The following is a 230,686-nucleotide window of genomic DNA, read 5'->3' on the forward strand; positions in this document are numbered from 1 at the left end:
AAAGAGAACATACTCCCCGGCAAGTCAGGTCTCGGCGCACCGATGATGTGTCTCGACTCAGCCCGCTATGGGATCGCGTGGGGAGCGATAGGTGCTGCGATGGACTGCTACGACTCGGCGCGACGCTATGCCCTAGAGCGCCACCAGTTTGGCAAACCGATTGGCTCCTTCCAACTGATCCAAAAAAAGCTCGCAGAGATGCTCACCGAGATCACCAAAGCCCAACTCCTCAACTGGCGCTTAGGCTCCCTGATGAACGAAGGCAAAGCAACGACTGCCCAAATCTCCCTCGCCAAAAGAAACGCAGTAGCCACCGCCCTAGACATAGCGCGAGAAGCCCGACAAATCCACGGCGGCATGGGCATCACCGGCGAATACCCCATGATGCGCCACCTGATGAATCTAGAATCTGTCGTGACCTACGAAGGCACCCACGACATCCATCTACTGATCTTAGGACATGAGATTACGGGGATATCGGCGGTGAAGTGATAAATGCTATGAAAATTAACGACAATTACATATTCAAATATGCTCCTATAAATGTATTTACCTATAAAAACTTATTGATAAGCCAGTTATGGTTTGGCCCTCCAGACTCTATGAACGATCAACTTGAAGGTTTAATAAAAGTAAAAAACAAAGATTTTAAACCCAGTAAGAAAGCACTAAATCATTTTATTTCATTAAACGGTCTTCGTGATTATTATTACTACTCGGATCCCTTAGAAGAAATTCAAAAACATGGGTTCATTAAATTTTTCTTAAACAATTGGTACCATCTGCAACGAAATAAATATGGGATCTCATGTTTTTCAAGTACCCCTAAAGAACCACTGATGTGGTCTCACTATGCAAATAAACATACGGGCATCTGCTTAATATATAACAAGCATAAACTGATGGAAGGTTTATTCGATTCTGGGTTCTATTTTGACATCAGAAAAATTAATTACAAAGAAAGACCCACATTAGAGCTCCTTGAATGTAATGGAGAAATATTAATTAACTCAAATGAACCCGTTTTATTCTCTAAAAACTCCAAATGGAAATATGAAAAAGAAATTCGAATCTCATTTCTCTCTGGCGAGACAAACAAATTTATTGGGCGGTCATTTACAACTTATCCTTCTGCATTGGAAGGAGTGATTTACGGAGTTAATATAAATGAGGATGATCTTGATTCTATTTCATATGTTTTACGTAACGACCCTTTATATGCTCATGTAAAAGAATACTTTGCTGAAATTGATTACGAAAAAGGTAGTATCAAAATCAAAGAAGACTAAGAAGCAATTCCTTCCCTAATCACTATTTCAATAGATTTTCAACTCTAATAGGATTATAGAGTAATCAATCATTACTATTTTCAAAACCAATGCATATCATTTCTCTGACATACAAAGTGCCGCTGGAGCAAGTAGACCAACATCTCAACGAGCACATCGACTACCTCAACGAGCAGTATAGATTGGGACATTTTCATGCATCCGGCAGGAAAGTCCCAAGGACAGGTGGCATCATCCTATCCATGCTGTCTGACAAAGCCCAATTGCTCCGCATCATCGAGCAAGACCCATTCAAGATCCACGGTCTAGCCGACTATGAGCTCACCGAATTTGTAGCCTGCAAAACTTGCCCTGAATTGAGGTTCTTGGTGGAGTAAGAGGTATAACCTTCGCCCTGAAACCTTTTAATCACATCAAACAGAATATTATTCTGTCATGATGATATTTCAATATCCCTTACAAATTTTATTTCGTCCTGGGAGACTTTTATGCGTCCCGGCACTGTCGAGGGTCGTCCCGGGGGACTTTGAACCCTTCCCGGGAGACCTTGACCCCTTCCCGGGGGTCTCGTGACCCTTCCCGGGAGACTTGGAGGGTGTCCCAGGGAGCGGGAGCAGTTTTTACAATAAACATTTCACTACTTTTACACTCTCAAAATTGAAGGATATGATTAAATACACATTTTATGCACTGATAGCGGTGCTATTGATGTCTTGCAAAGACGACGAAGAGAAAGATTATACGGCACTCAATGAGGCCGAAATCACTGCCTACATCGCTGCTAATAATTTGGACGCCACCAAAAGTGAAACAGGTCTCTACTACGTGATCAACAACGAAGGCACCGGTACACGAGCCAGAACTACCTCCAATGTGACTGTGGCCTACAAAGGCTACTACACAGACGGAAAGGTTTTTGACCAAAGTAGTAGCGCTGGTATTTCATTCAGCCTTCAACAGGTCATCGCTGGCTGGACCGAAGGCATTACCTATTTCAAAGAAGGCGGCAATGGCATCTTATTGGTTCCATCGCATTTGGGATACGGTAGTTCTGACACCCCTAAAATACCTGGGGGATCAGTTCTCATCTTTGACGTGTCTCTGATTTCGGTCAATTAAACAAAGGGACTAAAAAGTAAAACCCTGACTCCAACATACAGGATTCAGGGTTTTGTTTTTGACCATTGGGGTGCAATAAGGTTTTATGAGGATTCTACTTTCATGTAATAAACCTTTCATTTATAAGATGCACTTCACCCCCAAATAGTTGCAAAGGCTCCTCATTTTTATTTTTCAATAGGTACTTTGACTTTGACATCATCCCATTCCATGACCAATTCTGTCCCATACCCCTTCTCAGGCAAGCTGATCGCAAATTGCTCCTGACAGCAAGCAATCTCCTCCTTAGGTACCTCTACACGGAGTACATCCAGACTGTAGTCTGGCTCCCAGTAGCCCCATTCTTCGAGCTCAGTATTGAGCGCAACGATCCATTTGTCCTCGCCAGGAATGGTATAGAGTCGGTAACTTCCCGCCTTGACATCCTCCCCACCGAATCTTACATCCTGATCAAATGAAATGATGGTAGGCTCATTGGCACCTGTTCTCCAATATGTATCGTAGGGCACCAGCTCACCGAAAATTGTTCTCCCCTTCTTGAAGGGTCTGCAATAATCGACCGATACGTTCAATTGGTCACTGTTGTAAGTAACCGTCTCTGCTGGGCTATGCTTTTTGGTAGTGGCCATTTGATAGACAACAAAGGCAACTCCCACTAGCACAATCGCAGCTATTAACCATAGACTTTTTTTCCACATGATAGATATAGTTTGATTTAAGTTTTGTTTTCCCTAGAAACTAGAAAGATCAATCAAAGGTTACAAAAGCAACTTTAGACGAAAAGTACCGCCCATTCAGAGTCGCCAAGCAGTTGATTTGCGAAGAATGTTCTCTATTATTGGTAAATAATCCGATTCACACTTTTTATTTGGGTTAAAAGATTAATTTTGACGCTTGATATATCAATATACACATGCATAATTACAATACAGTCCAAGGGCACCTTACGCTCAAAGAATACGGAAGAAACGTACAAAAACTGGTCGATCACCTGCTGACCATCGAGGACAAAGAAGAAAGAAATAGAAAGGCACAAACTATGGTTGACATGATGAAATTGATCAACCCAGCTGCCAAAGAAACGACAGAATCCAACCAAAAACTTTGGGACGACCTTCATATTATTTCAGGTTTTAAACTAGATATCGAAGGACCATTCCCAACACCCAGTCGCGAAATCTTGGAGAAAAAACCTCAAAGAGTTCCTTACTCTGCCAACGACATCACATTCAAGCACTTTGGCAAAAACATCGAATTGTTGGTAGACAAAGCCATCACACTCGAAGACGCTGAAGAAAAAGAAGCTGCCATCATCCATATCGGAAAATTGATGAAGACCTTCTTCTACTCGTACAACAAAGACGTGATGGAAGATCATGTGGTCTACACCAACATCCGCAAGCTATCCAACAATCAACTGGAGATAGACATGGAAAAAGTAAAGGCTGGGGATCTGTTCGAACCACAGAAGAAGGACAAGAGAAACATCCGAAACCAAAGTACAGCTGGCAACACACCGGGAGACAGACCCAAAAGAAATAACAATGCCAACGGTAGCAATGGCAACAACAGAAGAAATAATTTCAAAAGAAAGCGAAATTAATGGCATCTTTTCATGTGACTGGCGGCACACAGCTCAAAGGAGAACTAGTTCCTCAAGGTGCCAAAAACGAAGCTTTACAGATTCTATCAGCCGTGTTGCTCACCGAAGAAGAAATGGTGATCAACAACGTACCCAACATCAGGGATGTCAACAAACTCATTGAACTGCTCAATGAGATGGGTGTCAGAGTCACCAAAAACAGCCCTGAATCCTACACATTCAAGGCTGACAAGGTCAACATCGACTTCCTAGAGTCTCCCAAGTACCTGCAGATGGCTTCCTCACTGAGAGGATCGATTATGCTATTGGGACCATTGTTGGCTAGATTCAAAAAAGGTATGATTCCACAACCAGGTGGAGACAAGATCGGAAGACGTAGATTGGATACGCACTTTACAGGATTCCAAAAACTCGGCGCTGAATTTAACTACGACAAGAAAACAGGCTACTACAACATTGATGCCTCTCATCTGACAGGTACATACATGCTACTGGACGAGGCATCTGTAACTGGTACTGCCAACATCGTCATGGCAGCAGTATTGGCCAAAGGAAAAACCACGATATACAACGCTGCCTGTGAGCCTTACCTACAACAGTTGTGTAGCATGCTCAATCGCATGGGAGCCAAGATCACTGGCATAGGTTCTAATCTCCTCTACATAGACGGTGTAGAATCCCTACATGGCACAGAGCACACTATGCTACCCGATATGATTGAGATTGGTAGCTTCATTGGTATGGCAGCTATGACACAGTCAGAGATCACGATTAAAAATGCTGGAATTCCGCATTTGGGTATCATCCCTGCAATTTTCCAACGATTGGGCATCCAGATGGAATTGAAAGGAGATGACATTTTCATCCCTGCTCAAGATCACTACGAAATAGAAACATTCATTGATGGCTCGATCATGACGATTGCGGATGCGATCTGGCCAGGGTTTACCCCTGACTTGCTGAGCATCGCACTGGTAGTAGCGACACAGGCCAAAGGCACCGTTCTCATCCATCAAAAAATGTTTGAGAGTAGATTGTTCTTTGTGGACAAACTCATCGAAATGGGTGCTCAAGTAATCCTATGTGATCCACACAGAGCTACAGTCATAGGTTTGGACAAGAAATTACCTCTGAGAGGGATCACAATGACTTCACCTGATATCAGAGCAGGTGTATCGTTGTTGATAGCTGCTATGTCCGCTGAGGGTGAGAGCATCATCCACAACGTAGAGCAGATAGACAGAGGCTACCAGAACATCGATGGTCGTCTCAATGCCATAGGAGCCAAAATCGAACGTATCTAAGAACAACACGATGAGAAAGTGCCTGTTCATTCTCTCGCTTGTATTACTGACCAACTGGGCCAATGCTCAATCGAGCTATCAGGCACTGCAGTTGGTCGGTATGTCACAGCTCCAACACAGTGACAGTGCCCCTTTCGATCTGAGTGGAATTGTACGTGTTGGGGATCATACCTATGTGGTCGCTGACAAAGAGTGGAATACTTTCTTGTACGAAATCAGCATGGACAGTGCGACCTTCGGATTCAAAGCTATCCAGCCCCTAGTGATTGAAGACAAGCCTGACATAGAAGCCATTGCTTATTGTCAAGGAAATTTTTATCTCGCCAATGAGCGAAACGGTGGATTGTATCGGTTCAACATCCGTGACAAGGTATCATCTGTGGCTCCAGAGCCTTTGGTATGTGAACAAATACCGGTTGATTTCTATGCTGTAGGTTTAAAACCAGACACTTGGGGCAATGCTGGTTGGGAAGGACTAGCGATCGATTGTGAACATCAAATCCTCTACCTGATAAAAGAAAGACAACCACGATTCATTACTACCGTGGATATGAATACTTGGCATATCCTAGATCAATTCACAATACCAGAGACCGAGAGCAATGACTTTGCAGATGCAAAATTCAACAACGGTTATTTATACTTAATTGAGCGCAATGGCAATTATATTACCAAAGTAGATCCCAGAACAAAAACGGTGGTGGACAAACGACACTACCGACATGTAGCAAGTCACCCCGATGGAAAGCTCTTTGGCCCAGAGAAATTTGGCATGGCGGAGGCACTCCTGATGTTGGAAGACGAAATCTGGATCGGATTGGACAACAATGGTCACGAGGTGACAGAGCACGCAAAAAAAGTCTACGGTCTGTCTGGCAATAAACCAGTCATCATCCGGTTTGAACGTCCCATAGGATTTTAACCCAGATAATCTGAGACCTAATTATTACCTCGTAACCTACTGGAGTGTGTCATCTGACCAAATCATATAGAACCGAAATTTAATGTGACTCTTTTAATCCCTAGCTTTGCCAGATGAATACTCGGCAAGACTTTTTGGAGCAGGTAGAAAGCTCATTGATCAACCATACTTTCGTAAAGCTCACACTCAGCAAGGCTCCTCATAAGTCCGAAAATCTCCAAAACCTGTTTATCAGACCTGTTTTGATCAAGGAAGAAACCCTGTATTCCTTTGTTTATCGCTACCTGACCAAAGACGAAACCAAGAATTATGATCTAAAATCTGCGCTAACAGAAATATCTGAATTACTGGAAAATTATTTCAAAAATGCCACGCTGTGTACACAGCATCAAGATTATCAATTGCTGACCAGCAAAAAAGGGAAAGTGACGATTCAGAAAAGTGCTGCCAAAAGAACCATCGAACCCCTCACTCATGACAAAGCCAAAAAGAAAAGAGCTGGAACAGATGCGGATTATCTCAGACTTTTGGGAGTTACTGATGACCAAGGCACTGTCATCCCCAAAATGGCAGACAAATTTCGGCAGATTAACAAATTCTTAGAGATCATCGAAGGATTGATCAACTCCTCCTCACTGCCCAAAACTCCCAAAATTGTAGACATGGGTTCTGGTAAGGGGTACTTGACTTTCGCACTCTATGACTACATGAAGACCAAAGGATATGATGTCGAGATCACTGGTATCGAATTAAGACAGGACTTGGTGGACTTCTGTAACGGTGCAGCCAATCAACTTGGATTCAACAAGCTGAGTTTTGTAAAGCAACCCATACAGGACTATAAAAATGAGGATATAGACATTCTCATCGCCTTGCATGCCTGTGATACTGCTACAGACGATGCCCTATCCAAAGGTATAGCTGCCCAAGCCAGCCTTATCGTTACTGCTCCTTGCTGCCACAAACAAGTCCGTCAACAACTCAAAGGTAAAACCATTACCAACCCCATACTGAAATATGGCATCTTCAAAGAACGTCAGTATGAAATGGTCACTGATACCATCCGCGCCTTGATTTTAGAGCGAGAAGGGTACGAATCCAAAATATTCGAATTCGTATCCAACGAGCATACACGAAAAAACGTGATGCTCGTAGGTGTAAATCACCGTGATAAAAAAAATCATGCATCCGCCACTCAAAAGATTGAAGATATCAAAAAGGAATTTGGGATCGACTACCAGCAACTGGAGAAACTATTAACCTGAATTCGATTCTTAAAGAAAGTGCAGAAAAACCCTTCAAAAAAACTCGAAGGGATATTCAAAATCGAACGCAGGTTACTAGCTGACTAGTACTGATTCTTGACCTAATTCTTTGAGTACATTTTTGGCCTGAATGATGTGACGCTGATTGTGTCCGATCAGAAACTGAAGTGCATCTCCTAGCCGAAAAGTAATAATTGCCCCCAAAGCAGAGGGTATTTTGATCTTTTGCAGATCCAATCGCTGACACATATCCAGATATTTTAATAGCTCCTGTTGATCTTCCAAAAACTTGGAAATTGTATCCTTATGCACCGTGACATCTGGGTCAAATTTTCTCATGGTTTTCATCGGGGAAGGAATGCTACCGTCAGCTCTTGGTTTTATTTTGTTGATGAACAACTTTCCTAGATAAGTAGAGTCGCAAGCCATGTTTTGACTAGGTGTAGCTATTCTCAACTTCTTATCAAACTGCATCAAATAATGCGCATCAGCAATATTAAGATGCTCTATGCACTCCAAGATACTCCAGCGTTTGGCATCAGCTTTCATCGTCAATATTTCTTCATCCAGTTTAGCCAAGGCTTTGACTTCTTCGATTATTACCAATGTATCTTGTTTAAGAGATTCTATTAATTGGGCTCGGTTCATTTTGCTTATTTTTAAACTTTTGTCAAAACTAAATTGTCCATTTTACAATCATCTTGATCTATATCAAGATCGTCCCAATCGACAGAATATCCCTCTCTTCTAATCAGTCTTGGTCATCGAACTCTTTCTCATCCGGCTAAATGTCTCTGGTGCCATGCCTAGATATGAGGCAAGATGCTTTTGTGGTACGAGTTGAAATATGTGCGGACTGTCTCTCATCAATCTCTCAAATCGCTCCTCAGCAGAAAAATCCCTAATTTCTACTTGTCTGCGTCCCATACCGATGAGGATTTTGGCGTTGAATAATCGACCCCAGCGCTCGACGGATTTGTAAGCGTCGTACATAGCCATGAGGTCTACATAACTGATTCTCAAGCCCACCACATCAGACAATGCCTCGATGTTCCAGTCTGCTACTTTTTGATCCAAAAAAGAATCATAAGCGCCAGAATAATCCCCGTCATAGGTAAACCCTATGTTGGATTCATGTCCATCTTTTCTGAAGAAAGCCCTCAACACACCACTATGAATGAAGTAGAAATATTTCTCTATTTTCCCTTCGGCAATCATATATTCTCCTTTTTTTAAGGAAAAAGGAGTCCATCGAACCGAAAAATCCTCCCATTCATCCTCGGACAAGGGGGAAAGGCGAAAAATTTGTTGCTTCAGATGTTCTATTTCGGTCATAATCAAACCTGTTTTTTGATCGTAGTACAAGATAAATATTATCTATCCCTTCGCTATGCGTTCTGTTTTAATAGATTTGTTGTTTAGCAAAATATTAAACAACAATTATATGGATTACATGAGGTCAGTACTAGTTATCTCATGTTTTCACCATTAGACTCTAATAATCCCTATGCAAGAACTAAATGATATACTCAACCTAATCGATAGTTACCTAGGTAGTTCCTTCTGGTTTCCCTATGTTTTGATTGGGACTGGTTTATTTTTCACCATCTATCTGAAGTTTCCGCAGATACGCTACTTCGGGTTTGCACTACGAGTCGTCAAGGGGAAATTTGACAAAAGTGATGACGAGGGTGACACCTCTCACTTTCAGGCACTAGCCACGGCACTATCAGGCACTGTGGGTACTGGTAATATTGCTGGGGTAGCCCTTGCCATTCATATTGGTGGGCCGGCAGCACTTTTTTGGATGCTTGTCACTGCTGCAGTCGGTATGTGTACCAAATTTGTAGAGGTCACACTCTCTCACAAATACCGTGAAAAAACCTCGGACGGCACCATGGCAGGTGGTCCCATGTATTTTATGAAGAACAAAATGAATATGAAATGGCTGGCAGCAGCTTTTGCTGTAGCGACCGTTTTATCTTCTTTCGGTACAGGTAGTCTACCTCAAATCAACAGTATCTCCAACACTCTCAATGCAACATTTGGTATCAACCACATGCTCACAGGAGCAGTATTGGCAGTTTTACTTGGGTTTGTCATCATAGGGGGCATTCATCGGATCGCTAAGGTGACCGAGAAATTGGTTCCATCTATGGCGCTCATCTACTTTGTAGGGGCTTTTGCTGTCATCTTGTACAATTATGATCAAATCATCCCTTCGTTCATATCGATCTTTGCTGATCTCTTCACCGGATCCTCAGCTACTGGTGGATTCCTGGGTGCTTCTATTGCATTTGCCTTTAATAAGGGGGTAGGAAGAGGTCTATTCTCCAACGAGGCAGGACAAGGTAGTGCACCTATCGCGCATGCCTCAGCCAAGGGGCACGAGCCCATATCAGAAGGCATGGTAGCCATTTTGGAACCCTTCATAGACACCATTGTGATTTGTACGATTACAGGACTTGTGCTACTTTCTTCAGGAGTATGGAGCGAAAAGCATGTCAATGATTTTCAAATGTCTGATTTGACCATCCTAGAACAATTAGATATTTCCGATCAAACAGAAGAAGGGAAGAAGGTTCTATATGACTACATAGCAGGTACAGGCACTTTACCTCTGTACAATGGTGGACTCATCGCCGACGATGGTAAACTGATCAGTTCGGCTACTTTCGTCCATGCGAGATCCTTGGCAGAAGAAGTCAAAGTGACCAAAAATGGCAAGTTGTTTTCGGGTGAAACCCAAATTGTAGATGGCAGACCTGTAGACCCAGAAATTGGATTTACTGGCAAATCTTTGGTGCACAGTGCCCCTCTGACTGCTTTGGCTTTTGGTAGAGGGTTCTTTGGCGAAGGGGGTACTTACATCGTATCCATTGGCATTTTGCTATTCGCATTTAGTACGGCTATTTCCTGGTCCTATTATGGAGACAGAGCGATGACTTTTTTATTCGGCAATGGATCTGTGATTTATTTTAGGATAGTGTATGTAATAGGCTTCTTTGTCGCATCATTTACCGATACCACTATCATTTGGTCACTAGCAGGCATCGCCATAGCGGTAATGACTTTGCCCAACCTTTTTGGTCTTCTCTACCTGAGAAAAGACATGAAACAAACCTTGGATGATTTCTGGATTGGATTCAAAAATGAATACCCAGACGAAAAAACACCTGAATAGAGGATTAGCTGACTAATAACCGATGATCTGAATTTTAATACTCGGATATCGACCTATAAAAATCCCGAGGTGCGATCAACCCATGATTGCGCCTCGGGATTTTAAGTCCCAACAATTAATGCTATTTGCTGAGGTAGTAATCTCTCAACACATAAAATGCCTTTTTCTTTTCTCCTGTATTGCTGATCAATCCTTTTCTGTTCCAGAAGTTTTGATAGATAGGATGTGGTCTTCTTGGGGATTTGAAGTCGGCTAAAATCCAAGGTGTCATCCCTCTTAACCCGTCAATCTGTTCGAGCATTTTGAGTTGATTCACGTATAAATCCTCTTGGTACTCTTCCGACCAGCGGACGCGCTCTTCACTGTGATAGCCTGGCTGTGCTCCCGCACCAAACTCAGAGATAAATACGGGTTTGTCTTGTTCAAATTTGAATTGAATATCCGATAGTTTGTCCAAAGCATGGCTAGTGTACCAACCTGCATATTCGTTGAAACTGATCAGATCAATCTTGTCGGCGAGGGGATCGTGACAACTCATCACCCCATCTTTGGTTTCTAATTCTAGAGCGGCAGCCACCAATCTTGTATTGTCCAATCCTCTCACGTGATCCACCAAACCTCCCATGAACTTGAAACGAGGCTCATTGACTGGTGTCTCGTTGCCTACCGACCAAACCATCACTGCAGCACGGTTCTTATCTCTATGGATCAAATCTGACAACTGTTGTTTGGCGTTTGCAAAGGTCTCCACATTCTCCCAAGAGATCGTCCAATACACAGGCACCTCTGCCCAAACCATCAGCCCCATTTGCTCTGCCATTCTCACCATTTTTTCGTTGTGCGGATAGTGCGCCAATCGCACAAAATTGCAGCCCAACTCCTTGGCCCACTGCAGCATCATGCGGATGTCTCCTTCTGACCTCAGTCTACCAGCCAACAAAGGATTTTCATCATGGATGGAGATTCCTTTGAGGAAAATAGATTTGCCATTGAGGAGAATATCCTTTCCTGCCGTTTGGATGGTTCTAAATCCAATCTGATCTTTCACCTGATCATTGCCATAGGAAATCACCACTTCGTACTGCTTTGGGCTCTCTGGACTCCAATACTTAATTTTCTTGCTCGCGAATTTATACTCTCCTTTTCCATCTCCGTCAAGTTTGATCAACTGACTCAGTTTCAATTCTGGAATCGACACCTTCACAGATTGACCTGCACTTATTCCACTTACTTGTACATCACCAAGGATTTCCGTGTTGTTTTGTGGATTGAGTCCCATCGTATAATCTTCCACATGTTCCTTGGGCAAAACAAGAAGCAATACATCTCTAGTGATCCCCCCATAGTTCCACCAATCGGTATTGACAGTAGGTACTTCGTCTTGCTTGCGGGTATTGTCGACCTTCAACACTACAAAATTCTTCCCAGCTTTTAACTGATCTGTCACATCGTATTCAAAAGGAGTAAAACCTCCTTTGTGCTGTCCTAGCTTCTTGCCATTGAGGTAGACATCTGCCACATAATTGACCGCACCAAAATAGAGTTTGTAGGCTCTTTCCTCCTTGGGAGCCAAACTAAACTCTCTGAAGTACCACACACTGCCTTCATAGAAATTGAGCTCCTCAACCTGTGAATTCCAATCTCCTGGCACATCCATGGTAGGTGCGTGCTCAAAATCATACTCGATCAATTCATTGGGATGGTTCTGCTGTCGGTTGTCATAGTAGCCTCCCTTGCCAGATTCGCTCTTGTCAAAAGCCTGCCGGCGGTAGTTGTAAAAGCCATTTTCATAGGGATCAATGAGGTAGTTCCATTGGCCATTGAGGCTAATATTTTCTCTTGAAAATGGGTTTTGAGTGGTAGCAAACAGCTCTCCTGCTGCTATCGCAAATACAGCGATTAGTAGTAATTTAACTTTCATAGTCTTTAGTAATCTTAGCACTCAAATATACACGTAGCAGCTGGCAATGAAAACCTAAGCAAGCATTATGTGAAGGATAGCTTGAGAATGCTCCGAACCAAGTTCATCCAGGTACTACGCTTTAAAAATCAGCATACCCAATCATATAGTGTTTCCGAACACACTGTATTTATTACCCGTTTATGACCAATTACCTGTATATAAACACATGGAAAAAAATGTGAAATAACAGCAAATGGCATTTCAATAAGGAAACCTGTTTATCTTTAAAAGGATTCCCATTACTTTAGCCATGATGCAAGCAATTCGAGAAAAGAACAAAAAGCACCACCTGTCCCTATTTATACTTCTTATTTTTTTACTACTTCCCAATATTGGGAGTACACAGTCCTCTGCGATCCGGTTTCGGAAAGTCAGTCTCTCCGAGGGACTGTCATTCAACACAGTCAACTCGATCACGCAGGATCTATTGGGATTCCTGTGGGTGGGTACCGAAGACGGTCTCAATCTGTATGATGGCACGAAATTCACAGTTTATAAAAATGACCCTGAAGACTCTCTTTCCATCCCAAGCAATGCGATCAATGAAGTCTATGTAGATGGGCAAAACAGGGTCTGGATCGCCACCAACAATGGTCTGTGTCTATACGACCGAAACCTCAACAAATTTAGGTCAATAGCCTCCACCTTGGGCATGACCATTACTGGCATCACAATGCTAGACCAAAACACACTTTGGCTGGCAGGGAGTCAATCCAAGGGTAAGGATATTTACTCTCTGGATATTACTTCCAAGGAAATCATTCCTATCAACTATGCTCAAATTCAATCGAAGGGATCATGGAAAATCAGTGCTGGAATCCAGCAATCCATGTGGGTCACAACCCTACAAGACGGGCTATACAAAGTGACTCCAGAAACCAACGACATTTTGGGAGGACTGGCAGGTAAAACTGTAAGGTCATTCATCGAAGAACCAAACGGCAATGTGTGGGCGGGGACTCAAGGACATGGCTTGTTTTATCTAAACAACCAACTGGAAATCATTCGTAGCTATAACGTAAACAATGGTACACTGGAAAGCAACAATATTTGGTCACTGACCCAAGATGATGAGGGCAATTTATGGATAGGCACCGATGGCAAAGGTCTCTACCTGTTGGATCAAAATGGTGAACTCAAAAACTACCAAAAAGATGCTGCTATCAAAGGCTCTCTGAGTTCAAACGTAATCAGAGCGATGTACAAAGACCAAAAAGGGGATTTGTGGCTGGGAACTTATTTAGGTGGACTCAACTACCACAGCAAGAAAAACAACCTCTTTGAGCATTTCAAAAACAATTCTTGTGATCCAACTAGTCTATCAAATGACATAGTGCTTTCGTTCGAAGAAAACAAAGAAGGAAACATCTGGGTGGGTACTGATGGTGGAGGGCTGAATTTGTACAAAAATAGTCTATTCGAGCATTTCAGCCAAAGCAAAGACGGACTGGCCGGTTCTGTGATTTTGGATTTGTTTGAGGACCATGATGACGAGCTATGGATAGGCACCTACGCTGGTGGAATCAGCCGATACGTCAACGGCAAATTCCAAACCTATAATGAGTCTAATTCTGAACTGAGCAACAACTCGGTCTGGGCGATAGGAGAAGATCCTGCTGGTAGAATCTGGCTTGGCACCAACGGAGCAGGTATCTCAGTCTATGACAAAGCTACAGGCAATTTCAGTACATACACCCATGATGACAATGATCCCAATAGCCTCTCCAACAACACCATCAGATCAATATTTTCGGATCACAACCACCAACTCTGGATAGGCACGTATGGCGGTATCAATCTTTACCAACCAGAAAAGGACAATTTCAAACACTATCCTTATGAAACCCAAGAAGGAGATACGGGCATCAATTTGATTATTTCTATCACTGAAGACAAAAAAGGAAATCTATGGATGGGAACCTATGGTGGAGGATTGTTGAAGCTGGATCCAGTAGCGGGAACATTCGAGAATTTCACACAGGCAGATGGTGTACAAAGTGGAATTATCTTTGGCGTAGTAGTCGATGATGGAGGAATGATTTGGCTCAGCTCTAGCAATGGCTTGATGAAATTCGATCCTGAAAGCAAAAAGGTTGTGGTCTATGGTGAAAGCGATGGATTACAAGGCAACACCTTCAGCATCGGTTCTTACTTCAAAGATTCCAAAGGTAGGGTTTATGTAGGTGGAAACAATGGTTTCAACTCCTTCGATCCCAATCACATCAACGTCAGTGATTTCAAACCCAAAGTTTTCATCACCAATCTTCTCATCTATAATAAAATAGTAAATCCTGGCGACAAGGACTCTCCTCTTACCCAACAAATGAGTGTCACAGATCATCTAACCCTTGACTCCAAACAATCTGTTTTTGGTTTTGAATTCGCCGCACTCAACTTTACGAATGCAAGTAAGAATCAATATGCCTATTGGATGGAGGGATTTGAAGAGGAGTGGAATGAAATAGGTAACAGAAACTTTGTCACCTACACCAATCTTGATCCAGGAAAATACACTTTTCATGTCAAAGCTACCAACACCGATGGTGTCTGGAGTGACGAAGCTACGGTTCTACAACTGACCATTCTACCTCCATGGTGGGCAACCTGGTGGTTCAGGTTATTGAGCGCAATCATCGTCATCAGTATCAGCTACTACATCTACCGTAGTAAAAAGATACAAAGACAAGAGACGATGCAACTGTTGGAGCAAAAAGTAAACGAAGCAGTCGCAGCAGTCAAATCACAAAATGACGAATTGGTCAATCAAAAAGGCAATCTTCAAGCAGCCATCGAAGATACCAATTTTGTAATCACAGAAGCAGTCGAATCAGGCAACTTCAGTGCAAGAATCAACACTGAGCTCAAATCAGGAGAATGGAAAGCGCTCGGAGAATCCATCAACCAATTGTTTGAATCCGTGCTCACACCATTCAATGCCATCAATGAAGTCATCAACAAAGCTTCTCAGAGTGATCTGACAGGCAGGTATACTGGAGTGGCTCACGGGGACATTCTGTACCTGACCAGCAACCTGAATACCGCCATGGAGAACCTGTCTACCCTACTTTCGGAGATCAGTAACAAAGTAACTGTCATCGGCATGGCATCTCAAGAAATGCTCCTGACCACAGAAGAAATGGATGCCAGCACTACCGAAATCTCCACCGCTATTGCACAGATGAGTCAAGGAGCCAACTCCCAACTAAACAGTGTGGATCAATCCACCCAACTGATGGAAGGCATACTCAGCTCATCCAACGAAATGGGAGATCAGGCACAGTCCATCAAAAACACCGCTCAATCTGGGGCAGAAAAGAGCCAAGAAGGTATGCAGCTGATCGGAAAACTCGATCAAAACATGAAGGATATATTGCGGTTTTCGGATCAAAGCAATTTATCTATTAGCACCTTGACCCAAAGATCCAAGGAAATCACCAGCGTGATCCGTATCATCAAAGAAATTGCAGCACAAACCAATCTGCTAGCACTCAATGCAGCCATCGAAGCAGCACAGGCAGGAGACTCAGGGCGTGGCTTTGCGGTCGTAGCAGAAGAGATCCGAAAACTCGCAGAGGACTCCAGAAAGTCAGTCACTGAAATAGAAATGCTGATCTCTGGCGTGCAGACAGACACCCAGTCAACAGCCAAATTAATCTCTGAGATGGGTACTTTTGTTCGTGCTGGAGAGGAAGCTTCTCAGCGTACATTGACGACTTTCAAAGAGATAGCCAAATACTACATACAGACCTTGGGTAAATCCGAAATGATTGTTCATGCTACTGAAAAACAAACCAGCGATGTAGAAAATGTCGTCAATATCTTGCGTGGATTGGTGGTAATCGCCGAACAGACTGCTGCTGGGACTGATGAAGTTGCCAGCTCTGCTACTGAGCTATCCTCTGGTATGACCAACTACATCAATCAAAGCAAACAAGTGCTCCAAATCGTCAACCAGCTCCAACAAAAAATGGAAGAGTTTAAATTGTAATCGAAAGATCACAGATATGGCTCAAGATGGATAAACAAATGACACATCCAAAGGGAGTCCGTTGAGTGAGGAGACAAAAGCTAATTGAGTCCGGTCGTTACGCGTGAGGCTGAATAACCATCTTATAAAAACAGCAAGGTCAAAGTATATACCTTGACCTTGCCGTGCTCGCCAAATGAGGGTAGATGTATTATCTCTTTATAAATTTTTCAATCAAATGACCTTCTGACCTGACAAAATAAACCCCTGGCGCAAGACTGCTTACATCCAATACATTGTTGCCCACATTTCCCTGCTGGATGGTTATAGTATGTCCTGAGAGATTGACAATACGAATACTGGCAGAGCTGATCAACTCGATGTTCAATTGGTCTGAAGTAGGGTTCGGATACAATATCAATGATGATTGCTCATCGTCAATACCCAACACCTCATCCGAACAACCATCAGGGGCGATCCATGCTCCGATTGCAGTATAGGTACAAGATGCATCATCCGAAAAACTCACTTCCAAATCCACACTATTCCCATCAGCGGTCCCATTGAGGGACACTGTCTGCGGGCTACTAGAAACCGTGAAATTGATGCCATTCACCACCAATGTACCAGTCGTCGGTGCATCTGTGTAGTTCACTGTTAGATTAATACTATAGCGGTTGTTGACCGCACTGCATGACAAAATATCACCAACGGTCACGTTGCTGATACAGTCACTTGGAGTCACATTGCAATTCTCACTAAAACTTGCTCCTGCATCGATGGTTGTCCAATTGGCAGTACTGTAGGCTTCATCATCGACCTGAATACACTCCAAATCTGCATTGTTGTTGGCAGAAAATAGCTCCATGTTCTCATTGTTGCCATTTTTTACATTCAACCGAGTCAAAGCATTGTCGTGGCAGAACAAATTGGTCAAAGCAATATTGTGACTTAAATCCAAAGCCGTGAGCTGATTTTGAATAACTGACAATACGATCAGATCGGTATTGGCACTCAAGTCCAAAGAGGTCAGTTGATTGTTGGAACACCACAAACTGGTCAGTGCTGTGTTGGCACTGATATCGAGGCTGGTCAGAGAATTGCCTGTGCAATCCAGTTCAGTCAGAGAAGTGAAAGCCTCAATGCCAGTCAGGTTGCTAATGCTGTTTTCAGCTACGTCTATCAGACCTGCAAATGCTGCCGCCTCAGTACATTGAATATGACTATCACCGTTGGTATTAATCGCAGCGGTAGCAACCAAGGCAGATTTGAAATTAACATCTGGAATATCGACCGTACAAAGGAATGCTTCGCAATCCGTACTGTAGGTAGACCAGGAAGGCTTATTGGGCCAATTGGCAGTACTGTATGTCTCATCATCGACCTGAATACAAGTCAACTCGGAGTTGGTCAGTGCATCAAATACCGTGAAATTGGTATTGTTACCATTTTGTACATTCAAGACTTCTATCTCATTGCCACCACACTGGAGCTGTGTCAACTGTCCATTGGCACTGACGTCTAGATCGGTCAAACCATTGTCATGGCATTGCAAGATTTGAAGACTGGTATTGGTACTCAAACCCAGCGACTCAATTTGATTGTTGTAGCACCGCAGGTCAGTAATAGCCGTATTGGCACTCACATCCAAACTTGATAAAGCATTGCTATGGCATATCAGAATTTCCAAGCCCGTGTTTTGGCTGAGGTTGAGTGTTTGTATTTGATTGTTGTTGCAATACAATCTTTCCAATGCTGTATTGTTGCCAAGAGTCAGACTTGTCATAGAATTATTGTTGCATGAGAGTCTTGTCAGGGAAGTGTTGGCACTGACATCCAGTGAACCTATCGTGTTGCTATAGCAGGCGAGCTCTGTGAGAGAAGTAAAAGCTTCAATCCCTGTCAAGGAGGTAATACTGCTTGATGAGCAATCGATGGTGCCATTAAATGCCGCCGCTTCACTGCATTGGATTTCGCTGTCTCCGTTGGTATTGATGGCGGCATTTCCTAGCAGATAGGATTTAAAATTGGTATCTGGAATATAAACATTGCACGGCGGAGCAGTATTGTACAAAGCTGTCACCTGTGCCTGATTGAGTGCCACGTTGTAATATTGGACATCATCTATGCCTCCTGTGAACTTGTAGTTCACATTGGTATAGGGAGCGATTTCAAAAGGCGCAGAGGTGTTGACAATACGGTGGCTTTGGTAGGTCTGCTGACTGGTGAAGTAGGGATAATTGAGCTGCGGCTGGCTATCGAGATTACCATCTACATAGATTTGAAAACTATAGCCTGCATTGCCAGGCGTTTGGTAGGAATAGGCCACCAATACAATATGATGCCACTGCCCATCATCTACCCTGTAATTGCCAATGTTAGAGAAGTTTTGAAAGATTGGTGCAGTACCAGGAGTCCCCGTATTGGTAAAAGTATAATTCACTTCCATTTTAGCGAAGAACTCCAGCTTGCCACTTCTCAATGTAAGCATGTACCCCAAGTCTTGATAATTGTTGCTACGGTTGGCAATCAACATCTTGCCATTGATCAGATTGTCTGTGGTCTTGACATAAAAACTGACCGAGATACTTTGACCATCTACTGCAGGAATGGTCAATTTGTCATTATTGATCTGCAAGGCACTGTTGGCATTCCCTGCCCTGTCGGCAATCAGGGTGCGAGTATTGCTCACAGGAGAAAAAGATACACCCGATCCTGTATTGTCCGCAAGCGAACCACCCGTAAACAAAAATTGACGTACAGGTGTTTGTGTCCAACCAAGGGTCACACACCATACACCTAGTAGAGTTAAGTATATATATTTCATTGCTTCAAGTTTTAAATTCTTTGCTGAGTTGATTGGCCAACCCACAACTGTTGGTATTAAGAAATTGGGCAACTGCCTATGACAGTCGCCCGATAATTGTTGTGAATTACCCTTTTAATTGTTTTGGAAATTGGGGTCAGCTGCGGTACGCACCGGAAAAGCATACGTCGAGAGCGTAGCTGCTCCCACGTATGAAAGACATTGTTGGGTCGCATCAAAGGAGAACATATTATAATTGCTACCAGTTGCGACCGTAGAAGTCCAGAAGTACCCTCCAATAGGATATGCCTCAGTATCTTGGTCATCCTCAAACGCTTCACACATGGTATTGCGATCTGTCAAGCTTGGCATACGCCAATCGTTGTAGCCTTGGTGATAATTTATAGCCAGATTTCTAATCGCAGCATCTGCATTGGCCCAGGTGTAAGTACCTGATAATGTAGCTCCTCTTACTATGATGTTGCCACTATTGATATCAACAGCTGCAATAGCTCCACCTCCCCAAGAAAGTCCGTACAGGTCAGTCACAGCAACACCATCATAATAAAGTTGAAGAGGTGTTTCGCCATCATTGAGTCGATCCTGTGCTGTTTCGTTGGTGTCATCCGTCAGGGTAATGGTAATCGTACCACTAGCAGAGGCATAGCCTCCCATTTCTCCAGGCACATCTACAATGACAGTAGCCGTGATGGTAGGATAAAGTTCGTAGTTGAAATACTGTTCATCAGCGACTAATACTTCGCCATTGCCGTTGACGTCAATAGAGCCAACTGGATTTGATGTTTCTAGTGTAAAATTAGCTCTTGCGTCAGGTGCAGCAGCACCAGATATCACACTCCAAGAGATGTATCCGAGTGTCTCTCCATTGGAGTATAGATTTTCCTGCATAGTGAGGGTAAAATCCTGTACCGAGATGGAGAAATTCTCTCCTCCCAATTCTACAACGTCAGTTACCACAATGGTCACGTTGATGGCGACTGATGTTGTGCCATTAGATACTGTCACTGTAGCTTTGGCTGCCTTTCCGAGGTTTTCATAAGTCGGCAAGGTTTCGTAATTAAACAGGCTCTCGTCTGCCACCGTCACCTCACCACTACCACCATTGATATCCAAGGCTCCTACTGGTGTCTCGCTGCTGATGGTGAATGTCACAGCCGCGCCATCGCTGCTAGAGGCAGACAGCGTACCCAATAATGCGCCTTGCGTCGGGTTCTCAGCAATAGTCACAGAAAAATCTTGAGTGGTGATTCGTACGATACCCTCCTCATCTATATCTGTGAGGATAATCATGATGGATCCTGTCTCAGCGACATCCCCATTAGAAACAGTGACCGTACCTGTGATGGTAGGGTTGGTTTCGTAATCAAAAGCGCTGGGCTTGGCGACAGTCAATTGTCCAGTAGTGGCATTGATGGCCATGGCACCCTCAATGGATTGTGTGGTCAAAGCAAAACTCACTTCCCCCTCACTCGTCGATGCTTCAACAGTGCCTAAAATCTGTCCAGCACTTGGTTCTTCATTGATTCTGACCGAAAAATCCTCCACGGTCACAGTAATTGAATCTGACAATGACTCATCTTCTTTGCAAGAAGTCACAGATGCGAAAATGAGTACAGCATAAAACAAGCACATTCCTGCTCTAAAAATGATGCTTGACATAAATACCCGAAAGGTTTTGGTTTCTAAATGATTCATCTTATTTTCTATTTTATTTATTCACAACTTTCAAAAATTGATTGTTCATGAATAATAAAATAGAGAGATGAGCGAGCAACATCACTACATGGTAAATGGTAGCATATATTGAGGGAAGCTAGAGGCACTCTGTTGCGCTTTAGCACTCCCAGCTCGATACTAGAACTGCTGCAACACCTCCAAGAATGTTTCCTTTTTGGCTCTTGCCAAAGGGATATGACTACCATCAGACATTTCAATAGAACCACCTTCTCGTTTGTCAAATTTGCGAAGCTGATTCATATTGATCAAATAAGAGCGGTGAACCCTGAAAAAACCTCTTTCCCTCAGCAGCAATTCATATTCCTTGAGTGTTTGTGAAATAACCAACACTTGACCGTCCTTCAAATGAAACTCAGTATAGTTATTGTCAGACATGCAATAAACAATATCGTTTACCTCTACAATCTGAATCGTATTTTGATCCTTGAGTACAATCTTTTTAAACAAATGATCATTGTCTTGGACACTTTGGGTCAACTGACGAATCTGTTGGACATCTGGAAGCTGAATCAAGTCCCTAGTCACCTTTTCAATGGCTATTTTAAATTCAAACGGATTGATGGGTTTGAGAATGTAATCCAATGCGTTGTACTTAAAGGCCTTAACCGCATATTCATCATGACCAGATATAAAAATAATTTTGAAAGACAAACGATCCTCATCCAACATACCGAGTAAGTCAAAACTGGTACCCGACCCTAGATTAATATCTAAAAGTGCCAAGTCAGGACGATATTCGTCCAATACATCCAAGGCCCCTTGGATAGAATTTGCCTCTCTTATTTCTGCCAATGGAATGGCTCGCAGCAGGAAACTTCGTAAGGTAGCAAGTGCAGCTGGCTCATCGTCGAGCAAAAATACTTTCATCCAATTAGGTTGTAATTAGTTTCGTTGGCAAGGTCAAACTTATCCTAAAGCCTCCTATGTCACCCGATGCATTGATAATGTTTTGTGATTTCAATCCGATTTCATCTTTCATGGCTACTTGCATCACTGCCAATCGTTCGCGGGTGATTTGAGTCGCCAATGAGTTGTGACTTTCTTTATTTTGAACATCGCTGATCCCAATTCCCGTATCACTGATCTCCAAGCCTACCAATTGCTTTGAAATATAACCAAAACGTACTGTGACTTCATTGATCTCCTCACCTTTGCGAAATAGACCATGTTCCAAGGAGTTTTCGATAAATGGCTGTGCAAACATGGGAGGTACACCTACATAGTCCTCATCAAGTCTCTCATCAATTTCGATGTGGTAATTGAATTTGTCCTGAAAACGCATTTTCTGCAGCTCCATATAATTGGTCAGCATATCTACCTCTTCGGTCAAGGTGATAAATTCCCTTCGGCTGTTTTCCAAAATCTGACGCATCAGCGTACTAAAAGTACCCATAAAATACCCCGCTTGTTCCGCATCATTTTCAAGCAGGTATTGCTGAATAGCTGTCATAGAATTGAAGATAAAATGAGGGTTGAGCTGTGACCGAAGAAAACGCTGCTCAACTGCACCTGCCTCCTGCCTTAGTTTAAAACTCCTGCGCTGAGTCAACGTCACACCTACCGCTATCAACAACAAGAGTCCAATCACCACCGCACCAAACTGTGTGTTGCGCTGGCTGATAGTCAGTGATTGTAATTCTGCCTGTTGGTTGAGGTTGAGTATTTCCTGATCCTTTTTTTCTGTTTCATATTGAATCTGCATGTCGGCAATTTGCTTGTCATTCTTGGCGTTTCGAACCGAATCAGTAAAGTTCATTAGCTTTTTTAAATTCATAGCCATGCTTTTGTAATCACCACGTACACTATCCATTTTGTACTTCTCTCTATAGCAAAGTTCCAAGCTACTTTCAGCCAAAAACCTTTTTGCCCAATATTCTGCAGAATCCAAATAGACTGTTGCCAGATCGTAGCGCCCCATACGACTATAGTTGATCCCGACATTGCTGTAGCAGGACACAAACTCTGACTTATCCAAGCCTTCCTGATTTACATAGTCCAGTGCCGCTTTGTTAAGTGCAACTGCCTCGGCATAGTCACCCTTGGCGTAGTAAATAGATGCTAAATTGGTACTCATCAGTAATTTCTTCCCCATCTGATTCCTTTCATCATGGTACTGCATCAATTTTCGAAATATAGCCGCTGCAGAATCCAGGTTATGGGCGTAGTAGTAAAACCCTGCCAGATTATTCAAATGATTGACTTGGGCCTGTGAAGTAATAGAGTCTTCATAGGTATCCACCAACTCTTGCTGAAGTTTAATCGCCTTTTCTAAATTGCCTGTCCTCATATAGGCGAGTGCCAGAGTGCGCAAATTGAGTCGGAGGAGTCCTTCTTCGGGCTTTAGTTTTTGGGCTTTAAGGCAATAGAAAATAGCACTATCATACTGACCCATTAAGTGTACTGTACCTAACTGAGAATAAATCCAGCCTAATTCTACAGTGTCTTTATCTTGTACCGCTATATTTCGGGCTTTATAAAGCATAAATCTAGATTCCTCCATCTTTCCTACTTTTGATTGGGCGTAGGCCAATTTGCGGTAAGCAAATGCTTGTTTTTGGCCAATGCGCTCCGAGAGTACTACAGCCTTGTGGGCATAGTACTCAGCACTATCACTCCGTATCAACTCGACATAGAGATCTGAAATATCTATGAACTGAGTTAAACATGAATCTTCTGGCAGGTTCTTTACTATTACAAGGAGACTATCTAATTTGAGGCGGTCCTCACTAGCCTGTATGCCACTAAAAATAGTCATGACCACAATCAAAATGGCAGGGATTTTATACTTCATTAGGCTCTAAAGCTGGTTTATCACAAGTTTCTTTCAGAAAATATGACTTGAAGATAAACAGATTCGCATGTATTTTGCATCTGTTCAAGATGGAAATTGCGAATACTTTCTTAGAGTTATAAATTCAAACCATTGATAAAATTTAAGCCTGATAAGATTATATTTTTATAATACTGATAACTGTTAACCTGAATTCGATTTCTAAAAGTGCTTTCTACGTCTTTGAGCTTAGTTGTAAGGAGATATTAATACACAAAGCTGTCATTTCGACCTAGGAGAAATATAAACGACTATAACTTAGATCTCTCCTACGTCGAAATAACAAAAACCCACCTTTATTGAACCTATTCTATAGTTTTATAATCGAACTGAGGTTAATACTCTATTTTTTATCCAAAAAATGCTGTCCAAATATCATCTGCCGCTCGCAAATGATAAATTAGTTTTCCCAATGCTATTGCAGTGCACAACGCTTTTCATAGCATTCCAAATCAGTGCACCGCCACCTTCCTCGTGACTACCGAGCTACCATCTGCTACACGTATGAGGTAAATCCCCGCTTTGGACAGTTGGATGTTGATCTGACTATCTGCCACATGTGCCTGTTGCACAGTCTGCCCGTTGAGGTTGTAGACTTGATAACTATAGGATCCCGATTGAGGCATTTGTGCAATGACCTGTTGATTGCCTAGTGTATGGATTGACATTTGATCCAGTTCAGCAAAAGCGGAATGGGCTTGAAGTACCGCACCTGCATAAATTTCTCTGGAGGTTGATAATACCGCTTCGTCTGCTTGATTGAGCAATTCTAGTTTCGCCATATAATAACCTGCTGAGATGTCCTCCGACAGGACATAATTAGCAGCTTGTCCCAAAGCCTCGAAAGCAATTTCTTTCTCCACCTTGAATCCCAAAGGATCGTCAAGAGACAAAACTAAAGTATATGCCGCATCGGATTGAAAGGTGTTCAACTCATAACCTAGGCTTTGCGTCTCTTCATCCCACAGCATATGAATCGCTGCCTGATTGTCCATCGCGTCTATCCCCGTCATACCGACTGTCGCACAATAGCTTTCCTTCCAGCTTTTCTCTTTATTGGCAGTCAGAGTAGCATCCGTAAAAAAGGATTCAGAAGCCCCCGCCCAAATCTCTATGTAGTTGTCTGCTCCGCCGTTGCTGAAATCAAACATATCGTTACCTACATTGCTTCGTCCCCAAGTCCACAGTTTCACACCAGGTGTCTCTTGGTTGTCAGAGATGCGCATGATTCCCTCCTCATTTTCATGATTGATGACGCCCCAATAGTTGGTCTTGAAATCTGCCGCATAGGCAATCCCCATGTCCACCCAATCATCGAGGTAAGCAATATCACTCATGGCATAGTAACTGTTATAGTTGCCGATCCATGCACCAGGGCTCCATGCTGCAAAATACTCTTCAGATGGAATGATCATTTCGGAATTGAGTGGGGAGGCTGTCTTGCCCACCTCAGAACCTGGCGTGAGTGTTGTACAAGTCCAATACTCGTAGTTCACGCTTTTTGCTTCGTTATTGATGAGTTTGACATCAAAGTCCCACACCGCACTATGGTTGTAGACGCTCACTTCTACGATACAGGTGATGTGGGTCGTACCGTTGTTGAATCCACCCGGGGCTCCTGAGTAACTCGATTCATCTGTATATTGCATCTGGATGGTGACAGTATCAGCGGTATTTTTCAATACCTCATAGTCCCAAGCCACTAGCCAAGTCTTGCCATGCTCGGGCTCAGGAAAGGTCGGGAAAATCCCTCCCCAAACCATCAACCAATCATAGTAGAAATTACCCGCATTCATTCCATAGGGAGAGCCACACTCGCTCTGATAGAGATATTCGTGCTGCGTGGGTTTATAATAGTGAGACAGGATTCTAGCACCATACTCTGGCACGATGACCAATCTAATGAGGTCATTTTCTATGACTTTAGCTCCTGCGAACGAGACCTGATCTATGTCAGTATCCCCAGTACTCCAAGAGTCCATGCTGTAGTCCGGATTCAACCCATAGCGATGATGCTGCCACGTCACTGTTGTGTCACGTAAAATCACTTGCCCCTGTGATGAAGTGTAGCTAACCACAAGAATCAAGTATGAAAATAGAAATTGAAATGATTGTATTTTATTTAAATAGTTCATAATAAGATGGGATAAAAAAAGGAGGCAGTGCCTCCTTCTAAGTATGAATAAAACGAATTGCAATCAATACCCGTCATTTTGTGTAAAATTGCCATTAGACAAATCAAGTGCCTCTTGTGGAATAGGCAAGAAGCCTCTGGTCGCAGGATTAAATGTTACATCAAAGTTGACCTGTTCTCCTTCGTACAGTGGTCCACGTTCTCCTACTTGAGTCAATTCGGATTCTGCGTATGCCAAACCTTTTCGGAGTAGATCGAAATATCTCAACCCTTCTAAAGCCAACTCCAATGAACGCTCATTGTAGATATTTTCGGCAGTCGCAGGAATCGATGAAACACCCGCTCTTGTTCTCACTCTATCCAAATAAGTCTGTGCATTGGGACTCCCCAACTCAGCAGCCATCAACAGCACATCTGCAAAACGAATCACTCTAAAGTTCGCCTTACGGTTTAGCTCCAAAGAACCGTCCGTTCCCCAGTGTTCCTTGTCTGATGAGTACTTCTGAGAGAAATAGGTCGTGTGCTGAAATCCGTGATCAACTGTCGTATTGATTTCTGATTCGTGCAGAATCGTGGCTTCCAAGCGGACGTCTGCTGGATCAAAAGCCTCGACAACCTTATAAGAAACAGGTGCATAAGACCAGCCCCTGTTCCAGTCTCCACTACCTCCAGCTCTAGGTCCCTGTAGCTGAGCTGCAAGGTTGCCTTCTCCTCCTGGGATGTATCCCCAGTCTCCCCATCCTGGTGAGTCTCCATACCCTATCTCGAATACAGACTCTATGCTATACTCAGACTCTAGCCTAAACAACATGGCATAATCATCTAGCAAGTCATGCCCACTGTTGGCGATGACGTCTTCGAGCTCTGCCAAGACTGTGACCTTGTCCAAGGTCACATCACCTGCAACCAAGTCTTTGCCATAGACTCCATTGTAAAACAAGAATACTCTTGCCAACAAAGATTTAGCAGCCCATTTGCTCAACCGTCCCGTTTCGTCAGCAGCAATTACCTCTGGCAAATCCTGACTAGCCTCGTACAAATCAAGAGCGACCTGATTGTACACCACCTCTGGATCGGCTTGGGGCATATTGTAGTCGATACCTTTGACCGTTTCGGTCATAAATGGAATGTTCTCAAAAAACCTCAATAATTCGAAGTAAGAATAGGCACGACAAAACTTGGCCTCTGCTGAGGTTCTTGCTTTGAATTCGTCACTGGCATCTACCCCATCAATATTCTCCAAAAAGAGATTGGCTCTGAACACTGCTACATAATTCTTTTTCCACAAAGTCGCCGTCTGGGGATTTTCTGCAGGTGTATTAAAAGTATTGAGCTGCTGATAGTTGAATCCATCATTGGCATCACTCCCTCCGGCGAAAGCATGATCTGACAAGACGTCCGATACAGTAAGTACAGGTGCCCATGTCGTCTCGTAAGCCTGTGCCTGTATGCCATCATAACAAGCCATCAGTGCTTGCATGGCATCTGTCTCGGTTTGATAAAAATTCTTTGAATCTGGATTGACTAAATCTGGTCTATCCAAAAACTCATCGGAACAGCTCAATAGCATGAATGAAGCCAACAGCGATAAAATATATTTATGATATGTTTTCATAATTCAAATTCTTTTAGCCTTAAAATGTAATGGATGTACCCACTCGGAAGGTTCTTGCCTGCGGATAAATACCTCTATCAATCGCAATGTCAAATGGACTAATTGCACCGATTTCAGGATCTGCGCCACTGTAATTAGTAAAAGTGAGCACGTTCTCTGCTGAGACATAAAATCTCCACGTGTTAGCACCAATTCTGTCCAAAATACTGCTTGGTAAAGTGTACCCTACTTGAACATTCTTTAATCTCAAATAAGAGCCATCCTCGATGTACAAATCAGAAACTCTACTATTGTTGTTGGTATCCGTCCAAGTGAATCGTGGCGTGCTAGTGCTTGGGTTCTCAGGGGTCCATCTATCCAACATAGCTGTAGGCATGTTGGTGTAGCGCAAATCACGTCGTTGCTGGCCAGCAAAAATATCATTACCCAATGTTCCCGTGAACAAGAACGAAAAATCAACTCCTTTGTAATCCAAAGATCCATTGAATCCAAAGGTCCAGTCTGGAGTCGGGTTGCCAATGTTGGTTCTGTCTTGGTCATCGATGACACCATCACTGTTCAAATCCACAAATCGAACATCACCCGGAACAGCTTTTGGCTGCAAAGGCTTTCCCTCTGGCCCGATGTGCTGAAATACCTCAGTATTACTCTGGAAGATACCATCTGTCTTGTAACCATAGAAGTATGAAATAGGCTCACCTTCAGTAGTTCTAGTCACTGGTCCCGCTACTGCCCAAGGAGCTCCAGGGATGCTAGCATTGCCTGTATTGTCTATCTTGAGCATCTTATTTTTATTGTAGGTAGCATTGGCACCGATAGAGTAGTTCAACTCACCTGCTGCATTTCTAAAATTCAAGGACATCTCTATCCCTTTGTTCTCTACTGAGCCTACGTTTTGAGTGGGGGGAGCAATGCCCGCATGCGGCTGAATAGGAGGGTCAAAAAGCAGCATAGTGGTTGTCTTATTATAAACATCTGCCGTACCTGTTAGACGATTTTCGAAGAGTCCAAAATCAACTGCCAAATCCAACTGTTTAGATTCTTCCCACTGAATATCCTCATTAGCAGCATAAGCTGGAGACGCACCTACGGCATAACCACTGGCCAACGTATATCCTCGGTTATAACTTATTGGAGAAGCGTAACGGAATCTACCTATAGCCTCATTGCCATTGACACCCAAAGAGGCACGGAATTTCAATAAATTAATTGGCCGTATGCCCTCCATAAATGCCTCATCACTCAACACCCAAGCCACACCCACAGAGGGGAAAAAACCATATTTTTTATTGTCACCAAATTTGCTCGACCCATCTCTTCTCACAATCAAAGTAAACGAATACTTGTCTTTGAAATCATAGGTAATTCTACCAAAATAAGAAGATATAGCATCTTCGGTAGCGCCCCCCCAAGCGTTGGCCACTGTGTCCTGTGCTTGATCGATGTACACATGATCATAGTCTAGTAATGGAGCTTTGTCTTTAGATCCCCCTACATTTTCCCAGTTTTTCTCTTGCGCCGAAGTACCTAAAAGAACAGAAAAATTGTGACCACCGAATTTCTTGGAATAAGTAATGGTGTTGTCAAATTGCCAAGTAAACCACCTCTGCGCTTCCTTGGTTACACTAGTCCTTAACAAGTTACCTTGTGACCCATTGAGATAAAAAAGTGGTGTAAAGTTACTATTGATACCATAGGCCAAATCAATAGAATAGGCCGTTCTGATCTTCAATCCCTTGATCGGTTGAAACTCTGCAAAGACTCCACCTACGAGTTTATCCTCGTTCCACTCACCATGCTGATTGTCTATCAGTGCTAGCGGATTTACTATTTCTGACCCTACGTTGGTAGATATTCCATACGGAAAACCATTGTCAGCGTAGAGTACAGGTTCGCTAGAATATGGACTCTGAGACAAAATATCTGCATCTTGCTCTGTGACAGGTGTCAATGGATCAATGTTCAAAGCAGAGCTATATGCACCTCCAAACGATGTGTTACTAGAAATGCCTCTTGTTATTTTATGGGTATAAGCCACATTGTTTCCAAAATCCAACCATGACGTCACATGCTGACGAGAATTGAATCTGGCTGTATATCTGTCAAATTGAGACTTCTCTCCTCCAATGATTCCTTGCTGAGAAAATGCTGAAATCGAAGTAGTAAAGGAAGATTTTTCTGACCCTCCCGATATTTGTATTTCATGATTACTTATTGGGGCATTTTTGGTAAACATTTCATCTTGCCAATCAGTATCATGGGCTGGGATTTGAGCCAAGTCAAAAGGCTCATCCAATCCCCCATTTCTAGCACCTTCGTTTTGCATCATTCGGTATTGCTCCGCATTGAGCATGTCGATTTTCTTTGCAGCATTTTGGATACCGTAGTAGCCAGAGTAAGTGACATTGATTCGTCCTTGTACCCCTGATTTGGTGGTAATCAATACCACACCATTGGCTGCTCGTGCGCCATAGATCGCTGCGGACGCGGCATCTTTCAAGACATCGATGCTCTCGATATCTCCTGGGTTGAGGTAGTCAATCCCACCTACGACCATTCCATCTACGACATAAATCGGGTTGGCATCACCTGTGGTACCTGCCCCTCTGATCCTCACAGTAGGTGCTTCTCCTGGCTGACCAGAGAGATTGGTTACCTGTACCCCTGCGGTTCTACCTTGTAGCGCTTGCTCGACACGTAGAATTGGCGTAGAGGTTATCTGTTTGGCAGACACACTGGCTATCGCACCTGTCACTACTTTTTTACTTTGCGTACCATAGCCAATCACTACCACCTCTGTGAGCTCTGTCATAGATATTTTGAGGTCTGCATTGATAACAGATCGACCACCAATTGGGATCTCCATCGGCTCATATCCTACGAAGGAAATGACAATTGTCTCTGCTGCGTCTGAAACGCTCAACGTATAGTTCCCGTCCAAATCCGTAACAGTACCATTAGTTGAACCCTTGACAATGACCGTAGCGCCAGGAATGGTCTCACCATTGGATTCATCTTTCACCACACCAGTGATAGTCGAGCTCTGTCCGAAAACCTGAGATGCCATCAAAGTCATCAGCATCACTGGTAAATATTTTAGTATTAGTCTTTTCATAATTTGATTTTATAATTGTTAGCAATCAATTATCATTGATATACCCGTACATAATCCACTTCCATTTTGACTGGCAGGGCTGACGGATCTATCCCTTTCAAACCACCCCAGTTGCCCCCAAAGGCTATGTTCATGATCAAGCGAAAATTTTGGTCATACGGCCATTGTGCCGATGACTTCTTTTCGTTTTGATAAACAAAAAATAGCTCCTCATCTACATAAACTCTGTATTCGTCTTCGTCCCATTCCAAGATGTAATTATGAAAAGCTGTATCACAATCTGGAACTGCAATTGCGGTGTGCTTTTGCGTACCTTGAGCCCCATTGTACATACCGGTATGCGTGGCTGACACCACACTATCTGGATCGTAACCTACGTTTTCCATGATGTCAATCTCTCCACTGTGTGGCCATCCTCCGTACTTCCATTCGGTCGGAAGCATCCACAATGCTGACCAAGTCCCCAACGCAGAAGGTAGTTTGGCACGAAACTCAAAGCGACCATATTTCCAGCCCATGTTGCCTGTAGATAACAGTCTCGCTGAAGTGAAGAGGCTATCAATAGTTTCATCTTGTAGCAGCACAATGGTCAGCTTTCCATCTTGTACATAGGAATTTTTCAAATCACTGGTATAATGCTGCAATTCATTGTTGCCCCACCCACAGGAATTGGGGCATCCGTTTCCTAAATCATAGGTCCATTTGGTAGTGTCGGGAGCTCCCGTATAGTCAAACTCATCTGACCATACCAGAGAGTTATACTTTTTCTCCTTGCCATCTGTAGCTGACATACAAGACCCTAATAGCCCCAAGCCCAGCATCCAATAACTTGCTAATCTTCTCATATGTTATCTTGAAAAATTCTGATATAATCCACTTTCATTGTTTGTGGAAACACGGTAGAACTATTGGGACTCCCTGGCCAATTGCCTCCTACAGCTATGTTCATGATGAAGAAATAATCGTTGTGAAACTCGCTGAGATTCGCGGGTGTAATGTCAATCACGTTGAACTGCTTGTCATCCACATACCAAACAATCTTGCTTTCATCCCATATTATAGAAAATACGTGGTACTCATCTGCGAAATCCCCAGATGACAGCTTGGTTCCTTTGCCATAACTGGCATAAGACCCGTTGTTGTCCCAATGTACAGTTCCGTGGACTTCATTGTCACGACTGGTTCCTCCGACCAACTCCATGATATCAATCTCTCCACAAGCTGGCCATGTCACCGTCTGATAATTGGCACCAAGCATCCAGAGTGCAGGCCACAACCCTTGCCCTTTGGGTAATAATGCTCTGATATCTACTCTACCATAAGTAAACTCCTGTTTTTTGTATGTTACCAATCTCGATGAGGTGTATTCTCGCCCTTGGAAAGATTCCTTTTTGGCGGTGATAGTTAAGACTCCATCACCCACGGTCGTGTTTTCTTGACGGTAGTACTGCAGTTCATTATTGCCCCAACCTCCACTACCTGTACCTATTTCATAGCTCCAATCGGCAGTATTTAATTTTGTACCGTTAAATTCATCATTCCATACCAAAGTCATACCCTCATAACTCGTGGGCGTAGAATAACCATCCTCCAAATCAATTGATCCACCCTCATCACCGATTATAATATTGACTTCTTCACTTTTGCTAATGTAGCGTCCTGCCTCACCATAGGCTCTGACCTCTATCTCATAGATGCCAAAGGTCGAATAGGTATAGGACAACTTGCCATCCAAACTAAACTCGTACGAGTCTGGGTCTTCACCCATGTAGTATTGGTACTGGGTCACATGGTCTCCTGTAGCGACTATATCCACTCGCCCAGAACCGTCTTCGGAGACGGTGATCTCAACAACTAGATTGGAAGGATCGGTAGTGTCCGTTCCATCCCCTTCTTCCTCGCAGGAGATTAAAAATAGGAATGCAAATAGTATGGGTATGTAGAATTTCATCATCGGATTGAAATAAGAAATGAAGCAGAGTACACGGTCGTGCACTCTGCTGTATTATGATAATGTCCTTATTCGAACTTCAGGTTTCTGATATAAAATGTACCAGCCACAGTATGTCCTGCCCCACCAATGTTGATGTAAAACATGTCCAAATCTGTACGGTCTTTTGGTGAAGTCCCTTCTGCGGGTGTAGTACTCGGCGTATCAATCTGATACGTCAAAGTAACCCAAGTGTCAAGTGCCAGCTCATCGGAGGTGTATTTATAAATCGAATTCCACCATTCTTTGGTAGCACTTTGATCAGCGAGTCCCAGTTCTACTACTTTCGTCAGAGTTGTTGCATAGTTATTTGAACTCGGTAGATAAACATCCAATGAAATAGTTGTCAGGTTGTCAAACTGTATATCCTTGGCATCAGGACTCACTGTAATCTGAGCCTCTTGATAGTCAGTGGCTACTCTATCAAATTGACCAACCTTAGTTGCACCTGCATCAGTAGGATCATCAACACCCACTGTAATGATAGATCCACCTGCCAGCGTTCCTAATTCTACAAAATCATTTGCTGATGCGAAAGAATGTGACATGGTAGCTGGAGTAATATCTGCCAAATCTTCTCCAAACACAGGTGCTTCGGTTAACATTTCTGGTTCATCAGTTGGATTGGCGTAACTGACGTAAATTGCTCTCCAATATTCAGCTTCATATTGAAAGCCTATCGTCAAGGTATCCACCCCTGAGTCGCCTCCATCAGCCAAAACAGCCGAAAATGAAGTACTAGCTGGTGGTGTAGTTCCTTTGGGATTGTAAGTAGCAGAACCCAATTTGTACAAGCCCATCCAAGCACCTGCCCCTGTAAGTGTAATCGTGCCAGCCGAAGAGCTATACTCATAACTATGGGTATCAGAAGATAGCCATGCACTGTAGTCCACACCATCCACAGTCAGATTAGCTACTGACTCTTCGATACAGTTTTCATTCAAGTCTGCCTTGTCTGACTCTGCATAATAATCAGCTTCACCCCAAAAAGTACCATTGGCTTGGAATTCGAAAGTACCATCTCTATGATAAATAAACTCATCATCAAACAAACAGCTTCTTGATCCATCGTTGCTCAGCGTCCACCATGAGTACCAAGTCGCCTCATCAGGACCTATTCCAAGGGCTGCTCCTCCTTCTCGCAACAATTTCCAAGTCTTAGAAGATGTGCCAGACAACAGCGTCAACTGTGCATCAGGATCTGTCACGGTCACATCAGCAGAAAACTCAGCCGTAGTACCAGCTTCGTTAGCTGCCGTCAATTTGACAGAATATTTGCCTCCTGCAGTATAAGTGTATACTGGGTCTTTGTCGGTAGAAGTGCCTACTCCATCACCGAAATCCCAAGTGAAAACAGTAGCATTTTGAGAGAAATTCGTAAAAGTGACTTGAAAGAAGTCGGTCTCATCAACAGCTGCCTGAAAGCTAGCTATTGGATCTCCTACTTGAGGGTCTCCCCCTTCGTCATCCTTGCATCCGGTCGTAATAATGCCCATAATCAACACCGAGCACAGCGCGTAAATTAGTCTTGTTTTTTTCATGCTTAGAAAATTTAGTTTTAGTAATTCATCTTGAATAAGAAGTCCGAAGTCTTTCGGTTTTCGGCTTCATACATGGTTACAATTATGAGAAACTAAATCACAGCACTTAAAAATTGAGCCTGCACAATATTACATCAGGCTCAAAAATAGAATACATCAAAAACTCATCAATGACAGCCAATAATAGCATTTGTAGCAAATTATCCACATATTTATCATGAAAGATTAATTTACATTTTCCCGACAATGAACAAAGCGACTACATCACTGCTATGCGCCATCCTGTTATTCATATCCATACTTACCCCTTCGGCAATTGCCGATGACTACAAGGGCATTCCGTTCATTACCACTTACCTGCCCAAAGAATACAACGCAGGTATGCAAAACAATGACCTACTCCAAGACCAAAGAGGAGTGATCTATATCGCCAACAATTACGGTCTACTTGAATACGATGGCAGCAGATGGCGTGTGTACTCCGTCAGCAATGGTACCAAAGTACGATCTGTGTCATTACATGCCAATGGGCGCATTTATGTAGGGGCTCAAAATCAGTTTGGTTATTTCTTTCCCAGCCCTACTGGACTGATGACCTATCACTCCCTTTCTGATCTGCTCCCAGACAATAAGCAGCAAATAGGAGAAGTATGGAAATGTTATGTGATCGAGAAAAACATTTATTTCTGTACGGATACCCACATCTACAAATACGATGGTCAGTCCGTCACCATCGTGGCACATGACATAGAAATTGGTTCTTCTTTTGTGATCGGCAACCAACTCTACATCTATCAAGAACACAAAGGACTCAGTCTCATCGAAAAAGATCACCAAATCATGGTATATGGTAGCGAAGCATTCGCCAACAAGCGAATTGCTGGCCTACTTCCTCTGGCCAACGAAAGGTTGCTTGTCTGTACGGAAGAAGATGGCTTGTACTTCTACAATGGTAGCAAATTTGAAAAATGGAAAGTGAGCGCCAACCAAACACTGAGTTCGGTTTTCATCCAAACAGTCCTACCCTTGTCTACCCACGTAATTGCAATCGGTACGCGCAACAATGGTCTTTTTCTGATCAGCAATGAAGGTCAGATACTCTCCAAACTTGATAAAGAAAGAGGCTTCAACAACAAAGCCATCTTTGGACTGATGGAGGACGAGTTTGGCAACCTATGGGTAGGGCAAAACAATGGGCTCGCTAGAATCGAGATCTCGTCTCCATTCACCTATATCACTGACCAATTTGACCTAGAAGGTGCTGGCTATTGCAGCTATTCCAACAAAGACGGGCTATATCTCGGTACCAACAATGGGCTATATCTGATTAAAAACAACAAAGAAACCCATGACGACCTCAATGACTACAGTACAAGCAAGCCTATCAATGGACAGATCTATTCGATCCGAGAGTTTGAAAACAAAATTCTACTCGGACATGAAGATGGTGCTACCTTTTTGGATCGAGGCACAGTCAATAGATTTTCGAATACAGAGGGGGCATGGAAATTCATTGTGCCGCAGAATAACAGCTCTCTGCTACTCGAAGGCAACTACCTAGGCATGAAACTCTATAGAAAGGAAAACAAACAATGGATCAGTTCAGGCCTACTTGACGGATTGAGGGAATCTTCGAGGGTATTCTTAGAAAATGTAGACGGCACTATCTGGATGACTCATGGCTACAAAGGTGTGTTCAAAATCTACCCAGCCCAAGACTATAGTAAAATAGACTCGGTAAGATTCTATGATGAAAAAGACGGATTTGCCACCAACCGACTGATCAATGTCTTTAATATCAACAACGAAAACGTATTCTGCTCAGGCGCAGGTATCTATCGCTATGACAAGGAGAGTGACAGATTTGTGCTCCACGAAAAATTCACAGAAATATTTGGTTCTGCGATTCACATCCGAGAAATGCAGGAAGATGGCAATGGCAACATTTACTTCATGGCATCTGACTATTCTGGAGTACTGATCAAAGACAAATTCAACAACTACAGCATTGACACCAAAATCTTCAACAAAATCCACAGCAAACTCAATGACGATTTGGAAGATATATCAGTATTGGATTTTGGCAATGTACTATTTGGCGCACACGAGGGTTTCATTCATTATGATCCTCAAAAACAATCCGTCTTGCTAAACCCAATCAAAGTATTGATCCGACGCATGATTTCCACCAACAATGATCAAATCATTTTCGAGGGTAGTTTCCAAAAAAATGGTGAAGTAGTAGCCAATCAACCTGACAACTCCACACCTGAGTTCAGCTATGGATCCAACTCCATACTTTTCCAATTCAGCTCCACCTTTGTAGATGAGGATTTAAAAACAGAATACAGCTACTACCTCAAAGGCTATGAAAGCGACTGGTCTATTTGGACGACCAACACCGAAAAGGAATACACCAACCTGCGAGAGGGAAATTACGAGTTCATCGTCAAAGCCAAAAACATCTATGACATAGAAAGCGAAGTGACCAGCTACCAGTTCAGCATCAATCCTCCTTGGTACCGCACCAAACTCGCCTATTTCTTGTACTTCGTACTATTCGCAGGTACAATCAGCACTATCGTGATCTCACAAAATGTGGTACACAAAAAGGAAAAGAAAGTAATGAAACTCACCCAAAAGCGTGAATTGATTCGAAAAGACAACGAAATCGTAGAACTCTCCGAAAAATCGAAAGCAGAAATCATGAAGCTTCAAAATGAAAATTTGGAATTGGAAATCAACACCAAAAACAAGGAGCTGGCCAGCTCTACCATGAACCTCATTGATAAAAATCAATTATTGACTGGACTCAAAAACGACATCAAACATATCCTGGATCAAGACAAGAAGAACAGCAATACTCGTGCACTCAAAGAAATGATAAAAAAAATAGATCGAAGCATCACGCATGACGATGAATGGGAACATTTTCAACAGTACTTTGATCAGGTACATGGAGACTTCACTACACGGCTAAGGCAACAGTTCTCCAACCTATCTCCTCAAGAGGTCAAACTATCCAATTACCTACGAATGAGTCTGTCCACCAAAGAAATCGCACAACTGATGAACATCACCACAAGGGGTGTCGAAATAGCTCGCTACAGGCTCAGGAAAAAACTGAACCTAGACAGAGAGGTAAATCTGTCAGAATTCATAGGTAGATTCTAGTATATGAATACGGATCGGTTGAAATCATAGAACAAGATGTATTCTCCTTCTCCATATGATGTAATCACATTTTCATCTACAGATCACAAAAAAAAGACTCATACAGCTCAAAAACAATGCTCTTACACGAATTGTAGTGTTTTTGAAGTAGCACATAGAGGTACCATGATGTATTATTGTAGAGTAGGAATATTTCAACTTTAGGTACCAGCAGCTGATCATTGTATCAAGGCCCTAATACGTCCCATGAATTGGATGTATTAGCCATCATTACGAAAGACTTGATTATGAACAATAGCAAACAGACCAATCAGCATTTGGAACTAAAAGAAGCTCCATCAACAAAAAATCTTCACCTATTAGATGTCAATTTACTGCTCAAAGCAATTTTCAGCCTGGCCCTAAGCATCTTCCTTTTCTCCTGTGGATCTAAACAGGTAGAAACCAATGAAGAGCAGGCTTTCATCGCTGAGCTACTAGGCAAAATGACCCTAGAAGAAAAAATCGGTCAACTGCACCAAATCACCAGCCAATGGAACATGACAGGGCCTGCTCCAGAATATGCCCAAGGTCATGAAGAAAAACTCAAATCAGGACTCGTAGGCTCCATGCTCAATGTCATCGGTGCAGAAGCTACCCTCAATGCGCAAAAACTGGTCGTAGAAAACAGCCGTTTGGGCATCCCTTTGATCTTCGGCTATGATGTCATCCATGGCTACCGCACCATGTTCCCCGTCCCACTGGGCGAAGCTTCCTCTTGGGATCCCGAAACTGTCAAACTATCTGCCTCGATCGCTGCCTTAGAGTCGGCAGCAGCAGGACTACACTGGACTTTTGCACCGATGATGGATGTCGGCAGAGATGCCCGATGGGGTCGTGTGATGGAAGGGGCTGGTGAAGATCCCTACCTAGCCAGCCTACTATCTGCCGCCAGAGTCCGAGGATTTCAAGGGGAGAGTCTAGCAGATGAAAAAACGATTGCTGCCTGTGCCAAGCACTTTGCGGGCTATGCTTTCGCCGAGTCAGGCAAAGACTACAACAACGTAGACATCAGCAACGCTACCCTACACAATGTCATTTTACCTCCCTTCAAAGCAAGTACGGAAGCAGGTGCAGCTACCTACATGAATTCATTCAACACCATCCAAGGGCTACCAGCATCCGCCAACGAGTACATCCAGAGACAATTACTCAAAGGAGATTGGGGCTTTGACGGGTTCGTAGTTTCCGATTGGAACAGTATAGGTGAAATGGTGGCCCACGGTGCAGCAGCTGACCTCAAAGAAGCCGCCAAACTAGCGATCCAAGCAGGCTCTGACATGGACATGGAAGGCAATGCCTACACCAACTTCCTTGCTGAACTAGTGGAAGAAGGTACCGTGGACATCAAAATCATCGATGATGCCGTCAGACGTGTCTTGACCATCAAATACCGTTTGGGACTCTTCGAAGACCCATACAAGTACTCCAACAAAGAATGGGAGAAAAACACGCTCTACAGCCTTGGCAACAAATCTGCCGCACGCAAAGTAGCCAGAGAATCCATCGTTCTGTTAAAAAATGAGGGAAAGAAACTACCGATCAATGAATCAATCAAATCGATTGCCGTCATCGGACCCTTGGCGGATGACAAAGATGCTCCACTGGGCAACTGGAGAGCTGATGCTGTTGCCAATTCTGCCGTATCCGTCTTGGAAGGCGTCAAGGCCAGAGCAGGAAACAATGTTACGATCAACTATGCCAAAGGCTGTGACTTGGTCACCAGCGAAAGAAGTTTTGCAGGAGAAGTCCAATTCAACACCACAGACAGATCAGGATTCGCTGCGGCAGTAGCTGCTGCCAAAAAATCTGAAATCGTATTGTTGGCTATCGGAGAAGACTGCTACCAATCAGGTGAAGGCAGAAGCCAAGCAGACATCGGACTCAAAGGATTACAAATGGAATTGTTTGACGCAATCTATGCCGTGAACCCTAACATTGTGATTGTCCTGATGAACGGACGACCCCTAGCCATCCCTGAGCTAGATGCCAAAGCTCCCGCCATTCTGGAAACATGGTTCTTGGGTAGCGAAGCTGGAAATGCCATAGCAGATGTATTATTTGGAGATCACAATCCATCTGGCAAGCTACCGATGACTTTCCCTCGGAGCAATGGTCAAATCCCAATCTATTACAATCACATGAATACGGGAAGACCTGGGCCGAAAAATGAAGTATTTTGGTCGCATTACACAGACCAAACCAATGCTCCCCTTTATCCATTTGGATTTGGACTGAGCTACACAGACTTTGAATACACTAACTTGACAGTGGATAGCTCCAACCCAGCGTCTATTCAGGTCTCAGTATCCCTCAAAAACACGGGATCTGTTACAGGGACGGAGGTAGTACAGCTTTATATCCGAGACAAAATCGCCAGTCTGGTGAGACCCGTCAAAGAACTAAAAGGCTTCCAAAAAGTGACCTTAAAATCCGGAGAATCCAAAGACTTGACTTTCGTCCTAACGGAAAAAGAATTGGGATTCTATGACAATGATGGCAAATACAAAGTAGAAGACGGAGAGTTTGAAGTAATGGTAGGTACCAATTCTGCAGACTTGCTCAACGCTACTTTCCTACTGAACACCGCTACAGTTCAATAAAATTCAGAGAGGATGTATTGAAAATTATTTTACCAGTACTTGTCACATTGAGGGATTCGAAATGTATGTCTGCGATTAGCAGCAAGGCTTCGAGAACCTCAGCCTGACAGTTCTAACAACTTTTAATACATCCTCATTACTACTCCAAACCCACAAGCATGAAAAGCACGATACAAATTCTTCCCTTCTTCCTCCTTCTCACTTTGCTATTCCCTCAATGCCAAGAAGAAAGTGGCTCCCAACTAAGCGGTCAAGTCATAGATGCTTATACCAGTACTCCTTTGATGGATGTTCAAATTATCCTTCTGGAAAACAATGCCATTACTACGACAAATGAAAAAGGCAACTTTGGGTTCTCAGAAATGGATTTGGCAGCTCTGCCCAATAAAGTAGTAGGATTACAACTAAGTATGGAAGGCTATCGCCCACTCGAAATCAACGCTACCATAGACGAAAACAATGCCATCAAACTGTCCCCAGCAGACATCCCAGTGTATTACTATCATCAACCTGTCCAATTGAGTGATGGCATCCCTACAGGTACGATTCAGGACATCAACATGGATCAGCAACTCATTCAAAACATGATGGATAACCTGGTCAGAGACAAGTACAAGGAAATCCATAGTCTATTGGTTTACAAAGACGACATGCTAGTCCTTGAGGAGTATTACTATGGCAACAACGACACCATCGATTTCGAACATGGCGTGGTAGTGGATCGCCAGCCTGCTCCCATCCAATGGTCTCGCGAGGACAAGCACTATGTCGCCTCAGCCAACAAAGCACTGACAGGCACCATCGCAGGAATGGTTTTGGCACAGGAAGGAATCAGTTCGGATGAAGCCATTTCGCAATACTTGCCAGATTACGCATCCTATTTTACCGACCCCAACAAAGCCCAAGTGACTCTGCATCACTGCCTCAACATGACGGCTGGTTTCCAATGGGACGAATGGTCAGGCAATGACCTCAAAGACCTCTGGAAATCACAAGATTTTGCTGGCTTTGTGTTATCAAGGAACAATATGTCTCCCGACTCAGAGTGGCGCTACAACAGTGCCTTGCCCAACCTCACACTCAGAGCATTGAGCAACATACTGGATCAAGACATCAGAGACTGGGCGGATGAGAACTTCTACCAAGCACTGGGCATCACGGATTACAAATGGCAGTCGCAACCAGACGGGATTCCCGAAGGATCAGCCCGCATGTACCTCAGACCCCGTGACATGCTCAAAATCGGTATCACCCTCCTCAACGATGGTCAATGGAGCGGCCAACAAATCATCCCTCAAGCGTGGGTCGCCAAATGTATGGAAGTACAAGAAAACACAGATTCTGGTGACTACAGTCATGGGTTTTGGTTACGAGAACTCGATGGTATCAAGTACCTATCAGCAGAAGGAGATGGTGGCAATTTCATCAATGTATTCCCCGAGCAAAACATGGTGATCGTGATGACTCAAGGCAACTACCTCAAGTGGCCGATCTACGTAGATCAGATGGACGACATGATGAAAAATTACATTTTCCCTGCGGTGTTTTGAAGCACTGGTATGCCATCCCACACTCATATTCATCCTAGTGTTGGGTTTGATATCTATGTCTGCGCCTCCCAGATTATGAAATTATTGAAACTGAGACGGGTAGTCAGCAGGCTGTCAAATTTATCGATATAGATTTCATTTCCAGTATCTTCGAAAGTCCCCTGTGCCCGTATATGTGACGCCAGCATCACAAAAAGAATAACAAGAAACAATTTTTGAATCATAAATCTAGATAGCAACCAACTGATCAACCAGTTGCCTTCAAAAATAGACCTTTTAAGCCTGTCTTGATCTTGTGTGAAATAAACTTATCTCTTATGCTCAAAAATTTGCGTAGCTATATAACTACATTTATACTTGTAGTCAAATAACTACACAATGAATCTAAGACGAGACGTATTTCAAGCCATTGCTGATCCCACACGCCGAGCCATCTTGCTGCTGGTAGCTACCCATTCTATGACGGCTGGTGCCATTGCTGCCAACTTTGATACTGCCAGACCGACCGTGTCCAAGCACCTACAAATACTCACCGAGTGTCAGCTTCTCCAAGCTGAACAAAATGGCAGGGAAATCCACTACCACTTGAATCCTCAGAAGGTCAAAGAAATTGCAGACTTCATTGATCCTTTCCGCAAATTGTGGGATGACAGATTCAACAAACTAGAAGCCATCATGAAAAATTACTCCTCAGAACAATAGAAATAAATGGAATCAAAAACGACAATACATGCCGAAGACGGCAAACAAGAATTGGTGATTACCAGGGTATTTGACCTGCCCTTGAACTTGCTTTTCAAAGCCTACGTAGAGCCTGAGATTGTGGAGCAGTGGATGGGAACAAAAGTCCTAAAATTGGAAAACAAAAAACATGGCAGTTGGCAATTTGAAACTACCGACCCTATGGGCAACAAACATGGTTTCAATGGAGTCATTCATGAGTTTAGTCCCAACCAGAAGATCACCCGCACTTTTGAAATGGAAAACACGACATTTCCAGTGCAGTTGGAGTTCCTTCAATTTGATTCTCTCACCGACCACAGCAGCCAACTCACCATGCACATCGTCTACAAATCCGTGACAGATAGAGACCGTATGCTCCAGTTACCCTTTGCGCAAGGCATCAACATGGCACATAACAGACTACAACAAATCGCAAACAAACTAAAATAACATCTCATGAAAAGAAACAAAATCATTTATTGGATCGCTACCCTATGGCTGGCATTGGGCATGACATCTACAGGCATCGTTCAATTGATTCACATGGACGCAGAGGTTGATAAAATGGCCCAACTAGGATATCCTACCTACTTTCTCACCATCATTGGGGTATGGAAACTCTTGGGTGTGGTCGCAATACTGATTCCCAAATTTCCTTTGCTCAAAGAATGGGCTTATGCAGGATTCTTCTTCACCATGTCTGGTGCGGTCTTTACTCATCTTGCTGTGGGAGATCCTGCTATCGAATTTTTCGGCCCTGCTTTACTTATCATCCTGACTATTGTATCTTGGTATTTTAGATCTGAAAACAGAAAGACCCATTCTGCCAAATAATAAGCAACTATGAACCCTAAAGTTGATTTCTTCTTTGACAAAGACAGCCAGTGGCAAAAAGAATATCAGAAACTGCGAACCATTGTACTCGACAGTCCAGCGATCCAGCAGGTCGGACAACTGACAGAAGAACTGAAATGGGGAGTCCCGTGCTATTGCTACAATGAAGCCAATGTCGTATTGATCCATGGATTCAAAGACTATTGTGCACTGCTGTTTCACAAAGGTGCCCTGCTCAATGACCCCCATGACATGCTCATCCAGCAAACGAAAAATGTACAAGCTGCCCGACAGATTCGTTTCACCAGTCTGGATGAAATCATAGAGATGGAGCCTCGATTGGCTACTTACATAACTGATGCGATTGAGGTAGAAAAATCGGGACTGAAAGTAGAATTGAAAAAGACTGCCGAATTCAACATGCCAGAGGAGTTTCAAAAAGTGTTGGATGAAAATCCGGATGTGAATGTCGCCTTTGAAAATCTCACGCCAGGGAGACAAAGAGGCTATCTCCTGCATTTTTCTCAACCCAAACAAGCCAAAACAAGAGAAGCAAGGATAGAAAAAGCCATCCCTCATATTCTAAACGGAAAAGGTATCAATGACTAGCATGAATTCTAAGATCGACAACTATCTAGTCGAAGGCTGTGGACGCTGTCCCCTCGGCGGTACTCCTCAGTGCAAAGTCCACAACTGGACAGATGAACTCGTACAATTGCGAAGGATCATTCTCGACTGTGGACTGAATGAAGAACTAAAGTGGGGTGTACCATGCTACACATGGAAGGGAAAAAACATCGCAGTGGTAGCTGCATTCAAAGAGTATGCTTCCCTTAGTTTTTTCAAAGGAGCTTTGCTCCATGACGAATACAAGCTATTGGACAAACCTGGAGAAAACACACAGGCTGCACGCTTGATCAAATTCACACAGGCTCCCGAAATCATCAAGATGGAAACCAAATTGAAAGCCTATATTTTTGAAGCCATCGAAATAGAGAAGGCAGGTTTGAAAGTGGATTTCAAAGAAAAATCAGCACTTATTTATCCCGCAGAACTGCAACAAGCCATGGATAATAATCCCACCTTACAAACTGCCTTTGAAGCACTGACACCAGGTAGACAGCGAGGCTACATCCTACATTTCACTCAACCCAAACAAGCCCAAACTCGAACATCACGAATTGAGAAATGTATCCCAAAAATTCTCGAAGGGAAAGGTGTGAATGAATATTTCACCTCCTGACATTTCAGCATATAAAAGGGCCACCCTTGCGAGCAGCCCTTTACTAACTAACCAATAACCGATACAGTTTCGGCTCACTCCAACTCTATCAGAGTGATTATTTTTTGACTAAAATCTATGGTCTATTGACCTATCTTTCAACTCCCAGACTCAATCGCTGCATCATTTTGCAGCTTCTCTAATCCTTTTTTGCCGTAGGCTATTTTGGTAATCACCACATACAATACCGGTACAATAAAGATCGCCAAGAATGTAGCGGCCAACATACCACCTATTACTGTCCAACCTATCGTCTGACGTGCCACTGCACCTGCTCCTGATGCCATCGCCAATGGTGCCACACCTAAGATGAATGCCAGAGAGGTCATCACGATCGGTCTCAATCTCAGCTTGACAGCCTCTATCGTTGCAGCGATGATTTCCATGCCTCTGTCCACACGCTCTTTGGCAAATTCCACAATCAAGATGGCATTCTTAGCAGCCAAACCAATCAGTGTAATCAAACCGATCTGCGCATAGACGTTGTTGCTCAAATGTGGCAGACAAATCAAGGCAACAATCGCCCCAAATGCTCCTAACGGCACAGACAGCAAGATCGAGAAGGGTACAGACCAGCTTTCGTAGAGTGCTGCCAATAGCAGCAATACAATCAAGATGGACAAGCCGAAGATGATCACAGTACTGTTACCCGCTGAGAGTTCCTCACGGCTCAAGCCTGAGAAGTCATATCCATAGCCCGCAGGCAATACTTGTGCTGCGACTTCTTTCATGGCATCCATCGCCTGACCACTACTGTATCCTGGTGCTGCAGCTCCGTTGATTTCCGCAGACCTAAACAAATTATAATGAGAGATCACAGGTGCACTTTCTTTCACATAGTAGGTAACCAAAGCACTCAATGGAATGGACTCACCCTGACGGTTTTGCACGTAGTATTTCTCCAAGTTTTTGATGTCCATACGGTAACTCGTGTCGGCCTGTGCCACCACACGGAAGTTACGACCGTAGCGCGTGAAGTCATTGATATACTGACTACCCATGAATGACGACATGGTCGCAAACACATCCGAGATAGACACGCCTAGTTTCTTCGCTTTCTCCCTGTCTACATCTACCTGATAACCTGGTGCTTTGGCAGTAAAGAAGCTATAGGCCATCGCGATCTCAGGACGCTGATTGGCAGCCATTAGGAACTGTCCCAACACGCCTTCCATTTCTTTGACATCTCCTCCAGCACGTTGCTCCAGCATGAAACTGAACCCTCCCGTATTACCCAAACCTGGGATTGCAGGTGGCGACACAACACGAATCGTTGCTTCATGAATACCTACAAACGCACCATTCAACTGTGCCATCACGCTCTGCAATTGCAGAGACGGATCCTTCCTCTCATCCCATGGGTGCATCTGGATGAAATAGGTCGCCGAGTTAGATTTGAACGAAAAGTTAATCGCATTCAAGCCAGCAATACCTGTATAATTCTTGATCGCTGGTTGCTCTGCCAACGTAGCTCCTACCTTGTCCATCACCTCTAGGGTACGGGCAGTAGAAGATCCCTCTGGCAATTCCATTGCAATGAAAATACGACCTTCGTCCTCCGTAGGAATAAAACCCGTTGGCTTCATATTGAACATCCCAATCGTACCGACATAGATACAAACCAAAGCAATGAGTACCATCGGAGTGGCTTTGATGGCTCTTTTCACGCCATTGCCATAATGCTCTGTCGTGCGCTCAAACCAACTGTTGAACTTGAAGAACAAGCCATTGATCCCTGTTGACTTTTTAGACAAATTCATCGGTCTCAACATGAGAGAACACAAAGCTGGTGTCAAAGTCAACGCTACAAATGCCGAGATCAATACAGAGATCGCAATCGTGATTGCAAATTGCTGATACAATCTACCTACGATACCAGGGATAAATCCTACTGGAATAAATACAGCTGCCAAAATCAAGGCAATCGCAATCACTGGTGCAGTGATGTCTTTCATCGCCCGACGAGTCGCCTCTTTGGGCGAAAGCTTGTAATGATCAATATAATGCTGCACGGCTTCCACCACCACAATCGCATCATCCACCACGATACCAATCGCCAACACGAACCCAAACAAGGTCAAAGTATTGATGGTAAAACCGAGTGGAATAAAGAAGATAAATGTACCTATGATCGAAACTGGGATCGCCAAAATAGGCACCAAGGTCGCTCTCCAGCTTTGCAAGAACAAGAACACGACGATCGTCACCAAAATCAAAGCTTCAAACAGCGTATGTAATACCTCTTCGATAGAGGTCTCTACCACAGATACAGACTCGAATGAAACCACATAATCCACGTCATTTGGAAATGCCTTTTTCAATTCGTCCAAAGCGTCATATACACCTTCGGCAGTACTGAGGGCATTGCTACCTGGTGCTTGATAGATCAAAAGCAAGGCTGAGGGATTGCCATTGATAATAGAACTACGTCCGTAATCAAATCGCCCAAACTCTATGCGCGCTATATCCTTGAGGTAGACCATAGATCCATCTTCTGGGTTGGTTCGCACAACGATATTCTCAAACTCCTCTCTAGTCGATAGACGACCATTGACCGTGATCGGATACTCAAAAGCCTGGGTATCGTACTGTGGCATAGCTCCTACTTTACCTCCTGCGACTTGGAGGTTTTGCTCTTGGATCGCAGCACTTACTTCTTGAGTTTTGATTCCATACTGAGACATCTTATCTGGCTTGAGCCACAGTCTCATCGAGAAATCCTGACCTAGGGAATTGATATCTCCCACACCTGGCACACGCAGCAGTGCATCACGTACGAAGATGTTGGTATAGTTATCCAAATAAGCCACATCATGCGTCCCTTTGGGAGAGAAAATTCCCACTACCATCATGATGCTAGGGTTTCTCTTGCGCACCACGAGACCTAAACGTTTCACCGCTTCGGGCAAACTTGGTTCGGCGATACTTACCCTGTTTTGTACATCCAGTGTGGCAATATCCACATCGGTACCCACTTCGTAGGTTACGTTCATTTGTAGCTGTCCAGTACTCGTACTGTTGGACGAGAGATAGGCCATCCCCGGAGAACCGTTGATCTGGGTCTCGATGGGTGTAGCTACGGTCTGCTCTACTGTCAAGGCATCAGCTCCCGTATAATTACCAGATACTGAAACCACAGGCGGAGTGATCTCCGGATACTGGGTCACAGGCAGGTTGATGATCGCGATAGTTCCCGTCAATAGCAACAACAACGAGATGACTATGGACGTGACCGGACGATTTATAAATACATCAGATATCATTTGAATATTTTAAGTATTGACTGATTTGATTATTTGCTCGTGGCTGCCGTCTGTACAGGCACCCCTTCGCGTAATTTTTGCAAGCCATCTACGACCAGTGTTTCTCCTCCTTTGAGTCCTGAACGAACGACGATACCTTCTCCTACAATCGTCCCCAATTGGATACGAACCTGATGAGCAGTACCATCTTGCACGGTATAGACGAAATATTCCCCCATCTGCTCGACAACAGCCTTGTACGGAATCGTGATCTGCTTGCCATGATCTTGGTTCAAAACCTCCAAGTTCATCGTCATACCTGGGATCAAATCTCTCTCAGGATTAGGGAAACTCAATCGGATCGTCAGTGTTCCTGTCTGTACCCCCACCGCTCTATCGATGGCAATGACCTTTCCTGAATAAGGATATTTGGTTCCATCGCTAAACAACAGGCTAAACAACGAATCAGGTTGTTCTTCTTTTTTCAAGCGATTGAATCTTGGTATTTCCTTTTCGTTGATCACAAAATCTACCGCTACTGGATCATCTGATGACAAAGTATTGAGCAAAGGCTGACCGGGTGACACTTGTGTCCCAATCCTCACATTGTGAATCCCAATCGTCCCTGAAAAGGGCGCTTTGATGATGGAATATTGCAAATCATTGGAGGTAGAAGACAACTGCGCCTTGGCAGCAGCTACTTGTGCTTTGGCTGTTTCGTAATCTGCCTTGGCATAATCGACCTTTTGACCTGCAATCGCATCTTTGGCTTGCAGAGCTTCATAGCGTTTCAGATCCTGCTCTACCCTAGCCAAATTAGCCTCGGCAGTAGAGACATTGGCTTTGGCTTGCTGAAAGGACGCCACATACTTGGTTCTATCTATTTCATACAAGTTTTGACCTTTCTTTACCTCAGCCCCATCCTTGACAAAAATCTTGGTGATGTATCCTGACAATTGCGGACGTAACTCCACTTGATTGACAGGCACCACACGGGCGGGATAGGTATCTACACCCTCTACTTCTTTTAGCGCCACACCTATGGTCGTGACTGTGGCAGGTGCACCTGCCTGACGAGGACTGCTATTTCCTCCTGTGCATGCTGCAGCAACTACCGCGACGAAAGCAATCAGGATGGTGTTAGGATATAAAATTTTACGTATGTTCATGATTTTTTGATAGAATGCTTTGTTGTTTAATTGATTTCGATGGTTCCGATGGCTTTTTGAAAGTCCAGCTTACTAGAGAGCAATTGGAACACAGCGTTGAGATAGTTGAGTTGCGCTGTTTGCAATTCGTTTTCCGCAACGATCACTTCCAGATACGTTTTGATTCCCTCGTCGTATTGCAACTTGATCGTACTATATACATCATCCGCCAAGTCTGCATTGCTCTTCAGAGTGGTCATGTCCATGTAGTCACTTTTGTAACTCGCTAGTGCCGCTACATACTCTGTATTCATGGCACGCTTGGTATCTTCCAAAGTCACATCCAAACGCTCCTCTTGTAGCTTGGCTATCTTGATCTGCTGGTTTCGTTTGTTTCCAGTAAAGATTGGAATGCTAGCTGTCAGACCAATGCTCGATGTAGAGTAGTTCGTGTTGTACAAATCCGCAAAGTTATTATTGAAATACTGTGGACTATAGTTGGCATACGCCGAAATCTTCGGAATCAACCCCATCTGATAATAGGATGTATTCAGTCGGAGTAGTTCCTTGTCTGTCTGCAACTGGCGGTATTCTATTCGATTTTCGATCGCCAAATTTTGGGTCGTATCCAATAAAATTTCGGTTTGCAATATATCCTTTGTGTCATAGTCCAGATTCAAATCCTGCTCTACAGGGAATCCCATCAATTGCTTGAGGTAGGCAAACTTAGTCGTCAAGGACTCCTCTGTCCGCTTCTTTGCACTCTTGGTATTGGCCAGGGTAATGCTCGCACGCTGGTAATCTGTCTTGTCCACGATTCCATTGTCATACTGTGCGCGAGAATCGTTGTATTGCTTCTGCTGACGGATAATATTTCCATTCAGAATATTCAATTGCTCTCGTGTCAACAAGATGTCGTAAAACGCCTTGCTGATCTGCACCACAGTATTGATTTTGGTTTCCGTTACATTTTGTTGCAATTGGGTCTTGCTATACTTAGCAGCCTTGCTTGCCAAAAACACTTCGTTGCTGTAGAGGGTCTGGTCCGCTCTCAAGGCAATACTGGAGGTGTAATTTTGACCAATCTGGACTACCTGATCACCAAAGGCAGTACTCGCCAATTTGAGGTTGTCGGTCAAGGCATAGTTGGCAGATATCTGTGGCAACCAGGCCGACAAGCTTGCATTGATCTCATGGTGACCGATTCGCTCGTCGATCAATGTTCGCTCCATGTCTGGTTTGTTTTCCAGTGCAAAATCGATACACTGCTCCAACGAATACGTATTCTGTGCTGATACATCGATCACCGCCATGACCACCAGTATCCATACCGCACTCAGTTTGTACTTCATCTTTTTTCTACTCACTTTCTTCGTTAATAATGTTTTGATATTAGTTCTCCCTTAACCGAGTTTTTAGGCTCAGACATGTTCTTTAATAGTAAAATAGTTTAGTCAACTAGAGAGTCATGCCTTTCCACTGCATGCCAATGATGTCATTCAAATCTTCTTCTGTCAATTCGACCTTTCTGTACAGCCTCATCTTCAGTGCCGAAATCACACTTCCAAAAAACAACCCTGAAATCATTTCTGGGTTTTTATTGATGATGATGCCCTCATCGATACCTTCTTGAAAAAATGTCGAAAAGTACAATTGAATTTCTTTTCTTTTGGGATAGTTGAAATAGAAAGGCGAATTGACGAATTGCTCATAAAAACGCAAAGTTTGAGGACGGTCGATATGGAAATGAAAGATACATTTCCACCTTTTCTCAAAACGCAGCCTAAAAGAGAGGTTTTTGTCGTCTGTAGACGTCAGCGTCTCCAGCAGCTGATCCACGATGTTCGTATGCAAAGCACAGATCATTGCTTCCTTGCTCTCAAAGTAGTGATAAATCGTACCTGCCGCGACGTTGGCGTGCTTGGCCAACTGACTCATCGAGGTACCATGAAATCCGCACTCATTGATCAACTCCAGTGCACTATCGAATATCGCTTGCTTCTTTTCTACCATTCCGCAATTGTAGATTGAATGTTCATTCGGTATTACTCTGTTCACAAAAAAATGTTACAGAATGTTAAAAATTTTCCTCTCAACAACTAATATTTAAGAGGTTTTCCTAGAGATATAATAGACGGGATGAAATGGGGGTATATCAAACTAACTCTCCAACTCTACCTCACGAAGCTCGACCTTCTCAGCACCCCTCGATGGGAGAATTCGATAGCCCAGATAATTCAAAATCGCACGGGTCAATTCTGCCCCAAACAGCAACACTACTGTGGAATAAAATACCCAAACGAGTAAAACCACCACAGAACCAGCCGCAGCATAAGTTTGGGAAAAATTGCTCTGACTCATATACAATCCGATCAAGTATTTACCCAATATCAATAGACTTGAAGTAATCAATGCACCCATGGTTACATTCTTCCACTTGAGTTCTACATCTGGTAAAAACTTGAATAAAATCATCACAATAAACACCACACTCAGCAATGAAAACAAACCATTGGCGAGCTCCAAAGCGACCGTATCAACTCCCTCCAAATAGTGATGGATTGGTTGCAAAAACACGGTCAACAATGTATCCATCAACAACGAAAAAATAAGCACCAAACCCAAAGCCACGATCATCCCAAATGAGAGGGCACGGTTCAGTGCAAACTCTCTCAAAACCTTGTTTCCCGCACTTCTGACGCCCCAAATGGTGTTCAAAGCAGCTTGCAGAGACATAAATATAGTAGTAGCTGAAAACAACAACACACCTATACCAACCGCTGATTGCAGTCCCTTGCCTTGGTTTAGTTCGATGTTTTTGAGGATATCTTCGATGGTCTGGGCGGTACTATCCCCTACGAATCTTGCGATCTGCCCAGACAGCTCGCCACGTACAGCATCATCCCCATAGAAAACCCCTGCAGTCAATACCACCGCGATCAATAACCCTGGCAATGAAAAGATTGCATAGAAAGCAATCGCCGCAGCTGAATTCATAAGATTGTGTTCTCCACTGGATTGGATGGTATCCAACAATACGGATTTGAGGGCCGAAAATATTTTTTTCATAAGTATGGAATGCTTTTTGGCAAATGTGTTTCATAAATCAGTCCACCCAAAACTATTGTCATGCTAAAACATAAGAAAACCATACTCGTCAGCTTTGCCATACTCGTACTGGGACTCAGACTTTGGCTACCCTATTTCATCAAAAATCAATTTGAAAATGGGATCAATCAACTACCCAACTATCGGTGCACCATCGATGACATAGATTTGGTCATTTACCGTGGGTCGCTCATGATTGACAGCTTGGATGTGTTCATCACCACCAACGAAGTGGAAGAACCCTTTGTCAATCTGCCATTCACGGATATCTCGATAGAATGGAGAGCGATACTAGATGGCGCCATCGTAGGCGAAATATTTTTGGACCATCCCATGTTGAATTTCAACGATGGGGAAGAAAAAAGCGAACAACAAGCTGGAGATGCAGACTGGACTCAGCCCATACTAGACATGATTCCCGTAAGGATCAACCGCTTTGAAATCAAAGATGGCGAGCTAAATTTTGAAAACAAGAGCAGCCAACCTCCAGTAAACCTATCCATCACCAATTGGCATCTGATCGCTACCAACCTCACCAATGCCAAAGACCACACACAAGACCTCCCCTCAACTATCTCTACTACCGCCACCCTATTCGAGACAGGGCATGCCGATATCTCAGGTGATCTCAATATCTTAAAACCCTTGCCAGACATGGATTTGAGTTACAAACTCGAATCCATCAACCTTACCGAAATCAACGACTTCACCAATGCCTATGCCTCCTTTGATTTCGAAAAAGGCTTCTTTGCCATCGTGGGAGAATATGCTATGCGAGATGGGTTGATCAAAGGCTACATAAAACCGGTACTAGAAGAAGTGCAAATTGTGGACCTCAAGGAAGACAAAGGTACGCTCAACACCCTATGGCAATCATTTGTAGGTGTAGTCACCGAGCTCACTGAAAACCAAAAGAAGGATCAAACTGCCACGATAGTCAACCTATCGGGTGATCTCAACGACGTGCAAACCAATGTCTTGGAAATTGTCTTCAACATCTTCAAAAATGCCTTTGTCGAGGCATTTGACAAGGAAATCGAAAACTCTGTAGAATTCAAAGATCTCGCCAATCGCTAATCTACAGATCACGAAAGGAAAACATTGTACTCCTGACCAGATTTACTCTTAAATCAGAAGCCAATTTCCAACTGTGAACAGGTTGCTGAGATCGAGACAATTACAGATTGTGAGTAATAATATTTATAATAATAGTCTTACTATCATTTATAATTATTTTACTTTTACAACATGTCTACAATCACTCTCCAGATAGGCCAAGAATTCTATTGCAAGGACCCTCAGAGCACAGAATTAGGGAAGAAAATTGTATCCGAAGGCATACAACTCTTGGATCAGTTAGGTTTTGAAGAGTTTACTTTCAAAAAGCTAGCTGCAAAAATCGCTACCTCCGAAGCTTCTATTTATAGGTATTTTGACAACAAATTGAAGTTCTTGGTCTACTTGACGTCTTGGTATTGGGCATGGATGGAATACATGATCGATCACAAAACTCACCATATCAATGATAGCAAAAACAAACTCCAAGAAATTCTAAAGATTCTTTGTCATGTAGACCAAGGCCATCTCAACATGGATTTGTCTGGCATCAACACAACCTCGCTCAAGCGTGTGGTAATGATCGAGTCGGACAAAATCTATTTGACCAAAAAAGTAGATGAAATCAATAATGAAGGATTATTCAAAGGATTCAAAGGGCTATGTCACAAAATCTCATTGGTAATCATTGAAATCAACCCTGAATATATCTATCCTCATGCGTTGGTAAGCATGGTACTGGAAACGGCACATCAGCAGGTGTTTTTTGCAAAACACCTGCCTTCACTGACCGAAATATCCAAAACCAAAACGGTGAGTATTGAACTACAAGTTTATGAATTCATCAACCATTTTACCTTCAAACAACTTCACTAAAAAAATAATCCAAGATGAGTAGTCACTCTGTCAATCCTAAAAGTACTGATTCGTCGGCGAGTATAACTCCCCTCAAAAGGCTGTTTAGTATGCTGTCACTAGACAAAAGGGAAATTTTTATTATTTACGCTTATGCGATATTCAATGGCCTGCTCAATTTATCACTACCACTGGGTGTACAAGCTATCATAGGTTTCGTGATCAGTGCCGAGTTTTCCTCTTCATGGGGTCTACTTATTTTCATTGTGGTGATTGGTGTAGCTACATCAGGGGTCATCCAGATTTTGCAACTGTCTCTCACAGAGCTCCTCCAGCGTAGAATATTTACCCGCGCTTCATTCGAGTTTGCTTATCGCATTCCAAGGTTCAAAATGGAATCCATCTTGGGTTTTTATCCACCTGAGTTGATGAATAGATTCTTTGACACCCTGAATATTCAAAAAGGTTTGTCAAAAATTTTGATAGATGCATCGACATCCATACTCCAAATATTGTTTGGATTGATCTTGCTTTCATTTTATCATTCATTCTTCGTTTTTTTTGGAATGATTCTCATAGGGTTAATTTCATTGATATTCATCATCACTGGACCCAAAGGACTGAAAACCAGTATCATGGAATCAAAATACAAATACCAAGTTGCACACTGGCTAGAAGAAATTGCCAGAGTCATGGCGACATTCAAATTGGCCGGAGAGACTACCCAGCACATAGATAAAATGAATACCTACGTATCCAATTATCTCAAATACCGAAAGCAACATTTTAATATTCTGATTCTTCAATTTTCGAATATAGTAGCATTCAAAACCATGGTCACTGGTGGATTATTGATACTGGGAAGCATACTGGTCATCAATCAAGAAATCAACTTGGGTCAATTTGTGGCATCTGAAATCATCATTCTGCTTGTCCTCAACTCTTCCGAAAAACTAATCCTCAGCATGGAGACCGTTTATGACGTATTGACTGGATTAGAAAAACTAGGTCAAGTAACTGATATCGAAACAGAAAGCGAAGAAGGTATTGATCTCCAAGAAATCACCAAAGGAAAAGGAGTATCTCTAGAGTTGACTGGATTGACATACAAATATCCAGGCAATCACAAGCCAACTATTGATGGCGTCAATCTCAAAGTAGATGTGGGTGAAAAAATATGCATCACTGGGATAAATGAATCCGGGAAATCCACTTTACTCTCGCTCATAGCTGGATTGTACAATGATTATGATGGCTCCATCCACTACAATGGCATCCCCTTGAGAGATATCAATATTATGAGTTTCAGATCTGTGATTGGGGACAATTTGGGTCTTCAAGATTTGTTTTTTGGTACCCTAGAAGAAAACATCACAGTTGGCAAAAAAGATATACAGATGGAAGACATCCTTTGGGCAATCGAGCAAGTAGGTCTTGGGGATTTCTTTAAGCAACTTCCCAAGGGTCTGAATACGATGATTCAGCCAGAAGGACAAGGCCTATCTACCAGCATCAAACAAAAAATAATCTTGGTTCGTACCCTATCTGAAAAACCCAAACTGATCGTCATGGATCACACCTTGCAGAGTTTAGATTATGAAGATCGCAATAGAATCAGTCAAATTTTGACGAATCCCGATGCTAACTGGACGCTCCTTGCTGTGAGCAATGATCCACTCATGCTCACTCGCTGCGACAAAATCGTCACGATGGAATATGGCAAAATAGTCGATATCACCAGCCAGAATTCTAACAACACAAATCAAGACTCCAATGCTTAACATATCCAACAATCCAATAGATCGGGATGAAATTCTCAAGGATCAATCTGCATATCAAGATGTCATGGAAAAATCTGCCTCACGCAGATTGGTCTATTTGCTTTTAGGATTACTGATTCTAAGTATCGTCATTCTCTTTTTGCCTTGGACGCAAAACATAAGAGCAAGAGGAAAACTAACCACACTCCGCCCAGAAAACAGAGAGCAAAACATTCACTCTATGATATCTGGTAGAGTAGAAAAGTGGTATGTCAGTGAAGGGCAATTGGTCAATCGAGGAGACACCATTGTTTTCATCTCAGAGATGAAATCAGAGTACCTAGATCCGCAGCTGATCGAGAGATCCGCCAATCAGACAGATGCCAAAAAGGCATCCATATCTACCTATACCGAAAAAGCAGCCGCGCTTTTGGATCAAATTAATGCCTTGCACCGCAACCAAAAATTAAAACTGGAGCAAGCTGAAAACTACTATTACCAATCGCGATTAAAAGTTGAGTCCGACAGCATAGACTATCAGACGGCGGTGATTAACTATGATATCGCTCTCAAGCAATTTGATCGGCAACAAAAACTCTATGACCAAGGGTTAAAATCGCTGACCGAACTAGAAAAACGCAAGCAAACACTGCAAGAGACTCTTTACAAAAAAACATCTATTGAAAACAAATGGTTGTCTAGTAAAAATGAGTACATCAATGCGAAATTGAACCTCAACATAGTCAGAAATGAATTCGGCGAAAAGATCGCCAAAGCCAAATCGGATAGATTGTCTGCGCTCTCTAGTGCACTAGAGGCAGAAAGTGACTACAACAAACTATCCATCCAGCAGTCCAACTATTCCAAACGATCTGGATTTTATTATATCACGGCACCACAAGATGGCTATGTCACCAAGGCCATTATAACAGGTATCGGAGAGACTGTCAAAGAAGGAGAATCTATATTTAGTTTCATCCCGACCAACTTTGACTTGGCGGTCGAGATGTACGTGCGACCTATTGATTTGCCTCTGATACAAGAAGGTAGAAAAGTCCAACTGCAATTTGACGGATGGCCAGCCTTGGTCTTCAATGGGTGGCCTGGAATGTCCTTTGGTACCTACACAGGCCGCATATTTGCCTACGACAAAGCCGCCAGCCCCAATGGGAAATTTAGAGTACTGGTCGCGCCAGACCCTGATACAGCCCCTTGGCCTAAGCTGCTGAGACTAGGGTCAGGAACCTATGGCATAGCCTTGCTCAAAAACGTACCCGTTTGGTACGAATTATGGAGAAATTTGAATGGTTTTCCTCCAGACTTTTATGTAGAAGAGGCCAATCCAACAAAAGACAAAAAAGGAAAATGAACAACCTTAGGATATTCACATTTTTAGTCCTGTTGCTGCCTTGGGTTGCTAATGCTCAAATGGATTCTATCCATTATCTGACATTGGATGAACTCTACCGACACGTACGACAAAATCACCCCATAGCTCAACAAGCGATTCTGATGAATCAACGTGGATCATTGACAGTCAGTCAAGCCAGAGGTGCTTTTGACCCCAAAATTGTTTCGGGGTTTGATCGAAAAACCTTTGACGGAACAAACTATTATGATCTATGGGATACCTATGTCAAGATCCCTACCTTGCTCAATATAGACCTGAAAGCTGGCTATGAGAGAAACCAAGGAACCTACCTCAATCCAGAGCACAAGGTGCCCGCCGATGGTCTATACTATGCAGGGATATCAGTACCTCTTGGTCAGGGCTTGATTCATAATGAGCGAAATATCAATCTCCAAAAAAGTAAATTCACACAAAAAGCATTTGAAAATGACGCTAACAATGTCCTCAACAATCTTTTCTTGGATGTCAACTATGCCTATTGGTATTGGTTCGAAAGTCACCAAAAGAGAGAAGCAGTTCGCAGCAACTTGAGCCTAATCCAAGAAAGGTTCGAAGGAATAAAACAAGGAACAATCAATGGCGAAAATGCTCCTATCGACAGTGTGGAAATGCTCATTCAGGTACAGCAATGGATCAACAACCTGCGACAAGCAGAACTTGACCTCCAAAATAGCAGACTACTTCTCAATAATTTTATCTGGTCAGATAGCATGGATCTCAGTAGTTTTTCTCCATTAATCGAAGATGAGACACAAAATCTAGCATTGGACAGCTATCTCGATTGGGCAATAATAAACCACCCTGACCTCAAGCAATTATCTATTGAAAGCAACATCCTGGATTTGGATAGAAAATTGAGTTCGGAACAACTCAAGCCAATCATTGATGTCAACTACAACCTCCTATTGACTGATCAAAGTGAATTAGAGTCATCATTCTATGCCAACAATTACAAATTCGGTGTACAGTTTGCCTTTCCACTATTGATAAGAAAAGAGAGATCCAAATTGAAAATCATTAAAATCAAGCAACAGGAGTATGATCTCAAAATCAACCAAAAAACCAGAGAAGTAATCAACAAAATTCAGCAGGGTTACAACAAGGTATATACGCTAGAGGAAATGATCGAACAGCAAAAAGACATTCAAGTCAACTACGAAAAGATGTTGCAAGCCGAACAAGTCATGTTCGAAAATGGAGAGAGTTCAGTATTCTTACTCAATAGCAGAGAAAACAAAAAGCTATTGGGACAGATAAAACTGATAGAGCTACAGTCCAAATACCAACAATCCCTAGGCGAATTGAAATGGTCTACTGGCAAGTTGTATGACGAAATAAATGCCCTAAATCCATAGTCATATGCTGCCACTTTTTGATTAGAATGGATACCCAATGGCAAAATTGAGGATGGATTTTTTGAGATTGAAATCCACACGATCTCCTGCTGGCAAAGTGGGGTTCTTGATCGGTGCTGCCCAATCCAGTCGGATGACAAAACCTTGAATATCTACTCTCACTCCCACACCAGTACCGATCGCCAGTTCACTCAAAAAATTGGGAGAAAATTGCGACCCTGGCAACTCGTCATCCTCTCTGACCAACCAGACATTGCCTGCGTCCATAAATACGGCTCCCTTCAAAAATGAGATGATAGGAAATCTATACTCCAGATTGGCCTCCAGTCGGATATCCCCTGACTGATCGAAATAGGTATCTTCACCCGTCAGACTCGGATCGTAGGTACCTGGCCCCAACGACCGAATCCGAAATGCCCGAACGCTGTAAGGTCCTCCTGAAAAAAATTGTTTGGAATAAGGCATCGTCGTAGAGTTGCCATAGGCATAACCCAGTCCACCGTACACTCTTGCCACCAAGACATCAGACTTACCTATTCTGAGATGATTTTGCAGGTCAATTTCCATCCGTGAATATTGCGCATACTCCAATCCCAAAAACTGAATAGGACCAGTATCCTCATTCACACTGCTCTCTATCAAATCAATGGTATTGCCTGCCAAATCCAGATTCACCTTGAGCAGGATGGCATTGAGTCTGGAATCTACAAGCTGATTGTAAGTAAACTGATACGTCAGGCCCGCGATAAACTGCTGCTCGAAACTGTTCTTCAAGAAAGAATTTTCATCCAAAATCTCCTCAAACTCAGCAGAGGTGTTGGCCAGGTTCACATAATTGATACTGATGGGATTAATGGTATGAGAAACCTGTCTGCTGGCTCGCCAAGAATAACCAAAGGTACTTGAGAAGGAATACAAATTGTAATAGCTGCTCCTGTCTAGGTATTCAAATCCCAAAGCAATTTTGGTTTTGGGTATCCCATACTTGAATCGATCTACCAGATTGACTGGAAACACCAATCGTGGGATGATCAAATCAGTGTTGGCACTCAACTGTGTACTGGTCAATCCATCGTTGCTACCATTGAGTACCTGTGCCTCGTACCCTACACTGCCAGATATGTCAAATTTTTCTCCTCCTTTGAAAATATTGCGATTGGTATAGGTCACGGTCAGTGCTGGCCCTGCAAAATTATTGGATTGCATGACAGCTTGGATTTCTGTCCGCAGGGATCGCTTACTCATCGGAGAGAGGTAGATATTGGTCTTGAGCTGACCCAAAGTATCATCGATCGACAAGGGTAACTCCTCAAAATCTATATTGACATACTTGTAGGTACCGATAGACGAGAGCCTATTACTAGTGATCTTGGCATCACTAGGACTGTATAGTTTGCCACGGTTCAACAACAGGTAGGAAGACAGATGTTTGGGTTTGAAAAACAGCTCATCCTGAACATAAAGCACACTGTCAAATCTGACTGAATCCTGCAAAACCACATCATCATCAATCGAATACTTCGGGTAGACATGGATATCGGTGATTTCGTAGGGAACTATGGAAGCTGCAGGTACATCCCTCTTCAGCCGCAAAAACAGGTTGAACTGCTTGTCCTCGACTTGGTTGGTGTCTGCCTCAAAAATCAAAAAGGCATCATTGAAATTGAAGTAACCTATGGATTTGAGCTCTGCGTCGATGCGCTCTCGCTCCGTTTTGAATTGAGACAAATCAAATCTGACACCTGGAGTGAGCTTTGTATCTTCTAGCAATCGGTTGATTTCCTGATAGATAGGTAGCGTATCATTATCCAATTGGTAGGAAGCCAAAGTATAGGGTTCGTTGGCTATTGCCTCATACCTCAAGCTCGCAGTCTTCTTCCCGGCCCGTATTGATGAAGAAATTTCACTCCTGAAAAAACCCCTATTTTCTAATCTATTGTCTATCAGATCCATTGTTTTGGATGGATCGACGTGTGACATATACACAGGCTCCTCTCCTAGTTTCTTATTCAGAAATCTGTAATAAAAACCTCCCTTTCCCTCTCTTGTTTTATAATGTGCATACAAGCCCAATCTCACTCCCAATATTTTAGTGTTGGGTTCGGGTCGTAGCAGGGTTTGCAACTCCTGACGTACGCTTTTGACGTTCTTCACATCATTTGGAACTACCAACTTGACTTTGGCTCCAGTATAGAGTTGCTCGTCCTCTGGTACATAGCGCAGGGCATTACATCCGCCCAATAGGGTCACAAATGATAAACTCAATATGATGATGGGGAATTTCAATGCTTCTCTTTCTTTTTAGACTCTTTCTTACTTGTTTTTGTATCCTCGGATTCTTGATCGTCTTGTGCTTCCTTTTTCTTGGCCTCTTCCTCTTTCCTTTTTTCTTCCGCAGCACTTTTTTCCCAAAGCTCTCGAAATTTATTGAATTCTCGATTGAAGCTAAATGCCACCCCCGTCACCATATACTGTCCGTCTATCACTGTATCAAACTCATCTTTGCTAAATCCCTTGACACGGTAGCGGCCATCTTCGGTCAAAAGATACTCCACACTGGCATTGCCTATCAGTGGTGCTCCTTGTTGGTTGGGGTCACTCCCTTGGATGTTGACATCACTGCCTACCTGTACTATCATGCGATCATCCAGTAGTTTTTTCTTGGCATTGATGTCGAGTTGGGTACGACTTTGTGAGTCCCCTCCTTGGTAGTCCGTGTAGCTATCGACATTGAAATCCAATTCAAATCCAGAGTCTCCAACCACTTTGTCCGAAACACTATTGAGCTGACTGGACAAAACCTGTGAGACGTTTTCTCTCGCGATGGCAGCAGAACCACCACTGCTCCCATCACTCCCCGAGGCTGGAAAGAAACGATCCAACACCAATAGAGAAAAGACCTGCTTGTTGAGTTCTTCTTCTTGTTCATTGAGCTGCTTGATTTGTCCATAGACCTCCCCGCCAAATGTACTTTGTTCATCCTTGGGCATGTCTAGCTCAAAAGAAATGGCCGGTTTCAACAATTCTTCTTTGACGTTGAGATACACCAAAAATGGCAACCGACGGTTGTACAAATTGGTCACCTCCGTGCCTTGCCCAGAGGTCTTGAGGGACATCAATGGAGCTGCGGAAGTCGTGATCTTGTATATGGCCCTTACATCCAGTTCGGCATCTAGGGGATCACCCTTCCAAACGATACGACTGCCTGGAGCAATGTCAAATTCCTTGGTCACGAGATTGAACAAACTTGCCTTGTAGTGTCCTTTGCCTATTTCATACCTACCTGTAAATGTCGTACGACCATTCGGTGCTAAGCCCAAATTGAAATCGCCCTTACCCGCTATTTCCAGGTTGTCATTGGTGCGCTCATTGATGATGATTTTGAACGTTGACTTTTCGTTGATTGACAGGACAGTATTGATATCATAGCCTTTGAGTGTCTTGGCTGAGAGTTCTTCTTCGCCTCCTCTGGTTAGAATATCATCGGGGTTCTCCTTGTTGACGAACAGCACAACTCCGTCTCGTTCTTTGATATCCAGTTCTGATTCCGGAACAATGATGGTAAAATTAGTCCCTTCATTGATATTGAGCTTGCCTCTGACCACTGGTACTGTGAGGTTTCCCTTGACGCTCAAATCCGCATCTAGGTTGACCTTGCCATAAAAAAGTTCATTGTCACCTTGTTTGGAATCCAAAGCATGAAAATTCTTGGCCGTCATCGTCAGATCAAACCCTGGATTGGTCATGTCCTTGGTCAACACACGTCCATCAATCTTGAAGGTATTATTCTTTTCATCCTTGACCGTAAAATCATTCAAGCTGATTTGTTCTTGGTTAAACTTGATGGTTTCATTGGGCAATGTAAAGCGTGCATCAATCGCAGAGACTAAAAAAGCCACATCCTTGAACTGGAAACTCCCGTGGTATTTAGGCGCTGTAGTCGTCCCCCGAAACTTGGCTCTACCTGTCAGTGTCCCTGTGGCATCCGTTAAATGACCCTTCGAAAATCGCTCCATCGTCTGTACTTCAAATTTTCGCAGTGCCAGATCCAAATTCATCTGCGGACCCGATTCCGCAGCAAAATACTCGCCTGCCAAATCCATCTCAAGATTTTCACCCTCAATAGACAAGTCAAAATCGTAGTTAGACTTGCCTTTGGCAGAGCCTTCCAGTTTCAATACCCCTAAAGGCACATTCATAGCTTTTAACTGATAGATTTGCAGGTCTGCCAGTAGTCCCCTCTGACCAAAGGGATTGACCAAAATCAGGTTTCCACCCATCCTCCCAGCTACCAATGTATCCCCTCCATCTAGGAAGCTAGTCAAAGTAGCCACATTGAAATTGTCCAAAACCAATCCAAGATGCTCTTGTTTTATTCGCGACAACTTATTGGTGAGTTGCAAACTTTGTTGGTTTCTGGTCAATTTGAAATCCGTAAAATCTACATGATTTTTGGCCACACGCAGCTCATTGGTCTCTGGGATTGTCCATGGTAGGCGATTGATCACCAGCCCTTTTGGATCCAAATGATAAATCAACGTATCATGCTCCATGCGGATCATCGTTTTGATATGCACGAGCAATTCTTCTTGGTTGTAAGCATTGAAGTCCAGCACTAGCTGCTGGTCTTGGATCAATCCATCAATACTCGTACGCTCTATTAACAGCGGCTCCATCACCACTTCATCCCAAGCCAGTGAAAAGTTCATCTGCTCTCGGTCAGAATTGACCCGCAGCTCTACGTCATCGATGGTGATCCCCTGATATTGGGTAAAAGGCACATTGAGTTTCGCCTCCAATTTGTGCTGTGCCTCATCAAATACCACATGACCCATGATCGAATCCAATCGCTCCAAACCTTCCAACAGCACATCCTGCAACAGTGGGGTCTCTTCGATTCCCAAATCCAATCTCATCACAACGGGGCGATATCCAGCATCCATGGCTAGGCTATCTTGCATATAACTCTCAAAATGCCTCCCTAGAGCTGCTATCAGCTGCGTTGGATTGGTATTGGCCACCATCTTGGCTTGCAAAATTCTGCTATTGAGTTGGAGATTGGTGGTATCGTCACTCATGTCTCCACTCATCTCAAAACTACCAAAAGAGTAGCTTTCGCCATCATAGATGGTGATTCCATCTCTAATCGATGCGGTCCATCGAACGGCGGTCGTATCCAGCATGACCACATTGGCTCTGAATTGCATTTTGCTTCGAATCTCCTGATCAGTAAATCCTAACTCGTACAAATCAATCCCTTTGAGGTCTAGCATCATATCCAATTCTTTGCGATGGTCTTCGAGGAACAGGTCTGCATCTAGCGACATTTGGATGAACTTGTCATCGATTGACAGATCAAGGTGAGCTACGCGATTGATCACCTCTGCGCTGAGTGTCAAATTTGAATAATCTCTTTTGTTGAGCTGCAACGCAGTGAATTGAGTAGTCAATTGTCCCTCTAGTGTCTCAAAATCCTTTCCTTGTCCTTTGGCCTGTACACCAAAACTCATCAATCCCAATTTGTCGTTTTGCAAGATTTTTCCCAAATTCAAATCCTTGACATCCATAGTGGCATCTACGACCGTCTTATCCTTCTTGGAGAAATTACCTTCCAAAGCAATCTGTCCATCTGAGCTATGGATGAGGGTATTGAGTTGTACTTGATCCAATCCTCCGACAACTTTGCCTTTCATCTCGATCGTATCTGGGATATGAATTCCCCAATCTTGCTGTCCCAATATTGCCTCCACATCTTCTCGTCGAGTATGCACATCCATTTGATCCAGATCAAATCGCAGGCGCACACTGTTCAATGGATACGCCACCTTGCCATTCAACACTACACCCGTGGTCTCACCCCAGTCCACGCGTGACTCACTGATCACTATCTGCTCCTGCGAAGCTCTGATATCCAACACGCCAGTCACATGGCGTTTCGCAATTGCGGGCACGGTACTATTGGCCGCCAAATCAGGCAAAAACAAATAGACTTCTGACAATGCCAACTGCATCTGTGAAACACTCAAATGAGCATCCACCGAAAGTGGGGCATTGATCAACTGATCCAGAGATGGATATTGGAGAGAAACATCTGCTTGGAGCGTGTTGAGATCAGTGGCCAATTTAAACCCCTGCAAGTGTGCGCTTTGGTTGCTTACATTCAAGCCAAAAGCCAGCTGCTTGAGATTCAGTCCGCTTCCCTCTCTAAAAGCCAACTGTTGCAAATCCATCCGTGCTTGTCCTTCTTTGAGATTTATGTCTTGCACGTGAAACTGAAAATCTTTGAGCAAAATGGCATTGGAGTTGAAAACTCCCGCAGTGACTGGCTGGTCACCAGCTTGATAAAAAAGCTGATTGTCATCCATATCGATCTCTTTGACTACCACTTGCCAAGTTGGCCATTGGAATGCAACGGCTGTTTCTCGCTCTGTGGAATCTTGCTGCACCACCGGTCGCGGTGTCCGAGTCTGATAGCTGATGTCAGAATGCTCCAATACCAAGCGCTCCAACCCAATCTGGCGATCTGATAGATTCACCACTGGGTCGGTCAACGACAAATGACCGACCGCTGCATGAGCCATCATAGAGTCTATCGGTTGCACATAGGACAAATCGACTCGATCCAAGACCAATTCATGAACCGAAAAGAAGGGTAATTGGCTGGACTTCTCATTTTCCTCATCAGATAGGGAATCTGACTCAGTACTTTTGGTTTGTCTATAGAACAATCGGGTATCACGGATCGTCAATTCATCCAACTCAAAACGCATACTATCCAAATCGAGCACATCTACATCTAGGTAGAGCGACCCAAGTTGTAGCGCACTGATGATGCCCAAGACCTCATCGTTGTATTTCAGATCAAAATCATCGAAACGAATGGTACCTATCTCAAACTTCATCGGCGTACTTTCTTCCTCCTCCACCACACTCGAATCTGCCTTGCTGGCAAAAGCCTGAATCAGAAAATCAAAATTGTATTGCTCCGTAGAATCCTCTTTGGATACAGTGGCTTTCAATCCTGACCATTCTACTTTATCCAGATTCAGGGTATGGTCAAAAATTAAGGGAAGAAAGGCGACAGAAACCTCCAAATCACGGGAATAAAGCAGGGTGTCACCCATCTGATCTTCTACATAGAGTTGCTCAAGGTAGGCATTGCCAGAGAAAGTAATGAACAAGCGACCGATAGAGACTTTGGTCTGTGTCTTTTGGGCAACATAGTCCAATGCCTTGCCCACAATCAACTCTTGACCCCAAGGACTGCGCACCCATAGTACCACTCCCGTGAACAAAAGAAAAAAGCCAAGCATGACCCAAGCTATAACCCTCAAAACCTTGTAGTTCTTTTTCGCTGACATAAAGTCCAAATCAAGCCAAACGCTTTCGGATCAGCAATGATAACTCAAGCTTGCTTGTAATAATTATTTTGTCTCCAAAATCGCTCAATAACTGCGCCAAGAAGGCTTTTATCCTTTCCAACTTGCCATTTGCCACATTCACGATCCGTCGCTGTGTAGTCCGCTCAACCGATTGGGTAAAAATCTCCACAAATAACTAAAAGCCTCTACAAAAATCACTGCTTCAATAGAGCCGTTTATTGATTCTCTTTTGCTGCTACAGCTTCCGTTGTTTAACTTCCACATCCAAATCACCACCCAAACAGAATCTATATGCACCGTCTCCCTCTCCTGGTATTGTTTGTCATCTTTTCTACAATGGTTGTTGCTCAATCGTCCCAAGGCGGACAGCATGAACCTGATAGCATCAAGAAAGTAGATTTTACTGTGATGCCCTATTTGAGTTACAACAGAAACCTGAAACTCATGATAGGTGCCATCCCTATGTCTATGTACAAGCTCAACAAAGACGACATAGTTTCCCAAAAGTCACTGTCTGGAATTTCGGCCATCTACACCACCAACGGCTCCTATTTTGTGGCACTATTCAACAGGTTCTTTTTTGCGGAAGACAAATGGAGAGCTAAATTCTTTGCCTTTGGAGGTGATTACTACTCTCAGTTTTTCATGGATGATTTCGAGTTTCCAGGATTCTATGACTATGGCACCAAGGTATACATGGCGAGTGGAAGCATCCAGCGCCAGCTTTTCAATAAACTCTACGCAGGAGTCTCCTATACCTATGCTCACTACAACACCAACTATGAAGATGACGTATTGCCTGAATCCATCACGGAGACCAATGGACTAGAAATCAACGCCTTGCATGACAGCAGAAACGCATTCTACTATCCTTCCCATGGCAAAAAAATCAACCTCAGATGGATCAATTATGGCGAGTGGTTTGGCAATGATGTGACATCAAACAAAGTCGTAGCTGAATACAACCAGTACTTCTCAACCAGGCAGGACAAAGATGTATTTGCAGCGAGGTTTTCTGGTCAATTTGGAGTGGGAGACATTGCCTTTCAGCAGCAACAGACCCTCGGAGGCAAGGATATCCGGGGCTACTCGGAGGGCAAATACAGAGGTGACGGCATCATGGCCTTGCAGGGAGAGTACCGTTTCAATTTTAGAGAAAAAATGGGCGTAGTAGGTTTTGCTGGTTTGGCTACATTATACGGCTCAGACACCGATGACTTCAACTGGAAACTCTACCCAGGCTTGGGTGTAGGTTACCGCTACCGAGCTTTCAAAACAGTGAAATTCAACATCGGTCTAGATGCTGCCGTAGGCAAAGACGACTGGAGTCTCAACTTCCGAATCGGAGAGTCATTTTGAGAGAAAAAACTTGTCTGACATCTGTAATCCAATCTATCCAGCAAACACTCTAAGTCTTGTTGCAATCGAAACCTTGTACTATTTATATTCTGCATCAACGAGGAGAAAGACTTATTTCCCCCTTCATTTGAGACATCCACACGATTAAAACCCATAAGGGGGTGTCATCTCAAAATCCAAGTAGTACCTTTGTAACTCTGTCAAGTACAAAATTGGCATGAGCTTGCATCTCCAACAATACAGGTTTTGGACTATGTAGGACAAATCTGGCTTCACTCCATGGATTGTCTATTGGTCCTACCAACCGTCGCAGAGGTGTTTATTCAAGAAAGGAAAGAATTAGAATTAATTAAAAATGAGTAAAGAGGGAAAAGGGAACGTGGAAAGAACAAACATCAATGAGTCGCTAAAGGCTCTGTATTTTTCTGGCAAGGTGAAGCCAACATTAAATAAAATCGTTGTTGAATTGAAAAGTGATCCTGACAACATTGAATTGGTACTTTTGGGATGCCAATGTCTGGCGAGATCCAAAGATTATGATCAATTGGAGGCATTTGCTGATGAGTCTATCCGATTGGACAACAAGACTGCTGATGGCTACTACTACAAAGGTCTGGCATTGCACCACTCCAAAGGCAAGGAACAAGAAGCTCTGATCAACTTTAACGAAGCATTGACTCTGGATCCAGAAAGCACAAGCTACCTCATCGCCAAGGCGAATACACACCTTTTGCTTTTCACAGATTACCATTTGCCCATCAAGTTTGCTGAAAAGCACAGAGACAAAGGCGAAGCGTGTCTTACAAAGATCATCTCCCTCGTAGAAGAAAAAGAAAATCCTAGTTACAAAGACTTGTTGAATATGGGAGATGTGTACATGACGCTCAGTCGAAATCTAGACGCTAAGAAGTACTACATTCACGCCATGAATGCCTACGAAACTAGCGAAGAATCTAATAAAGACAAGAACATTTACAAAGACATCGTAAAAGGTTCTAACAAAGTTTAAACAAATTCATTAACGAGATTACTTGAAGTAATCTCGTTAATCATAATTCCAGACAATCAGACCTGCTACAACCCTAGGATTTTCTTAAGTTCCATTTCGTCGGATCTCTGACCTACGAAAATATAAGTTTACAGGATGTATTTACTCAGTTGAGTCTCCCCAACCCAACTATCCACATTCAGGTTTCGTTAAAAGCTCAGCTAGATCAAAAGTCTAACAATAGATGCTAATATTTGTCTAAATTCAAGTGGATTTCCTATAAATTATAGAACCAAGTAAAGCATATAAACACCCTGTAGCACATGATCCGAAACCTTTCAAAAAATGAGAGTGAATGATAGTATTGAGCCTATTTGAAACAACATTACCGTTGACCAATCCAGTATTAAAATTCTTCTTGATATTGGTCATCATTCTGTTTGCCCCGATCATTCTTAACAAAATAAAAATACCTCATCTGCTTGGACTAATCATAGCAGGTGCGGTCATTGGCCCCAATGGTTTCAACTTGATGGAGCGAGACAGTGGTATTATTCTCTCTGGGACAGCTGGGCTTTTGTACATTATGTTCCTTGCGGGCTTGGAAATAGACCTTGTAGATTTCAAAAAAAACAGAAAGAAAAGCTTAGTCTTTGGATTGTACACTTTTATTATCCCCATGATCTTAGGTACTTTGACAGGACTCTACATTCTAAGGTTCTCAACCTTTACCTCTGTGCTATTAGCAAGTATGTTTGCATCACATACACTTATTACCTACCCTTTAATTAGCAAGTTAGGTGTTTCAAAAAACAAGGCGGTAAACATCACTGTCGGGGGCACCATGATCACTGACACTTTGGCCTTGCTAGTACTTGCTATTGTAGTGGATATGACTACAGGGGAGGTCAATGCTGAATTCTGGATAAGATTATCCGTATCAATTCTCATCTTTGGATTTACCGTCATGTTCCTCTTTCCCATTCTTGGACGATGGTTTTTCAAACGTTTTGAAGACAATGCATCTCAATATATTTTCGTTCTGGTCATGGTCTTTCTTGGTGCTCTCATGGCTGAATTGGCGGGGATTGAAGCCATAATTGGTGCTTTTATGGCAGGTCTGGCGCTGAATAGGCTGATCCCTCACACCTCGCCATTGATGAATAGAATTGATTTTGTGGGCAATGCGATTTTCATTCCCTTCTTCCTCATTGGAGTGGGAATGTTGATAGATTACCAGGCCTTTTTCAAAGATCTAGAGACTATCAAAGTTGCCATAGTGATGATCACCGTAGCAACTACTGCAAAATTCCTTGCTGCATGGCTTACTCAAAAGACATTTAGCCTATCTGCTGACGAACGACGATTAATTTTTGGGTTAAGCAACGCACAAGCCGCAGCTACCCTAGCAGCAGTTTTAGTTGGCTATAATATCATTCTAGGTGAGACAGAAACAGGAGAGCCCATAAGATTACTAAGTGATAGTATTCTAAATGGGACAATTTTGATGATCCTTTTCACTTGCACACTTGCATCGTTTGCAGCGCAAAAGGGGGCGTCAAATATAGCCTTATCAGAAGCAAATGAGAACCTAACAGATGAAGATCAAGCCACCCAAGAAAAAATTCTGATTCCCGTCAGCAATTTAGAAACAACCGATGAGCTCATTAATTTAGGTATTACCATTAAATCAAAAAACAACAAGACTGGCTTATATGCTCTCAGCATCATTGACAACAATACAACTGATGGCTCAGCTGACAAAAAAGCCAAGAAAATCCTCAGTAAAGCAAGTGTGACCGCATCAGCTACAGATAATCATTTGAACGAACTCCTCCGCTATGATTTGAATATTGTAAATGGAATCATTAGTGTGATAAGGGAACAAAAAATCAGTGCTTTAATTTTAGGCCTTCACATCAAAAACGGGCTATCAGATAGTTTCTTGGGTGAGCTGACAGAAGACTTTTTGACTAAATGCAACACCACTACTTTGATTTATAAGCCTGTTCAGCCTTTAGGAACCATCAAGAAGCATATCATTGTGATTCCAGAAAATGCTGAAAAGGAAATCGGGTTTCCATTTTGGCTAATCAAGGTGTGGAATATTGCAAAAAACTCAAGCACTAAACTCGTTTTTTATGCAACAAAGGAAACATTAGACTTTATAGAGAAAGTCCAATCAAAACATCCAATAACAACCGAATTTATAGAATTTAATGATTGGAATGACTTTCTAATTCTTACAAAAGAAGCTAACAAAGATAACAATTTAATCATTGTCCTAAGCAGGAAGGACAAGCCTTCATACCACAGCTACATGAGCAAAATCCCTAGATATCTAAACAAGTACTTCAAAGACACGAGTTACATCTTGATATATCCCATGCAGACTGGTGTAAGAGACTCTTCAAAATTAAATTTGAAGGATCCTACATTGATTGAATCTCTCGAGAAACTTGACGAAATAGGAAAAACGATTACAAGAATATTCCGCCGTGGATAATACCCACCATAACAATCGAACTGTTGTATTTGACAAGAAACTGCAATTGTCTTCACAAAGCAGTTCCTCTTAAGATCTCACAAAACAATATTTTGATTCAATTTCCCAATCCGAGAATTTTCTTCAGTTGCTTTTCATCAGTATCTCCTCCTGCAAAATCGTCAAAAGTCTTGTCAGTCACCTCGATGATATGACTAGCGATGAAGGGAGCCCCTTCTTTGGCTCCTTGCTCTGGTGATTTGATACAGCATTCCCACTCCATCACAGCCCAGCCATCATAGCCATATTGACTCAGTTTGGTAAAAATGCTTTTGAAGTCTACCTGTCCATCACCCAAAGAGCGAAATCGCCCAGGTCTGTCGATCCAGTCCTGATAGCCTCCATAGACACCTGATCTACCCGATGGGTTGAACTCAGCATCTTTGACATGAAACATGCGAATGTACTCATGGTAAATATCAATGTACTGCAAATAATCCAGTTGCTGTAGCACAAAATGACTCGGATCATAGAGCATTTTGACCGATGGATGATGATTGGTTGCCTCCAAGAATCGCTCAAATGTCACTCCGTCGTGCAAGTCTTCTCCAGGATGAATCTCATAGCACAACTCGACCCCTTGCGCATGACAATGATCCAATATCGGCAGCCATCTCTTCGCCAACTCCTCAAATCCAACCTCTACCAATCCAGCAGGTCGCTGTGGCCAAGGATACATCGTATGAAAGAGCAGCGACCCTGAGAAAGTAGCCATGACACTCAATCCCAAATGCTTGCTGGCACTGGCCGCAGACTTGACCTGATTGATTGCCCACTCTGTGCGCTCCTTGGGCTTGCCATGGAGATGGGCTGGCGCAAAACCGTCAAACATGCTGTCATAAGCTGGGTGTACTGCCACCAACTGCCCCTGCAAATGGGTCGACAACTCTGAGATTTCCAATCCAGCTGCTCTCACAGTAGCTTGGATTTCGTCACAATATTCTTGACTGGCACCTGCCTTTTCTATATCAATGACACGCTTGTCCCATGCTGGGATTTGTACCGCTTTGTAGCCCAAACCAGCCGCCCATTCGCAGATGTTTTTTAGATTGTTGAAGGGTGCTTCATCTCCTAAAAATTGGGCTAAGAAGACCGCAGGCCCTTTGATTGTTTTCATCATATTGTAATCCAGACGTTACCGTCTTTGTTTGATTTGACAACTTTTTCTATAAAGTGCATCCCTCTTACCCCGTCTTGCACTGTAGGAAACTCACCATTCTCCAGTTTTTCACCTCTTACAGCTTTGGCCATCCCACGGTAGAGGTTGCCCATCGCATCAAATATCCCCTCTGGGTGACCAGGAGGCATCTTGGTACTGTCCTTGGTGAATTGTGCATTGTAGCTATGACCAGGCTTCAGGATTTGAAGTGGGTGGTTTTCTTTGAGCAAAGTCAGCTCGTTGGGATTCTCTTGCTGCCATTTCAAGGCTCCCTTATCACCATAGACCATGATCATGATGTTATTTTCTTCGCCCGTAGCGATCTGACTCGAACGCAAAACCCCCTTTGCACCGCCTGCTAGACGCAACAACACTGTACCATCTACATCCAGTGTGTTATCCTTGTACAGTGTATTCAAATCCGACAGCACAGCAGTGATTTCGATCCCTGTCGTGTATTCCACGAGGTTGAAACCATGCACACCAATGTCTCCCATGCAACTAGATATCCCTGCTCTTTTCGGATCGAGTCTCCAGATAGATTTTCGCAATTTCTCATCATGAATCAAAGGATTGATCCACCCTTGGTAGTACTGCACGTCTACTCTCTGGATGGTTCCTACCTCACCAGCAGCGATCATGGTTTTCATCTGACGTACCATCGGATAGCCTGTGTATGTATGAGTCAGGCACAATTGCTTGCCACTAGACTTGACCAAATCTGCCAAAATCTCTGCCTCTGCAGAAGTCATCGTCATTGGCTTCTCGCAGACTACGTGAAAGCCCCCTTCGAGTAGCTTTTTTGCCATGTCAAAATGCAGAAAATTGGGCGTCACGATAGAAACTACTTCTATTCGCTCTGACTCTGGCAAGAGATTTTCCTTTTTGATCAAAGTTTCGGTATCTGGATAAACACGGCTGGCGTCCAACTGCAAGTCACTGGCAAACTCCAATGCCTTGTCGTAATCAGAGTCAAATGCCCCTCCTACCAATTCGTATCGCTCACCCATGTAGGCCGCGATTCTATGTGCAATCCCGATGAATGCTCCTTTGCCTCCTCCGAGCATTCCGAGTTTTATTCTTCCTTTTCCCATTTTTTTGATTCTATTTTATGGATTTAAAATTTCAACTTTCATCAACGATCAATATCTAAATTTTACTTGTTCTAAGACAATCAATAGACTATCAACCCTGGACAATCGACTTAATAACTAAGCTGCCTTTTTAGAAAAGTGCAATGCCCCAAATGCGACTATCAAGATGGCTGGCAAAATCGCCATGATTCTCAGTGTATCTGCGCCACTACCATTGGTATCCATGAACAAGCCCATCAACCAAAGCACAACTGACACTGAAAACATCCCTACACCTCCCATGATAGAAAGACCCAGAGCGCCACTTTCTGGTACTTTGTCCGCCACAAAGCTCAACATCGTGGGCCAGAAGTAACAAACGCCTACGGCAAATACACCTGCCGCAGCAAAAGTCATCATCCCTGATGCATAACTCAGCCATATCAGTCCAATACATGAAAATATCGCCGAAAACATCAACATTTTCGTGATGCTTAGTTTCTTCACAATATCCCCTGCAAAGAAACGACCCACTACCATGATGCCGTTGACAAATGCCAATATCAGCAGTGGTGCTACGCCAGACTTGCTCAACAAGGAATCGATGCGCTGACCTGTCCCCAACTCAGTGGTAGCAGTCAACATCATACACAATACCAAGAAAATGAAGAGTGGAGAAACACAAGCCTTCAACATATCGACATTGGACACGCCCAAACTAACTCTCTCAGTCTGGGGCAATTGCTTGCCAAAAAACAAGAACACATAGCCCAATAAAGGGATGAACAAAGTGCCAACCAACACCATCCAGCTCAAGCCCATCATATCGACTAAAACATAACCCAACACACTACCAATCACAATCCCCAAGGGAAACCAGATATGAAAGCGATTGAGCATTTTCGTTTTTTCGTCTGGAAACAAAGTTGCTACCAGTGGATTACAAGCCGCCTCTACCATCCCGTTTCCAATTCCGATGAGCATGGTACCTGTAAACAAAGTCCAAAAATCGTGTGCGAAAAGTGTCAAGACTATACCTGAGAGATGCCCCAGCATCGCCAGATTTATGATTTTTTTCATCCCAAAATAATCGACCAGTGGGCCGCCGATCATCATGGCCAAGGTAAATCCCCAAAAGGCTGGGCCAAAAGCCAGCCCGATCTCCTCGCTGGTCAATCCATAGTCTGACATAAATACTCCTTCGAGCTTGGCTCGAATAGCAAAAGTCATGGAGGTAGTCGTCAATGCCATACAGCTGGCAACAAACAATCGATTTTTAGTAATTACGTCAGTCATGTCTTCATGTTATTAGTTACTGGTTATTGTATAAATTTACCCACAACATGCTCAGCACAGATAATTTTACAAAAAACCCTAAGCAACTTATTCAATTCAAAGCAAAGAGTTGTTTAAAATATCGCAATGAACAAAATTAAACAAGACACGCTCTCTTTCATGGGAGAAAATGGAGCTGTATTTTATGCAGACACTTGCCTGCCCTTGGTGGATGCCACTGAGAGGGGAAAGGTTGAGTTCAAAGCTCTTGCACGGCATCATTATCCTGGCGAAAGACTGACACAGGATACCGAAGGTCTCAATACCATCGGCTACTGGAGCGCCAATGAGCCACAGGACTGGGGATTGGACTGGCATAGAAACGAAGGTTTGGAGTTTCACTTTCTAGAATCAGGCATCATGCCCTACTCCATCGAAAAGCACGAAATGGAATTGTTACCAGGAGACTTCACCATCACTAGACCTTGGCAACAGCACAAAGTCGGCAACCCTGAAGTAGGGATTGGGAAATTCTTTTGGATCATCATCGATGTGGGAGTCCGTAGACCGCATCAACCATGGGTCTGGCCAGATTGGGTGGTGCTCTCTGATGTAGATTTACAGCGTCTCAACATGTTGTTGAGACACAACGAACAACCTGTATGGAAGGCTACCAATGAAATCAAAGCTTGTTTCAAACACATCAACCACACACTCCACCAAGATGTAAACGGCTCTTCATCCTCCAGACTCAGACTGCATATCAACGAACTATTGATTTTGCTTTTGGATATGTTTGACAGAGGGAAGATGGAACTCAACGAAGCACTCACGAACAGCATGCGCTCCGCCAAGCAGTTTCTCTCCGAGCTCAGCAATAACTTGGCACATCCCTGGACAATTGAAGAAATGGCGGCCTCATCTGGTCTGGGCGTGACAAGATTCACGCATCACTGCAAGCAACTCACCAACCTCACGCCCATGCAATTGCTCACTCAAAAGAGACTGAAATGGGCCAAAAGTCTATTGATCGAAAACAAAGAGATGAGCGCAACACAGGTCGCATTTACCTGTGGTTTTGCTACCAGTCAGTATTTTTCTACTGTATTCAAAAAGCACGAAAACTGCTCGCCGCAGGATTATAGAATGAAAATCGTAGCTCAAAGTACTTATAACTAGAAACCAAACAAATCAACTAGAAAACCAAAAAAACATGAAAAAACTACTGTTCTGCATGCCCATCGTGGCATTGATCGCTTGTGGCAACACCAAAGAGAACTCTTCTGCCCAAGCAGCAAGCAGCACCGAAACAACAAACCAAACCACAGAAAAAGCAGGAGTTGTTCTGTCTGACCAAGACATCGACAAACTCCTCAGGAAAGGAACTTGCTCTGTATGTCACAAAACAGATAAAAGACTCATCGGACCTCCGTTTCAGGAAATTGCTGCTAGAAACTATAGTACTGAAAGGCTGGTCGAACTCATCAAAAACCCTGAACCTGCCAACTGGCCTGATTATACTGCACCTATGGCACCAATCACCCATCTACAAGACAAAGAACTAATCGCTATTGCCAATTGGATCAATTCTCTCAAATGAAAAAAGGGCTATTTGAGAAGTGTACCCTATCTCAAATAGCCCTTTCTAGCTCAATCTATCCTTTTTACTTCTTGGTATCGATCTTGTTGTCCTCGATGACAGTTCCTTTCTCATCCAACATGATCACTTCATATCCCAAAGCTTCCAGTTTGGCTCTGTTGGATGCTCCATCTCCGACTACTAGGATATACAATTTGTCGACAGCCAAGTTCTTCTCAGCCAGACTGTTTATTTCCTTTTTGGTAATCGAACCGATGATTTTATTTTGCTCGTCTACGAAAGACTTATCCAAGTTGTAGTGATTGATTCGCTGTAGAAAACGTGCCTTCTGGCCTGGTGTCTCATAGTTACGGGCATCGCGCTGGCCTATCGACTTGCGCATGAATGCCAATTCGTCATCTGTGATTCCATCCTTTCGGTAATCAGTGATTTCTTTCATGATTTCTACGACAGAGCTATCTGTAGCATCTCCCTTTACACCTGCTTGTGCAGTATAGGGCCCCGCTTCATCATCACTATCAAAAAACGCCCAAGCTCCATAAGTCCAACCTTTGTCTTCGCGCAGATTCAGGTTGATGCGACTGTTGAATGCTCCCCCTAGCGGAAAATTCATCAAGTAAGACTTGTAATAATCTCCAGTGACATCATATTTCATATCGGTCACATAACCAATGCGAATCTCAGACTGTGGAGCATCCGCTTTGTCGACGAGGTAGATTTTGGTGTCCTGAGCAGGTGTGGCCTTTGGCAAAGTTGGGAGCGTCACTTTCTTGGCTGTCCATGACTTCAAAAATGCCAATTGAGGTTTGATTTCCTTCTGAGAGACATCCCCAACGATGACCAATTCTGATACCGAAGGTGAGTAATAGTTGTAATAGAAATTGATCACATCCTCTAGTGTGATGTTTTCCACGGTCTCTTCGATTCCTTCAGTAGGTACTGAGAAAATGTGCTCATCTCCATACAACAACCTCTCATAGACATGATCTGCGATGCTAGATGGATCCTTTCTGGAAGACTTGATTCCCTCCAACTGTTGGTTCTTCAACCTATCAAAATCTGCTGCTGTAAACGCCGGGTGTTTCAAAATCTCCTCCGCCAAGATCAAGGTTTTGGACAGGTTCTTTTTGAGCGCACTGATAGTCATCGTGGTAGAGGATTTTCCTGCAGAGACATTGATTGTGCTGCCCAACTTTCTTAATTCCTCTTGGATTTGCTCCGAGGTATATTTCTGTGTCGATTCATTCATCATGCTGGCGGTCAGAGTCGCCAAACCAGCTTTGGTGGGTGCGTACGCATCCATTTTGTGTCCGCCATTGATCGTCAATCGCAGTGTCACCACAGGTATTTCGTTGGATTCCACACCGATCACTTTGATCCCATTGTCAAATTTGTCCTTCCAAAAATCTGGCACCTTGACCGATGGGTTCGGTCCCAGCGGAGGTCTCTTGCTTCGGTCAAACTGATCACCTGTAGGTCTCTGATAGGTTAGGCCTGAGTAATCAGTAACTGGGAATGGATTCTCCCCCTCTGTCTGCGGTATAAAATTGTCTGGCTGTGCAGTAGCAGTCTCTGCATCTGGCACCACACTTTGGATGATACCTGGCTTGTCCTTGATGTATTTATCAAACACCCTCATGACATCCTCTTTGGTCAGGGAAAGATAGCGCGCCAAATCATGTTTGATCCCATTTGGATTGCCTGTAAATGTCTCGTAACCTGCTAGCTGACTCACTTTACCCTGTACACTTTCTAGACCGTTGATCATGCTCGACTCTCTGTTCGCTTTGAACTTGACCATATCATCATTGCTGACACCATTTTCTTCAAACTCCTTGAGGATTTTTCTCATCTCTCCTTCGAAATCTGACAAAGTTTGTCCTGGAAAAGGCAAGACCAACATGGTAAACTCTCCCGACAACTCACTGCAGGGGTGGAAAGTTGTTGCCTGAATCGCCTTTTGGGTCAATACAAATTTCTTGTAAAAGTATGAACTCTTGCCTGTACCCAATATCTCAGACAGGCAATCCAATGCTGCCTCGTCTTCATGATACAGTGGCACAGTCGGGAAGGTAAACATCAAGGCAGGAAAACGAATATTGCTGTCTACATAGGATACGTATCTATCTTGATCCAATTGTGGCAAATCCAGTTTCATTTCTTCCACTTCTGGCCCTCTTGGGATCACGCCAAAATACTTTTCGGTCATGGCTATCACCTCTTTGACGTTGACATCACCACCCACTGTCAAGGTAGCGTTGTTGGGTCCATACCAGCGCATGAAGAATTTTTTCAAATCGTTCACATCCACTCGATCCAAATCCTCCAACTTGCCTATCGTCAGCCAAGAATAGGGATGGCCAAAGGGATACAATGCGGCAGCATTCACTTCTCTCCATCGGCCATAGGGACTATTGTCATAGTTTTGACCCTTTTCATTTTTAACCGTAGCTCTTTGTACTTCAAATTTCTTTTGTGTCACCGCATCAAGAAAAAATCCCATGCGATCTGCCTCCAACCAAAGAGCCGTTTCCAGTTGATTGCTAGGCATGGTCTCAAAATAATTGGTACGATCTCTATTGGTAGTGCCATTTAGTGTGCCCCCTGATTCGGTGACGATCTTGAAATGCTCTTCGTCGGCCACATTTTCAGATCCCTGAAACATCATGTGCTCGAAGAAATGAGCAAAACCAGATTTATTGAGTTCCTCACGAGCAGATCCTACATGATAGGTCACGTCCACGTGTACCAATGGATCAGAATGATCCTCATGGATAATCAAAGTTAGGCCATTGGCCAATTCATATTTTTCGTAGGGAATGATGAGTTCGTCTCCCTTTCGGGTTACCTTCTCGATCAATTGAGTTTGTGCAAAAGCCGTACTCGTAGCGAACAAGCACAGTACAAGGAATATTTTTTTCATGACGGGTAATGTTTGATTAATTGAATAACGCAATACCAACTAGGTGGTTCTAAAAGTAAGATGTGAAAATCAATAATTACCACAAAATCCGTTTACACAAAAACACTCACAGCATGCTGATTGGCTTAAAAGGTCTATGAATGGTAAACCCTATTTGATTTAATAATCGCAATATTTTAGATTTTCCCTTTTTACAATCTCGATGGGCATGAACTGCTTCTCAACAATCTCCATTTTCATGACCAGATGTTTGTACAAGGTTTGGATGGCGAGGTAGCCTTGGGTTCTGGGTTTTTGATGAATGAGATAATCGATCACACCTTCGTTCATCAAGGCAACATTTTGATCTATCAGGTCATAACCTAGAAAACGAAGTTTCAATTGTTTCTTCCAATCCTTCAACTCTTCTCCAATCACATAGGAACGTGAACTTGGCACAAAAACATGGATAGGCAAGTTCCTAGAAGAAAATCTATGTATCAATTTTTGGATATCCAATCCGTCACGTTCGAAATTCACCTCATGAATACAAGCGTATGAATGTTGTGCGTAATACGACTGCAAGCCAGCTATTCTGGCCTTGATTGCCTCATTGGTCAAATCCTTGGTATGACTCGTGACAATGAACAGTTCGTAATCTTCGTCAAAACCACGATCTAGCAAACTGCCCGCCAACAACCCACTCTGAAATGCATCCTGTCCAATGAATGCAAGATTACCCCCATCGACCAAATTGACATCCACGAATACATAGGGGATTTGGCTTTCCTTCAACAATTCCAAGACACTTCCTTCCTCAGATAGTAAATGCGGAGCGATGACTATTCCATCTAGTTCGTCATCTAGTATCTCTTTCATCGCGTCCAATGACAGGCCGCCTTTTTCCAGAGCATACTCCTTGATACTAAATCCCATTGCTTCCTGTTCCTGTATTCCCAACTGCATTCCTTCCCATTGTTTGCGCCAGTATGACAAACCCTCAGGTAGGATTGCACCGATACGGTAGGTTTTATTCAGCTTTAGGTTGCGGGCATAGACATTGGAGGAGTAGTTTCCTTCCTTGGCGATTTGCAACACTTTGTCTCTGGTCGCTTCTGCCACTCTGCCCCTGTTGTGCAATACTCTGTCAACTGTACCTATAGATACATCCGCTAGTTTTGCAATTTCTTTGATTGTAATTGGTCTAGACATAGATGGAAAAGAATGGCTCAATAATTTTGATTTTATGCGCAATATACTACTTTTGTTGAACTATGTTAACGTACACGCAAAACAGTCCTTCTCAACAAAGGATTTTTTTTAACCACAAATGCGTTAACGTACACACAAATTTAGAAACGCATCAATTATGAAGACATTAGAAGGAAAAGTAGCCGTGATCACTGGAGGTGGTGGCGTATTGTGTAGTACGATGGCTCAGCGCTTGGCCAGCCTAGGCTGCAAGGTCGCAATTTTGGATTTGAACAAAGCCAATGCAGATCAAGTTGCAGACCTCATCATCCAGCAAGGCGGACAAGCCATCGGCGTAGAAGCCAATGTCTTGGTCAAAGAAAGTCTAGACAAAGCACACGAAACGGTCATTGCATCCTTGGGCACATGCGACCTCCTCATCAACGGCGCAGGAGGCAATCACCCTAAAGGCACCACCAGCAAGACACATTTCGAGTTGGCTGACTTAGAGGGCAAAGAAGGCATTACTACTTTTTTTGATCTGGACCCTGCGGGTGTAAAATTCGTCTTTGACCTCAACTTCATAGGGACTTTGCTACCCTGTCAAGTATTTGCCAAGGACATGATGGGCAAAGAAGGCTGTACCATTATCAACATTTCATCAATGAATGCCTTTACACCCCTTACTAAAATCCCAGCATACAGTGGTGCCAAAGCAGCCATTTCAAACTTTACGCAGTGGTTGGCGGTACATTTCTCCAAAGTTGGCATCCGTGTCAATGCCCTTGCTCCTGGATTTTTCCTCACAGAACAAAACAGAAGTCTTCTCACAGAGTCAGATGGCAGTCTCACTGCTCGCGGCAATACGATCATCGAACATACACCGATGGGCAAGTTTGGCGAACCAGAAGATCTGCTGGGAACTTTGGAATGGTTGTGTGGTAGCGGCTCTGCTTTTGTTACTGGAGTGACCATCCCTATTGATGGAGGATTCAGTGCGTTTAGCGGAGTATAAAACGATACAGTATTTTATTTCAAATCCCTTCAAGGGGTTAAAAAATTATGATGTATCCTGTTTGTAGTCTAAGTCTTGAAGGGCTAACTACCAATCAGTTGGAGTACAACTGCTCAGAAGTATAAATCAACAAGTGAATAGTTAATATTAAATATGGAATAGTGATTGACGAAGGTATGGGGCAAATTCGCCCTTGATAATCGGGGATTACTGTGACGGTAACAAGGACAAGAATGAAGCTAGAACAAACGTGGAGATGGTATGGACCTAAAGATGGCGTAACGCTCTCCGATATCAAACAAGCTGGTGCAACAGGAATCGTAACGGCCCTGCACCACATCCCCAATGGTGAAGTATGGACCGTGGAGGAAATAAATAAAAGAAAGAAAGAAATCGAGGCGAGTGGTTTGACATGGAGTGTGGTAGAAAGTGTCCCAGTGCATGAGGACATCAAAAAACGCAACGGCAATTTCCAACGATACATAGACAATTACAAGACTTCCATCAGCAACTTGGGAAGCTGCGGCATAGACACGGTTTGTTACAATTTCATGCCTGTGCTGGATTGGACGAGGACTGATTTGGAGTTTGACTATGGTGATGGTTCTACTGCTTTGCGTTTCGACGTGGTGGCATTTGCGGCTTTCGAATTGCATCTACTGAGACGCCCTGGAGCCGTCCAAGATTACAGCAGCGAAATCCAAGAAAAGGCAAAAGTCTACTTCGAAAAAATGACCGAAGGAGAAAAGCAAAAACTGGTCAGCAATATCATTGCAGGCTTGCCTGGCGCAGAAGAAGGCTACACTTTGGAGCAGTTCCAAACGGTGCTCAACGGTTATGATCACATTGGACCAGCTGAGTTGAAAGCCAACTTGTTTTCTTTTCTAGCTGAAATCGTCCCAACCGCAGAGCAAGCAGGAGTATTGCTTTGTATCCATCCCGATGACCCTCCATATCCGATTTTGGGTCTCCCAAGAGTGGTGAGTACGGAAAAAGATATCGACGAACTCTATGCAGCAGTGGACAGTCCAAACAATGGATTGACCTATTGCACAGGTTCCTTTGGTGTGCGTGCCGACAATGATCTGGCAGGAATGGTTCGAAGATTGGGGCACAGGATACATTTCATCCATTTGAGAGCCACGAAACGAGATGCCATGGGCAACTTTCATGAAGCAGATCACCTCGATGGGGATGTCGATATGTACGCCGTGATGAAAGCCTTGGTTGAGGAACAGGAAAAAAGAGCCAAACAGGGTCGCAAAGATCTCAGGATGCCATTTAGACCTGATCATGGACACAAAATGCTGGATGACTTGACCAAAAAGACAAACCCAGGTTACTCAGCCATTGGGCGATTGAGAGGGCTTGCAGAATTGAGAGGATTAGAATTAGGGATCAGAAGATCGAAAGAAGAATAGATTTACGAGCATCGAGAAAGTCAAGACTTTCTCGATCTAACATTATAATGACTGAATGATGAAACCATTTTTAGACGACAACTTTTTGCTGACCAACAAGGTCGCTGAAGAACTGTACCACAACCATGCTGCAGGCATGCCAATCATAGACTACCACAACCACTTGTCTCCCGAGGCTGTCGCCAAAAACCACAAGTTTGGCAACATCACCGAAGCATGGCTGTATGGTGATCACTACAAGTGGAGAGCCATGAGAGCCAATGGAGTCGATGAAAATCTGATCACAGGATCTGCGTCTGATTATGAAAAATTCGAAAAATGGGCCGAAACCGTTCCTTATACAATGCGAAACCCTTTGTATCACTGGACACACCTCGAACTCAGACGATATTTTGGAGTCAACGACTTGTTATCCCCTAAAACAGCTAAAGATGTTTATGAAAGAGTCAATAGCAAATTGCAACTAGACTCACATACCTGCGCGGGCTTGTTGAAAGGGATGAAAGTCGAGGTACTATGCACGACAGATGATCCAATTGACAGTTTGGCGTTTCACAAGCAGATTGCGGATCAAAATATGGGTCTTCAGGTATTCCCTACTTTCAGGCCAGACAAGGCCATGGGCGTAGATGACCCGATGAGCTACAAAGTTTACTTGGCTAAGTTAGAAACAGCAGCTAACACGACCATCGACAGCTTGGATTCATTGATGGCGGCACTACAATCAAGGGTGGATTATTTCCACGAAATGGGTGGCAGAGTCTCTGATTTGGGTCCCAACCAAATCCCAATGGTCAATCCAAAAGCTCAAAACCTAGCGCAGAATTTCAAGTCTGTCCTAGAAGGTAAGAAATTAGGCTTGGAAGAAACCGAAAGCCTGCAAGCTTACATCCTGACAGAAATGTGCAAGATGTACCACGCCAAAGGTTGGTCCCAGCAGTTCCACCTCGGTGCATTGCGCAACAACAACGAACGTGCCTTGAGAGAAATAGGTCCTGACACTGGATATGACTCGATGGGTGATTTCAGTCAGGCAGAAAGAATGTCCAAGTTCTTCAACAACCTCGACAATACAGATCAATTGGCCAAAACCATCATTTACAACCTCAACCCTAGAGACAACGACCTCTTCGCAACGATGGCGGGCAACTTCAACGATGGCAAGATCATCGGCAAGATGCAGTTCGGTACAGGATGGTGGTTCTTAGATCAAAAAACTGGAATGGAAAATCAAATCAACTCTCTGTCCAACATGGGGCTACTGAGTCGATTCGTAGGGATGCTTACGGATTCTAGAAGTTTCTTATCTTTCCCTAGGCATGAGTATTTCAGAAGAATCCTCTGCAACCTGATCGGTACCGATGTGGTGAATGGAGAACTCCCCCACGACATGAGTTTGTTGGGGCAGACCGTAGAAGACATCTGCTACAACAACGCTAAAAACTACTTTGGATTCAAAAGTTGAATCCAAAGTAGACAACATTTAAATAATTCAATGCAATAGTTTCTATAAAATACAATCGATTGTATTACCATTGCATCTAGGTATAACATGAACAAATGAAAGCATACTGGAGTAAGTTATTTTTGCTGGCTGGACTCAGCATGACCCTATTGGGTGGCTGTGCCAAAATCAAAGAGATCAAGACGCTCAAATTAGCGCACGGCCTCAATGACACCCACCCTGTACACCTTGGCATGCTAGAGATGGCGCGCCTACTTGAAGAGATTTCGGAAGGCAAGATGACCATTGACATCTATTCCAATGGTCAACTCGGTCAGGAAAGAGATCTGCTGGAGCTATTGCAAATCGGTAGTCTCGACATGACCAAAGTCTCCGCGGGCGTATTGGAAAACTTCATTCCAGAAATGAAAGTTCTGACACTGCCCTACATTTTCAGAGATTCAGCCCATACTTGGAGTGTACTTCAGGGGCCAGTAGGTAGAGAATTATTGGATAGCGGAGAAGGATATTGGTTGAGAGGATTGTGTTTTTATGATGCTGGAAGCAGAAGTTTTTACTCCAAAAGCAACCCCATCGAAAAACCTGAAGATTTGGCTGGATTGAAAATCCGTGTGATGAACAGCCAATCTGCCTTTGACATGGTCAATGCACTGGGTGGCTCTCCTACTCCAGTATCTTTTGGGGAATTATACACAGCCCTGCAGCAGGGAGTCGTGGACGCGGCAGAAAACAATGCTCCGAGTCTCTACACATCCAGACATTACGAAATTTGCAAATATTACTCTATCGACGAACATTCGACGATTCCAGATGTATTGATCGTAAGTACCTACCTGTGGAACAAACTCACGGATCAGGAAAAAGAATGGTTGCAGGCAGCTGCGGATCAATCTGTCGCTTACCAAAAACAGGTCTGGGCAGCATCCGTTCAGGAAAGTCTTCAAAAAATACAAGAAGCTGGTGTACAGATTGTTTATCCCGAAAAATCACCCTTTCAAGACAAAGTCAACCATCTGTATGATGCCTACCAATCCAATCCGGCTATCTACAACTTGATCAATCAGATCAGAACCACAGGACTAGACACAGTACAAACAACACCGTGATGACGAGAGAAAGACTAGACAAAATATTAGAAGCAGTGCTGAGCATGTTGCTCGGACTCATGGTACTCAATGTACTATGGCAGGTAGCTTCCCGCTATTTACTCAATGACCCGAGCATATTCACGGATGAATTGGCTCGCTACCTACTGATATGGGTAGGGCTGGTTGGAGCAGCCTATGCCAGTGGCAAGCACATGCACGTATCTATCGCCCTACTAGAAAGAAAACTAAACGATGAACAGAAGAAGATTCAGAACAAAGTAATCTATGTATTGGTCATTCTTTTTGCAGTCGTGGTTTTGATCATCGGAGGGAGTAGATTGGTTTATATCTCCTTCATTCTAGGGCAGCAATCCTCAGCGATGCAGATTCCTTTGGGTTATGTTTACCTCGCGCTCCCACTCAGCGGACTCTTAGTTTGCTATTACACCATTCATGATTTATTAAACGCCGACAATTGATGGAAAATCTAGAAATATACATCCTGGTTTTGAGTTTCCTATCTCTACTCATCATAGGAGTACCCGTAGCATACAGTGTAGGTTTGGCCTCCTTATTTACCATCTTGGTCAATATAGATTCCATGCCAGCATTCACCACCATCGCTCAGCGCATGGCGACTGGTTTGGACAGCTTTTCGCTCCTGGCCATTCCATTTTTTGTTCTGGCAGGACAGATCATGAACCAAGGAGGAATTGCACAACGACTGATTGCTTTTGCCAAGGCATTGGTGGGCTCATTCCCAGGAGGATTGGCTTATGTCAACATCATAGGAGCGATGCTATTTGGAGCCATCTCTGGTTCGGCAATGGCTGCTGTATCGGCTATCGGAGGTACTTTGGGTCCAAGGATGGAAAAAGAAGGCTATGAAAAATCATACAGCGCGGCAGTAAATATTACCTCATCGACTACTGGTTTGATTATTCCTCCGTCCAACATTCTGATTGTTTATTCATTGGCAAGTGGTGGTGTTTCTATCTCAGCATTGTTCTTGGCTGGTTACATTCCTGGCATATTGATGGGATTGGCATTGATGCTGGTCGCTGCTGTCTATGCACAAATCAAGAAATACCCACGAGGAGACAAAGCTTCTCTTAGAAACATACTGGTGACTTTTGTCCAAGCTTTACCAAGTTTGATGATGCTGGTCGTCGTGATTGGTGGAATCGTCGTAGGAATCTTCACCGCTACGGAGGCATCAGGTATTGCCGTACTTTACACGCTGATTCTTTCCTTGATCTACAAGGAGCTTTCTTTCGAGAAAATCAGACAAATCGCCATTGGTTCTGTGGGCACTACCTCTGTAGTGACCTTGCTCATCGCATGCTCGATGAGTATGTCATGGGTGATGGCCTATGCTGACATCCCACAAGCGGTTACCTCAGCTTTGCTGACCGTATCAGACAACCCGATCATCATTTTGCTACTCATCAATATCCTCTTACTATTTGTAGGTATATTCATGGATATGACGCCAGCAGTTTTGATTTTTACGCCGATATTTTTGCCAGTTACTACTTCTATTGGTATTGATCCGATTCATTTTGGGATCGTGATGATCATGAACCTATGCATCGGTCTATGTACACCTCCAGTTGGTTCTGTATTGTTTGTAGGTATCGGGGTAGCGGGCATTTCTTTGGAAAAAGTACTAAAACCCATGCTACCACTTTTTATCGCAATGATCGCAGTCCTGATGCTGGTGACTTATATTCCAGAACTCAGTTTGTATTTACCAAGACTATTTGATTAAAATATGGTGATCGATTAGCTAAGTCGAAAAAAATACTTACTTTAGGAATCCCGATCCCCTCCTACCTGATTTTCCTGTATTTGATGAAAGATTAAGACAACATAATTACTAGAAGCATGAGAAAGACAGGACTATTTTATCTATTGTTGATATTTGTGACCCACCTATCAATGGGTCAAAGCATTAAAGTCGGATTACTTTTTGACCAATTTGCCAGTGCAAGGTGGGAAGTAGACGCTGGCAATCTAAAAGAAGAATTTAGCAAACTAGGAGTCGAAACTATACTCAAAGTCGCACATTCCAGTATTGAAAAACAAATTGCCCAAACTCAGGAACTGGTCGACGAAGGAGTCAACGCCATCATTGTAGTAGCAGTAGATGGCAGCAACTCTTCCGCCATCATAGACATTGCCAAAGCCAACAATGTAATCGTAGTGGCATACGACCGCCCTATCTTGGACAATCGTGTAGACCTTTACGTTTCCTACAACAACCTGGAGGTAGGTAAGATGCAGGCCAAATCTATGATGGAGACCGTAAAAAATGGAAACATCATTCTGATCAATGGCCCTGTGGCAGACATCAACGCTATCCAATTCAGAAAAGGTCACTTGGAAACCCTCAAACCTTATGTAGAATCTGGTCAAATCAAGATCGTTCAAGATTTGGTATTGGACAACTGGAGTGATGTAAGCGCACTCATGAGACTATATGAGGTCGCACCTGACTTTACACAAATCAAAGGTGTAATATCAGCCGTGGATTGGTTCAACGATGCGGCCATCGAATATGCAGGTGACTCAGCGATATTTACAAACATCTACATGACAGGACAAGACCCCTCTACCGCTACGGCCATCAAAATTGAAAAGGGAATTCAAAACATGACCGTTTTCAAGCCGATAGATGTACTATCCAAAAAAGCGGCTGAAATGACCATGGCCAGGTTAAAGAAACAGGAGATCAAAGGGCTACAAAACTACAGCATCGGTGAGTACACACTGAGCAGTTACCTATTCAACCCTATATTCATTGACAAAAACAACCTCAACGAATACAGGAGCCAATTCAACAAATAAGACTTTACTACTTTTTCAGAAATTTAATGCACTGAGGAGATACCACACCGTGGATCTCCTCTACTTTTTTGTACAAACCCGTCTCGGTATCCAAGTCCAAAACACTGATAAAGTCCGATCGCTTGTTGGCCACCAGAATGTACTCTCCAGATGGCTCGATCTCAAATGCCCTTGGCCACTCCCCTCCACATGATCTAATGTCTACCACTATCAAGTCACCACTCTCTGGATTTATCTGACAAATCGCCAAACTATTGTCGCCTCGATTAGAAGCATACAAATATTGTCCGTCTGGGGTGATGTGTATGTCGGCCGACTTATTGAACTCAGTAAAGTCTGATGGTAGAATGCTAACCACTCCAATCAAATCCCCGATCCCTTTCTCCGAATCAAAATGATACGCCATGACATGACCAGTCAATTCTGCCAAGACATAGATGTATCGGTTATTGGGATGAAAAGCCACATGTCTGGGTCCATAACCTGCCTCCACTTGCGTGACAGATACGGGCTGGGGATTAAACTCCCCTGTCTGAGAAACACGGTAGGTCAACACTTGATCCACACCCAAATCAGTCACCACGACCAGATCTCCCTCCGGCGCAGGCAATATCATGTGCGTATGCGCTTTTTCTTGTCTCTCTGTGTTGATACTGGATCCCTCATGTTGCACACGACTGATTTCATCTCCCAAACGACCTGCTGCATCCAGTGCATAACTCACCGCTGTACCAGATGAATAATAAGCCACCATCAAGTACTGTCTATTGTCCGCAAGGCCGACATAGCAAGGACCATCACCCGTCAATCCGATCTGGTTGATCAGGCTGAGTTGACCAGTCGACACATCTATTTGATACCCCTGAATACCCTCTCCATTGATGCTGTAGAGTCGCTGATTTTCTGCATCTATTGTCAAGTACGATGAGGTTTTAATCGTGGATTCTTTGGAAACATAATTCAATTTTCCTGTTGAAGGATTCCAGTTGTAGATTCCAATGCCCGATTCATCCACATCACTGCTCGAAGAAACATATACCCAATATTCATCTGCACCTTGATACAGACCACAGGACATCAGAAAAGTAAGAAACAAAATCAGCAAGCTACGTATCATGTCGGTGTATTTACAATCCGACACAAGTTATATTTTCCCTCTGGAATCAAAAAAATGTGATCGAAAGAGTTGATCATTTTGTACGATCCTACCCCTTCTTTCGGATTTTCAATAGGTTACGAATTCCTAATTTTCAGATATGAAATTCTAAAAAGTGTGCAAGGTGCACACTCTTACTATCAACTAATTTTTAAGCATGATGAAAACAAGATTACTTTATCTAGGCATAGGATTATTCCTATCCTTGAGCTCACAAGCAACCACCTACAACTGTAATACGGTGCAACAAATCCTAGACGCCCTCGCAGCAGTCAGTGCGGGTGACGAAATTGTCATCGCATCTGGAACTTATACTTCCTCCGCATCGATCAACGCTGCTTACTATTACTCTGGAGCCAACGGCACTGCCTCCAATCCTATCACGATTCGAGGGGCCTCTTCGTCAAACCGTCCGCATCTGAAAGGAACCTCAATCAGCAGCAGAACAGTCTTGAGGATTGAGGGTGACTATTGGATTGTCAAAGATCTAGAAATATCCACCGGACAAAAAGGATTGGTATTTGACAACTCCAATTACAGCAAAGCCATCCACTGTTCCATTCATACTTTTGGCAATGAAGCCGTACATGTGAGAGATGGCTCAGATTACGTAACCATCGATGATTGCAGCATCTATGATACAGGCAATGTCAGCCCTGGTTTTGGAGAAGGGGTCTACATAGGCACTGACAAAGGATCATGGAGCAGCTACGATCCATCCGTAGATCACACGACCGTCAAAAACTGCACCATCGGCCCTGACATCAGAGCCGAGGCTTTTGACATCAAAGAAGGTACCAGCGAAACCATCGTAGAGTATAACACTGTCCATGGACAAGGTATCTCAGGTGATAATTATGCGGATTCCTTCATAGACTTGAAAGGCACACGTACCTACGTCAGGTACAACACCTTCAATCAAAATAACGAACCCATCATCACCAAAGGAATCGCAGTAACAGATCGGAGTGTTGATCTATCTGGCTATGACCATGTGGTACACAACAATACCTTCAACATGGATGGCAGCACGGGCAACGTACTAGAAGCCTACAGCGGCACATCCAATGTCTATGCTTTCGACAATAACCGAAATCCCTCAGGAGATCTGTACAACAACCGCGTGACAGAATCTTGCCCTACGTGGTATGGCTTCTGCAATGGTGGTGGCAGCAACAGTCTCCCGACAGTCTCGATCACATCACCATCCAATGGTGCCACATTCACAGCAGGAGCCAATGTGGTGATCACCGCTACGGCTAGTGACAGTGATGGCAGCATCGCCAAAGTAGAATTCTACAATGGATCGACCAAACTGTCAGAGGACAGCTCCAGTCCCTACAGCTATACTTGGAGCAATGTCGCAGCAGGCAGCTACAACCTCTCTGTCAAAGCCATCGACAATGACAATGCCAGCAAGACTGCTGCTGTATCCATCACAGTCAACACCAGTGGTGGAGGTGGCAGTTCGTCCGATTTGAGTGTGGCCTACGAATGTGGTGACACCAACCCTAATGACAACAGCATCAAACCCTACGTCCAAATTGTCAACGACGGCTCTTCATCCGTCGCATACAATACCTTGAAAATGAGGTACTGGTTTACCATGGAAGGATCAGCTACACCTAAATTCTATTGCGACTATGCGGCTCTTGGCAAATCCTATATAGCTGGCAGTTTCGTCAATACGTCCGGCAGCAATTATTATCTGGAGGTCTCCTTTGCATCTGGTGCTGGATCACTCTCTGCCAATGATGACTCTGGGAATATCAAGTTGAGAATCACGAAATCGGATTGGTCCAACCACAACGAAACGAATGATTATTCCTTTGACCCCAGCTACACCTCCTATGCTGATTTTGACAAAATCACTTTGTATCAAAATGGCAACCTGATCTGGGGAGATGAACCGAGTGGTGCTGCCAGAAGCAGGAGTGCTGAGATATATGCAGACGAATTGCTTCTATCTGAGACCTTGATTTATCCCAATCCAACCCAAGATCTGCTCACGATTCGTCCTGACCAAAAATATGCAGGAGGACAGATGAAAATCATGAGCTTGACAGGGCAAGAGGTTTATTCAGAAATCCTTCCGATAGACACTGACCTTCGGGTCGACACGCAAAACCTCTCGCGTGGTTTCTACTTGGTCGTCCTCAGCAAAGACGCTCACCAACATAAGTTGAGAATACTGAAACAATAATTCCTGCTATTCTATACATACTTCAAATCCCCGTGTCGATTGACATGGGGATTTTCTTTTGTCAATTGCATTGGACTGGCTGATTTGATACCCCCTGCTAGGTATAAAAAGGATAAATACAAATAATATTCTGTCACGGCTGTTTTTATCATTCCATGCAAAACATCTACCATGGAGCATTTTTCCTAGGCGCAAAGCACTGTACAAGGCGGATTACTGTATTACTATGATAGTGCTTCGACTTTACAAAAGTCGAAGAGCGAAGGGGTACTTACAGATTATATTTTGGTTTTATGGAAGGTAAGACCTCTTTTAGTTTTGACCAATAAGGTTGCCATTCTTCTAGTAATTGTACAGTTGTAAACTTCATTTCACAGTAATTCATCTTCTTTTGAAAATTTGGATCGTTACATAATTTAGAAATTATTACCCCTCTAAAGAGTCTATCCCCCATACCACTTAATATACCATTCCAATCTTCTCCCTCAGACTCCAAGCGATCCATCTCGGCCAATACATTGGGAAGAAAACTATACCTCTCTATAAACGCTTTACCTTCATTTTCTATGTAGGAAATATATGAAGTCGCAAAATCTTCTGCTTCTTTTTGTGTCTCAAGAATTCGTTCATTCAAGCTATCGGGTAAATCACTAAATTTGATAGTTGGTAGATGATACTTCTCTTTCTTTTTCGACTGAATTAAATCATTCGTCGGAATTCCAATTCTTAAAATATAATCTTCAATATCGTAATGAGTTAAGAACATAGGAGCCACTCCTATCATGCCACTTGAGTAGAAGTTGAAAAAAAAGTGAACCACTAAATTGTTGTTGGTATTCAAAACGTATGTAGGATCTCCGCCTGATAAAAATGGCGTATAACCTTTGCCCACAAGATAAGGGGTTAATACCCCGAAAAAAACACTTTTCCTTTCCGTTTTATTCATACAATTCAATTTTTATTTGGCTTATATATGTAACCTTTATAGTCATTCACAGAGATTTCTGATATATCAATTGAAGCTTTACCCTGATCACTTACTTTGTATGTTTTAATCTTAGCATTGGTTAAATTATCACTTTCTAATAAGCTCACATTCTTATTTGATGCACTTTTACCTTGGGCTCTATATTTTAACTTCAAATCTTCCCCATTTGCCAATTTCTTCCATCCCTCCTTTTGACGAGGTGTATAGCTTGTGCCTGAGCTCAACTTAGTCTCAATAATAATGATATCTTCTATTCCATCAGGTGTTTGCCTTACCAAAACAATATCCGCCTTCTGTTATTAAAGGTACTTCTTTATAGATGTCGTACTCTTTTAACGCCGCAGAGCTTATTCCTACTTTTTCAGCCAAATCATCAAACAGCTGTCCTGTCTCATCATTACAAGTGTATACAATATCGTAGGACACATTCTGCCCTCCAATAAGCCATTTTCCTACCTTTTGTACGATTGTGTACCCATTTCTGAATTTTTAGAATCCCAAACTCAGCTAACTATGAGGACAACAAAATGAAAGATAAACATGAATACAAATTACTCTTATTTACAAAGAAAAATGAAAAGAGCAATGCTGCTGGTAGCATCGATTGCTTTGACTACTCTAGCAGTGTCTTGTTCTGAAGACAAGGACGATCCGACTCCCATTCCTGTCGTGACAGCCATCAATCCTACAAGTGGTGAGCCTGGTGACAATGTCACCATTACAGGTGTTGATATGGATGCCGCTACATCAGTAACATTCAATGGCGTAGCTGCGACGATCGTCTCCAACAGTGCTACTGAGATCGTAGCTACAGTGCCTGAAGACGCTACCACAGGAAAAGTATCTGTGACCACAGCAGGTGGAGTAGGTGTCAGCCCTGATGAATTCACTGTTGTCATAGCAGGAGCAGTACAAGTAGAGTCAATCAGCTCTATCTCTGCTGTCGTAGGCGACAATATAACCTTGACGGGTATAGACATGATGACGGTATCTTCTGTCAAAATCGGGGCGGTAGAAGCTACCATCGTAGAAACAACTGAGACGACTGCCACAGTCACTGTCGGAGAAGGCAGCATGTTGGGACTCAACAACTTCACCATCGTCAACAATGGTGGAACGACTACCACCTCTACCGAGACGCTTCCTTTTTATGTCATCAAGAAGATCGATGAGGCATTCTGGGGTACATTTGACAACCCTGAAGCAGATGCGCGTGCCTTCGGTGGTGGTGGAGCTGATCCAGAGGAATCTACTGCACATGATATCAGTTCAGCGGTAGTTGATATCGCAGAATACCTACCCACTGCAATAGATGGCAATTTCTTCCACATGGAGGGATACAGTTCCACAACCATATCGGGATCATACATGACGCAGCGTTTTACTGGATCTCAAACCGCTGGTGTATTTACAGACTTTTTTGGAGATGCTTCAGTAGATGATATTTATTTCAACGTGCAAATCAACTTTGGCAACCTGCCTGATGGATACAAGACTTCTGAGATTCCAGAAGATGTGCTTTGTGATTTCAGAATCAGAGATATTGTCAACAATGATGATTTCGAATACTATCCTACTTGGATTGGATTGGAAGCCATGGGTTATACTCCTGACGAAAACGGCTGGTGGAGCCTTTCTATCCCACTGTCTATGTTCGTTGATGGTAGCTTGACTATTGACAACTTTGATGCCGAGCAAGTGCAGAGATTTGGGATCGCCAATCGTAGAAACTACGGTACAGGTGGAACCGCTGGTGTGACTGTCACTGCTGCTGATGGTGGTGTTTTGGCCACTACGAGCTTTGACAATGCCATCATCACAGTGGGCGGCCCGATGTACAAATAATCATTACGTTTTAGTTTATAAAATAAACAGGCGAGCCAAATGGCTCGCCTGTTTTTGTATTGTTATCAAAGAATCGTAAATCACTAAAAGCGACAACTATTTGTCAATTGCTACAGTTCTAAACTCTCACAATTTTCATCAATGGTTCAAATGAATACAACGCAGCTCTTCTTCCTGAGGCTTCACCCTTTTGAACCAAATAGCCATTATCTAATAGTTTTTTAGTGATTATTGCTGCTGTTGCGGTTGGTATGCCAGAAGTTGAAGTAAATTTATTATTTCTAAAAACTGGATTTGTAAAAACAAAATCAAGTGCATTCAAACTCCACTTTGAGGATAATAGGTCTGTAAATTCATTTTTCATTTGTTCATAGAGAGTCCTTATGTTTTCAGCAATTTCTAAGTTTCGAATTGCTTGATTCTCCACTGCAATCAAAAAAAACCGAATCCATTCTTCCCAATTATTTTTCTCCGAAACCTGCCGCATTGTATCGATATACAAGTCCTTATTTTCTTCTAAAAAGCCACTTATATAAAAATGAGGTTGTGACAATATCCCTTCCTTCCATAAAAACAGGGTAATAAGCATTCTTCCAATTCTTCCATTTCCATCTTGAAAGGGGTGTAAAGCTTCAAATTCTACGTGCATTAATGCCGTCTTTATCAATGCAGGATCATTGCTTTCTTTTAAATATTGAAATAATTTTTCCAGTCCTTCATCCAGTTTTTCCAGGCTTATTGGGATAAACTGTATTTTCTTCTTGATTTTATCTGCTAAATAATTTTGTTCGGTTTTGAATGCTCCAGGAGATTTTGCCGCCCCTCTACCTAGATACAAAAGTTGTTGATGCATTTGCTTTATAAAACTGGCAGATAATAAATAACCTGTTTCCAATGCATTTTGCGCATTTTTCAGTGCTCTCTGATACAATACAGTCTCAATAACATCAGATCGCACATTCAAATTGTCTCCGTCATCGTCTGCTTCATATTGTAAAATCTCATCCATTGTACTAACAGTCCCTTCAATCCTTGATGAAATTACAGCCTCTTGATTTCTTAATGGAGCTAATAAAATTTCATTATTGTGCAGGTTTTTCAGCATCTGATCAAATCGAGCTAAGGCATCTGTGGCATTGATGATTTCCTTTATGAAATTTCCATAATTTATGTTTTGAGGTGGAAATTGATCATAATGATAATTGATAGCTTCTGTTGTATTATAATCCATCTACACACCCATTTTTGAGTACCAGATATAGATAAAAACAATAACCAAATCGATTTGATTCTTGTATTTACAGTAATACAAGAATCAAAGTAGTTTGATATCTAAAAGTTGTAAACAAAGTATTTTGATTCTCAAAAAATCACCCAAACAGGAAACAAAACATTTTGATATCTAAAAGTTGTAAACAAACCCTATTGACCCTACGATTATTAATTAATCAACAAACAAAACATTGTGCTTTCGCATTTAGTCAATTAAGGTCTTTTAAGGTAAAAAATTGGCAAAATCTTACCTCTTCAACCTCTCTCTCAACTGGTAGTCAAACAGGGAGGGTACTAGCCATAGGTTCACATTTTCGTCCGAGATATACGCATTGGGTTCGTAATGGATCGTGATGGGACGATTGGCATGTATGCCTACCAATCTCGCAGCAGGGCCATCTTTCATGCCATTCAAAATGACGGGCTTGGTAGCATCCAAGCCATTACCGAACTGCACATCGATGTTCCAGAAGGTGGTGAATGCACCATGAGAAGGCTTCCAATAACCAGCTCCCCCACCCGCAAACAAAGGATAAGAACCGTCCTCCAAACTCGTCGCATACACCCGAATGTTGTCAAACAGATTTTGGTGATTGGCACCAGAGTGCTGATCCAAAACTGGTACTTGGTACACGACACAGTTTTGATAGACACTCTTCGTCGCATGCGTATTGAAACTCAACGGATGCGTCACGATGTTGCGCACCGATAGATTCCTGACCAGGATGTTGTGTACGCTACCCATACTCACAGCATAGTGCGCAGTTTTGTCTCCTGACGTCTCTATGTCTGCGATAGTCACATTGGCAGATTGCTCTGTGAGTATGCCGCTGTCTGCATTTTTGATTTTGATGTCCTGCACCCAGCCGTTGTACATGTTGGTAAGGTAGATGGCATTGTATCCGTCCTCGACGTGATGTGCGATGTTGGGCGCCATCGGAAACTCGATGTTGAAATGCTCAATTCCTACTTCCTCCAAATGTTTCCACTCCGTCATGACAGGCTTCCACTGTGGATTGATGTCATGGAGCAAAGGATCTTTGATCGTCACCTGATTGCCTTTGATCTCAGTGATCAACACTTGCTGCATGACGAGGGCATGATTGGGGTAATTGTAGTGATGCGAACCAACCTTCAGATCAGCATCATCATATATAGAAGAGATCAACGAACCTTTCTTTCCGTCCTTGTTGTACCACTCGATTTGGACCACATCACCTACCGCCAATTTGCTGGCAGATTGTACTTCAATGAGCTGTCGGCCTCTTTGGCCAGAGAGCAATTGAGCAAGTACTTTCGGTTTGGTATCGTACTTGTCCAAATAAGACTTGACCCGCTCTCCTGGTACACGTACCCATATCATGCCGCCAGACCAAGCGTATTGAGAAAAAGGCAAATCCAAATTGTTTTCTGGTTCTCGTTGACGCTTATCGAGTTCAACAAGGTACTCCCTGAGTTCTTGGAGCTCTGGGGGATTGGCCAAATACCGCATGGGTCGTGGGTAGTAGAGGGTCGTGCCCTGCTCACCACTACCCGCTCCTCTCAGGCAGATGTTGCTTCTGGAAATGTATAAGATTTCGCTAAGGATGATTCTCCCTTTGGGGAATTGCAGGACTACTTTTCCTTCGGTCTCGTTGGCCATTTTCATGGCTTTGAGCAGTGCCTGGCTATCATCGAGTCCATCATCTGCTACCACGCCAAAATCTGTCACATTGATGACAGTACCTGAGGTAGAAACTGGAATCTGCTCCTCAGAAAAATGATACCCAGCATAGGAATAATCAGGCAAATAGATTTCCTCTTTTAATTCTGCATCAGTCAAAATTGCAGGAAGATTTTGTGACTGACTAGTATAAAAACCACTCAAAAGTGTAGCAGTCAAAAGTGCAATTTGCAATCGGTTTTTGGTCGTCGAAATGATTTTATGATTTGTACTTTTCATGTCAATTATCAATTTTATGATCAAAAAAGAAAAAGAGCGTGTCGCCCTTTCTTTTCCATTAAGCCCTGTTCATCACTGTGTTCTAAAAATAAGTTTTGATCCTCAATTCTTGATGATCTTAAAAACCTCTATGGAATCTTTCATGTCTACACGAAGGAAATATATCCCTTGACTCAAACCAGCAGTTGATAATTCCATCTTATTTCCCTCCTCATTCTTCCACTTGAGATTAGTACTCTTGCCAGAAAAATCAAACAAACTCACATTCTGTATTGGCTCATTGGATTGTACTGTCAATACATCTTTGGTTGGGTTGGGATAGACCAAAACATCGTCCGATACGAGATCAGATGACAATATTTCAGATGAGCCAATTGATATACTAATCGTCTCAGAGTTTTCACTCCCCAGATCATCCACAGCCACCGCTTTGAAAACATAGCTACCTGCTTTCATTCCAAACAGTGCAGGGTCAGCATCACTGCGCTCTCCCCATTTGAATGGTGATCGGGTATCGCTCCTCAGCAATTTGCCATTCATGTACAAGTCAACTTGGACGATCGTCCCATCTTCATCACTGGCACTTACCTCTACTATCAGATCTACTCCTTCGTCCAACACTTGTTGGTTGGTAGGCGAAAGGAACGAAAGTGCGGGTGATGCATTGGCAATTACCGTCAATTCGTCTACCGCCGTGAGGCCATCATTGTCAGTTGCAATGACTTTGAGTACATGCTCTCCTGATGGCAAGACCAACAGCGGATCGACAGTCGCATCTTGCCCCCAAACAAATGGTGAGGCAGTAATGGTTCTGACCAACACATCATCTAGGTACAACGAAACTGCAGCAAGTGTCCCGTCCTCATCACTTGCGCTCACTGTTGCGGTCAACAATACTCCCGCCTCGACAACTGCTCCATTTTTAGGAGAACCAATCTCTACTTTGGGTGCTTTACCGATCGTAAAATCCAAAGTCGTAGTGGTTGTATTCCCATCATTGTCAGTTCCGATGGCCTTCAATCGGTACTTGCCCGCAGGCATGTCAAACAACAAAGGATCGGTCAATTCGTCCTCTCCCCATAGATAGGGAGCAGTATCAATTTCTCGTTGTAGTTGATCGTTGATATACAATTGCACCTTGGAGATCGTACCGTCTGGATCGGCAGCTTCTATCTGTACTGGCACATCTGCGCCAATCAGCAGTTCTTGACCATTTTCAGGTGTGATGAATCTGACAGTTGGCAGTGTATTTTGTTGATCCAATCTGAGTGCCAATTGTGCCTCAAAGAGAGAACGAGGTTCTACCATCTGATCAGGCAATTGATGCAATCCCTCATGGAGAAAGTTGACAGTCATGTTGGACTGAAACCCTACGAAGTAAGGTTCTGCATAGGTGTTTCCATTTCGGATATCCACACTCCAAAAATCATAAGTCAAGGTCTTGGATGACTGGTGACGAAAATTCCAAAAAGTCAGACCTCTTCCATGATGAGGATAGCTTTCGTATGGCCCCCCATTCTGATTAAAAACTCCTCCTAGCACATCATCAACCAAGGTAGCGTATGGTTGTCCACTGTGACTGTCAAAAGACTGATCTTGTGACATACTGCATCGTAGATATACAGTATTCACTCCTGAATAACCTGTACCTGGCCCGTGATGCGTATCTGCCTGATCCTCGCAGTCTTTGACCAACAGTCCGTACCCTCTGCGTGTCAAGAATGAAGCATGTCCTTGTTTGCCAGAGATGACCACATCCTGGATGGTTACGCCAATAGATTGTCGCACGTCGATGACCTGATTCCAACTGCGAAACTCACAATCTCTGACCCAGCTATTCTTTACATTTTCGAACTGTATGGCATTCCAAGCATAGTCATGGATGTCGTTTTTGTGGTGGACAAAGTCTTCAGGGTAATTTTCCCAATCGCTGGTAAAAAGGATGTCTTCCACACCTATTTCGCTGATGACATTGTGCCTGCTGACCTGATAGCGAATGTCAAGAAGAGGTAAATCTGTCTGAATTGGATTGACGAAAGTGAGGCGATTGCCGCTGATCTCTTTGATGACGTGGAGCTCATACAAACTCATACCTCCTCCTGATCCAAAGAGTCTATACCAATTTTCGGACAACTCTAGATCACCAAAATGCGCTCTGGCAAATGCCTCACTCTGATGGCTGAGCAAGACATCTTGTCCTACCTCAAAGACGCTCCCGTCTTGGACGATGATGTCATAATCACCCCTATCTGCAGAAGCCGTCATGTAACTACTAGCGGGAACAATCGAACCCGCAGGTGTAAACTCAAACTGCCAATGGCCGTTGAGCACGCGCATTTCTTTCATAAAAATCTCTGTTCCCCCATCTCCAGCACCACTGCCTTTGAGGACGACACTGTCTCTTGTGATGGAGATTTTATTACCCGTATTGTTGTCGCTGCTGACGATAAATTTGCCGGATGGAAAGAAAACCACCGCTGGTCCATCATGAAGCTGTGCTGCGTCGATGGTTGACTGAATCGCATCATCATCAAAAAGCTCATCGTCGGCGATGGCACCATAATCTGTGACATCAAAATAAGTCCAAGTCGCTACCGACGGAATCTCCAACTCGGAGAAGTGGTAACCTGCAAAAGAGTAATCCGTCAATTCTGGCGTGACTCCTGCGGCTTTGTCAGCTTGATAGTCTAGCCATATCTGTGGGGTTTGTGCTGCAGACCCCACAGATATACCTAACACCAAGAATAGTGTACCCAAGTATTTCATAATCGCTTTTTTAAATTTTTCTCTGATACATCGACATCAATCACAAGTTTTGGAATCAATGTCGATGGTATTATTTTGATTCTATATGATTGATGGCGGAAACTGCATTTCAGTCATATAGATTTCTAGTTTGCTTCAACTTTCACCCTCCAGTCGGGCAGGCTCTTACTTTTTGATCTCTAAAAATGATCCCTTGAAATTTTGATTCAACACGGTCATCTGCAAGATTGATGAGAGCTTGTCTGGTTTCACAATGATGGATGCCTTGCCATTGGCCATTTTGATGGATTCGCTACCTGTAGGTGTACCTTGATTGCGAAGCAATTCGCCACCCTTCATGCACTGAAAGTACACACGCTCCTCATAATCGAGACATCTACGTCCCTCCTTGTCTACAGCGGTTGCACTCACTAAGTAGTCTCCATTCTCTTGCAACACATAACTGAGCCTCAAGTCATCTGGCGTACCTGCTTGCTCAAAACTATAGCTAATCGTCATTGAATCTGACGACACTTCCTGATTGCCCTGATACCCTACTGCGTGGAGTTCGTTTTGTCCTGCGTCAAAAAGCACATCCCAGTTCAAGCCACAGGCTGGAAATTGCGTGATGTCTCTGGTTTTCATTCCCAAACTTTTGCCATTGTGAAACAGCTCTACTTTTTCATTGTTGCTGAATACACTGATGTTTCTTTTTGTTCCTTTGGGTCCTGATCTCTCCGTCCATGTATGTGACTCGATGTAGGAGAATGGCACTTTGGACCAATAGCTTTTGTAGACATAGTATGCATCTTTTGGCTTGCCTTCTCTATCGACAAGTCCCTTTTGGTTCATATAAGGGATGTCATTTTCTGGTCTCAATGGAGTGCCAAAATCTTTGAATGCCCACTGTGCGTTGCCCACAAATTGATCGTGGGTTTCGCTCACGCTCAAATACCAATCAAACAAATCCACAATGTAGTTTTCACTCCAATCACCCGCATTGGCAATGCTTTTGACTTCTATCTGATTGACTTCCTCCTCCCAATCATCTGGATTGACTAGACCGTCTCCATTGATGGGGTTCTCAGTATGACGCCCTACATGGCTCGATCCACCGTACTCCATGTGAAAGAAATGGTTATACTTTTCGATTGACTGATCTACCACGTTTTTGTAGTTTTTGTACGAACCAGAATACCAGCCCGACCAAATCGACGGACTGAAGACATCCACAATTTCTGCTCCTGGGTAATACTTTCTGATGGAAGTCTTGCGGCTTGGATCGAGTTGATGTGCAAGCGCATTCAGTTCTTTGAGGTAGCTATTGATGGACTCCTCATCATCTCCATTGTCAAAATCAGGCAACCAGTAAATCTCGTTACCCATTGACCATAAGATGATACTTGGGTGATTGTAGTTTTGGTCGATCATTTCCTTCAGGAGTCTGCTGGTATTGGCTTTCCATACCTCGTCGCCTACGCCTCCTCTGCACCACGGCAACTCGTCCCATAGCAGAATCCCTAGTTCGTCGCAAGCTCTGTACACCTCTGGATCCTGAGGATAATGCGCCAAGCGTATGAAATTGGCTCCCATTTCCTTGATCATTTCGATATCCCTTCTGTGTAGCTCATTGGGCATGGCAGCTCCATAGCCAGCATGCTCCTCATGGCGGTGTGTACCTCTGAGCAGGAGTCGCTCTCCATTGAGATAGAACGGTCCGTGATCTTTGAACTCAAACCATCTGATGCCGTATCGGTCACTTCTATGATCCGAAGCGACATTGTTATTCATCAAACTGGCTTCCACAGTATAGAGATTGGGAGTCTCGACTCCCCATAACTGAGGATGGCTTAGTTTGAAACTAAACTTGGTAGAGCTTTGGGCCTTTTTGCTTTCCTCAAAAACAACTTTCCCTTCTGGGTTCTTTACTTGAAGGAGGACTGTCATCTTAGAAGAGACTCTGCCATTCAAGTCCAAGGAAACAGAGGTGGTCGCAGCAGTTTTGCTCACCTTGCTGGTAGAGATGTTGATATCCTCAATGTAGGTCTGAGCCAAAGTCCTCAACCACACATCTCTGGTAATGCCTCCGTAGATGAAGAAATCAGATTTTTGAGAGGGAATGACCTGGCGGTCATATCCATTGTCCACTTTGATCAAAATTTCATTCTCTCCTGCATGAATTTGCTTGGTGATTTCAATTTCAAATCCCACATAGCCTCCCACATGCTCACCTGCCAATTGTCCGTTGACATAGACTTCTGTAGTGATATTGACTCCCTCGAAATAAAGAAACTGTCTTGTATTTGGATTGATTTTGTCAAACATTAAGTTCTTGCGGTACCAACTGACGGATCTTCTGTATCCAGGAGTAAGATCCACTACATCTTCGTTGTTCCAGGTATGTGGCAGATCGATGGCTTGCCAATCTTGCTGCTCTTCCAAATCATCCAAATTTTCTATTGGAACACCCAAATAGGTCCAATCCTTGTTAATATTCAACTCTGTCCGTCCTTGCGAAATCGCACTGGAGACGACCATGATACAGCACAAAGCCAATAAGCCAATATTCTTAATCATTTGATTTTCAATTTTATTGTGAAATTCCCAGACTGTTTTTTCGATGCATCGCTTCGAGGAAATAGTAGTCTGCATAACCTATAGGTAGATCTATTTCGTCATCCTTGGGCCAATTGCCTGTGCTATGCGTCAAAATAAATGGCACTTTGAAATCCTCAGACAACACATAAGTAGCTGAACCCAATGATTCCATGATGGCATCCGCAAATTTTAGGTATGCTATATCTCCTGTGTAGGTGTACAACTCGTAGCAAGCTGAGGCATCCACAGCTGCAGCAGAGGCATCCCTTGGTGCATTAGGAATAGCGGGATCATTCATGTCCCAGTAGGGGATATGATCATCTGGCATCTGCGGGTGATTCATAACAAATGCCGCAATCTTTTTGGCCTGCTCCAAAAACAACTCGTCTCGGGTGTATCTGTAAACCATCGTGAAGCCATACAAGCCCCAACCCTGTCCTCGCGACCAAACTGATTCGGCATCATATCCCTGATGAGTCAGACGCTGTTTGACCTCACCTGTCGTGACATTGTAATCTATCACATGGTAGCTGCTGTTGTCTGCACGGTAGTGATTGACGAGGGTTTTGCGTGCATGAGAATCTGCAATTTTGTAAAACGAACTGTCTCCAGACAAACGTGTCGCCTCAAAAAGCAACTCCAAATTCATCATGTTGTCGATGATCACTGGAAACTGCCATTTGTCCATTCCAAAATCCCAAGATTGAATGCACCCTACCGTAGGCGAAAATCTCGTACTCAATGTTTGTGCACTAGTCAATATCACGTCTTTGTAGTGTGGGTTTTGCGTGATCTCGTAGGCCTTGCCTATGCTGCAATAGACTTTGAATCCCATGTCATGGGTCCTGCCATTCCATTGCTCCTTTTCCATAAATGGAATCCAACTCTCTGCACGCGTCAAGAAGGATGTATCCCCTGTCAATTGGTACAAATACAACAAACTACCTGGGAAGAACCCACTGGTCCAATCCTTGGATGGTACACCGCGTACCTCTCCATTTTCCTCCATGCTCCTCGGAAACTGGACCGAATCAACTGGATAAGAGAGCAAATAAGGAACTCGGGCACTGACGCCCGAATTCCAAACTGAATAACCATTTCCAACTTCTTCTTCCCCACTTTGCTGAGCAGCTTCTCTTTCGGTACATGCCAAAAGCAAAACACACAGCCATATCATGTTGATTTTATTCATCTTGCTTAATAACCTTTGTTTTGTGTTAAATTATCATTTTTATCCACATCTTGTTGGAATTTAGGATAGTAATAATCTCTCGCTGGGTCAAAGTTTTGCTGCTCCAATCCGCTTGGGCCAAATGCCGTGACACCCAGCTGTCTACGTTTGATATCATACCATCTACCAAACTCGAACGCTAGCTCAACCCTTCTTTCCTCCAGAACCATGGTGGTAAATTCCTCCTTGCTCAATCCACCAGCTACATCCGCAGGAACTGCTCTGTCATTGGTAGGATCAGCATCCAATTCTCTTCTCGCTCTTTTCCTGACTTGGTTGACATAGTCTTCTGCCTCTGCCGTAGGCCCATTCACTTCGTTGGATGCCTCAGCGGCCATCAGCAAGACATCAGCGTACCTCATCAAGCAGTAATCATTTTCAGAATCACGAGCATTGATTCCTGCTGATACAGCTGGATTTCCCTCTCCCAACACTTCTCCATGTGCCCTGTAGTACTTAGCTATGTGTGGTCTAGCTACATTGAGTGGGATTGCCCCCCAATCTGTGTATGGAGTCGCCACACCATTGTAAGTCATCATGGTGTCGAAGCTCACGACTCTTCTGTAATCCTGTGGATCAAAAGAGTTGAATGCGGCCAAAGTAGGCACTGCTACACTCCACCCCTCACCTGTAGTATAGCGTTCATCCTTTCTCGGTCCTGTAACTGATGCCAGATAATCTATGGCTGCATTGGTTCCACCTAGACTACTTGGGTTTGCGCTTGCATCGTTTCCTTTGAAGTCCAATTCAAACAACACTTCGTTGGACGGTGTAGCGATACTAGGATCAAACAAGTCCGCAAACTCTGGCTCCAAACTATATCCGAATGCCACACTGTTATCAATTACATATTTAGCCTCCGCATAGGCAGCAGGATAATTGGCTCTGGTCAAATGCACAGATGCCAAAAAAGCAGCAGCAGTTCCTTTGCCTGGACGCTGTTTGGATACAGGCCTATCGGTCAAATGCTGCTTTGCAAACTCCAAGTCTTCGATGATACCTGCATAGATATCATCCTCGGATGATTGAGGAAGTGTATAAGCTATGTTGGCATCTGTGAAGGCAAAATCAATGTAGGGAATCTCTCCAAACAACCTCACAAAGTGAAAGTGTATGAAGGCACGTAAGAATCTACACTCAGCCAACAAAGGATTGACCTCTGTGTCTGCCGCATCGATGGATTCAGCACCTACCATGGTATAATTCAATGCTGCCAAGATTTCATATCCCTTTGGCCACATGGCGCTCACCATACCGTTGGTCGCACTCATATTCATCTGATCTACTTCGATACGAAATGAAGTAGTTGTCATATCTCCAATACTTGCCATATCACCTCTCAACAAGAGAGAAAGAGGTAATTTCCTTCCCCAAAAGGATTCGTGTGTCAACAAGGAGTAAGCACCATTGATACCAATCTGGACATCACTCGTAGTCTGGTAAAATGCCTCTGGTGCCAACAATCCTACTGGCTCTTCTTCCAAATCGGAGCAAGAAAAGTTGATCGATAAACTCATCAAAAGGACGGTCAATATTATATATGTTCGTTTCATTTGTCTGTTCTTTAAATTCATTTTACAATCCTAGGTTCAAACCAAAAGTATAGCTGCGTACATTGGGATAACTCGCATAATCGAGTCCAATGTTTCGGTTGCCATTCGCACCGCTACCAGAGTTACCATACCCTACTTCCGGATCCAAACCTGGATAATCGGTGAATGTCAGGAGATTTTGTGCACTCGCGTAAATCCTCAAAGATCTAATGTGTGCTTTCTCCAACATTGATTTAGGCAAAGTATAACCCAACGAAATGTTCTTGAGGCGTACATAGGTCGCATCATAAATAAATCTAGTGGACATCCGATTGGTTCTAGATGCTGATGCCTTAGGTACATCAGTGTTGGGGTTGGTAGGTGTCCATCTATCCAATGCTTTAGTTGTTGCATTGTTTTTGCCAGAGAATGTCTCCAACTCCATCAGAGTGTAGCTCACCATGTCATTGCCATGCACCCCTTGAAAGAAGATATTCAAATCAAAATTCTTGTATCCAAAGGTGTTGTTGAATGACCAAGTAAAATCTGGATTGGGATCTCCAATGATCTTCCTATCCGCTGCGGTCAATTGACCATCTGGTGTCCCGTCAGGACCAGAAATATCTGCAAAATGCTCTCCTCCTGCTTCTTGTTCAAATCCCGAACCTGGGGTAAACACATCACCGTTTTGGTAAATCCCCTCATACACATAGCCATAAAACACACCCACAGGTTGCCCCTCGATTATCAACTGTGTATCGTTGGGTAGTCTCAAGTGCCCTGGGGACGAACCATAGAGATCCACAGAATCAGGCAAAGTCAGGACTTTGTTGCGATTCATAGAATAAATCAAATCCGAACTCCAAGTAAACTCACCGACCAAATTTCTAGTGCTCAACATGAGTTCAACACCCTTATTACTTACTTTACCAATGTTTTGCAATTGAGAAGAAACCCCTACATAAGAAGGCAGCAATCGTTGAAACAACAAATCATCTGTGATCTTGCTGTAATAATCCCCAGTCAGATTGACTCGTCCATCCATCAATCCTAGGTCAAAGCCAATATCGAGTTGACTGGTAGTCTCCCACGTCAATTCGGAATTGGCCAGCTCATCCAACCTCACTGCATTGGCACCAGTCGTTGCAGAATATGTGGAACCTAATCTAGCCAAGGACTGGTAAGCGCTGATTGCTTGATTGCCTACCAAACCATAACTCGCTCTGAGTTTGAATTGATTGACCACCTCCAGTGATTCCATAAAAGATTCCCCTTTGACATCCCAAGCCACCGCTGCAGAAGGGAAAAACGCCCATTTGTTGTTGGCCGAAAAATTGGATGCACCGTCATATCTAGCAGTAGCCGTGAATATATATCTATTCAGGAATGAATAATTGATTCTCGAATAGTAGGAGAGCAGTTCGGACTCAGTCAAAGACGAAGTAGGTGCACTAGGCGTACTGCCTTGATCCAATGCCCAATAACTCCCTGAATTATTGATAAATCCAGTAGTAGAAGACTTCCAAGATTCAGACTTGTTGGACTGATAGGAATATCCATTGACCCATGTCACGTCATGGTTGTTGATCTCCTTACTGATCGTGAAATAATTTTCACTCAACAAGGAAGTTTCCTTTCTAGAATCAATTCCAGCGAGACCGTTAGAACCAGCGCCACGAATCAAAGTAGTAGGCCAAAACTCACCATCTCTCCAATTGGTGGTACCTATACCCAAGGTAGTTTTGAAACTCAACCAATCTGTGATTTTCAAATCGGCGTACACATTGGACTGAAATCGATCTGTGACTCTTTCTCTCTGGTATTCAGTCGCCATGGCATACGGATTATCGATTTGATCACCCACTTGAGAGACTGTATACGAACCATCTGCGTTGTAAATACCCAAATCTGGATTGAAACGCAAGGCAGCACCTACTACACCTGCTTGTCCACTTCCTCCAGTACTTTCTTGAGTGCGGACACCCACGTCTGTACTTCTACGGCCATATGTCGACATACCTACTTTGAGGTAGTCGGTAGCTTGTGCATTGACGTTGGCATTCAATGAATACCTCTTATAGTCTGACCCAATTATGATCCCCTGTTGGTCAAAATAGGTACCTGACAAATAGTACGTCACATTGTCCGAACCTCCACTGATTGACAATTGGTTGTTGGAGATTATCCCCTGACGATAAATCTCGTCCTGCCAATCGGTATCGGATCCCAGATAATTGTACGTACCAAACTCCTGCATGTAATCAGAGAACTCCTGCCCACTGAGTAAATCAATCTTGTTGGTTGTCTCTTGTATAGCATACGAACTGTTGAAATCAATCTTGGTCACACCTTTGCTACCTTTTTTGGTGGTAATCATGATTACACCATTGGCCCCTCTAGAACCATAGATAGCGGTGGCAGATGCATCCTTCAATATCTCAATAGAAGCGATATCCTCTGGAGGAGGCATCTCAGCTCCTACAAAACCATCTACCACTCGGATAGGATCAGAGCTGGCATTGATAGAAGTACCTCCTCTGATTTTGATGCTAAAATCCGCACCAGGCTGCCCGCCATTGTTGGATTGAATCTGTACACCTGAGGCACGACCCTGGAGTGTCTGTACTGCCGACACGGCCGGAAATGCAGTGATCTCACTTGACTTCACTGATGATACCGAACCCGAGAGATCGCTTTTCTTCACAGTACCATATCCTACGACTACAACCTCTTCCAGTGAGATCAAATCAGGTTGCATTTCGAAATCGATGACACTTCGGTTGCCTACTTCCATTCGGACGGTTTCAAATCCCACAAACGAAGCAACCAACACATTGTCATTGTTCACTTCCAGACTGTATTTACCATCCATATCTGTAGTAGTCCCTGTAGAGGTTCCCTCTATCAATATGACAACACCAGGAAGTGGCTCACCGTCTTCTCCGGAAATGACCAAACCTCGCACTGTACCAGTTTGTGCAAGTAGCACATGTCCAGACAATGCCATCGCCCACAAGGCGATCAAAAATTTAAATTGTAACCATTTGTTCATAAAAAGTAATTTAGTTTTCAAATGAAATAGATAATTAAAAGAGCCATCGTCACGATGAACATGCTCAAAACCCATTCTTTCCAATGCTTTTTCATGCTTGCATTTTTTAGATTTATCTTCTTATGACTGCCTCTCCACAAGTGGATTAGATGCTAGGCTCATAAGAGATAAACACATGAAACTTTCAAGAACAATTTTATCTCAATCGGAATACTCAAAAATCCAAAACAGGGTACACTATCGTACAAAATGAAGGGGGAAGAGCCCAAAAAAGGCCTTTCAACGGATTAGCTGAATTTTTCGGCATATGCCGATGGGGTGGTATGGTGATACTTTTGAAAGCACTTGGTGAAGTACTTTGGATTCTTAAAGCCTACTTTGTAGCTGACTTGTGACACATTGATCTTGCCCTGTTCGAGCAATTGTGCCGCACGCTTCATTCTCATTGATAGAATGAAGTCATTTGGGGTCATGTCAGTCCATGCTTTGACTTTGGTAAACAACATCGTACGGCTGACGCCTAGTTCGGAGGCAAACAACGCCACATCAAAAAATTGGTTTTCGATGTTGTCATTCATGACCTCAATGGCTTTGTTTAATAACTCCTCGTCAATCGACGTAATTGTGATTTCACTGGGTGTGATTTGTTTGTTGTCTCGAAATTTCTTCTTCAGGTTGGCTACAAATCGTAGCAGGTTACGCACCTTCAGTTCCAACTCCCGGACATTGAATGGCTTGTTGATGTATTCATCTGCACCTGACTCCAATCCTTCATATTTGAATATCAAAGAGGTACGTGCCGTCAGCAGGATAAATGGGATATGACTTGTTTTGAGATTACTCTTGATTTGAGAGCAAAATTCTATTCCATCCATGACAGGCATCATCACGTCGCTGATAATCAGATCTGGCACTTCTGCTAGTGCCATTTCCATTCCCATTTGACCATTGGATGCTTCGATCAGGTTGTATTCGCCAGACAACAATTCTAATATGAACCCTCTGACATGGTCATTGTCTTCCACGACCAATACCGTTTTTTTGTCTTCTTCACGTATCAATCGGTCCACATCCAAGGTAGTTTTGCTGTTCCAATCATCTACCGCATCCATCCTATAATTGGTCAAATCCTCGCTGTCCTTGAACTCGCCTATGACCTGCGAATCGTCTAGGTGATCCTTTCCTTTAGCTAGTTTGATCGTAAATTGACTACCTACTTCTAGTTGACTTTCTACTTCCAGACTACCCTTGTGTAGGTCTATGATGCTCTTGGCCAATGCCAACCCGATACCTGTACCCTTGCTTGTTTCTTGATGCCTCGACCCTGAACGCACCTGATAGAATCTATCAAATATTTTATCCAAGTTCTCGGGTTCTATTCCTTGACCACTGTCCGCAACCAAGATGTCAACTTGTCCTTCTTTTTCCGAAATCTGTACTTTGACTTCTCCACCTTCTGGAGTAAACTTAAAAGCATTGGAGAGTAAGTTGTACAAGACTCTCTCCAACTTGTCACGGTCATAATAGACCCGTATATCCTCCTGATCTGACTCAAAGGTATATTTGTATCCCCCATTTTTAGCCAAAATCTTGAATGACAGAAATATCTCATGTACAAACTTGACTAAGTTGCCTTCAGCTGCTTCGAGATTGGCTTGTTTGTTTTCGATCTTTCTAAAATCCATGAGTTGATTAATCAGTTTAAGCAACTGACTGGCACTCTGCTCCATGACCTTGAGTTTCTTGAACATCGAGCTGCTGCCTTTGTAATCCTGTATAATCTGCTCCAGAGGTCCCAAAATCAGGGTCAACGGAGTTCGAAACTCGTGGGAGATGTTGGTAAAGAACTGCAGTTTGACCTGATTCATCTCCTGCTGCTGGAGATTGATACGGTGCTCCAGATCCAGTTCATACTGCAAACGAGCCTTGGATTTGATCATTCGATACAAAATGTAAAGTGCCACAATCACTATCAAGCCATAGAGCATAAATGCTGTGACTGACTTCCAAGGTGCTGGATGCACATATATGTGTAGCTTGGTGATTTCGCTACTGATATTCCCGTCATTGTTGATCCCTTTGATCTCAAACAAATAACTGTTCGAGTTTTGAATCGCATACGAGACTTCAGGTACTGAAGAAAAATTCCATTCCTCCTCTAGTCCTTTCATCCGATAGACAAACATATTCTTGTCAGGGTTGACAAAACTGGGCAAGGCAAATTCCAGCGTAAAATTGGCCTGATCATAGTCCAATACTATTCGTCTCATCGTAGACAGAGCTGTTGACAACACCTCTGTTTCATCCCCAGGAATCACCCGTCGATTGTTGATTTTCAAACCAGTAAGTGTGACATTAGGAGTATAAAGATTCTCCTTCAAATCCCTGGGGTCAAACCAACTCACTCCGGCAGGACCACCAAAGTACATTTTCCCACTGATACTGTACAAGGAGGCATTGCTATTGAATTCATTGGACAGCAATCCATCGGATTCTTCAAACAGTTTTTTAGTGGCTGATTGTGGTTCATACCTCATGATCCCATTGTTGGATCCTATCCACAGAGCTTGCGCATTGTCTTCTTCTATGGAATGAATGATGTTGCTCGTACTTTCATATCCAGAAAACAAATCTACTGTCACGAAACCCTCGTCGGTCAATTGATGGAGTCCGGTTTCCTTCGTTCCCACCCAAATCGTGTGATCCTTGCTTTCAAAGATAACCAAGACATCCTCGCCAGACTTGCTCTCCGCATCGTAAAAATATCGCTCGAATTGAAAACTTCGGGAAACCACATGCTGTGCAGACAAAAAACTCAATCCATTCTGTGTTCCTATCCAAATATTACCCTTGCTATCTTTCATCAGTGTACGTACTTGGTCATCTGACAGAGACTTTGGGTCATTAGGGTCATTCATTATCCATTTGATCTCCTGGGTCAAGTGATTGTAAAGGTTCAATCCTCCTCCAAAGGTCCCCAACAACCACTCCTCCTCACTGATAGCAACCACATCATACACACTGTTGTTGCTCAACCCATTGTTTACATCCAATAGTTGCGTGACTTGGTTGGTAGTGGTATTGAATACATTCAATCCTGCATTGAAAGTACAGACCCATAGATCCCCTGACGCTTGATTCCATCGCATGGCTTTGATATTGTTGCTGGATAAGGCGGCATTTTGTTGGTTGTAGTAGCTATATTCTCCTGTTTGTTTTTCTAGTGCGGTGATCCCACTTCCTTCTGTACCAAAATACAGGTAGCTTGAATTGTCTATGATGGAACTGACGACATTGTAAGCCAACCCCTCTCCAACATTTTGCTGCTTGATGTGACCAAAATTAAAGTTGGATTGATCCCACATATTGAGTCCTCCATAGTAGGTTCCTACCCAAACTGATCCATTGTCGGTACAGTAGATGCTCTTGATTTTGTTTTCAGAAATCGAGTTTTGTGACTGGGTATCGTTGCGCACGGACAGGAATATTCCATAATGCTCCATTCTGCTGAGTCCATCGTAAGTCCCCACCCACAGCCTGCCTAATTTATCTATCTCTAGCGCACGTACATTGTTATTGATTAGACTCGATTCTCTTGCTTCTTTTTTGAATTGTGCTTTTAGTTCCCCCTGTGGAGACAACTCATACAATCCGTTGGATTTAGACCCTACCCAAATACTACCTTGCTGATCCTCTGTGATCGCTTGGATAAAATCTGTTCCTGAATCCTCGCTATTCCCCAAATTGATTCGATCAAAAACATAGCTGCCATCTGCTTGTTGGGTCATACGGTTGAGTCCAGCTTCTGTGCCCACCCATGTCTGATTTTTGGAATCTGTAAAAATCTTCAAGACATGGCTATGAGAAACACTCTTTGGATTACTGGGATCGTGATAGTAAGAAACAAAGGTGTCTGTATCAGGATTCAAGACATTTAAACCGTCGGCAGTCCCTAGCAAAATTTCTCCTGAGGGCAATATATCAATCGACCAAATTGTGTTATTGGAAATACTTTTTTGCGTGGATTGATCCTTGAAATAATGGGTAAAACGCTCAGTTTTGAGGTTGTAGTGATTGAGGCCGTTGTAAGTACCGATCCAAAGATCACCTGTAGCATCTACTGCAATATCCAAAATATCATTGTTACTGATGCTGTTGGGATCCTGTGCGTTGTTTCGAAAAACACTGATTTTATTGCCGTCGTATCGGTTCAGACCATCTCTGGTCCCGAACCACAGCATTCCCTGCTGATCTTGGGTCATGGTGATCACTGAGCTCTGAGACAAGCCCTCCGCCGTGGTAAAATGCTTGAACTCAATAGGCGCTTGTTGTGCCACCAAATCCAAAGCCATCACACAGGCTATTGTGAATACCGCAATTAATCCTCCCTTGTTCATGCTACACGATGCTACGTCTTTTGATCCCTAAATCAAAAAACGAATCACTAGTTGGACGAAAGTACTGTTAAAAATATTTGCTTTCAAAAAAATTGAGGAATCAATCCAGAGTTTGATTCCTCAATTCAATATCTAGTATCCCAAAACTGGAACCTAATCTATAAACCAGCTTGTGATCTACAGTACGGTCAATGGCTCATTGATACGTGAACTTAGGTCTTGCATATAGTCAACAAAACCCTCCTCGGTCTTGAAACGCTCGTCAGACAACTCCCAAGCAGCTACAAAACAGAAGGATGGTGATGAAACTGGAGCTTTCATTTTCATGAAGTACGTTTCAATGACACCCTCACCTTCGTTGGCCGTCTCTCCGTTGGATGCAAACAAATCATTGGACAAAATCAAGCCCATACCCATTTTGTCTTGGTTCTCTGTTTGCACGTCGTAGGTAGCGATGTAGTGGCTGTTTCCAGCTTCTCCTGCCAACATTTCTTCGGCATGTTTGTTGACCAAGCCAGCAACCCAGGTTACTTTTTGATCCCCTGCCAAAATAATCTGCTCATGAAAGGCATACTGTCCAGCCCAAATAGTGATTCTTTCGGTCACATCTAGCGCACCCATCGGCGTATCCCAACCCTGATGACGGATGTCAAAAATGGTACGAATAGACCCTTCCACAACTGTCACATATTTGGCAGAAGCGGTATTGCCCAATCTGATAAGTGAGTCTTCATAAGACATAGCCACACCACCTGCACCTAGGCTATTGCCTACCTTGAGGACATCCATACCCCAGCTATCTAGCTTGTGATAATCCTGACCCTTGGTACCAGCCAAGTGTAAAGACATCTCTGTAGTGGTTTTGGCATAAATATCTTTTCCATTTCTGGAGTCGAAATAATTTCTAAAACCAACCTTGTCATTTTCCCAAGCAGGGCCTTCCATTTGGTACATCATCGGATAGACCATAGCGATATTGTCCACATGTCTTTCCTCTTCGTCCTTCTCTACGAAATTGTCCGCTCGCTCATAGTCCACACCCAAATAAACACGCGTTCTTTGCGTGAACTCAGGATATTCGCTAGTTGTGATCAGCTCCAACTGTTTGGTCTCCAAACTATCGATACTGACCAAAGCAGCCAATTCGTCCCAGTTGCCGTCCCCATCCAAATCGTCCAACTGTTGCTGCAATGCCACGCCATCTGCAATAAGCAGAGGCTTTTGTCCTTCAGCCAATACACCCAATTTGGTCACTACAAATTCTCTCGAAAGTACAAGAGGTTCTTCCGCTCTGACAGTCTCCAAAGTATTGGTGACTGTCACCCCAATTTTGTCTGGCTGACACCCAGTGATCACTGCGATCACCGTCAGCATGCTCAATATTCGCTTCATTATAGTTCGTTTGCAGGTTTGCCAATAGTAGCCAAGATACCACCGTCTACATAGATCACCTGTCCGTTTACAAAATCACTTGCTTTGGACGCCAAGAAAACCGCTGCTCCTTCCAGGTCTGAAGGGTCGCCCCATTTACCTGCAGGTGTTCTGTTGACGATGAAGTCATTGAACGGATGTCCGTCTACTCTGATAGGTGCTGTCTGACTGGTTGCAAAATATCCAGGACCAATCCCATTGGTTTGGACATTGTGTCTGGCCCACTCGGTTGCCATGTTTTGCGTCAACATTTTTAGACCTCCTTTTGCGGCAGCATAAGCCCCTACTGTATTTCTACCTAACTCACTCATCATTGAGCAGATGTTGATGATTTTACCTTGCTTGCGTGCGATCATTCCTTTCACCACCGATTTGGACACAATGAACGGACTCACCAAGTCTACTTTGATGACTTGTTCAAAATCCGCCACTTCCATCTCCTCAAGGGGTGTACGCTTGATGATCCCAGCGTTGTTGACCAGGATATCGATCGCACCCACTTCGGCTTCTATTTTAGCAACAGCTGCTTTGACTGCTGCTTCATCCGTCACATCAAACTTGTAGCCCTGCACGGTCACACCTGCTTTGGCGTATTCTTTGATTGCAAGATCTATTTTCTCTTGTGATGAGTTACCATTGATTACAACTGTGGCTCCTGCTTTGCCTAGTCCCAAAGCCATAGCCATTCCTAAACCGTGAGTAGCACCCGTGACAAGCGCTACTTTACCTTTCAGATTAAATAATTCTAAAGACATATTTTTGTTATCTAAGTTCTGTAATTGGACAAACGTCCATGTCACCATAATCGAGGTTTTCGCCTGCCATTCCCCAAATAAAAGTATAGTTGGATGTACCCGCTCCTGAGTGAATAGACCATGGTGGTGAGATGACAGCTTGTTCGTTTTGCATCCAGATGTGGCGCGTTTCGTCTGTTTGTCCCATGAAGTGGCACACCGACTGTCCCTGTGGTACTTCTATATAAAGGTACACTTCCATTCTTCTGTCATGTACGTGTGATGGCAAAGTATTCCAAACACTACCAGTTTTCAATTCTGTCATACCCATCTGCAACTGGCAAGTTTCTACAACACTTGCTACGAGCATTTGACATACAGTTCGATGATTGGCAGTTTCCAAAGACCCCAACTCAATTTTGTTGGCTTCAGCTTTGGTGATTTTTTTGGTTGTAAAGGCCTTGTGTGCTGGAGCCGAATTCAGATAAAATTTCGCTGGTTTGCTGGCATCCTTGCTTGAGAAAACAACTTCTTTAGTTCCCATTGCCACGTAGAGAGCATCTTTGTATGACAACTCATACGCCACTCCATCTACAGTGATCGTACCTTCACCGCCTACATTGATCACGCCCAGCTCCCTTCTATCGAGAAAATGCTCAGCTTTGAGTGGATCGATGGTTTCCAATGTCAAACTACCTTTGACAGGCACCGCTGATCCGGCAATGTATCGATCGTAATGCGTATAAACCAAAACTACTTCGTCTGGTTGCATCAAATCGTCTATCAAAAATTCTTTCCTTAGTGCATCTGTGTCATATTGTTTGACAGCCTGAGGGCTGGATGCATACCTTACTTCATGTCTAGTACTCATATCAAATTATTCTTGTCGTGATCGAAAAAATCAAAAGTAAACAATAAAATACAATCGATTGTATTTTTGATGAGTACAAATTTGAATAAATTGCAGCGATGAAGAAAAAAGTCACCATTCACGACCTAGCAAGGATACTCAATATTGACAGTTCGACCGTATCAAGAGCTCTCGCAGACAGTCCCAGAGTCAAACAAAAAACCCGTGACTTGATTCAGGCCAAAGCCAAAGAACTCGGGTATTCCCGAAACACCTTAGCGTCTAATCTTCGTTCACAAAAAACCCATACCATTGGTGTGATTGTCCCACACATCTCTAGGTTCTTTCTATCCACTGTGATAGCTGGGATAGAAGAAATAGCCTATGAGAAAGGCTACCGCGTCATCATATGTCAGTCTCTGGATCAGCTGACCCGTGAGCAAGAGATGGTTCGTGCCCTTCTATCTAGTCAGGTGGACGGTATCATACTATCCATATCCATGGAGACAGATCAATTCGAACACCTAGAAAGCATTCAAAAACAGGGTATCCCTGTCGTGTTTTTTGACAGAAAATGTGAAGCCATCTTCTGCGACCAACATCACCATTGATGATTTCAAAATGGCGTTTGAAGCCACAGAACACCTCATCCAAAATGGTTGTCAACGCATAGCTCATTTTGCAGGGTCGCAAAAAACCAGCATCTACCGTGACCGCCTCAACGGATACCTCTCGGCCTTAGAAAATCATGGATTGAACAAAAACGACGCAATCATCATAGAGAGTAGACTCAAACCTACTGATGGCAAGCGTATGGCCATGGAACTATTGGAAATGTCACCTCGGCCAGATGGTGTCTTCTCCGCCAATGACTTAGCAGCCATCTCTGCCATTCAAGTGTTTCACGAGCATGATATTCAGATCCCATCTGATATTGCCATCATGGGATTTAGTAACGAGCCACTTGGCGCCTACACCAATCCTCCCTTATCCTCCGTGAATCAAAACCCCTATTTAATGGGCAAAACAGCTATTGAAAGTTTATTGGATCAGATTGAGAACAAAGCCATGTCTGATGAAAAAATAGAAATTATTTCAGAAATGATCATAAGGAAGTCTTCTGCAACAAAAAGTTGATCACCTCAATCCAGAGGTTATTTCTTTTGTCCTAGATACAAGGCCAAGATTACCAAAACACCTCCTATCACGCTAAAAACACTAAAAGGCTCAGACAGCAAAAAAGTCGCGTAGACAAACCCAAAAATGGGACATAAATACAGCCAGAGAGAGGCGCGCACTGGGTCTGTTTTGAGCAATCTCAACCAGAGCTGCACGGCAAACACAGAGACAAATACAATCATCCAAAGTTCAGATAACCAAAAACTCACACCAAACTCATTGCCCCCTTCGTACATGTACAGCGTCAGTGGCAAAATCAACACTGCCGCGATCAAAGTTTGCCAGCCATTAATAACCATTCGAGGCAACTCCCATTTCACGGTGGTATAATAAACCGACCCAAATGAATAAGCCAACATACTTAGCCCCAGTAAAACCAAACCTATCCCCGTCACATGACTTGTGTTCAACAAGGGATACGAAGCGATAGCCACACCCAATGTGCCTAATAATAAGCTCAAATAGGTCACCAATTTGATTCGACGTTTGGTCCAAAGAGCTGTAATCAAGCTAATGAGAATTGGGGTCAGTGCAATCAGCAAAGTAGTGATCCCCGCCGCTACGTGCCGCAAAGCCAATACAAACAACCCCAAATAGAGGGCAGTATTGAAAGCAGAAAAAACAATCAATTGCTTGAACTCCCGTAGTGATGGCAATTGGTTCCGTTGGAAGCCATATCCTATGACCAACAAAAGTCCGCCTGCCAGTACAAATCGAATATTGAATAGAACCAATGGCTCTACGGTGTACAGTCCAAACTTACCCGCCACAGATGCCGAAGACCACAATAGCGCAAAAAGTAATCCCTGGAGGATACCACCCGAAAACCAATTTCTCATAAGACAGAATAATGTTGAAATGCAAGCACATAGCCGCCACTTCTACCAAACACATGATATGCAAAGTAGTCCTTTCATCAATCTGCTTTTAGAAAAATATTAAGCACAAGGCAAACACTCTTAAAGAATTTCAAGAGACTCGGACTTTTCAGTAGAAAATAAGCTAGATCCTCGGAAAAGCTAATACCTCATTGCGTCGAGTCACCCTGATTTCGGGCGTTATTAGTCTTCGATTCTTATCTCGTCAGACAACTCGTTGGTATCATCTTCACGCACAACAAATCCATTCTCCAACAAGAGAGCCTTGCATTTCAGCACAGCGTTGGCGATACCTTTGGCTGTTTGGTCACTTTTGATACCTGCGATTACAAGTCCCACGACTTCATTCCAGTCATTTGCTTCAATCTTTGCATTGATCCCTTTGTCTCCGAGTACTTGGACACTTCGCTCCAACTCACTGACATAAATCAAGATGCCTGTCCGATCAATGGTCGTAAATACCTCCTCCTGCAAAAACATGTCTCTTGCCTTGGTCAAAACTCGGTGAGCAATGACGGTTCTCGGAATAAACCCCAAGCGAAGGGTGGGAACAATCGCTGGAACTAAAAACCCTAAAGCAACTAGACTCAACAAATAGATGCTGGTGCTGAATATCGTCAAATCCTCAGGCAACAACCACAACCAAGACATCGTCCCCATGATCGCCAATCCTGAAACACTCAGTATGGCAGCCAACTTCCAACATGCTTCGAGATAGTCATCACTGGACCTGGCAAAATAGATAACAATTTCTCCTGAGGACTCTTTTTCGAGACTTTCGATAGCACTTTTGACAACTGCCTTGTCCTGATCAGAGAATATAAATTTCTTTTTCATTTGTTTAATCTTAGATTGGAATATTGTTACCAGCTGCCCGATGCGCCTCCGCCACCGAATCCTCCGCCACCTCCGGAGAAGCCACCAAAGCCACCTCCACTGCTACCTCCGAATCCACCACTACCTCCATAGTAGCCTCCTCTTCCACCACCATAGTAGCCTCCACCACCACCACCTCCAGTTCGGCCAATACCAAACAGCAGTGAGATCACAAAAGCAATGACAGCAAAAATGATACTACCAAATATATAACCCACGGCTATAGCCAAGACAATAGATATTCCTGCCTTAACCCATTTATTCTTAAAAAAACTACTGATGATACTGAGTACAAATGCTGCAACCAACACACCACCAAATGACTTTCGATTCCCATTTCCTTTGCTACTAGTGGTTTGTGTCACAGCAGGCAAATCCTCTCCATCTACCAATTTGACCACTGCATCCACACCAGCATCAATTCCAGAGGTAAACTTCCCATTTCTAAATTCTGGAATAATCACATTGTCTACGATGCGCTTGGCGTAGATATCGGGAATCGCTCCTTCCAACCCATATCCAACTTCCAACCTAACTTTTCGGTCATCCTTGGCCACCAATATCAGCACGCCATCATCTATTCCCTCTCTGCCCAACTTCCACTCGTCAGCCACTCTGATACCATATTGCTCAATGGTTTCGGGACTTGTGCTAGACACGATCAATATACCGATTTGGCTACCTTTGGTCTGTTCAAAAGCCTCCAGTTTTTCTTCTAGGTACCTCGTTTCATATGGCGTAAGTGTAGCTGTCTGATCCGTGACACGCTGTTTGAGCTTGGGGATCTCCACATCGTCCTGCGCCCATGCGAAAAACTGCATGGAAACGAAACCTATTAGGACAAAAAGAGTTTTTACATTCGGGATTTTCATTGCGGCTAAAATACTTAGATTTGTCGCCTAATCAATAATAACATGAGTAAAAAGTCATTAATCATCATTGGAGTCATTGTTCTGGCAATATTCCTGATTTACAGCAATATCAAAGGAACCTTCAACGGCATGAACCGTGCAGACCAAAGCGTCAAAGCACAATGGGCCAAAGTAGAATCACAATACCAGCGCAGATCAGATTTGATCCCTAACCTGGTGAGTGTGGTCAAAGGATATGCGGAACACGAAAAGAGTACATTGGAAGCTGTCATCAATGCCAGAGCCAAAGCGACCAGTACCAACATTGATGCTTCCAAGCTAGATGCGTCTTCAATCCAAAAGTTCCAAGAGGCACAGGGCGAATTGTCATCTGCGATTTCGAGATTATTAGTATCCGTTGAGAGGTATCCTGATCTCAAAGCCAACCAAAACTTCTCGGAGCTACAGGCACAACTAGAAGGTACCGAAAACAGAATCGCTGTTGAGCGCAACCGCTTCAATGACGAAGTGAAGGGCTACAACGTCCTCGTGACGGAGTTCCCTGGTAGAATCTACGCAGGTATTTTCGGATTCACCGAAAAAGGATATTTCCAAGCTGATGCTGGATCAGAGAAAGCACCAAAGGTGGAATTTTAACTACTAACAAAACTTTTCCCCAATTAAAAAATGGCCTCAAGAAATACAACCTCTTGAGGCCATTTTCATTTCCTCCTATTAATAAAAAACACCTCCCCCCTTTCTTACTGAGAAGTAAACAAATTCTATTAAATATAACTATAATCCAATTTAACACCTTCAAAAACAACCATATACATTTGTCTATATTTATTTTATTCAAAAAATATAAAATATACCGATCGTAATAAATTCATATTCAACAACATACAATTTCTCCACTAGCAAAGCATCATTTCCACTGATATCTGTCATTTTAAAAGAATAACCAACCATGTAAATTACGCACGTATTTCCCGCGTAAATACTGTTTAACTTTTAACACTTCACATGAAATCAAAGCTTATCAATCGACTGTCGATCACCTTATTATTGAGTTTATTGTCAGTCATCACATTTGCTCAGAGCCCTTCTATCGCTCTGAGTACTGGCAAAGTATCTGCAAGCGCAGAACTTGGCTCAACAACTACACAAACATTTACTATTTCAAACTCTGGAAACAGGGATTTGAATTGGTCCCTCAATAGACAACAATATGGCGCTGAGGTAACATTTATAAAACAGGACTATGCTGACTGGACTCTAGAAGAGAATCAGGACAGATTCACCGAGAATGTCATTCTTACAAGAAAAGATAATCAGGGCTTTTTCAATATTGCACAAGAGGAAGCAGCTTCTAACTCTTCTCCAGCGGACACAGAGTGGGCTTTTGGCGATACAGAAGACCTCTCCCCATCTGATTACAATGTTTGGAAAAACACAGTAAATAGTGACCCTAGTAGCATGATTAACCAGTCAATGTCAATGCATGCAATCTCAGAAGATCGCTACTTCAATATGTACGTCACAGGTTTTAGCGGAAGCAATACTGGCGGAGGATTCTCATACTACCGCATAGAGACTGTAGCTCCTGATGCCATTAGATACATCCCAGCTACATTCTCAGCAGAATCTGGAACCATTCCAGTAGGAGGTAGCACCGAAATCACCGTTACATTTGATACTGATTATTTGATAGCTGGCAAATTTCAAGGGTTCTTATTGATCAATTCTAATGATCCAGTAACGTCAAGCATAACAGTTCCAATGGAATTACTAGTAACTGGCGGTGTTGCAGATTTGTATTGCAACAACACCTTAAATTTTGAAGATGGTTACGTTGGAATTACAAGTACAGCAGTTATTACTATTGAAAATGACGGTACTGGCTATCTAAACATCTCAAACATCACTTCGGATAATTCTGTCTTTGTGCCTCAGGTTACCAATGTCTCTATTGCTCCTGATGACTCCTACACTCTCAGTGTTGATTTTGCACCAACTGCAATTCAGGCATATACAGGTACATTGACGATCACAAGCAATGATCCCAACTCTCCATATTTTGTAACCTTAAATGCAGAAGCGCTCGATGTTCCAATTATTTCACTGAATAGTAATACATTGAGCCAAACAGTGGCTAGCGGCTCTACTGCTTCACAAGCCTTCACCATCTCTAACAACGGCAACTCCGACCTGACCTATAGTTTCGATTTGAATCTAGGTAAATCTGAACCCGTAACATTTACCAAAGAAGATTATGCAGATGCATCTGTACTCCCGAATCACGACTGGATCAGTCCAACATTCCAATTAGCAAGAGATAATTATGAAGGATTGTATAATATATATGATCAATCTTACTTTAATGGAAATGGTCCCTCAGATAGTGAGTGGGCCAGTACATCTACGGAACTAGCAACAAGCTACACCACCTGGAAAACTGCTTGGAATAATCTTTCATCAAATGGTGGAGTATATTATTCTCCAGGGCATACTTCATCCCTGCATATATTATCAGAAGATCGATATTTTGACGTGCATATCCTACAATGGACTGGCAATGGCGAAGGGGGTGGGTTTTCTTATACAAGAGAGGAAGTTTACAACTGGATCAAACCAACCCCTTCTACAGGAACGATTACCGCTGGGGAATCAGAAGAAATCACAGTAGAATTTGATCCTACAGGGTTACCTATAGGTACATATTCAGGTATGCTAAATGTAGAGTCGAATGATCCTAATAATCCTACCATGAGTATAGCCGTAAGCATCACAGTCACAGGAAGTCCCGTGGCTTCTATAGACGATGAACTGAATTTTGATGATACAATTATTGGCAACTCTAATACCCAATCTTTTGCTATTCTCAATGAAGGTGCGGCACCACTTAACATTACCAATATCACGTCGGATAATGCAGCAATTGTACCCGCAACAACTTCTATCACAGTACCAGGCTACTCATACAGTACGGTAGAAGTAAGTTTTAATCCATCGGTAGTTCAGGAATATACTGGTGTGATTACAGGCACTACCAATGATCTAGCAAACCCTTCATTTGCTATTGTTTATGCAGCAGAAGGCCTAGCACCTGGAAATTTAGATTTAACGTTACCTACGCTTTCAGTCTCACTACAAACAGGTAATACTGAAACCAAAACTATCCAATTGGCCAACACTGGCGCTGGAAATCTAAATTGGACACTAGACATGATCAACGAAAACCCTGTTGTCTCTTTTGCCAAAGAAAACTATGCTGACTGGACGCTAGAAAGCAACCAAGACAGAATAGCTGATAATGTATGGATTACTAGGGCTGAGGAACAAGGACTTTTCAACGCAGCTACTGAGCGATCATTTAATTCAAGTAACTCACCTTTGGGTACTGGTTGGGCAGAAGGAAGCACCTTTTCTGTGAATGATAGTGACTATGACAACTGGAGAGATGCAGTAAATAGCAATCCTCCTAGCTCAGTAGGCAACACTTACTCATTAAAAGTGGGACGTGACTATTATGACCTCACATTCACCTCATGGACAAGGGGTGATGGTATCGGTGGTGGTGGTTTCTCCTATGAGAGAAAAAAAGCTGCTGGATGGATTAAGGTAGACGACTCAGATGGTAATATTTCATCAGGTTCTACCAGCGACATTAAGTTAACTTTTGATCCTAAATCCTACCCAGCAGGTACTTACAACGAGATATTAATATTGACGAGTGATATACCGAATCAACCAGCAATTCAAATTCCGATTGAACTTACCGTAACAGGACTTCCAGCTATTTCGGTTTCTACTGACGAGGTTGCTTTTGGAGAAGTTGGAGTTGGACTATCCAAAACTGTCACTATCACCATTCAAAACGAAGGAACCGAAACATTGTCTATAGCTAGTATTCTTTCAGACCATGCGGACATTACAGCTGACGTATCTAGCGCAGAGATAGCACCAGACGAGAGCCTAAACGTTCAAGTGACATTGACTCCTTCCACTGTGCAGTCCTATACCGCGACACTGACCATTAGTAGCAATGACAGTGATGAGCCTAGTATAGTAGTAGACATGACAGGAAGTGGGGTTGAAATCCCTAACATGACAGTTTCTGTCAATGAGATCAATGTAGAAAGCACAACTGAAAGCATCTTTACAGGTTCTTTTGAAATTGGTAATACTGGAAATGTGGATCTCAACTGGTCTTTCAATTCTGCTAATTTAAATTCCATATTAGGAGTGCTTAATGATGGCTATGAAGACATAACAGACCTCATACCAAATATATATACTTTCGAATATGACGGTGGCTCTAATTACATCAATGATGGTGGAGACGACATGTATGATAATGGAAACTATTTGAATACGTCTATGGCAAGTGAAATTCCTTACTCTGACAATGTAGTTGTTGATGGTTCGAGCTACTTTGGTACAGGCACTACCTACTTTACTCGCCATTTAGACGGGTTATTTGTAATGGTGGCTGACATCAATGGAATCGATGAATTCAATATCACAGGTAACTTAGGTGCAGATGGAGGAGGTTCTATTGATGCTACTGTGCTTGAATCAACAATCAATGGCATCACTTATAATGGCTATGTAACCCGTGTTTATGACGCTAATGACCCAAGTATCAACCATATAATTATTGTCGAAAAAAACGCCTATACTTCACAAACCTACGACGCTGGTACTGGTGTTGAAGATCATGTCATCACTGGCTTATCCAAAACCAGTAGAATTCATTATTTACTATACGCTGGAGCAAATGGTACATACATCGATGATACGCATGCGACATCCATCATGGAGCAATACATAAGTACAATTTCCCTAGATGAATTTACTCATGAATGGATTACATTAGATCCAAATACTGGGGGAACCATTGCCTCTGAAGGTAGTACAACTGTAAATTACACCATAGATATAACAGGATTTGCTCCTTCGATTTATAATGCTAACATTACAATTGCTAGTAACGACCCTGCACACTCACCGTACAACATACCAGTAACCGTTAATACAGGTGGTATCAAAGTGATCAATCCTATAGCAGATCAAATTATAAACAAGGGATTTGGATCTATGGTCCTGGATATAAGTAACGTGTTTTCTGATTTGAATAATGACGTACTTACCTATACTATTGGGAATAGCAACAAAGGAATAGTGACTACAAGTCTGGTAGGTACTGATCTGACAATCAATGAAGTAAAACCTGGAAAAGCCATTCTAACGATCAGAGCAGATGATGGGCATGGCAATGTAGTTTTTGAGGACTTTGAATTCCATATAGTTAATGTCAATGCCATAGAAAATCAATTCGTCAATACAGGATTTGGGTCTAGCTCGATTGATTTATCAATGCTGTTTAGTGATAGTGGATTTGGAGATCAAATTTCCCTCTCTGTAGTCAGTAGCAACGAAGCGGTGGTGACTACTACTATTTCAGGTATGTCGCTGGATATTATAGAAGTAGGCGTTGGTACTAGTACTATTACCATTACTGCTAATGATGGCACCAATGACATCATTGCTACTTCATTTGACTTCACAGTCAAACTAGCACCAGTCGTGGTAGGACTTCCTGATCTTGTCAAAGCAATAGGCTTTAACACTTTCGTGATCAATTTGGTTGACAATTTCACGAATGCAAACGATGATGTGTTGACTTATACTGCCGTATCTTCTAACACAACAGTAGCGACTGTTACTGTTTCCGAATCTGGTAGTATGACTGTGACTGAAGTGGGCGCAGGTACTACAACGATCACTGTGACAGTAGATAATGGTAGTGGATCTGTCTCAGATGAGTTCTTGTTGACGATAGGTCAGGTACTATCTACTGATCTATCAGCTATGGGATTGGAGGTATATCCTAATCCTGTTCATGACAGACTAAACTTGTTCAATAAAACAGGACATTCCATGCAAATACAAGTTATTTCTTCTCTAGGAGAGGTTATCTACACGGATACCATCACCCCAGGGGTGCAACAACTTGATATGAGTAAAAATGCAAGCGGTCTTTATTTTGTGAGGTTACAATCCAACGGTTTTAAAAAAGTAATGAAGCTGATTGTCCAATAGACAAAATAATCAATACACAACAACACATAAAAAGGTCTCAGTGCACAGCACATGAGACCTTTTCTTTATCTCAATGAACCAATTCACTCTTTAACTTTGTTACTAGCAAAACAAAACCCTCATGGCTACATTTTCAGATATCATCAACAGTGATCGACCCGTATTGGTAGACTTTTATGCGGATTGGTGTGGGCCTTGCCAAATGATGGCACCTGTCTTGACGGAACTTTCATCCGAACTAGGAGACAAAGGAAAAGTCATCAAAGTCGATGTGGACAAAAACCCAAAAGCATCACAGGTCTATCAGATCAAGAGCATTCCTACTTTGATTCTCTTCAAACAAGGACAAATACTCTGGAGACACTCAGGTACTGCGAGCAAGGAGCAATTGAAATCTCTGATAGAATCTCATGCTTGAAGTTGCCTCACTCAGTTCTACACATTGCTTACAAGACTGAATTATTCGTTTCTGACTAAAATATTCAGAGAAAAAAGGGCATTTTACACGAATCCATAATTAATTTGAAGCTTAATCACATGGCCATGTAGTTCAACGGATAGAATAGTCGTTTCCTAAACGATTGATCCAGGTTCGATCCCTGGCTTGGCTACTTGAAAACGAAAAAGGCCTCCGATATGATCAGAGGCCTTTGTATTTTATGTCAAAAAACTAGATTAAGCTTTTTGCGGGAATCTAGCTGTCTCACCCAATTCTTCTTCGATTCTAAGCAATTGGTTGTACTTAGCCATTCTATCAGATCTTGACAATGAACCAGTTTTGATTTGTCCAGCATTGGTCGCTACTGCGATATCAGCAATCGTAGAATCTTCTGTTTCACCTGATCTATGAGAAACTACTGCAGTGAAACCAGCTTTGTGAGCCATTTCGATAGCATCTAATGTTTCAGACAAAGTTCCGATTTGGTTTACTTTGATCAAGATAGAGTTAGCAGATTTTTCGTTGATTCCTCTTTGTAAGAATTTCACGTTGGTTACGAATAGATCGTCACCTACCAATTGACATTTGTGACCGATTTTCGCTGTCAACATAGCCCAAGTTGACCAATCTTCTTCAGCACAACCATCTTCGATAGAATCGATTGGGTATTTCTCAACCAATTCAGCCAAATAAGCTACTTGCTCTTCAGCATTTCTTTTCTTACCGTTTGGCCCTTCGAATTTAGAGTAGTCATATTTACCATCCACGAAGAACTCCGAAGAAGCACAATCCAATCCGATTGTGATATCTTTGCCTGGCTCGTATCCAGCAGCTTTGATCGCACTCAACACGCTTTCCAAAGCTTCTTCAGTACCTCCTGTAAACGCCGGAGCAAATCCTCCTTCATCACCTACTGCAGTACTCAATCCCTTATCGTGAAGAATTTTCTTCAGTGCATGGAAAGTCTCAGCACCCATTTGCATCGCTTGAGAGAAAGTAGAAGCGCCTACTGGTCTGATCATAAACTCTTGGAATGCAATCGTCGCATCAGAGTGAGATCCACCATTGATGATGTTCATCATAGGTACTGGCAATGTGTGTGCATTGGTACCACCGATGTATCTAAACAATGGCAAGCCCAATTCCTCTGCTGCTGCTTTGGCTACTGCCAAAGAAACACCCAAGATCGCGTTTGCTCCCAACTTAGACTTAGTATCAGTACCATCCAATTCTATCATCAAAAAGTCAATGTATCTTTGATCAAATACAGACAAGCCAAGCAATTCTGGCTGAAGGATGTCGTTTACATTTTCAACAGCTTTCAATACCCCTTTACCTAGGTATACAGATTTATCGCCATCTCTTAGCTCCACAGCCTCGTTGACTCCTGTTGAAGCACCAGACGGAACCGCAGCCCTACCTAACACACCATTTTCTGTTATTACATCTACTTCGATGGTAGGATTACCTCTCGAATCCAGTATTTGTCTTGCAAATACACTTTCTATCAAACTCATGATTCTTTATGTTTTTTTATTAGTTGAATGAAATCGTCAAATAAATACCTCGCATCGTGAGGTCCAGGAGATGCCTCTGGGTGATGTTGCACCGAGAAAGCAGGTTTGCCCTTTACTCTGATACCAGCTACCGTATTATCATTGAGATTAATGTGTGTTAATTCTAATTTATCAGACGCCTCTAGCTCTTCTCTGTTGACGGCAAAACCGTGATTTTGAGAAGTGATTTCGCTAAGACCCGTAACTAGGTTTTTCACAGGATGATTGAGACCTCTGTGTCCATGGTGCATTTTGTAGGTGCTTACGCCATTAGCCAAGGCAATAATTTGATGCCCTAAACAAATTCCAAACATGGGTTTGTTCTCTTCCAGTATTTGCTGCACTGTTTCAATGGCATACGGCATGGCAGAAGGATCTCCAGGTCCATTGGATATAAAATAGCCATCTGGATTATAAGCCTTCATTTCTGCAAAACTGGTCTCAGCAGGAAATACCTTCAGTTCACAACCTCTGGTGACCATATTGGACAAAATTGATTTTTTCACTCCTATGTCAAGAACTGCCACTTTGAATTCGCCACCTTCATTGATCATATAGCTCTCTTTGGTAGTCACCTTGCTAGACAACTCCAAGTGATCCATACTAGGTACCTTATCCAACTCTTTCTTCAGCTCCTCAATAGATTGATACTCTGAGGAGATGATAGCATTCATAGCACCCTTGTTTCTGATCTGCTTGACAATACTGCGGGTATCCAAGTTGGATATCCCCACTATACCATGCTGTGACAAATATTCATCTAGCGTAGACTCACCATCCTGTCTACTATGGATTTCAGAATACTCATTGACTACTAGGCCATTGATTTTTGGTCTGTCTGATTCTTGTTCTAGATCAACCGCGCCATAGTTTCCTATATGCGAATTGGTATTGACAATGATTTGACCAAAATAAGATGGGTCTGTATAGACCTCCTGGTATCCAGTCATACCAGTATTGAAGCATATTTCACCTCCACTCGTTCCTTTACTACCTATTGAAAGTCCTTCAAAGTAGCTACCGTCTTCTAAAAGTAAAAATGCTTTTTCTCTTTGTTTTAATTTCATACGAGCTATTATCTGGGTGAATAAATCACCGCAAATCTGACCATTTTTTTTCCATAAAAAAAGCCATCTCGAAACTTATCGAGATGGCTTTCATATGATTATATCCTTTTCAATTATTCTTTGTCTTCTTTATCAGAATCCTCAGCAGAGGCCTCATTGGCAGAAGAATCATCTGCTTTTGCTTCTGGAGCAACCTCTTCAGCCTTCGCTTCTACTGCTGGAGCAGCTGCAGCTTCTGTTGATTCACCTTTTCCTCTTCTGCTTCTTCTTGTCTTAGCTTTAGCAGGTGCAGCCTCTTGTAGCAACAGTTCGTTGTAATCAACCAACTCCATGATACACATATCAGCATTGTCACCCAATCTATTTCCAGTTTTGAAAATACGAGTATATCCACCTGGTCTGTTGGCTACTTTGTCAGCCACTCCACCAAACAATTCTTTGACAGACTCTTTATTTTGCAAGTAAGAGAAAACCACTCTTCTTGAATGAGTTGTATCATCTTTCGCTCTTGTGATGATCGGCTCTACATACTTTCTTAAAGCTTTTGCTTTTGCAACAGTAGTTGTAATTCTCTTGTGCAAAATCAAAGAAGAAGCCATGTTAGATAACATCGCGCCTCTGTGCGATGCATTTCTACCTAAATGATTAAATTTCTTCCCGTGTCTCATTTTTAATCCTCGTCTAATTTATATTTTGACAAATCCATGCCAAAAGTTAAGTTCTTATCAGCTACTAGTTGCTCTAGTTCAGCTAGTGATTTCTTACCAAAGTTTCTGAACTTCATCATGTCAGAAATCTCTAGTCTTACCAAGTCTCCCAATGATCTCACATCAGCAGCCTTCAAGCAATTGTATGCTCTAACTGACAGATCCAAATCATTCAAGCCTGTTTTAAGAAGCTTTCTCATGTGAAGCATTTCTTCATCCACAGCCTCAGGTTCACCTGCATCATGTGTATCCAAGATCATAGTCTGATCTGAGAACAACATGAAATGTTGAATCAAAATGTTAGCAGCACCTTTCAATGCATTCTCAGGGTGAATAGAACCATCCGTTTCGATATCCAGTATCAACTGTTCGTAATCGGTTTTTTGCTCTACCCTCGTATTTTCTACAGAGAACTTTACATTTTTGATTGGTGTGAAGATAGCATCGATTGGAATATAACCAAACACTTGCTCGCCAGGTCTATTCTCATCTGCAGCTACATAACCTCTACCTTTGTCGATTGACAATTCAATCTCAAATTTCACACTTTCATCCATATTGCAGATCACATGATCTGGATTTAGGATTTCGAATGCGTCAGTAGCGCTATTGATATCACCTGCCTTGAATTCCTTCTTGCCAGATAAACTTACTACAATCTTACTATCCGCTACGTCTCCAGTCTTTTTAAACCTAACCATTTTTAGGTTCAAAATGATTTCAGACACGTCTTCTACTACACCTTCTATTGTAGAAAATTCATGCAATACTCCAGGGATTTTAATTCCAGTTATAGCGTAACCTTCCAATGAAGACAATAAGATTCTTCTCAATGCATTACCGACTGTTACACCATAGCCCTGCTCAAGTGGTTTGAAAGTAAATAAGCCATGAAAATCATCAGCTTTCTCCATTACCACTTTCTCAGGCATTTGAAATGCTAGTATTGACATAATTATTTCTTGCTTAAATATTAATGAATATATTATTTAGAGTACAATTCGACGATCAACTGCTCCTTGATATTCTCAGGGATCTCTTCTCTCGTAGGCACTACCATAAACTTACCACTCAATTCAGAAGTATTCCACTCTAACCAAGGGTACTTAGTAGCACTTCCTCTTGAAAGGCTATAAGTAATTGCCTCCAAAGATTTAGACTTCTCTCTCACGGCGATCACATCACCTATTTTCACAGAGTAAGAAGGTATGTTTAGAACGTCTCCATTGACTGTCACATGCTTGTGCAGAACCAATTGTCTAGCTGCATTTCTTGTAGGAGCTATTCCTAATCTGAATACAACGTTATCCAATCTAGATTCCAAAAGTTGCAATAGTATTTCACCTGTGATACCACTTTTTCTTGAAGCGTGATCAAACAAATTAGAGAATTGCTTCTCCAACAAGCCATAGGTGTATTTAGCTTTTTGCTTTTCAGCCAACTGAATCGCATATTCTGACTGCTTCTTTCTTCTACCTCTACCGTGTTGTCCAGGAGGGTAGTTCTTTTTAGCTAAAGTCTTGTCTGGCCCATAGATTGCGTCGTTAAACTTTCTCGCAATTTTTGTTTTTGGTCCTCTATATCTTGCCATTTCCTATTCTTCTAAATAATATTAAACTCTTCTTCTTTTCGGAGGTCTACATCCATTGTGTGGTAATGGAGTAACATCTTTGATCATAGTTACTTCGATACCAGCGTTCTGGATAGTTCTAATTGCAGACTCTCTACCTGCACCAGGACCTTTTACAAAGACCTCTACTTTTCTAAGACCAAGTTCGTAAGCAGTCTGTGCACATTCCTGAGCAGCTACCTGAGCAGCATATGGAGTGTTTTTCTTAGAACCCTTAAAGCCCATTTTACCAGCAGATGCCCATGATATCACTTGACCTGTTTGGTTGGTCAAAGAGATAATTATATTGTTGAACGATGCTTTGATGTGCGCTTGCCCGATCGGCTCAACAACAACGACTCTTTTTCTACTTTTGTCTTTTCTTTTTTGTGCCATTGTCAATTATTATTTAGTAGCCTTCTTCTTATTGGCAACAGTTTTTCTTTTACCCTTTCTAGTTCTAGCATTGTTTTTAGTATGCTGACCTCTTACTGGAAGACCTCTTCTGTGTCTCAATCCTCTATAACAACCAATGTCAAGCAATCTCTTGATGTTGAGCTGAATCTCTGATTTAAGAACACCCTCTACTTTAAAGTTTTCACTAATGATAGTTCTAACTTTTCCAGCTTCGTCTTCTGTCCATTCAGAAACTTTTTTGCTCCAATCAACACCCGCCTCAGTCAAAATTTTCTGAGCTGAGCTACGACCTAGTCCAAAAATATAAGTAAGTGAAACTTCACCTCTCTTGTTATCTGGAATATCTACTCCTGAAATCCTAGCCATAATTATCCTTGTCTTTGCTTGAACCTTGGGTTCTTTTTGTTAATAACGTATACCTTTCCGTTTCTACGAATGACTTTGCAGTCAGCGCTTCTTTTCTTGACGGATGCTCTAACCTTCATAATTTTCTATTTATAGCGATAAACTATTCTTCCTTTACTTAAATCATATGGAGACATCTCCATTTTGACTTTATCTCCTGGTAAAATTTTGATATAATGCATTCTCATTTTACCAGATATATGGGCAATAACCTCATGTCCATTTTCTAATTCCACACGGAACATTGCATTTGACAATGCTTCCTTAATTGTACCGTCTTGCTCTATAGAAGCTTGCTTAGCCATAATAATATTTAGTTAAGCTACTGCTATGTTTTCAGATCTTCCTTTCAGCTTACCAGACTTCATCATTCCCTCATAATGTCTCATGAGTAGATAGCTCTCTATTTGCTGCAGCGTGTCCAAAATAACACCTACCATAATCAAAAGAGAAGTCCCTCCAAAAAACTGAGCAAAGTTGGTACTTACTCCAGCCATCTGCGCGAAAGCTGGCATGACAGCTACCATCGCCAAGAACAAAGATCCAGGCAATGTCACTCTAGTCAATACAGTATCTATGAATTCTGAAGTTGCCGATCCTGGCTTAACACCCGGAATGAAACCTCCATTTCTCTTCATGTCGTCAGCAATCTGATTAGGATTGACCGATATAGCAGTATAGAAAAATGTAAACAATACAATCATTATCCCAAAGGTCAAATTATATTGCCATGACTGAAAATTAGAGAAAGTAGCACCAATGTACTGTGCCACGTCACTAGAGTCAGCAAAATAACTTGCAATCATTGCAGGCAAAAACATCAATGATTGAGCGAAGATAATTGGCATGACACCAGCTGAATTCACTTTCAAAGGAATGTACTGGCGTTGACCACCATACACCTTGTTGCCTACTACTTGCTTCGCGTACTGCACAGGTATTCTTCTCACCGCTTGAGTCAAAAGAACCACTGCCATCACGACAAAGAACAATGCGATTAATTCTAACAAGAAGAACAATGCTTCACTCATACCACGAGTGATTGCTTCTTGTAATAAGCTACCAGGAAAACGTGATATAATACCGATCATAATCAGCATTGATATACCATTCCCAATACCTTTATCAGTTATTTTTTCACCCAGCCACATACAGAAAATTGTACCAGATGTCAAAATCACAAGTGCTGAAAAGGTAAACATTACCTTATTTTCTAATACGATAGCTTCTGCTGGAATGGCACCTGCTAAGTACGCACTACCTTGAGCAAAAGTGATCGCGATAGTTAATACTCTGGTGATCTGATTGATCTTCTTTCTACCACTATCACCTTCCTTTTGCAACTTTTGGAAATATGGCACTGCCATAGTCAAAAGTTGAATCACGATAGATGCAGAAATGTAAGGCATAATACCAAGACCAAAGATGGAAGCATTGTTGAATGCACCACCCAAGAATGTATCGAGTAAGCCAAATATTCCTTCAGCCTTGTCAGCCAATTTGGAAGGATCAATACCAGGCAAAACAACAAAAGTTCCTAATCTGAAAATGATCAAAAACCCTATTGTATTCAGAATCCTGACTCTGAGATCCTCAATAGAAAAAATATTCCTTATCGTACTAAAAAACTTTTTCATATATTATAGCGTAGTTGCTTTTCCACCTGCTTTCTCGATTGCCTCGATAGCAGATTTAGAAAATGAGTGAGCAGAAACATCAATTTTAGCTGTCAATGCTCCTCTACCTAATACTTTTACCACATCATTCTTTCCTGCAAGACCATTGTCCATCAGAACTTCAAAAGTCAAAGCTGACAAACCAGTTTTGGTAGCCAACTCTTGAATGGTATCAAGATTAATAGGTTTGGTTTCAACTCTGTTAGGAGATTTAAAACCAAATTTTGGCACTCTTCTATACAAAGGCATTTGTCCACCTTCGAAACCAGCCTTTCTAGAATAACCAGATCTAGACTTAGCTCCTTTGTGACCTTTTGTAGAAGTCCCCCCTCTACCAGATCCTTGACCTCTGCCTATTCTTCTGTCAGATTTTGTTGATCCTTCTGCAGGCTTTAAAGTATTTAATTTCATCTCTTTAATATTTCAGAAATAAGTCCTAAAACTATTTATTCTCTACAGACACCAAGTGTGCCACCTTTCTAATCATTCCCTCTATTTGAGGAGTCAAGTCTTTCTCAACTGATCTATTCATCTTGCCTAGACCCAAAGCCTTCATAGTCAACTTTTGATCATTTGGTCTTTTGATAAGACTTCTTACTTGTGTAATTACTACTTTCGCCATCTTCTTATCCGTTAAAAACTTTAGATAATTCCACACCTCTTTGTTGAGCTACCGCCAATGGATCTCTCATCTTATTCAGTGCATCGAAAGTCGCTTTTACCACGTTATGTGGGTTAGAAGAACCTTTAGATTTAGCTAGTACATCGTGTACACCAGCACTTTCCAATACAGCTCTCATTGCACCACCAGCAATTACACCAGTACCTTGAGCCGCAGGCTTCAACAATACGAATCCACCACCAAACTTACCAATTGCATCATGAGGAACGGTTCCTTTGAATACTGGCACTCTTACCAAATTCTTCTTAGCGTCATCGATTCCTTTAGTGATAGAATCAGTTACCTCATTGGCTTTACCCAAACCATAACCTACTACACCATTACCATCTCCAACCACAACGATTGCAGAGAAACTAAATCTTCTACCGCCTTTCACCACCTTGGCAACTCTTTTGATAGCCACTACTTTTTCTTGTAGCTCCATCTCACTTGCCTTTATAGCTCTTAAGTTATTCTTAGACATAATCAATTAAAATTTAAGGCCTCCTTCTCTAGCCCCTTCTGCCAAGGCTTTGATTTTACCGTGATATGGATATCCTCCTCTATCAAAAACGACACTGCTGATACCACTACCTGCAGCCTTTTCAGCCAATTTCTTTCCAACTTCTTTAGAAGAAGTCATATTTACTGTACCAGCTCCCAACTCAGCAGAAGAACTTGCTACTAGTGTACTACCATTAGCATCATCAATCAACTGTGCATAGATTGCTTTGTTGCTTTTGAATACAGACAATCTTGGTCTTTCGGCAGTTCCGCTCACTTTGTTACGGATACCTCTTCTTATTCTAAGTCTTCTTTGTTCTTTAGTAATTGCCATGTCTATATCTTATTTAGAAGCAGTTTTACCAGCTTTTCTTCTAACAATTTCACCAACAAATCTGATACCCTTTCCTTTATAAGGCTCGATCTTTCTGAGTGATCTAATCTTAGCGGCTACTTCACCTACCAATTCTTTGTCAGTAGATTCCAATGTTACCACTGGGTTCTTACCCTTCAAAGTCTCAGCACCCACTTTAATTTCAGAAGGAATCTCCATGAAAATATTGTGAGAGTATCCCAAGTTCAATTCCAGAACTTGTCCTTGTACAGCTGCTTTGTATCCCACACCTACCAATTCCAAAGTTTTGACATATCCATCAGATACGCCAATAACCATATTGTTGATCAATGATCTATAAAGACCGTGCAACGCCTTGTGTCTTTTTTGGTCAGTTGGTCTCTTTACCGTAAGCGACCCCTCCTCTAGAGATAAGTCAAAGTCGCTATCGATTTCTCTTGTCAAGCTACCTTTTGCTCCTTTGACAATTACAGTAGACCCATCAATTTTAATATCGACTCCTTGTGGTACTGCTATTGCTTTGTTTCCTACTCGTGACATCTTAATCTAATTAATAAACGTAACACAATACTTCTCCACCTACATTGAGTCCTTGTGCCTCTTTATTAGAGATCACACCCTTTGATGTAGATAAAATTGCAATACCAAGCCCATTTAAAACTCTAGGTAATGCGTCAGCTTGCGCGTACTTTCTCAAACCAGGCTTAGACACTCTTTCTAGGTGCACTATGGCCGATTCTTTGGTTTGAGCATTGTACTTCAATGCAATTCTGATTTTCCCCTGAACGCCATCATCTTCGAACTTATAGTTGCGGATGAAACCCTTGTCCATCAACACTTTAGTGATCTCCTTCTTTACATTAGAAGCAGGGATCTCGACGATTCTATGATTCGCTTGGATAGCGTTTCTCAATCTTGTTAAATAATCTGCTATTGGATCTGTCATTACAGTATACTTTACCCCTATTTTTTTAACAGGGGTGCAAAGTTAGTTAATATTTTATATTTTAAAAACTCTTTTACCAGCTAGCTTTCGTTACACCAGGAATTTTTCCTGCGCTTGCCATTTCACGGAACGTAACCCTTGAAATACCAAACTTTCTCATGTAACCTTTTGGTCTACCAGTAAGCTTACATCTGTTGTGCAATCTTACTTTAGAAGAGTTTCTAGGTAGTTTATCCAAACCTTCGAAATCACCTGCTGCTTTTAGTTCTGCTCTTTTTGTAGCATACTTAGCGACTAGTCTTTCTCTTTTGCGCTCTCTGGCTTTTATTGATTCTCTTGCCATATCAATTATTATTTTTTCCGGCGAATGGCATACCAAACGCTTTCAACAATTCGTAACTTTCTTCATCAGTGCTAGCAGTAGTCACGAAAGTGATGTCCATACCAGCGATTTTATTGATCTTGTCAATCGAAATCTCAGGGAAAATAATTTGCTCCTTTACTCCAAGCGTATAATTACCTCTGCCGTCAAAACCTTTGTCCTTGATGCCTTTGAAATCTCTTACTCGTGGTAGAGCTACAGTCATCAATCTGTCAAGGAATTCGTACATTTTGTCACCTCTCAAAGTAACTCTAGCACCGATAGGCATGTCTTCTCTTAACTTAAAGTTAGAGATCGCCTTTTTAGACAAAGTAGCAACTGCCTTTTGTCCAGTGATTTGAGTCAACTCAGCAACACCATGGTCTACTAGTTTCTTATCAGATACAGCATCACCAATACCTCTGTTGATCGATATTTTTTCGATCTTAGGTACTTGCATTACTGATTTGTATTGAAATTTCTCTTTCAATGCAGGAACAATCTCCTCTGTGTATTTGGTTCTTAATCTAGGATTAGCCATTGATCACCTCCCCGGTTTTTTTTGATACTCTTACTAATTTCCCATCGTCACCTGCTTTTCTAGCTACTTTGGTAGCTTGTCCTGTAGCAGGGTCAACTAACATCAGATTACTGATGTGAATAGAAGCTTCAACTTTCTTGATGCCTCCTTCTGGATTCGTTGCAGAAGGTTTGGTGTGCTTAGTTACCATATTTACACCCTCTACTATCGCTCTATACTTGCTTGGATCTACCTCTAGTATAGCTCCAGTCTTCCCTTTGGAATTCCCAGATATAACCTTTACAGTGTCTCCTTTTTTTACGTGAAATTTCATGTTCTAATATTTCTTCTAATTAGACTTCAATTCTTAAAGCACTTCTGGTGCCAATGAAACAATCTTCATGAATTGCTTCTCTCTTAATTCTCTAGCCACTGGCCCGAAAATCCTTGTTCCTCTTGGCTCGTCATTTCCACCTAGAAGTACCGCAGCGTTGTCTTCGAATCTGATATAAGATCCATCTTTTCTACGGATCTCCTTTTTGGTTCTAACAACTACTGCTTTTGAAACAGTACCTTTTTTAAGGTTACTAGAAGAAATTGCTGACTTCACCGAAACAACAATTTTATCTCCAACAGAAGCGTACCTTTTACCAGTACCTCCTAACACGCGGATGCAAAGCACTTCTTTAGCACCACTATTATCCGCTACACTAAGTCTTGACTCTTGTTGTACCATTGTTATTTAGCTCTTTCGATAATTTCTACTAATCTCCACCTTTTATTTTTAGACAAAGGTCTTGTCTCCATGATCTTTACAGTATCACCTTCACCGCAATCATTGTTTTCATCATGAGCAGCAAACTTCTTAGTTGTGCTCATAAACTTACCGTATATTGGGTGCTTCACCTTACGTAGTACTTCAACAGTAATGGTCTTATCCATTTTGTTACTTACTACTTTTCCGATACGTTCTTTTCTTAAATTTCTGGTTTCCATCGTGAACTTATTGTTGAGCCAATTGCTTAGCTCTGATTTCAGTGTTTAACCTTGCTACCAATTTCTTAGAGTCTTTCAACCTCATTGGGTTTTCTATAGGGGTAATTGCATGAGCAAATTTTCAGCTTATCCAAGCTATCCTTCTCAGCTGCCACTTTAGATTTTAACTCCTCTAATGACAATCCTTTTATTTCAGAATTTTTCATAGTTCTATAATTTAATCAGAGAGGTTAAACCTTATCCCTGAAAATCTCTTCTAACAACAAACTTTGTTCTAATCGGCAACTTCTGCTGAGCTAATCTCAAAGCTTCTTGTGCCGTCTCTTGGCTTACACCTGCTGCTTCGAAAAGTAGTGTACCAGGTCTTACAGTAGCTACCCAGTATTCTGGAGCTCCTTTACCTTTACCCATCCTTACTTCAGCAGGCTTCTTAGTGATCGGTTTGTCTGGGAAAATTCTAATCCAAACCTGACCTTCTCTTTTCATCGCTCTAGTCATAGCAATCCTAGAAGCTTCTATTTGTCTACTGGTAATCCATCCTGGTTCCAAAGACTTGATACCAAAAGTACCGAAAGCCAGCGTATGTCCTCTCTGAGCAATACCCTTAACTCTGCCTTTCTGTTTCTTTCTGAACTTGGTTCTTTTTGGTTGTAACATTTCTTAATTCTTTAATTCCAACTCAGTGGATAATTGAAAAAAATTATTTTCTATTTCGTCTAGGAGCCCCAGCTGCAGGTCTGTTAGGTTTACGGCTATTACTGTTGCCACCAGTTGACTGCTGACTTGCCGCGCCTATGTTTGGAGACAAGTCTCTTTTGCCATAGACTTCACCTTTGAAGATCCATACTTTGATTCCGATTTTACCGTAGATGGTATCAGCCTCAGATATAGCATAATCAATATCTGCTCTGAGTGTATGAAGTGGCACTCTGCCTTCTTTGTACTGCTCAGATCTTGCCATCTCTGCTCCTCCTAATCTTCCAGAACACTTGATCTTGATTCCTTCGGCTCCTACTCTCATTGTAGCGGCAATTGCTTGCTTCATAGCTCTTCTAAAAGAGATTCTAGCTTTCAACTGCTGAGCGATTGATTGACCAACTAATACTGCGTCTAACTCTGGTCTTTTGATTTCAAATATGTTGATTTGAAGATCTTTACCGGTTAGCTTCTTAAGCTCTTCTTTGATACGATCAACTTCAGATCCTCCTTTACCGATCACAACGCCTGGTCTGGCAGTATGAATAGTCAAAGTGATTCTTTTGATTGTTCTTTCAATTACAACTTTAGAAATTCCTCCTTTAGGAATACGCACATCGATGTAGTTTCTGATTTTGGTATCTTCTACCAATTTATCTGGAAACGTCTTGCCACCATACCAGTTGGAATCCCAACCTTTAACGATTCCTAATCTAAGTCCTACAGGGTTTACTTTTTGTCCCATTTGTATTAGTTTTCTGAATTTTCAGTGTTACTTTCTTGCTTACCTTCTGAAGCTTTGAAGCTATCAACGATCACTGTTACGTGATTTGATCTCTTTCTGATTCTATGAGCTCTACCTTGCGGAGCAGGTCTCAATCTCTTCAAGATTCTGCCACTATCTACGAAGATTGACTTCACATATAGATCGGCCTCTTCTAGCTTGGCATCTTCATTCTTAATCTCCCAATTTGAGATCGCAGAAAGTAATAATTTCTCTATTCTATCAGCACCTTGCTTAGCTTCAAACTTCAATATATTCAAAGCGTTGTTCACTCTTTGGCCTCTTACCAAATCAGCTACTACCCTCATTTTTCGAGGCGAAGTTGGTACATTATTTAATTTTGCTACAGCTTCCATAGTTTCGCTAATTATCTCTTTTTATCCTTCTTGTTGATGTGACCTCTGAAGTTACGCGTTGGAGCGAATTCACCCAATTTGTGTCCTACCATGTTCTCTGTCACAAATACAGGGATAAATTTGTTCCCATTGTGCACAGCGAAAGTGTGTCCTACAAAGTCTGGAGATATCATAGATCTTCTAGACCAAGTCTTGATTACGGCCTTCTTGCCAGAATCATTCATCGTATCGACCTTACTTTCCAGTCTAAAATCTATATAAGGTCCTTTTTTTAATGATCTTCCCATTGCTTATTTGTTTTTACCAATGATGAACTTGTTAGAATATTTCTTAGGTGTTCTAGTTTTTTGACCTTTTGCAAAAATGCCATTTCTAGATCTTGGATGACCTCCTGAAGACTTACCTTCACCACCACCCATTGGGTGATCTACTGGGTTCATCGCCACACCTCTTACTCTTGGTCTTCTACCCAACCATCTGTTTCTACCAGCCTTACCCAATACGACGTTCATATGATCGCCATTAGATACTGTACCGACAGTAGCCAAACAAACTACTAAGACCATTCTCATTTCACCTGAAGGAAGTTTTACTGTTGCATATTTTCCTTCTCTAGCCAACAGCTGAACATAAGTTCCAGCACTTCTAGCCATTGCCGCACCTCTACCTGGTTTCAACTCTACGTTGTGAATGATCGTACCTAGTGGAATATCAGACAACGGAAGTGTGTTACCTACTTCAGGAGCGATACCTGGTCCAGACAACAAGGTCTGACCTACCTTCACACCATTTGGCGCGATGATGTATCTCTTTTCTCCATCAGCATAGTAAAGCAAAGCAATTCTAGCAGTTCTCATCGGATCGTACTCCACAGACTTCACTACAGCAGGAATGCCATGCTTGTCTCTTTTGAAATCGATCTCTCTGTATTTTCTTTTGTGACCACCACCAACATTTCTAATAGTCATACGACCACTATTGTTTCTGCCGCCCGTGCGGTGTGTTGATTTCGTCAACGATTTTTCCGGAGTAGATGTAGTTATCTCCTCAAATACAGGTGCTACTCTATATCTGGTACCCGGAGTTATTGGTTTTAATTTTCTTACAGCCATTTTTTAACTATTTATACTCCTCCGTAAAAATCAATTATATCTCCTTCAGCTACCTGTACAATCGCCTTCTTGTAAGAATTAGTTCTTCCAGAAACAACTTTTGACTTGGTATACTTTGTTTTCGCTTTGCCAGGGTAAACCATTGTGTTTACACTCTCTACAGTCACACCGTAAACTTTCTCTACTTCCTTCTTGATTTCGACTTTGTTGGCATCTTTATCTACCACGAAACCATATCTCCCACTCTCGTTCAAAGCAGAAACTTTCTCTGTAACTATCGGTTTTTTTAATATACTCATCTTCTTATTTCGTTAATAAGTTCTGAATCTTCTCAATTGAACCTTCCAAAAGGATCAAGTTATCAGCATTCAACAAATCATAAGTATTGATTTGCGCAGCGGTTGTAACTTGTGCTTTTCTCAAGTTTCTTGATGACAACAAGACGTTCTTGTCATCTTCTGATAATACCAACAAGGTCTTCTTGTTAGATACAGCAAGGCCATCCAATAGAGCGACGTAATCCTTTGTTCTAGCAGTTTCAAATGTGAAATCTTCTAAAACTGAAATACACTTCTCAGTCGCCTTGTAAGACAAAGCAGACTTTCTAGCCAAAACTTTCAATTTCTTATTCAAATCGATGCTGTAGTTTCTTGGCTTAGGACCAAAAACTCTACCTCCACCTCTAAACACAGGAGACTTGATGCTACCAGCTCTTGCTGTACCAGTTCCCTTTTGTTTTTTGATTTTTCTTGTAGAACCAGCGATTTCCGCTCTTTCTTTAGATTTATGCGTTCCTTGTCTTTGGTTAGCCAAATACTGCTTTACATCTAGATATATAGCATGATCATTTGGTTCGATACCAAAAACATCCTTAGACAAATCTACCTCTCTCCCGGTATTTTCACCAGTTTTAGTTAATACGGATACTTTCATGACTATTTCTCTAGAATTACTGTACCATTCTTAGGACCTGGAATAGATCCACTTACCAAAATAAGGTTCTTCTCTGGGATGATTTTCATCACCTGCAAGTTTGTCACCTTTACTCTATCGTTACCTGTACGTCCGGCCATTCTCATGCCCTTGAATACTCTCGCTGGGTAAGATGCTCCACCAACTGATCCTGGTGCTCTTAGTCTGTTGTGCTGACCGTGAGTTGCTTGACCTACACCACCGAAGCTATGTCTTTTCACAACCCCTTGGAAACCTTTACCTTTAGAGTTTGCGATTACATCGACAAAATCCTCCACTTGGAAAACATCTGCAACATTGATTGCTTGACCCAATTCCACTCCTCCTTCAAATTCTACTCTGAAGTCTCTGAACTCAATCAAATGTTGCTTAGGAGTAGTCTTCGCTTTTGCGAAGTGACCTTTCAAGGCTTTCGTTGTGCGCTTTTCTTTACGTTCTCCGTAACCCAATTGCACAGCTGTATACCCGTCAGTCTCTTCATTCTTTACTTGCGTTACCACGCAAGGACCAGCTTCTATCAACGTGCATGCGACATTACGTCCATCGGCACTAAAGATGCTAGTCATCCCAATTTTTTTTCCTATTATACCTGACATTACAGTATTAAATTTCTATAAACTTATTGTGTCCTTTCACTCAAATCGGCAAAAGGACTGCAAAGATAGTAAATATATTTTCTATCTCAAATAATAAAACATAAATATTCGCTACACGTAGCGACAAAAAAAGAACCAGCAAACGAATGCTGGTTCTTTAGTATCTACCAGTCTAAAAAGTTAGACCTTGATTTCTACATCAACACCACTTGGCAATTCAAGCTTCATCAAAGCATCAACAGTTTTTGCACTATTAGAGTAGATATCTACCAATCTCTTGTAAGTACAAAGCTGGAATTGCTCTCTTGCTTTTTTGTTAACGTGTGGTGACTTCAAAACTGTGAATTTCTCTTTTACAGTAGGAAGTGGAATTGGTCCGCTTACTATTGCGCCAGTAGTTTTCACCGCTCTTACGATTTTCTCAGACGACTTGTCAACCAAGTTATGATCGTAAGACTTTAGCTTTATTCTAATTTTCTGATTCATATCAATAATTATTACGGACTATTCGCCTTTTTCTTTCTTTATAACAGTCTCAGCAATGTTACGCGGAACTGGATCATAGTGAGAGAATGTCAAGGAAGCAGTTGCTCTACCTGAAGTCATCGTTCTCAAATCAGTTACATAACCAAACAACTCAGACAAAGGAACATCAGCTTTCACTACTTGAGAATTTCCTCTTACGTCCATTCCTTTCATGATACCTCTTCTTCTGTTCAAGTCACCAGTCACAGATCCTGTGTACTCGTCTGGAGTCAAGATTTCCACGCCCATCACAGGCTCAAGCAATACTGGACTAGCCTTCTTAGCAGCTGCTTTAAAGCCCATTCTAGCTGCAAGCTCAAATGATAGTGCATCTGAATCGACATCATGGAACGAACCGTGATACAATTTGACTTTCATGCTATCCAATGGGAATCCAGCTAGTGGTCCATTCACCATGGCAGATGCAAAGCCTTTTTCGATGGCTGGAATAAATTCCTTAGGAATCACACCACCCACGATTGCATTTACAAACTGTAGTCCTACTTTGTTGAAGTCTTCATCCACTGGAGACAACTCAAACACGATATCGGCAAATTTACCTTTACCCCCTGATTGCTTTTTGTAAACCTCTTTGTGATCAACTAAAGTTTGGATAGCTTCTTTGTAAGCTACTTGAGGAGCGCCTTGGTTGATTTCCACCTTGAACTCTCTCTTCATCCTATCGATGATGATATCTAGGTGAAGCTCACCCATACCTCTCAAGATAGTCTGTCCAGTGTCATGATCAGTTTCTACTTGCAAAGTTGGATCTTCCTCTACCAACTTAGCGATAGCCATACCAAGTTTATCAACGTCAGCTTGAGTTTTAGGCTCAATAGCATAACCGATAACTGGCTCTGGGAATACCATAGACTCAAGTACAATTTTGTGTTTTTCATCACAAAGTGTATCTCCAGTTTTGATATCCTTAAATCCTACTACCGCAGCAATATCTCCAGCATGGAACAAATCAATTTGATTTTGCTTGTTGGCATGCATTTGGAATATTCTAGATATTCTTTCTTTCTTGCCTGTTCTTGTGTTGAACACATAAGATCCAGAGCCTAAAGTACCTGCGTAAGCTCTTGCAAAACAAAGACGTCCAACAAATGGGTCAGTGGCGATCTTAAATGCTAAGGCTGTAAATGGCTCTTCAGCAGAAGGTTTTCTCAAGATAGGCTCATCCGTATCTGGATCGATACCTTCGATACCTTCTCTATCCATTGGAGATGGAAGCAATTCCATCACGTAATCCAACATCGTCTGAACTCCCTTGTTCTTGAATGCAGATCCACAGAACATAGGTACGAAAGCCAAATCAATAGTAGCTTTTCTAGAAGCTGCTATGATCTCATCTCTTGTGATAGAATTTGGATCTTCGAAGTATTTCTCCATCAACCCCTCGTCGTATTCAGCGACAGCTTCTAGAAGCTTTTCTCTGTATTCGTCGACTTCTTCTACCATATCCGCTGGAATTTCGATTTCTTGGAAAGTCATTCCCATATCCTCTTCATTCCAGATCATTGCTTTTCTTTCTACCAAGTCAACCACTCCTTTGAAAGTATCCTCATTACCTATTGGTAATTGGAACGGAACTGCCTTTGTTCCCAATCTCTCATTCACCTGAGCGCAAACTTTCAAGAAGTCCGATCCAGGTCTGTCCATTTTGTTGACAAATCCTAAACGAGCTACTTTGTAGTTGTCAGCTAGTCTCCAGTTAGTCTCTGATTGTGGTTCAACACCATCCACAGCACTAAACAAGAAAACCAAACCGTCCAATACTCTCAAAGATCTGTTTACTTCAACTGTGAAGTCTACGTGACCAGGAGTATCAATTATATTAATGTGGTATTGTTTCTCTTTGTAATTCCAAAAAACGGTAGTTGCAGCAGAAGTAATTGTAATACCTCTTTCCTGCTCCTGAGCCATCCAGTCCATGGTAGCAGCACCATCATGCACTTCACCAATTTTATGGCTGACACCAGTATAATATAGTATACGCTCAGTTGTTGTAGTTTTACCTGCATCAATGTGGGCAGCAATACCAATATTACGTGTCAAGCTAAGATCTCTTGCCATTATTTTGTTTGATTAAAATCTAAAATGTGAAAATGCTTTGTTAGCGTCAGCCATTCTGTGCGTATCATCTTTTTTCTTCACAGCTGCTCCTTCGCCTTTTGCTGCAGCGATGATCTCGCCAGCCAAACGCTCCTTCATTGTTTTCTCGCCTCTATTGCGTGCGTAAGAAATCATCCATTTGATTCCTAATGAAGTCTTCCTCAAAGGTCTTACCTCAATAGGAACTTGAAATGTAGCACCACCTACTCTTCTGCTTTTAACCTCAACAGAAGGCATAATGTTGTTAAGTGCCTTTTTCCAAGTTTCAAGACCATTCTCACTTGTTTTTTCTTCTACGATAGCTACTGCATCATAAAAGATAGAATAAGCAATACTCTTCTTTCCGTCCACCATTAGATAGTTCACAAACTTAGATACGAGCGTATCTTTGAACTTAGGATCAGGAAGAATATATCTCTTCTTTGGTTTCGATTTTCTCATTTTATTTTATCAATTTTTACTTTTTATCCTTAGGTCTCTTCGCTCCATACTTAGATCGTCTCTGTGTACGGCCGTTTACACCAGCAGTATCCAATGCACCTCTAATAATATGGTATCTAACACCCGGTAAATCCTTTACTCTACCACCTCTGATCAAAACAATCGAGTGTTCTTGTAGATTGTGACCCTCACCTGGAATATAGGCGTTCACTTCTTTACCATTCGTCAATCTTACCCTTGCTACCTTTCTCATTGCCGAGTTAGGTTTCTTAGGTGTAGTAGTATAAACTCTGGTACAAACACCACGTCTTTGAGGACAAGAGTCCAAAGCCGGAGACTTTGATTTAGAAACCAATGTTTTTCTACCTTTTCTTACTAATTGTTGTATAGTAGGCATTTATCTTTCTTTTAAATTATTCTCTACCGTTCATTTTTTGGAACGCAAAGATAGAAACAATAAAGTCTAATAAAAATATTGCTAATAAAAAAGTTCTGATTATCAGCATATTTTAATTTAAAATCCCTATCAAGCTTCCAAGAAAAAAGGAGTCCACTGGGAACTCCTTTCGTCTGTATTTTTAATAGACTCTTAGGCTTCTCCTACAGCTCCCCCAAAATTCATGGGAAACTTCGGTGAGTCCTCGACCTGTTTGATCGGCCCGAAAGTCTGTTCATATTTCACTATGTTATCCTGAAGTGCCGCTTGCAATCTTTTGGCGTGCTCTGGTGTAATCACCACTCGCGATTTCACCTTTGCCTTAGGTACTCCTGGCATCAAACGAATAAAATCAATGACAAACTCCGAGTTAGAATGTGCAATCATGGCCAAATTGGCATAAACTCCTTCGGCAATCTCCTCAGACAACTCTATGTTGATTTGGTTGCTTGGCACTTTCTTCTCTGGTTTATTTTCCATTTTACTCATTTTCTTGGTATGCTCTAGATCTGTTTGCAAACTCTTCTTTCGAGCTGACCAAAGAATCATATTCCTCTTGTGATCCTACGATCAAGTTTTGGAATGTTCTCTGTCCAGTACCTGCAGGAATCAAATGACCCACGATCACATTTTCCTTCAAGCCTTGCAATGAATCTCTCTTGCCTCTGATAGAAGCCTCACTCAATACTTTGGTTGTTTCCTGGAAGGAAGCAGCCGAAATAAAGCTTTCAGTTCCCAAAGACGCTTGAGTAATACCTTGAAGTGTTGGCTTAGATACTGCAGGTTCTGCATTTCTCACCGTCACCAACTTCAAATCCTTACGCTTCAAGCTAGAGTTTTCATCTCTCAATTGTCTAGAAGTAATTATTTGACCTGGTCTTAAGTTTCCTGAATCTCCAGCATCAGACACTACTTTCATGTCCAAGATAGAATCATTCTCCTCCATGAATTTGAACTTATCCACGATTTGGTTTGGAAGGAAACTAGTGTCTCCTGCATCAAGAATGATCACCTTTTGCATCATCTGTCTTACGATGGTTTCGATGTGCTTATCATTGATTTTCACACCTTGCAATCTGTACACCTCTTGAATCTCATTCACCAAGTACTCCTGTACAGCAGTAGGTCCTTTGATCGCCAAGATATCAGCTGGAGTAGTTGCTCCATCAGACAATGCATAACCCGCTCTCACAAAGTCATTGTCCTGTACGAGGATGTGCTTAGATAGAGACACCAAGTATCTCTTCATGACACCATCTCTAGATTCAATGAAGATTTCTCTGTTACCTCTCTTGATACCACCATAAGTCACCACCCCGTCGATTTCTGAAACGACAGCTGGGTTAGAAGGATTTCTCGCCTCGAACAATTCTGTTACTCTCGGCAGACCTCCAGTAATATCTCTAGACTTACCCATTGATCTTGGGATTTTAGCAAGGATTTGACCACCCTTGATTTGATCTCCAATTTCAACAGAAAGGTGAGCACCCACTGGGATGTTATACGTTCTATCTTCTTCACCGCTTCTAACAACGATCGCAGGGTTTTTGGTTTTATCCTTCGTATCGATAATTACCTTTTCTCTGTGACCTGTTTGCTCATCAGATTCTTCTTTATAAGTGATACCTTCTTCGATTGCCTCGAACTCAACAGTACCATCATATTCTGAAAGAATCACGGCGTTGTATGGATCCCAGCTACATAGCTGATCTCCTTTTTTAACTTTTTTCTTGTTCTTAACAGCTAAGAAAGAACCATACGGCACATGGTTACTGATCAACGTTTTTCCTGTTTCAGGATCGTTGATTTTGACCTCACCTGCTCTTGCCATGACGACATTCAATTCTTTGCCATCGTTGTTGACTGTTTTGATTGTTCTCAATTCTTCGAATTCAATCACACCGTCAAACTTAGCTACGATAGTTGCTTCAACAGCGATGTTAGAAGCAGTACCCCCTACGTGGAAAGTTCTCAAAGTCAACTGTGTACCAGGCTCACCGATTGATTGTGCTGCAATAACTCCTACTGCATCCCCAATCTGTGCCATCTGTCCAGAAGCCAAGTTTCTACCATAACAGTTAGAACAAACACCCTTTTTGGACTCACAAGTCAATACTGATCTGATTTCCACTTCCTCGATGGCAGATTCATCTACCTTGTTGGCCAGCTCCTCAGAAATCTCAATACCAGAAGGAATCAACAATTTGCCTGAAATAGGATCATACACATCATGTACAGATACTCTACCCAAGATTCTCTCTGACAAAGGTTCAACGATATCTTCGTTGTCCTTCAATGCAGAAACAACCAAACCTCTCAAAGTACCACAATCTGGCTCATTAACAACCACATCTTGTGCTACGTCTACCAAACGTCTAGTCAAGTAACCCGCATCCGCAGTTTTCAAGGCAGTATCGGCAAGACCTTTACGTGCACCGTGGGTTGAAATAAAGTACTCGATTACGTCCAGTCCTTCTTTAAAGTTAGACAAAATCGGGTTCTCGATGATTTCACCTACAGAACCTTGCAAGTTCTTTTGAGGCTTAGCCATCAAACCTCTCATCCCTCCCAACTGTCTGATTTGCTCTCTAGAACCTCTTGCTCCAGAGTGCATCATCATATAGATCGAGTTAAATCCTTGATTCTCTTCCTCCAATTGCTTCATCAATGTACCCGTCAACATTGAGTTGATTCGTGTCCAGATGTCAATTACTTGGTTATATCTTTCATTATCAGTGATGAGACCCATTTGATAGTTGGCCCATACTGCTGCTACTTCTTCTTTTGCTTGCGCAACCAATTCATCCTTCTCAGCAGGGATGTTGATATCACCCAATCCCATAGACAATCCGCCTTTGTATGCTGATTGGAAGCCTAGGTGCTTGATATCATCCAAGAAATTGGCAGTTCTTGCCATTCCTGAGATTTTGAATACGTGAGAAATGATCTGCTGCAGTTTTTTCTTAGTCAACAGTTCATCCACGAAACCTACTTCCTCTGGCACGAATTGATTGAACAATACTCTACCTGCTACAGTTTCGATGATTTTGGTGTCCAAGCCACCGTCTTCATTTCTAACTTTCGTTCTTACTTTGATGTAAGCATGTTTCGAAAGGCGCTCTTCGTTGATCGCAATGATTACTTCTTCTGCAGAGTAGAAAGTCATTCCTTCACCTTGGACCTTTTCAGTCTTGGTAGATCTTCTACCTTTGGTCACATAGTACAATCCCAAAACCATGTCCTGAGATGGTACTGTAATAGGCGCACCATTTGCAGGGTTCAAGATGTTGTGAGATGCAAGCATCAACAAAGAAGCTTCCAAAATAGCCTCATGACCTAACGGTACGTGAACAGCCATCTGGTCACCATCAAAATCGGCGTTGAATGCCGTACATGCCAATGGGTGTAGCTGGATCGCTTTTCCTTCAATCAATTTTGGTTGGAAAGCTTGAATACCCAATCTGTGAAGCGTAGGGGCACGGTTAAGAAGAACTGGATGTCCTTTCAATACGTTCTCCAAAATATCCCAGATGACAGGATCCTTTCTATCTACTATTTTTTTCGCAGACTTCACCGTTTTCACGATGCCTCTTTCGATCAACTTTCTAATGATAAAAGGCTTGAAAAGCTCAGCTGCCATTCCTTTTGGAAGTCCACACTCGTGCATTTTCAATTCTGGACCTACGACAATAACCGAACGACCAGAATAATCTACCCTTTTACCCAACAAGTTTTGACGGAATCTACCTTGCTTTCCTTTGAGCATATCACTCAAAGATTTCAAAGCTCTGTTTCCATCTGATCTTACTGCGTTTACTTTTCTAGAGTTATCGAACAATGAATCGACAGCTTCTTGAAGCATCCTTTTCTCATTTCTAAGAATAACTTCTGGTGCTTTGATGTCGATCAATCTCTTCAAACGGTTGTTTCTGATGATCACTCGTCTGTACAAGTCATTCAAATCAGAAGTCGCGAATCTACCGCCATCTAATGGCACCAATGGACGCAATTCTGGAGGTATGACAGGTACCATCTTGATAATCATCCACTCAGGCTTGTTCTCGATTCTAGTTTTCGCATCTCTAAATGCCTCAACTACTTTCAACCTTTTCAATGCTTCTGCCTTTCTCTGCTGAGAAGTATCAGTAGCTGCCTGGTGTCTCAAATCATAAGACAAAGTATCCAAGTCTATTCTTGACAAAGACATCTCTAGTGCATCCGCACCCATCTTTGCGATGAATTTGTTAGGATCTTCATCATCCAATAGTTGGTTTTCTCTTGGCAACTTATCCAAGATATCCAAATACTCATCTTCTGTCAAGAAGTCATTTCTATTGATTCCATCTTCTTCCTTGAGACCTGGTTGAATAACCAAGTATCGTTCGTAGTAGATGATTTGATCTAGTTTCTTGGTTGGGATACCCAAAAGATAACCGATCTTATTTGGTAGTGATTTGAAGTACCAGATATGAGCAACAGGAACCACCAATTCGATGTGTCCCATTCTCTCTCTTCTTACTTTCTTTTCAGTAACTTCCACACCACAACGATCACAGATAATACCTTTGTATCTGATTCTCTTGTATTTACCGCAATGACATTCCCAATCTTTAACTGGTCCAAAAATTCTCTCACAGAACAAACCACCCATCTCTGGCTTGTATGTTCTATAATTGATTGTCTCTGGCTGTGTAACCTCACCATGTGAGCTTTCCAGAATAGATTCGGGAGAAGCTAAACTTACTGTTACTCTCGAAAAGTCACTGCTTAGCTTTTTGCTTTTTCTGAATGCCATAATTCAATTTATAAGTTATGATCCCGAGTGACCGGGACCGAGTTATCATTAATAAATTAGTCTAAAGTGATTTCAAGAGCCAAACCTCTCAATTCGTGAACCAATACGTTGAATGATTCTGGGATATTAGGTTTATTCATATTTTCACCTTTTACAATCGCTTCATAAGCTTTTGCTCTACCGATCACGTCATCCGACTTGATAGTCAAGATCTCTTGCAGTACGTTGGCAGCACCAAATGCCTCCAATGCCCATACTTCCATCTCTCCAAATCTCTGTCCACCAAACTGAGCCTTACCGCCCAATGGTTGCTGAGTAATCAATGAGTATGGTCCTATTGATCTTGCGTGCATCTTGTCATCTACCAAGTGACCTAGTTTCAGCATGTATGCGATACCTACTGTAATCGGCTGATCGAATCTCTGTCCTGACAAACCGTCGTACAAATAAGATCTGCCATACTCTGGCAAGCCAGCTTCTTTCAACTCTGCGGCCACTTCTTCCATAGTCGCACCATCAAAAATTGGTGTAGCATATCTTCTACCCAATTTATGCCCCGCCCATGCAAGAACTGTTTCATAAATCTGTCCGATGTTCATCCTAGACGGTACACCAAGAGGGTTGAGACAAATATCCATTGGAGTTCCATCCTCTAGGAATGGCATGTCTTCTTCTCTTACCACTTTCGCGACAACCCCTTTGTTACCATGACGTCCAGCCATCTTATCACCTACTTTCAGCTTACGCTTCTTAGCAATATAAACTTTGGCCAATTTCACGATACCTGCAGGCAATTCATCTCCTACTTCTAGAGTGAATCTTTCTCTCTTGAAGATACCACCTATGTCATTTCTCTTCTTGTTGTAATTCTTCACAAGATCGAAAACCAAACCATTCACTGTTTCATCAGTCGTCCAGTTTTCCAAAATCAAGTCAGAAATCAAGTTAACCTCTTCGGCAACATGGTAACTGCTCTCATCACGGTAAACATTTCTCTCTGGGAACAAGTTTTCCTGAATGTTCTTGGCATTGAATTTCACGCCCTTAGACATGATTTCTTCACCAAACTTATGCTTGATTCCTTGACAAGTTTTACCTCCAAGTAGTTGAACCAGTTTATCAATGATTAGATTTCTAAGGTCTCTCAATTCTTTAGAATAATTGGCCTTCAAAATCTCCACTTCTTTCTTAGACTTAGCTCGCAAGTCTTTGTCTTTCTTAGGTCTTGAGAATAATTTGGTATCGATTACTACACCTCTCAATGACGGAGACGCTTTCAAAGAAGCATCCTTTACATCGCCCGCCTTATCACCAAAGATTGCTCTCAAAAGCTTCTCTTCTGGAGTTGGATCAGTTTCTCCCTTTGGAGTAATTTTTCCTATCAGAATGTCGCCTTCTTTGATTTCAGCACCTACACGGATGACACCATTTTCATCCAAGTTTTTGACTGCTTCCTCACTCACGTTTGGAATCTCAGAAGTCAACTCTTCCTCTCCACGTTTAGTATCTCTCACTTCCAAATCATACTCATCAATATGAATAGAGGTGAATATATCTTCTCTTACAACTCTTTCAGAAATCACAATCGCATCCTCAAAGTTGTATCCCTGCCATGGCATGTAAGCCACCATCAGGTTTCTACCCAATGCCAACTCACCATTTTGTGTTGCGAAACCTTCACACAAAGGCTGACCTGGTACTACTTTGTCTCCCTTGAAAACAATCGGCTTCAAGTTGATGCAAGTATCTTGGTTCGTTCTTCTGAACTTGATCAAATCGTAAGTAGTATGCTCGTCATTGAATGACACGATTTTATCGTTATCAGTCATGTCATACTTTACAACAATCTTAGTAGCATCAACATAGGAGATCACTCCAGTTTTCTCTGCCAAGATCAACGATCTTGAATCTAAAGCAACTCTCTTCTCCAAACCAGTACCTACAATCGGTGCTTCTGGTTTCAACAAAGGAACAGCTTGACGTTGCATGTTAGATCCCATCAAGGCACGGTTCGCATCATCATGCTCCAAGAAAGGAATCATAGATGCTGCAACCGACACAATCTGGTTAGGCGCCACGTCCATGTACTTCAAATCTGTCGGCCCTACTACTGGGAAGTCTCCTTCGAATCTAGCCTTGACCGTATCATTGATGAACTTGCCGTCATCAGTCAATGGAGCGTTGGCCTGTGCAATGTTGTAAGTATCTTCTTCTTCTGCAGTCAAATACTTCACATCACTTGACATATTAACTACGCCATTTTCTACCTCTCTATAAGGAGTCTCTATGAATCCCATGCTGTTTACTTTCGCATGCACACATAGAGAAGAAATCAAACCAATGTTGGGTCCCTCAGGTGTCTCAATCGTACAAAGTCTACCGTAGTGAGTGTAGTGAACGTCACGAACCTCAAAACCTGCTCTTTCTCTAGAAAGACCTCCAGGTCCGAGTGCAGACATTCTTCTTTTGTGTGTCACCTCTGCCAATGGATTCGTTTGATCCATAAACTGTGACAACTGGTTGGTTCCAAAGAATGAGTTGATTACAGATGACAAAGTCCTTGCATTGATCAAATCAATTGGCTTGAACTCTTCATTGTCTCTGACATTCATTCTTTCTTTGATAGTTCTTGCCATTCTAGACAATCCCACGCCAAACTGAGCGTAAAGCTGCTCACCGACAGTTCTTACACGTCTGTTGCTCAAGTGATCAATATCATCAACTACAGCCTTAGAGTTGATCAAACCAATCAAATATTTTACAATCAAGATAATATCAACTTTCGTCAATACTCTTGAGTCGTTACTTAAATCGAGTTGAAGTTTTCGGTTGATTCTATATCTACCTACCTCACCCAAATCATATCTCTTGTCACTAAAGAACAAGTTGTTGATGATATCTCTAGCAGTCTGCTCATCAGGTGCCTCAGTATTTCTCAACTGACGGTAGATTTGCTCTACGGCTTCCTTCTCAGAGTTAGAGTTATCTTTTTGTAGTGTATTGTAGATGATAGAGTAGTCCGTAATGTTTACATCCTTCTTGTGTAGGATAATAGACTTTGAACCAGAGTCCAAGATAGTCTCCACATCCTCCTCTTCGATAACAGAATCTCTTTCAAGAACTACTTCATTTCGATCGATCGATACTACTTCACCAGTATCCTCATCCACGAAATCTTCAGTCCAAGTTCTCAAGACTCTTGCCGCCAATTTTCTACCTACTACTTTGGCTAGATCTTTCTTGTTAGCTTCTACCTCTTCAGATAGGCCAAACAAATCAAGTATATCTTTATCAGATCCATAACCAATTGATCTCAACAATGTGGTTACGGGGAATTTTTTCTTTCTATCGATGTAAGCATACATGACGTTGTTTACATCGGTAGCAAATTCTATCCAAGAACCTTTAAAAGGAATGATTCTCGCAGAATAAAGCTTGGTACCATTGGTATGCTTACTTTGAGCAAAGAACACACCAGGCGATCTGTGAAGTTGGGATACAATCACACGCTCAGCACCATTGATAACAAACGAACCTTTGGCAGTCATATAAGGTATGTTGCCTAAGAAAACTTCCTGCTCGATCGTTTCGAAATCATCATTGTCATCGTCATTGCATGACAATCTCAACTTTGCTTTCAACGGAACAGAATAAGTCAACCCCCTGTCAATTGATTCATCCACATTGTACTTTGGAGGATCGACCAAATAGTCGATAAACTCAAGCACAAAATTCTCTCTAGAATCAGATATTGGGAAGTTTTCTGAAAACACTTTAAACAATCCTTCCTGAACTCTTTTTTCAGCTGGGGTTTCCAACTGGAAAAAATCTTCAAAAGATTGTAATTGAACCTTCAAAAAATCTGGGTAATCGATTACCGACTTTATTGAAGAGAAACTAATTCTTTCAGATTTATTTTTACTAGCCAAGGCCGTATAATTTTATGTTACAACAAATATGGAAATGTTTCTGTGCAAGCAGAAACAGGAAAAGACCTGATCCCAATTGTGGTCGGGACCAGGTCTAAATATTTAGACGTTTTTAAATAAAAACTGTCAAATCTTACTTGAGCTCTACTTCAGCTCCAGCCTCTTCTAGTTGCTTCTTCAACCCTTCAGCTTCATCCTTAGCTACGCCTTCTTTGACTGGCTTAGGAGCACCATCCACTAATTCCTTAGCTTCTTTCAATCCTAGACCTGTCAATTCTTTTACCAATTTAACGATAGCCAATTTAGCTCCTCCTGGTGATTTCAAGATTACGTCGAAAGTGCTTTTTTCTTCAGCACCACCTTCTTCTCCTCCAGCAGCACCAGCTACCATAACAGGAGCAGCAGCAGCAGCTGGCTCAATTCCGTACTCATCTTTCAATATAGTAGCTAATTCATTTACTTCCTTAACAGTAAGGTTAACCAACTGTTCAGCGAATTCTTTTAAATCTGCCATTTTCTTAAATAATTAAATTTTTATGATTTGAAACCTAAATTAACGTTCAGACAATGTTTTAAGCAACCCAGAAAGTGTCTGACCTCCACTCTGAAGTGAAGAAATAACATTCTTGGCTGGAGATTGTAACAACCCAACAATTTCACCAATAAGCTCATTTTTAGATTTGAGCTCGGCAAGCGTATTGAGGTGCTGCTCTCCTATAAAGAGATCGTATTCGATGGAAGCCCCTTTAAGTTTAAGCTTGTCTACTTTGTCTTCTTTTACAAATTTTTTGATAAGCTTAGCAGGTGCGTTTGCTGAATCTTGTCCAGTAAACATAACGCCTGAAAAACCCGTCAAAACTTCATCATTCAATGAAGAGAAATCAGCATCTACTGTTTCCAATGCTTTCTTAATCAAGGTATTCTTGATTACCCTGTATTCTATGCCACTTTCAAAGCATTTTCTTCTCAACTTATTAACCTGTGCTACGGTCATTCCTGCAGCACTGGTGAAGTAGAAATTTCCACTTGCCTTAAACTTGTCAGAAAGTTCTGCTATGATTTTAGCTTTTTCTTCTCTTGTCATCTTAGTTCTTTTTAAATCTTACCCTGAATGGGTTTGAAATAGTTAAAGCTAATTTTACAATCCAGTGATAGATCCCTTATCAACAGTGATACCTGGGCTCATGGTACTAGAAAGGCTAATTCCTTTCATGTAAGTACCTTTTGCACTTGCAGGCTTCAATTTTGACACGGTGTGAATCAATTCCAAAGCATTTTCTTTGATCATCTGAGGAGTGAAAGAAACCTTTCCAATACCTGCATGGATGATACCAAACTTATCTACTTTGAAGTCGATCTTACCAGATTTAACTTCTTTTACTGCTTTCGCCACATCAAGAGTAACTGTTCCAGATTTTGGGTTTGGCATCAAACCTCTTGGTCCCAATACTCTACCGATACGACCTACTTTGGCCATCACTGTAGGCATGGTAATGATTACATCAATATCCGTCCAACCGCCTTCGATTTTCTTGATATAGTCATCTAATCCGACGTGGTCTGCACCAGCATCCTTAGCTTCCTGCTCTTTGTCAGGTGTGCAAAGCACCAATACTCTTACGTCTTTACCAGTTCCATGAGGAAGCGCCACTACGCCTCTTACCATCTGGTCTGCCTTTCTTGGATCAACTCCTAGCCTAATGTCCACATCAACTGATGCATCGAACTTAGTTGTAGTAATTTCCTTCACTAGCTTAGCCGCTTCTTCAATGCCGTAGCTTTGAGTCTTGTCGTACTTTTCTGCAGCTAGTTTTTGATTTTTCGTCAATTTTGCCATTTTAATTTTAAATTAATTGGCCCAAGGGGCTTGTCCACTTACTTTGATTCCCATACTTCTAGCTGTACCTGCTACCAACTTCATTGCAGACTCTATTGTAAATGCATTCAAATCAGGCATTTTAGTTTCTGCAATTTCTTTGATTTGATCCCAAGAAACAGATCCTACTTTATCTCTATTAGATTCTGAAGAACCTTTTTTGATATTGGCAGCATTCAATAATAATACTGCGGCAGGAGATGTCTTGATTACAAAATCAAAAGATTTGTCAGTGTAGATAGTAATTAGAACAGGGAGTACCTGACCCGCTTTTTCCTGGGTTCTAGCATTAAATTGCTTACAGAAGTCCATGATATTAAGACCCTTACTACCCAACGCTGGTCCTACTGGAGGAGACGGATTGGCAGCACCACCCTTAATCTGTAACTTTAAGTAACCACTAATTTCCTTAGCCATTTCTACTCTGTTTTTTCTACTTGAATATAATTCAGTTCTACAGGCGTATTACGTCCAAAAATCTTAACCATAACATTAAGCTTTTTACGCTCTTCGAAGACTTCTTCGACACTACCTGTAAATCCATTAAATGGACCGTCCATTACTTTAACTGTCTCACCTACAATAAATGGCGTATCAAGCTGTTCTTCTTGCTCTTCTGCTTCATCTACTTTACCCAAAATTCGGTTTACCTCATTTTGACGTAGGGCTACAGGAGTCTTAGATGGTCCTCCATCATTGGCTCCTAAAAATCCTATTACACCTGGAATATTGGTGATGGTGTGTTGTACTTCACCATGATTGATGTCAGCAGAAATAAGAATATATCCTGGAAAGAAGTTTCTTTCACGGACTCTCTTTTTCCCATTTCTCATTTCATACACCTTTTCTGCAGGTATCATGACTTGAGGAATGAATTCCTCCAGACCCATTCTGGTAATTTCAGTTTCAAGATAAGACTTTACTTTCTTCTCCTGCCCACTGACAGCACGAACGACGTACCATTTTAATTCACTCATTATATCTAGGGCTTTAGGCTTTTATAGATTATGATAATACCAGTCTAATAAGTTCTCAAAGCTGAGATCTATCAAACCTATGAACAACGCAAAGATCAGGGAAGCGACTAGAACTAATACTGAACTACTCTGTAATTCTGAATATTTGGACCATGTAACCTTGTGGACCATCTCATCATACGACTCCTTAAAAAAATTAATCAGTTTCGTCATAGTACAAACCTTTGGTGTTAAACATTGCACGGGTGGAGAGACTCGAACTCCCAACCAATGGTTTTGGAGACCACTACTCTGCCAATTGAGCTACACCCGTGTATTCAGTTCCTTTAAAAAGGACTGCAAAATTAGGTAAAATAATTTGTATAAACAAATGCGCTTCATCGTAAAATGAAGCGCATTGTTATTATTTTATACGTTTTAGACCTTAGTCTAAGATTTCAGTTACTTGTCCTGATCCAACAGTTCTACCGCCTTCTCTGATCGCAAATCTCAATCCTTTTTCCATTGCGATTTTGTTGATCAAAGTAACTTCGATAGTCACGTTATCACCTGGCATAACCATTTCTACTCCTTCTGGAAGCATGATTTCACCTGTAACGTCAGTTGTTCTTACGTAAAACTGTGGTCTGTATTTGTTAAAGAAAGGAGTGTGTCTTCCACCTTCTTCTTTTGACAATACGTAGATTTCAGCTTTGAACTTAGCATGAGGATTAACTGATTTTGGCTTACAGATAATCATTCCTCTCTTGATTTGAGATTTTTCAATACCTCTTAGCAAAAGACCAACGTTATCACCAGCTTCACCTCTGTCCAATATTTTTCTAAACATTTCAACTCCAGTAACTGTAGATGTCATGTTTTCTGCACCCATACCGATGATATCGACAGCATCACCTGTGTTGGTAACACCTCTTTCGATTCTACCAGTTGCAACAGTACCTCTACCTGTGATAGAGAATACGTCCTCTACTGGCATTAAGAAGTCTTTGTCAACTGCTCTTTCTGGTAATGGAATGAAGTTATCAACTGCATCCATCAACTCTTCTACTTTAGCAACCCACTCAGGCTCGCCATTCAAAGCTCCAAGAGCAGAACCAGCAATTACAGGAATATCATCACCTGGGAAGTCATAAGCTGAAAGCAATTCTCTTACTTCCATCTCAACTAGCTCAAGCAATTCTGGATCGTCAACCAAATCCACTTTGTTCATGAACACAACCAAAGCTGGAACACCAACCTGACGAGAAAGCAAGATGTGCTCTCTAGTTTGTGGCATTGGTCCATCAGTAGCAGCAACCACGATAATAGCACCATCCATTTGAGCCGCACCAGTAATCATGTTTTTCACATAATCGGCGTGACCTGGACAATCCACGTGAGCATAGTGTCTTGTTGCAGTTTGATATTCGATGTGAGAAGTATTGATAGTAATACCTCTTTCTTTTTCTTCTGGAGCGTTATCAATAGAAGAAAAATCTTTTATCTGCGCTAGACCCTTCGATGCAAGAACTGAAGAGATCGCAGCAGTCAAAGTTGTCTTTCCGTGATCCACGTGACCAATTGTACCAATATTCACGTGTGGTTTCGAACGGTCAAAGGTTTCTTTAGCCATGTCTGAAAATTCCTATTTTAGTTAAAATTCTATTTAAATATAAAAATGCTACAACACTACGTGCAGCAACAAATTATCGCCAATCAATACCCTTCCTTCTACAAAAGGATCACTCAGACTATCAAGAGCCAATGACGGGATTTGAACCCGTGACCTCTTCCTTACCAAGGAAGCACTCTACCCCTGAGCTACATCGGCTGATTCAATAAATGAGCGGGAGACGAGGCTCGAACCCGCGACCTACAGCTTGGAAGGCTGTCGCTCTACCAACTGAGCTACTCCCGCTTATTACCTTTCTTCTCATGTATCCAACATGAGAAGGCCAATGGTGGGGGGAACAGGATTCGAACCTGTGAAGACATAAGTCAACGGAGTTACAGTCCGTCCCAGTTGGCCGCTTTGGTATCCCCCCTTTTGGTCATAAAATATAAGAACCATTCCCTTCAAGACTCAAAAGCATTACTCTCTCGTTTTTTAGGAAGTGCAAAATTATATGCTTTTGATTCTTATTCAAATTTTTGCAAAACTATTTTCGGTGGTTTTAAAACTTTTTCTGCTTTGCATTTTAAATCGCATTTAAACAGTGATTTTTGACACTTATTGCACATGGTATTTTCCAAAAAAATCATTTCAACATTTCATGAAAACAAAAAACAACATCCCCTCCCAACTCATTGCACTGATCCTAGCCATGACACTATTCAGTCAATGTAACTCTCACAAAGCTAACGAACCAATGAACACAGTAATCAAAGACAATCACTCCTATGCCAATCCATCAGAATCCATAGTTACCCACCTTGATTGGACAGCTGAGCTCGATTTTGAAAAACACATTATAGCTGCAACTGCTAAACTGACGTTAGACAATACGCCTCAGGTTAAACATGTCATCCTAGACACCAAAGGGTTGAACATTGTGGAAATTAAAAATCAAGATGGTGAAACACTAAACTATGAATTGAAGCCTGAAGACCCAATACTCGGTAGTGCCTTACTTATTGAGATAGATCCAGAGACGACAGAGGTGTCGATCACCTATCAAACCACACCCGAAGCGGAAGCCTTGCAGTGGCTCACTCCAGAGCAAACTCAAGGTAAGGTCAAGCCATTTTTGTTCTCTCAGTCTCAGGCCATCCTCGCTCGATCATGGATCCCCATACAAGACTCTCCAGGGATTCGTTTTACCTACACTGCTGAAGTAACCGTCCCCAGGGATTTATTACCTCTGATGAGTGCTTCTAATCCCGTGGAGAAAAACACTACTGGTACTTATCATTTTGAGATGAAGCAACCGATACCTGCTTATCTCATGGCGTTGACAGTTGGAGATATTGATTTTCTGCCCTTGGGTCAACGCAGTGGAGTCTATGCGGAACCCTCTATGCTAGAAAAATCAGCCGATGAATTTGAAGGGTTGGAAAATATGATTGCTGCTGCGGAAGAATTGTATGGTGCCTATCGCTGGGATCGATACGACATCATCGTGCTGCCTCCTAGTTTCCCATTCGGAGGGATGGAAAATCCAAGGTTGACTTTTGCTACACCGACGATCATCGCAGGGGACAAGTCGCTGATCTCTCTGGTGGCTCACGAACTCGCCCACTCTTGGTCTGGCAACCTGGTCACCAATGCTACATGGGATGACTTCTGGCTCAATGAGGGATTTACCGTCTACTTCGAAAACAGGATCATGGAGTCCCTCTATGGCAGAGAGTATTCCGAAATGCTCGCCATGCTTTCGCTACAAGACCTAAAGGCGGAAATCATAGAAATCTCCGCGACAAATCCTGCCGACACGCATCTCAAACTAAATCTGGATGGAAGAAACCCTGATGATGGTCTGACCGCCATCGCCTATGACAAAGGTTATTTCTTCCTAAGACTCATAGAAGAAACAGTTGGGAGAGAAAAGTGGGATGCTTTTGTCAAAAACTACTTCAACACCAATGCTTTCAAGGTAATGACCACCGAAGAGTTTGTCGAAATCTTGCAAAGGGATTTAATTGATGAGAATACGGTTGGGTTGGACAGCACCTTCTATCAGCAATGGATCTATGGGCCTGAACTGCCAGCCAATTGCCCTCAGCCTGTCTCTAACAAGTTTGACAATGTAGAAAAAGCACTGTCCAACTGGCAAGAGAACCATGATACTGTAACCCTTGATTCTAGCTATGGAAGTAGCCAATGGAGCACCCACGAATGGTTGCATTTCATCCGTCTGCTCCCAGAAAACTACGGGATCGAAGAAATGACCCTGCTGGATGATGCCTTCGATTTCACAAACAGTGGTAACAGCGAGATATTTGCGCTTTGGGCCGTCCAAATCATTTCGAATCAATATGAAGCAGGATATCCCAACTTAGAAAAGTTCCTAGTGCATACCGGCAGAAGGAAATTCCTCACCCCGCTCTACAAAGAGCTCATCAAAACTGAAGAAGGTACGGAGATGGCTCGAGCAATCTACCAGAAAGCACGCCCCAACTACCACTCTGTAGCATACAACTCCATCGATGCATTACTAAAATAAGACTATCAAACGGTACGAATGAGGACGATTCGTACCGTTTGTATTAACCCAACTGCTTGTTTCTTATTGATAATAATTTGGTAATCACTAATTCTTAAAATATGGCTAGATTTTTGATCAATTCCCATCTTGATTTTGATCGGCCTAATCCTGCTAGCAAATTATAGGAAATCAATATTTTATGAAAACAATCTTATGCGCCATCCTGATCGGTATGGTGAGCACTTCTTGTTCTAATCTCACTGAACCCAAACAGTCCATACAAATTGCCTTCATGGCTGACGTGCACCTACATGATGTCTATGCAAAGTTTGACAATACAGATTATCAAGGGATTTTGAATCCCAAAAACAATCAACACGCCACCATCCGCACGATGGCGTCTCAATTGCACTCTACGAGGATATTCAACGAAAACTATTTTGCCTTTGTGGCGGCACTGGATGATGTGGTCGGGAGAGGAATCAAGTATGTCGTGATGCCAGGGGACTTCAGCGATGATGGACAGCCTATGAATATCCTTGCGCTGCAAAGCATCCTCCAGCAATACTCCAGCGAACATGGGATCACCTTCCTCCTAGCGACGGGGAACCATGATCCCGTCAGACCTTTTGACATGCCAGCTGGCAAAACGGATTTCCTCGGGATCGGTGGCCGGGAACAAGTGATCATGAGTCAAACAGGACTATACGAAGCTAGATCTGTAGAAGAACTGCCTACTGTCATCACTCCTAGCGTCCAAAAGTCTGGCTATGAATCGATCATCCATAGCCTTTCAGATTTTGGGTTTTATCCCAAAAAACAAGACCTCTACTGGTCGACTCCCTTTGCTAGCTATGACTATGATGATTACGACTTTGATCTGGCACAGGAAGAGGCTCAACTCTCCCGACGAACCTTCCAAATCGGTGAGAAAGGTTTTGTCGTCCCAGACGTGAGTTACGTGACCGAACCAATCAAGGGCGTATGGTTCCTGTCAATAGATGGCAATGTGTACATCCCCAAAGAATCGGCACATGACAATTATTTGGATCCCAACAACTATGGTGACGCGAGTATCGGTTACAACGAAGTATTGACACACAAACAACATCTGATCGAGTGGGTGAAGAAGGTCAGTGATGAAGCCAAGAAACACAACAAGGTACTGATCCCGTTTAGTCACTTCCCCATGATCGACTTCAATGATGACGCGACTGCTGACATCAGGAACTTGTTTGGCGCGGACAAAATGCAACTCCACAGAGTCCCGCAAGAAGATGTGGCTATGATATTTGCGGATGCAGGATTGAAAGTCCACTTCGGTGGGCACATGCATATCAACGATACGGGAAAACGGAAAACATCGCAGGGCAACTCATTGATCAATGTGCAGGTGCCTTCTCTGGCGGCATACATCCCAGCCTACAAAATCGCGACGATCCAAGAAGATGCTTTGGAAATCGAAACTGTGCCGCTGCACGATGTCCCTCGCTACAATGAGCTATTTGAGCTCTACCGAATGGAGCATGATTACTTGACCAGTCAAAACGATCCCAATATCTGGAACAAGGAAATCTTGAAAGCCAAAAACTACCACGACTACACGCAGTGGCACCTCAAGGAACTGATTCGATTTCGCTTCCTAGAGGACTGGCCTGTGCAGCTCAAGCAGCAGCTGCTAGCACTGCGAGGAAGTGATTTGTTGTTTGCGTCACAGCAGGGAGACCCAAGGGAGTTTTCGCAAACGCTGGTCTCCAAAAACTACTCTGACGAATCCATAGAGCTGTCTATCCAAGTGGCGGCTGGCATAGGGATGACGATTCAAGATTTTGAGGCGTGGACGGGGTATGATCTGATATTGGATTTTTACAGGCTGCATAGTGCGGATGAATTGGGCTTTGCAGACATCGGGGCTAAGCGTCTCAAACAATATGAGTTCCTGCTCAGCGTAATGCCTACGGATGCTACTGACCCACTCCAGCGACAAATCTACCAGACCTTCCACATCATTGATCTGTTTGCTCATGGTGCACCGGCGGATCATTTTATGATTGACATGAAAGATGGAAATGTCACCCGAATCACAGAATAATGCCTTTGGGCGATTGGAAACTGATTTGGTCAAAATGAAAGCTGCACTGTGCCAGGCGGAACGAATAGCTATGTGACAAACAGTCTTAGGGTATTGATTACCAACATTCGTCTCTGCAGATTGGACTGATACTCTTGACTGAGGAAGAAAGTAAGCAAAGAAACTGACTCGCTGTATAAATAAATTACAATTCCATATGGAAAAAGTGCAATTCCGTGTAAAGAAATTACAAACTCGTATAGATAAAATCTAATTTTGGAAGGATAAGAAGGATTTTAGTCCTGAATGAAGTTGTCCCAACATGCTCCATGCCTTACTCACCATGTAATAATCGTAATGCAACAGATCTAAGTCTAACTCATCACGCCAGTACCTTTGATGAAAAACGCATTTGCAAAATGCTGCTTTCTGCCTACCAATGATAATAAGACGAAGTGAATGCTAGGACTAGTGCTTTTTTATTCTACGTTTTGAGGAGGCGTTATAAATACCAAAGAAGATTTCTGGCGCAATGCAATTGCGTCCGAGCGGGGTTCCCATGATAGCAACACTTTTTACCAAATGATAAATCACTAATATTTAGTTTTCGCCAACTTGCTACTATGAAAGAATTGATAGCCTACATACTGCAATTTGGAAATCTCAATCAACAGCAAATTGACCTGATATTAAGTAAGTCGACAGCACTGAATTTGCAAAAGCACGAATACTTTTCAGAAGCGGGACGAACGCCCAAACAGGTTGGATTTGTGGTCGAAGGTGTCCTCCGCGGTTGCTACTACAATAACAAAGGAGAAGAAATTACCCGTTGTTTTATCAGCGAAAATAGTTTGGTTGTTGATTATCTCAATTTTGAAGCAGGCACTTCTTCTTCGGAATACTTACAGGCCTGTACAAATTGTACGCTCCTTGTGTTTTCTAAACAGCATTGGGAAGAACTATCCAAAATCATAGTGGAGTGGGATCCAATTAAAAATAAGATGGTACAATTATGCATGTATCAAAAATCCAGAAAAGGACCGGTGATCTCACAAGACGCCACTTCTCGTTATCTGGAATTTATGGAAAACTATCCCTCACTTATTAATCGGATTCCGTTGGTTTACATTGCTTCTTATCTAGGAGTTACTCAACAATCATTGAGCAGGATCAGAAACAACATCCGTTAATCGCTTTTTACCATTTGGTAAACCGTTTCATTTTTAAACATTAAACCTTTGCTTTATTAATTTTAATAACTGAAAAAAATGAAAAAAGCATTAATCACAGGAGCCAATAAAGGCATAGGTTTTGAGACAGCTAAACAATTATTACAAAAAGGATTTTATGTTTATCTCGGAAGTCGAAACTTAAAAAAGGGTTTAGAAGCAGTTGAACAATTACGATCCGAAGGTTTGACCCATGTAGAAGTCGTAGAATTAGATGTGACAGATGAAAACTCTGTAAAAACTGCTCGTGAAACAATCAGCAAGAAAACAGAAGCTTTGGATGTGCTCATTAACAATGCAGGGATCAACGGAGGCAGCCCATATACAGCACTGGAATCAAGCTCAGATCAATTGATGACAACATTTGATACCAATGTATTTGGTGTAGCAAGAGTCACTCGGGCTTTTATGGACTTATTACGTAAATCGCCACAACCACGGATTGTAAACGTCAGTACCAGTGTAGGTTCTCTTTCGTTGCAAAGTGACCCGAACTGGGCAGCATATGAATATGCAAAATATGCGGTATATGGTGCCTCAAAAGCAGCATTGAATATGTACACTATCCATTTGGCTTACGAATTGCGAGAAACGACCTTTAAAGTAAATGCGGTTTGTCCAGGTTATACAAGTACTGATTTCACGTTTCATCATGGAAGAGAAGTAGAGGTGGCGGGAAATCGAATTGTAAAGTATGCATTTATTGATCAAGACGGGCCAACAGGCAAGTTCTTTAGCGAAGAAACCAATCCAGAAACGGGTGAAATTCCTTGGTAACCTATAATCCACAATCCTTGCGAGACTATAAGTCTCTTTTTCCATCTGGCAACTATACAGCTGAAGATACAAAAAAGAAGCGCTACCCAAGGATAGCGCTTCACTACAATGAAACAGAATATTATCAATAATCTTTGTTCTGAACAAAATCTTTGTTTACATCTAGCTCTGATTGTGGGATCGCAAATATTCTTTGGTAGGGCTTAGAAACTGGCTTGGCAGTGTAGGCATCTTCAAAAGTCCCAAAGCGGATCATCTGCTGTCTTCTCTCTCCCTCCCAGTACAGCTCATAGCTGATCTCGTTGTATAGCGTCTCTTCGTCCATGGTTGCTATTTCAGTCCCAAAGAATTGATTGCCATCTATGTCTATGCTCCAACGTGAGGTTCTCAGTAGATTGATGTCGGCCATTGCGCCAGTCACATCACCTTTTCTGAACTTAGCCTCGGCACGCATGGTGTAGATACCTCCCAATCTGAAGAGTGGGATATTCACACCACTGGTACCGCGTCCGTTTTCTGCATCGTATTCTTGTTTGAATACCCTCACACCACGGTTGATTTGATCCTGAGAGAAAGCTGCGTCTCCGTCCACGTCAAAGTTCAACTCAGGCGTGAAATCCATCAACAAATCTGGCGTCTTCTCTGTGTACAAGGCCTGAACCAATACTCTAGAATTATCCAATGGATCCATTTCGAAAGCACCATCTGTGATCTTAGGCGCATATTGCTGACCTGCCTGAAATCCGCGGTTGAAATGGAAGATCCCTCCAAAAGGCAAACTCCCATCCGTACCGTCATTTCTATAGACCTCTCCACCATTGTTGGTGGTGTGCTTGTGAAATCTTGGATCATTCCTGTTGGCATCCCAAGTCGCATAATAATCAGGTGTTGTACAAGATGCATTCGACCCTCTGTTGTCGTTAGGATTGGCCTTTTGGTTTCGTCCCATGGACAAATAGGTGAAATCGTTTCGACCTGTGTTTCCTCCAGTGTTGCTTTGGATATAGGCCAAGATATGCTCCGAGTTATTGTTGTTGCTCACATCAAAAATTTCGAAATAATCAGCCTCCAAAGAGAAAGTTCCTGAGTTGATCAATAGATCAGTGTATTGGATCACCTTGTCCATGTTACCACTCCCTACAAAATCGAAGCTAGACGTGGCATTGTACCTGTCTTCATAGACAGCCTTGTTCAAGTAGATTTTTGCCAAAAATGCATACGCTGCTTCTTTGGTGAATCTACCAGAATCTGCCCCTCTCGTGCCATAATCTGCCAAATCTGGAAGAACCTCCTCGATCGTCTCGATGCAAATCTTGATCGCCTCCGTGCTGGTCAAGATCTGTGGTGCGTCCGCAAAATTCAAATTCAATGGATCTCTGTAAGGCACTTGCCCAAACAAATCGACCAAGTTGAAAGTGTACCATGCCCACAGGGCTCTGGCTTCTGCGAGATATAAACTTGCATTTTCCACCTTGCTGTCTTTGATGACATCAATCGCACTGGCCGCTTGTGCTATGGCACCATTGATCGTCCTCCAATTACCCTCTGGCACTACGCTAGTAGCGCTAAATTTGAATTCGTGCAGCTCTTTCCACTTGCCACCGTCTCTCCAGTCTTCACCACGGACTGGCAGGAGAGCCTCGTCTGTCGTGAATTCTTGCAAAGCCCAAGTGCCGCCATAGTTGGCAAACATGTCTTTTTCTTTCGCATAAGTCGCCGACAGCAGAGATGCCTCGATTCCAGGCACTGTCTCGATATCGTCGGGGACGATTTCATCTATCACTTGCTCCTCCAAATCGGTACAACTCGTCACGACCATGAGGAATGTCAATGCCCAAAGGACACTTATTCTATATATTTCTTTAACCTTCATTTTTTTAGAATTTAATAGTTGCACCTAATAAATAACTTCTTGAACTAGGATAGCTGGCATAGTCCATACCCAAAGAAGAGTTGCCTCCTACGTTTTTGGTGGTATTGACTGATGGATCGTATCCTGAGTAATCGGTGATGGTCAATAGGTTTTGACCCGTCGCATATATGGTGAGTTGCTTCAACCACTTCACGTTACCAGTATTGACTGTGTAACCAATTCTTAGATTGTTTAACCTCAAATAATCCGAGCTCTCCAAGTAATAATCAGAGACTCTCAAGGCATCATTGACAGACTGTCCTGAGTTCAACTCGTCTTTGGTCACGTTCTTACTTGACAGGAAGTTGGACATGTGATCGGTAGCCAATTTGGTATTGTTGAACAAATAAGCTCCCGATTGACCTACGATAGACAAAGACAGGTCGATGTTCTTGTAACGAAATTGGGTATTGAAACCATAAGTAAAAGTTGGCAAAGCACTTTCAATGATTTTCTTCTCATCCGAGTAAATAGAAACCCCATTTTCATCAAAGCCTTGGTGCTCAAACAAGTTGAAAGAGCCCGCAGCATAACCGTTTTTGTAGATATTCACCGTCTCGCCTGATACACCTGATCCAGATACATTGCCAGAAAGAATCTCGGTCACAGGGAGATTTTTCACTTCATTGTGCAGGGTAGCTCCGTTGAAATCTGCCGCCCAAGTGAAGTTGTCAGTTTCTATGATTCTACTACCCAACATGAACTCCACACCTGTATTGACGATCTCACCGTCCATGTTCGTCCAGACGCTAGAGAAACTAGGCTGGATAGCAGGCAAAAGCAGAATGGCGTCTGTGGTGGTCTTGTTGTAATAATCCAAACTACCATAGATCAAGCCGTTGAACAATTCGAAATCAAACCCTAGGTCAAACTGAGCAACTACCTCCCACTTCAAATCTGGATTGGCTGTACGCGTATAAGTCACGCCATTCACTAAACCAGCACTTTCACCATTTAGGTAATAACCATTGCCCGAAGTAGTAGAGTAAGTTTCTTGGGTCACTTTGTTGGGTACCTCTTGGTTACCTGTTTGTCCCCAGCTCGATCTCAGTTTCAGATTGTTCAAGACATCTGATCCTGCTAGAAATCCTTCTTCAGAGATATTCCATCCCAAAGCAAATGATGGGAAATAGCCATACTTGTTATTCTCCCCAAAACGAGTAGAACCATCCGCCCTCATAGAAGCCGTCACCAAGTACTTGCCTCTGTAAGCATAATTGATTCTACCGAAGTAGGATTGTAACTCATTCACCTCTGCAAAACCCTTGGTCTCGATGGCTTCTTGATTGCCACCTACACTTGGGTTATTGGCGGGATCCACACTGTTGTCGTCTAGCTCTCTCAGACCAAAAGAAGTGCCTGACCTGTTGAATTTCTGATAAGAGAATCCTCCCAAAACATCCAGCTTAGAATTGTCTCCCAAATAAGTGTATGTGAGATAATGCTCCAATACATGGTTGAGGTTTTCATAGTTCTGCTGGTAATAAGCACCCGTAGATTCGATCTCCGTGGTATTCGGATAGAAAGTCGTGTTTCTCTCTGAGACTGCACGATCTACACCGTAGTTGAATTGGTATTCTAGGCCTTCAAAAATCCTGAATTTCGCCTCTATATTCCCTAAAACTCTTAGTGTCTTAGTTTGATCCTCATGAAAATCTAGGATGTAAAGTGGGTTGTAACTCCCCTCTGTATCAAAATCATAAAAATCACCATTGGCATCATACACTGGTCTGGTCGGGTTGGCCTTGAGCATGTGCGTGATCAACTCACCAGTAGCACCCGCATTGGCACTAGATGGTATGGCATTGTCGGTGGTTTGCGATGCAGTCAGGTTCACCTTCACTTTGAGGCGCTGATTGTCTAGGAAAGATTCCGTCACGTTGATACGACCAGAGAGTCTTTCGAAATCACTCTCCTTGACCACACCCTCTTGATCCATGTGACTGATAGAAGCAAAGTAATTCCCTGTCTCAGTTCCTTTAGAAAAAGACAAATTGTTGCTAGTCGTCATGGCCGTTCTGAATACTTCGTCTTGCCAATCTGTGTCAACGTTTGGATCAAACACTTTATCAGGATTGTTGGCCGCATACTCCTTGGCGTCCAATAAATCCAACTTTTTGGCCACTTTAGAAAAACCAACATAGGTGTCATAGGTCAAGTTGGCTTCATCCTTTTTGCCACGCTTGGTGGTGATAATCACCACTCCATTGGATCCTCTGGCACCATAGATTGCAGCAGCGGATGCATCTTTCAATACAGAGATGGATTCGATGTCTGATGGATTCAAAAAGTTGAGCGGGTTTCTTGCTCTTGAGCTACCAATGCCACTATCTGCACCTTCGGGGCTTACGTTGCTGTTGCTCAATGGTACACCATCGACTACAAATAGCGGAGAACTACCACTGCGAATAGAACCTGCACCTCTGATCATGACATCTACTCCCGCGCCTGGCTCACCACTAGAGTTGATCACTCGTACCCCTGGAGCTTTTCCTTGCAATAAGAGTTCTGGAGACGTGTTAATTCCCTCTCTGAAATGATCACTGTCAATTTGGTCAAGCGAACCTGTAGCGTCGGCTTTGGTAGTGGTACCATATCCAATCACTACGACTTCTTGTAGACTTTCCAAACTTGGGAACAGCTGTACCTTCATGTTGTTAGTGGCTGTCACTTCTTCTGGATCATACCCTATAAATGTGATGAGCAAGGTTTGACTCACACCTGATAGGTTGATGCTAAACTCTCCCTTGGCATTGGTCACCACTCCATTGGTCGTCCCCTTTTCTATGACATTGGCACCTGGTAGGGGCTCATTGTTTTCGTCCATGACACTACCCGTCACGACCTCCAGTACACCTAGCTGCTTGGTGCTATTTTGATTCTTTCTGACCAAAACCAACTTGTCTGCAATGGTAAAACTAAAATTAGCGTCCTTTGATAACTGATCTAAGATCTCATTGAGCTGCTTGTTTTTTTGGACCACAGAGTATTTATTCTGATCTGATATTACATTTTCTCCGTAGCTAAACTTGTAGTCAGTCTGATTACTCAATTGAGAAAAAATCGTAACCAGTGTTGCGTTCTTGATTTCTAGGCTCACGCCAGATGATTCCGCCTGTGCAGCAGATGGCCAGACCATTTGTATTACAATCAGCATGAATAACAAGCATGCTGTTGCTTTTGATTTATAAAAAATTATATTTGAATACATTATCTTAAGTATTTGTTTTTACAATGCTTTGATTTGATACCGTAGTTGTTGCACCAACTGCGGTTTTTTCTTGTCTATTTGATTGTTATTCTTCCGCCATATATTTCTATTTTTAGATTGCTAGTGATGTAATTCAATTGCTCAATCACGCTGGTTAGCGTGGCTTTGTCTTGGATAAATACCGTCACTCTGGTATCCAATATTTGCTGATCTATCTTAGTAGATTTCACTCCGAATTTGTAATCCAACACCCGCAGTACCTGATCCAATCTCACGTCTTTGAGTTCCAAGTCCTTTTTGTACCACTGGGTCAACCAAGTCTCAGTGGCAGTTCTTTTGCGGAGGATGGCTGTTTGGTTTGAAAAATAAGCTTCTTCGTTGGGGAGTAGGTCGACACTCTCAGAGCGAGAAGCTACGTTGACTTTGCCCGATCGGACAGTCACCAAACAATGCTGCTCGTCCATCTGTATGTTGAATGAAGTACCCAAAACTGTCGTCTTGATATCTCCAGAGGTAATAACGAAAGGCTTGTCAGGATTTTTGGCGACCTCAAAGAAAGCAGAACCTCTCAGTAGAGTAATCGGTCTGGATCTGTCATTGAAACCTTTGTCATATGCAAAAGCTGAGTTTGCTCCTAGGTAGATCATAGAACCATCCGCCATGAACACCGAATCCATCTGCGACCCAGTCTCTACCAGCACTGTGCGATCGCTATTACCTAGGAATAAAAAAGTAAAAGTCAGCAGCAAGGCAAGGCTCGCTGCAATCGACACGGCATATTGCCAGTGGTAAAGTGGTTTCACCTTCTGATCCTGCTCGATCTCACGGGTGATGTTTTGGAAGATGCGCTCAGACAGCTCTTCTTTGTCCCCCATCGTTTCGCTGTCCCAACTGTAATCTTGGTCATAAGAAGACGCAAAATTATCTAGTAGCTTTTTCTCATCAACCGAACTCTTCTTGCTAAAATACTTGTCTATTAGGCTAGCTAATATGTGAGACCTCTTCTTCATATTAAATCACTTATTCGAAGGAGAGTACCCTAGATGGCTACTTCGTACTATTCGCCGATATTATCAAAAGATCAACGAATCATTACCAAACAATAGAGAAAAATGCTTTGATTGAATCAGAGATCGTTGAGATCGAAGCGCAATTGCTTCAGGGCAGAACTGAGCTGGTTCTTCACAGTCTGCTGGGAGATTTCCAGTTCCGTGGCGATTTGGTCTATGCTCAGATCATGGAGTTTATTCATCAGAAAGATCTCTTTGCGCTTCTCAGGCAGCTTGTTGATGGAATCAAATACAGATTGGGACAGATCTGGATCAGTGACGGTTGCTGGATTCTCAAAAACGAAATCTTCGAACCTAGATTCCAAAACTTCTTTGGACAGCTTTTGATCCCTGTAGCTTTTAAACACTTGGTATTTAACAGCTTGAAACAAATAGGTGTCGAGTGTCTCTATTTCGATATTATCGATTTTCTTCCAAAGACTGACAAATATATCTTGGACGATATTCTGAGAGAGGTCTCTGTCGGCAGACATTTTGAAAGCATAAGCATACAGCCGCTCCCAATACCTGCGATAGATTGCCTCGAACGCTTTTTTGCTATCCTTTTCTAATAATTCTAATAGGTGTTGATCACTAGGGTAGCCCATATCTAAAAACAGAGTTCAGATAAAATGTTGTCTCACAAATTTATCTGGACTCTGCTTCATGGCGTTTAAGCCAAAATTATGTTTACATGAAATTATATCTTCGTAATGATCTGTTCGCTAGTTCTGATCACTACATTTACATCATTAAGAAGTAGGATTATATTGATCAAACCCCAACTCGTAAGCGATCTCCTTCAAACTATTGTTGGTACTGAGGATTGCTCTTTTTATTTCCAAAACCACATACTCGTCTATGAAATGTTTGGCAGTATTCAAGGTAAAATTTTGGACGACCGCATTCAATTGCTTGGCAGAGACGGACATGTATTCCGCATAGTCCTTCACATTTCTCGTGTCCATGTACCTCTCTTCTACCAAGTTCTTGAATTGAAAGAACAGTGGGTACTGCTCTGTGTTACGTTTCGTAGAAATAGCTAAGTGCGACACCCTCTCCAATTTCAACAGATACAGCTCCAGCATTTTGGCTATTATATTCCTTTGGGCATAGGTATTTTCATAATTCAGTTCCTGTGCGATCAGTGCCAAAAATGATTCATTGAAATTACTACCCTCCACCATTGGATCTGAAATATGATAGTTGTAGAGGTGCGAAATAAAGTCAATGGTAGACTTAGAGAAAAACTTCAAAACAAAATCTTCTGTAAAAACGACAAGGTAACCGTCGTAGCTTAGATTTTCTTGAAAAGCATGCACTTGCCCTTTAGCGATTTTCAATACAGACCCTTTCTTTAGTAAGTAGTTCTCTAGATCGACTTGATGCATTCCCTCTCCTTCCGTAACAATCAACAAGGCAAAGAAGGTAATTCGGTGAGGTTTCAGTGGATCATGGTTAGGATTTTCTTCTACGCGCTCGAATAATTCAGATATCCTCAAAAATTCAATATCTGTGGTCTTTTCGCTACTATCGAATGATATGTTTGGGATATTATTCACTGACCTCTACTTGACCTTTTTTGCTCATCTCCAGTACCCATAATTGCCCCCTATATTTGATTTACTATCTCCAATCACACTTAATACCAAATGAAAGCTGGTTGTTTTAAGTGTTCCTGCGGAACACTTAAAACATTGCAATGAAAAACAATGTCTCAGGTACGGTTATGGCAGATCATTACTATATCCAACTAACCTTACAGTACAATTTATTGAACTACAAAAATACCTCAAGCTTTTAAAACCGCTCTTATGATTCTATTAGTCTTTCAGTTGTTTCAAATAATCAGATTACAAATCTTATGATAGTAGCACGACTTTGCGAAAGTCTAACAACGAGATTTGTATCCTTATTTACCGCAGTACAATAGACATATCTTCTTGTCTCATATTGAGTAGTTCTAAAGAAGAATTCCAAAGCTCTGTCTGATACGATTTGTTGTAAGAATCATCCGAAGAATTAATTGGCTTTTCACCTTCAAAGTATTTCCCTCTGATGCTTCTATACTTTTCGGAATAAGCAAGATTGGCCAGACGCCTCCCTGAGTTTTTAGCGGTATTTACATTCGGCTTTAGGTAGGTAAGTATTGGAAAAATGTTCTTCCATAGGAATTGCATAAATGAAGGGTAAGTTCTTGCAAGACCTGTCCCTGGAACCATCCCTGGGTCAAATGCATTGATACGCATACTGGTCTCTGATAGCATTTCCTGTAGTTTATAAACTGTGAGAATATTACAGAGTTTGGATGTGGAATACCTCCGTTCGCCATTGATTTTGTCAGTATCACCATTCTCCTTTGGGTAGGCTAGCGATTTGGCATTTTGAAAAATAGGTAGGGTGATGGGTGTTTTTTGTCTGGGATCGTGCACACCACTGGCTGTAAAAACAATACTTCCGTTTTTTTCAATAAAAGGCAAGAGCAATAGGCTTAGGTAAAGGGGTGCAATATGATTAACACCAAAAGTAATTTCAAACCCATCTTTTGTGTATTGCATCTTTCCGATATTCTGAATACCTGCATTGTTGATTAAAGCAACAATTTCATTCGATTCAAGAGTTGAAAAGGCCGTTTTAAAATCTCTGATTGACTGTAAAGAAGCTAAGTCAAGTGACATACAAATTAGATTTTCATGACCTGTTATTTGCTTGATCTTCCTGACAGTCTCATGTCCCGCATCTAGGCTTCTGCATGTCAGAATTATTTGCTCATGAGGGGCTATTTTGGCCATTTGGATGGCACATTCATACCCGATACCGCTAGTCGCTCCTGTGATTATTATTGATTTCATTTTTTTGTTTTTATGTATGCTACAAACTTGTCACAGCGAAAAACAAAATCACTTGTCATTTGGCAAATAGCACGCTACCTAATACTTCTTCTGATTCGACTCAAGGAAGACTGGGTAATACCTAAATAGGAAGCCAAGTAAGACAATGGTACTTTATTAGCAAGGGCGGGGAATTTTTCAAGGAAAGCAAGATACTTGCTAGTAGCATCTTCGGATAGCATTGGACTTAATTTATTGACCTTTTCGATAAGGGCTCTCTCTGTGATTTTAGCAATGATACCATCCCAAGGAATAATGGTAGATGAAAGCTCCTCCCAAGCTTCTGTCGTAAATATTAGAAGCTTACAAGTTGATACGGCTTGGACATATTCGGATGAAGGAATTTTTTGATTGTAGCTATTGATGTCAACAGCAAAATTATGCTCCTCAATAAAATATTTTGTGATCTCATCTCCCTTGCTGTTGTAATAACAGACGCGCAAAATGCCTTCGAGTATAAATGCAATTCGCTTAGGAGTTTTTCCAGCTTCGGAGAAATACTCATCCTTCTTCAACTCCAAGAAGGTTGTTTTCCTTGAAATTAAGTCAGCCTGCTGTTGATTGAGTTGACCAAACTGTAACAAATAATTGATTAGCGATTCCATTGGAACAAAAATGTTTGTTAAAAATCAATGATTTTTTGTCATATGACAAAAAAAGCTGAATCTGGATTATATCTCTTCACCACAGCAGCAAAGGTATGAGCTAAAAGCTCGCACCAGCAAAGCGTAGCGCATTCATTTAAAACTGCTCGTACAATTCTAGCAGCCTTTCGTCCTTCTCCTTCTCTTTTATTTCTTGAAGCAACTGATCCACTCCTGCTACATCAGTGAGCAAAACAAGTCCCTGAAAGGCAGAAAGACGAACAAAATAGCTCGGATGATTCTGAGCGTAATTTGCATAAAAATCGACTGCAGCTTTGCGCTTGTCATCTGGTGCATTGACGAGCTTCTCCGCATAGCTCTGCAAGAGGAAATACAGTCCCTCCTCATTTAAGTCTGGGGCTTTGTCCACAAACCACTGGTAAGATGCCTCGTCACCCTGTGTCAAATAATATTCAGACATAGCCAACACCATATTGACATTCGTCTCTTGAGAAAAAGATTGCAATTTTTCGGGAGTCAAAGGTTGTTGGTTTCTAAACCAATAGGTCAGTGCCGTGCTTTGTACCAAGAATGAAGGATCGTCCAGTGATTTTTTGATTCGCAGTATATTTTCCTCAAAATCCGTTTTGGCAAGATAAGCTACAACATAGCTGCGGACGTTAGACGACTCATGTACATAGGCCTTGTCTATCAGCTCTTGGTATTTTTTTGGTTTGATCCCATTTTCCATCATGTAGTCTAGTGCAAACTGCTGAATGATATAATGTGAATCTTGTAGACCTTGTGTCAATATTGTTTGAATTATTTTCTTGTCTTTGATATCTGGCAGTGCTTCCATCGCTTCCAGACGACTTTCAAAACTCTTGGAGTGTAGGATTTGGAAAGCATATTCCTCTGCTGATTTGGCATGCATCACCTCTGCCAACAGCTGGCGCTCGCTATCAAAAACAACCAAATCTGGTTTCTTAGTCATAGGAAACTGATAGATCTCTACCGAATCCTCCAGTACAATCGGGTAGTTTTCGCTACTGCCATCTGACCATATCTCCATGAAAAGAGGCAGTCTGTACACAGGGGCTTCACTGCTTTGTACTTGCTGGATGATCACACTCAAGGTGTCAGATTCGAACGTCTGACTCACGATGATCTCAGGATGCCCCGCAAAGAAGAACCACTGATCAAAAAACCAATTCAAATCCTCACCTGAAACCTCTTCAAACGCCATTCTCAAATCAGCCAACTCAACTGACTTCAAAGCATTTGATGTTAGGTAATGATTCAATCCCACAAAAAACGCATCGTCACCCAGGTAGTTTCTCAACATGTGCAATACTGCGGCTCCCTTATTGTAGGAGTGACTGTCAAACATGTCTTCTTTGTCTTCATAATAAAACCGAATCAGGTCTTTGGCTTCTTCTGCGGCCTCTTCAAAATACTGGTCTCTGTCATTGAGCAGATTGAAATCAGCCTCGTCTATACCATATTTGTATTCATTCCACAGGTATTCGGAGTAGCTGGCAAAACCCTCGTTGAGTGTGAGGTTCGCCCAAGACTCGCAGGTCACATAGTCACCAAACCACTGGTGAAACAACTCATGGGCGATGATGTCGTCCCAATTAAAATCCAACAATTCCTTCTCAGTGACTTGCAACCTCTCCATAAATACAGATGCAGTTGTGTTTTCCATCGCTCCTGAAACAAAATCCCTCACGACTACTTGATCATATTTGGGCCAAGGGAAATCTACGCCTAGCTTTTCAGAAAAGAACTCCATCATCTCTGGTGTATTTCCAAATATTTTCTTTCCATCCTTTTCAAACCGCTTCTCTACGTGATAATTGACTGGAATATCTCTCCATGTATCATTGATCACTGCATATTCTCCTACTGACATCATGAACAGATACGGTGCATGTGGGATGTCCAATTTCCATGTATCTGTTCTCGTGCCGTCCGTATTATTTTTTTGATTGACCAATAGACCATTGGAAAGGGTGTTAAACTTGTCTTCCACTGTGATCGAAATTTCCTGTGTGCAACGCTCGTTGGGCGCATCGATCGTAGGAAACCATACCGAACTTGCTTCTGTTTCGCCCTGTGTCCAGATCTGTTGAGGTTTCTTTGGGTCACCCCCATTCGCGTTGATGAAATACAAGCCTTTGTCTCCTGTGATCGCTTCACTACCTCCGGCTTCCAACTCATTGGGTTTGGCAATGTATTCAATTACTATATCTAGCGTATCCTTTCTCTCGTAGACCTTGTCCAAGACAATATTCATTTCACGACCATCATATTCATACTTTAGGACTTTGAGTTTTCCTGATGACCCCAGCAATCCTACAGATTTAATCTCCATGCCCTTTGCATCCAGCGCCAATTCTGCTTGTGCATAGAAGTAAGGCTTCAATCTCAGCTGCGCCCTACCGATCAATTGCTCCTTTGCCCAATCAAACGACACATCCAATTGTGTATGAAGCAAATCAAAATACCGTGTTTTGGATGCTCGGTATTTGTACAATTCGACGGATTCACCCTCGAATTGGATCGAATCCTCAGTGCTTTGTGCTGAGGCAATCTGGTAAGACAATAAGGCGATCAGGGATAAACCAAGGGCGAATAACTTTCTCATATTTAATATGTTCGAGCCACAAAATGGCGTGATTAAATGTTGTCGGGGACGAATTTATATTATTCTGATCTATCTACTGGAAGGATGAGTCAAGATAAAATTAGTACCGCGTCTTAGCGACAACAGAAGATAAGATCAAAGACGGGCAGTCTTTGATCAATAATTACTATTTTCGCCAGTCTAATTTTATAAATTCATGATTGATTACAACAGACTTAACAACATAACCGGCTGGTTGATTTTCATAATAGCCACGACTGTTTATGCGCTTACAGTAGAACCTACTGCCAGTTTCTGGGATTGCGGTGAGTTCATCGCTGTATCTTACAAACTCGAAGTACCTCACCCTCCAGGGGCACCTCTCTTCCTTTTGCTCGGCAGATTATTCTCCTTCTTTGCAGGTGGAGATGTCGAAAAAGTAGCCTACTGGATCAATATGGTCAGTGTATTGAGCAGTGGATTTACCATCCTATTCTTGTTTTGGTCAATCACGCACATCGCGAAAAAACTAGTCCCATCAGAAGCCACGCTTACCAACTATCTCTTGATCATTGGTAGTGGTGTGATTGGAGCCCTTGCTTATACTTTTTCAGATTCTTTTTGGTTCTCAGCGGTTGAGGCAGAGGTATATGCGATGTCTTCGTTCTTCACGGCATTTGTTGTTTGGGCCATCCTCAAATGGGAAAACATCAAAGATCCTTCTGACGAAAACAGATGGATCATCATGATTGCCTACATGGTGGGTCTATCTATTGGAGTCCACTTGCTCAACTTGGTCACTTTGCCGGCTTTGGGTTTGATCTATTATTTCAAAAAGAGAGAAAAAGTAAGTACCAAAGGCATCATTGGTACATTGGCAGCAAGTGGAGCCATTGTCATGATCATCATGAGTGGCGTGATTCCAGGATTACCAAGTATGGCCAGCGTTTTGGAGATTTTCTTTGTCAACAACCTTGGCTTACCATTTGGATCTGGTGTGGTTTTCTTTGCTCTTGTGTTCTTGGGAGGCCTTCTATATGGAATCATCTACTCTATCAAGCAAAACAAGTCGACACTCAATACCATTTTAGTGTCGTTTGCTTTCATTTTGATAGGTTATTCATCTTATTCACTGGTATTGATTCGATCCAACTACAACCCACCGATCGATGAAAACAACCCTGAGGACATCTTGAGTTACGTTTCTTACTTGAAGCGTGAACAATACGGCAGCAGACCATTGCTGCATGGTCAATACTTCACAGCAGAGCTGATCGGACAAGAAAAAGGTGACGCTGTGTATAAAAAAGGTAAAGACAAATACGAAATCACGGATTACAAACTAGACTATGTCTATGATCCAGCTCAGACGACCATCCTGCCAAGAACCTACAGTTCTCAGCCAGGTCACGTACAGAAATACCGAGAGGTAATGGGACTGAAACAGGGAGAAAAACCGAGTTTCAGTGACAATATTTACTTTATGTTTAGGCACCAACTCGGCACGATGTATTTCAGGTACTTCTTGTGGAATTTTGCAGGCCGTGCATCAGATATTCAAGGTGCCAATTGGTTAGGTATTGCAGATGCCCTCGAAAAGGTTCCTCAAACACTAGAAGAAAACAAAGGAAGAAACAAGTTCTTTATGATTCCCCTATTGCTAGGAGTGATTGGATTGATCTTCCAGTATTACAAAGACCCAAGGAACTTTGCTTTCGTGGCATTGCTCTTCTTCCTTACAGGGGCAGCCATTGTGCTCTATTTGAACTCCCCTCCGACCGAGCCTAGAGAGAGAGACTACATCTATGCGGGTTCCTATTATGCCTTTGCATTCTGGATTGGACTGGCAGTGATTCCGATCTTTAGTGGTCTATCTAAGGTAATCAAGGCTGGCAATGTTGCAGCAATTCTATCTATTCTGCTTTGCTTTTCTGCTCCAGCAATCATGGCTGCTGAAGGCTGGGATGATCACGACAGGTCAGACAGATATTTCTCAGTAGACTCAGCTAAGAACTTCTTGGCCTCATGCGAGGAAAACGCAGTGATATTCACAGGTGGAGACAATGATACTTTCCCTCTCTGGTATGTGCAGGAGGTCGAAGGTTTCCGTACAGACGTCAGAGTCATCGTACTCAGCTACTTCAACACTGACTGGTACATCGCACAAATGATGAGAGATGCTTACGAATCCAAGCCCTTGCCATTTGGTTTAACCTTGGACAACTATGCACAAGGTGGACTCAATGATTATTTACCTCTAGTGGAGAGACAAAATATCAAAGGTGGAATGATGAACGCCGCGCAATTCTTGAACCTGATTTCGGATGAGCATCCTGCGCTACAGGTACCTACTTCGATCAGCAAGTACAACTCCGTACCAGCCAAGAATTTCTTCTTGGATGTGGATACTGCCAAAGTATTGGCCAACGGAATCGTACCAGAGCAATACAAAGATTTGCTCGTGGACAAGATGACTTGGAGTATGAAAGGTGGAGGATTGGAGAAAAAAGATTTGGCAATCCTTGACTTGATCGTCAACAACAACTGGGAGCGTCCGATCTATTTCAACAATACCTCAGCATCTAGTGTGAATTTCAATTTGAAGAAATACATGATGCAAGAAGGGAACGCCTTCCGTCTATTACCAGTAGAAAATCCCGCTGGTAACGAAATGCTCGTAGATACAGACAAGATGTATGACAACATGATGAATAATTTCCACTGGAGAGAATTGAACAACCCAGAAGTATATTATTCTGAAGATTATAGAAATTTCATCCTCAATCACAGAGCGACATTCAATACTTTGATCGACGCTTTACTCCTCGAAGGAGACAAAGAAAGAGCTAAAAGTGCCTTGATGAAATGTCTGGAAGTCATGCCAGATACGGCCATCAGATACGATCACTTCAGTGTACAGCAGGTCAACTACCTGCTCGTCCTAGACGAAGAGGCGATGGCAATCGAAATGGCAGAAAAAATCGGGACTCGCTCAGACGAAATGCTAGCTTACATGTTTGAACACGGCATGAATGATCGATTCGAACTACAAAAGAATCTGATCTCACTCAGCGAGTTGGCAAGGACATTCAGAGCATCTGACAACAACGAGCTCGCGCAGAAATACGAAACTCTGTTCCGCAACTACTACGGAATGGTACAATAGAAAAAAGTCCATCGTCCATAGATCATGGACGATGGACTTTTTCTTATCTATATTAAAACTCCAGCCACAGCGGGAAGACTAATAACTTTCAAACTTTGTGCTTGACAAACTTTAAACTCTTCTTACTTTTTCAAGAATTTGTAGGCTTCTTTGAATTGGGATTGTTCATCCTCTATGATGAGAAAGTAGTATCCAGACGAAAAGGTTCTCAAATCTATTTTGTAGCGGTTCTTTCCCACTTCCTCGGCCTTCACATCTACGGTATTTCCTATCATGCTGTGAAGTTGAAAGACAACCTTCTTTAAAGTAGAATTGTCAATTTTTACAATAATAAAATCTGTAGAGGGATTGGGGTAAACATCGATTTGATTGGTAACTTCAATGGCATCTGCAGCTACGTACATAGACGATTCGGATGCAGAAGCCAAGACTACTGCGTGATCAGCAACCTGTCCTTGTGTAACAAAGACAGTCGCATGTAGGATAAGACCTATTATGACTGCTTTTAACTCCATATCGTTTACACCCTAAAAACACTGCTAAATCAACAACGAGAAAAAACTCGCTTTGGTTTGAATGAATATAATAATTAATTGTTAAAAACACGAAGTACTACTGAGCTAATTGGTCACAACATGCTAAAAAGCAAGTAATTACTACCTGTTTTCAGGTATAGAACGGAGGGAAAAAGAAATATTGTCAATAATATCGGATGCAATCAACGATTGCTCCGCATGGGTACGAGCATAGATATCACCTGCCAATCCATGCACATAGCATGCTATCAAAACTGCCTCCAAACTGGAGTAGCCCTGACCCAAAAAGGAAGTAATCATTCCTGTCAATACATCACCACTACCTGCAGTCGCCATGCCTGGATTGCCTGTGCTATTGAAGAATACTGTACCATCAGGACAGGCAATTGTCGTATGAGCCCCTTTCACCAATACATAGATGCTGTATTGCTTGGCTAATGCTTTTTGTAAGTCCAATCTATGGTAATCATCCTGCCATTGACCTACCAGTCTTTTGAACTCTCCTGGATGTGGCGTGAGTACGCTATCCTTAGGGATGAATTCCAGCCAGCTAGGGTTTTGACTCAGGATATTGAGGGCATCTGCATCCAGTACCATTGGTTGATTACTCGATTGGAGTACAGACAGCAAAGTCTCTGCTGTACTTGCATCCGTCCCAATACCAGGCCCTATACCAATAGCGTCAAAGGAATCAATCGCTACATAACCCTCCATCCTTTCGTCTCCATCGCTGGTTATCACCAAAACCTCTGGCACACTGACTTGTACAATATCAACACCACAACGTGGAACACACATGGTCAGTAAGCCTGTCCCTGATCGCATACAAGCTTTAGCAGACAACACTGCCGCCCCCATCATCCCGTGACTACCTGCTACAATCAAACATCGACCCGCCTCTCCCTTGTGTATATACTTACCTCGCGTACGTAATATGGACTGAATGAAACATCTGGTCAAAAAATAGGAATCTGAAGGTAGCCCAGCGATAAATTGCCAATCCAAACCAATATCTACTATCTTTAATTCCCCTGTGAAAGTAGCATGGCTAGGTAACAATTGGGACAGTTTAGGAGACTGAAAAGTAATCGTACGAGTGACCTGCATCACACTCCCTCCAATGAAAGTCTGACTGCAACCCAAACCCGATGCAATATCTACCGCAACAACCTCCTTTGCATCAGATTGATTGATGTATTCTATTAGTTCCCCATAAAAACCGATAATTGGCCGAGAAAGTCCCGAACCAAAAATGGCATCTATGACCAGATCCTTCGACTCCAATACGGGAAAAGAAGCTGAATCTGTAAGGCTCCTAGGTGTCAATTGAGTTTGGACGAAACGATAGTTGATCGCAAAATCTGGTGATCCCTGATCTGGATCACCGATGATGTAGACCTCAACCTGATAATTGTATGCAAGTAGCATTCTGGCGATTGCCAATCCATCTCCGCCATTGTTGCCTGTCCCACAAAAGACCTTGACAGGTCGATCGACTCTGTATTTTGCCACAAACAAAGTGACAAAAGCCTCCGACGCACGCTCCATCAAATCAATAGAAGCAATCGGCTCAGACTGGATCGTACGCAAATCAGCTTGACGGATTTGCTTAGCATCTAGGATTTTGAGGCAAAGATTGAGGTTCATAGCGGGGTAACTTTTCAGAAACCAAGTTAGCGAAAATGAAGCTATTAAATATTCTAATCAAGATCACATGTAATTAATGGTGATAACATGCGGTTCTTCCAATTCTTATTCATTAAAACACTTTAGTTATATTCACATTTCTCTAAATAGAATGACACTTAATTATCATAATAAATGAGGATTCTTAATAAAAAATTGGCTCTCCTAGTTATAGTTATGGGAATGAGTTTTGGTGGTTTTTCTGTGTACAATCAGTCCTTGGCAGAAACTGATCAAGAAATAGAATGTATTGATGAAGCAGAATCAGAAAACATGGATTGTTGCAAAACCTGCAAAAAAGGAAAAGCCTGTGGAGACTCATGTATCAAGAAAGAATACACTTGTCACAAACCCAAAGGTTGTGCTTGCGATGGATAACAAATGTTTGATCGGATGGTGTTAACACCATCCGATCAAACACTAAAATTCTTTAACGATCCACCTCTCCCATCACGAAATCGATGGAACCGATGATTGCGACTAGGTCTGCAATCATGTAGCCTCTGGAGATATCTGCCAATACAGATAGATTGGAGAAACTACAAGCACGGGCTTTGCACCTGACAGGGATATCTGATCTGCCGTCAGTACGGAAGAAGAAACCTAGTTCACCCTTGGGGTTTTCTGCTCTGACGTAAAAGTCCTGTGCTTTGGGTCTGATCTTTTTGGGCACCATGGCTCTCGGATCAAAATCCTTGGTTCGCTTGTGCTCCTTGGTCAGCTTTTCGATACATTGCTCGATGATCTTGACTGACTCCTTGACCTCCTGTACTCGGACGAAGGTTCTGTCCCAGCAGTCACCGACTTGACCCATCGCTCCAGTACCCACGGGGATATCAAAATCCAACTCTGGATAAACCGAATAACCATCCACTCGACGCAAGTCATATTTCAATCCTGAGCCTCTCAGCACTGGGCCAGTCACACCATAGTTGATGGCAAGGTTGCGAGACAGTACGCCAACATTGGCGGTACGCTCCACGAATATTTTGTTGTTGATCAAGACATCGTCCAGCTCTTTCAACTTTGGTTTGAGGTACTGAATAAACTCCGCACATTTTTCCTCAAAACCTACAGGCAGGTCATAAAACAATCCTCCCACCCAGATGTAGTTGTATAGCATTCTAGCACCGCTGACCCACTCCAGCATTCGCATGATGTGCTCACGGTCACGCATCACCCATAGGAAGGGCGTAAATGCACCTATGTCCAAGCCATAAGTCCCGATTGCTACAAAGTGCGATGCGATGCGATTCAGCTCTGCCACCAGTACCCGGATGTATTCTACTCGTTTGGGGATATCACCTTCTATGCCGAGCATCCGCTCAGCTCCCATCACGAAAGCATGTTCGGAGTTCATGGCTGCTACATAATCCATCCTGTCCACAAAAGGCAAGGCTTGGTTAAAAGGCACAGATTCGGCATGCTTCTCAAAGCATCGGTGCAGGTAGCCCATGTGCGGAATCACATCCACCACGATTTCGCCATCCGTCACCACTTCCAACCTCAACACACCATGTGTAGAAGGGTGCTGTGGTCCAATGTTCAGGATCATTTCTTCCCGCTTGAGGTCAGATTCTTTGTAGAGACCTGGTGCAGACTCATTGAGGTTTTCTGGACGGTATTTGTATTCTATGCGCTGGCTCATGATGGATCTCCCTCCTCTCTGATGGTTTTCATGCCACGGTATTCTTCTGGTTCGATGTAGTCTTTGCGCATGGGATACCCCACCCAGTCGGCTGGCATCAAAATTCTCCTCATATCAGGGTGACCTGAAAATTTCACACCAAATAGATCAAAAGCTTCACGCTCATGCCAGTTGGCTGTCTTCCATATATCGCATACTGTCTCTAATTCAGGATTGTCTCTTGGGATGAAAGTCTTCAGCATCAAGGACTGCTCCAAGGGAATAGAGTACAGATTATATACCACCTCCATGGTATTGGCCTCTGGACCATTGTCGATAGCTGTCAGACAAGACAGCATATCAAAGTAGGATTGGTCATTGTCACGCAAGTAAGCGCAAATATCTTTGATTTGATTGGCCGCTACGATCAATGCCTTGGGTGTAGCATTTTCGTCGATGGATAGGACTGCTGACTCTCCGAGTCTGTCCTGTACCAATAATTTAAACTCTGCTATCTCCATCAGTCCAAGTTCTCTACAATTGCACGCAAGCCTGCTGGCTCCACGAGGGTTTCGTTTTCAATTTTTTCTCGAAGTTTCAAGATCCCTCCGATCAGCGCCTCTGGTCGTGGGGGACATCCAGGGACATAGACATCCACTGGGATGATTTTGTCCACGCCTTTGACCACATGGTAACCATGCTCCCAGTAGGGGCCACCGCAATTGGCACAAGAACCCATCGAGATCACGTATCTTGGTTCAGCCATTTGCTCGTAGAGTCTGCGCACTCTGTCTGCCATTTTGTAAGTCACCGTACCCGCCACGATCATGACATCCGACAATCTAGGACTGGCTCTCGGGATCACACCGTATCTATCGAGATCGTATCCAGATGCATAAGCTCCCATCATCTCGATCGCACAACAGGCCAAACCAAAGCCCATAGGCCAAATACTGGACAGTCGCGCCCAATTGGTCAAGTCTTCGAGGCTGCTAATCACCACCCCGCCATTGTTAAATTTTTGATCGAGTAAACCTTTCATTCCTTTTTCTTAGATGTTAGACCTTAGATTTTTAGATACTAGACTTAAAAAAAACTAGACCCTTATGATGCTTTGCTGTACTTGTCATTTAGTTGATCGTAAAGGCTGTCGGGAACGGCACTTTCGAGTTCTAGGGTTTTTACTTCTGGTTTTTCCCATTCGAGGAAACCTTTGGCCCAGACATACGCCAGTCCAAATGCCAAAACCAAGATAAACAAAGACATCTCTACAAAGGCCAAGATACTCCACTTGCCATCCGTCAGGGCATTCAATCCCTCATCGCCGAAGACAATTGCCCATGGAAACAAAAACAAAAGCTCGGTTTCAAACAGAACGAAAACCAAAGCAATGACATAGAAACGGATGTTAAACTTGCCCCATGCGGTTCCTGTTGGATCCTCACCACATTCGTAAGTCGTGAGTTTCTCCTCATTGGGACGCCTAGGCCTCAGCAACCAACTAGCAGCCAATGAACCAAATATGGCTACAAACCCGCCTACAGCGAAGAGAAGTATGATTTGATAGTTGCTCAGTTCCATGTTTTGTTCTATTGGAGATGAAAATAGATTTTAATATGATTTAATATGGAAGTTTCTTTCACTTTCGAAAATTTCTAACATACTCTATCCTTTCGCCCTCAAGCCTGACTGGCTCGTACTTTTGCTTGATCAAAAGTACGCAAAAATCAAGGGCTGTGAATAAAATTGCTAAAATCTGATTGTCTTGCGGGAAAATTATAAACTCCTCACTCGTACCTCGCTCGTCAAACAGTATAATTTTCTGATCCGCAAACCACTCAAATTTCTTTACGCATTTTCTTCAAGGCCCGTCCTTCAAATTATGCGCTTACCTTTCACATAATTTCATAAAATCTTTAAATAGAACCAAGAACCAAGAAAATGTTGTTTCCTGACTCTTGGTTCTTAGCTCTTGATTCTTACAATGCCGCTAAAGCAGCGTTCAAAGTAGCACTTGGTCTCATGGCCTTAGACGCCAAATCCACGTTTGGCATGTAATAGCCACCGATGTCTTCTGGTTTGCCTTGCGCTCCAATCAACTCAGCATTGATTTTGTCTTCACTTTCGGTCAAGACCTTGGCCAAGTTGGCAAATTTTGCTTTCAACTCAGCGTCTTTGCTTTGTGCGGCCAATTCCTGTGCCCAGTACATCGCTAGGTAAAAATGTGAGCCTCTGTTGTCAATCTGACCTACTTTACGTGCAGGTGATTTGTCTTCATCCAAGAATTTAGCAGTAGCTGCATCCAAGGTATCTGCCAAAACTTTCGCTTTTGGATTGTCAAATGTCTCTGACAAGTGCTCCAACGAAACCGCCAATGCCAAGAACTCTCCCAAAGAATCCCAACGCAAATAACCTTCTTCTTCGAACTGCTGTACGTGCTTAGGTGCTGATCCGCCAGCTCCTGTTTCGAACAAGCCTCCACCATTCATCAACGGAACGATAGACAACATTTTCGCACTCGTCCCTAATTCCAAGATGGGGAAAAGGTCAGTTAAGTAATCTCTCAGTACGTTTCCTGTCACAGAAACAACATCTTTTCCTTCGATCACTTTTGCCAAAGTGAACTCAGTAGCCGCTACTGGGTTTTTGATCAAAATCTCTAAGCCTTTGGTATCATAATCTTTCAAGTAGGTATTTACCTTTTTGATCAGTTCTCTATCGTGTGCTCTGTTCTCATCCAACCAGAATACAGTCGCATCACCTGTTGCTTTTGCTCTGTTTACAGCCAATTTCACCCAATCCTGAATAGGAGCATCCTTCACCTGACACATTCTGAAGATGTCTCCAGCCTCTACTGGCTGCTCCATCAATACCGTGCCTGACTGATCTGTTACCTTGACAGAACCGGCAGCTTTCATTTGGAAGGTCTTGTCATGCGAGCCGTACTCTTCAGCTTTTTGTGCCATCAACCCTACGTTGGACACAGAACCCATGGTAGAGGGATCAAACGCGCCATTTTTCTTGCAAAAATCAATCGTCGCTTGGTAGACACCTGCATAACTTCTATCTGGAATCAATGCAACTGTGTCTTGTGACTTACCTGCTTTGTTCCACATCTGACCAGACGTACGGATCATAGCTGGCATAGATGCATCCACGATCACATCTGAAGGTACGTGTAGGTTCGTGATTCCTTTGTCAGAATTGACCATAGCCAAATCTGGGCTATTTGTGTACACTGCTTCGATCGCAGCTTCTACTTCCGCTTGCTTGGCATGGCCGGCGATTTTCGCATAGACGTCACCCAGACCGTTGGTAGCTGTGACTCCCAACTCTGCAAATAGGTCGGCATACTTCTCAAACACGTCTTTGTAAAACACTTCTACAACAGCACCAAAGATAATCGGGTCAGAAACCTTCATCATGGTGGCTTTGAGGTGAAGAGAGAACAACACACCGTCCTTTTTAGCAGCTGCTATTTCAGCAGCGACAAACTTTTTCAATTCTGCGATACTCATCACTGCTGTATCGATGATTTCGCCTGCTTTCAATGGAGTAGATGCCTTCAAGACCTCTGTAGCTCCATCTGTAGCAACAAACTCAATCTTCACATCGGTTGGCTCTGCGATGGTTACTGATTTTTCACTCCCGTAAAAATCTCCAGAAGCCATGCTAGCGACATGTGATTTAGAGTCTGCAGTCCATGCTCCCATGCTGTGTGGGTGCTTCTTTGCATAATTTTTTACCGCTTTGGGTGCTCTTCTGTCAGAGTTACCTTCCCTCAAGACTGGATTCACTGCACTACCCAATACTTTGGCATACTTGGCTTTGATTTCTTTTTCTTCAGCAGTCTTAGGGTCTGCTGGATAGTTCGGCAACTTGTATCCCTGTGCTTGCAATTCTTTGATAGCCGCTTGGAGCTGTGGGATGGATGCAGATACGTTGGGCAACTTGATGATGTTAGCCTCTGGCTGCTTGGCCAAATCACCGAGTTCTGCCAGTGCATCCCCTATTTTTTGATCATCTGTGAGGTAGTCAGATAAATTGGCGATAATTCTGCCTGCCAATGAAATGTCTCTGGTCTCAACCTCCACGCCAGCCGCTGATGTAAACGCAGCAACAATGGGTAAAAATGAATAGGTAGCCAAAGCTGGCGCTTCGTCCGTTTTGGTGTAAATGATCTTTGATTTTGTCATGTTTTTATAACTACTTGATGAGCAATGCACGATTGCTATGTACTGAATATATAATCAATTAAACTAGTGGGGGATCAGAAGTACAGAACCAATCAACTGTTGCACTCCGAACACCGCTACAAAATAATGAGCGAATTTAGTAAATCTTAGCGTAAAGCGATATTGATTAAATGGATTATGAATAATCCAGCTACAATAATGAACATATCGCAACAAAGCCTTGAGAAACTTATAAATCCTATAATTTCAATCGCAAATTTAGTCCTCTACCTCTTTCCGTGGTTCACATTTTTCATTAAACCCTATGCAATTTTCACAAAGTGATTGGTAAATAAAATACCAATGCGTATATTCAAAAATCCATTCCTGTATTTGCTATCCACAACACACTAGCCAAACATCATGTTGATTGATATTTGGTCTGACAAAATTACTGGTAAATTAAGCATGCTCAACAACCCAAAAACCAACACAGTGCACAAAAAAGAAGGGTTCAACCTATCTTATAGCTCTCTCCTGATAGGCTGTATCATCTCTCTTGGTTTGCTGATTCTGTTCGAAACCATGATGTATTATCGCCATGCGGAGATGGACAAAAATCAAGACTTGGAAGCCGTATCCTTTGGTAGTGAATTAATCCCTAGAATTGACCGTGAGCTCAACAAATTGATCTATCTCTCCTCAGGTTTGGAAGCCTATCTCAAAGTGTATCACAATGAAATAGAATCAGACAAGATCGAACAGGTTATGGAAGAGATCACCTACGAATCCAAATTCATCAAAAGTATAGGTCTGTCGATCGGTACCGTCATCCAATATGTAGCCCCATACGAAGGCAACCAAAAGGCCATAGGCTTGGACTACAGACTCAATGCAGAACAATGGCCCGATGTGAAACAACTGATAGAAACAAGACAGGCGATTTTATCTGGCCCTGTCAATTTGGTACAGGGCGGTAGGTCTTTCATCTATCGCACTCCCATTTTTGTACAAGACAAATTATTTGGCATCCTGTCCACTGTAGTAGATATCGACCCATTCTTTGAAACGGCTCTCATGGAACTAACCGACAGAGGTTATAAGGTTTCCATCAGACAAACATGGCAGGACAGTGTCTTACTTTATGGCAAGTCAGAACTCTTTGCTAGCGAACATGCTGTCAAATTGAACTCTGAAATATTGAATCAAAAATGGGAGTATGCCATTGCCTCCACGAGAATTGACTCTCGTGTTTCTCTCATGGGTTATTTGCATCTATTTGGAAGGTGCTGCTGGCTAATTGTATCTATGATCATCATCTATGCCCTACAAATCACCAAAACCAACATCACCAGCAAGCGGAAATATGATATATTGGCCAAGAACATCTCCGATTTCATCTGGATACACAACTCCACCAAGGGGTATTTCACCTACATGAGTCCTTCACAGAACTTCTATTCAGGCTATAGCAGTGAAGAACTCCGAGATAAAAAATTGGGAGAAACATTGACCCGTGACTCACAGGTCATTTTGCACAATCGTATAGAGGAGGCACGTAAGGAAATAGAAAAAACAGGTCAGAGTGATGGCTTTTTTCTGGAACTAGAACAGAATCACAAGGATGGACATACAATATGGATAGAAATATCTGCGAAGGTGAGAAAAAACAGCCAAGCTGAAATTGAAATACTCGGTATCAGTCGCAATGTGGACGACCGAAAAAGAGCCCAGATAGAACTCCATGACAGTGAGAAACAACTCATCGAACTAAATGCTACCAAAGACAGGTTTTTCTCCATCATCGCCCATGACCTGAAGAGTCCATTTATATCCCTGACGAGCATGCTGGATCTGATGCTGGGCAGTTTTGACCAGATCAGCCACGAAGAAAAAATCAAATACCTCAGCATGTGTCGTGATAGCACGGTCAACACAGCAAAACTCCTCGAAAACCTGCTCACCTGGGCCAGGTCACAATCAGGAGACCTAAATTTCAAACCCGTGCAAGTCAAGCTCTCTGACAGTATCTCCAAAACATTGGGAATATTTGAAATCACTGCCAGCAACAAGGAACAAAAAATAGTTTTTGAGAAGACAGATCAGTACAGCGTCTTTGCGGACAAATTTATGCTAGAAACCATCCTACGAAACCTCATATCTAACGCTCTCAAATTCACGCCTAGAGGTGGCAGAATCACCATTGACTGTACGGCCAAAGAAGATTACGTCACTGTATCGATCATTGATACAGGGGTAGGGATGTCTAGTGAAGCCATGGACAACCTATTTGTAATAACCAAAAAGACAAGTACCCCTGGTACAGAAAATGAAAAAGGAACGGGATTGGGTCTACTTCTTTGTAAGGAATTGGTTGAAAAAAATGGGGGTAACCTGAGCGTACAGAGTACCCAAGGTCAGGGTAGCATGTTCAGCTTTACTGTTCCTTTGGCAGTGGATTGGGAAGGTTGAAGGTGAGAAAGTGAAAAAAATTGAAAAGCTGAGATTTCTTCTTAAACAATCCAAACCCAATTTTAACATTTCGTACGGACCGACTTCAACGAACAGATACAAAAAAAGGACTACTCTCGTAGTCCTTTCAATTATTACTTTTTGAATGCTTTGATTGTGTCAATGATGATATCACAACACTCGTGCAGTTGCTCCTCTGTCATCACCAACGGCGGTGCAAATCGGATGATGTTGCCGTGGGTTGGCTTGGCGAGCAAACCATTCTCCTTCAATGCCACACAAATATCCCATGCGGTAGAGCTGTCCTCAGAATCGTTGATCACGATGGCGTTCAACAATCCCTTTCCTCTCACCAAAGAGACCACCTCGGTCGTCGCGATGAACTGATTGATTCGCTCTCTGAAGATCACACCCAATCGCTCTGCGTTCTCAGCTAGTTTCTCATCCTTGATCACATCCAGAGCAGCCATTGCTACCTTGGCAGCCAATGGATTCCCTCCGAAAGTAGACCCATGCTGGCCTGGTTTGATCACGTGCATGATGTCATCATTCGCCAATACAACTGATACGGGATACACCCCTCCAGAAATCGCCTTGCCCAAGATCAACACGTCTGGTTTCACTCCCTCGTGATCACAAGCCAATAGTTTACCCGTTCTGGCGATGCCTGTCTGTACTTCATCAGCTACGAAGAGCACACCCGCAGCTTTGCATGCTGCGCTAGCTGCTTTCAAGAATCCTTCTTGTGGCACGTACACGCCTGCTTCGCCTTGGATAGGCTCCATCAATAGACCTGCTACATTTTTATCCTTCAACGCTTCCTTCAATGCATCAATATCATTGTATGGAATCTTGACAAACCCAGCTGTGTAGGGACCAAAATTCTTCTGAGCATCTGGATCGTTGGAGAACGAAATGATGGTCGTTGTACGTCCATGAAAGTTATTTTCACACACGATGATTTTGGCTTCATTCTCTGGAATACCTTTCACCTCATAGGCCCACTTACGGGTCAGTTTGATAGCCGTCTCCACAGCTTCCGCACCTGTATTCATAGGTAGCACTTTGTCAAAACCGAAGTATTCCGTGATATATTTTTCATATTCCCCCAAAGCATCGTTGTAAAACGCACGAGAGGTCAACGTCAATTTTTGTGCTTGTTCGGTAAGTGCGCCCACGATTTTGGGATGACAATGACCTTGATTGACCGCCGAGTAGGCTGACAGAAAGTCAAAATACCTCTCGCCTTCTACATCCCAAACATACACTCCTTCGCCTTTGGACAACACTACCGGTAGCGGATGATAATTATGCGCACCGTATTTGTCTTCCAAGTCTATCGCCTGTTCACTTGTCATTTCTCTTACCATGATTCTATATTTATTCACAAAAAAGAGTTCTTCATCAGAACTCCATTAGATTAGCTCAAAATTACGAAAAGGAAATCTAATTATCATCCATTGCCAGACAAAGAACCTTCCAACAAAATCTCTCCCTTAGAGCCAGAGAACTCCTATTTCAACGAGGCGGGATTCATGGTCTTCACCGAGACCTATCATCGCAAGCGTGGCTACTGCTGCAAAAATGGCTGCAAACATTGCCCCTATGGATTCAAGAAACAAGATGGATAAAACCAAGAGGCAAGACAATGGCATTTATGATCTATGAATCCCAGTTTATACTTGCGCAACATGGGAGTCGACCTTGCGCAACATCAGAGCTGAGGTAACGGTTAATCTGCATCAAGCCTATAAAGACTTAAAAACCTTGTAGGAGGATGATTGGGTTCGGCAGGCTCATAAGGGCATTGTTGCCTACACCATATTGGATGCGTTTACTTGGTTAGTTGAGGTAGGCCTGTTTTCTTAAGCATCTCGTTTGCCTTGGCTACCTTTTCTGGGAATAAGACCTCAGAAGCCAAAGAATCCAAGTTCTTGTTGATTCTTACTACAGGTACATTCTTCTTTAGGATCTTCTTTTCGTTCATGTTACAAAGTTAAGGTTATTTTCTATAGACTAAAAAACCAAGATAGTCTCGGTCCTTTTCAAATTTCTCCCAGCCTTTATCGAGTTCTCCGTACACATGAAAGTGCTCCGATATTTCCTCTATATACTTGGTTATTCCGATGCGGTATAATCGTGTTCTGCTTTCTGTACTTCCGGTAGCATAAATGTTGGCCACTGGATGTTGATCCGTAAAGGCATAAACAGTGCTAACAACTGTGGCTAGAATTTTTTCACTATCTCCGTTGTTTGAAATTGTCAGATCGTTGATTTCACCAGTTTGACCGTTCTTATCTCCAAATGCTAGATTGTATACGTTCTTAAGATTTGTTGGAGAGTACTGAACTAGTTTAACTATCCGCCCATTCGGCCCTTCGCTGACAAATTCGAAGGTTGTGAGTTGAGAATCGGATGACAGGTTGTAGCGGGGTAATTTCATACACCAAATATAGTCGTGTATATGAGATTTTGAAATACCTCCCCCTTTGAGTCGGATAAGCATCTGACCCTTTAGAAAAAATATCTTGAATCTTGAATCTTGAATCTTGAATCTTGAATCTTGAATCTTGAATCTTGAATCTAAAGAATCCTCAATTTCGCAAAACTCAACAGCAGGGTCTTCTCTCCTGCTTTTTCAAAGTTGATGCTAGCCTTTTTGTTGGCGCCTTGGATTTCTATGCTAGTTACTTCACCAAACCCGAACTTGGGATGCTCCACCTTGTTTCCGACCTCCAATCGGGAGGTATTGCTCGGTTTGAAGTCTGGCGAGGGCTTGTGCACCACCGCTTGGTTGACGGGCTTGCGCACAGGCTGACTCACCTGATTGACGAAACTACGGGTGTAATCCGCAGCTGGTGAAGCAGGCGAACTGAACTTTTGATTGATTTTGATGAAATCTGTATCGATCTCGCTGAGGAATCTGCTCGGCTCGCAAGTTTTCAACCTGCCAAACCTGTATCGGGTCAGGGCATAACTCATGTAGAGCTTGGTCTCTGCACGGGTGATGGCTACATAAAACAAGCGTCGCTCCTCCTCCAGGTCCTGACGAGAACTGATCATCATCTGGGACGGAAACAAGTCCTCCTCCATCCCCACCACAAACACATTCTTAAACTCCAACCCTTTGGATGAGTGAATGGTCATCATCGTGACGTAGTCTTTGTCCTCGTCTTTGTCATTTTCTACATCGGTGAGCAGCGCGATCTCCTGCAAGAAAGCCGACATACTCTTGTCCTCATTTTCAGAGTTATCCACAAAATCCTTGATCCCATTGAGCAATTCCTGGACGTTTTCGTAGCGGTTGCGCCCTTCGATGGTTTTGTCATCGTAGAGCTCCTTGAGCAAGCCCGAGTTCTTGGCGATGTGAGAGGCCGCCTCAAAGGCATCTTTCTTCTCCACCGCCAGCTTGAAGCTCTTGATCAGTGTCACAAACTCCGTCACAGCAGTAGCTGCACGTCCACTCAATACGTGCTTGGCATTGTCCAGAGCTGTCCATAGATCGGCATTATTTTCAGCGGCAGCCACAACCAGTTTCTCCACCGAAGAATCTCCAATCCCACGCTTGGGTAGGTTGATAATCCTCCTCAGTGCCTGCTCGTCATTTTGGTTGACTGCAAAACGGATGTATCCCAGCACATCTTTGATCTCCTTGCGTTGGTAAAAAGATAGACCTCCGATGATTTTGTATTTGATGTTGTTTCGTCTGAGTGCTTCTTCTAGCGCTCTTGACTGGCTATTGGTCCGATAGAGGATCGCAAAATCAGAATTGTGGTAGTGATTTTGATTCTTGGATTCAAAAATCGCTGATGCGACCAGCTTACCCTCTTCGCTGTCCGAGGTGGCTTTGATCAGGTCGATCAACTCTCCCTCCCCGTTGTCTGTCCAGACGCTCTTGCGCAGCTGATTCTTGTTTTTTCCGATGATGGAGTTGGCAGCTCCCACGATGGTCTTGGACGATCGGTAGTTCTGCTCCAGCTTCACGACATTCAACTCTGGGTAGTCTTTTTCGAAGTTGAGGATGTTTTGGATATCAGCACCCCGAAAAGCATAAATACTTTGTGCATCATCACCCACCACACAGATGTTGCGACGTACTGCCGCCAGTTTTTTGGTGATCAGGTACTGAGAGATGTTAGTATCCTGAAACTCGTCGACCATCACGTATTTGAATCGCTGCTGGTACTTGTTGAGTACATCGATGTGGTCCCTGAAGAGCACGTTGGTATTGAACAGCAAATCATCAAAGTCCATGGCATCTGCTTTGAAGCAGCGTTGTACGTATTCTTTGTAGATTTTACCCATTTCGGGTTTCCCATTCTCTGTATCGTCTTGGAGGAAAATGGGGTTGTTCATGTATTCTTGCCACGACACCAATCGGTTTTTGGCAGAGGAGATTCGATTGAGTACGACATTGGGCTTGTACACCTTGTCGTCCAAACCGTAATATTTGATGATATTTTTGAGCAGGGACTTAGAATCGTCCGTGTCGTAGATCGTAAAGTGACTCGGATAGCCTAGCTTGTCCGCCTCCGCTCTGAGTATCCTAGAGAACACCGAGTGAAAGGTCCCCATCCAGAGGTTGCGTGCATTGCTCCCCACGACAGTCTCGATCCGCTCGCGCATTTCACGGGCAGCCTTGTTGGTAAATGTCAGCGACAGAATCGAAAATGGGTCAACATTGTGCTCCTTGATCAAATGCGCAATCCGATAAGTCAATACTCTGGTCTTGCCCGAACCAGCACCTGCGATGATCATCGTAGGGCCTTCTACCTTCAATACTGCCTCTTTTTGTGGGGGATTTAATTGATCTAAATACGCTTGATCCAAATTACTCATCTATTCCTGTCCTTGTATTTCTTCTTCTAATCTATCGTACCATTCGCTACCGTATTTTCTAATCAACGGTTCTTTGAGAAACTTGTACACGGGTACTTTGAGTTGCTCTCCGAGGTTGCATGCCGGCGCACATATCTCCCACTGGTCATAATTCAACGCATCGTAGTGGTCGTACTTAGTGATCCGAATAGGATACAAATGGCAAGATATAGGCTTCTGCCAAGTGATTTTTTTGTCCCGATATGCTTGATCGATAGCGCACTTGAGGATGTTTTTTTCGTCATATATCGCAAAGGCACACTCTCGGTCACCAATAGTTGTCGTCGAGTAATCGCCCTCTTCGTCTAGGATATAAGCTCCCTGATTCTCGATGGCTTCCAATCCTGCCGCAGACATATAGGGCTTGACTGCCTCGATCACTCCGTCTAGGATATCCAATTCTTCCTCTTCTAGTGGGGCACCCAAGTCTCCTTCTACACAACAAGCCCCCTTGCACTTGTTGAGGTCGCACACAAAATGCCGCTCTTTGAGGTCATCAGACAGGACGGCGTTATCCAATATTATCATCTCCTTAGTTTCGAATCAGCGTGAGACCTATGCTATTTTCAATCAGGCCTTCTTGGCCAAATATGTATCCACCTCGATCAGTATCTCTGACGTCAATGGTTTGGTAAACAATTTTTGCACTTCTCTGTATTGATCAGCCAATTCTGCGTCTTGGTAATATTGCGAAGAGGTCAATACAAAAAGCTTGATTTTTTCAGCATCTACTGCTGTCATCATTTTTCTATATTCTCGAATGAAATCCCAGCCACTGATCGTCGGCATATTGATATCCAACAGGATCACGTCAGGCAAATCATCAGGATTGTTTTTTACTTTGTCCTCCAGATAGGTCAACCCTCTGGTCGAACTAGTCAGTGATTCCACAATGGTCTCTGGATTGTAATCTTTGATAACCTTGGTACAAATCAGATTGTTAATTTCATCATCATCAATTATCAAAATCTTTACGGGCTTGCTCATTTAATACTTCGGGATAAATACTAATACGGATAGGTAATTTCTATAAATATTTTTAGAACCTCAAATATACATTATCGGTAATTTAGTATTGAACTTATTGTGTAAATCCAACCCAAAACATTTATTATTCGTCTAAGAACTATCACTAAATTGAAAATCATGCTTAAGAAATTCACCTTATACTCGTTTGCACTAGCCTTGGTATGTCTCCTGTCACAGTCTTCACTTTTTGCACAAGAGAAAGCTAGTCCACCTAGAACTGCCGAAGCAGAGGTCAATGGCAAGACCATCACCATCAACTACAGTAGTCCATCCAAAAAAGATCGTAAAATCTGGGATGGTCTAGTCAAATATGACAAAGTATGGCGCACAGGCGCCAATGAAGCTACCACTCTGGAGGTATCAGAAGATGTAAAAATCGGTGGCAAAAGTTTGAAAAAAGGCAAATACGCAATCTTCACGATCCCAAATGAAAACAGCTGGACGATCATCATCAACAGCAACCCAAACCAATGGGGTGCCTACAACTATGACAAAGAAATGGATGTGTTGAGGTTTGATGTCAAACCAAACAAAAACAAGTTGACAGAGATGTTTACAATATCTATCTCAGAAGCGGGTCTTGTGACCATGGCGTGGGATGAAGTCAAAGTGGAATTTACAATTCAGTGATTGTAGAGAATCAAGATGCACAAGAGCCAAGAAGCAAGACATCAAACGAACACTTGATTCTTGGCTCTTACTTTTTATAGACCCAAGGTTTGTGACACACAAACCTATTCTGATTGAACATGTCTCTCTATCCATAAAAGACTCAAGACAACAAACATTTTTTCTTAACTCTTAGCTCTTGCTTCTAAATATCTTCTCCCTAATATCCATACTTACTCTTCCACTGCGAGCGCAGTTTCTTCCTCATTTCTTCCTCTCGGGGATTGTTTCCCGGATTGTAGAGTGTCGTACCTTTGATTTCGCTGGGCAAGAATTCATGCTCTACGAAATTGCCTTTGTGATCGTGGGCATATTGATAGCCTTTCCCATAGCCCAAATCTTTCATCAAACTGGTAGGTGCGTTCCTGATATCTAAGGGGATGGACAAATCTCCTGTTTTTTGTACAAGCTGCTGTGCATGATTGATCGCCATGTAGGCTGCATTGCTCTTGGCAGAGCATGCCAGATAGGTCACGCATTGAGAGAGAATGATCCGTGCCTCTGGATAGCCGATGACATTCACCGCCTGAAAAGCATTGTTGGCAATCACCAGTGCGGTGGGGTTGGCATTGCCAATGTCTTCGGATGCCAAAATCAACAGTCTCCTTGCGATGAATTTGACATCCTCACCCCCCTCTATCATCCGCGCGAGGTAATAAACCGCCGCATTGGGATCACTGCCTCTGATGGATTTGATAAAAGCCGAAATGATGTCATAGTGCATCTCTCCGCTCTTGTCATAGATGGCAGCCTTCTTCTGTGCGATCTCAATGACCAAATCATTGGTGACTTTCTTCTCTTCCTCCGCAATGGACTCCACAACAATCTCCAGCAGGTTGAGTAATTTCCTACCATCGCCACCAGACAACCTGAGTAGGGCTTGTTCTTCCTCGATACTAATTTTTTGCTTGGATAAAACTTCGTCATGCTTCAAAGCCTTATCTATCAAGGCCAGCAGTTCGTCCTTTCCCAGGGCGTTCAAAGTATAGGTTTGACATCTCGACAAGAGAGCAGCATTGACTTCAAAGCTTGGATTTTCGGTAGTCGCACCTATCAAGGTGATTTGGCCTTTTTCCACAGCTGCGAGCAATGCATCCTGCTGCGACTTGTTGAAACGATGGATTTCGTCTATGAATAGAATGGACTTAGACCCGAACTTGGCTTTGGTGATCACTTCTCTGATATCCTTGACACCTGCATTGATGGCACTCAAAGCAAAAAATGGCATCTTGGCACTATTGGCAATGATGTTGGCGATCGTTGTCTTGCCGACACCCGGAGGACCCCATAGGATCATAGACGGCACTACACCCGACTGAACCGCCCGCTTCAAGATCCCTTTGAGGTGATCTTGACCCACGAGATCTTCTAGGACTACAGGTCTCAAACGCTCCGCCAATGGTGATTGATTCATCATAGAAATAGATTGAATAGGAGTTAAAAGTTACAAAGTTGAAAATTATAAGTCTGATCACCTTAGGCTCTAACACATCATCTACTTACGACCTACCCTTTGATTCACATCAATCAACTCCGACAGGAAATATAAAGGTTAAAAGAGAGATTGATGACATCAGATGGCACTACTCTTCTTCTGTATCGATGATTTCTTCTTCAGGTTCTTCCGAAATTTCTTCAGATTCGATGGCATTATTCAAAGTCTCGGTGTCTACTTCAGTCTCGTCGGTATCATCAGTTACCGTTTCATCCTTTTTCTTCTTGAATAAACCCCATTTTCCATTTCCAGATTCAGAGGTTGTGTCATTTTCCACCTGAGCCTCTGCTTTGGCTGCCAATTCCTCACGTGTAGGTCTGGTATCTATGAACAGCTCACCGTAGTATTTGTTGTAATATTCCTGTTCCTGGTTATACGGATTCTTGACATTGTAGCGGTACTTGTAGCGCACGACATCTGTTTTTTTGGCTGCCAACAATGGCGCTGCAGACAATGAGTCTACTCCTACTGTATCTTGATCCACGAAATCACTTGCCAAGAACTCTTCTTCAACCACATCATCGGCATACAATGGATCCTTTTTAGGCTCTCCCAGTACATTGACTTTTGGAGCGGTCATCAAGTCGTAGTTCTTTTTGAATAATGTAGATTTTTTATTGACCCCATACTTGCTTCTGTTGGAAGCTACGGCCATTTTGGGTGTACTGTCGTTCAAAAACATGGAATACCTAGCCATCCTCATGGAGTCATTGAGGATGTATGTGCTCTGAAATGCAGGGCATACGACATTGTCTTTGCATGAGCAAAAAACAACACACATCACGATCAATATAGGAAATAAGGCCTTCCTCACAAATTTTATTCAGTACACGGGTTTGGCTGGAATCAATAACACTAACCACCAAAATTGTACAATATTTCCCTATTTAAGCAATTTATGATCATATTAATGTAACCCCAAGCAAGTCTCCAAATGAAATATTCATATTCAGTCTCTGAATAATGCAAGGAGCATGCGAATGATTACAAATTGGCCAATTCCTCTTTGAGCCTTTTGGGAAGCTTGTCTACGATGAGCTGATAGGAATGATCTGTCATTTTAAGCACCTGTTGATCAGACGAATCCATATCAACAAAGACCGTATTCCAGTGTTTTTTGTTCATATGAAAACCCGGGCGAACGCTCTCATATTGATCGCGAAGCTCCACTGCCCATGCTGGATCACACTTCAGATTGATGGAAACGAAATTATCCACATTTGTCAGAGCAAAGACCTTTTCCATGACTTTGAAAACCAATGTAGATTCATCAAAAGGAAAGCTTTCGGTTACACCAGGTTTGGCCAAACAATAGTCTCTGAACTCTTCGATATTCATCTTAAAAGAAGACTTTTTTACTCACAAAATATATGATCGCCAACAAAAAAACGATGATGGAGAATTTGTTAATGAAATGCATCGCTTTCAAATTAAAATCTGGTTTGTTATCAGAATCTTTCTTCTTGAAATAGTAACCAAACACTTCACTCAAATCGAAAAATTCTTTCAATCCCCCTTTGCTCTTTTTTTGCTCAGTCATAGTTCCATGGTTTCTACTGTTTCTGGTTCTACCCAGTTCTCATCTTCTCTGATGATCTCTATCAATTCATCTACCGCCCTCTCGGATGGAACGGCTCTTTTGACCACCGTTTGTCCTCTGTAGAGGGTGATTTTTCCTTTGCCAGAGCCGACATATCCATAGTCCGCATCAGCCATCTCTCCAGGCCCATTGACGATGCAGCCCATGATACCAATTTTCACTCCTTTGAGATGATCTGTTCGCTTACGAATCTTAGCGGTAGTTTCTTGGAGGTCAAACAAAGTTCTGCCGCAGGAAGGACAAGATATATACTCTGTTTTGGTCATCCGAGTTCTCGCTGCTTGCAGTATTCCAAATGCCGTGTCGTTTTCTGCTTTTTTGTTACCGTGACCAGACAGCATCACACCATCACCCAATCCATCCACCAGCAATCCGCCAATATCCGTCGCTGATGCCAACTGAAACTCCGTATGATCAGTCTCGGTAATTTTTCTTTCTAGCACGACTGGCAAATCCACCTTTTGGATCATCAATTCAAAAATAAATCGACGCAAGGCTGCCATCGCATGGGCATTCTCTGTGTGGAGCAAAACGACCACCTTTTCTTTGTCAGAGAGTTGTTTTGCTGCGGACAAATCTGCTGCATCTACTCGTACAAATACTTCTTCACCCTTCCATTCTGACAATTGATCCAAGTTCAGCACGGGGTACTTGTTCTCTTTAGAGTCCAATTCCTTCCATGTAGCATAATCCAAGATTTCTCTCAAACCATTGGGTAACATGAATGGGACTGGATTGGCCCCAGAATAAATATAATCTGCACCAGTATCTCCCATTTTCCACTTGTCCAACTCTGGAAGATAATAGTGACCAATAGGTTTCAAATCTGACATTTGAGTGACAGGATTGGCAGCAAAATCCGCTACCACTCTCGGTACATTTTGATCTCCGAAATTAAGTACCTCTGTAGTTTTCCTTCTTTCGTAAGTGAAGGGATCAACAGGGGATTGCTCCAAAGATGCTATGACAGCATGACCTGATCTATTAGTATATCGGTTGATGAGAGATTGCGCTACGGGCGCTTCGAACTCTGGTTCCTCTGTCAATGAAACTCTTACCGTATCGCCCAATCCATCCTCTAACAAAGCTCCAATACCAACGGCAGATTTGATTCGGCCGTCTTCTCCATCACCTGCCTCTGTCACACCTAAATGCAAGGGGTATGGCTTCAAGCCTTCCTCATCCAGCTTGTGCACAAGCAAACGATACGCCTGCACCATCACGCGTGTATTGCTGGCCTTCATGGATAGCACTATGTCATGGTAATCTAAATCATCACAAATTCTGAGGAATTCCAGCGCAGACTCTACCATGCCTAGCGGCGTATCTCCAAACCGACTCAAAATCCTGTCCGACAAAGAACCGTGATTGGTTCCGATTCGCATTGCCGTGCCATGCTCCTTGCAGATCTCCACCAACGGTATAAATTTTTCGCGGATGCGTAACAATTCAGCCTCGTAGGATTCGTCCGTATATTCTATCTCTTCAAATTTCTTTTTGTCGGCATAGTTGCCAGGATTGACACGTACCTTTTCTACGATTCTTGCGGCCAATTCAGCTGCGTTGGGTGTAAAATGGATGTCCGCCACCAAAGGAACATCAATATTCTTGGCTCGCAATTCGTTTCGTATCAGCTCTAGGTTCTGCGCTTCCTTGATACTGGGCGCAGTGATCCTTACGTACTCACAACCAGAATCTACCATTCGGATGGTTTGCTCCACCGAACCCTGCGTATCCATGGTATCAACAGTGGTCATGGATTGAACACGGATAGGGTATTCAGCACCCAGAGGTACTTGACCAATATTCACTTTGATGGCTTGTCTCCGAGAATACTCGGTCAGCGAATTGCAATATTTTTTTGTGTCCAAAATCTTACGATTATATGAGTAGACAAAAATAACGAGCTTGTTGAAATTATTGAGTGCATTCCTTGACAATGTGTAGTTTAATTACCGTTCATCCTGTCAAACAGCTATTACACAGATACTTCTTGAAGTATTTGTTCACAATCTGCTATTTTAGTTTAAAATAACAACTCCACAATATGAAAAAAATAATTACACTGATTCTGGTCATACTATCGATTGCTACGCTCAGTATTTGTCCTACTCAAGCCCAAAAAAAGAAAGGGAAAAAACAAGAAGAGACTAAAAAAGATACAAAAACAATTTCAGAACTGATCAATGGTCATCAAAAATTGGCAGGTCTCTTTGAGTTTTACCAAGATACGGTCTCTGGGGAAACAAAAATGTTGATCAAAACAGACCAAATAGGAGAAGAATTCATCCATTGGTACTACATTGAAAATGGTGAAGTATCCGTCTCAACATTTAGAGGTGAGTTTCTTGATTCTAAAATCATTAAAATCAACAAACATTTTAACAAGATTGAAATCGTTTCCTTGAATACTTCCTTTTATTTCGATCCTAATAATGCACTAAGCAAATCCCAAGATGCCAATATCAGCCAAAGCATACTATTCTCAGGTGAGATATTGGGAGGAAATGAAAAAGAAGGTGGCTATCTCATAAAATCTGACCCTTTGTTTCTCAAAGAAATTTTAGGCATTGTTGACTTCACTCAATTTAGGGAAGAACCAAAGTCGTTCAAACTAGGTACATTGAGCGACAGCAAAACCAAAATTCAATCTATCAAAAACTATCCAGACAATACAGATGTAATCGTAGAGTATGTATTTGAAAATAAAAAAACTAACCTCAATACTTCTAATGCACTCGCAGACTCTAGAAATATTAGTATCAAAGTACAACACTCGTTGTTGAAAATACCTGACAATACATATACGCCTAGGTATGATGATCCACGGGTGGGTTACTTTACAACCAAGGTAGATGACATGACTAGCACGGATGCTATTACCTACAGAGATCTAATTCACAGATGGGATTTACAAAAATCTGACAGTACAATGTCTGTCTCAAAGCCTGTCACACCTATTACTTGGTGGATCGAAAATAGTACACCTATGGAATTTAGAGAAACCATTAAAGAGGCTGTTTTAGAATGGAACAAAGCCTTTGAAGCAGCTGGCTTTAAGGACGCCATAGTAGTGAAGATACAACCAGACGATGCACAATGGGATGCTGGGGATATCAATTACAACGTATTGAGATGGACATCCTCTCCCGAACCTCCCTTTGGTGGATACGGACCAAGTTTTGTCAATCCACGAACAGGTCAAATTTTGGGTGCGGATATCATGCTAGAATATGTATATCATACCAATCGTGTCAAATATTCCAAACTCTATGAGCAAGACATACCTAATGGCCACATGATATGTAGCGCAGGACATCATTTTCAAACCAATACTATGTTTGGATTGAGCACGCTCAAAGCTACTGGTGCGTCTGACTTAGAGATGGAAGGGCTAAAAAGAGAAGCAATGAAAGAACTTGTCATGCACGAAGTAGGTCACACCTTGGGACTCAATCACAACATGAAAGCCAGTCAAAGATTTACTCCTGATGAATTGGCAAATAAAGAATTGATCAAAAACCAATGTTTGACTGGCTCTGTCATGGATTATACAGCTATCAACCTCACCAAGGATAGAGCAAAACAAGGTCAATATTATTCTACAACAGTAGGCCCCTACGACATTTGGGCAATTACTTACGGCTATCATTATGATGGTAGTCCTACTAGTTTAGATCAGATATTGGGACGTTCGACAGAACCAGACCTGATATTTGGAAATGATGCAGATGATATGCGAGCGCCTGGAGTGGGTATTGACCCAAGAGTAATGGTCGGAGATTTATCTAATGACGTTATCGGATATGCAATCAACAGCATAGAAATCTCAATGACAACCATGGGACTACTTAAAGAAAAGTTTAGTACACCTGGAGAATCCTATGAAGAACTAAAACAAAATTTTGGAATTCTCATGAGAGCCCAGAGCAACATGTGTGCTAATATTTCAAGATTCATAGGTGGTGTCTATGTGGACAGATCCATGGCTGGACAAAAAAAAGCTGCTAAACCTTACACCCCAGTAGCAGCAGCAGAGCAAAAGAGAGCACTCAATGCACTCAATAAATATGCCTTTTCTCCAGATGCTTTCAGTGCTCCAAATGAATTGTATAATTATCTAGCGACGCAGAGGCGAGGATTCAATCTGTATGGAACAACTGAAGATCCAAAAATACAAGAAGACATTCTGAATATTCAGAAAGGTATTTTGAATCAAATCATGCACAAAAACACACTGCAAAGATTGAGTGACAGCTACCTATATGGCAACACGTATAGCCTATCAAGTTATATGAATGACTTGAACCAAATAATGTTTGGTATAGAAAAGAACAACTCCATCAACACGACTAGACAAAACTTACAGATTGAGTACACCAAAAGACTGATCAATATAGTGGATGATAAAAGTGATTATATCTCTGCTGCCAAGTCCATGGCTCTTTACAATCTGCAAAGTATCAGAAAAATGACCATGAACTCTACTGATCTTTCTACTCTAGCTCACAAACGCTACTTAGACTTTATGATTAGTCAAAGTTTGGACAAATAGAATCAATTTAACATCTCATAAGAATAGTATCCATGTTCTTATGAGATGTTTCAATCAAATATCTCCTAATTGAGGTCTGATCACTATATCTTCAATGACTGTGCTATGGGAAAGTCGGTGTGCAGACCAGATTGATTCTGCCACATCCGAAGATTTGATAAAGCGCTCCTCTGGCAAATCCACTCCCTCCCAACTAGCAGTCCATGTTGCTCCAGGTAAGATGGAGATTACTCTAATCCCCTTTTCTTTAAGTTCGTGTCTCAAATTTTGGGAAAAACCGTAAAGTGCAAATTTGGAAATGCTATATGATCCGCCATTATCATAGGCCTTAAGACTCGCGACCGAGCAGATATTGAAGATGTCTCCGCTGGATTGGGCGACCATGCTAGGTACCAACCCTCTTGTCAGATGATAGGCACTGTACAGGTTGGTTTGAATCATGAATTCCAAATTACCATCCTCCTCTTGGCTAATTTGCCCTGGGATGAATGCTCCTGTATTATTGATCAATACATCAATACTTTTAGAATTGGTATTGACCCAGTAAGTAAAAGAGTCAACATCTGATCGCTTGGACAAATCAGCCTGCATCCATTTGATATGCACATTAGAAAACCGCTCTTTGATATCTTCTGTCAATTTTTTAAGATCTGACTCACTCCTTGCACAGGTCAATACCTGATACCCCTCTGAAGCAAAGCGCTCAATGATTGCTCTCCCGATTCCCTTCGTCCCACCAGTCACTACTATAGTTCTACTCATAGCAACAAAGAAAATAGAAAAATGTACAAACTACCAAGGACAAGACTGCGTCCTAGGTTTATGTTCGTCATCAAAATGGATTTTTCGTCAGACTTGACCACATAATCCGACATAGTTGATTTAAAATTATTATTTTGGTGACATAATTAAACAAAGTGCATGCGCAGTTTCGGAAAGTTCATCCTGTTTATTTCTTCTATGTTTGCAAGGCGAGAGTCATTTATGACTTATGTCCGTCTCACATTCGAAGAATCAACCAAAATTGGAGTTAACTCCATAGTACTAGTAGGTATTGTCTCCACCTTTATAGGTGCGGTGACGACCATACAGACAGCCTACAATCTAGTCAGTCCCTTCATACCCTCCTATGTGATTGCAATGGTGGTGAGAGACATGACCGTATTGGAGCTAGCTCCTACCGTCATGGCGATCGTGTACGCTGGCAAGGTCGGATCCAATATCGCTGGTGAACTCGGCACAATGCGGATCACGGAGCAGATCGATGCCTTGGAAGTAATGGGTATCAATGCTACATCCTATCTCGTATTACCTAAAATCATAGCCTCGTTGATCACCTACCCTATGTTGGTTATCCTTTCTGTATTTCTATCTTTGGTAGGGGGCTATTTGGCAGGTACACTCGCTGGAGTGATCTCTCCGACAGAGTACGTTTATGGCATCCGATTCGAATTTGTAGAGTTCAATATCTTCTTTGCCTTGACCAAGGCTTATGTCTTTGCTTTTCTGGTAGCGGCCATCTCTGCGTACAAAGGTTTCTACACCAGCGGCGGGGCACTGGAGGTCGGCATAGCCAGTACTGCTGCTGTGACCAATAGCTGCATAGCCATACTCTGCGCGGATTTTCTCCTCACCAAACTGATGCTCTAACGATGATAGAAGTTAACCATTTGACTAAATCCTTTGACGGAAAGGTAATCCTAGAAGACATCTCTGCCAAATTTAACCAAGGTCAAACCAACCTCATCATTGGTGCTAGTGGTACTGGCAAAAGTGTCCTACTCAAAAACTTGGTCGGTCTGATCGCGCCAGATTCTGGAGAAGTCCTCTTTGATGGGAGAAATTTTACCTCCGCGGACAAAGATCTAAAAACGGATATCAGGAGAGAAATCGGCATGCTCTTTCAGGGAGGTGCATTGTTTGATTCCAAAAATGTGGAGCAAAACATCATGTTTCCTCTCGATGTCTTGACAGACATGACCAAAGAAGAAAAGCTGGAGCGCGTCAACTATTGTCTGGACCGTGTAGGTATGACTGACGTCAACAAGAAAATGCCGTCAGAAATCAGTGGAGGCATGAAAAAAAGAGTTGGTATCGCCAGGGCCATCGTCAATCACTCCAAATATCTATTTTGTGATGAACCCAACTCTGGATTGGATCCCCAAACCTCGATCCGGATCGACAACTTGATCAAAGAAATCACCGAAGAACTCAATATCACAACTATCGTAGTGACACATGATATGAACTCAGTCATGGAGATAGGAGATAACATTATTTTCCTACACAAAGGGCACAAACTATGGGAGGGCAATAATGAAACGATATTTGATGGTGATTGCACAGAGTTGCAAGACTTTATTTTCGCCAACAAATTGATGCGGGCCGTAAAAAAGAATAGAGGTTAACCACTGGGGGTGTAACCTCTACTCCTGAACATAATAAACCTATAATCTCTATACCAAACTTCTATAAAGCAAACCAATACACGCCAAGCATGGTGCAGTAAGAAATTATCATCGCCACTAACCTCTTCAATCTCCAAGGAAGATTATAGCCATTTTTAACTAGGGTAATTAAAGTTGTCATAACGTTTATTAATTAGTGATATTCGAAGTACCGCATTCTAAACTGAACATCATAATTTATTATATGAACCATAATAGATACTCGATAAGTACCCAATATTCGGCAATAAACGCTTTTTGAGAGTTGATAGAGCCTCACTGATTTAAACTATCTGAATTAGAATTTATGGCATTTAACCTGAGTTCGATTCTGAAAGATGGTTCATAATACACAAGAGGACACTATTAATTTGTACCCCGCTGGCGGGGGCTAGGGGGTGGAACTTGTGCATTCTTCTCGATCCAATCAGCGATGCTCTCGCGGACGTGTTCTATGTTTTGCAGCACCTCTTCGTCTCCATATCTCAACACCGTAAAACCTTCGGATCCTAGTTCCTGTGTTCTCCTTTGATCCTTAATATAAACTCCCTCATAGGAATGTGTGATGCCATCAATTTCGATGATGAGGTTTAGTTCTTTGCACATGAAATCAGCAATGTAATCGAGTACAGGTCTTTGTCTTCTAAATTGATAGCCCTTCATCATCCTTGCTTTGAGTACGTATTTCCATATGCAGGCTTCCGCCTTGGTCATGTCTGATCTTAGTGTTTTTGCAAATGGCTGAAGCCGCTTGTTGTAATGACTGTTGTTTTGCATTGGGTTGGGTTTTAGTAGCTTCAATTTACGAAAAATCCACCCCCTACCCCCGCCAGCGGGGGAAATCGTTTGAATTGATTGGTTTTGATCGTAACCTGAGTTCAATTCTGAAAAAGGGCAAAATTAAAATCAACATTGATCCAAAGGACAGAAAGGCCCTTCAAGGGTTTTCTGTCCAGATCATAGACAAAACGAATGGTTAAAAAAGGGCCGTTACTTGCATCCGTCCCATGTGGATGGCATCACTGGTGGCTGATTTCCTTCCCTCATATCCGAGGCTAAGTTGCAGGCCTGCAATCAGTTTTTGACTGTAGCTCAGTTGCCAAGTATAGTTGTCTCCGGGCTGGAGTGCATTGAGCAGTTCGTAGGCCGCAGCGGTATCGATATCACCATCAAAATCAATCTTCGTATAAGCAAAATTGGCTGTCAGTGCATTTTGGGAACCATTGGACCAGCGAGTTTCTGATTTGATACCGTTGAGAGACGAGTTTTCTTTGTCTGTCCCCTCTTGGAGGTTGACCTTGCTCGTATAATTATAGGTCAGCGTTTGACGAAAATTGTTTTTAGGCTGCCAGACTATGCCTGGTGACAACTCATGCGTTTGGATGAGGTAATTCCTGTCTTCCTGAAACTGCGAAGCATTTTGTTTGAGTTTGTCTCCCAAAGCCAATACCAACATCCACTCGCTACCCAAGTGATAGCGGATGTTTGATACCCAATCCTTAGAATGTCTCGATTCAATCCCTCGTGAGATTAGCTGCTTAGAATTGCTCGATGCATAGGTCACATCCAATCCCAAGCCCTTACCGCTGCGGTTATAAAACATGGTACTGCGTACACCATCGCGCAGATAGACAATATTGACATCATCGATCTCCAATGTGAATGGATTGAACCTCGAATCAAACGAATCATCAGTAGTCTTTTTGTTGATATTGATACTTGAATTGTTGGAGAACTTGCTCAGCCAACCTTTGAATCCAGAAGCACCCTGCCAAGACTTGGGCATGGTAAAGTTTAGACTGAAAGTAAAAATCGTGTTGAACGCATCCACAAACTCGCTGGTGGGGACAAACACCTTGATGTAGTTTCTCTCATCAAAATTGATAGCCTCAAAAAACTCAGTCAAATCCTGTATTCCATCTTTGTTTAAATCACGCCATGTATGTGTTCCCTCTCCAGTAGCAACCTGGACGTAAATAAATTCTCTCAAAATCTCCCTGCTGCTGGACGTAGTGTAGGACAAATCCGTTCGTATTTGATTCTTGAAGAAACTCCCTCTATAATTGAGGTTTCCTAATATCAAATTTTCATCCTCCAATGCCAAAGAATCTACCTGATAAGCCAGTGTCCTGTAGGTGAAATTGACTCCCAAGTCTTGCCCTTTGGCAAAACTACTGGTGACTTGTGCCCTAGCTGTTTTGGACAAGCTATAGGGCAAGAGCTCCCCTTCTACAATGGCGTTGTCTTCTCGCAAGGTATAGTCGACCCTATACCTGGTCTTCAGAGTATCATTGCTCCTGAGATAGAGCTGATGTGAGGCATAATTCATCGCCGTACTGAGCAATGAATCTGTATGGGCGTTGCTGATTATATTTCTATCGGATTCAAAACGATAACCAGGCACAACAAAAAACGGATCAAAAAATGCTTCGCCGTACCACCGCTTCCATCTGGATTTTTCTGTCCAACTCTCATTTTCCAAATCAAAGTAGCCTCCTGACAATTTCAACCCAGCCATACTTTTCTTTAGCTCTGTATCAATCTGATAGCCATCAATCACATGTTCCTTTTGTCGATGTGATACATTGGCTCGGAGCAGGTTGTATTGATTTTTTTCTGCCAACAATGCCACATTGGCTATATGGTCACTCGTATGAAAAGTGTCCGCTGTAGGATTGTAACTCCAGTTGCGGTCGTACTCTATGCTCCTGTAGCGGTCAATGGGCTTAAAGTCTCCCCCATCATATTCATAATCCATGGTAGCAGACAGCGTATACCCAGATGATCCAATAGGCTTTTTACTCAGTTTCAATCCCGATTTGAAAGCCCAGTCCATGTTGTCCTCATTGTCTAGGTCTGAATACAAGTTTTTGTCCTGATTGGAAAATGCTGCTTCAGTAAACCAAGTCATGTGTTTGCCCAATTTCACATCTGCCCCTAGCATCAATAGCTCCTTTTGGTTGGGAGCAGGAACGAAACGAACCGCGGCATATTCGCCTTGTTGCGTACCCGAGATGGGAGAAAGCCATTCGTACACTCTGCCGTTGACATCATTTTGTACCACTGCATAATCCCCCTCGCCGAGCCCAACATTGGAATAGGTCACACGATACAAAGTGACTGTGGAGTCTCGTGAGTACACAAAGATGGATTGAGGATTGCCGTCTATATCTACAGTATCCCGCTGCTCATAGAGTACCAAATCGGGATTATAAGCCGCATCCACAGCACCTGGGATAGGAATGGGTAATTGGTCATCAGTAGCCCAACTCATCTGCTCCTGATCCGCTGCAGTCAGGGTAAAGGCCAATGGCTTGTTGCGGTTGTCTTTCTCTCGATAGTATCCAGCTCGGACAGTCGTCCGCCCTAGCTCGATTTCTTGCTGTGCTGCGATGATTGATCGGCTATAGTTCTGATCAGAATATTCGAAAGTCACCCGAATTCTCGAAAACTGCGTAATCAGCACACTCGGGTTGAATGTAACCTCTCCCAAATTGTAATCAATCACATAGTCATGGTTAAAGCCTCGCTTGAGCAACTGCCCATCCAAATACACACTCTCTGAGTTGGCCAATACGACCACAAAACGCTGACCGTCTGGCCCTGATAACTGGTAGGGGCCTTGGAGTCCTTCCTCAGCTTTGACTGTGATATCAGCAAACTGCCCTTTGGCAGCTGCTATAGCCAGGGTACTTGATGCTTTGTGCTTGTCATTGACACGGTAGTTTATCTTGGCCTGTCCTCCCAGTGCATTTTTGTAATGTCGCAAAAAGTATGAGTTACCATTGCGCAGCACCACATCCCCAGCCAAGACTGACAAATTCTCATTGTAGATTTCGAAAGTCACATTGTCAAATTCTCTGACTTGTTGGGTATTTCCTTCTGGCTGAAAAGGCACATTTTGATCCGTGATATCCGCTCTGATATTCAACTCCTCCGTCAACTTGCCTTCCATCTGAAAATTGAAACTAGATAGTACATTGACACTTTGGGAATTGCCAAATGACACTCCTCTAGTCAAGCTACCCGTCTTGTATATATCTGGTGTTGAAAACAATTCTTCCTTCTGATAGCCCATGGCTGAGGGTGGTTTGGCAGCATAAAAACTGACCGTAGAATCGTACACATCCATGGATTTGTGTCGCAGCACTTTGGACCTATTGATCGGAAAGCTACGGTAGCATAGCTCCCCCTGGTAGCTCGTCTCAAATGTCAAAACAGTCTGCCCTCCATCCATGCTATATGTGACAGGCGGATCCAACTCTATACTGGCAGGGTCAATAATCAAGCTATCTGCAAAATGGTACTGGCTGCCATTGATTGGTACACATGTTTTGTTGCTTTGTGCTAAGACGGGGAGTTGTACCCAACTCAACATCCACAAAATACCATACCCCATCCTCGTGATCGTACTCTTACGAAAAGTCAGCTGACCCAAGTCCCTCAGATATGATAATGGTGATTTTTTCAACAGCGCCTAGTATAGCTTTACAACAGAGAACAGACGACTAAAATTACAGAATACGTGGCTTATTGAACTGATTTGGGATTGAAGTTATCCATTTGGATGAAAAAGGTCGCTCCGACTCCTTCTTCGGAGTTGAACCAAATGCTGCCCCCAGCATGTTCGATACCACGTTTGGCAACTGCCAACCCGATCCCTGATCCTGTATCTTTGGTACTGAAGTTAGGGACAAAAATTTTGTCACGAATATCCTCGGGAATCCCATCACCATAATCCATGAACGAAATCAAAATTTTATCATCTTTTGATTTCAATCTCACCTGCAGCCATGGATTTTCTTTGTTTTTCATGGCTTGAAAGGCATTCAGAATCAAATTGTTGAATATTCTTCCAAACAACTTTTGATCTCCCAATACAGTATGATCTCCATCGTCGATCTTTAGTTCGATTCGTTTGTCTACATGCAATTCGATAGATTTTTCCAATACATACCCTATGTCAAATGGCTCTTTCAAAGGCGTAGGCATTTTGGCAAAGTGACTAAATGAAGTCACAATCTCGTCGAGTGTATCGATCTGACTCAGCAATATGTCCAATGACTTTTTATCCTTCCCTTCCTTGCTCATAATCCGTTGCAGGTGCTGGATGGTAAGTTTCATGGGTGTCAATGGATTCTTGATCTCGTGCGCTACTTGTTTAGCCATTTCTCGCCAAGCGGCTTCTTTTTCGTTTCTGGCCAATTCCTCTTTGGTAGCTTCTAGTTTACTCAACATGTTGTTGTACTCATGTACCAGTGTGCCTATTTCGTCATCCGATTCCCATTCTATGGGCTGATTGGCTTGTACAAATCCTGTGTCATGCAACCTATCTGCAATGATCATGATGGGCTTGGTCAGACGTGAGATCACGTAATAGGCAATCCCAATAGACACCATAAATACAAAAGTAAAAATGATAATGATGTTGGTAAAGACGATCAACTGCTGTCTCTCCAAATGACTTTTTGATCCAAAATAGGGAGCTGCCAAATATCCCAAAACACTGCCATCGTCGGGTGAATTAATCCCTACGTAAATCGTTTTGTAAAGAAATGACCCTATGCGTTCATCCATGGCTACCTGATCTTTCTTCTGATTGGCCAAGACCTCAAAAGCCTGTGGATTCAAATATTCTGAGATAATACCTGATTCAAATATCTCTGGTGTACTGGAAGCCATCAACTTACCCTTGGTGTCATAGACATTGATATCCATCGAGGCATTGGTCGCCAACTCTGCGACACTGTTTTCAAACTCCTCTTTGCTACTCACTTCTGTCTCGTATTCGATGAAATTATCGTTGAGATTTTCTGCCAGCAAGAGGGTACTTCTCAAGTTGGTTTTATCGATTTCCTTGCGATAGGAGTTGTCGGTAGATGACAAGATCGCCGCTGCTACGAGCAACAATGGAATCACAAATGACCCTCCCGTAAAGATCAATATCTTGGTAGAAAAATTCAGACTTGTCCTGCGATCACTGATCAGATAACGTGCTCCTCCTATGATGCTGGTCAGCATCAGTAGAAAAATAAATAAGAAAGAAAAGTTAGAAACAATATCACGTGTATTGTAGAGCGGTGCAGACACCACGGTCACTTGGTCGCCCACCAATGCTGCAAAATGTCGGTAACCGTGTCGATCCAATCCCCGATTGTAGAGACTCTCCCTTTTGAGCCATTCCATGTCAAAATCCGCCTCATACGAATAATTCCCTGACACATAGATGAACTCACCATTGGTGATCATGGCATAATCATAACTCGTAGTAGATTTGATGCTTCGATCGAGCAAAAGCTGTGGCAGTACTCTTCGCGACGAAAACTTCTTAAGTTGCAATTCGATCTCTACATATCCATTGACATCACCATAACGCTCCACTTCGGTAAAACAAATGTAGCGTTTGCGTTTGTTGATGTCCATTTCACGGTCATAAAATACGTTTTCATAGGAGGTCTGAAATTCCTGAGCACTGTACCTCTTCTTGACCCGGTTGATCGACATGCCTCTGTATTTTTTGGACATCCCGATACCATTCTTATCAAAGAGGTGAATATTGATTTCGTAATCACTGAAATAGGTATTCAAATATGTACGCTGTATTTTTCTCTCGATGCTCTTTAGTTGACTCTGAGGATTGAGCATCTTGCTATTGACCACCAAATCTTGCTTGATTTGACTGAGGATGTTGGATAGCAAATATTCCCCCTCAACATCTCGATCTACTTGTAGATAGGTTGCAAATTTTTGCATCCTATATAGATCATTTCGCTCATAGGATTTATAAATCTCAAAAGCTCCCCCAATAGAAATAATCACTACCGTAAATAATAAGTAATTGATACTTTCAAACTTCAGCGCCTTGAGGCTTTGGGGCATATCAAAAACATAGAGTCCTAAAATGTACACTACATTTAATCCGAAGGCGAGAAAAAAATTAGTGTTCCAAGCCAAAAACACAAATGACAGCAAACCACAAATCACATGGGTTCTTTTCATCGACTGAATCGATGACTTGAGAGAAGACAACGAGTGATATGCCAAATAGTGAACGCTAAAAAAAATAACTGACAGTACACCGATGAGCAAGTATGCAGTAAACCGCTCCAAAGTGAAGTTCATCGTCTCGGCGATATCCAGAGATATCTGTGAATTGCCCAGCAGCAAACTGATTGAATTCAATATGGCAAATAAGGCTCCATAACTAAAAAACAAGAGAACCGTCCCCAAGGCAACATTCAAGCGCTTAGACAACGACAACCTAAATTTCCGTCCATAGAGTATAGCATATACCAGTAGCAATGCCACGATGGTAAAATTGATCAGGCTATCACCCAAAGTATCGTAGAACCAATTGTAGGTAAAAGTGCTTTGCTCAAAAATGCTTAATTTGACAAAGGAACTCGGCAACACTGTGATGGTCATCACTGCCCTTATGACCAACAAGAATACACCCAAACCAAAAAATCCATAGAGGAATCCCAGCTTCACATTGATCCAATAGGAAAATTGAAAGCCCGAAATGAGGATACCCAAAAATAGAACAAAGAGCAGTCCTGTGATGATGGTATTGACCTGGGTATTGTAATAGGTATTGCCACTGCATTCAATGCTGAAAAGCTCTTCATCAAGGTACTTGATCGGAATCGAATTGGACTCGTCCGTGATCTTGACGTTGTGACTGATGATGTCCCTGTTGTAGACATCTTCCAAATAAGTACTGGATTGATTGAATTTTCTTCGAATGCTGATCATCACGACCACATACACTTCTTGGTCCTCTAGTGTGATCCGTTTCTTCTGATACAAAAATTCCCCCTGCTCATTGGCGATGATGTATTCGCTGGTTCGAAAGGGGAAATACTCGAATGGAGGAATATAAGAATTGTCTGTCCAGTACAATACATCACCTCTCACATTGTAGAGGATGTAATCCAGATCACCTGAGAGTTCTGATGTCTTTCCTTGTTCAATGAGACTTACTCCCTGATTGATTTCAACGAGAGCCTTCTGCACAGATTTGGTAATATCCGCAGCAATTTGTGCTTCATCCTTTTGAGAATAGGTGAACAGCCCTGCGAGAATCAATCCCGAGAATGCTGCCAAAGCAGCTATAAGCTTTATGGTTTTTGAACTGAAAATAGGATGACGTGATTTATCTCACAAAATACACAAAGAATTACTCTTTTGCATATTTGGAATCAAACCTTATGCCACCAAATATGTGAAGAAAAATAGCTCTGGAATATCGGTACATCAATGGCCAAACAAGCCCGACTACACCCAACAAGGTGATCATATACACCCATAGTTCTGGATCATTGAAAAAATTGAAAAGTACAAAGCCTACAACGAAAGTAATCGCCACCGAAAAAGCATAGCTCACAAACATTGCTCCGTAATAAAAACCTGGCTCTGGTTCAAAAGATTGCTGACACACCGCGCAAGTCGGGAGCATCTCTCTGTCATACCACTGTTCAAAAAGCTTGGTTTTGAACATGTGTCCTTCCCTGCATCTCGGGCACCTGCATTCAAGCAGCGCTTGACTTGAACTTATTTTTCCCATGTTTCTTGTATTTATAAAACCAGATAGCTCCTACTATCATAATAGCCAAATAGGGTGTGACAAACAAATACATGATACCAAAATTCAACCCCTCCGCCAATGCCAACTCGCCATTGCTGACATTGTTGACAATAGTCGTCTTGCACATCGCACACTGAGCTAGTACTTCACTGCTCCTAGTGATGAGCATTGTGACGATAAGGAAGAGAATCTTTTTCATGTCCATATAAGAATTAAAGTGGATAATACGGACTAGCCATCCAATAGACAATAGGGCCAGTCACGGACACATAGAGCCAAATCGGCCATGTAAATTTCACGATTTTTACGTGCTTTACAAAGTCTTGAGCCAACGCAAAATAAAAAGCTAGCAGCACAAAGGGAACAACAACAGCAGAAAGCATAATATGCGACAACAGCAACGTAAGATATGCCGTCCGCATCCCTCCAATAGAGTTCTCCTCTACCTCACTCAGCACCCCGTCCATATTTGCATCCCCAAAAATGACAGAATCCATTGTGGAATGATAAGTCACATACGCCAACAAAAAACACACACCCAAAAAAAGCGATAAAGACATCGCCAACTTGTGCAAGGCAATGTTTCCTCTCTTTGCCATCACTCCGCCAAAAATCAACAACACTGCTGTAAGGGAGTTAATGGTCGCGTTGAACCTAGGAATACTTTTTAACCACTCATAATCGGCTGATATTTTGTACGGCGAGTATATCAATACTGCGACCAAAGCGGGAACTACTACCGACAAGGTAGCAACAACAATCATGGCAACTTTCTTATTATTCATTTCATTCATTCAATAAAATATAAACTTCGGTATTTAGCCTATCAATATCCTCTAGATCGGATGGATTGAAATACCCTCTTATTCTGTCTTGTTCATCAACCAACACCAATTGTGGGATTTGTTGAAGTATGCCCTCAGTAGACAAGGTAATATGCGAGATCAACTGGCAAGACGAAAATGCTGTTATCACAGATGCTTCCGCACGGATGTATTGAATCATGGGGTAACCTTCAATCCTCTGAATCGAATCCTGTGCATACAGAGAAACCAACTGGATCCTATCCTCTCCCATGTACTTCATCAAAAAACTCATGAGGTTGTTGCGTTCGGATCTAAAACGCGCATCGCTCAGCAAGCCAAAATCATACAGGGTAGTTTTGCGCTTGATCAATGAATCTATTGCCACGTTGGGCTCTACATAATATTGCTGAGGAACCATAATCCGACCACAGGTAGTCAGGGTATCTAGTCCTGTCTGATAGTAGACTGGAATTTCAAATTTGTTTTCACCAAACCCCTGTAAAAACAAATAAACTCCCGCTGGCAAAAACAGCAACAACGCTAAGGCAATTGATTTGAATAATTTCATAGATCAAAAAAAATGCCGTCGTAAAGGACGGCATGTATTCAATGTTTTATTATAAAATCAAGCCCCGAATACCGCTTGAAAAATGGCTTCTCCTTGAATCAATAGAGCCAAAATAAGCCATGCTACAAAGATGAGTGGAGCGATGATCGCCCAAATCAATCCCTTTTGCTCATGAGACAAGTGCATAAACTCACCTATGATATAAAATGCCTTGAAGATCGTCAATACAATAAAGATGGAAGTTTTGAGCACTCCTGCATCCATTGTAAATGCAATGATAAACTCAACTACAGTGGTCAAAAACAGGATGCCAGTTACCATCCATATCTTCTTGATCTTCGCTTTATCTGCCGGAATTACATCCAACCCTTTAATTTCGTGTTCCATGTCTTATATCAATTTTTTTATACCAAGTAAAAGAAGGTAAATACAAATACCCATACCAAATCTACAAAGTGCCAGTACAAACCGACTTTCTCTACCATCTCATAAGTGCCTCTTTGCTCAAGCTTGCCTACAGTCGCTTGATAGAATATGATGAAGTTCAATACCACACCACTGAATACGTGGAATCCATGGAATCCAGTAATAAAAAAGAATAATGCTGCGAAATTAGGAGGTCCGTATTGGTTCAATGACAAATTAGCACCATGGAAGAACGATCCATCCAAAAGCTTGCCGCCTTCTTCAGTACCATGGATAAAGTGCATCCATTCCCAAGCCTGACACCCTAAGAAAGTCAAACCACCAAGAATCGTCCACAACATCCACTTCTCAACAGCTGCTTTGTCATTTCTATGCCCAGCATCCACGGCCAATACCATGGTCACACTACTCATAATCAAGATAAATGTCATGATACCCACAAAAACCAAAGGCAAATGGATGCCATGCAAGAATGGTACGGCATTGAATACCATCTCTGGGATCGGCCAATATTCTTGAGAGAAAACATAGTTTTCTAGTTCACCATCGAAAGCAGGGTGTGCAAATCTAATCAGACCATACGCCACCAAAAGTGATGAAAATGTAAATGCGTCAGACAGCAAGAAAAACCACATCATCAGTTTTCCATAACTCACCTTCAATGGCTCGGTTCCTCCGTTCCAAAGATTTTCATTGCTATCTACTACTACCGCCGTTCCAGCCATGATATTATCTAGTTTTAATTAATGATTAAGTGTCAAAAATAAGTATAAATACAACCAAAGTCCACCTAAAAAATGCCAATATGTTGCACACATTTCCATTTGAACCATGCTCTTTGAATGTACCTTGTATTTGAATGCCGAAAAGGCAACTATTAATAGAAAAATTACGCCTGTCACTAGGTGAAACCCATGCACACCTGACAGAACATATACAAACGAACCAGCAGGATTACCTACAAAAAAGACCCCTTCTGCAACCAACTCCTGCCATGCAATCAATTGCCCTGTTAAAAAGCCCAACCCTGTCAAAACAGTCAAAAACAAGAAAATTCGAAGTTTCTTGATCTCATTTCTCTTGCCAGACAAGTAGGCCATATGCATAAACACACTACTCAATATGACTATACCCGTAGTAATGTCAAACATAAAAGGTAATTCGAAATCTAACCAAACACCACTTGACTGCTTCACTACATACGCACTGGTTAATGCTGCGAATAGCATCACGACCGACACGATAAACAACCACAATGCGAATTTTTGTGGATGCATTCTAAATGAAGAGCCTGTATTTCCTTTTACTGCCAATTCCATATCTATATTTTATCTAGTAAAAATGCGATTTGCACAATAGGCAAATACAAAAATGAACCAAACATGATCTTGAGCGCCGCCTTGTCAGAGTAATCTCTCATCAAACTAAAGGTTTGTGCCAAAAACGCGGCTCCACAGATCGTCGCTACAATCGCAGAATTGATTCCAGTGATTCCAAAATAAGCCGGCAACAACCCCAATGGCAATAGAAACAAGGTATAAACCATGATATTAATCGCCGTATTCAAATCCTTTTCGCCCTTATTCGGTAGCAGTTTGAATCCTGCCTTTTTATAATCCTTGTCAGATACCCATGCAATCGCCCAAAAATGTGGGAACTGCCAGATAAATTGAATTCCAAATATGATCAGTGCTTCATGGCTAATCACACCAGTAGCTGCTACCCAGCCCAACAACGGAGGCAATGCCCCAGGTATAGCACCTACAAATACCGCAATCGGTCCTACTCGCTTCAATGGTGTATAGACAAAACTATACAACACAAACGAGATAAATGACAGCACAGTGGTCAGTATGTTGGTAGTAAAATACAATAAACTAAGACCAGCTACCCCTACCAATATTGAAAACACTACTGCTTCCTGCACAGTAATTTTACCAGTAGGCAAAGGTCTATTTTTCGTTCGATCCATCAGACGATCATATTCAATCTCTATGATTTGATTGATCGTAACCGAAGCCCCAGAAACCAAAAAACCTCCCAGTGAGAGCAACAATAAGATTGGCCAGTTCACAGCAGATGGTGATGCCAATATATATCCAAACCCAGATGAAAATGCCACCAAAAACGAAAGTCTAGGTTTCAACAATTCCACATACGAATGTACTTTATTCATACCTATGGTGGCCGCTTGACTACTTACTCCTCTATGCATCTGATTTCATTAAGTCAACTGACCGTTCAGTGATTACTAAATATAAAAAATACTGCAGTCCAAAAATAACAATAGCCAACAGCAGATGTACAGGTTGGATGAAATAAGGGAGTGCGAAATATGACAAAACAACTCCAGTCCCAATCTCTAACATCACCAACAACACAAGACTCCACACCAAAAATTTTGAAATAGACAAATTTTTGACACTCTTGCTCAATCTGTATATCAAAAAAACATGTACAAACAGAAGTAAAATCGAATAAGATCTATGGATATAAAATACTATCCCCAAACTCTCAATCCAATTCCAGCGATTGTCCTCCCCCAGCCTAGTCGCTATCAAATCCACAGCTTCTCTGACTTGAGTACCTAACAGTACCTGAGCAAAAAACAAAAACATGCAGAAACGAATCAATCTGCGAACTTTGAATGGTTTATAATTGACCACTCCGCTGTACTCATGCTTACTTGTTTCAAAACGCAGGTAAATCAACAAAGCAATCAATGCTATTGCCAATACCATGTGAAAAGTGATCAAACCAGGAAGTAAATTAGTACTCACCACAAGCGAGCCAGTCCAACCTTGAAAAACCACCAAAATCAATGCGGCGAATGATAAAAAAACCACTCGCTTATAGTCCTTGAAATAAGCAAAAGAAAAACCAAAACAGAGCAAGATCAAAAAACCTATCAATACGCCAACGAGACGATTGAGGTACTCTATCCAGGTTTTGGTAAAGTTAAATTCCTGCTCGGTCTGAATCATTTCACCCTCGACTACTTCCTTTGCCAACTCGCTTAGACCTATCATGTTCAAGACTGACGCCAAACGCTCATTCTTTTGAATCCGTTTTTGGACATAAATCTCTTTATAATCAGCAGGAAGCTCACTCACATCGGATGGTGGCACATAGTTGCCAAAGCACTTTGGCCAGTCTGGGCAACCCATGCCAGAACCCGTACTACGAACAATGCCGCCTACTAGTATTAAAAAGTAAACGGCAATGATCGTAATTAAATTAAGTTTTCTAAATAACCCTTTTTTAGGTTCTTTTTTCATTCACTATACCTTTTCATTCTTAGCTTCTTCGGCTTCATGAGGCAGGTTAGATTCAGGTGTATGAGACAACGGAACAGTCTGAGGAATAAAATCAGCTTCTGATCCAGGCTTGCTATAATCATATGGCCATCTGTACACTGTAGGAAGTTCTCCTGGCCAGTTGCCATGTCCAGGTTCTCTCGGAGTTGTCCATTCCAATGTGTTAGAATTCCATGGATTCAATGTAGCTTTTCTACCTCTATATATGCTGTAGAAGAAATTAAATAGGAATATAAACTGAGATCCAAATGTAATAATCGCAGCTACAGTTACAAACATATTCAAATCTGCAAAATCAGAGAACGCATCAAAATTGGTGAACGAATAATATCTTCTAGGGAATCCTGCGATACCGATGTAGTGCAATGGGAAGAAGACCAAATAAACCCCAATAAACGTCAACCAGAAGTGAATATATCCTAGTTTTTCATCCATCATTCGACCAAACATCTTAGGGAACCAGTGGTAAATACCCGCTACCATCCCAAAAAATGCCGAACTACCCATCACCAAGTGAAAGTGAGCAACCACAAAATAGGTGTCATGCAAGAAAATATCTAGCGCTGAGTTGCCAAGGAAAATACCCGTTACACCACCAGAGATAAACAAGGAAACCAATCCGATTGAGAACATCATAGCTGTAGTGAATCGAATATTACCCTTCCACAAAGTAGTGATATAGTTAAATGATTTGATCGCGGATGGTACCGCAATAATCAATGTCAAAATCATAAAGATAGACCCCAAGAAAGGACTCATACCTGTCACGAACATGTGGTGAGCCCACACAACGAAAGATAAAACACCAATACCCATCAAAGACCCAATCATCGCTCTATATCCAAAGATTGGCTTTCTAGAGTTAGTTGAAATAATCTCAGAAGTAATACCTAATGCAGGCATAATAATGATATAAACCTCAGGGTGACCTAAGAACCAGAATAAATGCTGGAACAGAATAGGACTACCGCCAGAGTTAGGAAGTGCCTCGCCTCCGATAAAGATATCAGATAAGTAAAAGCTGGTTCCGAATGATCTATCAAACACCAACAGCAAAGCTGCGGCAACCAATACCGGAAACGACAAAAGACCTAAAATAGCCGTTAAGAAAAATGCCCAGATAGTCAATGGCATTTTGGTAAATGACATCCCCTTTGTTCTCAAGTTGATCACTGTACTGATATAGTTGATACCACCGAGCAACTGAGAAGCAATAAAGAATACCATAGATACCAACCAAAGAGTCATACCAAGCCCTGACCCAGAAATGGCTTGCGGCAATGCACTCAATGGAGGATAAATAGTCCAACCACCTGCAGCAGGTCCTGTAGAAATGAAAAGTGAGATGAACATCAAAACACTAGACAACATAAAGAACCAAAATGACAACATGTTCATGAAACCAGACGCCATATCCCTAGCTCCTATCTGCAGTGGTATCAAGAAATTACTAAAAGTACCACTCAATCCAGCAGTCAATACAAAGAATACCATAATGGTACCATGCATCGTGACGAGTGCCAGATAAAATTCTGTATCTATTTTGCCAGCCTCGGTAATCCACCCTCCAAGGATTGGTCTCAACCACTCCAAGTTTAAGTCAGGAAAACCCAATTGCAATCTAAAAATGATAGAAAGACCACCACCAATGATTGCCCAAAAAATACCAGCCATTAAAAACTGCTTACCAATGACTTTATGATCTTGTGAGAAAATGTAATTCGTCACAAAATTGCCATGATGCTCATGTTCATCATGTGCCGCATGATCTACATGCTCATCTAATTGTACTTCAGTAACCGCCATATCTCTTCTATTATAGGGAAGTCTCAGCTTCCACAATCTCTTCTTTTACTGCTACCGCCTCAACAGGACTTGTAGCATTTAAATTCGCTAAATAATCTGGATTCTTTGACAACCATGATTCCTGTGAAGCTTTCCACTTCTCGTATTCTGCTGGTTCGTCCACTACTATCGTAGCTCTCATCGCAAAATGCCCTTTACCACAAATCTTGTTACAAACCAATTCATAAGTAAAATCAGGGTTTCCTGTCTCGGCTGCCATATCTGCAGTAGACTTGGTAGGCACAAACCAAAACTGTGTTGGCATACCTGGCACAGCATTCATCTGTAATCTAAAATGTGGTACATACACACTGTGAATTACATCTCTTGCTCTGATTTTGAATAGCACAGGTTTTCCTTTAGGAATATGAATCTCTCTTGGAAGAAAGTCATCTTTTGCAAATTGGTTGGTAAAATCTACCCCCAACTTGTTGTCTGTATCAATCAAACGATAATCGAAAGGTCCCAATTTACCATCAGCACCTGGATATCTTGATGCCCAAGCATACTGATACCCAAATATCTCAACTACCTCAGCATTGTCAGGAGCCTGATCGGTGATCTTGACCCATGCTCTGAAGCCATCAAAGATCAACAATGCCAACACGATCGCTGGAACCACTGTCCACAAAAGCTCCAATTTATCATTGTGAGGATAGAATCTAGCCTTCTGACCTGCCCTGTGCTGGTATTTGAACGCAAACCAAAACAAAACAATATGTGTAAGGATAAAAGCAACAGTAGTTACCGCAGTAGTGATCCAAAATAATTTAAAAGTAACTTCTCCGTGTTCTGAGGCTACCGGTACAGTGTATCTGTCAAACTGAGTATAAGAATACCCGAAGAACAGCACAATACCAGCTACTAAGAAAACAAGAAACAATGCAGCATTGATCTTATTACTCTTCCCTAAAGACTCACCATCTTTATTCCCTCTTACTACTTGTACCAGCGTATGGGCTCTGAATATGGTAACCAAAATGGCTCCAATCAGAATAACCGATACTAAGATTACAAAATTCAGCATGCCTATGATTTAAATTTTAATTTCCTACTTTCTATTAAATATGATGATGTAATGTCTCATTGTACATCGGGTGGTTCTTGGCAACCAAAGGATACTTAGCCAATGAATGTAATACCACATACATAAATGCAGCTGCATATACTAGCATCATCCCTACCTCTAAGAAGCCAAACCCACCATTTTCCTTCAATACACCAGGTGTAACCATGAGGTAAAAATCCATCCAGTGACCAAACAAGATCATAGGACAAACTACCATCAATATTCTAGAATGTCTCTTCGCATCTCTTGTCATCAGCAACAAGAATGGTAACACAAAGTTGATAATCAAGTTAAAAAAGAACACTTTAGAGTAGTGATCGCTTTTCAATCTCTCTACAAAATAAATGGTCTCTTCTGGAATATTTGCATAGTATATCAACAGGAACTGCGAGAACCAGATATACGTCCAGAAAATACTAAAGCCCCATACGAACTTACCCAAATCATGCAAGTGATTGGCATTGACAATTGCCAAATAGCCCTTGCTCTTGAGGATGATAGCAATGAATGTAATGAACGCCAAGCCAGATACCCACCAGCTAGCAAACACATACCAACCAAACATGGTAGAGAACCAATGTGGGTCAATCGACATCACCCAGTCCCATGCAGCGATTGAAGATGAATAACCAAAGAATACAATAAATACGGCTGACAAACCAACCAATTTTTTCCATCTGTTGACACCTCCTTCAAGATCTTCCGCCAACATGTGTTTTCTAATTTGTAAAAACAAAACATACCAAACACCAAAGAAACCCACCATTCTGGCCATATAAAAACCAAAGTTCAAATAGCTCTCTTTCCCTTTGATAATAGGATCAAAATCAGGGCTATCTGGATCCATCAAACCTGCATGCGTCCAGTGAAATAACTCATGGTTGGAAAACAACCAAACTACTACCATCAATACTGCTGCAATTGGTAAAAAGCTCGCCATTGCCATAGGGATTCTTTTCACGCCTACTGACCAGCCTGCCTGAGCTACATATTGAATACAAATGAAGAAGACACCAATAATAGCCAAACCTGTAAAAAACAAGTTGTTGATCCAAAGGTTGGCCTTTAATCTATGTGTCCAATGATAGCCTCCATGATGTCCACCTGTCTCATGCCCAGCCGCGGCTTCTGCATGATGCTCACCATGTGCCGCAACAGCCTCAACTGCATGCTCTGCACCATGAGTATCGTGATGCCCTCCAGAATTCAACAAGATAATTCCTAAGACAGCCAAGATAATCCCCACTGCTAGCGTAATAAAAATGTTCTTCTTAGCTCCTGCTGAAAATATATATTTTTCGTCGCTCATCTTACTTTACTATTTTAAGAATTATTGTTTTTGAAGAGTTTGAACATAGCGAACGATTTTCCATCGTTCTTCAATACTAAGCTGCGAGGCATGTGAGCCCATTCTGCCTTTGCCATATGTGATCACATGAAAAATGTGTCCCTCTGGTTTGTCCTTTACAGCACGCGAATTGTAAGGAGTCACCCCTTTGAATTTCTGTCCCACAGGACCATCGCCCAATCCCGCATCACCATGACAGTGCCAGCAAAATCTTGTAAACAAAACTTTCCCCTCTGCCAAAACTTCCTCTGAATCAGGTAAAGGGTTCGTTACAACTCTTCCAGCCAGCTCAAGAGAATCTTTAGGGATTCTATATGGTAATGCATCACCTCTTCTTACTGTATTGGCAACTGGTTCACGCATGTTCATACCGTGGGGGTTGTTGGGATTAGAGGTATAAAACTCCGCATCGCCTCCTTCTTGAGAGGTCAACCATCTCCCTGCCTCTTTGTCAGTCACCTGAGCCAAACCTTCATAAGGAACTGAGTGGTACATCTGAGGAGCATATTCTACCCCTGTATTGTCTACACCAGCAGCACATGAAGTCAATATATAAGCTCCTGCCACTATTGCAATTCCTTTAATATATGTATTCAATTTCATCATTTTGTAATTTCGACTTCAGCTGAATTATTCAAAAACCTTGTTATTCACTTCCTGAGCACCTGATGCAGCTAGAGATTTTTTAATCTCGTCTTCACTCATAGAATTTTTGTCTATGTCAACCACAATGATGTGTTTATCATCTGTGATTCTAAGGTCAAATATTCTTGGCTTGGCCCATGGTTTCAAATTACTCACCACGAAGAAAGTACCACACATTCCAAAAGCACCCAAAAGTACTGTCAACTCAAATGTAACTGGAATGAAAGTTGGGAAAGGGAAAAAATCCTTACCTCCAATAATCATGGGCCAGTCAAATGTCATCATACCAATCTGCATAGTCAGTGCGAGGGTAGTCCCCAACAGACCGAACATAAATGCTGCGATTGACAATCTTGATCTTTTATATCCCAAAACATCATCTATACCATGAACGGGAAATGGAGAAAACACTTCGTAAATCTTCACTCCGCTTTGACGCACCTCTTTGATTGCCTTTAGCAACAAATCCTCGTCATCGAATACACCAAGTACAAAATTTTTATTTCCGCTCATTTTATTTGCTCGTTTTTTCTCCTGTAGCTTTTACAATACTTTTCACCTCTGCCATGTTGATCACTGGGAAAAACTTAGCAAACAGGAAGAAACATGTAAAGAATAGTCCGAATGTAAAAATATAAACCCCTACGTCTACCCAAGTAGGATAGAACATTGCCCAAGATGAAGGCAAGAAATCTCTGTGAAGTGACGTCACGATGATTACAAATCTCTCAAACCACATTCCGATGTTTACGATAATCGAAATCACGAAAGTAGCCGCAATGTTGGTTCTAATTCTCTTGAACCAAAATAGCTGAGGAGAGATCACATTACAAGTCATCATAGACCAGTATGCCCAAGCGTAAGGTCCACTTACTCTGTTCAAAAACGCGTATTGTTCACCTTCGACTCCTGAGTACCAAGCAATGAATAGCTCAGTGATATATGCAACTCCTACAATAGATCCAGTGACCATGATGATGATGTTCATCAGCTCCATGTGCTCCATTGTGATGTAGTCTTCTAATTTATAAACCTTTCGGGTAACCAAAAGAAGGGTCAAAACCATCGCAAAACCTGAGAAGATCGCTCCTGCCACAAAGTAAGGAGGGAAAATCGTCGTATGCCATCCTGGTATTACAGAGGTTGCAAAGTCAAATGATACAATGGTGTGTACAGAAAGTACCAGCGGTGTAGCCAGACCAGCCAAAACCAATGCGACTGTTTCGTATCTAGACCAAGTCTTCGCAGCACCATCCCATCCGAAACTTAATACTCCGTATATTTTTTGTCTCAACCCTGTCGCTCTATCTCTGATGGTAGCAAAATCAGGAATCAAACCGATGTACCAGAAAACCAGTGATACAGAGAAATAAGTTGAAATCGCAAATACATCCCAAAGTAGCGGAGAGTTAAAGTTTACCCAAAGAGAACCGTAAGTATTGGGTAGTGGCAAAGCCCACAAGCCTCCAATCCAAGGTCTTCCCATGTGTAACAACGGAAACTGCAAAGCACAGATCACGGCGAAAATTGTCATCGCCTCTGCTGCCCTATTGATAGACATTCTCCATCTCTGTCTGAATAGCAACAAAATGGCCGAAATCAAGGTACCTGCGTGACCGATACCTACCCACCATACAAAGTTGGTAATATCCCAAGCCCATCCTACAGTCTTATTCAATCCCCAGCTACCAATTCCATCCCAAACGAGAGTGAATACAGCATAAGCGCCAAAGGATAATAGACCTAGCGAAATCGCCATAGCCAACAACCATGATTTGGCTGGTTTTTCCTCTACTCTTTTGCATATATCGTCAGTTACGTCGTGAACTGTTTTCCCACCCGTGATGAGTGGTTTACGAACTACTGCTTCTGCGTGCATATTAATCTAATTTATTAACCTTGCGTTTCGTTTTCTTTATTTCTAATCTTGGTGAAGTACCACACGTTTGGCTTCACAGAAAGCTCTTCCAATACGTGGTATGCTCTTGGCTCCTTTACTTCTGGTCCATTCTCACCTTCTTCCAATTTCAACAACTTAGAAATTCTAGAATTAGGATCTTTCATGTCTCCAAACACAATCGCCTCAGACGGACAAGCCGCAGCACAAGCAGAGGTAATCTCACCATCAACTGGTCTTCTTCCTTCCATTTTAGCATCCAGCTTACCTGCCTGAATTCTCTGAACACAGAAAGAACATTTCTCCATGACACCTCTTGCACGAACAGTCACGTCTGGGTTCAATACCATTTTACCCAAATCATTGTTCATCGAAGTGTTTTCTGGGAATTGATCATTGTCATGATACTTGAACCAGTTAAATCTTCTTACTTTATATGGACAGTTGTTAGCACAATATCTTGTACCAATACATCTGTTATAAGCCATTTGGTTGAGACCTTCCGTAGAGTGGTTGGTGGCAGCAACTGGACAAACAGTCTCACAAGGAGCGTTGTTACACTGCTGACACATCATCGGTTGGAAAGTCACTTCTGGATTTTCGGCAGCTACTTCCATCGCAGCATTCTTCGCCAAAGCTCCACTCTTGCTATCCACTATCTCCTCGTCAAAGCTGTAGTATCTATCGATTCTCAACCAAGTCATCTCTCTTCTGTTGAGAACTTCTTGCTTGCCTACAACTGGCACGTTGTTTTCCGCTTGACATGATACCGTACAAGATCCACAACCTGTACAAGAGTTCAAGTCTATAGTCATCCCCCAATGGTGATTTGGGTATTTGTGACCTGACCAAAGCGATATTGCACCTGGTTTCTCCTTACCACTGTAAGTTGAAATCATTGGATTGCTTCTACCAGCCCCTGGATCCTTTTGGTATTTAGAAAGAATAGACTCTTGAATGACATTCTCTCTACCCATGTATGTCTGGTGAGTCTGTGTCTGAGCAATTCTGTATTCTTCTCCACTCAACTCAACCTTCACACCAGAAGTGATACTCATATTTTGAGCTCCTGATTTGTAATCAATCAAAGGATAGGCATTCACACCTACACCGTCGGCTACTTTACCAGCTTTGGTTCTACCAAATCCGATAGCGATACCAACAGTTCCTTTGGCCTGTCCTGGCTGAACCAGCGCAGGCAACTTTATCGTTTGATTCCCAACGGTCAAATTGACCAATTGAGTAGTCATGTCTCCTAATTTCAATCCCAATTCCTCAGCCATAGCTGGAGAAATCGTCAAATAATTATCCCAAACAGCTTTGGTGATAGGATCAGGCATTTCTTGCAACCAAGGATTGTTGGCCTGAGTACCGTTACCTACTGAATAATTCTCGTAAACTGAAAGTTCAATATCAGATTCTATCGTGGTGATGGCACTAGCTGCTCCTGCAACATCTCCTGCAAAAGCAGCTGTTTCTGATGCTTCGGTCGGCTTTTCAATCACACCATCCTGCAAAGTCTTATCCCAGAATCCCTGTACATCTCCTGTTTGATCAGCAGTCCATCTTCCCTTCAAGAAATCAAAGTAAGAAGTAGAATTACCAGCCCAAGCCAAGAAAGATTCTCCAGCTTGTCTGCTATCAAATAAAGGAGAGATCGTAGGTTGAGAGAAACTGAATTTACCAGTTACTGGCTCAAAATCATTCCAAGATTCTAAAAAGTGAGTATCTGGTGCAATTGCTGAAACCAAAGAAGCGGTTTCATCTTTTCTTTCAGAAGTAGAAAGCGTAAACTTCGCCTTCTTCAA

At 42.4% G+C, this 230,686-nt stretch carries 185 protein-coding genes, 5 tRNA genes and 3 pseudogenes (2 of these 193 running past the window's edge); 56 read left to right on the top strand and 137 right to left on the bottom strand.

The genetic code is table 11. The features are described 5' to 3' along the window. The 4 genes from N6H18_RS01860 to N6H18_RS01875 all read left to right on the top strand — a co-directional run. Nucleotides 1-492 carry the final stretch of an acyl-CoA dehydrogenase family protein gene (locus tag N6H18_RS01860; RefSeq protein ID WP_262310142.1) on the top strand. It extends 690 nt beyond the left edge of the window, so only the last 492 of its 1,182 coding nucleotides appear in the window; its start codon lies beyond the left edge, outside the window; its stop codon occupies nt 490-492. Nucleotides 493-500: 8 nt separating this feature from the next. Then, the gene (locus tag N6H18_RS01865; RefSeq protein WP_262310143.1) at nt 501-1,289 is read left to right on the top strand and encodes a DUF2971 domain-containing protein; all 789 of its coding nucleotides are present in this window, start codon (nt 501-503) and stop codon (nt 1,287-1,289) included. Between the two features lie 89 nt (nt 1,290-1,378). Continuing rightward, the gene (locus N6H18_RS01870; RefSeq protein ID WP_262310144.1) at nt 1,379-1,666 is read left to right on the top strand and encodes a YciI family protein; all 288 of its coding nucleotides are present in this window, start codon (nt 1,379-1,381) and stop codon (nt 1,664-1,666) included. Between the two features lie 289 nt (nt 1,667-1,955). After that, on the top strand, nt 1,956-2,408 hold the full coding sequence (locus N6H18_RS01875) for an FKBP-type peptidyl-prolyl cis-trans isomerase (RefSeq protein ID WP_262310145.1): 453 nt from the start codon (nt 1,956-1,958) through the stop codon (nt 2,406-2,408). A gap of 167 nt (nt 2,409-2,575) precedes the next feature. Here N6H18_RS01875 and N6H18_RS01880 read toward each other — a convergent pair whose 3' ends face one another. Beyond that, nucleotides 2,576-3,106 carry a DUF2911 domain-containing protein gene (locus N6H18_RS01880; protein ID WP_262310146.1) on the bottom strand — a complete coding sequence of 177 codons (531 nt, stop codon included), beginning with the start codon at nt 3,104-3,106 and terminating at the stop codon, nt 2,576-2,578. Between the two features lie 215 nt (nt 3,107-3,321). Here N6H18_RS01880 and N6H18_RS01885 point away from each other — a divergent pair, with 215 nt between their 5' ends. From N6H18_RS01885 to N6H18_RS01900, 4 genes are all read left to right on the top strand, one after another. Beyond that, nucleotides 3,322-4,011, top strand: coding sequence for a DUF4290 domain-containing protein (locus tag N6H18_RS01885; protein ID WP_262310147.1), 690 nt, complete (start codon nt 3,322-3,324; stop codon nt 4,009-4,011). Further along, a complete protein-coding gene (gene murA, locus N6H18_RS01890; RefSeq protein WP_262310148.1) occupies nt 4,011-5,315 on the top strand; it encodes a UDP-N-acetylglucosamine 1-carboxyvinyltransferase in 1,305 nt (434 codons plus the stop codon). The genes N6H18_RS01885 and murA overlap by 1 nt, the downstream gene beginning before the upstream one ends. Nucleotides 5,316-5,325: 10 nt before the next feature. Then, nucleotides 5,326-6,237, top strand: coding sequence for an SdiA-regulated domain-containing protein (locus tag N6H18_RS01895; RefSeq protein ID WP_262310149.1), 912 nt, complete (start codon nt 5,326-5,328; stop codon nt 6,235-6,237). A gap of 113 nt (nt 6,238-6,350) precedes the next feature. Further along, nucleotides 6,351-7,502 carry a class I SAM-dependent methyltransferase gene (locus N6H18_RS01900; protein WP_262310150.1) on the top strand — a complete coding sequence of 384 codons (1,152 nt, stop codon included), beginning with the start codon at nt 6,351-6,353 and terminating at the stop codon, nt 7,500-7,502. A 75-nt stretch (nt 7,503-7,577) separates the two neighbouring features. Here the strand turns inward: N6H18_RS01900 and N6H18_RS01905 are convergent, their stop codons facing one another. Both N6H18_RS01905 and N6H18_RS01910 read right to left on the bottom strand, forming a co-directional pair. Next, nucleotides 7,578-8,150, bottom strand: a complete 573-nt coding sequence (locus N6H18_RS01905) for a DinB family protein (protein WP_262310151.1) — start codon at nt 8,148-8,150, stop codon at nt 7,578-7,580. Between the two features lie 99 nt (nt 8,151-8,249). Continuing rightward, nucleotides 8,250-8,837 (bottom strand): Crp/Fnr family transcriptional regulator, encoded by a 588-nt coding sequence (locus N6H18_RS01910; protein ID WP_262310152.1) that lies wholly within the window; start codon nt 8,835-8,837, stop codon nt 8,250-8,252. Nucleotides 8,838-9,009: 172 nt separating this feature from the next. On the opposite strand from N6H18_RS01910, the gene N6H18_RS01915 reads away from it, so the two are divergent. Then, on the top strand, nt 9,010-10,686 hold the full coding sequence (locus N6H18_RS01915; RefSeq protein ID WP_262310153.1) for an alanine/glycine:cation symporter family protein: 1,677 nt from the start codon (nt 9,010-9,012) through the stop codon (nt 10,684-10,686). A 121-nt stretch (nt 10,687-10,807) separates the two neighbouring features. Here the strand turns inward: N6H18_RS01915 and N6H18_RS01920 are convergent, their stop codons facing one another. After that, a complete protein-coding gene (locus N6H18_RS01920) occupies nt 10,808-12,607 on the bottom strand; it encodes a glycoside hydrolase family 2 protein (protein ID WP_262310154.1) in 1,800 nt (599 codons plus the stop codon). A 292-nt stretch (nt 12,608-12,899) separates the two neighbouring features. Between N6H18_RS01920 and N6H18_RS01925 the strand changes: the two genes are divergently transcribed. Next, nucleotides 12,900-16,637 (top strand): two-component regulator propeller domain-containing protein, encoded by a 3,738-nt coding sequence (locus N6H18_RS01925; RefSeq protein ID WP_262310155.1) that lies wholly within the window; start codon nt 12,900-12,902, stop codon nt 16,635-16,637. A gap of 190 nt (nt 16,638-16,827) precedes the next feature. Here N6H18_RS01925 and N6H18_RS01930 read toward each other — a convergent pair whose 3' ends face one another. From N6H18_RS01930 to N6H18_RS01975, 10 genes are all read right to left on the bottom strand, one after another. Continuing rightward, entirely contained in the window at nt 16,828-19,443 is a 2,616-nt protein-coding gene (locus N6H18_RS01930; protein WP_262310156.1) for a LamG-like jellyroll fold domain-containing protein, read from the bottom strand. A 114-nt stretch (nt 19,444-19,557) separates the two neighbouring features. After that, nucleotides 19,558-21,138, bottom strand: a complete 1,581-nt coding sequence (locus N6H18_RS01935; RefSeq protein ID WP_262310157.1) for an Lcl C-terminal domain-containing protein — start codon at nt 21,136-21,138, stop codon at nt 19,558-19,560. A 159-nt stretch (nt 21,139-21,297) separates the two neighbouring features. Further along, on the bottom strand, nt 21,298-22,047 hold the full coding sequence (locus N6H18_RS01940) for a LytR/AlgR family response regulator transcription factor (RefSeq protein WP_262310158.1): 750 nt from the start codon (nt 22,045-22,047) through the stop codon (nt 21,298-21,300). 4 nt (nt 22,048-22,051) lie between these two features. Further along, nucleotides 22,052-23,971 carry a histidine kinase gene (locus N6H18_RS01945; protein WP_262310159.1) on the bottom strand — a complete coding sequence of 640 codons (1,920 nt, stop codon included), beginning with the start codon at nt 23,969-23,971 and terminating at the stop codon, nt 22,052-22,054. A 491-nt stretch (nt 23,972-24,462) separates the two neighbouring features. Beyond that, nucleotides 24,463-26,058: a DUF5107 domain-containing protein gene (locus N6H18_RS01950; protein ID WP_262310160.1), complete on the bottom strand. Its 1,596-nt coding sequence runs from the start codon at nt 26,056-26,058 to the stop codon at nt 24,463-24,465. Between the two features lie 150 nt (nt 26,059-26,208). After that, entirely contained in the window at nt 26,209-27,759 is a 1,551-nt protein-coding gene (locus N6H18_RS01955) for a RagB/SusD family nutrient uptake outer membrane protein (RefSeq protein WP_262310161.1), read from the bottom strand. A 19-nt stretch (nt 27,760-27,778) separates the two neighbouring features. Then, entirely contained in the window at nt 27,779-30,874 is a 3,096-nt protein-coding gene (locus N6H18_RS01960) for a SusC/RagA family TonB-linked outer membrane protein (protein WP_262310162.1), read from the bottom strand. 32 nt (nt 30,875-30,906) lie between these two features. Continuing rightward, nucleotides 30,907-31,719 (bottom strand): glycoside hydrolase family 16 protein, encoded by an 813-nt coding sequence (locus N6H18_RS01965; RefSeq protein WP_262310163.1) that lies wholly within the window; start codon nt 31,717-31,719, stop codon nt 30,907-30,909. After that, nucleotides 31,716-32,828 (bottom strand): glycoside hydrolase family 16 protein, encoded by a 1,113-nt coding sequence (locus N6H18_RS01970; RefSeq protein WP_262310164.1) that lies wholly within the window; start codon nt 32,826-32,828, stop codon nt 31,716-31,718. The genes N6H18_RS01965 and N6H18_RS01970 overlap by 4 nt, the downstream gene beginning before the upstream one ends. A 65-nt stretch (nt 32,829-32,893) precedes the next feature. Beyond that, complete coding sequence (locus tag N6H18_RS01975; RefSeq protein ID WP_262310165.1) at nt 32,894-34,405, bottom strand: PKD domain-containing protein; 1,512 nt, start codon at nt 34,403-34,405, stop codon at nt 32,894-32,896. 246 nt (nt 34,406-34,651) lie between these two features. Between N6H18_RS01975 and N6H18_RS01980 the strand changes: the two genes are divergently transcribed. The 8 genes from N6H18_RS01980 to N6H18_RS02015 all read left to right on the top strand — a co-directional run bounded on the left by N6H18_RS01980 (nt 34,652) and on the right by N6H18_RS02015 (nt 44,571). After that, the gene (locus N6H18_RS01980; protein WP_262310166.1) at nt 34,652-37,579 is read left to right on the top strand and encodes a ligand-binding sensor domain-containing protein; all 2,928 of its coding nucleotides are present in this window, start codon (nt 34,652-34,654) and stop codon (nt 37,577-37,579) included. A gap of 287 nt (nt 37,580-37,866) precedes the next feature. Further along, entirely contained in the window at nt 37,867-40,221 is a 2,355-nt protein-coding gene (gene bglX, locus N6H18_RS01985; RefSeq protein ID WP_262310167.1) for a beta-glucosidase BglX, read from the top strand. A 158-nt stretch (nt 40,222-40,379) separates the two neighbouring features. Continuing rightward, nucleotides 40,380-41,771: a serine hydrolase gene (locus tag N6H18_RS01990; RefSeq protein ID WP_262310168.1), complete on the top strand. Its 1,392-nt coding sequence runs from the start codon at nt 40,380-40,382 to the stop codon at nt 41,769-41,771. A 378-nt stretch (nt 41,772-42,149) separates the two neighbouring features. Further along, nucleotides 42,150-42,473 carry an ArsR/SmtB family transcription factor gene (locus tag N6H18_RS01995; RefSeq protein WP_262310169.1) on the top strand — a complete coding sequence of 108 codons (324 nt, stop codon included), beginning with the start codon at nt 42,150-42,152 and terminating at the stop codon, nt 42,471-42,473. Nucleotides 42,474-42,479: 6 nt separating this feature from the next. Next, the gene (locus tag N6H18_RS02000; RefSeq protein WP_262310170.1) at nt 42,480-42,944 is read left to right on the top strand and encodes an SRPBCC domain-containing protein; all 465 of its coding nucleotides are present in this window, start codon (nt 42,480-42,482) and stop codon (nt 42,942-42,944) included. Between the two features lie 6 nt (nt 42,945-42,950). Beyond that, nucleotides 42,951-43,328 carry a DoxX family protein gene (locus tag N6H18_RS02005; protein ID WP_262310171.1) on the top strand — a complete coding sequence of 126 codons (378 nt, stop codon included), beginning with the start codon at nt 42,951-42,953 and terminating at the stop codon, nt 43,326-43,328. A gap of 9 nt (nt 43,329-43,337) precedes the next feature. Next, nucleotides 43,338-43,937, top strand: coding sequence for a YdeI/OmpD-associated family protein (locus tag N6H18_RS02010; RefSeq protein WP_262310172.1), 600 nt, complete (start codon nt 43,338-43,340; stop codon nt 43,935-43,937). Nucleotide 43,938: 1 nt separating this feature from the next. Next, nucleotides 43,939-44,571, top strand: a complete 633-nt coding sequence (locus tag N6H18_RS02015; protein ID WP_262310173.1) for a YdeI/OmpD-associated family protein — start codon at nt 43,939-43,941, stop codon at nt 44,569-44,571. Nucleotides 44,572-44,708: 137 nt separating this feature from the next. On the opposite strand, the gene N6H18_RS02020 is transcribed toward N6H18_RS02015, so the two are convergent. From N6H18_RS02020 to N6H18_RS02040, 5 genes are all read right to left on the bottom strand, one after another. Beyond that, nucleotides 44,709-47,873 carry an efflux RND transporter permease subunit gene (locus N6H18_RS02020; protein ID WP_262310174.1) on the bottom strand — a complete coding sequence of 1,055 codons (3,165 nt, stop codon included), beginning with the start codon at nt 47,871-47,873 and terminating at the stop codon, nt 44,709-44,711. Nucleotides 47,874-47,902: 29 nt separating this feature from the next. Next, a complete protein-coding gene (locus N6H18_RS02025) occupies nt 47,903-49,021 on the bottom strand; it encodes an efflux RND transporter periplasmic adaptor subunit (RefSeq protein WP_262310175.1) in 1,119 nt (372 codons plus the stop codon). Nucleotides 49,022-49,047: 26 nt separating this feature from the next. After that, nucleotides 49,048-50,352, bottom strand: coding sequence for a TolC family protein (locus N6H18_RS02030; RefSeq protein WP_262310176.1), 1,305 nt, complete (start codon nt 50,350-50,352; stop codon nt 49,048-49,050). A 106-nt stretch (nt 50,353-50,458) separates the two neighbouring features. Beyond that, nucleotides 50,459-51,013 (bottom strand): TetR/AcrR family transcriptional regulator, encoded by a 555-nt coding sequence (locus N6H18_RS02035; protein ID WP_262310177.1) that lies wholly within the window; start codon nt 51,011-51,013, stop codon nt 50,459-50,461. 147 nt (nt 51,014-51,160) lie between these two features. Then, nucleotides 51,161-52,069: a YihY/virulence factor BrkB family protein gene (locus N6H18_RS02040; protein ID WP_262310178.1), complete on the bottom strand. Its 909-nt coding sequence runs from the start codon at nt 52,067-52,069 to the stop codon at nt 51,161-51,163. A gap of 60 nt (nt 52,070-52,129) precedes the next feature. Here N6H18_RS02040 and N6H18_RS02045 point away from each other — a divergent pair, with 60 nt between their 5' ends. The 5 genes from N6H18_RS02045 to N6H18_RS02065 all read left to right on the top strand — a co-directional run bounded on the left by N6H18_RS02045 (nt 52,130) and on the right by N6H18_RS02065 (nt 58,545). After that, nucleotides 52,130-53,185, top strand: a complete 1,056-nt coding sequence (locus tag N6H18_RS02045) for a DUF748 domain-containing protein (RefSeq protein ID WP_262310179.1) — start codon at nt 52,130-52,132, stop codon at nt 53,183-53,185. Between the two features lie 171 nt (nt 53,186-53,356). Next, a complete protein-coding gene (locus N6H18_RS02050) occupies nt 53,357-54,040 on the top strand; it encodes a TetR/AcrR family transcriptional regulator (protein ID WP_262310180.1) in 684 nt (227 codons plus the stop codon). 14 nt (nt 54,041-54,054) lie between these two features. Further along, on the top strand, nt 54,055-55,800 hold the full coding sequence (locus N6H18_RS02055) for a peptidase domain-containing ABC transporter (RefSeq protein ID WP_262310181.1): 1,746 nt from the start codon (nt 54,055-54,057) through the stop codon (nt 55,798-55,800). Continuing rightward, a complete protein-coding gene (locus N6H18_RS02060) occupies nt 55,793-57,148 on the top strand; it encodes an HlyD family secretion protein (RefSeq protein ID WP_262310182.1) in 1,356 nt (451 codons plus the stop codon). The genes N6H18_RS02055 and N6H18_RS02060 overlap by 8 nt, the downstream gene beginning before the upstream one ends. Continuing rightward, nucleotides 57,145-58,545, top strand: a complete 1,401-nt coding sequence (locus N6H18_RS02065; protein ID WP_262310183.1) for a TolC family protein — start codon at nt 57,145-57,147, stop codon at nt 58,543-58,545. Before N6H18_RS02060 ends, N6H18_RS02065 begins: the two co-directional genes overlap by 4 nt. A gap of 21 nt (nt 58,546-58,566) precedes the next feature. On the opposite strand, the gene tamL is transcribed toward N6H18_RS02065, so the two are convergent. Then, nucleotides 58,567-60,831 carry a translocation and assembly module lipoprotein TamL gene (gene tamL / locus N6H18_RS02070; RefSeq protein WP_262310184.1) on the bottom strand — a complete coding sequence of 755 codons (2,265 nt, stop codon included), beginning with the start codon at nt 60,829-60,831 and terminating at the stop codon, nt 58,567-58,569. Then, nucleotides 60,828-65,906, bottom strand: a complete 5,079-nt coding sequence (locus tag N6H18_RS02075) for a translocation/assembly module TamB (protein WP_262310185.1) — start codon at nt 65,904-65,906, stop codon at nt 60,828-60,830. Before N6H18_RS02075 ends, tamL begins: the two co-directional genes overlap by 4 nt. 312 nt (nt 65,907-66,218) lie before the next feature. On the opposite strand from N6H18_RS02075, the gene N6H18_RS02080 reads away from it, so the two are divergent. From N6H18_RS02080 to N6H18_RS02090, 3 genes are all read left to right on the top strand, one after another. Beyond that, nucleotides 66,219-67,286: a BamA/TamA family outer membrane protein gene (locus N6H18_RS02080; protein WP_262310186.1), complete on the top strand. Its 1,068-nt coding sequence runs from the start codon at nt 66,219-66,221 to the stop codon at nt 67,284-67,286. A gap of 355 nt (nt 67,287-67,641) precedes the next feature. Then, the gene (locus N6H18_RS02085) at nt 67,642-68,295 is read left to right on the top strand and encodes a tetratricopeptide repeat protein (protein ID WP_262310187.1); all 654 of its coding nucleotides are present in this window, start codon (nt 67,642-67,644) and stop codon (nt 68,293-68,295) included. A gap of 334 nt (nt 68,296-68,629) precedes the next feature. Beyond that, nucleotides 68,630-70,780 (top strand): cation:proton antiporter, encoded by a 2,151-nt coding sequence (locus N6H18_RS02090; protein ID WP_262310188.1) that lies wholly within the window; start codon nt 68,630-68,632, stop codon nt 70,778-70,780. A 97-nt stretch (nt 70,781-70,877) separates the two neighbouring features. Here N6H18_RS02090 and N6H18_RS02095 read toward each other — a convergent pair whose 3' ends face one another. The 3 genes from N6H18_RS02095 to N6H18_RS02105 form a co-directional block, all read right to left on the bottom strand. Next, the gene (locus tag N6H18_RS02095; RefSeq protein ID WP_262311572.1) at nt 70,878-71,936 is read right to left on the bottom strand and encodes a sugar phosphate isomerase/epimerase family protein; all 1,059 of its coding nucleotides are present in this window, start codon (nt 71,934-71,936) and stop codon (nt 70,878-70,880) included. Beyond that, complete coding sequence (locus N6H18_RS02100) at nt 71,936-73,072, bottom strand: Gfo/Idh/MocA family protein (RefSeq protein WP_262310189.1); 1,137 nt, start codon at nt 73,070-73,072, stop codon at nt 71,936-71,938. The genes N6H18_RS02095 and N6H18_RS02100 overlap by 1 nt, the downstream gene beginning before the upstream one ends. 117 nt (nt 73,073-73,189) lie before the next feature. Beyond that, nucleotides 73,190-74,347: an MFS transporter gene (locus tag N6H18_RS02105; RefSeq protein WP_262310190.1), complete on the bottom strand. Its 1,158-nt coding sequence runs from the start codon at nt 74,345-74,347 to the stop codon at nt 73,190-73,192. Nucleotides 74,348-74,473: 126 nt separating this feature from the next. Here N6H18_RS02105 and N6H18_RS02110 point away from each other — a divergent pair, with 126 nt between their 5' ends. Then, nucleotides 74,474-75,505, top strand: a complete 1,032-nt coding sequence (locus N6H18_RS02110) for a helix-turn-helix transcriptional regulator (protein WP_262310191.1) — start codon at nt 74,474-74,476, stop codon at nt 75,503-75,505. A gap of 34 nt (nt 75,506-75,539) precedes the next feature. After that, nucleotides 75,540-75,926 (top strand): c-type cytochrome, encoded by a 387-nt coding sequence (locus N6H18_RS02115; protein WP_262310192.1) that lies wholly within the window; start codon nt 75,540-75,542, stop codon nt 75,924-75,926. A gap of 64 nt (nt 75,927-75,990) precedes the next feature. On the opposite strand, the gene N6H18_RS02120 is transcribed toward N6H18_RS02115, so the two are convergent. After that, a complete protein-coding gene (locus N6H18_RS02120) occupies nt 75,991-78,849 on the bottom strand; it encodes a M16 family metallopeptidase (protein ID WP_262310193.1) in 2,859 nt (952 codons plus the stop codon). 159 nt (nt 78,850-79,008) lie between these two features. After that, nucleotides 79,009-80,040, bottom strand: coding sequence for a LacI family DNA-binding transcriptional regulator (locus tag N6H18_RS02125; RefSeq protein WP_262310194.1), 1,032 nt, complete (start codon nt 80,038-80,040; stop codon nt 79,009-79,011). 157 nt (nt 80,041-80,197) lie between these two features. Between N6H18_RS02125 and N6H18_RS02130 the strand changes: the two genes are divergently transcribed. The 7 genes from N6H18_RS02130 to N6H18_RS02160 all read left to right on the top strand — a co-directional run bounded on the left by N6H18_RS02130 (nt 80,198) and on the right by N6H18_RS02160 (nt 87,858). Next, on the top strand, nt 80,198-81,034 hold the full coding sequence (locus N6H18_RS02130) for an SDR family oxidoreductase (RefSeq protein WP_262310195.1): 837 nt from the start codon (nt 80,198-80,200) through the stop codon (nt 81,032-81,034). A 233-nt stretch (nt 81,035-81,267) separates the two neighbouring features. Further along, nucleotides 81,268-82,455, top strand: coding sequence for a mannonate dehydratase (uxuA, locus tag N6H18_RS02135; RefSeq protein ID WP_262310196.1), 1,188 nt, complete (start codon nt 81,268-81,270; stop codon nt 82,453-82,455). Between the two features lie 58 nt (nt 82,456-82,513). Then, nucleotides 82,514-83,920: a glucuronate isomerase gene (gene uxaC / locus N6H18_RS02140; RefSeq protein ID WP_262311573.1), complete on the top strand. Its 1,407-nt coding sequence runs from the start codon at nt 82,514-82,516 to the stop codon at nt 83,918-83,920. Between the two features lie 95 nt (nt 83,921-84,015). Next, nucleotides 84,016-85,026 carry a TRAP transporter substrate-binding protein gene (locus N6H18_RS02145; RefSeq protein ID WP_262310197.1) on the top strand — a complete coding sequence of 337 codons (1,011 nt, stop codon included), beginning with the start codon at nt 84,016-84,018 and terminating at the stop codon, nt 85,024-85,026. Beyond that, nucleotides 85,026-85,487: a TRAP transporter small permease gene (locus N6H18_RS02150; RefSeq protein WP_262310198.1), complete on the top strand. Its 462-nt coding sequence runs from the start codon at nt 85,026-85,028 to the stop codon at nt 85,485-85,487. The genes N6H18_RS02145 and N6H18_RS02150 overlap by 1 nt, the downstream gene beginning before the upstream one ends. Continuing rightward, the gene (locus N6H18_RS02155) at nt 85,487-86,779 is read left to right on the top strand and encodes a TRAP transporter large permease (protein WP_262310199.1); all 1,293 of its coding nucleotides are present in this window, start codon (nt 85,487-85,489) and stop codon (nt 86,777-86,779) included. Before N6H18_RS02150 ends, N6H18_RS02155 begins: the two co-directional genes overlap by 1 nt. A 116-nt stretch (nt 86,780-86,895) precedes the next feature. Next, nucleotides 86,896-87,858 (top strand): substrate-binding domain-containing protein, encoded by a 963-nt coding sequence (locus N6H18_RS02160; RefSeq protein ID WP_262310200.1) that lies wholly within the window; start codon nt 86,896-86,898, stop codon nt 87,856-87,858. A 7-nt stretch (nt 87,859-87,865) separates the two neighbouring features. Here the strand turns inward: N6H18_RS02160 and N6H18_RS02165 are convergent, their stop codons facing one another. Further along, entirely contained in the window at nt 87,866-88,975 is a 1,110-nt protein-coding gene (locus tag N6H18_RS02165) for a lactonase family protein (protein ID WP_262310201.1), read from the bottom strand. A 196-nt stretch (nt 88,976-89,171) separates the two neighbouring features. Here N6H18_RS02165 and N6H18_RS02170 point away from each other — a divergent pair, with 196 nt between their 5' ends. After that, a complete protein-coding gene (locus N6H18_RS02170) occupies nt 89,172-91,217 on the top strand; it encodes an Ig-like domain-containing protein (protein ID WP_262310202.1) in 2,046 nt (681 codons plus the stop codon). 271 nt (nt 91,218-91,488) lie between these two features. Here N6H18_RS02170 and N6H18_RS02175 read toward each other — a convergent pair whose 3' ends face one another. Together N6H18_RS02175 and N6H18_RS02180 are read right to left on the bottom strand one after the other, a co-directional pair. Then, nucleotides 91,489-92,163: a hypothetical protein gene (locus N6H18_RS02175; protein ID WP_262310203.1), complete on the bottom strand. Its 675-nt coding sequence runs from the start codon at nt 92,161-92,163 to the stop codon at nt 91,489-91,491. 5 nt (nt 92,164-92,168) lie between these two features. Then, entirely contained in the window at nt 92,169-92,483 is a 315-nt protein-coding gene (locus tag N6H18_RS02180; protein ID WP_262310204.1) for a hypothetical protein, read from the bottom strand. Nucleotides 92,484-92,778: 295 nt separating this feature from the next. Between N6H18_RS02180 and N6H18_RS02185 the strand changes: the two genes are divergently transcribed. Continuing rightward, nucleotides 92,779-94,050 carry an IPT/TIG domain-containing protein gene (locus tag N6H18_RS02185; protein WP_262310205.1) on the top strand — a complete coding sequence of 424 codons (1,272 nt, stop codon included), beginning with the start codon at nt 92,779-92,781 and terminating at the stop codon, nt 94,048-94,050. A 118-nt stretch (nt 94,051-94,168) separates the two neighbouring features. On the opposite strand, the gene N6H18_RS02190 is transcribed toward N6H18_RS02185, so the two are convergent. The 11 genes from N6H18_RS02190 to kduI all read right to left on the bottom strand — a co-directional run bounded on the left by N6H18_RS02190 (nt 94,169) and on the right by kduI (nt 115,855). Continuing rightward, on the bottom strand, nt 94,169-95,281 hold the full coding sequence (locus tag N6H18_RS02190) for a Fic family protein (protein ID WP_262310206.1): 1,113 nt from the start codon (nt 95,279-95,281) through the stop codon (nt 94,169-94,171). A gap of 288 nt (nt 95,282-95,569) precedes the next feature. Next, nucleotides 95,570-97,264: a pectate lyase family protein gene (locus tag N6H18_RS02195; RefSeq protein WP_262310207.1), complete on the bottom strand. Its 1,695-nt coding sequence runs from the start codon at nt 97,262-97,264 to the stop codon at nt 95,570-95,572. Between the two features lie 102 nt (nt 97,265-97,366). Continuing rightward, nucleotides 97,367-100,030, bottom strand: a complete 2,664-nt coding sequence (locus N6H18_RS02200; protein ID WP_262310208.1) for a DUF4955 domain-containing protein — start codon at nt 100,028-100,030, stop codon at nt 97,367-97,369. A 165-nt stretch (nt 100,031-100,195) separates the two neighbouring features. Further along, complete coding sequence (locus N6H18_RS02205) at nt 100,196-102,586, bottom strand: glycoside hydrolase family 2 protein (RefSeq protein WP_262310209.1); 2,391 nt, start codon at nt 102,584-102,586, stop codon at nt 100,196-100,198. 13 nt (nt 102,587-102,599) lie between these two features. Next, entirely contained in the window at nt 102,600-103,799 is a 1,200-nt protein-coding gene (locus N6H18_RS02210; RefSeq protein WP_262310210.1) for a glycoside hydrolase family 88 protein, read from the bottom strand. Between the two features lie 5 nt (nt 103,800-103,804). After that, nucleotides 103,805-105,391, bottom strand: a complete 1,587-nt coding sequence (locus tag N6H18_RS02215) for a RagB/SusD family nutrient uptake outer membrane protein (protein ID WP_262310211.1) — start codon at nt 105,389-105,391, stop codon at nt 103,805-103,807. A gap of 22 nt (nt 105,392-105,413) precedes the next feature. After that, a complete protein-coding gene (locus N6H18_RS02220) occupies nt 105,414-108,422 on the bottom strand; it encodes a SusC/RagA family TonB-linked outer membrane protein (RefSeq protein ID WP_262310212.1) in 3,009 nt (1,002 codons plus the stop codon). A 287-nt stretch (nt 108,423-108,709) separates the two neighbouring features. Further along, nucleotides 108,710-112,819 carry a hybrid sensor histidine kinase/response regulator gene (locus N6H18_RS02225; protein WP_262310213.1) on the bottom strand — a complete coding sequence of 1,370 codons (4,110 nt, stop codon included), beginning with the start codon at nt 112,817-112,819 and terminating at the stop codon, nt 108,710-108,712. 177 nt (nt 112,820-112,996) lie between these two features. Next, complete coding sequence (locus N6H18_RS02230) at nt 112,997-114,211, bottom strand: DUF4861 domain-containing protein (RefSeq protein WP_262310214.1); 1,215 nt, start codon at nt 114,209-114,211, stop codon at nt 112,997-112,999. Next, the gene (locus N6H18_RS02235; RefSeq protein ID WP_262310215.1) at nt 114,211-115,005 is read right to left on the bottom strand and encodes a gluconate 5-dehydrogenase; all 795 of its coding nucleotides are present in this window, start codon (nt 115,003-115,005) and stop codon (nt 114,211-114,213) included. Before N6H18_RS02235 ends, N6H18_RS02230 begins: the two co-directional genes overlap by 1 nt. A 7-nt stretch (nt 115,006-115,012) precedes the next feature. Further along, a complete protein-coding gene (gene kduI, locus N6H18_RS02240) occupies nt 115,013-115,855 on the bottom strand; it encodes a 5-dehydro-4-deoxy-D-glucuronate isomerase (RefSeq protein ID WP_262310216.1) in 843 nt (280 codons plus the stop codon). 98 nt (nt 115,856-115,953) lie between these two features. Between kduI and N6H18_RS18665 the strand changes: the two are divergent. Then, a pseudogene (locus tag N6H18_RS18665) lies at nt 115,954-116,094 on the top strand (LacI family DNA-binding transcriptional regulator); the annotation flags it as partial. A gap of 52 nt (nt 116,095-116,146) precedes the next feature. Further along, nucleotides 116,147-116,968: pseudogene (locus N6H18_RS02250) on the top strand (substrate-binding domain-containing protein); the annotation flags it as partial. Between the two features lie 20 nt (nt 116,969-116,988). Here the strand turns inward: N6H18_RS02250 and N6H18_RS02255 are convergent. The 3 genes from N6H18_RS02255 to N6H18_RS02265 form a co-directional block, all read right to left on the bottom strand. Next, nucleotides 116,989-117,852 carry a DMT family transporter gene (locus N6H18_RS02255; protein WP_262310219.1) on the bottom strand — a complete coding sequence of 288 codons (864 nt, stop codon included), beginning with the start codon at nt 117,850-117,852 and terminating at the stop codon, nt 116,989-116,991. A gap of 222 nt (nt 117,853-118,074) precedes the next feature. Then, nucleotides 118,075-118,728 (bottom strand): TPM domain-containing protein, encoded by a 654-nt coding sequence (locus tag N6H18_RS02260; protein WP_262310220.1) that lies wholly within the window; start codon nt 118,726-118,728, stop codon nt 118,075-118,077. A 26-nt stretch (nt 118,729-118,754) separates the two neighbouring features. Then, nucleotides 118,755-119,588: a TPM domain-containing protein gene (locus N6H18_RS02265; RefSeq protein WP_262310221.1), complete on the bottom strand. Its 834-nt coding sequence runs from the start codon at nt 119,586-119,588 to the stop codon at nt 118,755-118,757. Nucleotides 119,589-119,681: 93 nt separating this feature from the next. Here N6H18_RS02265 and N6H18_RS02270 point away from each other — a divergent pair, with 93 nt between their 5' ends. The 4 genes from N6H18_RS02270 (at nt 119,682) to N6H18_RS02285 (ending at nt 126,337) form a co-directional block, all read left to right on the top strand. After that, a complete protein-coding gene (locus N6H18_RS02270; RefSeq protein WP_262310222.1) occupies nt 119,682-120,275 on the top strand; it encodes a LemA family protein in 594 nt (197 codons plus the stop codon). 369 nt (nt 120,276-120,644) lie between these two features. Next, nucleotides 120,645-125,726, top strand: a complete 5,082-nt coding sequence (locus N6H18_RS02275; protein ID WP_262310223.1) for an Ig-like domain-containing protein — start codon at nt 120,645-120,647, stop codon at nt 125,724-125,726. A 121-nt stretch (nt 125,727-125,847) separates the two neighbouring features. Continuing rightward, nucleotides 125,848-126,144, top strand: a complete 297-nt coding sequence (gene trxA / locus N6H18_RS02280) for a thioredoxin (RefSeq protein WP_262310224.1) — start codon at nt 125,848-125,850, stop codon at nt 126,142-126,144. Between the two features lie 121 nt (nt 126,145-126,265). Continuing rightward, nucleotides 126,266-126,337, top strand: a tRNA-Arg gene (locus N6H18_RS02285). A 64-nt stretch (nt 126,338-126,401) separates the two neighbouring features. Here the strand turns inward: N6H18_RS02285 and eno are convergent. The 48 genes and pseudogenes from eno to N6H18_RS02525 all read right to left on the bottom strand — a co-directional run bounded on the left by eno (nt 126,402) and on the right by N6H18_RS02525 (nt 159,582). Continuing rightward, nucleotides 126,402-127,682 carry a phosphopyruvate hydratase gene (eno, locus tag N6H18_RS02290; protein WP_262310225.1) on the bottom strand — a complete coding sequence of 427 codons (1,281 nt, stop codon included), beginning with the start codon at nt 127,680-127,682 and terminating at the stop codon, nt 126,402-126,404. Next, nucleotides 127,679-128,788, bottom strand: a complete 1,110-nt coding sequence (carA, locus tag N6H18_RS02295) for a glutamine-hydrolyzing carbamoyl-phosphate synthase small subunit (RefSeq protein ID WP_262310226.1) — start codon at nt 128,786-128,788, stop codon at nt 127,679-127,681. The genes eno and carA overlap by 4 nt, the downstream gene beginning before the upstream one ends. A gap of 113 nt (nt 128,789-128,901) precedes the next feature. Next, a complete protein-coding gene (rplQ, locus tag N6H18_RS02300) occupies nt 128,902-129,456 on the bottom strand; it encodes a 50S ribosomal protein L17 (protein ID WP_262310227.1) in 555 nt (184 codons plus the stop codon). 2 nt (nt 129,457-129,458) lie between these two features. Further along, a complete protein-coding gene (locus tag N6H18_RS02305; protein WP_262310228.1) occupies nt 129,459-130,448 on the bottom strand; it encodes a DNA-directed RNA polymerase subunit alpha in 990 nt (329 codons plus the stop codon). A gap of 32 nt (nt 130,449-130,480) precedes the next feature. Further along, nucleotides 130,481-131,086: a 30S ribosomal protein S4 gene (rpsD, locus tag N6H18_RS02310; protein WP_262310229.1), complete on the bottom strand. Its 606-nt coding sequence runs from the start codon at nt 131,084-131,086 to the stop codon at nt 130,481-130,483. Nucleotides 131,087-131,107: 21 nt separating this feature from the next. Then, nucleotides 131,108-131,500 carry a 30S ribosomal protein S11 gene (gene rpsK, locus N6H18_RS02315; protein ID WP_262310230.1) on the bottom strand — a complete coding sequence of 131 codons (393 nt, stop codon included), beginning with the start codon at nt 131,498-131,500 and terminating at the stop codon, nt 131,108-131,110. Between the two features lie 9 nt (nt 131,501-131,509). Continuing rightward, on the bottom strand, nt 131,510-131,887 hold the full coding sequence (gene rpsM / locus N6H18_RS02320; RefSeq protein ID WP_262310231.1) for a 30S ribosomal protein S13: 378 nt from the start codon (nt 131,885-131,887) through the stop codon (nt 131,510-131,512). Nucleotides 131,888-131,889: 2 nt separating this feature from the next. Continuing rightward, a complete protein-coding gene (ykgO, locus tag N6H18_RS18710; protein WP_099599727.1) occupies nt 131,890-132,006 on the bottom strand; it encodes a type B 50S ribosomal protein L36 in 117 nt (38 codons plus the stop codon). 6 nt (nt 132,007-132,012) lie between these two features. Further along, on the bottom strand, nt 132,013-132,231 hold the full coding sequence (gene infA, locus N6H18_RS02330; protein ID WP_073122829.1) for a translation initiation factor IF-1: 219 nt from the start codon (nt 132,229-132,231) through the stop codon (nt 132,013-132,015). Between the two features lie 12 nt (nt 132,232-132,243). After that, the gene (gene secY / locus N6H18_RS02335) at nt 132,244-133,563 is read right to left on the bottom strand and encodes a preprotein translocase subunit SecY (protein ID WP_262310232.1); all 1,320 of its coding nucleotides are present in this window, start codon (nt 133,561-133,563) and stop codon (nt 132,244-132,246) included. 3 nt (nt 133,564-133,566) lie between these two features. Then, complete coding sequence (rplO, locus tag N6H18_RS02340; protein ID WP_262310233.1) at nt 133,567-134,013, bottom strand: 50S ribosomal protein L15; 447 nt, start codon at nt 134,011-134,013, stop codon at nt 133,567-133,569. 31 nt (nt 134,014-134,044) lie between these two features. Next, nucleotides 134,045-134,224: a 50S ribosomal protein L30 gene (gene rpmD / locus N6H18_RS02345; RefSeq protein WP_262310234.1), complete on the bottom strand. Its 180-nt coding sequence runs from the start codon at nt 134,222-134,224 to the stop codon at nt 134,045-134,047. Nucleotides 134,225-134,228: 4 nt separating this feature from the next. Next, the gene (rpsE, locus tag N6H18_RS02350; protein ID WP_262310235.1) at nt 134,229-134,747 is read right to left on the bottom strand and encodes a 30S ribosomal protein S5; all 519 of its coding nucleotides are present in this window, start codon (nt 134,745-134,747) and stop codon (nt 134,229-134,231) included. A 6-nt stretch (nt 134,748-134,753) separates the two neighbouring features. After that, nucleotides 134,754-135,101: a 50S ribosomal protein L18 gene (gene rplR / locus N6H18_RS02355; RefSeq protein ID WP_262310236.1), complete on the bottom strand. Its 348-nt coding sequence runs from the start codon at nt 135,099-135,101 to the stop codon at nt 134,754-134,756. 9 nt (nt 135,102-135,110) lie between these two features. Beyond that, nucleotides 135,111-135,662, bottom strand: a complete 552-nt coding sequence (gene rplF / locus N6H18_RS02360; protein WP_262310237.1) for a 50S ribosomal protein L6 — start codon at nt 135,660-135,662, stop codon at nt 135,111-135,113. Between the two features lie 10 nt (nt 135,663-135,672). Next, nucleotides 135,673-136,068, bottom strand: a complete 396-nt coding sequence (rpsH, locus tag N6H18_RS02365) for a 30S ribosomal protein S8 (RefSeq protein WP_262310238.1) — start codon at nt 136,066-136,068, stop codon at nt 135,673-135,675. Between the two features lie 73 nt (nt 136,069-136,141). After that, complete coding sequence (gene rpsN, locus N6H18_RS02370) at nt 136,142-136,411, bottom strand: 30S ribosomal protein S14 (RefSeq protein WP_262310239.1); 270 nt, start codon at nt 136,409-136,411, stop codon at nt 136,142-136,144. A gap of 1 nt (nt 136,412) precedes the next feature. Continuing rightward, nucleotides 136,413-136,970, bottom strand: a complete 558-nt coding sequence (gene rplE, locus N6H18_RS02375; protein WP_262310240.1) for a 50S ribosomal protein L5 — start codon at nt 136,968-136,970, stop codon at nt 136,413-136,415. Continuing rightward, nucleotides 136,963-137,283, bottom strand: a complete 321-nt coding sequence (rplX, locus tag N6H18_RS02380) for a 50S ribosomal protein L24 (protein ID WP_262310241.1) — start codon at nt 137,281-137,283, stop codon at nt 136,963-136,965. The genes rplE and rplX overlap by 8 nt, the downstream gene beginning before the upstream one ends. Before the next feature lie 33 nt (nt 137,284-137,316). Continuing rightward, on the bottom strand, nt 137,317-137,685 hold the full coding sequence (gene rplN / locus N6H18_RS02385) for a 50S ribosomal protein L14 (RefSeq protein ID WP_262310242.1): 369 nt from the start codon (nt 137,683-137,685) through the stop codon (nt 137,317-137,319). A 2-nt stretch (nt 137,686-137,687) separates the two neighbouring features. Then, complete coding sequence (gene rpsQ / locus N6H18_RS02390) at nt 137,688-137,945, bottom strand: 30S ribosomal protein S17 (protein WP_262310243.1); 258 nt, start codon at nt 137,943-137,945, stop codon at nt 137,688-137,690. A gap of 7 nt (nt 137,946-137,952) precedes the next feature. Continuing rightward, nucleotides 137,953-138,151, bottom strand: a pseudogene (gene rpmC / locus N6H18_RS02395) (50S ribosomal protein L29). Between the two features lie 31 nt (nt 138,152-138,182). Further along, nucleotides 138,183-138,602 (bottom strand): 50S ribosomal protein L16, encoded by a 420-nt coding sequence (rplP, locus tag N6H18_RS02400; protein ID WP_262310245.1) that lies wholly within the window; start codon nt 138,600-138,602, stop codon nt 138,183-138,185. Nucleotides 138,603-138,645: 43 nt separating this feature from the next. Beyond that, on the bottom strand, nt 138,646-139,386 hold the full coding sequence (gene rpsC / locus N6H18_RS02405) for a 30S ribosomal protein S3 (protein ID WP_262310246.1): 741 nt from the start codon (nt 139,384-139,386) through the stop codon (nt 138,646-138,648). Between the two features lie 5 nt (nt 139,387-139,391). Continuing rightward, entirely contained in the window at nt 139,392-139,781 is a 390-nt protein-coding gene (gene rplV, locus N6H18_RS02410; RefSeq protein WP_262310247.1) for a 50S ribosomal protein L22, read from the bottom strand. An 11-nt stretch (nt 139,782-139,792) separates the two neighbouring features. Continuing rightward, complete coding sequence (gene rpsS, locus N6H18_RS02415) at nt 139,793-140,068, bottom strand: 30S ribosomal protein S19 (RefSeq protein ID WP_262310248.1); 276 nt, start codon at nt 140,066-140,068, stop codon at nt 139,793-139,795. A gap of 3 nt (nt 140,069-140,071) precedes the next feature. Continuing rightward, nucleotides 140,072-140,893, bottom strand: coding sequence for a 50S ribosomal protein L2 (rplB, locus tag N6H18_RS02420; RefSeq protein WP_262310249.1), 822 nt, complete (start codon nt 140,891-140,893; stop codon nt 140,072-140,074). Between the two features lie 11 nt (nt 140,894-140,904). Continuing rightward, on the bottom strand, nt 140,905-141,192 hold the full coding sequence (rplW, locus tag N6H18_RS02425; protein ID WP_262310250.1) for a 50S ribosomal protein L23: 288 nt from the start codon (nt 141,190-141,192) through the stop codon (nt 140,905-140,907). A gap of 4 nt (nt 141,193-141,196) precedes the next feature. Then, nucleotides 141,197-141,826 (bottom strand): 50S ribosomal protein L4, encoded by a 630-nt coding sequence (rplD, locus tag N6H18_RS02430; RefSeq protein WP_262310251.1) that lies wholly within the window; start codon nt 141,824-141,826, stop codon nt 141,197-141,199. 2 nt (nt 141,827-141,828) lie between these two features. Then, entirely contained in the window at nt 141,829-142,461 is a 633-nt protein-coding gene (gene rplC / locus N6H18_RS02435) for a 50S ribosomal protein L3 (protein WP_262310252.1), read from the bottom strand. 180 nt (nt 142,462-142,641) lie between these two features. Then, on the bottom strand, nt 142,642-142,947 hold the full coding sequence (rpsJ, locus tag N6H18_RS02440) for a 30S ribosomal protein S10 (RefSeq protein WP_073122851.1): 306 nt from the start codon (nt 142,945-142,947) through the stop codon (nt 142,642-142,644). An 18-nt stretch (nt 142,948-142,965) separates the two neighbouring features. Continuing rightward, on the bottom strand, nt 142,966-145,065 hold the full coding sequence (fusA, locus tag N6H18_RS02445; protein WP_262310253.1) for an elongation factor G: 2,100 nt from the start codon (nt 145,063-145,065) through the stop codon (nt 142,966-142,968). 12 nt (nt 145,066-145,077) lie between these two features. Then, a complete protein-coding gene (gene rpsG / locus N6H18_RS02450; protein ID WP_262310254.1) occupies nt 145,078-145,545 on the bottom strand; it encodes a 30S ribosomal protein S7 in 468 nt (155 codons plus the stop codon). Between the two features lie 16 nt (nt 145,546-145,561). Then, the gene (gene rpsL / locus N6H18_RS02455; RefSeq protein ID WP_262310255.1) at nt 145,562-145,942 is read right to left on the bottom strand and encodes a 30S ribosomal protein S12; all 381 of its coding nucleotides are present in this window, start codon (nt 145,940-145,942) and stop codon (nt 145,562-145,564) included. Nucleotides 145,943-146,134: 192 nt separating this feature from the next. Beyond that, nucleotides 146,135-146,461 (bottom strand): DUF3467 domain-containing protein, encoded by a 327-nt coding sequence (locus tag N6H18_RS02460; RefSeq protein WP_262310256.1) that lies wholly within the window; start codon nt 146,459-146,461, stop codon nt 146,135-146,137. 1 nt (nt 146,462) lies between these two features. Next, nucleotides 146,463-150,776: a DNA-directed RNA polymerase subunit beta' gene (gene rpoC, locus N6H18_RS02465; protein WP_262310257.1), complete on the bottom strand. Its 4,314-nt coding sequence runs from the start codon at nt 150,774-150,776 to the stop codon at nt 146,463-146,465. Nucleotides 150,777-150,832: 56 nt separating this feature from the next. Continuing rightward, on the bottom strand, nt 150,833-154,705 hold the full coding sequence (gene rpoB, locus N6H18_RS02470) for a DNA-directed RNA polymerase subunit beta (RefSeq protein ID WP_262310258.1): 3,873 nt from the start codon (nt 154,703-154,705) through the stop codon (nt 150,833-150,835). A gap of 133 nt (nt 154,706-154,838) precedes the next feature. Further along, nucleotides 154,839-155,219 (bottom strand): 50S ribosomal protein L7/L12, encoded by a 381-nt coding sequence (gene rplL, locus N6H18_RS02475; RefSeq protein ID WP_262310259.1) that lies wholly within the window; start codon nt 155,217-155,219, stop codon nt 154,839-154,841. A gap of 39 nt (nt 155,220-155,258) precedes the next feature. Continuing rightward, nucleotides 155,259-155,789, bottom strand: a complete 531-nt coding sequence (gene rplJ / locus N6H18_RS02480) for a 50S ribosomal protein L10 (RefSeq protein ID WP_262310260.1) — start codon at nt 155,787-155,789, stop codon at nt 155,259-155,261. Nucleotides 155,790-155,843: 54 nt separating this feature from the next. Beyond that, nucleotides 155,844-156,542, bottom strand: coding sequence for a 50S ribosomal protein L1 (gene rplA, locus N6H18_RS02485; RefSeq protein ID WP_262310261.1), 699 nt, complete (start codon nt 156,540-156,542; stop codon nt 155,844-155,846). A 12-nt stretch (nt 156,543-156,554) separates the two neighbouring features. Then, complete coding sequence (rplK, locus tag N6H18_RS02490; RefSeq protein ID WP_262310262.1) at nt 156,555-156,998, bottom strand: 50S ribosomal protein L11; 444 nt, start codon at nt 156,996-156,998, stop codon at nt 156,555-156,557. 2 nt (nt 156,999-157,000) lie between these two features. Then, nucleotides 157,001-157,558, bottom strand: coding sequence for a transcription termination/antitermination protein NusG (gene nusG, locus N6H18_RS02495; RefSeq protein WP_262310263.1), 558 nt, complete (start codon nt 157,556-157,558; stop codon nt 157,001-157,003). Nucleotides 157,559-157,579: 21 nt separating this feature from the next. Continuing rightward, complete coding sequence (secE, locus tag N6H18_RS18715; protein ID WP_262310264.1) at nt 157,580-157,771, bottom strand: preprotein translocase subunit SecE; 192 nt, start codon at nt 157,769-157,771, stop codon at nt 157,580-157,582. 27 nt (nt 157,772-157,798) lie between these two features. After that, a tRNA-Trp gene (locus N6H18_RS02505) sits at nt 157,799-157,871 on the bottom strand. 111 nt (nt 157,872-157,982) lie between these two features. Continuing rightward, nucleotides 157,983-159,170: an elongation factor Tu gene (gene tuf / locus N6H18_RS02510; RefSeq protein ID WP_262310265.1), complete on the bottom strand. Its 1,188-nt coding sequence runs from the start codon at nt 159,168-159,170 to the stop codon at nt 157,983-157,985. Nucleotides 159,171-159,296: 126 nt separating this feature from the next. Further along, nucleotides 159,297-159,368 (bottom strand) — tRNA-Thr (locus N6H18_RS02515). A 14-nt stretch (nt 159,369-159,382) separates the two neighbouring features. Beyond that, nucleotides 159,383-159,455, bottom strand: a tRNA-Gly gene (locus N6H18_RS02520). A gap of 41 nt (nt 159,456-159,496) precedes the next feature. After that, nucleotides 159,497-159,582 (bottom strand) — tRNA-Tyr (locus N6H18_RS02525). 228 nt (nt 159,583-159,810) lie between these two features. On the opposite strand from N6H18_RS02525, the gene N6H18_RS02530 reads away from it, so the two are divergent. The 4 genes from N6H18_RS02530 (at nt 159,811) to N6H18_RS02545 (ending at nt 165,759) form a co-directional block, all read left to right on the top strand. Beyond that, nucleotides 159,811-161,700, top strand: a complete 1,890-nt coding sequence (locus tag N6H18_RS02530) for a M1 family metallopeptidase (RefSeq protein ID WP_262310266.1) — start codon at nt 159,811-159,813, stop codon at nt 161,698-161,700. 181 nt (nt 161,701-161,881) lie between these two features. Next, nucleotides 161,882-163,774, top strand: coding sequence for a metallophosphoesterase family protein (locus tag N6H18_RS02535; protein ID WP_262310267.1), 1,893 nt, complete (start codon nt 161,882-161,884; stop codon nt 163,772-163,774). 602 nt (nt 163,775-164,376) lie between these two features. Next, on the top strand, nt 164,377-164,943 hold the full coding sequence (locus tag N6H18_RS02540; protein ID WP_262310268.1) for a Crp/Fnr family transcriptional regulator: 567 nt from the start codon (nt 164,377-164,379) through the stop codon (nt 164,941-164,943). 78 nt (nt 164,944-165,021) lie between these two features. Then, entirely contained in the window at nt 165,022-165,759 is a 738-nt protein-coding gene (locus N6H18_RS02545; protein WP_262310269.1) for an SDR family oxidoreductase, read from the top strand. 124 nt (nt 165,760-165,883) lie between these two features. On the opposite strand, the gene N6H18_RS02550 is transcribed toward N6H18_RS02545, so the two are convergent. From N6H18_RS02550 to N6H18_RS02585, 8 genes are all read right to left on the bottom strand, one after another. Beyond that, entirely contained in the window at nt 165,884-167,632 is a 1,749-nt protein-coding gene (locus N6H18_RS02550; RefSeq protein WP_262310270.1) for a RagB/SusD family nutrient uptake outer membrane protein, read from the bottom strand. Nucleotides 167,633-167,636: 4 nt separating this feature from the next. After that, entirely contained in the window at nt 167,637-170,828 is a 3,192-nt protein-coding gene (locus N6H18_RS02555; protein ID WP_262310271.1) for a SusC/RagA family TonB-linked outer membrane protein, read from the bottom strand. Between the two features lie 128 nt (nt 170,829-170,956). Continuing rightward, nucleotides 170,957-171,892 carry a FecR family protein gene (locus N6H18_RS02560; RefSeq protein WP_262310272.1) on the bottom strand — a complete coding sequence of 312 codons (936 nt, stop codon included), beginning with the start codon at nt 171,890-171,892 and terminating at the stop codon, nt 170,957-170,959. Between the two features lie 116 nt (nt 171,893-172,008). Further along, nucleotides 172,009-172,539, bottom strand: coding sequence for an RNA polymerase sigma factor (locus tag N6H18_RS02565; protein ID WP_262310273.1), 531 nt, complete (start codon nt 172,537-172,539; stop codon nt 172,009-172,011). Between the two features lie 144 nt (nt 172,540-172,683). Continuing rightward, on the bottom strand, nt 172,684-173,493 hold the full coding sequence (locus N6H18_RS02570) for an AraC family transcriptional regulator (RefSeq protein ID WP_262310274.1): 810 nt from the start codon (nt 173,491-173,493) through the stop codon (nt 172,684-172,686). A 354-nt stretch (nt 173,494-173,847) separates the two neighbouring features. Beyond that, the gene (locus tag N6H18_RS02575; protein ID WP_262310275.1) at nt 173,848-174,783 is read right to left on the bottom strand and encodes an SDR family NAD(P)-dependent oxidoreductase; all 936 of its coding nucleotides are present in this window, start codon (nt 174,781-174,783) and stop codon (nt 173,848-173,850) included. A gap of 74 nt (nt 174,784-174,857) precedes the next feature. Further along, entirely contained in the window at nt 174,858-175,427 is a 570-nt protein-coding gene (locus N6H18_RS02580; protein ID WP_262310276.1) for a Crp/Fnr family transcriptional regulator, read from the bottom strand. 136 nt (nt 175,428-175,563) lie between these two features. After that, nucleotides 175,564-178,056, bottom strand: coding sequence for a M1 family aminopeptidase (locus tag N6H18_RS02585; protein WP_262310277.1), 2,493 nt, complete (start codon nt 178,054-178,056; stop codon nt 175,564-175,566). Nucleotides 178,057-178,252: 196 nt separating this feature from the next. Here N6H18_RS02585 and N6H18_RS02590 point away from each other — a divergent pair, with 196 nt between their 5' ends. After that, nucleotides 178,253-181,201: a glycosyltransferase family 117 protein gene (locus N6H18_RS02590; protein ID WP_262310278.1), complete on the top strand. Its 2,949-nt coding sequence runs from the start codon at nt 178,253-178,255 to the stop codon at nt 181,199-181,201. Nucleotides 181,202-181,323: 122 nt separating this feature from the next. Here the strand turns inward: N6H18_RS02590 and N6H18_RS02595 are convergent, their stop codons facing one another. Both N6H18_RS02595 and N6H18_RS02600 read right to left on the bottom strand, forming a co-directional pair. Beyond that, nucleotides 181,324-181,716: a T9SS type A sorting domain-containing protein gene (locus tag N6H18_RS02595; RefSeq protein ID WP_262310279.1), complete on the bottom strand. Its 393-nt coding sequence runs from the start codon at nt 181,714-181,716 to the stop codon at nt 181,324-181,326. Nucleotides 181,717-181,857: 141 nt separating this feature from the next. Continuing rightward, complete coding sequence (locus N6H18_RS02600; RefSeq protein ID WP_262310280.1) at nt 181,858-183,384, bottom strand: NAD(P)H-hydrate dehydratase; 1,527 nt, start codon at nt 183,382-183,384, stop codon at nt 181,858-181,860. A 174-nt stretch (nt 183,385-183,558) separates the two neighbouring features. Between N6H18_RS02600 and N6H18_RS02605 the strand changes: the two genes are divergently transcribed. Next, nucleotides 183,559-183,801, top strand: coding sequence for a hypothetical protein (locus N6H18_RS02605; protein ID WP_262310281.1), 243 nt, complete (start codon nt 183,559-183,561; stop codon nt 183,799-183,801). A 52-nt stretch (nt 183,802-183,853) separates the two neighbouring features. On the opposite strand, the gene N6H18_RS02610 is transcribed toward N6H18_RS02605, so the two are convergent. The 5 genes from N6H18_RS02610 to N6H18_RS02630 all read right to left on the bottom strand — a co-directional run bounded on the left by N6H18_RS02610 (nt 183,854) and on the right by N6H18_RS02630 (nt 189,246). Further along, complete coding sequence (locus tag N6H18_RS02610; protein WP_262310282.1) at nt 183,854-185,071, bottom strand: NADH-quinone oxidoreductase subunit D; 1,218 nt, start codon at nt 185,069-185,071, stop codon at nt 183,854-183,856. Next, complete coding sequence (locus N6H18_RS02615) at nt 185,068-185,571, bottom strand: NADH-quinone oxidoreductase subunit C (RefSeq protein ID WP_262310283.1); 504 nt, start codon at nt 185,569-185,571, stop codon at nt 185,068-185,070. Before N6H18_RS02615 ends, N6H18_RS02610 begins: the two co-directional genes overlap by 4 nt. After that, nucleotides 185,571-186,092 (bottom strand): NADH-quinone oxidoreductase subunit NuoB, encoded by a 522-nt coding sequence (gene nuoB / locus N6H18_RS02620; RefSeq protein WP_262310284.1) that lies wholly within the window; start codon nt 186,090-186,092, stop codon nt 185,571-185,573. The genes N6H18_RS02615 and nuoB overlap by 1 nt, the downstream gene beginning before the upstream one ends. A 62-nt stretch (nt 186,093-186,154) precedes the next feature. Further along, nucleotides 186,155-186,631 (bottom strand): NADH-quinone oxidoreductase subunit A, encoded by a 477-nt coding sequence (locus N6H18_RS02625; protein WP_262310285.1) that lies wholly within the window; start codon nt 186,629-186,631, stop codon nt 186,155-186,157. Between the two features lie 398 nt (nt 186,632-187,029). Then, nucleotides 187,030-189,246: an NADP-dependent isocitrate dehydrogenase gene (locus N6H18_RS02630; RefSeq protein ID WP_262310286.1), complete on the bottom strand. Its 2,217-nt coding sequence runs from the start codon at nt 189,244-189,246 to the stop codon at nt 187,030-187,032. A gap of 402 nt (nt 189,247-189,648) precedes the next feature. On the opposite strand from N6H18_RS02630, the gene N6H18_RS02635 reads away from it, so the two are divergent. Then, on the top strand, nt 189,649-191,697 hold the full coding sequence (locus N6H18_RS02635) for a sensor histidine kinase (protein WP_262310287.1): 2,049 nt from the start codon (nt 189,649-189,651) through the stop codon (nt 191,695-191,697). 134 nt (nt 191,698-191,831) lie between these two features. Here the strand turns inward: N6H18_RS02635 and rocD are convergent, their stop codons facing one another. Then, on the bottom strand, nt 191,832-193,067 hold the full coding sequence (gene rocD / locus N6H18_RS02640) for an ornithine--oxo-acid transaminase (protein WP_262311574.1): 1,236 nt from the start codon (nt 193,065-193,067) through the stop codon (nt 191,832-191,834). A 117-nt stretch (nt 193,068-193,184) separates the two neighbouring features. On the opposite strand from rocD, the gene N6H18_RS02645 reads away from it, so the two are divergent. Beyond that, a complete protein-coding gene (locus tag N6H18_RS02645) occupies nt 193,185-193,328 on the top strand; it encodes a DUF5522 domain-containing protein (protein ID WP_262311575.1) in 144 nt (47 codons plus the stop codon). 203 nt (nt 193,329-193,531) lie between these two features. On the opposite strand, the gene N6H18_RS02650 is transcribed toward N6H18_RS02645, so the two are convergent. The 5 genes from N6H18_RS02650 to N6H18_RS02670 all read right to left on the bottom strand — a co-directional run bounded on the left by N6H18_RS02650 (nt 193,532) and on the right by N6H18_RS02670 (nt 197,562). Next, nucleotides 193,532-193,684, bottom strand: coding sequence for a hypothetical protein (locus N6H18_RS02650; protein ID WP_262310288.1), 153 nt, complete (start codon nt 193,682-193,684; stop codon nt 193,532-193,534). Nucleotides 193,685-193,699: 15 nt separating this feature from the next. Then, the gene (locus N6H18_RS02655; RefSeq protein ID WP_262310289.1) at nt 193,700-194,140 is read right to left on the bottom strand and encodes a DUF6934 family protein; all 441 of its coding nucleotides are present in this window, start codon (nt 194,138-194,140) and stop codon (nt 193,700-193,702) included. 140 nt (nt 194,141-194,280) lie between these two features. Beyond that, a complete protein-coding gene (locus tag N6H18_RS02660; protein WP_262310290.1) occupies nt 194,281-196,536 on the bottom strand; it encodes an ATP-dependent helicase in 2,256 nt (751 codons plus the stop codon). After that, nucleotides 196,537-197,103 (bottom strand): DUF3109 family protein, encoded by a 567-nt coding sequence (locus N6H18_RS02665; RefSeq protein WP_262310291.1) that lies wholly within the window; start codon nt 197,101-197,103, stop codon nt 196,537-196,539. 42 nt (nt 197,104-197,145) lie between these two features. Continuing rightward, nucleotides 197,146-197,562 (bottom strand): response regulator, encoded by a 417-nt coding sequence (locus N6H18_RS02670; protein ID WP_262310292.1) that lies wholly within the window; start codon nt 197,560-197,562, stop codon nt 197,146-197,148. Between the two features lie 159 nt (nt 197,563-197,721). On the opposite strand from N6H18_RS02670, the gene N6H18_RS02675 reads away from it, so the two are divergent. Then, complete coding sequence (locus N6H18_RS02675) at nt 197,722-198,234, top strand: DUF2911 domain-containing protein (RefSeq protein WP_262310293.1); 513 nt, start codon at nt 197,722-197,724, stop codon at nt 198,232-198,234. Between the two features lie 199 nt (nt 198,235-198,433). On the opposite strand, the gene N6H18_RS02680 is transcribed toward N6H18_RS02675, so the two are convergent. The 5 genes from N6H18_RS02680 to ispG form a co-directional block, all read right to left on the bottom strand. After that, a complete protein-coding gene (locus N6H18_RS02680; protein ID WP_262311576.1) occupies nt 198,434-199,687 on the bottom strand; it encodes a replication-associated recombination protein A in 1,254 nt (417 codons plus the stop codon). A gap of 169 nt (nt 199,688-199,856) precedes the next feature. Next, nucleotides 199,857-200,582: a hypothetical protein gene (locus N6H18_RS02685; protein ID WP_262310294.1), complete on the bottom strand. Its 726-nt coding sequence runs from the start codon at nt 200,580-200,582 to the stop codon at nt 199,857-199,859. A gap of 170 nt (nt 200,583-200,752) precedes the next feature. After that, nucleotides 200,753-201,106 carry an MmcQ/YjbR family DNA-binding protein gene (locus N6H18_RS02690; RefSeq protein WP_262310295.1) on the bottom strand — a complete coding sequence of 118 codons (354 nt, stop codon included), beginning with the start codon at nt 201,104-201,106 and terminating at the stop codon, nt 200,753-200,755. 1 nt (nt 201,107) lies between these two features. Continuing rightward, nucleotides 201,108-201,308, bottom strand: coding sequence for a DUF6728 family protein (locus N6H18_RS02695; protein ID WP_262310296.1), 201 nt, complete (start codon nt 201,306-201,308; stop codon nt 201,108-201,110). Then, nucleotides 201,305-203,239 (bottom strand): (E)-4-hydroxy-3-methylbut-2-enyl-diphosphate synthase, encoded by a 1,935-nt coding sequence (gene ispG, locus N6H18_RS02700; protein ID WP_262310297.1) that lies wholly within the window; start codon nt 203,237-203,239, stop codon nt 201,305-201,307. Before ispG ends, N6H18_RS02695 begins: the two co-directional genes overlap by 4 nt. 176 nt (nt 203,240-203,415) lie before the next feature. Between ispG and N6H18_RS02705 the strand changes: the two genes are divergently transcribed. After that, a complete protein-coding gene (locus tag N6H18_RS02705) occupies nt 203,416-205,923 on the top strand; it encodes a zinc-dependent metalloprotease (protein ID WP_262310298.1) in 2,508 nt (835 codons plus the stop codon). A gap of 54 nt (nt 205,924-205,977) precedes the next feature. Here N6H18_RS02705 and N6H18_RS02710 read toward each other — a convergent pair whose 3' ends face one another. Next, entirely contained in the window at nt 205,978-206,685 is a 708-nt protein-coding gene (locus tag N6H18_RS02710; protein ID WP_262310299.1) for an SDR family oxidoreductase, read from the bottom strand. A gap of 159 nt (nt 206,686-206,844) precedes the next feature. On the opposite strand from N6H18_RS02710, the gene N6H18_RS02715 reads away from it, so the two are divergent. Beyond that, complete coding sequence (locus N6H18_RS02715; protein ID WP_262310300.1) at nt 206,845-207,573, top strand: MlaE family ABC transporter permease; 729 nt, start codon at nt 206,845-206,847, stop codon at nt 207,571-207,573. Nucleotides 207,574-207,575: 2 nt separating this feature from the next. Beyond that, nucleotides 207,576-208,331 (top strand): ABC transporter ATP-binding protein, encoded by a 756-nt coding sequence (locus tag N6H18_RS02720; protein ID WP_262310301.1) that lies wholly within the window; start codon nt 207,576-207,578, stop codon nt 208,329-208,331. A 405-nt stretch (nt 208,332-208,736) separates the two neighbouring features. On the opposite strand, the gene N6H18_RS02725 is transcribed toward N6H18_RS02720, so the two are convergent. Next, nucleotides 208,737-209,084: an endonuclease domain-containing protein gene (locus N6H18_RS02725; RefSeq protein ID WP_262310302.1), complete on the bottom strand. Its 348-nt coding sequence runs from the start codon at nt 209,082-209,084 to the stop codon at nt 208,737-208,739. A 23-nt stretch (nt 209,085-209,107) separates the two neighbouring features. Between N6H18_RS02725 and N6H18_RS02730 the strand changes: the two genes are divergently transcribed. Continuing rightward, nucleotides 209,108-209,350: a hypothetical protein gene (locus N6H18_RS02730; RefSeq protein WP_262310303.1), complete on the top strand. Its 243-nt coding sequence runs from the start codon at nt 209,108-209,110 to the stop codon at nt 209,348-209,350. Here N6H18_RS02730 and N6H18_RS02735 read toward each other — a convergent pair. From N6H18_RS02735 to N6H18_RS02820, 18 genes are all read right to left on the bottom strand, one after another. Further along, nucleotides 209,347-212,841 carry a hypothetical protein gene (locus N6H18_RS02735; RefSeq protein ID WP_262310304.1) on the bottom strand — a complete coding sequence of 1,165 codons (3,495 nt, stop codon included), beginning with the start codon at nt 212,839-212,841 and terminating at the stop codon, nt 209,347-209,349. The two genes, N6H18_RS02730 and N6H18_RS02735, sit on opposite strands and share 4 nt — an antisense overlap. A gap of 59 nt (nt 212,842-212,900) precedes the next feature. Beyond that, nucleotides 212,901-216,476: a sensor histidine kinase gene (locus tag N6H18_RS02740; protein WP_262310305.1), complete on the bottom strand. Its 3,576-nt coding sequence runs from the start codon at nt 216,474-216,476 to the stop codon at nt 212,901-212,903. Between the two features lie 73 nt (nt 216,477-216,549). Continuing rightward, entirely contained in the window at nt 216,550-216,870 is a 321-nt protein-coding gene (locus tag N6H18_RS02745; protein WP_262310306.1) for a DUF983 domain-containing protein, read from the bottom strand. A gap of 31 nt (nt 216,871-216,901) precedes the next feature. Continuing rightward, nucleotides 216,902-217,156 carry a hypothetical protein gene (locus N6H18_RS02750; RefSeq protein ID WP_262310307.1) on the bottom strand — a complete coding sequence of 85 codons (255 nt, stop codon included), beginning with the start codon at nt 217,154-217,156 and terminating at the stop codon, nt 216,902-216,904. 13 nt (nt 217,157-217,169) lie between these two features. Next, entirely contained in the window at nt 217,170-217,742 is a 573-nt protein-coding gene (locus tag N6H18_RS02755; RefSeq protein ID WP_262310308.1) for a DUF420 domain-containing protein, read from the bottom strand. Nucleotide 217,743: 1 nt separating this feature from the next. Then, nucleotides 217,744-218,331 carry a hypothetical protein gene (locus tag N6H18_RS02760; RefSeq protein ID WP_262310309.1) on the bottom strand — a complete coding sequence of 196 codons (588 nt, stop codon included), beginning with the start codon at nt 218,329-218,331 and terminating at the stop codon, nt 217,744-217,746. A 57-nt stretch (nt 218,332-218,388) separates the two neighbouring features. Continuing rightward, nucleotides 218,389-218,718 (bottom strand): cytochrome C oxidase subunit IV family protein, encoded by a 330-nt coding sequence (locus tag N6H18_RS02765; protein WP_262310310.1) that lies wholly within the window; start codon nt 218,716-218,718, stop codon nt 218,389-218,391. A 17-nt stretch (nt 218,719-218,735) separates the two neighbouring features. Continuing rightward, complete coding sequence (locus tag N6H18_RS02770; protein ID WP_262310311.1) at nt 218,736-219,482, bottom strand: cytochrome c oxidase subunit 3; 747 nt, start codon at nt 219,480-219,482, stop codon at nt 218,736-218,738. A gap of 18 nt (nt 219,483-219,500) precedes the next feature. Continuing rightward, nucleotides 219,501-220,082 (bottom strand): cytochrome c oxidase subunit 3, encoded by a 582-nt coding sequence (locus N6H18_RS02775; protein WP_407692838.1) that lies wholly within the window; start codon nt 220,080-220,082, stop codon nt 219,501-219,503. Then, on the bottom strand, nt 220,079-220,972 hold the full coding sequence (gene cyoE, locus N6H18_RS02780; RefSeq protein ID WP_262310313.1) for a heme o synthase: 894 nt from the start codon (nt 220,970-220,972) through the stop codon (nt 220,079-220,081). Before cyoE ends, N6H18_RS02775 begins: the two co-directional genes overlap by 4 nt. Continuing rightward, complete coding sequence (locus N6H18_RS02785; RefSeq protein WP_262310314.1) at nt 220,965-222,035, bottom strand: COX15/CtaA family protein; 1,071 nt, start codon at nt 222,033-222,035, stop codon at nt 220,965-220,967. Before N6H18_RS02785 ends, cyoE begins: the two co-directional genes overlap by 8 nt. Before the next feature lie 3 nt (nt 222,036-222,038). Then, the gene (locus N6H18_RS02790; protein WP_262310315.1) at nt 222,039-223,880 is read right to left on the bottom strand and encodes a cytochrome c oxidase subunit I; all 1,842 of its coding nucleotides are present in this window, start codon (nt 223,878-223,880) and stop codon (nt 222,039-222,041) included. Nucleotides 223,881-223,890: 10 nt separating this feature from the next. Next, nucleotides 223,891-224,946, bottom strand: coding sequence for a cytochrome c oxidase subunit II (locus N6H18_RS02795; RefSeq protein WP_262310316.1), 1,056 nt, complete (start codon nt 224,944-224,946; stop codon nt 223,891-223,893). Between the two features lie 34 nt (nt 224,947-224,980). Next, a complete protein-coding gene (locus tag N6H18_RS02800) occupies nt 224,981-226,297 on the bottom strand; it encodes a quinol:cytochrome C oxidoreductase (protein ID WP_262310317.1) in 1,317 nt (438 codons plus the stop codon). 21 nt (nt 226,298-226,318) lie between these two features. After that, nucleotides 226,319-226,939 carry a c-type cytochrome gene (locus N6H18_RS02805; RefSeq protein ID WP_262311577.1) on the bottom strand — a complete coding sequence of 207 codons (621 nt, stop codon included), beginning with the start codon at nt 226,937-226,939 and terminating at the stop codon, nt 226,319-226,321. Nucleotides 226,940-226,966: 27 nt separating this feature from the next. Next, nucleotides 226,967-227,494, bottom strand: a complete 528-nt coding sequence (locus tag N6H18_RS02810; RefSeq protein WP_262310318.1) for a DUF3341 domain-containing protein — start codon at nt 227,492-227,494, stop codon at nt 226,967-226,969. A gap of 1 nt (nt 227,495) precedes the next feature. Then, nucleotides 227,496-228,860, bottom strand: coding sequence for an NrfD/PsrC family molybdoenzyme membrane anchor subunit (gene nrfD / locus N6H18_RS02815; RefSeq protein WP_262310319.1), 1,365 nt, complete (start codon nt 228,858-228,860; stop codon nt 227,496-227,498). A 14-nt stretch (nt 228,861-228,874) separates the two neighbouring features. Beyond that, nucleotides 228,875-230,686 carry the 3' portion of a TAT-variant-translocated molybdopterin oxidoreductase gene (locus N6H18_RS02820; RefSeq protein ID WP_262310320.1) on the bottom strand. The gene runs 1,272 nt beyond the window's last position, so 1,812 of the gene's 3,084 nt are visible here — the last part of the coding sequence; the start codon falls outside the window, past its right edge; its stop codon occupies nt 228,875-228,877.

Source organism: Reichenbachiella agarivorans, assembly GCF_025502585.1.
In the GTDB taxonomy this organism is placed as follows: domain Bacteria; phylum Bacteroidota; class Bacteroidia; order Cytophagales; family Cyclobacteriaceae; genus Reichenbachiella; species Reichenbachiella agarivorans.

Coding starts and splice junctions, on each gene's coding strand:
- N6H18_RS01865 (WP_262310143.1), top strand. CDS start 501: ATGAAAATTAACGACAATTACATATTCAAATATGCTCCTATAAATGTA.
- N6H18_RS01870 (WP_262310144.1), top strand. CDS start 1,379: ATGCATATCATTTCTCTGACATACAAAGTGCCGCTGGAGCAAGTAGAC.
- N6H18_RS01875 (WP_262310145.1), top strand. CDS start 1,956: ATGATTAAATACACATTTTATGCACTGATAGCGGTGCTATTGATGTCT.
- N6H18_RS01880 (WP_262310146.1), bottom strand. CDS start 3,106: ATGTGGAAAAAAAGTCTATGGTTAATAGCTGCGATTGTGCTAGTGGGA.
- N6H18_RS01885 (WP_262310147.1), top strand. CDS start 3,322: ATGCATAATTACAATACAGTCCAAGGGCACCTTACGCTCAAAGAATAC.
- murA (WP_262310148.1), top strand. CDS start 4,011: ATGGCATCTTTTCATGTGACTGGCGGCACACAGCTCAAAGGAGAACTA.
- N6H18_RS01895 (WP_262310149.1), top strand. CDS start 5,326: ATGAGAAAGTGCCTGTTCATTCTCTCGCTTGTATTACTGACCAACTGG.
- N6H18_RS01900 (WP_262310150.1), top strand. CDS start 6,351: ATGAATACTCGGCAAGACTTTTTGGAGCAGGTAGAAAGCTCATTGATC.
- N6H18_RS01905 (WP_262310151.1), bottom strand. CDS start 8,150: ATGAACCGAGCCCAATTAATAGAATCTCTTAAACAAGATACATTGGTA.
- N6H18_RS01910 (WP_262310152.1), bottom strand. CDS start 8,837: ATGACCGAAATAGAACATCTGAAGCAACAAATTTTTCGCCTTTCCCCC.
- N6H18_RS01915 (WP_262310153.1), top strand. CDS start 9,010: ATGCAAGAACTAAATGATATACTCAACCTAATCGATAGTTACCTAGGT.
- N6H18_RS01920 (WP_262310154.1), bottom strand. CDS start 12,607: ATGAAAGTTAAATTACTACTAATCGCTGTATTTGCGATAGCAGCAGGA.
- N6H18_RS01925 (WP_262310155.1), top strand. CDS start 12,900: ATGATGCAAGCAATTCGAGAAAAGAACAAAAAGCACCACCTGTCCCTA.
- N6H18_RS01930 (WP_262310156.1), bottom strand. CDS start 19,443: ATGAAATATATATACTTAACTCTACTAGGTGTATGGTGTGTGACCCTT.
- N6H18_RS01935 (WP_262310157.1), bottom strand. CDS start 21,138: ATGAATCATTTAGAAACCAAAACCTTTCGGGTATTTATGTCAAGCATC.
- N6H18_RS01940 (WP_262310158.1), bottom strand. CDS start 22,047: ATGAAAGTATTTTTGCTCGACGATGAGCCAGCTGCACTTGCTACCTTA.
- N6H18_RS01945 (WP_262310159.1), bottom strand. CDS start 23,971: ATGAAGTATAAAATCCCTGCCATTTTGATTGTGGTCATGACTATTTTT.
- N6H18_RS01955 (WP_262310161.1), bottom strand. CDS start 27,759: ATGAAAACATATCATAAATATATTTTATCGCTGTTGGCTTCATTCATG.
- N6H18_RS01960 (WP_262310162.1), bottom strand. CDS start 30,874: ATGAAAAGACTAATACTAAAATATTTACCAGTGATGCTGATGACTTTG.
- N6H18_RS01965 (WP_262310163.1), bottom strand. CDS start 31,719: ATGAGAAGATTAGCAAGTTATTGGATGCTGGGCTTGGGGCTATTAGGG.
- N6H18_RS01970 (WP_262310164.1), bottom strand. CDS start 32,828: ATGATGAAATTCTACATACCCATACTATTTGCATTCCTATTTTTAATC.
- N6H18_RS01975 (WP_262310165.1), bottom strand. CDS start 34,405: ATGAAAAAAACAAGACTAATTTACGCGCTGTGCTCGGTGTTGATTATG.
- N6H18_RS01980 (WP_262310166.1), top strand. CDS start 34,652: ATGAACAAAGCGACTACATCACTGCTATGCGCCATCCTGTTATTCATA.
- bglX (WP_262310167.1), top strand. CDS start 37,867: ATGAACAATAGCAAACAGACCAATCAGCATTTGGAACTAAAAGAAGCT.
- N6H18_RS01990 (WP_262310168.1), top strand. CDS start 40,380: ATGAAAAGCACGATACAAATTCTTCCCTTCTTCCTCCTTCTCACTTTG.
- N6H18_RS01995 (WP_262310169.1), top strand. CDS start 42,150: ATGAATCTAAGACGAGACGTATTTCAAGCCATTGCTGATCCCACACGC.
- N6H18_RS02000 (WP_262310170.1), top strand. CDS start 42,480: ATGGAATCAAAAACGACAATACATGCCGAAGACGGCAAACAAGAATTG.
- N6H18_RS02005 (WP_262310171.1), top strand. CDS start 42,951: ATGAAAAGAAACAAAATCATTTATTGGATCGCTACCCTATGGCTGGCA.
- N6H18_RS02010 (WP_262310172.1), top strand. CDS start 43,338: ATGAACCCTAAAGTTGATTTCTTCTTTGACAAAGACAGCCAGTGGCAA.
- N6H18_RS02015 (WP_262310173.1), top strand. CDS start 43,939: ATGAATTCTAAGATCGACAACTATCTAGTCGAAGGCTGTGGACGCTGT.
- N6H18_RS02020 (WP_262310174.1), bottom strand. CDS start 47,873: ATGATATCTGATGTATTTATAAATCGTCCGGTCACGTCCATAGTCATC.
- N6H18_RS02025 (WP_262310175.1), bottom strand. CDS start 49,021: ATGAACATACGTAAAATTTTATATCCTAACACCATCCTGATTGCTTTC.
- N6H18_RS02030 (WP_262310176.1), bottom strand. CDS start 50,352: ATGAAGTACAAACTGAGTGCGGTATGGATACTGGTGGTCATGGCGGTG.
- N6H18_RS02035 (WP_262310177.1), bottom strand. CDS start 51,013: ATGGTAGAAAAGAAGCAAGCGATATTCGATAGTGCACTGGAGTTGATC.
- N6H18_RS02040 (WP_262310178.1), bottom strand. CDS start 52,069: ATGAAAAAAATATTTTCGGCCCTCAAATCCGTATTGTTGGATACCATC.
- N6H18_RS02045 (WP_262310179.1), top strand. CDS start 52,130: ATGCTAAAACATAAGAAAACCATACTCGTCAGCTTTGCCATACTCGTA.
- N6H18_RS02050 (WP_262310180.1), top strand. CDS start 53,357: ATGTCTACAATCACTCTCCAGATAGGCCAAGAATTCTATTGCAAGGAC.
- N6H18_RS02055 (WP_262310181.1), top strand. CDS start 54,055: ATGAGTAGTCACTCTGTCAATCCTAAAAGTACTGATTCGTCGGCGAGT.
- N6H18_RS02060 (WP_262310182.1), top strand. CDS start 55,793: ATGCTTAACATATCCAACAATCCAATAGATCGGGATGAAATTCTCAAG.
- N6H18_RS02065 (WP_262310183.1), top strand. CDS start 57,145: ATGAACAACCTTAGGATATTCACATTTTTAGTCCTGTTGCTGCCTTGG.
- N6H18_RS02075 (WP_262310185.1), bottom strand. CDS start 65,906: ATGTCAGCGAAAAAGAACTACAAGGTTTTGAGGGTTATAGCTTGGGTC.
- N6H18_RS02080 (WP_262310186.1), top strand. CDS start 66,219: ATGCACCGTCTCCCTCTCCTGGTATTGTTTGTCATCTTTTCTACAATG.
- N6H18_RS02085 (WP_262310187.1), top strand. CDS start 67,642: ATGAGTAAAGAGGGAAAAGGGAACGTGGAAAGAACAAACATCAATGAG.
- N6H18_RS02090 (WP_262310188.1), top strand. CDS start 68,630: ATGATAGTATTGAGCCTATTTGAAACAACATTACCGTTGACCAATCCA.
- N6H18_RS02095 (WP_262311572.1), bottom strand. CDS start 71,936: ATGAAAACAATCAAAGGGCCTGCGGTCTTCTTAGCCCAATTTTTAGGA.
- N6H18_RS02100 (WP_262310189.1), bottom strand. CDS start 73,072: ATGGGAAAAGGAAGAATAAAACTCGGAATGCTCGGAGGAGGCAAAGGA.
- N6H18_RS02105 (WP_262310190.1), bottom strand. CDS start 74,347: ATGACTGACGTAATTACTAAAAATCGATTGTTTGTTGCCAGCTGTATG.
- N6H18_RS02110 (WP_262310191.1), top strand. CDS start 74,474: ATGAACAAAATTAAACAAGACACGCTCTCTTTCATGGGAGAAAATGGA.
- N6H18_RS02115 (WP_262310192.1), top strand. CDS start 75,540: ATGAAAAAACTACTGTTCTGCATGCCCATCGTGGCATTGATCGCTTGT.
- N6H18_RS02120 (WP_262310193.1), bottom strand. CDS start 78,849: ATGAAAAAAATATTCCTTGTACTGTGCTTGTTCGCTACGAGTACGGCT.
- N6H18_RS02125 (WP_262310194.1), bottom strand. CDS start 80,040: ATGTCTAGACCAATTACAATCAAAGAAATTGCAAAACTAGCGGATGTA.
- N6H18_RS02130 (WP_262310195.1), top strand. CDS start 80,198: ATGAAGACATTAGAAGGAAAAGTAGCCGTGATCACTGGAGGTGGTGGC.
- uxuA (WP_262310196.1), top strand. CDS start 81,268: ATGAAGCTAGAACAAACGTGGAGATGGTATGGACCTAAAGATGGCGTA.
- uxaC (WP_262311573.1), top strand. CDS start 82,514: ATGAAACCATTTTTAGACGACAACTTTTTGCTGACCAACAAGGTCGCT.
- N6H18_RS02145 (WP_262310197.1), top strand. CDS start 84,016: ATGAAAGCATACTGGAGTAAGTTATTTTTGCTGGCTGGACTCAGCATG.
- N6H18_RS02150 (WP_262310198.1), top strand. CDS start 85,026: ATGACGAGAGAAAGACTAGACAAAATATTAGAAGCAGTGCTGAGCATG.
- N6H18_RS02155 (WP_262310199.1), top strand. CDS start 85,487: ATGGAAAATCTAGAAATATACATCCTGGTTTTGAGTTTCCTATCTCTA.
- N6H18_RS02160 (WP_262310200.1), top strand. CDS start 86,896: ATGAGAAAGACAGGACTATTTTATCTATTGTTGATATTTGTGACCCAC.
- N6H18_RS02165 (WP_262310201.1), bottom strand. CDS start 88,975: ATGATACGTAGCTTGCTGATTTTGTTTCTTACTTTTCTGATGTCCTGT.
- N6H18_RS02170 (WP_262310202.1), top strand. CDS start 89,172: ATGATGAAAACAAGATTACTTTATCTAGGCATAGGATTATTCCTATCC.
- N6H18_RS02175 (WP_262310203.1), bottom strand. CDS start 92,163: ATGAATAAAACGGAAAGGAAAAGTGTTTTTTTCGGGGTATTAACCCCT.
- N6H18_RS02185 (WP_262310205.1), top strand. CDS start 92,779: ATGAAAAGAGCAATGCTGCTGGTAGCATCGATTGCTTTGACTACTCTA.
- N6H18_RS02190 (WP_262310206.1), bottom strand. CDS start 95,281: ATGGATTATAATACAACAGAAGCTATCAATTATCATTATGATCAATTT.
- N6H18_RS02195 (WP_262310207.1), bottom strand. CDS start 97,264: ATGAAAAGTACAAATCATAAAATCATTTCGACGACCAAAAACCGATTG.
- N6H18_RS02200 (WP_262310208.1), bottom strand. CDS start 100,030: ATGAAATACTTGGGTACACTATTCTTGGTGTTAGGTATATCTGTGGGG.
- N6H18_RS02205 (WP_262310209.1), bottom strand. CDS start 102,586: ATGATTAAGAATATTGGCTTATTGGCTTTGTGCTGTATCATGGTCGTC.
- N6H18_RS02210 (WP_262310210.1), bottom strand. CDS start 103,799: ATGAATAAAATCAACATGATATGGCTGTGTGTTTTGCTTTTGGCATGT.
- N6H18_RS02215 (WP_262310211.1), bottom strand. CDS start 105,391: ATGAAACGAACATATATAATATTGACCGTCCTTTTGATGAGTTTATCG.
- N6H18_RS02220 (WP_262310212.1), bottom strand. CDS start 108,422: ATGAACAAATGGTTACAATTTAAATTTTTGATCGCCTTGTGGGCGATG.
- N6H18_RS02225 (WP_262310213.1), bottom strand. CDS start 112,819: ATGAACAAGGGAGGATTAATTGCGGTATTCACAATAGCCTGTGTGATG.
- N6H18_RS02230 (WP_262310214.1), bottom strand. CDS start 114,211: ATGAAGCGAATATTGAGCATGCTGACGGTGATCGCAGTGATCACTGGG.
- N6H18_RS02235 (WP_262310215.1), bottom strand. CDS start 115,005: ATGTCTTTAGAATTATTTAATCTGAAAGGTAAAGTAGCGCTTGTCACG.
- kduI (WP_262310216.1), bottom strand. CDS start 115,855: ATGAGTACTAGACATGAAGTAAGGTATGCATCCAGCCCTCAGGCTGTC.
- N6H18_RS02255 (WP_262310219.1), bottom strand. CDS start 117,852: ATGAGAAATTGGTTTTCGGGTGGTATCCTCCAGGGATTACTTTTTGCG.
- N6H18_RS02260 (WP_262310220.1), bottom strand. CDS start 118,728: ATGAAAAAGAAATTTATATTCTCTGATCAGGACAAGGCAGTTGTCAAA.
- N6H18_RS02265 (WP_262310221.1), bottom strand. CDS start 119,588: ATGCAGTTTTTCGCATGGGCGCAGGACGATGTGGAGATCCCCAAGCTC.
- N6H18_RS02270 (WP_262310222.1), top strand. CDS start 119,682: ATGAGTAAAAAGTCATTAATCATCATTGGAGTCATTGTTCTGGCAATA.
- N6H18_RS02275 (WP_262310223.1), top strand. CDS start 120,645: ATGAAATCAAAGCTTATCAATCGACTGTCGATCACCTTATTATTGAGT.
- trxA (WP_262310224.1), top strand. CDS start 125,848: ATGGCTACATTTTCAGATATCATCAACAGTGATCGACCCGTATTGGTA.
- eno (WP_262310225.1), bottom strand. CDS start 127,682: ATGAGTTTGATAGAAAGTGTATTTGCAAGACAAATACTGGATTCGAGA.
- carA (WP_262310226.1), bottom strand. CDS start 128,788: ATGAAATTAAAACAAAGAGAAAAAGCATTTTTACTTTTAGAAGACGGT.
- rplQ (WP_262310227.1), bottom strand. CDS start 129,456: ATGAGACACGGGAAGAAATTTAATCATTTAGGTAGAAATGCATCGCAC.
- N6H18_RS02305 (WP_262310228.1), bottom strand. CDS start 130,448: ATGTCAATACTAGCATTTCAAATGCCTGAGAAAGTGGTAATGGAGAAA.
- rpsD (WP_262310229.1), bottom strand. CDS start 131,086: ATGGCAAGATATAGAGGACCAAAAACAAAAATTGCGAGAAAGTTTAAC.
- rpsK (WP_262310230.1), bottom strand. CDS start 131,500: ATGGCACAAAAAAGAAAAGACAAAAGTAGAAAAAGAGTCGTTGTTGTT.
- rpsM (WP_262310231.1), bottom strand. CDS start 131,887: ATGGCTAGGATTTCAGGAGTAGATATTCCAGATAACAAGAGAGGTGAA.
- ykgO (WP_099599727.1), bottom strand. CDS start 132,006: ATGAAGGTTAGAGCATCCGTCAAGAAAAGAAGCGCTGACTGCAAAGTC.
- infA (WP_073122829.1), bottom strand. CDS start 132,231: ATGGCTAAGCAAGCTTCTATAGAGCAAGACGGTACAATTAAGGAAGCA.
- secY (WP_262310232.1), bottom strand. CDS start 133,563: ATGAAAAAGTTTTTTAGTACGATAAGGAATATTTTTTCTATTGAGGAT.
- rplO (WP_262310233.1), bottom strand. CDS start 134,013: ATGAAATTAAATACTTTAAAGCCTGCAGAAGGATCAACAAAATCTGAC.
- rpmD (WP_262310234.1), bottom strand. CDS start 134,224: ATGGCGAAAGTAGTAATTACACAAGTAAGAAGTCTTATCAAAAGACCA.
- rpsE (WP_262310235.1), bottom strand. CDS start 134,747: ATGTCTAAGAATAACTTAAGAGCTATAAAGGCAAGTGAGATGGAGCTA.
- rplR (WP_262310236.1), bottom strand. CDS start 135,101: ATGGCAATTACTAAAGAACAAAGAAGACTTAGAATAAGAAGAGGTATC.
- rplF (WP_262310237.1), bottom strand. CDS start 135,662: ATGTCACGAGTAGGAAACAAAGCAATAGCAGTACCACAAGGAGTCGAT.
- rpsH (WP_262310238.1), bottom strand. CDS start 136,068: ATGACAGATCCAATAGCAGATTATTTAACAAGATTGAGAAACGCTATC.
- rpsN (WP_262310239.1), bottom strand. CDS start 136,411: ATGGCAAGAGAATCAATAAAAGCCAGAGAGCGCAAAAGAGAAAGACTA.
- rplE (WP_262310240.1), bottom strand. CDS start 136,970: ATGGCTAATCCTAGATTAAGAACCAAATACACAGAGGAGATTGTTCCT.
- rplX (WP_262310241.1), bottom strand. CDS start 137,283: ATGAAATTTCACGTAAAAAAAGGAGACACTGTAAAGGTTATATCTGGG.
- rplN (WP_262310242.1), bottom strand. CDS start 137,685: ATGGTACAACAAGAGTCAAGACTTAGTGTAGCGGATAATAGTGGTGCT.
- rpsQ (WP_262310243.1), bottom strand. CDS start 137,945: ATGGAAACCAGAAATTTAAGAAAAGAACGTATCGGAAAAGTAGTAAGT.
- rplP (WP_262310245.1), bottom strand. CDS start 138,602: ATGTTACAACCAAAAAGAACCAAGTTCAGAAAGAAACAGAAAGGCAGA.
- rpsC (WP_262310246.1), bottom strand. CDS start 139,386: ATGGGACAAAAAGTAAACCCTGTAGGACTTAGATTAGGAATCGTTAAA.
- rplV (WP_262310247.1), bottom strand. CDS start 139,781: ATGGAAGCTGTAGCAAAATTAAATAATGTACCAACTTCGCCTCGAAAA.
- rpsS (WP_262310248.1), bottom strand. CDS start 140,068: ATGGGAAGATCATTAAAAAAAGGACCTTATATAGATTTTAGACTGGAA.
- rplB (WP_262310249.1), bottom strand. CDS start 140,893: ATGGCTGTAAGAAAATTAAAACCAATAACTCCGGGTACCAGATATAGA.
- rplW (WP_262310250.1), bottom strand. CDS start 141,192: ATGAGTATATTAAAAAAACCGATAGTTACAGAGAAAGTTTCTGCTTTG.
- rplD (WP_262310251.1), bottom strand. CDS start 141,826: ATGAAAGTATCCGTATTAACTAAAACTGGTGAAAATACCGGGAGAGAG.
- rplC (WP_262310252.1), bottom strand. CDS start 142,461: ATGTCAGGTATAATAGGAAAAAAAATTGGGATGACTAGCATCTTTAGT.
- rpsJ (WP_073122851.1), bottom strand. CDS start 142,947: ATGAATCAGAAAATTAGAATAAAGCTAAAGTCTTACGATCATAACTTG.
- fusA (WP_262310253.1), bottom strand. CDS start 145,065: ATGGCAAGAGATCTTAGCTTGACACGTAATATTGGTATTGCTGCCCAC.
- rpsG (WP_262310254.1), bottom strand. CDS start 145,545: ATGAGAAAATCGAAACCAAAGAAGAGATATATTCTTCCTGATCCTAAG.
- rpsL (WP_262310255.1), bottom strand. CDS start 145,942: ATGCCTACTATACAACAATTAGTAAGAAAAGGTAGAAAAACATTGGTT.
- N6H18_RS02460 (WP_262310256.1), bottom strand. CDS start 146,461: ATGGAAAATAAACCAGAGAAGAAAGTGCCAAGCAACCAAATCAACATA.
- rpoC (WP_262310257.1), bottom strand. CDS start 150,776: ATGGCATTCAGAAAAAGCAAAAAGCTAAGCAGTGACTTTTCGAGAGTA.
- rplL (WP_262310259.1), bottom strand. CDS start 155,219: ATGGCAGATTTAAAAGAATTCGCTGAACAGTTGGTTAACCTTACTGTT.
- rplJ (WP_262310260.1), bottom strand. CDS start 155,789: ATGACAAGAGAAGAAAAAGCTAAAATCATAGCAGAACTTTCTGACAAG.
- rplA (WP_262310261.1), bottom strand. CDS start 156,542: ATGGCAAAATTGACGAAAAATCAAAAACTAGCTGCAGAAAAGTACGAC.
- rplK (WP_262310262.1), bottom strand. CDS start 156,998: ATGGCTAAGGAAATTAGTGGTTACTTAAAGTTACAGATTAAGGGTGGT.
- nusG (WP_262310263.1), bottom strand. CDS start 157,558: ATGAGTGAATTAAAATGGTACGTCGTTCGTGCTGTCAGTGGGCAGGAG.
- secE (WP_262310264.1), bottom strand. CDS start 157,771: ATGACGAAACTGATTAATTTTTTTAAGGAGTCGTATGATGAGATGGTC.
- tuf (WP_262310265.1), bottom strand. CDS start 159,170: ATGGCTAAAGAAACCTTTGACCGTTCGAAACCACACGTGAATATTGGT.
- N6H18_RS02530 (WP_262310266.1), top strand. CDS start 159,811: ATGAAAACAAAAAACAACATCCCCTCCCAACTCATTGCACTGATCCTA.
- N6H18_RS02535 (WP_262310267.1), top strand. CDS start 161,882: ATGAAAACAATCTTATGCGCCATCCTGATCGGTATGGTGAGCACTTCT.
- N6H18_RS02540 (WP_262310268.1), top strand. CDS start 164,377: ATGAAAGAATTGATAGCCTACATACTGCAATTTGGAAATCTCAATCAA.
- N6H18_RS02545 (WP_262310269.1), top strand. CDS start 165,022: ATGAAAAAAGCATTAATCACAGGAGCCAATAAAGGCATAGGTTTTGAG.
- N6H18_RS02550 (WP_262310270.1), bottom strand. CDS start 167,632: ATGAAGGTTAAAGAAATATATAGAATAAGTGTCCTTTGGGCATTGACA.
- N6H18_RS02555 (WP_262310271.1), bottom strand. CDS start 170,828: ATGCTGATTGTAATACAAATGGTCTGGCCATCTGCTGCACAGGCGGAA.
- N6H18_RS02560 (WP_262310272.1), bottom strand. CDS start 171,892: ATGAAGAAGAGGTCTCACATATTAGCTAGCCTAATAGACAAGTATTTT.
- N6H18_RS02565 (WP_262310273.1), bottom strand. CDS start 172,539: ATGGGCTACCCTAGTGATCAACACCTATTAGAATTATTAGAAAAGGAT.
- N6H18_RS02575 (WP_262310275.1), bottom strand. CDS start 174,783: ATGAAATCAATAATAATCACAGGAGCGACTAGCGGTATCGGGTATGAA.
- N6H18_RS02580 (WP_262310276.1), bottom strand. CDS start 175,427: ATGGAATCGCTAATCAATTATTTGTTACAGTTTGGTCAACTCAATCAA.
- N6H18_RS02585 (WP_262310277.1), bottom strand. CDS start 178,056: ATGAGAAAGTTATTCGCCCTTGGTTTATCCCTGATCGCCTTATTGTCT.
- N6H18_RS02590 (WP_262310278.1), top strand. CDS start 178,253: ATGATTGATTACAACAGACTTAACAACATAACCGGCTGGTTGATTTTC.
- N6H18_RS02595 (WP_262310279.1), bottom strand. CDS start 181,716: ATGGAGTTAAAAGCAGTCATAATAGGTCTTATCCTACATGCGACTGTC.
- N6H18_RS02600 (WP_262310280.1), bottom strand. CDS start 183,384: ATGAACCTCAATCTTTGCCTCAAAATCCTAGATGCTAAGCAAATCCGT.
- N6H18_RS02605 (WP_262310281.1), top strand. CDS start 183,559: ATGAGGATTCTTAATAAAAAATTGGCTCTCCTAGTTATAGTTATGGGA.
- N6H18_RS02610 (WP_262310282.1), bottom strand. CDS start 185,071: ATGAGCCAGCGCATAGAATACAAATACCGTCCAGAAAACCTCAATGAG.
- N6H18_RS02615 (WP_262310283.1), bottom strand. CDS start 185,571: ATGGAGATAGCAGAGTTTAAATTATTGGTACAGGACAGACTCGGAGAG.
- nuoB (WP_262310284.1), bottom strand. CDS start 186,092: ATGAAAGGTTTACTCGATCAAAAATTTAACAATGGCGGGGTGGTGATT.
- N6H18_RS02625 (WP_262310285.1), bottom strand. CDS start 186,631: ATGGAACTGAGCAACTATCAAATCATACTTCTCTTCGCTGTAGGCGGG.
- N6H18_RS02630 (WP_262310286.1), bottom strand. CDS start 189,246: ATGACAAAATCAAAGATCATTTACACCAAAACGGACGAAGCGCCAGCT.
- N6H18_RS02635 (WP_262310287.1), top strand. CDS start 189,649: ATGTTGATTGATATTTGGTCTGACAAAATTACTGGTAAATTAAGCATG.
- rocD (WP_262311574.1), bottom strand. CDS start 193,067: ATGGTAAGAGAAATGACAAGTGAACAGGCGATAGACTTGGAAGACAAA.
- N6H18_RS02650 (WP_262310288.1), bottom strand. CDS start 193,684: ATGAACGAAAAGAAGATCCTAAAGAAGAATGTACCTGTAGTAAGAATC.
- N6H18_RS02655 (WP_262310289.1), bottom strand. CDS start 194,140: ATGAAATTACCCCGCTACAACCTGTCATCCGATTCTCAACTCACAACC.
- N6H18_RS02660 (WP_262310290.1), bottom strand. CDS start 196,536: ATGAGTAATTTGGATCAAGCGTATTTAGATCAATTAAATCCCCCACAA.
- N6H18_RS02665 (WP_262310291.1), bottom strand. CDS start 197,103: ATGATAATATTGGATAACGCCGTCCTGTCTGATGACCTCAAAGAGCGG.
- N6H18_RS02670 (WP_262310292.1), bottom strand. CDS start 197,562: ATGAGCAAGCCCGTAAAGATTTTGATAATTGATGATGATGAAATTAAC.
- N6H18_RS02675 (WP_262310293.1), top strand. CDS start 197,722: ATGCTTAAGAAATTCACCTTATACTCGTTTGCACTAGCCTTGGTATGT.
- N6H18_RS02680 (WP_262311576.1), bottom strand. CDS start 199,687: ATGAATCAATCACCATTGGCGGAGCGTTTGAGACCTGTAGTCCTAGAA.
- N6H18_RS02690 (WP_262310295.1), bottom strand. CDS start 201,106: ATGAATATCGAAGAGTTCAGAGACTATTGTTTGGCCAAACCTGGTGTA.
- N6H18_RS02695 (WP_262310296.1), bottom strand. CDS start 201,308: ATGACTGAGCAAAAAAAGAGCAAAGGGGGATTGAAAGAATTTTTCGAT.
- N6H18_RS02705 (WP_262310298.1), top strand. CDS start 203,416: ATGAAAAAAATAATTACACTGATTCTGGTCATACTATCGATTGCTACG.
- N6H18_RS02710 (WP_262310299.1), bottom strand. CDS start 206,685: ATGAGTAGAACTATAGTAGTGACTGGTGGGACGAAGGGAATCGGGAGA.
- N6H18_RS02715 (WP_262310300.1), top strand. CDS start 206,845: ATGCGCAGTTTCGGAAAGTTCATCCTGTTTATTTCTTCTATGTTTGCA.
- N6H18_RS02720 (WP_262310301.1), top strand. CDS start 207,576: ATGATAGAAGTTAACCATTTGACTAAATCCTTTGACGGAAAGGTAATC.
- N6H18_RS02725 (WP_262310302.1), bottom strand. CDS start 209,084: ATGACCAAGGCGGAAGCCTGCATATGGAAATACGTACTCAAAGCAAGG.
- N6H18_RS02730 (WP_262310303.1), top strand. CDS start 209,108: ATGGCTGAAGCCGCTTGTTGTAATGACTGTTGTTTTGCATTGGGTTGG.
- N6H18_RS02745 (WP_262310306.1), bottom strand. CDS start 216,870: ATGTTCAAAACCAAGCTTTTTGAACAGTGGTATGACAGAGAGATGCTC.
- N6H18_RS02750 (WP_262310307.1), bottom strand. CDS start 217,156: ATGAAAAAGATTCTCTTCCTTATCGTCACAATGCTCATCACTAGGAGC.
- N6H18_RS02755 (WP_262310308.1), bottom strand. CDS start 217,742: ATGAATAATAAGAAAGTTGCCATGATTGTTGTTGCTACCTTGTCGGTA.
- N6H18_RS02760 (WP_262310309.1), bottom strand. CDS start 218,331: ATGAAATTATTCAAATCAATTGCCTTAGCGTTGTTGCTGTTTTTGCCA.
- N6H18_RS02765 (WP_262310310.1), bottom strand. CDS start 218,718: ATGGAACACGAAATTAAAGGGTTGGATGTAATTCCGGCAGATAAAGCG.
- N6H18_RS02770 (WP_262310311.1), bottom strand. CDS start 219,482: ATGGCTGGAACGGCGGTAGTAGTAGATAGCAATGAAAATCTTTGGAAC.
- cyoE (WP_262310313.1), bottom strand. CDS start 220,972: ATGCATAGAGGAGTAAGTAGTCAAGCGGCCACCATAGGTATGAATAAA.
- N6H18_RS02785 (WP_262310314.1), bottom strand. CDS start 222,035: ATGAAAAAAGAACCTAAAAAAGGGTTATTTAGAAAACTTAATTTAATT.
- N6H18_RS02790 (WP_262310315.1), bottom strand. CDS start 223,880: ATGGCGGTTACTGAAGTACAATTAGATGAGCATGTAGATCATGCGGCA.
- N6H18_RS02795 (WP_262310316.1), bottom strand. CDS start 224,946: ATGCTGAATTTTGTAATCTTAGTATCGGTTATTCTGATTGGAGCCATT.
- N6H18_RS02800 (WP_262310317.1), bottom strand. CDS start 226,297: ATGAGCGACGAAAAATATATATTTTCAGCAGGAGCTAAGAAGAACATT.
- N6H18_RS02805 (WP_262311577.1), bottom strand. CDS start 226,939: ATGAAATTGAATACATATATTAAAGGAATTGCAATAGTGGCAGGAGCT.
- N6H18_RS02810 (WP_262310318.1), bottom strand. CDS start 227,494: ATGAGCGGAAATAAAAATTTTGTACTTGGTGTATTCGATGACGAGGAT.
- nrfD (WP_262310319.1), bottom strand. CDS start 228,860: ATGCACGCAGAAGCAGTAGTTCGTAAACCACTCATCACGGGTGGGAAA.